This window comes from Pseudomonas sp. GW823-FHT02C05, assembly GCF_058797595.1.
On record NZ_JBXAJU010000007.1, the window covers coordinates 1 to 219630 of the forward strand.

Here is a 219630-nt window from a genome sequence, read left to right on the forward strand (position 1 = left end):
CGGGAATAGCTCAGTTGGTAGAGCACGACCTTGCCAAGGTCGGGGTCGCGAGTTCGAGTCTCGTTTCCCGCTCCAAATTCACAAGAACGCCGCTCATTGAGCGGCGTTTTTGTTTGCCTGCGATTCAACACTGCAGCCAGTGCCCAGAAAAAAGGCCCGCCAGTACACCTGCGCGGGCCTTTGTCGTTTGCCTTGCCTACAGCGACAGCAGCAACCGCCCGGCGAACAGCAGCAGGATCAGCCCCATGCAGCGCTCGAACCAGTGCCCCAGGCGCATGAACAGCAAGCGCACCCGAGAGCTGGAGAAGAACAGCGCGACGATCACGAACCACAGCGCATTCACCAGGCACATCCAGGCGCCATATAGTGCCTGGATGCTCAGTGGAGTGGTGGCGCTGACCAGGGTGGTGAAGATCGCCAGGAAAAACAGGGTCGCCTTGGGGTTGGTGGCATTGGTCAGAAACCCCGTGGTAAAGGCTCGCAGCAAGGTCTGTTGGGGCTCATCGGTGGGCGCCTCGCCGGGAAGGCTGGTCTTGGCCTTGCTGCGCAGCAGGCTGATGCCCAAGTACAGAATGTAGGCGCCGCCCAGCAGCTTGGCCGCGCTCAGCAACCAGGGCGTAGCGTGCATCAGGGCGCCCACCCCCAGCAGGGTGTAGAGCACGTGCACCGAGATGCCGGCGCCGATGCCCAGGGCGGTACAGACCCCGGTCATGCGGCCAAAGCGCACGCTCTGGCGGATGGTCACGGCAAAATCCGGCCCGGGAGCGACCACCGCGAGAAAGTGAACCAGGGCCAGGGCGAGGAACTCGCCAAGATAGTTGGAGAGCATGCGGACTCCGCAAAGCAGGATGATTGAGTGGCAGGCCGGTTTCAGTCGAGGCTGTAGCTGACCGAAAGGGTGCCTTTCTTGAGTGAGACCGCGGTGATGAGCACCGCGCCCAGCTGCTGCAGGTGGCTGACGTGGGTGCCGCCGCAACCATAGGCCGGCAGTTGGCCAAAGCTGATCTGGCGCGAACCGTCCGCCATTGTGCTATGCCGTTCCAGGTCGGCCTCTATCCACTGCGCAATCGCGTCCTGCACGCTGGCGCCGTCGATCTCCCGGGGCTGCTCTGCCGGTTTGAACGACACCCGGCCTTCACCTGGCCAGTGATGGGCCTTGATCGGTATCCAGCCCTGGCTTTGCACGAAGTGGCCGATCAGGTGCCCGGCGGAGTGCATGCGGCTGTTGAACAGGCGCGCGGCCTCATCGACCCGGGCCTCGAAAATGCCCGGCTCCAGCGGCTGGTCCAGGTAATGCACGATCTGCTCGCCTTCCTGGGCCACCCGCAGAACGGCGGCCTGGCCGATCCAGCCGGTATCGCTGGGCTGGCCGCCACCCTGGGGGTGGAAGGGCGTGGCGTTGAGGGTGATCGCGAATTGCTGTTCGTGGGGGATGCAGCTCAGGACCTCGACGGAGGTCAGTAACTGGTCATTGTCGTAATACAGGCGCCGCGTCATTTCTCTAACCCTGGAATTCAGTGTTTTTTTATTATGCGGCCTGGGCAATTGCGTGATAATCCGTTCGAAACTCAATGGACTATTGCGTCATGAGCATAAATCTACCCCTGCCTTTGCTGGCAGAAATGGCCATTTTCGTCAGGGTCGTGGAGACCGGCAGCTTCTCCGAGGCGGCACGCCAGCTGGGCTCCTCGCCTTCGGCGGTCAGCCGCAGCATCTCGCGCCTGGAAAAGGCCCTGGCCACCCGGTTGTTGCAGCGCACCACACGCAAGTTGCGCTTGAGCGACGGTGGCGAAGAGGTGTTCAAGCGTTGCAGTGAAATGGTCAGTGCGGCCCGTTCGGTGATGGAGGTCAGCGGCCAGTTCACCCACGAAGCCGAAGGCGTGGTGCGGGTCAGCGTGCCCAAGGCGGTGGGGCGTTTCGTGGTGCACCCGCACATGCCGGAGTTTCTGCGGCGCTATCCCCAGGTCGATGTGGAACTGCTGCATGAGGACCGCGATGTCGACCTGATTGACGACAACGTCGACCTGGCGATCCGCATCACCGACCGCCCGCCGCCCGGGTTGATCGGCCGCCAGCTGTTGCGCATCGATCACCTGCTCTGTGCCACCCCGCAGTACCTGGCCGAGCACGGTACGCCGGCCCATCCCCAGGACCTGCGCCAGCACAGTTGCATCTACCTGGGCGAGACCCCCAGCGATGCGCGCTGGAAATTCACCCAGGGCAGCAAGGCGGTCACGGTGGGGGTGCGCGGGCGCTATGCGGCCAACCACACCGGGGTGCGCCTGGATGCGGTGCTGCAACACCTGGGGATCGGCAGCCTGCCGTACTTCACCGCGCGCCATGCCCTGGAGCAGGGGCTGATCGTCCAGGTGCTGCCGGAGTGGACCTTCCTGGCCTCCTACCACGGCGGTGCCTGGCTGCTGCATTCACCGACCCGTTACCTGCCGCCCAAGTTGCGGGTTTTCATCGACTACCTGGTGGAGTGCCTGGCCAAGGAGCCGACCCTCAACCGCCCGGGCAAAGCGGAACGCCCGCTGTAGGAGCTGGCTTGCCAGAGAACTCTCTGACAAGCCGGCGCTAAAAGGCGCCCATGAAAAAGGCCCGCCGGGCGAACCGTGCGGGCCTTGGTTGCGCCGGGCGCAGTGATCAGTGCTTGCTGTCCTGGGCAGAAAGCGCCAGCAGCTGCTTTTCCTGGTTCCAGTCGAAGGGCTCGTCGTTCTGCTCGGCTTCGAAACGGCGCTCTTCCAGGGCCTGGTACAGGTCGATTTCTTCATCGGGCATGTAGTGCAGGCAGTCACCGGCGAAGAACCACAGCAGGTCACGAGGCACCAGGTGGGCGATCTGCGGGTAGCGCTGCATGATCTGGCACAGCAGGTCCTGGCCCAGGTACTGGCTTTCGATCGGGTCGATCGGCAGCGAGGCGCGCAGTTCGTCGAAGCGCTCCAGGAACAGCGCGTGGCTTTCCTCGGGCACCTGTTCGGCTTCACCTACGGCGACCAGGATGCTGCGCAGGTGGTCCAGCAGGACGAGATGATCGGCGACGATGTTGGACATGACAGGGTCCTCAAGAGCAAAACGGGCGCGGGAGTATATAGCTCCCGCGCCCGGTTTCATAATCGACCTGCCCCGAAGGCGGCCGTCTAGCGGGTCTTGCCTTCGCTTAGGGTCAGCTCCTCCTTAGCAAAATCATCCACATCGATGACCTTGCGCCGCGCCGCCTCGGCCTCGTGCAGGCTCTGGGCCTCGGCGGCCTGCAGCACGCCGGCTTCCAGCGCCGCGTCGATGGCCGATTCGCCGGCAGCCGGTTTGACCTGGCCGCTTTTCAGCGCTTCGTGGAGCTTCTTGTGCAACGGGTGCACGGCGCTCAGCAGGTTGCTGGCATGTTGCAGGGCGCCCACCGGGTCGTCCTTGGATTGCGGGCGGTAGCAGCCGGCAAGCACCGCTTCCAGGGCCGGATCGCCCTGGGCTCGACCGATGATCGCCGCCACTTCGGCATCCAGCTGGTCCGATGGCCCGGTATGGCGACGGCCGAAGGGGAACACCAGCACCCGCAGCACGCAACCGAACACCCGGTTGGGGAAGTTGCTGAGCAACTCGTCCAGGGCCCGTTCGGAATGCCCGAGGCTCTCTTCCATGGCCCAGGCCAGCAGGGGGCGCAGGTATTCCGGGGAGTCCAGGTCGTGGTAGCGCTTGAGCGCTGCCGACGCCAGGTACAGGTGGCTGAGCACATCCCCCAGGCGGGCGGAAAGGCGTTCGCGGCGTTTGAGTTCGCCCCCCAGCAGCATCATCGAGAAGTCCGCCAGCAGGGCGAAGGCCGCGGCCTGGCGGTTCAGGGCACGGAAGTAGCCCTGGCTGACCTTGTCTCCCGGAACGTGTTCGAAGTGGCCCAGGCCGAGGTTCAGCACCAGGGTGCTGGCGGCGTTGCTCACGGCGAAACCTATGTGCTTGAGCAGCAGGGCGTCGAACTCCTGCAGCGCCTGGTCGTGGTCTTCGCGACCGGCCAGGGCCATTTCCTTGAGCACGAATGGATGGCAGCGGATTGCCCCCTGGCCGAAGATCATCAGGTTGCGCGAAAGGATGTTGGCGCCTTCCACGGTGATGAAGATCGGCGCTCCTTGCCAGCTGCGGCCCAGGTAGTTGTTGGGGCCCATGATGATGCCCTTGCCGCCGTGCACGTCCATGGCGTGGCTGATGCACTCGCGGCCGCGCTCGGTGAGGTGGTACTTGAGGATCGCCGACAGCACCGAGGGTTTTTCCCCCAGGTCCACGGCGTTGGCAGTGAGCATGCGTGCACTGTCCATCAGCCAGGCATTGCCGCCGAGGCGGGCCAGAGCCTCCTGGATGCCCTCGAAGGCGGCGAGGGGCACGTTGAACTGCTCCCGCACCTGGGCGTACTGGCCGGTCACCAGGCTGGTGAATTTGGCGGCGCCGGTGCCCACCGCGGGCAGGGAGATCGAACGGCCCACGGACAGGCAATTCATCAGCATCATCCAGCCCTTGCCGAGCATTTCCTGGCCGCCGATGAGGAAGTCCAGGGGAATGAACACGTCCTTGCCGGAGTTCGGGCCGTTCATGAAGGCCGCGCCCAGGGGCAGGTGGCGGCGGCCGATATCCACCCCGGGGGTGTCGGTGGGGATCAGTGCCAGGCTGATGCCCAGGTCTTCCTGGTCGCCCAGCAGGTGGTCCGGGTCATGGGCCTTGAAGGCCAGGCCGAGCAGGGTGGCCACCGGGCCCAGGGTGATGTAGCGCTTTTCCCAGTTCAGGCGCAGGCCCAGGGTTTCTTCACCCTGCCATTGGCCTTTGCAGATGATCCCGGTGTCGGGCATGGCCCCTGCATCGGAGCCGGCCAGGGGGCCGGTGAGGGCGAAGCAGGGAATGTCGTCGCCCCGGGCCAGCCGCGGCAGGTAGTGATTGCGCTGTTCGTCGGTGCCGTAGTGCAGCAGCAGTTCGGCCGGGCCCAGGGAGTTGGGCACCATCACGGTGGAGGCCAGGTCGCCGCTGCGGGTGGCCAGCTTCATGGCCACCTGGGAGTGGGCGTAGGCCGAGAAGCCCTTGCCGCCGAACTCCTTGGGAATGATCAGGGCAAAGAAACCGTGCTCCTTGATGTGGGCCCAGGCTTCGGCCGGCAGGTCCATGTGCTGGCCGATCTGCCAGTCGCTGACCATGGCGCACAGCTCCTCGGTCGGGCCGTCGATGAACGCCTGCTCTTCTTCGGTCAACTGGGCCTTGGGGTAGGCCAGCAAGGTATTCCAGTCGGGGCGGCCACTGAACAGCTCGCCGTCCCACCAGACGGTGCCGGCATCGATGGCATCGCGCTCGGTCTGGGACATCGGCGGCAGAACCTTCTGGAACCAGCTGAACAGCGGCGCACTGAAATACTTGCGCCGCAGATCGGGCAGCAGCAGAGGGGCGGCGACCGCTGCCAGCAGCACCCAGAAAATCAGCAGCAGCCAGCCGGGGGCACGGCTAAAGGCGCCCATGGCCAAGAGGTAGATGGCGACCACGCCGAGGGCGGGCAGGGGGGCGGTACGGCGATGGGCCAGGTAGGCCACTGCGAGCACCAGAACCAGTATCCACAACAACAGCATATTCAATCCTCCGTGAAACCAGGGGTGAAATCACCCTCAGAGCGTAGTCGGCCTTCGACAGCGCGGGTGAGCAGGGCAGTGCGGGTGCAATGCAAGTCTGTATCTTGCGGGCCAGGCCCGGTTGATCGTGGGGGCCATGATCTTTGGCCGATACGTCGTTATCACTGGGGCGAACGCCTCGATAGACTCAGGCTTCCTCTCGGAGGTCATGCCCATGCACGAGTACCTGCGTCCCAGCCGCTTCATCGATAGTGACCACCCGGCGGTGGTGGAGTTCGCCGAAACTCATCGCGGTGCCAGCCGCGATCCCCGACAGCAGGCCGTCAGCCTCTATTACGCGGTGCGCGAGGCCGTACGCTACAACTTCTACAGTTTCAGCCGTGATCCCCAGACCTTGCGCGGCAGCCATGCCCTGGCCACCGGCGAGAGCTATTGCGTGCCCAAGGCCACCTTGCTCGCCGGTTGTGCCCGGCATTGCGGGATACCGGCGCGCATCGGCCTGGCCGATGTGCGCAATCACCTGTCCACACCCAGGCTGCTGGAGCTGCTGCGCAGCGATGTGTTCGCCATGCACGGCTACACCGAGTTCTATCTGCAGGGTCGTTGGGTCAAGGCCACGCCGGCGTTCAACCGGCAATTGTGTGAAATGTTCGATGTGGCGCCGCTGGATTTCGACGGCCTGGAGGACAGCGTTTTCCAGCCTTTCAATCGCCAGGGCGAACAGTCGATGGAGTACCTGGTGGACCACGGGCAGTTTGCCGACGTGCCGCAGGAGCTGTTTTTCGGCCACCTGGAAAAATGCTACCCGCACCTGTTCGACGCGCAGCAGCCGCAAGTGCTGGCAGACCTGCGCGGCGATTTGAGTCGCGGCTGATCAGGCGTAGACTGCCCCGGCATTCATTACTGAGGGATGGTCATGCTGAAGATCTGGGGTCGCAAGAACTCGTCGAATGTCAGGAAGGCACTCTGGTGCGCGCAGGAACTGGGGCTCGCCTATGAGTCCCTGGACGCCGGCGGCGCCTTTGGGGTGGTGGACACCCCGGCGTACCGGGCGCTGAACCCCAATGGCCGGATTCCACTGATTGAAGACGGCGACTTCGTGCTCTGGGAGTCCAATACCATCGTGCGCTACCTGGCTGCGCGCTACGCCGCCGATAGCCACTGGTACCCGGCCGACGTGCAACTGCGGGCCAGCGCCGAGAAGTGGATGGACTGGACCACCTCGACCTTCGCTGAACCCTTCCGGCATCTGTTCTGGGGGGTGTTGCGCACCCCGGCCGAGCAGCAGGACTGGGCGCAGATCAACGCCGCCAAGGCCACGTGTGCCGAGCTGCTGGCGCGGGTCGATCAGGCCCTGGGCGAGCAGCCTTACCTGTCCGGGCAGGAGATCGGCGTGGGCGACATTCCCCTCGGCAGTTTCATCTACGCTTGGTTCGAGATGCCCATCGAGCGTCCTTCCATGCCCCATCTGCAAGCCTGGTATGAGCGCTTGAAACAGCGCCCGGCCTATCGCCAGGCCGTGATGACCGCGTTGACTTAATACCCACTATCGATACGGGTGACTGTACTTGCACGACGCAGGCACGCAACATGGCGGGCGTCCGGCGTCGTAGCAATCGGCTCGGGCCGCCCTTACTTATAAAATTCCCCCTTCTTGGTGCATGAATCCGATATGAGTTCCGCTCTGTCCATCCGGCAGCTAACCAAAACCTACGGCAACGGTTTCCAGGCCCTGAGTGGTATCGATCTGGATGTCGCCGAAGGTGACTTTTTCGCCCTGCTCGGTCCTAACGGGGCCGGCAAATCCACCACCATCGGCATTCTCTCGACCCTGGTGAACAAGACCAGCGGTACGGTGAGCGTCTTCGGCCACGACCTGGATCGTGAGCCGGCGGCGCTCAAGCGTTGCATCGGCGTGGTGCCGCAGGAATTCAACTTCAACCAGTTCGAGAAAACCTTCGACATCGTCGTGACCCAGGCCGGCTACTACGGCATTCCGGCGAAGATCGCCAAGCAGCGCGCCGAGCAGTACCTGACCCAGCTCGGCCTGTGGGACAAGCGCGATGTGCCTTCGCGTTCCCTGTCCGGTGGCATGAAGCGGCGCCTGATGATCGCCCGCGCGCTGGTGCATGAACCGCGCCTGTTGATCCTTGACGAACCTACCGCCGGGGTCGATATCGAGCTGCGCCGTTCCATGTGGAGCTTTCTTACCGAGCTCAACCAGAAAGGCATCACCATCATCCTCACCACCCACTACCTGGAAGAGGCTGAGCAGCTGTGCCGCAACATCGGCATCATCGACCACGGCACCATCGTCGAGAACACCAGCATGCGCCAGTTGCTCAGCCAACTGCATGTGGAGACTTTCCTCCTCGACCTGAAGAACGACCTGAGCGTGGCGCCGCAACTGGCCGGCTATCCGACCCGGCTGGTGGACAGCCATACCCTGGAGGTCCAGGTGGACAAGGCCGTGGGCATCACCGCGCTGTTCGGCCAACTGGCCCTGCAGAACATCGAGGTGCTGAGCCTGCGTAACAAAACCAACCGTCTTGAGGAGTTGTTCGTGTCCCTGGTGGAGAAGAATCTGTCGAAGGTGGCGGTATGAGTTCGGAGTTCAAACCCAACCTGGTGGCGCTCAACACCATTGTCTATCGCGAAGTCCGGCGCTTCACCCGGATCTGGCCGCAGACCCTGCTGCCCCCGGCCATCACCATGGTCCTGTACTTCGTCATCTTCGGTAACCTGATCGGCCGGCAGATCGGCGACATGGGTGGTTTCACCTACATGGAGTACATCGTCCCGGGGCTGATCATGATGTCGGTGATCACCAACTCCTACGGCAACGTGGTATCGAGCTTCTTCGGCAGCAAGTTCCAGCGCTCCATCGAGGAGTTGATGGTCTCGCCGTTGTCGCCCCATACCATTCTCATCGGCTACACCTTGGGCGGGGTGCTGCGGGGGCTGATGGTGGGTGTCATCGTGACGCTGCTGTCGCTGTTCTTCACCACGCTGCAGGTGCACCACCTGGGCATCACAGTGCTGGTGGTAGTGCTGACCGCGACCATCTTCTCGCTGCTGGGCTTCATCAACGCAGTCTTTGCACGCAACTTCGACGATATCTCGATCATCCCGACCTTCGTGCTGACGCCCCTGACCTACCTGGGCGGGGTGTTCTACTCGATCAACCTGCTGCCGCCGTTCTGGCAGACGGTGTCCCTGGCCAACCCGGTGCTGCACATGGTCAACGCCTTCCGTTTCGGCATCCTCGGGGTGTCGGACATCAAGATCAGCATCGCCATTACCTTCATGCTGGTGGCCACCCTGGTGCTGTATATCGGTTGCGCACGGCTGCTCGTGAGCGGGCGCGGCATGCGTCAGTAAATGCCTTTAGTGCGTCATGCAAACGGCCTCCCTCGGGAGGCCGTTTTCGTTGGTCACTGCCGTTGCTGCTTGCGCCTGGACCATTGGCGCGCGACCCACCAGCGCCAATAGAGCATGGTCAGGCAATAGGCAGTGGCCCCCAGCACCAGCCCGGCCACCACCGAGCCGAGGAGGAAGGGTTGCCACAGGGTTGCCAGCTGGCTGCTGATCCACTCCCAGGTCAGCTCGTCGGGCAGGGTGCGCGGCGGCACGTTCATCAGCCAGGCCCCCAGTTGGTAGGTGCAGAAGAACACCGGCGGCATGGTGATGGGGTTGGTCAACCAGACCAGGCTGACACTGATGGGCATATTGCCGCGCAGCCAGATGGCCAGTACCGCAGCCAGCAACATCTGCATCGGAATGGGAATAAAGGCGGCGAACAGGCCCACGGCCATGGCCCGGGCCACCGAGTGTCGATTGAGGTGCCAGAGGTTGGCGTCATGCAGCAGGGTGCCGAGAAAGCGTAAGGACTTGTGTTCCCGGATGCTGGTCGGATCTGGCATGTAACGTTTGAATAAGCGCCGGGGCATAAGGCTTCTCGGTCGGGTCAGGCGACGATTATGACCGGATTCTAGTCGGCGAAAATTCAGACATTGTGACAAATGATAAAGCCGTGCTGCCCATCCTCGACTAAGCCAAGAGTATGAACTCCCAAGGAGGGGCGGGCGGATGCGTAGCGCAATGCTGGCGCTGGCTGCAGGGCTGCTGGCGCTGGGTTTCATGCCGGCCTTGCCCCCAGGCTGGCTGCTGCTGTGTATGGCGATACTGGCCTTGATGCTGTTGCCGTTTCGTACACATCCGGTGGCATTTTTCCTGTTCGGTTTCACCTGGGCCTGTGTCTCCGCGCAGTCGGCCCTGGATGATCGCCTGGCGCCGCGCCTGGAGGCACAGACCCGCTGGCTGGAGGGGCGGGTGAGCGGCCTGCCGGAGCAGGCGGGCGGCGTGGTGCGTTTCGAGCTGGAAGATGCCCAGGCCCGCCGTGAGCGGCTGCCCCGGCGCATGCGGCTGGCCTGGCGTGAGGGCCCGGCGCTCAAGAGTGGCGAGCGCTGGCGGCTGGCGGTCAAGCTTCGCCAGCCGATGGGTTTGTTGAATCCCCAGGGCTTCGATTACCAGGCCTGGCTGCTGGCGCGCCGTATCGGCGCCACCGGCACGGTCAAGGCCGGGCAGTTGCTGGCACCGGCCCCGCAGGCCTGGCGGCAAGGCTTGCGCCAGCGCTTGCTAGAGGTCGAGGCACAGGGGCGCGGTGCGGGGCTGGCGGCGCTGGTGATGGGCGACGGTTCCGGCCTGACGCGGCAAGACTGGCAGCTGTTGCAGGACACCGGCACCGTCCACCTGATGGTGATTTCCGGGCAGCACATCAGCCTGCTGGCGGGGGTGATCTATTTCGCGGTGGCCGGGCTGGGCCGCCATGGTCTCTGGCCCGAGCGCTTGCCGTGGTTGCCCTGGGCCTGTGCCCTGGCCTGGCTCGGCGCCCTGGGCTACGGCCTGCTGGCGGGGTTCGATGTGCCAGTGCAGCGCGCCTGTGTGATGGTCGCCCTGGTACTGCTCTGGCGCATGCGCTTTCGCCATCTGCGGGCCGGCTGGCCCCTGCTGCTGGCGTTGAATGCGGTGTTGCTGGCCGAGCCGCTGGCCAGCTTGCAGGCGGGGTTCTGGCTGTCCTTTGCCGCAGTGGCAATCCTGATCTTGATCTTTGCCGGGCGCCTGGGGGCGTGGAGCTGGTGGCAGGGCTGGACCCGGGCCCAATGGTTGATCGCCATTGGCCTGCTGCCGCCGTTGCTGGCTCTGGGGCTGCCTATCAGCCTCAGCGGGCCGCTGGCCAATTTGCTGGCGGTGCCCTGGATCAGCTTTCTGGTGTTGCCGCCGGCTTTGCTCGGCAGCCTGCTGCTGCCGGTGCCTTATGTGGGTGAGGGCCTGTTGTGGCTGGCCGGTGGATTGCTGGACGGGTTGTTCCGCTTGCTCGGATTGATTGCCGGTGGGTGGCCGGCCTGGGTGCCGCCGCAGATCCCTCTGTGGCTATGGGGCATGAATGCTCTGGGCTGCCTGTTGCTGCTGTTGCCCAGGGGCGTGCCCATGCGGGTTCTGGGTTGGCCGCTGTTGCTCCTGGCGGTCTGGCCACCCCTGGCGCGCGTGCCCGAAGGCGAGGTGGAGGTCTGGCAGCTGGATGTGGGGCAGGGCCTGTCATTCATCCTGCGTACCCGTGATCACGCCCTGCTGTATGACGCTGGCGCGCGGGTCGCCGAGTTCGACCTGGGAGAGCGAGTGGTAGTGCCGACCCTGCACAGGCTCGGCATCCGGCGGCTGGACCTGATGCTGCTCAGCCATGCCGACAACGACCATGCCGGTGGCGCCCAGGCGGTGCAGCGCGCAATGCCCGTGGGCGAGGTCCGCGGAGGCCAGCCCGAAGCCTTGCCCGCGGGCCTGCAGGCAAGGCCTTGCGACAGTGGGCTGAGCTGGGTGTGGAATGGCGTGCGCTTTCGCCAGTGGCAATGGGCGGCGGCGACCGACGGCAATCAGGCTTCGTGCGTGCTCCAGGTCGAGGCTGCCGGCGAGCGCCTGCTGCTCACCGGGGACATCGACGCCCGTGCCGAACGCGCCTTGCTCGACAGCCCGCTGGCGGTGCGGACCCACTGGCTGCAGGCACCCCATCACGGCAGCCGCACCTCTTCATCCATGGCCTTGCTGCAACGGCTGGCCCCCGACGCGGTGCTGATTTCCCGTGGGCGGGGCAATGCCTTCGGTCACCCCCATCCTCAAGTGCTGGCACGCTATCGGCGCCTGGACATGGCAATTTATGACAGCGCCGAACAGGGTGCCCTGAGGCTGCAACTGGGGGCCTTCGGGGCGGCGCAAGGCCTTCGCGAGCAGCGGCGATTCTGGCGTGAGCCGCCCGCAATGCCTTAAATAACCGTGGGTTATTAAAGCCTTTGAGCATGCGACATCACGGTCTTCGGTGCGTCCGGCCCCTATGTTAGAGTGGCGCACTTTTTCGAGGGGGCTGTCACTGTGTGGGAATTGGTCAAATCCGGCGGCTGGATGATGTTGCCGATCATTCTGAGTTCCATTGCTGCCGTGGGCATCATTGCCGAGCGTCTGTGGACCCTGCGGGCCAGCCGTGTCACCCCGCCCCACCTGCTGGGGCAGGTCTGGCGCTGGATCAAGGACAAGCAGCTGAACAAGGAAAAGCTCAAGGAACTGCGCGCCGATTCGCCCCTGGGCGAGATTCTGGCGGCGGGCCTGGCCAACTCCAAGCATGGCCGCGAGATCATGAAGGAATGCATCGAAGAGGCTGCCGCCCGGGTCATCCATGAGCTGGAACGCTACCTCAACGCCCTCGGCACCATTGCCGCCATGGCACCGCTGCTGGGCCTGCTGGGCACCGTGCTGGGCATGATCGACATCTTCAGTTCGTTCATGGGCTCGGGCATGACCACCAACGCGCACATCCTCGCAGGCGGTATTTCCAAAGCCCTGATCACCACCGCCGCCGGCCTGATGGTGGGCATTCCCTCGGTGTTCTTCCACCGCTTCCTGCAACGCCGGGTCGATGAACTGGTGGTGGGCATGGAGCAGGAGGCGATCAAGCTGGTGGAAGTGATCCAGGGCGACCGCGATGTCGATCTGGCCGAGGGCAAAGCGTGAAATTCCGTCGCAAGCCCCGGGAAACCGTGGACATCAACCTGGCGTCGTTGATCGACGTGGTGTTCATCCTGCTGCTGTTCTTTGTTGTCACCACCACCTTCACCCGGGAAACCGAGCTGCGGGTCGACCTGCCGGAAGCGGTCAGCGGCTCGCCGGCCGAAGACCAGCAGGTCAAGCAACTGGATATCGCCATCAGCGCCGACGGCGTGTTTTCGGTGAACAACCAGGTCCTGCCCAAAAATGACCTGGAGACCTTGATCGAGGCCCTGCAGAAGGAGTCGGCGGGCGACACCAACCTGCCGCTGTCCATCAGCGCCGACGGCAAGACCCAGCATCAAGCGGTGATCACTGCCATGGATGCAGCCGGCAAGCTCGGTTTCAGCCACCTGCGCATGACCACCGTCGAGGCGGACCCGGCACCCTGATGGCACTTTCCGATCGCCTGCTCAATGCCTGGTACAACGGCCACCCCGCGCTGAAACTGCTGCGCCCCCTGGAATGTCTGTATCGCCGAGTGGTGACGGGCAAGCGCCAGCGCTTTCTTGCCGGTGAGGGGGCGATCTATCAACCACCAGTGCCGCTGATCGTGGTGGGCAACATCACCGTCGGCGGCACCGGCAAGACGCCGTTGATCCTGTGGCTGGTGGAGCACTGCCAGCGCCTCGGGTTGCGGGTCGGGGTGGTCAGCCGCGGCTACGGGGCCAAGCCGGCGCAACTGCCCTGGCGCGTCAGCGCCGAAGATTGCGCCGCGGTGGCCGGTGATGAGCCGCTGCTGATCGTCCAGCGCTGCGGCGTGCCGCTGATGATCGATCCGGATCGCGGCCGCGCGGTACAGGCCCTGCTGGCCGCCGAGCCGCTGGACCTGATCCTGTCCGACGACGGCCTGCAGCACTACCGCCTGGCCCGTGACCTGGAGCTGGTACTGATCGATGCCGCCCGCGGCCTGGGCAACCGCCGCTGCCTGCCTGCCGGGCCGCTGCGCGAGCCGGCGGAGCGTTTGCAGAGCGTCGACGCGGTGCTCTACAACGGCGCAGTTGATGACCGTGACGACGGGTTCGCCTTTCATCTCAAGCCCTCGGTGCTGGTCAACCTGCGCAGTGGCGAGCGCCGTGCGCTGGAGCATTTCGCCCCCGGCCAGGCGCTGCATGCGGTGGCGGGTATCGGCAATCCCCAGCGTTTCTTCAACACCCTTGAAACGCTACACTGGCGGCCTGTTCCCCATGCATTTGCCGATCACGCTCAATACAGTGCGCAGGCCTTGACCTTCACCCCGTCATTGCCGCTGGTCATGACCGAGAAAGATGCGGTCAAGTGCCGGGCTTTCGCGGCAGACGACTGGTGGTACCTGGCGGTCGATGCCCAGCCTTCGCCGGCCTTCGTCGCCTGGTTCGACACCCAGTTGATGCGCCTGCTGCCTGATCGTCTGCTGCCTTAATTCGCTTTTATCCAGGGAATCCTCATGGACACCAAACTGCTCGACATCCTCGCCTGCCCGATCTGCAAAGGCCCCCTCAAACTCAGCGCCGACAAGACCGAGCTGATCAGCAAGGGCGCGGGCCTTGCCTATCCGATTCGCGATGGCATCCCGGTGATGCTGGAAAGCGAAGCGCGCACCCTGACCACCGAAGAGCGCCTGGACAAATGAGCAGCGCCTTCACCGTTGTCATCCCGGCGCGCTACGCCTCCACTCGCCTGCCAGGCAAGCCGCTGCAACTGATCGCCGGCAAGCCGATGATCCAGTGGGTCTGGGAACAGGCGCGCAAGAGCAGCGCCGAGCGGGTCGTGGTGGCCACCGATGATCAGCGCATCGTCGAGGCCTGCCAGGGCTTTGGCGCCGAGGCGCTGCTGACCCGGGAAGATCACAACTCCGGCACCGACCGGCTGGCGGAAGTCGCCGCCCAGCTGGGTCTGGCCGCGGATGCGATCGTGGTCAACGTACAAGGCGACGAGCCGTTGATCCCGCCGTCGGTGATCGATCAGGTAGCGGCCAACCTGGCAGCCCACACCGAAGCGCGCATGGCCACCCTGGCCGAGCCGATCGAGGACGTGCAGACCCTGTTCAACCCCAATGTGGTCAAGGTGGTCAGCGACCTCAACGGCCTGGCCCTGACCTTCAGTCGCGCCACCTTGCCCTGGGCTCGGGATGCCTTTGCCCAGAGTCGTGAGCAACTGCCCGAAGGCGTGCCTTATCGCCGTCACATCGGCATCTATGCCTACCGCGCCGGCTTTCTTCACGACTTCGTCAGTTGGGGCCCGTGCTGGCTGGAAAACACCGAATCCCTGGAGCAACTGCGTGCCCTGTGGCATGGCGTGCGGATCCACGTGGCCGACGCCCTGGAAGCACCGCCTACCGGCGTCGATACCGCCGAAGACCTTGAGCGCGTTCGGCGCCTGCTGGAGGCCTGATGCGGGTTCTGTTCGTCTGCCTGGGCAATATCTGCCGCTCGCCCACCGCCGAAGGCGTGCTGCGCCGCAAGTTGCACGAGGCCGGCCTGGGTGACCAGGTGCAGGTCGCCTCTGCGGGCACCAGCGACTGGCACATCGGCAAGGCCCCGGACAAGCGCAGCCAGCAGGCTGCCTTGCGGCGCGGCTACGACCTGTCGGCGCAACGGGCGCAGCAGGTCGGCAGCGCCGATTTCGCTGCCTATGACCTGATCTTCGCCATGGACCAGAGCAACCTGCGCAACCTCAAGGCCCTGCAACCGGCCCGGGGCAAGGCCGAGCTGGACCTGTTCCTGCGTCGCTACGAGGCGGCGCTGGATGAAGTGCCGGATCCGTACTACGACGGCGAGCAGGGTTTCGAGCAGGTGCTGGACCTGATCGAGGATGCCTGCGACCGGCTAGTGGTCGAATTGAAGGGGCGGCTATGACCCTGGACATTCAGGCCGATGTGTCCCTCAAGCCGTTCAACAGCTTCGGGGTCGAGGTCAAGGCGAAGTGGTTTGCCCAGGCCCACAGCGACGACGAGGTACGCGAGGCCCTGGCCTATTGCGCTACCCACCAGTTGCCGCTGCTGGTGATCGGCGGCGGCAGCAACCTGCTGCTGACGGCGGATATCCAGGCCCTGGTGCTGCGCATGGCCACTCGTGGCATTCGCCTGCTCAGCGATGACGGGCAGCGGGTGGTGGTCGAGGCCGAGGCCGGGGAAACCTGGCATCCCTTTGTCCAGTGGACCCTGGAGCAGGGCCTGTCCGGGCTGGAGAACCTGAGCCTGATTCCCGGCACCGTCGGCGCCGCACCGATGCAGAACATCGGCGCCTATGGGGTGGAGATCAAGGACGTGTTCGCCGGCCTGACCGCCCTCGATCGGCAGACCGGCGAGCTGCGGGAATTCGACCTGGCGCAGTGTCAGTTCGCGTACCGCGACAGCCTGTTCAAGCATCAGGCCGGTCGCTGGTTGATCCTGCGGGTGCGCTTTGCCCTGAACCGTGTCGATCACCTGCACCTGGAATACGGTCCGGTGCGCCAGCGCCTGAGCGAGCAGGGCATCGAACAGCCGACGGCCAGCGATGTCAGCCGGGCGATCTGCAGCATCCGCAGCGAGAAGCTCCCGGACCCTGCCGTGCTGGGTAATGCCGGCAGCTTCTTCAAGAACCCGGTGGTGCCGGCGGCACTGGCGGCGCAGATCAAGCAGTCGCATCCGGGGCTGGTGGGTTACCCCCAGGCCGATGGGCAGGTGAAGCTGGCGGCCGGTTGGCTGATCGAACAGGCGGGCTGGAAGGGCTTTCGCGAGGCGGATGCCGGGGTCCATCGCTTGCAATCGCTGGTGCTGGTCAACTATGGCGGCGCCAGCGGCCTGCAGTTGCTGGAACTGGCGCGGCGGATCCAGCGCGATATCGCCGAGCGTTTCAGTGTCGAGCTGGAGATGGAGCCCAACCTCTATTAACGAGAGCCGGCTTGCGGTGGATAGCAAAAAGCCTTGCCTGGCTGACGTTCGGGCAAGGCTTTTTTGTTAATTGCGGCTTAACTTAGCAGGCTAAGAATCAGCTTTCTGCTGTTCCCAAAGGCCCGGTGAAGCCTGTCTTCACAAGAGAGCCCGATTAGCCTGAGCCGATCTGCGTGCACCGCAGCCGCGGTACTGCACGGCGGATGACTCGACCCCATCACTCAGAAAATGCGGGCGTGCCCATGATTACCCTGAAGCTCAACGGTCAAGATCATCAACTGGACGTCACCGAGGACATGCCGCTGCTGTGGGCTATCCGCGACGTGGCGGGCTACAACGGCACCAAGTTCGGCTGCGGCATGGGCCTGTGCGGCGCCTGTACGATTCATATCGACGGCGACCCGGCGCGCAGTTGCATCACGCCGATAGGCTCGGTGCAGGGCAAGAACGTCAGCACCATCGACAACCTGCATACCGACCCGGTAGGGCAGGTGGTGCAGCAGGCCTGGCTGGATACGGCGGTGGCCCAGTGCGGTTACTGCCAGGGCGGGCAGATCATGTCGGCCACTGCCTTGCTCAAGGTTCACCCCAACCCCAGCGACGAGCAGATCGAAGAGGCGATGCTCGGCAATATCTGCCGCTGCGGTACTTACAACCGGATCAAGACCGCGATCCGCCAGGCTTCCAGCCATCTGCAGGAGGCCAAGGCATGAACCGCCTACCGCAGGATTTTGCCCTGAGCAACCTCAGCCGCCGGGGCTTTCTCAAAGGTGTGGGGGCCACTGGAGCCCTGGTGCTGGCTGCGAGCTGGGGCTGGCAGGAGGCCTTTGCCGAGGACAAGAAATTCGGTGCCGACGGCATGCCCCACGGCTGGGTCGATGACCCCAAGGTCTACGTGAGCATTGCCAGCGACGGCAGCGTCACGGTGATCTGCAATCGCTCGGAGATGGGCCAGGGCGTGCGCACCAGCCTGAGCATGGTGGTGGCCGATGAACTGGACGCCGACTGGGCGCAGGTCAAGGTTCGCCAGGCACCGGGTGACGAGGTGCGTTTCGGCAACCAGGACACCGACGGCTCGCGCAGCATGCGTCATTGGTACGAGCCCATGCGCCGCTGTGGCGCGGCTGCGCGGACCATGCTGGAACAGGCCGCCGCTGCGCAGTGGCAGGTGCCATTGGCGCAGTGTCGGGCGCAGTTGCACAAGGTGGTTCACCAGCCCACCGGGCGTGAGCTGGGCTATGGCGCCCTGGCCGCTGCGGCAGGCGCCCTGGCGGTGCCTGCCCGGGATAGCCTGCGCCTGAAGCAGCCCGGGGAGTTCCGCTACATCGGCAAGGAGGCCACCCGGGCCATTGATGGCCAGGACATCGTCAACGGCCGTGCGGTGTACGGCGCCGATGTGCATTTCGACGGCATGCTGTTCGCGGCGGTGGCGCGGCCCCGGGTGTATGGCGGCAAGGTCAAGTCGGTGGATGACAGCGCAGCCTTGAAGGTACCGGGGGTGATCAAGGTCATGCCCATCGACAGCCGCCCCTTGCCTTCGGAGTTCCAGCCCCTGGGCGGCGTGGCTGTGGTGGCGAGCAACACCTGGGCGGCGATCAAGGGCCGCGATGCCTTGAGGATCGAGTGGGAGGATGGCGCCAACGCTGGCTACGACTCCATCCAATACCGCAAGCAACTGGAGGCGGCGGCGCGGCAACCGGGCAAGGTGGTGCGCAGTACCGGCAACCTGGATGAGGCCCTGAAGGGCGCCGAGAGCAGCCTGGAGGCCAGCTATTACCTGCCGCACCTGGCCCAGGCGCCGATGGAGCCGATGGTGGCCGTGGCGCGATTCCAGGACGGTCGCTGCGAGGCGTGGGCACCGAGCCAGGCGCCACAGGTGACCCGCGAGCGAATCGCCGAACGCCTGGGGATCGGCTTCGAGCAGGTCACGGTGAACGTCACGCTGCTGGGCGGCGGCTTCGGGCGCAAGTCCAAGCCCGACTTCATCCTGGAGGCTGCGATCCTGGCCAAGGCCTTTCCCGGCAAGGCGGTGCGGGTGCAGTGGACCCGCGAGGACGATATCCACAACTCCTACTTCCATACCGTGTCGGCGGAATACCTCAAGGCCGGGCTGAACAAGGACGGCCTGCCGGCGGCCTGGCTGCACCGCACCGTGGCGCCGAGCATCACCGCGCTGTTCGCCCCGGGGATGAATCACGAAGGCGCCTTCGAGCTGGGCATGGGCTTTACCAACATGGCCTACGCGATTCCCAACGTGCGCCTGGAAAACCCCGAGGCCGCGGCCCATACCCGGGTCGGCTGGTACCGTTCGGTGTCGAACATTCCCCATGGCTTCGCGATCCAGAGTTTTGTCGACGAACTGGCCCACAAGGCCGGCCAGGATCCGCTGCAGTACCAGCTCAAGCTGCTGGGGCCGGATCGTCAGATCGACCCCCGAACCCTGAGCGAGGAGTGGAACTACGGCGAATCCCCCGAGCGCTACCCCATTGATACCGGGCGCCTGCGCACGGTGCTGGAAACCGCGGCCAAGGCGGCCGGCTGGGGGCGCTCGCTGCCCAAGGGACGCGGTCTGGGGCTGGCCGTGCACTACAGCTTCGTGACCTATGTGGCGGCGGTGATCGAGGTGGAAGTGAAGGACGATGGCACGCTGATCGTGCATCAGGCCGATATCGCCGTGGATTGCGGCCCGCAGATCAACCCCGAGCGTATCCGCTCGCAATTCGAAGGGGCCTGCGTCATGGGCCTGGGCAATGCGGTGCTGGGGGAGATCAGCTTCAAGGAGGGCAAGGTCCAGCAGGACAATTTCCATATGTACGAAGTGGCGCGCATGTCCCTGGCGCCGAAACAGGTGCAGGTGCACCTGGTGACGCCGCCGGGGGACGTGCCCCTGGGCGGGGTGGGAGAGCCCGGTGTGCCGCCGATTGCGCCGGCCCTGTGCAACGCGATCTTCGCCGCCACCGGCAAGCGCATACGCAACCTGCCGGTGCGCTACCAGTTGCAGGGCTGGCAGCAGGCGAGCGCCTGATGGACAGCGTCGACCTGAATGTCCTGCGCAGTGTCCTGGAATGGCGGCGCGCCGGGCGCGGCGTGCTGCTGTACAGCGTGGTGCAGACCTGGGGCAGCGCGCCGCGGCCACCCGGCGCCATGCTGGCCCTGCGCGACGACGGGGTGGTGATCGGCTCGGTGTCCGGAGGCTGTATCGAGGATGACCTGATCAGCCGCCAGGGCGATGGGCGCCTGTCTCGCCACGGGCCGCCGGTGCAACTGGTGACCTACGGCGTGACCCTGGAGGAAGCGGCGCGATTCGGCCTGCCCTGTGGCGGCACCTTGCGCCTCACCGAAGAGCGGGTTGGCGACCCGGCCTGGGTCGCCGAATTGCTCCAGCGCTGCGAAGCCCACCAGATCGTGGCCCGGGAGCTGAACCTGGGCACCGGCCAGGTGCTGCTCAAAGCTGCGAACCGTGGCGATGAATTGGCGTTTGACGGGGTCACCCTGCGGGCGATCTACGGACCACGCTGGCGCTTGCTGCTGATCGGCGCCGGGCAGTTATCGCGCTATGTGGCGCAGATGGCCCGCTTGCTGGATTTCGAGGTGCTGATCTGCGATCCGCGCCAGGAGTTCGTGCATGGCTGGGAGGGGCAGGATGGACGTTTTGTCGCCGGGATGCCCGACGATGCGGTGCTGAGCATCGAGCCCGACGAGCGCACGGCGGTGGTGGCCCTGACCCATGATCCGCGCCTGGATGACATGGCGCTGCTGACGGCGCTCGACTCCCGGGCATTTTACGTCGGCGCCCTGGGTTCCCGGGCCAACAGCCAGAAGCGCCGGGACAATCTGGCGCTGCTGGGTCTTTCGGCGCAGGCCATCGAGCGCTTGCACGGGCCGGTCGGATTGCCCATCGGCAGCCATACGCCGGCGGAGATTGCCTTGTCGTTGCTGGCCGAAATCGTCGCGCTGAAAAATGGTGTCGAACCGCTGCAGAAGAAGCTGCCAGTGCGAGTGGCGGAGATGGTGAGGTGAGCCGCAGGCCTTGCGCAATCATCCTGGCGGCGGGGCAGGGCAGGCGTTTTCGCCAGGTGGCCGGGGCCGGGCAGGACAAGCTGCTGGCGCCCTGCCGCGGGCGTGACGGGGTGCAGCGGCCGGTGCTGGAGCAGGTACTGGTGAGCCTGCCGGTGGACGTTGCCCGGCGAGTGCTGGTGACCACGGCGGATCGACCCCAGGTGGTGGATCTGGCGCGTGCCTACGGTTGTCAGGTACTGGTGCTGGAGTCCGTGGGCATGGGGCACAGCCTGGCCGCGGCGGTGGCTGCCTGCGCCGATGCCCATGGCTGGATGGTCTGGCTGGGGGACATGCCCTTTATCCTGCCCGCCACCGCCAGTCGGGTGATGGAGGCAATGACCGAGGAGGGCATCAGCGTGCCGCGGCTGGGGGATGAGTTGGGTCATCCGGTGGGCTTTGGCCGGTCTTATGGCGCAGCGTTGCAGGGCCTGTCTGGTGATCGGGGAGCCCGGCCGCTGTTCGCTTCGGGGCGGGTGGTGGAAGTTCCGGTGACGGATCCGGGGGTGACCTGGGATGTGGACGTTCCGCAGGCGTTGCTGTTTCCGGATTGTCAGGTGCTCCAGGTATAAAAAAGCCCCGCCCGGTTACCCGGGCGGGGCTTTTTCATGGGCTGCTGGAATCAGACGAGAGGTTTAGGCTCGTGCTGTTCTTCCTCGGCATGCACAGCGTGCTCGACAGCGCGCGGTGCTTGCTCGGCCACAGGGGCCGATTCTTCCACTGCAGGTTCGGCCACTGGCGCCGGTGCAGTCTCTTCGGCTGGCGCAGGGGCGGCCTCGACCACCTCCGGCGCTTCTACCGGAGCCGGCTCGGCGGTCACCACGGCTTCAGCCGGAGCAGCGGCAGCCAGCTCGGCTTCCTTCTGCAGGCGCTCGGCTTCACGCTTGCGGCGACGCACTTCGCGTGGGTCGTTCGGTGCACGGCCATTGCTGGTCAGGGTGCTGACCGGCGCGGCTTCAGCTTCGACAGCGGGTGCAGGCTCTTCGGCCACCACTGGTGCTGCAACCGGAGCCGGCTCTTCAACCTGGGCAGGCTGCTGGGCCGCTACAGGCTCTTCAACCACCAATGCTGGCTCGGCAACCGGGGCTGGCGCAGGGGCTTCCTGAACCGGCTCGATGGCCTTTTCTTCAACCACTGGCGCCTGGGCTACAGGTTCTGCTGCCGGTTGTTCGGCAACCACAGGCTGGGCTTCGACGACCACGGCCGGTTCGGCAGCCACTTCAACCTGAGCCTGCTCTTCAGCCACTGGAGCCACTTCCACTGCAGGAACCACTGGGGCTTCTACCGGTGTGGTGGCTTCAACCACTGGGGCTTCCGGAGCCTTGTCTTCTACAGCGGCAGTCGCACGTTCGGCTTGCTGGTGAGCTTCGGCTTCAGCATTGGCGCTGATGGCGGTGCTGGCAACCGCGGCAGTTACCGCAAGGCCGGCAGCCAGATCGGCGCTGCTTGGCTCTTCGGCGTTTTCTTCCGAGCCTTCGATCACATTGCCGTTGGCATCACGTTGGCGCTCGCGACGGTTGCTGCGACGACGCTGGCCGCGGGAGCGACGACGTGGACGTTCGCCTTCTGCGTTGTCCTGGCCGTCTTCCTGCAGTTGCTCTTCGTTCGGCAGCGCTTCTTCTTCGCTGGCGGCAGCGGCTTGAGCCTGTTCGGCACGTGGTTGGCGCTCTTCACGTGGCGCACGTGGCTGGCGCTCTTCGCGAGGCTGGCGCGCCGGACGTTCTTCGGCAACAACGGCGGCGGTAGCAGCGGCTGCAGCTGGAGCGGCGTCCAGAGGCTCGCGCAGTTCACGCACACGTTCTTCACGCTCGCCACGTGGCTTGCGCTCTTCACGCGGGGCGCGTGGCTGGCGTTCTTCGCGCGGTGCACGGGGTGCGCGTTCTTCGCGGGCTACCGCTTGAACTTCTTCACGGGCTTCGCGAACTTCGCGTGGCTGACGCTCTTCCCGTGGTGCGCGTTCTTCACGCGGGGCACGTTCTTCGCGCGGCTTGCGCTCTTCATCGCGGCGACCGTTACGGTTGCGGCTCTGCTGGCGGCCATTGCGACGCTGTTCTTCGTTGCTGCGAGCAGGGCGCTCGGTCACTGGCTTCTCGACCACGACCGGTGCGGCTGGCTCTTCCTTGGTAGCGAACAGGCTGACCAGGGACTTCACCAGGCCTTTGAACAGGCTTGGTTCGGCCACTGGAGCCGGTGCAGCTACAGGGGCAGCGACGACTTCGGTCGGAACCGGAGCGTTGGCGCGGGCCGGGGCAGTCTTCACTGCCGCTTCCTGGCGAACCAGGGTGCGGGTGGCGGCGGTTGGCTGGACTTCTTCGGCTTCGGCGGCGGCCGCTGCGATTTCGTAGCTGGACTGGTTGGTGTTGGCTTCCGGGCTGTCATCACGCAGGCGCTGAACTTCGAAGTGTGGCGTTTCGAGGTGATCGTTCGGCAGGATGACGATGCGGGCGCGGGTGCGCAGTTCGATCTTGGTGATCGAGTTGCGTTTTTCGTTGAGCAGGAAAGCGGCGACCGGAATCGGCACTTGGGCGCGCACTTCGGCGGTGCGGTCTTTCAGGGCTTCTTCTTCGATCAGGCGCAGGATCGCCAGGGACAGCGACTCGACATCACGGATGATGCCGGTGCCGTTGCAGCGCGGGCAGACGATGCCGCTGCTTTCGCCCAGGGATGGACGCAGGCGCTGACGGGACATTTCCAGCAGGCCGAAGCGCGAGATGCGGCCGATCTGCACGCGAGCGCGGTCGGCTTCCAGGCATTCGCGGACTTTTTCTTCCACGGCACGCTGGTTCTTGGCCGGGGTCATGTCGATGAAGTCGATGACGATCAGGCCGCCGATGTCACGCAGGCGCAGTTGGCGAGCGATTTCTTCCGCTGCTTCCAGGTTGGTCTGCAGGGCGGTTTCTTCGATGTCGCTGCCTTTGGTGGCGCGGGCCGAGTTGATGTCGATGGACACCAGGGCTTCGGTCGGATCGATGACGATGGAGCCGCCGGAAGGCAGTTCGACCACGCGCTGGAAAGCGGTCTCGATCTGGCTTTCGATCTGGAAACGATTGAACAGCGGCACGCTGTCTTCGTACAGCTTGATCTTGCTGGCGTACTGCGGCATCACCTGGCGGATGAAGGTCAGGGCTTCGTCCTGGGCTTCAACGCTGTCGATCAGCACTTCGCCGATGTCCTGGCGCAGGTAGTCGCGGATCGCGCGGATGATCACGTTGCTTTCCTGGTAGATCAGGAATGGCGCGGAACGATCCAGGGACGCTTCCTTGATGGCGGTCCAGAGTTGCAGCAGGTAGTCGAGGTCCCACTGCATCTCTTCGCTGCTGCGGCCCAGGCCGGCAGTGCGCACGATCAGGCCCATGTCGGCTGGTGCCACCAGGCCGTTCAGCGCTTCACGCAGTTCGTTGCGCTCTTCGCCTTCGATGCGGCGGGAGATACCGCCGGCACGCGGGTTGTTCGGCATCAGTACCAGGTAACGACCGGCGAGGCTGATGAAGGTGGTCAGGGCGGCGCCCTTGTTGCCACGCTCTTCTTTCTCGACCTGGACGATGACTTCCTGGCCTTCGCTCAGGACGTCCTTGATGTTGACGCGGCCTTCGGGGGCTTTCTTGAAGTATTCGCGGGAGATTTCTTTGAGGGGCAGGAAGCCGTGGCGCTCAGAGCCGAAATCGACAAAGGCAGCCTCGAGGCTTGGTTCGATGCGAGTGATGCGGCCTTTATAGATGTTGGCCTTTTTCTGCTCGCGGGCTCCGGACTCGATGTCCAGGTCGTAGAGGCGCTGGCCGTCTACCAGAGCAACACGCAACTCTTCGGGTTGAGTTGCGTTAATCAGCATTCTTTTCATGTAGTACCGTCGGTTTCCGGGCTGCCGGAAACGGCGTTCGGCACACACGACTTCTCACGGTCGGTGTCAGGTGCGTCAGGAGTGGTTGACCACTCGAGTGTCTAGCGAGGTTCGTCCGGGTAACTAAGAACGAAGTCGCGACTTACGCGTCCTGCTTGCTGTGGTGACTAAGGCACCGCTTAAGCAAAAGTCTGTCAGGAGGAGGAATCAACCGGCGACTGTGGACGAGATGAAGCGTCTTGATAAAGCCTAATGCTACACAGTCCGACGGTTGTGCATCTCCACCCTACACGTATCCCTGATAATTCGGGTGCTGCCGCGCGCAGAATCCGCAGCGGGTTGGCATTTACCGTGAACTCCGAAAGGGGAGGTCACGCATCATGGCTAAAGGCGTTGTTTCCGCAACTTTCGCTCGGGATCGTTTGTCGCTGACTGCACTTTGTGAACTGGCCGTTAATCGCTGCGTAAAAGGCGAGTAGTCACTCTGCTTTCTACGGGTTTCAGGCCTCATGTCACCTGCGCTTGTTACAACGCCGAACTCTTCCGTTAGATAGTGAAAACTGCGTAGGACGGCCTTGCGTCCTTATGAATTGCGTTGGTCAGGGCCGGCTGTTTGCCGCTGTTCCTCTGCCCAGCCGCTTTTGGCGGCGTTCGCGACTATAGCAGCAATCATTAAGTGCTTCAAATCCATAAAAAATTGTTATCATTCGCGCCATGACGACTACTGCCCCCTCGACTCCAGGCGTTCAATTGCTTGAGGTCTCGCCGGAATATGCCGGCCAACGTATTGATAACTTCCTTCTCGCCCGGCTCAAAGGCGTGCCCAAGACCTTGATTTACCGCATTTTGCGTAAAGGCGAAGTGCGAGTGAACAAGGGGCGGATCAAGCCCGAGTACAAGCTGCAAGCGGGTGATGTGGTGCGCGTGCCTCCCGTGCGTGTGCCCGAGCGCGATGAGCCGGTGCCGTTGGCTCAAGGGCTGCTGCAGCGCCTGGAAGCCTCGATCGTCTTCGAAGACAAGGCCCTGATTGTGATCAACAAGCCTGCCGGGATTGCCGTGCATGGCGGCAGCGGCTTGAATTTCGGGGTGATCGAAGCCTTTCGTCAGTTGCGCCCGGACGCCAAGGAGCTGGAGTTGGTGCATCGCCTCGATCGGGACACCTCCGGCCTGCTGATGATCGCGAAAAAACGCAGCATGCTGCGTCATCTGCATGCCGCGCTGCGGGGCGATGGCGTGGACAAGCGCTACATGGCGCTGGTCCGTGGCCATTGGGCCACGGCGGTGAAGCAGGTGCGTGCGCCGCTGCTCAAGAGCAACCTGCGCTCCGGCGAGCGCATGGTGGAGGTCAACGAAGAGGGCAAGGAGGCCTTGACCGTGTTCAAGGTGCTGCGCCGCTTCGGTGATTTCGCCACCATGGTCGAGGCCAAGCCGGTGACCGGGCGTACTCACCAGATTCGTGTGCACACCCTGCATGCCGGGCACTGCATTGCCGGTGACAGCAAGTACGGCGATGACGATTTCACTCGCGAGATCCGTGAGCTGGGCGGCAAGCGCCTGTTTCTCCATGCCTATATGTTGACGGTGCCGCTGCCCGATGGCGGCGAGCTGAAATTGCAGGCCCCGGTGGATGAGATGTGGGCCAAGACCGTGGAGCGCCTGAGTGCACCCTGATTACAAACTGCTGATCTTCGACTGGGACGGCACTCTGGCCGATTCCATTGGTCGGATTGTCGAGTCGATGCATGCATCTGCTGATCGTTCCGGCTTTCCTCGCCGCGATGACTACGCCGTCAAGGGCATTATCGGTCTGGGATTGCCAGAGGCGATTCGCACACTGTATCCGGAAATAGATGAGGGGCAGTTGGTAGCCTTTCGTCAGCATTATGCGGATCACTACATTGCTCTCGAGGCCGAGCCTTCGCCTCTGTTTGCTGGTGTGGTGCAGTCTCTCGACGCCTTTCGGGATGAGGGATATCAGCTGGCTGTCGCCACCGGCAAGGCCCGGCGAGGGCTGGATCGAGTGTTGAGGGCCCATGGTTGGGAAGGGTATTTCGATATCACCCGGGCGGCCGACGAAACTGCCAGCAAGCCTCATCCGTTGATGCTGGAGGAAATCCTTGCTCATTGCGGGGTTGGGCCGCGGCAGGCTTTGATGGTTGGCGATTCGTCCTTTGATCTGTTGATGGCGCGCAATGCCGGAATGGATTCGGTGGCCGTGAGCTACGGTGCTCAGTCCATCGAGGCCTTGCAGGCATTCGAGCCGCGCTTGTCCATCGACCGTTTTCCTCAATTGCACGCCTGGCTGAGCCAGGGTGCCGATTAAGTTTTTGCTGGGGTAGCAGGCATGACCGACGAATGGAAGGCGCCGAGCAAGGCGGGCGCTGAAGGTGGTGATGATAAAAGCTGGAAACTGCTGGAGAAGACGCTGTTGGCCGGCGTCCAGGAACAGCGTCGCTCGCGGCGCTGGGGCATTTTCTTCAAGCTGTTGACCTTTGTTTACCTGTTCGCGGCGCTGGCGTTGTTCACGCCGCTGATGACCATGGAAAAGAATGCCACTCGTGGCGGTAGCTACACCGCGGTGATCGATGTCACGGGGGTGATTGCCGACAAGGAATCGGCCAGTGCTGACAATATTGTCGGCAGCCTGCGTACTGCGTTCGATGATCCCAAGGTCAAGGGCATTGTGCTGCGTATCAACAGCCCTGGCGGCAGCCCGGTGCAGTCCGGCTACGTCTATGACGAGATCCGTCGTCTGCGGGCTTTGCACAAGGACACCAAGGTCTACGCGGTGATCTCGGATCTCGGGGCGTCGGGTGCTTACTACATCGCCAGCGCTGCTGACGAGATCTATGCCGACAAGGCGAGCCTGGTGGGTTCCATTGGTGTGACGGCGGCCGGCTACGGCTTTGTCGGCACCATGGAGAAGCTGGGGGTTGAGCGTCGCACCTATACCTCGGGCGAGCACAAGTCGTTCCTGGATCCGTTCCAGCCGCAAAAGCCTGAAGAGACCCAGTTCTGGCAGGGCGTGCTGGACACCACTCATCGCCAGTTCATTGCCAGCGTCAAGCAGGGCCGTGGCGATCGCCTGAAGGACAAGGAGCATCCGGAGCTGTTCTCCGGCCTGGTGTGGTCGGGCGAGCAGGCGCTGCAATTGGGGTTGATCGATGGCCTGGGCAATACCAGTTCGGTGGCGCGGGATGTGATTGGCGAGAAAGAGGTGGTGGACTTTACCGTCCAGGAATCGCCATTTGATCGCTTCTCGAAGAAGCTCGGTGCCAGCGTGGCAGAGCAGATCGCCATGTGGATGGGCTTTCAGGGCCCAACCTTGCGCTGATCGGGTGTTGCTCAATAAAAAGCCGGCTTGAGTGCCGGCTTTTTTATGGCGGCTCAGGGTGTCTCTACGCCCTCGGCCAGCAGCATGTCCACGAGGCGGATCAGTGGCAGGCCTATAAGGCTGGTGGCGTCGCTGCCGGCGGTGCTCTGGAACAGGCTGACCCCCAGGCCTTCGGCCTTGAAGCTGCCGGCGCAATCATAGGGCTGTTCGGCGTGCAGGTAGCGTTCGATGCGGGTGCTGTCCAGGGTGCGCATGTTGACCGTGAACGGGACGCAGTCGACCTGGCAGTGGCCGGTCTGGCTGTTGAGCAGGGCCAGGCCGGTGAGGAAGGTCACACTGGCGCCGCTGGCGTCCAGCAGTTGCTGGCGGGCTTTTTCGAAGGTATGGGGTTTGCCGATGATGCGCTCGCCGAGCACCGCGACCTGGTCGGAACCGATGATCAGGTGTGCTGGATGGCTGCTTGCCAGGGCGCGGGCCTTTTCCTCGGCCAGGCGTTTCACCAGGGCCGTGGCAGACTCTCCGGGACGATGGCTTTCGTCGATGTCAGGAGAGCTGCAGGTGAAGGGCAGGCGCAGGCGGGACAGCAATTCCCGGCGGTAGGCCGAGCTTGAGGCAAGTAATAAAGGCAGCATGTGCGTCTCCTGAGGCAGGCCGGGAATTCTAGCGAGGCTTGCAAGTGACGGACAGGGCTGAATTTCCTTTGACATGGCCTGGGGCATCCCTATAATGCTGCGCCTATGTTGAATGACCCGATTCCACCTCACGTTGACCCGCGCAAATTGGCTGACCGTGGCACCACCCTTCAAGGTGAGCTGCTGCTGGCCGATTTGGAGAGACTCTGCGACCCGCTTTCCGACAATGTCGGTACGGTGCAGGCTAAATTCGTTTTCGAGCGTGACGAGCGTAAAGCTGTAGTTATCCACAGCTCCATCGACGTCGAAGTCAAAATGGTTTGCCAGCGTTGTCTTGAGCTGGTCACCCTGCCGATCCACAGTGAGTGCAGTTACGCTGTGGTGAAGGAGGGTGCGAATACCCAGTCGTTGCCGAAAGGTTATGACGTGCTGGAACTGGGCGAAGATCCTTTGGATCTGCAGGCGTTGGTCGAGGAAGAGCTTTTGCTTGCCTTGCCAATCGTGCCTGCTCATCATCCGGAAGAATGCCAGCAGCCGGCGGGGCTCGATGAGCCCGAACCGAGCGAGGACGAGGTAACGCGGTCCAACCCGTTCAGTGTATTGGCGCAGTTAAAGCGTGACCCAAACGTTTAGGAGTTAATCAATTATGGCTGTTCAGCAGAACAAAAAATCCCGCTCTGCCCGTGACATGCGTCGTTCCCACGATGCTCTCGAGGCTAGCACCCTGTCCGTAGAAAAGACCACCGGTGAAGTTCACCTGCGTCACCACGTATCGCCAGAAGGCGTATACCGTGGTCGTAAAGTGATCGACAAGGGCGCTGACGAGTAATCCTTGTCCGCTCAAGTCATCGCGATTGACGCAATGGGCGGGGACTTCGGTCCCCGCAGCATTGTTCAGGCGAGTATTGCTTGTCTGTCTGCTACCCCCTCGCTGCACCTGACCCTGGTTGGTCAACCCTCCCTTCTTGAAGAACTGATTTCCGGTCAAGCGGCTGTGGATCGCGCGCGCCTGACGATTACCCCTGCAAGCGAGGTGATCACCATGGACGAAAAGCCTTCCCAGGCCCTGCGAGGCAAGCCGGACTCTTCGATGCGGGTGGCCCTTGAGCTGTTGCGCGATGAGAAGGTCCAGGCCTGCGTCAGTGCCGGTAATACCGGTGCGCTGATGGCGCTGTCGCGTTATGTGCTGAAAACCCTGCCCGGAATCGATCGGCCGGCGATGGTGGCTGCCATCCCGACTCAGCGTGGCTATTGCCAATTGCTGGATCTGGGAGCCAACGTCGATTGCAGTGCCGAGCACCTGTTGCAGTTCGCCATCATGGGCTCGGTTGCGGCGGAAACCCTGGGCATCGTGCGGCCGCGGGTGGCCTTGCTGAATATCGGCACCGAGGACATCAAGGGCAACCAGCAGGTCAAGCTGGCGGCGAGCTTGCTGCAGCAGGCCCGTGGCCTCAACTACATCGGTTTCGTCGAGGGCGATGGGTTGTATCGGGGCGAGGCGGACGTGGTGGTGTGCGACGGTTTTGTCGGCAACATCCTGCTCAAGTCCAGCGAGGGGCTGGCGACCATGATCGCCGCGCGTATAGAAGCCTTGTTCAGGCAGAATCTGCTGTCCCGGGCTGTTGGGGCGCTGGCCTTGCCGCTGATGCGCAGGTTGCAGGCGGATTTGGCGCCAGCGCGGCACAACGGTGCGAGTTTCCTCGGCTTGCAGGGGATCGTGGTGAAAAGCCATGGTTCTGCAGGCGTTCAAGGTTTCCAGAGTGCCATTCAGCGGGCGTTGATCGAGATCCAGGAAGACCTGCCGCGCCGCTTGCATGGGCGTCTTGAAGACTTGTTGCTTTAGGCGTTTTCCCTGTGGAGTGCTTAAATGTGACCGCTCAGTTCAATTGGCCATCCAACTGTCAGTTTCTTGCGTCCACCACGGTGTGACGTCAATTCTCCGACGACAAGATCATTAGGGGCTTGTTACATGTCTGCATCCCTCGCATTCGTCTTTCCAGGACAGGGCTCGCAGTCCCTCGGCATGTTGGCCGAGCTGGGCGCGCAGTACCCACTGATCCTCGATACGTTCAAAGAAGCCTCCGATGCTCTGGGCTACGACCTCTGGGCTCTGACCCAGGAAGGTCCTGCAGAGCTGCTCAATCAAACCGACAAGACCCAGCCGGCCATCCTCACCGCGTCCATCGCCCTGTGGCGTTTATGGCTGGCCGAAGGTGGCGCGCGCCCGGCTTTCGTCGCCGGTCACAGCCTGGGTGAATACAGTGCCCTGGTCGCCGCTGGCAGCCTGACCCTGGGTGAAGCGGCCAAGCTGGTCGAGCGTCGTGGCCAGTTGATGCAGGAAGCCGTGCCGGCAGGGCAGGGCGGCATGGCTGCAATTCTCGGCCTGGAAGATGCCGATGTGGTCGCCGCCTGTGCTGAAGCCGCGCAGGGCGAGGTGGTCAGCGCCGTGAACTACAACTCCCCTGGCCAGGTGGTGATCGCCGGGGCCAAGGCGGCTGTGGATCGCGCCATCGAGGGCTGCAAGGCGCGGGGCGCCAAGCGCGCCATGCCGCTGCCGGTCAGCGTGCCTTCCCACTGTGAGCTGATGCGCCCGGCCGCCGAGCGCTTTGCCGAGTCGATCGCTGCGATCAACTGGCAGGCACCGCAGATTCCATTGGTACAGAACGTCAGTGCCGCTGTGGCCGCCGACCTGGACACCCTCAAGCGCGACCTGCTGGAGCAGTTGTACAAGCCGGTGCGTTGGGTCGAGTCGGTCCAGACTCTGGCAGCCAATGGCGCCACCGAGCTGGTCGAGTGCGGCCCGGGCAAGGTCCTGGCCGGCCTCAACAAGCGCTGCGCCGAAGGCGTGTCGACCTCTAACCTGAACACCCCAGATGCTTTCGCTGCCGCCCGTGCAGCGTTGGCCTGAACTAGGAGAAGCTTGCATGAGTCTGCAAGGTAAAGTTGCACTGGTGACCGGCGCCAGCCGTGGTATCGGCCAGGCCATCGCGCTTGAGCTGGGGCGTATGGGCGCCACCGTGGTGGGTACCGCCACGTCCGCTTCGGGTGCCGAGCGCATTGCTGCCACCCTCAAGGAAAATGGCATCCAGGGCACCGGCCTTGAGCTGAACGTTACCAGTGACGAGTCCGTGGCTGCAGTCCTGGCCAGCATCACCGAGCAGTTCGGTGCGCCGGCGATCCTGGTGAACAACGCCGGCATCACTCGCGACAACCTGATGATGCGCATGAAAGATGACGAATGGTACGACGTGGTCGATACCAACCTGAACAGCCTGTATCGCCTGTCCAAGGGCGTTCTGCGTGGCATGACCAAGGCTCGTTGGGGTCGAATTATCAGTATTGGCTCGGTTGTGGGTGCCATGGGCAACGCAGGCCAAGTAAACTACGCGGCCGCCAAGGCTGGTCTCGAAGGTTTCAGCCGTGCCCTGGCCCGTGAAGTGGGTTCGCGGTCGATCACGGTGAACTCGGTTGCTCCAGGTTTTATCGACACCGATATGACCCGCGAACTGCCGGAAGCGCAGCGTGAAGCACTGCTGACGCAAATTCCGCTGGGTCGTCTGGGCCAGGCTCAAGAGATCGCGCAAGTGGTCGCTTTTCTGGCATCCGACGGTGCGGCATACGTTACTGGGGCTACAATCCCGGTCAACGGCGGGATGTATATGTGAGTCAAATGTGACGGATTGCTTCAAAAAAATGTCATACGAGCTGTCTAAAATCCGTTATAAAGCTGCAATCAATTTATAGGCAGATGGCCAAAGGGTTTGAGGGACAAAGCTTTCAGTTGAAAAGCTGAAAAGCCTTTCTATACACTTACCCACTGGCCAGCTGCCTGAATTTGTCCATTAGGAGTGAAAACAAGGTATGAGCACCATCGAAGAGCGCGTCAAGAAAATCGTTGCTGAGCAACTGGGCGTTAAAGAAGAAGAAGTTGTTAACACCGCTTCCTTCGTTGAAGACCTGGGTGCCGACTCCCTTGACACCGTTGAGCTGGTGATGGCTCTGGAAGAGGAATTCGAGACCGAAATCCCTGACGAAGAAGCTGAAAAGATCACTACCGTTCAAGCAGCTATCGACTACGTTACCAGCCACCAGGCTTAATCGTTTGTAGTCGTCTTTTGCTGTCATGGAAAAACCGCACTGCCGTTACGGCGTGCGGTTTTTTCTTTAGGCCTGATACAAAGTGTCGTCATTAGAAAAAGGAGAGTGCTGTGTCGCGTAGACGCGTCGTAGTCACCGGTATGGGTATGTTGTCGCCACTGGGTACGGATGTGCCAAGCAGCTGGCAGGGCATTCTGGCTGGCCAAAGTGGCATCGGTCTGATCGAACACACCGACCTTTCTGCCTATTCCACCCGTTTTGGCGGCTCGGTAAAGGGCTTCAATGTCGAGGAATACCTGTCGGTCAAAGAGGCCCGCAAACTCGACCTGTTCATTCAATACGGCCTGGCAGCCGGTTTCCAGGCGGTACGCAACGCCGGTCTGGAAGTCACCGATGCCAACCGTGAACGCATCGGCGTGGCCATGGGCTCGGGTATTGGCGGTTTGACCAATATCGAGGAAACCAGCCGCATCCTGCACGATTCCGGCCCACGACGGATTTCTCCGTTCTTCGTGCCTGGCTCGATCATCAACATGATTTCCGGTTTCCTGTCCATCCACTTGGGTGCCCAGGGGCCGAACTACGCCATTTCCACTGCGTGCACCACCGGTACCCACTGCATCGGCATGGCTGCGCGCAACATCGCCTACGGCGAAGCCGACGTGATGATCGCCGGCGGTGCTGAAATGGCTGCCTGTGGCCTGGGCATGGGCGGCTTCGGCGCGTCCCGTGCACTGTCGACCCGCAACGACGAGCCGACCCGCGCCAGCCGTCCCTGGGACAAGGGGCGTGATGGCTTCGTCCTGTCCGACGGCGCCGGCGCCCTGGTTCTGGAAGAGCTGGAGCACGCCAAGGCTCGTGGGGCCACCATCTATGCGGAGCTGATCGGCTTCGGCATGAGCGGTGACGCCTATCACATGACGTCGCCTCCCGCCGATGGTGCCGGTGCTGCGCGCTGCATCGCCAATGCCCTGCGCGACGCCAAGCTCAACGTGGACCAGGTGCAGTACATCAACGCCCATGGCACTTCGACCCCGGCCGGCGACCTGGCCGAGGCCGAAGCGATCAAGAGCGTGTTCGGCGATCACGCCTACAAGCTGGCGGTCAGTTCCACCAAGTCCATGACGGGTCACCTGCTGGGTGCCGCGGGGGCGATCGAGGCGATCTTCAGTGTGCTGGCAATCAACAGTCAGGCCGCGCCGCCCACCATCAACCTGGATGAGCCGGATGAAGGCTGTGACCTCGATTTCGTGCCGCACACCGCGCGCAGCATGGACATCGACGTAGTGCTGTCCAACTCCTTCGGTTTTGGTGGCACCAACGGCTCCCTGGTGTTCCGCCGGTTCTCCGAGTGATGCACAGCTGGGTCGACGGTCAGCCGGCTGACGCACTGTCGCTCAAGGACCGCGGCCTGGCTTACGGTGATGGTCTGTTCGAGACCATTGCCGTCAAATCCGGGCGCCCGCAGCTGCTGGAGCGGCATCTGCAGCGTCTGGCCGAAGGATGTCGGCGCCTGGCGCTGACGGCGGATCAAGCCCTGATCCGCAGTGAGCTGCAGGCCTATGCGGCGGCTTTGGGGGAGGGTGTGCTCAAGCTGATCCTGACCCGGGGCGACAGCCAGCGCGGCTATGCCGCCGATCCTGCAACCGCTGCACGGCGGATTCTCCAGGGCTCCGCATTGCCGGTGTATCCCCTGGCCCATGCCGAGCAAGGCATTCGTCTGTTTCCCTGTACCACGCGCCTGGCCGAGCAGCCGCTGCTGGCCGGCCTCAAGCACCTCAATCGTCTGGAGCAGGTTCTGGCTCGTGCCGAGTGGCGTGATGCCGAGCATGCCGAAGGCTTGATGCGAGATACCTCTGGGCGAGTTATCGAAGGCGTGTTCAGCAACCTGTTCCTGGTCAGCCAGGGGCGGCTGCTGACGGCTGACCTGAGTCGCTGCGGCGTGGCCGGGGTGATGCGCGCTGAAATATTGTTTCAGGCCGAGTCATTGGGCATCCCCGCGCAAGTCGGGGATATCAGTCTCGATCAACTGCAACAGGCTGATGAAGTCTTTGTCTGCAACAGTGTCTATGGCGTCTGGCCAGTGCTTGGCTGTGCCGGGATGAGCTGGTCGGCGGGTGCGCTCACCCGTAAACTGCAGGGCATTACCCGCGCACTACTGGATGCTTGATTCGTGAGACGTAAATTACTGCTCCTGCTGGAAACCGGACTGGTCCTGGCAGGACTGCTGTTGGGTGCGAGTGCCTGGAAACTGTACTCGGCCCTGGAACAACCGCTTAACCTGAGCCAGGAACAGTTGCTCGATGTTCCCGCCGGCTCGACGCCCACCGGCACCTTCAATCGTTTGCAAGCCGAGGGTGTGCTCGATGATGCCTTCTGGCTGCGCCTGTACTGGCGCTTCAATATGGCGGGCCAGCCTCTGCACAGCGGCGAGTACCGCATGACCCCAGGCATGACCGCCGAAGGCCTGATCGGCCTCTGGCAGCGCGGTGAGGTGGTGCAGTACAGCCTGACCCTGGTGGAAGGTTGGAATTTCCGCCAGGTACGCAGCGCCCTGGCCAAGAGCGAAAAATTGCAGCAGACCCTGACGGGGCTCAGCGACAGCCAGGTGATGGAAAAGCTCGGGCATCCCGGGGTTTTCCCTGAAGGGCGTTTCTTCCCTGACACCTATCGTTTCGTTCGGGGCATGACCGACGCCGAGCTCCTGGAAAAAGCCTACGACCGCCTGGACGATGTGCTGGCCAAGGAGTGGAGCAAGCGTGCCGACGATGCGCCTTACAGCGATCCTTATCAGGCGCTGATCATGGCCTCGCTGGTGGAGAAGGAAACCGGCGTACCCCAGGAGCGTGGGCAGATCGCAGGCGTGTTCGTGCGTCGCATGCAGATTGGCATGCTGCTGCAGACCGATCCTACGGTGATCTACGGCCTCGGTGAGCGTTACTCCGGCAAGTTGACCCGGGCTCATCTCAAGGAAGCCACGCCCTATAACACCTACGTGATTGCCGGCCTGCCGCCGACGCCGATCGCCATGGTCGGACGCGAGGCGATCCACGCCGCCCTCAACCCGGTGCCCGGCAAGAGCCTGTATTTTGTCGCGCGGGGCGACGGCAGCCATGTGTTCTCCGATGACCTGGATGCCCACAACAGCGCGGTGCGCGAGTTTCAGCTCAAGCGTCGCGCCGACTACCGTTCCAGCCCGGCCCCAGCCGCCACGCCAGCGGTTCCCGAAGCGGCAGGTCCGGTGCCGGAGACGCCTGCAACCCCTGGCCCGGAGACGGCTCCGGCAAGCGCCCCGCAAGCTGCGCCCGAGCCGCCTGCGACTCCGGCTCCTGCCGAGCCTGTGCCCGAGCCCGCGGCGAAAAGCCCGCAATGACATTGATTAAGGACTGCCCGTGACTGGCTTGTTTATTACCCTGGAAGGCCCGGAAGGCGCGGGCAAAAGCACCAATCGCGAGTACCTCGCCGAGCGCCTGCGCGCTGCGGGGATCGAGGTGCTGTTGACCCGTGAACCCGGTGGCACGCCGCTGGCCGAGCGGATTCGCGATGTGCTGCTGACCCCGGTGGAAGAGGTCATGAATGCCGATACCGAGCTGTTGCTGGTGTTCGCCGCGCGTGCCCAGCACCTGGCAACGGTGATTCGCCCGGCCCTGGAGCGCGGTGCGGTGGTGCTGTGCGACCGTTTCACCGACTCCACCTACGCCTACCAGGGCGCGGGCCGCGGCCTGAGCCTTGCGCGCATTGCTGCGCTGGAGGATTTCGTCCAGGGCGAGTTGCGCCCCGACCTGACCCTGGTCTTCGACCTGCCGGTGGATGTCGGCCTGGCGCGAGCCAGTGCCCGTGGCCGGCTGGATCGCTTCGAGCAGGAAGGCCAGGCCTTCTTCCAGAAGGTTCGCGAAGCCTTCCTGGCCCGCGCCGCAGCGGCGCCGCAGCGTTATGTGCTGGTGGATGCGGCGCAGCCCCTGGCCCAGGTCCAGCAGTCCCTGGACAGCTTGTTGCCGCAGTTGCTGGAGCGCGCCCGTGGCTGAAGTCTTCCCCTGGCAGGACAGCCTCTGGCAGCAATTGGCGGGGCGTACCCAGCATGCCCATGCCTACCTGTTGCATGGCCCGGCGGGTATCGGCAAGCGGGCCCTGGCCGAGCGGCTGATGGCGCGCTTGCTGTGCCAGCGTCCGGAAGGCCTGGACGCCTGTGGCCAATGCAAGTCCTGCCTGTTGCTGCTGGCCGGCAGCCACCCGGACAACTACGTGCTGGAGCCGGAGGAAGCGGACAAGGCGATCAAGGTAGACCAGGTCCGCGAACTGGTGAGCTTCGTGGTCCAGACCGCCCAGTTGGGGGGGCGCAAGGTGGTGCTGATCGAGCCGGTGGAGTCGATGAATATCAACGCCGCCAACGCCCTGCTCAAGAGTCTCGAAGAGCCTTCCGGCAACACTGTGCTGTTGCTGGTAAGCCACCAGCCCAGCCGGTTGTTGCCCACGATCAAGAGCCGTTGCGTGCAGCAGGCCTGCCCGCTGCCCAGCGAGGCCATGAGCCTTGAGTGGCTGGCCCAGGCCCTGCCAGATTGCTCCGAGGAGGAGCGGGTGGAGCTCTTGACCCTGGCTGCCGGTTCGCCGCTGGCAGCGGTCAGCCTGCAGGCCCAGGGTGTTCGCGAGCAGCGGGCGCAAGTGGTGGAAGGGGTGAAGAAGCTGCTGAAACAGCAGCAGTCGCCCACGCAACTGGCCGAATCCTGGAGTGCCATTCCCTTGTTGCTGCTGTTCGACTGGTTCTGCGACTGGTCGAACCTGGTCCTGCGCTATCAACTGACCCAGGATGAGCAGGGACTGGGCCTGCAAGACATGCGCAAGGTGCTGCAATACCTGGCGCAGAAGTCCGCCCAGGCCAAGGTGCTGAACATCCAGGACTGGATCCTCGCCCAGCGCCAGAAGGTCCTGAGCAAGGCCAACCTCAACCGCGTGCTGTTGCTGGAAGCCTTGCTGGTGCAGTGGGCGGCCCTGCCTACCCAGAATTGACCCGCAGCGCCTAGACTCAGCGTTGTTTCCGCCCGGGCGCCACAACCCGGGCCTTTCATTGATCGGATGTAGTTGTAGCCTCCTATGCTCGTAGATTCCCATTGCCACCTTGACCGCCTCGATCTCGCCGCTCATGACGGCTCCCTGGATGCCGCGCTGGCTGCTGCCCGCCAGCGGGGGGTAGGGCACTTCCTGTGCATCGGTGTCAGCGCCGACAACGCGGCGGACGTCAAGGCCCTGGCCGATCGTTATGACGATGTCGACTGCTCGGTGGGCGTGCATCCGCTGGATGTGCAGCCCGGCGCAGCGCCGGCCCTGGACTGGCTGCTGGATGAACTGAATCACCCCCGGGTAGTGGCCATTGGCGAGACTGGCCTGGACTATCACTACGAGCCGGAAGCCGCCGAGCTGCAGCAGGAATCTTTCCGCCTGCATCTGCAGGCCGCCCAGCAGACCGGCAAACCGGTGGTGGTGCACACCCGCGGCGCCCGCGCCGACACCCTGGCACTGCTGCGCGAGGCGGCATTGCCCAATGCCGGTGTGCTGCATTGCTTCACCGAAGACTGGGAAATGGCCAAGGCGGCCCTGGACCTGGGTTTCTATATTTCCCTCTCGGGGATTGTCACCTTCCGCAATGCCGATGCCCTGCGGGACGTGGCCCGACAGGTGCCGGCCGACCGCCTGCTGGTGGAGACCGATTCGCCTTACCTGGCGCCGATCCCCTATCGTGGCAAGCCCAACCTGCCGCAGTACGTGCGCGAGGTGGCGGAGTTCCTGGCGATGCTGCGGGGCGAAAGCTATGAAGCCTTTGCCCAGCAGACCACGGCCAACTTCAAGCGCCTGTTCCCCTTGGCGCGGGTCAAGGGCTGAGCCTGGGTCGCACGGTGCACTGGCGCTGAATGGCGGGCAAAAAAAACCCGGGTTCTGGGGGGTGAATCCGGGTTAAGACCATTAGGAGTAAAACTAAGGCACGCGGTCCTTCGGTACCTTGATCGGCGTTTCACTTGGGGGAGATGTCCCGCCGACAGTTGAAGTATTGATCACTATTGCATTCAGTCCAGTTGCCCCTGCTCGTTTTTTAAACAAATTTGGAATACGAGCGCTTCGCTTGAGTTCTCATTTGGGTTGCCTGTATCGCAGTTTTCGACGCGATCGCTGAATATCACCTGATTTTTAGCTGATAAGACTAAAAATAGCCGCATTTTCCTGAAAGTTGCCTACATAATCTGTTGCAATTTGCTGTACCTGCCCGGCTGGCAGTTATCAACGCCATCGATACTTTCGGATTATTCTTCCGCTCTTATAGGGCTTCTCTGATGCTGTGGGACGGCAGTTGCATTGGCCCCCCGCTGAGCGACGAATTAGCCGGGCAATGATGGAATTGCGACTTATCGAGGTCTTTGCGTCGCACGCAGGGCGTGGGGCAATCCAGGGTACTGGTTGCAGGAAAAACCAGACTTCGCGGTCTGATCCGGAGCTTGGCGGCTGTGGAAGTTTGCTATTTGAACCCTGGCCCGGCCCCGTATTCACGGGATTTCCCTGGCTTTCTGCGCCTGTCTGGAAGGTTCTGACGGGGCAGCTTTTGCGCCAGAAACACCAGCAACGATGGATGATCCGTGCATTTTGGCGCAAGTTAGGCATAATACGCGGCTTCGATTTTGACCCCGAACAGACCTTTTCTTATGCAGAAAGAACCTCGTAAGGTCCGTGAGTTTCGTCGCCGCGAGCAAGAAATTCTCGATACCGCGCTCAAGCTGTTCCTCGAACAAGGTGAAGACAGTGTCACCGTCGAGATGATTGCGGATGCCGTGGGTATCGGCAAAGGGACCATCTATAAGCATTTCAAGTCCAAGGCGGAGATCTACCTGCGCCTGATGCTCGACTACGAGCGCGACCTGAACGAGCTGCTGCACTCGGCCGACGTCGACAAGGACAAGGAAGCCCTGTCCCGGGCCTACTTCGAATTCCGCATGCGTGACCCGCAGCGCTATCGGTTGTTCGACCGTCTGGAAGAGAAGGTGGTCAAGGGCAACCAGGTGCCGGAGATGGTCGAGGAACTGCACAAGATCCGTGCGTCCAACTTCGAGCGCCTGACTCTGCTGATCAAGGGTCGCATCAGTGAAGGCAAGCTTGAAGACGTGCCGCCGTACTTCCACTACTGTGCCTCGTGGGCGCTGGTGCATGGTGCGGTTGCGCTGTACCACTCGCCGTTCTGGAGCAATGTGCTGGAAGATCAGGAAGGCTTCTTCCAGTTCCTGATGGACATCGGTGTGCGCATGGGCAACAAGCGCAAGCGCGACCCCGACACCTCGAACAGCTAAGGCATTCAGCCGCTGTATTGCGCCATCGACAAACTGTATGGCGCAGTGTCCGAGGAATATACTCAGGCATGGGACTTGCCAAAACCTGATTTTTGGGTCAGGTTTTGCCCGGTTCTCCCTTCCTACGCCGGAGTCATCCATGATCGTTGATCGTCAAGGCAGGCGCTTTCGCAACTTGCGGATCAGTCTGACGTCTGCCTGCAACTACGCCTGTACCTACTGCGTGCCCAACGGCAAGCGGCTGGTGGCTGCCCAGGACGAGTTGTCGGCCGAGGCAATGGCTCGCGGCGTGGCGTACCTGATGGAAGCGGCGGGCATCGAGCGCTTGCGCATCACCGGTGGCGAACCCCTGGTCAGTCCCAAGCTGGAAGCCTTCATGGGCGCGGTGGGGCGCATGGGGCTGGACGACATCAGCCTGACCACCAATGGCCAATTGCTTGCGCGCAAGCTGCCGTTGCTGGTGGAGGCCGGTATCCGCCGGATCAACGTTTCCCTCGATACCCTGGATGCGACGGCCTTTCGCAGCATTGCCCGTGGCGGCGACTTGGCCACGGTGCTCGATGGCATGCAGCAAGCCCGCAGTGCCGGTTTGAAGATCAAGGTCAACATGGTGCCGTTGCGCGGGCAGAACCTGGATCAGGTGATGCCGTTGCTGGATTACTGCCTGGAACGGGGTTACGAGCTGCGTTTCATCGAGCTGATGCGCATGGGCCACCTGGCCAAGGATGGCAACGCTTTCCTGCAGCAGTTTGTCAGCCTGCAACAGTTACTGGACCTGATCGGCCAGCGCTACGAATACCTTCAGGCCGATGCGCCGGTGGATGCTACCGCGGTGCGCTACGCCATTCCCGGGCACGGTCATTTCGGCGTGATCGCCAACGAAAGCGTGCCGTTCTGCCGCACCTGCTCGCGTTTGCGGCTGTCCTCCACGGGCTGGCTGCACGGCTGCCTTTCTTCGAGCAATCGTCACTATGTCGGCGACCTGCTGGACAAGCCGCGCCATCAGGCTCTGCCGGCCTTGCAGCGGCTGCTGGTCAAGGCCTTGGGGGACAAGCAGGAGCTGGCCTTTTCCGGTGGAGCCACGGTGATGAAGATCATTGGCGGCTGAGGTGCTTTGCCGACGAATTCCCTTCCTTGGCGGAGCTGGCGCGGAAGCTGCATCCCGTGGCCATTCGCCGGTTTTCCGTCACCGGATTTTGGAGGGTAGGATGCGTAGCCTGGTTTTGCTGCTGGCCTTTTTGGCACTCGGCGGCTGCATGAATGTCAGTGATATGGGCGAAGGGGTGCGCTATCACCTGAGTGATGCGGGGGTGCTCGATCACAGTGATACACGCCGCACCAGCTCGTTCCGCATTCAGCCGGATTCGTTCATTTTCATTGCCCAGGGGCATTTCGTACCGCCGGGTGGCGCTTATCCGCGGCCCAACGTGGTAGCCGAGGAAGCCTTCAACGGCTTTGTCGAGTATTTCCCCATGGTGCGTCGGGCCAAGGCGCCCGAGGGCCTGAATGAAGCCATGGCCGAAGCCCGGGAAGCGGGGGCGCACTATCTGCTCTACGCCCGTTTCGCCAAGGCCGATGACCGTATCGGTAACTCTGACGAGTGGCTGGATCAGGAAGCCGTGGACCGCCTGGGGGTGGATACCAGTACCATCCAGATCATGTTGATCGAAACCAGTACCCAGTACCTGATCGATTCCGCGCGGATTCGCAGCCGTGGCGGTTTACTGACGTTCCATGACAACAAGCCACAGGATCTGCTTGGTCCGCCGTTGCAGCAATACGCGCGCGGCCTGCTGGGCCTGAGCGACTGATTGATTGAGGGAGGAGAGCGGTATGAGTGGTCCAGGCAAGGCCAACGACCTGTTGGCGCAGATTCCCAAGGCTGAAAAAGGCTTGCCGCCGGTCCACCTGTGGAACCCCGACTTCTGCGGCGATATCGACATGCGCATCGCCCGCGACGGCACCTGGTATTACCTGGGTACGCCGATCGGCCGCAAACCCATGGTCAAGCTGTTCTCCACCATCATTCGCCGCGATGGCGATGACTATTTCCTCATCACTCCGGTGGAGAAGGTCGGCATCAAGGTCGATGACGCACCCTTCGTCGCCGTGACCCTGGAGGTCGAAGGGCAGGGCGAGGCTCAGGTACTGCGCTTTTCTACCAATGTCGAGGAGCAGGTGGTCGCCAATGACGAGCACCCGCTGCGGGTGGTGATCGACTCCCTGACCCAGGAACCGGCGCCTTACATCCTGGTTCGACACAATCTTGAAGCGCTGATCCATCGCAACGTCTTCTACCAACTGGTGGAGCTGGCGCAGACCCGCCAGATCGACGGCCAGAATTGGCTGGGGGTGTGGAGTTGCGGGGTGTTCTTTCCCATTGGTCTTGAACCCTGACGGGCGTTTCAGACGGCTGTAAGAAGATATTTCTTGCTCTGGCTCGGGCCTTTCATGTATCAAGCCGGACATGATCAAACATGTCCGATTCGATAAGAAAACAAGGGTGGTCGACGAGTTGATCCGGCGTATTGAAAGCGGCCTGTTGGAGGACGGCTTTCAACTGCCGGGCGAGCATCAGTTGGCCGAAGAATTCGGTGTCAGCCGTGGCACCTTGCGCGAGGCCCTGGCCGAGCTCAAGCGGCGCAACTACATCGCCACGCAAAGCGGCGTAGGCTCCATCGTCACCTTCGACGGTGTTGCCCTGGATCAGCATCATGGCTGGGCCCAGGCCCTGGCCGACAGCGGTGCGCTGGTCAACACCGAGGTGCTGCGCCTGGAGGCGATCCAGCGCCCGGACCTCAAGCATCGCCTGGGCACCGACCAGTTCATCGCCCTCGATCGCCGGCGCCGCAGCACCGATGGCCGGGTGCTGTCCCTGGAGCGCTCTCTGATCCCGGCTTCCGGCGAGCTGGAAGGCCTGCCTAGGGTCGGCCTGATCGATGATTCCCTGACCATTACCCTGGCCGCCTACGGCTATATCGGCGAGCGCGGCGATCAGTGGATCGGCGCCGAGCCCTTGAATGCTGAAGATGCCCAATTGCTCGGACGTGCTCCGGGCGAAGTCTTCCTCAAGGCCCTGCGTACCACCTACGACCGCCAGGGGCGCTTTATGGAGCAGGTCGAAAGCCTGCTGGACCCGCAGCATTTTCGCATGCACCTGCAGTTCGGAGAGCCGCGGTGAATGCATTGCAGCGCGCCCTGGGCGCCTTCTACGGGCTGGCCCTGGGCGATGCGCTGGGCATGCCGACCCAATCCTTGAGCCGGGAACAGATCCAGCAGCGCTTCGGCGTCATTCGCACCCTGGAGGACGCCGGCCCGGACCAGCCGATTGCCGCGAACATGCCCCGGGGCTCCATTACCGACGATACCGAGCAGGCGATCCTGGTGGCTCGCCTGTTGGTCCGGGGGCAGGGCCGGATCGCTCCGGCGGCCCTGGCCCAGAGCCTGATCGAGTGGGAGGCGCAGATGCAGGCCAAGGGTTCCCAGGATCTGCTGGGGCCTTCCACCAAACGCGCCATTGAAATGGTCCTCGCCGGGGAGTCCGTTGAAGAGGCGGGCCGCTATGGCACCACCAATGGCGCCGCCATGCGCATCACGCCGGTGGGCATCGCCGCCGATGTGGCTCGGCCCGAGACGTTTCTGCAGGCGGTGGTCGAGGCCTGCCAGGTGACGCACAACACCAGCCTGGGCATTGCCAGCGCGGCGGCGGTGGCGGCGGTGGTGTCCGCCGGAATCAACGGCCAGCCTCTGGCCGAAGCCTTGGCACTTGGTGTGCAGGTCGCCCGGCAGGCCCAGGCCCAGGGGCACTGGGTAGCGGGTGCCACCATCGGTGCTCGCTTGGACTGGACCAGCACCCTGCGTGTCGACGGCGACCGGGAAGGCTTTGCGCGGATGCTCTACGAGCTGATCGGCACCTCGGTGGCTTCCCAGGAATCGGTGGTGGTGAGTTTCGCCCTGGCCCGACAAGTGGCCCTGGGGCAATTGCCGGCCTTCGAGGCACTGTGCATGGCCGCCGGCCTTGGGGGCGACACCGACACTATCGCGGCGATTCTCGGTGCCATGCTCGGCGCTTGCCTGGGGATGGAGATCTGGCCTGGCGAACTGATCGGGCAGGTGCGAAAGGTCAATGAGCTAGACCTGCAGCCTCTGGTGGAACAGCTGCTGGCGCTGCGTTGAGCCGCCTTTAAGGTACAGGCTGCGGTGTGCGGCCATGTTGCCGATCGCTATGGAAAGCTATGACACGGCCAGGAATGCCGGGATGTTCTGTGACTTCCGAAATTGCCCAATACCCCTAACAACGGCAACAGGAGTTTTATCATGAGTTCATCCACGGCCGGATCAGGCGCCGGCCAACTGGAAACCCGCGGTATCGAGCCGGTTCCCGAGGCAGAGTGCGACGGGCACCCGCTGCAGCTGTTCTGGGTCTGGTTCGCGGCCAACATCAGTATTCTCGGCCTGCCCCTGGGGGCGACTCTGGTGGCGTTTCGCGGTTTGTCGATCTGGCAGGTGCTGCTGGTGGCCATCCTGGGGTCGGTGGGGTCGTTCGCCGTGGTCGGCCTGATCTCGGTAGCCGGCCGGCGCGGGCGGGCGCCGAGCCTGACCCTGTCCCGGGCAATCTTCGGGGTGCGGGGCAATATCGGCCCGACCCTGGTGTCGATGCTTTCACGGGTTGGCTGGGAGACGGTCAATACCACCACGGCGGCCTTCGTCCTGCTGTCCCTGAGCTCGATCCTGTTCCAGACCCCGGCCTCGGCCAAGGATGCGCCGCTGCTGACCCTGCTGTTCATCGGCATCTTCGTGCTGATGACCCTGAGCGTCTCCGGCCTGGGCCACGCCACCTTGCTGGTCATCCAGAAGTGGGCCACCTACGGCTTTGGTGCCCTGAACGTGCTGGTGGGCGGTTTCCTCTGCGCCACCATCGACTGGGCGGCGGTCTTCAATGCCGCGCCGGCCCCCATGAGCGCGATGATCATCGGCGTCGGCACCATGGCCGCCGGGACCGGGATTGGCTGGGCCAGTTCCGGGGCCGATATGTCGCGTTATCAGCACCGTTCGGTAACGGCCGGGCGCCTGGTGGCTTCGGCGGCGTTTGGCGCCGGCATTCCGCTGGTGTTGCTGATTACCCTGGGCGGATTGCTGTCGGTGGGCAACGACCACCTGGCCTCGGCAGTGGACCCGATCATCGCGATCCGCGACATGCTGCCGACCTGGATGGCGGTGCCCTACCTGGTCGCGGCCTTTGGCGGCCTGCTGCTGTCCAACAACCTCTCTGTGTATTCCGCCGGCCTCACCGCGCTGACCCTGGGCCTCAAGGTCAAGCGGGTCTATGCGGTGCTGGTGGATATCGTGGCGATCTTCCTCGGCTCGATCTATTTCATGCTGATTGCCGACAGCTTCTATGGCCCTTTCATCAGCTTCATCTCCCTGCTGGCGGTGCCGATCACCGCCTGGGTGGGGATCTTCGTGGTGGACCTGATCCATCGTCATCACTACAGCGCCGATGATCTGCTCAACGTCGGCCCGAGCAGCGCCTACTGGTACCGGGGCGGCATCGAATGGCGAGCCTTTGGCGCCTGGGTGCTGGCGATTGTGCTGGGCTTCGGTTTCACCACCATCGGCACCACTGCCGAAGACGTCTGGTTCACCGGGCCCCTGGCCGATTCCTGGCTGGGGCATAACGGCCTGGGCTGGATCGTCACCTTCCTGGTGGCCGGCGGCGGTTACGCTCTACTGGGCGGTGCCCGGGACCGGCGCGCGGCCTTTGTCGAGAACGCCAATGCCTAGGTTGCTGCACACCGGCCAGGTGATAGTCGACCTGGTGATGGCGGTAGAGCGCCTGCCGGCCTCCGGAGGCGATGTGCTCGCGCAATCCGCGGGCTTCGAGGCCGGTGGCGGCTTCAACGTGATGGCCGCCGCGGCGCGCAACGGGTTGCCGGTGGTCTACCTCGGGCGCCACGGGCAGGGGCGCTTTGGCGACCTGGCGCGGGCGGCGATGCAGGGCGAAGGCATACAGATGAGCCTGGAGCCCGGCAGGGGGGCTGATACCGGTCTGTGCGTGGCCCTCACCGAAGCCTCTGCTGAACGCACCTTCATTTCCCATATCGGCGCCGAGGGCGAATTGTCGGCCGAGGATCTGGCCCGGGTCCGGGTGGAGGCGGGGGATTACCTCTATGTCAGCGGCTACAGCCTGTTGCAGGAGTGCAAGGCACGGGCCCTGCTGGACTGGTTGCTGGCGCTGCCTCGTTCGATCCCATTGATGTTCGACCCGGGGCCGTTGGCCGGTTCGGTAGATTCACCCTTGATGGCGGCGCTGTTGCCACGGATCGACATCTGGAGCAGCAACCGCGCCGAGGCATTGCAATTGACCGGTACTTCGCAGATTGCCCAGGCGCTGGCGCAGCTCGAAAGCTGGTTGTCACCTGCGGCGTTGCTGGTGCTGCGTGATGGCCCCCGCGGCTGTTGGGTCAGCCGCCAGGGGCAGGCGGTGCAGGTGCCGGGGTTCAAGGTGGAGGCGGTGGACAGCAACGGTGCCGGTGATGCCCACGCCGGGGTCTTGGTCGCCGGGCTCGCAGCGGGCCTTGAGCCGCTGATGGCGGCTCGTCGGGCCAACGCCGCGGCGGCGATTGCCGTCACCCGGCGTGGCCCGGCCACCGCTCCGGGCAGTGCCGAAGTGGATGCCTTGCTGGCGCGCGGCTGAGTCAGCGGCGAGCAACTGGCCGCCGGTCAGCCGGCCTTGCTCAAGGCTTCGATCAGCTCCTGCTTGCGCATGCGCGAGCGTCCCGGAATCTTCTTCGCCCGAGCTTCGCGCATCAGGCTGTCCTTGCTCTGGGTGCCCAGGGACGCCGCGCTGTTGCGGGCATGCCCGTGGCGTGTGGCCACCGCGCGCCGGGCCGACTCGCTGCGGGCCCGGGCTTTGTCTGCGGGGCTTTTGTCCCGACCGGAGCCGCTCGCCCGTTCACCGCCACCGGACTGCTTGTTCACCGTGGCCCAGGCCCGTGCTTCGGCCTGCTCCGGCGAGAGCCCGCGTTCTTCGTAGCTGGCTTCGATGGCCGCGGCCTTGCGGCGCTGGGCCAGGGTGTATTTGGCTTTGCTTCCTCGAGTCATGACATCTCTCCTCAAGGCCCTGGCGCACAGGGCCTGCTGGATTGAACCGGCGGTTACTGGCTGCTGCCTTCCGAACCTGAGCCGCCGGTGGTGGTTTTCGAGCCGGTACCGGTCTTGCCACTGTCGGGTGTGCTGGAGTCCATGGTGCCGACACCGCCCTGGCGGCCGTTGTCGTTGCCCTGAATGCGCGGGTCGGTCCCGGTCGCCGGTGGCAATGAGCCTTCGTCCATGGCCGGTGGGTTGATGTTGATCTTCGGCGTGCCTTGGGTGGCCGGGGATTTCGGGCCTTCAACCGGGTTGCTCGGGCCGGTGGCGCCGGCCAGGGCAGCAGTGGACAGCAGCCCGGCCAGGGCCAGGGCGCAGAGTTGGACCTTGATCATGGTGTCGCCTCCATTCGTTAGAGTCGTTACCTGATATTGGTCCGCTGCCGGGGCCGGTTGGTGCCTGATGATCGACGAACGGTGTTATGCACCGGCTGCCATACGCCAGTGGCCCAGGCGCCGCCAGCCCAGGCGGCCAAGGCTGATCAGCCAGTTCAGCAAGGCCACGCCGAGCACCGTGAACAGCAGCGCCTGGATGCCGGCTTCGACGATGATCCGCCCGGCCAGCCAGGGAAAACCGAAGACCCCGATGAAGTACGACAGGCTGAACAGCAGCAACGCCTGGGAGGTGCAGCCGGCTGGCGCTTCGTTGGCCGCCAGGCCGTTGATCACCGAGTAGGTCAGGCCATAGCCCACCCCCAGGGTCACGGCAGCCAGCAGGTAGCTGGCGCTGCTGTCGACAGCAAATAAAAAGAGCAGGATCGACACCAGCATCAGCCCCGAGAGCAGGCAGGCAGCACGATAGGGATCGCGCTTGACCACGATCCCGGCGATCAGCAGGCGGCTGGCGATGGCGGCGCTCATGAAACCGAGGAAGAACAGCGAGTAGTCGACGCCGCGGGAGGGGCCGTAGCTGGTCTGGAAGCTCGACAGGCCGCCGAATACGCAACCTCCCAGGCCCACCATGAGAATCGGCCAGACGGCGCGGGAGGACAGCACCTGCGCGGTGCCAGCCCAGGTGATGCCAGCCGCCGAGGTGCCCAGGTGGTTGGCCTGCTGGCGCAGCCGGCCGTCCAGCCGCCAGAAGATCAGCACACCCAGCAGGCTGGCGCCGGCGGCGATCAGAAAGGCGCTGGTCAGTGGGTAGCCCAGGGCACTGGCCAGGCGCCCCAGCAAGGGGCCGGAGCCGATGCCGGTCATCATGCTGCCCGACAGCAATGCGAAGTAGCGGGCCCGTTGCGCGGGCTCCACCAGCATCGCCACGATGATCGGCCCCAGGGTATAGAACACCCCCCAGCCCAGGCCCAGGGTCAGGCCGAAGAACAGCAGGCCGGGGCCGACCCCCGGGGTCAGGGCAAAGCCCAGGCTGGCCACCGCCAGTAGGCAGCCGAACACTGCCACCGAGCGCGCGGCGCCGAGGCGGTCCGAGAGGTGCCCGGAGCCGATCACCGCAACAAAGGTGCTGAGCATGGCTGTGGAAATCACCGTGCCGGCATCGTGTTCATTGCCGCCACGGCTGCCGATCAGCAGCGACAGGAGAAAGGTCGAGCCGTAGGACAGCGACAGCAGGTAGCTGCCCAGGCAGAACAGGCCGAATAACGGGGCCGAGACCCGGGACTGCTGCGGGGTGCACGCCGACATGAAAGTGCCTCTTTATGCTTGAAGTCATGTCGGGCTTTCTAACATGGCGCCTCCTGGTGTTTGTTGTGTTCCTGCAGGCCTCAGGGTTAGTCGGCAGCGGAGTAAGTGCCGTGCGCAAGGAGCTGGGCCGGGGGGCTTGGCATAAATGGTCGTGCATGTATTTCTGCTGCCGTTCTAATATGGCCGCCTGATTCCAACAAGAGAGCCGTCGATGACCGTAGAAATCCGTCCTGCACTGCCCAGCGATGCCCCGCAGATTCTTGCGTTCATCACCGAACTTGCCGATTACGAGCGGGCCCGCCATGAAGTGATCGCCAGCGTCGCCGATATCGAACGCAGCCTGTTCAGCGAGGGGGCCACGGCCCATGGCCTGATCTGCCTGCGCGAAGGCGTGCCGATCGGCTTTGCGGTGTTCTTCTTCAGTTATTCCACTTGGCTGGGCAGCAACTGCCTGTACCTGGAGGACCTTTACATCACTCCGGAACAACGGGGCGGCGGGGCGGGCAAGCAACTGCTGCGGCATCTGGCGCAGATCGCCTGTGACAATGATTGCGGGCGCTTCGAATGGAGCGTGCTGGAGTGGAACGAGCCGGCGATCCAGTTCTACAAGTCCCTGGGCGCCCAGCCTCAGGAGGAATGGGTCAAGTACCGCATGGATGGCGAAGTGCTGCGCGCCTTTGCTCGCGGCTGACGCCAGCTTGCTCGTGGAGGAGCCGGCGTGCCGGCGAAGGCGCACGCCATCGGCGCCCCCGGCGACAAGCCATGCTTTGACGGTGTCGAGAATCAGCCTTTCAAGGTCGCCATGTCGATCACGAAGCGGTACTTCACATCACCCTTGATCATGCGCTCGTAGGCTTGATTGATCTGGCGGATGTCGAGCATTTCGATATCGCAGGTGATGCCGTGCTCGGCGCAGAAGTCCAGGACTTCCTGGGTCTCGGCAATGCCGCCGATCAGCGAACCGGCCAGCACCCGGCGGCTCATCACCAGCTTGCCGGCGTGCAGCGCCGGGTCCACCGGTTCGATCAGGCCCACCAGGATATGCACGCCATCGAAGCGCAGGGTGTCGAGGTAGGGGTTGAGGTCGTGGGGCACCGGGATGGTGTCCAGGAGAAAGTCGAAGTGCCCGGCCACCGACTGCATCTGCGCCGCGTCGGTGGATACGATCACATGGTCGGCACCCTGGCGGCGGGCTTCTTCGGCCTTGCTCGCGGAGCGGGTGAACAGGGTCACTTCGGCGCCCAGGGCCTTGGCGAACTTGATGCCCATGTGGCCCAGGCCGCCCATGCCGAGAATCCCCACCTTGTCACCGGGCTTGACCCCGTAATGCTTGAGTGGCGAGTAGGTGGTGATGCCGGCGCAGAGGATTGGCGCGGCGCTGGCCAAGTCGAGTTTCTCCGGAATGCGCACCACAAAGTGCTCGCTGACCACGATGCTGTCGGAGTAGCCGCCCATGGTGTTGCTGCCATCGACCCGGTCCGGGGTGGCGTAGGTCATGGTCGGGCCTTGCAGGCAGTATTGCTCCAGGTCGGCGGCGCAGGCCTCGCAGTGGCGGCAGGAATCCACCATGCAACCGACGCCCACCAGGTCGCCGACCTTGTGCTTGCTGACGTTGGCGCCGACGGCTGTGACCTTGCCGACGATCTCGTGGCCCGGCATCAGCGGGTATACGGCGATGCCCCATTCGTTGCGGGCCTGGTGGATATCGGAGTGGCAGACGCCGCAGTAGAGGATCTCGATGGCGACGTCGTCCGCACGCGGACTGCGGCGCTGGAAGCTCATGGGGGCGAGGGGAGTGGTGGCCGATTGGGCGGCATAACCGATGGCGGTGTACATGGTGGACCTCGCAAAAGCATTGACGATTGAGGCGTGGCATTCTCGGCGTCGGGCCCTGGGCCAACCATGGCGATTCCTCGGCATGTCATGCCTATTCCTCCGGCATTGGCGGTTTTCACGCGGCATTGGCGTACAGACCTGCGATGATGTTTTCGTCCCTTTTTCCGTGAAGTTTTCCCCATGCTGCTGACCCGCCATCTGGACGCCAACGCCACCCTGGTCTCGCTGATCCAGCCCCTTGCCAGCCGTGACGGTTTTGTTGCCACCGCCTTGCCCGGGGTCCAGGTGCTGCGGGCCAGTTGCGACGTGGCGCGGGGCCCGCAGATCTATGAGCCGAGCCTGATGATCATTGCCCAGGGCAGCAAGCTGGCCTACCTGGGCACGCGAACCCTGGAATACGGTGCCGGGCATTACCTGATCCAGGCCCTGTCGGTGCCCTTCGAGTGCGAAACCTTCGCCTTGCCCGATGCGCCGCTGCTGGGGGTTTCCATCGCCATCGACCGGGCGGTATTGAGCGAGCTGGTGCTGGCCATGGGCGTCACCGAAGGCCGGGCGGCTTCGGCGCAGACCCTGGAGTCGATGACCTCGGCTGTGCTCGACGACGCCATGCGTGGTTGCGTGGAACGCCTGTTGCGCTGCCTGCACGATCCTCTGGAGTGCAAGGTCATGGGCCCTTCACGGGTGCGTGAGTTGCTCTTTGCCGCTTTGCGCGGGCCCCAGGCCGATGCGCTGCGGGCGCTGGTGGAGCAGCAGGGGCAGTTCGCCCGGGTTGCGGCTTCGCTCAATCACCTGCACGAGCACTACACCGAGCCGTTGAACGTCGAGACCCTGGCCCGCTGCGCCAACATGAGCACCTCGACCTTCCACGAGCATTTCAAGCGCAGCACCCTGCTGTCGCCGGTGCAGTACCTCAAGCGCCTGCGCCTGCTCAAGGCCCAGCAGTTGCTGCTGGGAGAGGGGCTGGGCGTGGCCCAGGTGGCGCATCGTGTGGGCTACCAGAGCACTTCGCAGTTCAGCCGCGAGTACAAGCGCTACTTCGAACGCAACCCGGGCGAAGAACGCGCCGCCTGAAAACACCGCGCCCTTGGGCCGGAGCAAGGCTTGGGCGGCTCTTCGCCGGCAAGCCGGCTCCTACAGGTGGCGGTGTCGCTGAATCCCGGGCATGAAAAAGGCCCCCATAAAGGGGGCCTTCTTTTATCGCACCGGCTTACATGTTCGGGTAAGTCGGGCCGCCGGCGCCTTCCGGAGTGACCCAGGTAATGTTCTGGGCCGGGTCCTTGATGTCGCAAGTCTTGCAGTGCACGCAGTTCTGCGCGTTGATCTGGAAGCGCTTCTCGCCATCTTCCTGGGTGATCACCTCATACACGCCGGCCGGGCAGTAACGCTGGGCAGGTTCGTCGTACAGCGGCAGGTTGCGGCTCAGCGGGATGCTCGGGTCGGTCAGCTTCAGGTGGCAAGGCTGTTCTTCTTCATGGTTGGTGCCGGAGATAAACACCGAGCTCAACTTGTCGAAGCTGAGTTTGCCGTCGGGTTTCGGATAGTCGATCTTCACGCAGTCCTTGGCCAGCTTCAGGCAGGCGTAGTCCGGCTTGGTGTCGTGCAGGGTGAACGGCAGTTTGCCGCCGAAGATATTCTGGTCCATCCAGTTGAAGCCCGCGCCGATGATCGGGCCGAACTTGTGCATGGCCGGGCCGAAGTTGCGGCTGGCGAACAGCTCTTCATACAGCCAGCTGGCCTTGAACGAATCGACGTAGCTCTTGAGTTCGTCGGCGCCTTCGGAGCCGGCGAACAGCGAGTCGGCTACCGCATCGGCGGCCAGCATGCCGGACTTCATGGCGGTGTGGCTGCCCTTGATCTTGGCGAAGTTCAGGGTGCCAAGGTCGCAGCCGATCAGCGCGCCACCCTTGAACACCATCTTCGGCAGCGAGTTCAGGCCGCCCTTGCAGATGGCGCGGGCGCCGTAGCTGACGCGCTTGCCGCCTTCCAGGTACTGCTTGAGCACCGGGTGATGCTTGAGGCGCTGGAACTCGTCGAACGGCGACAGGTAAGTGTTGGCGTAGGACAGGTCGACGATCAGGCCCACTACTACCTGGTTGTTTTCCAGGTGATAGAGGAAGGAGCCGCCAGTGTTCTCGTTGCTCATGATGTCCAGCGGCCAGCCGGCGGTGTGCACCACCAGGCCAGGCTGGTGCTTGGCCGGGTCGATTTCCCAGATTTCCTTGAGGCCGATGCCGTAGTGCTGGGCGTCGGCGTCGCTGTCCAGGTTGAACTGCTTGATCAGTTGCTTGCCGATATGGCCACGGCAGCCTTCGGCGAACAGGGTGTATTTGCCGCGCAGTTCCATGCCGGGGGTGTACATGCCCTCTTTCGGCTGGCCTTCACGGTCGACACCCATGTCGCCGGTAAGAATCCCGCGGACTACGCCGTTTTCGTCGATCAGGGCTTCCTGGGCGGCAAAGCCCGGGTAGATTTCCACGCCCAGGTTCTCGGCCTGCTGGGCCAGCCAGCGGCACAGATTGCCCAGGGAAATGATGTAGTTGCCTTCGTTGTGCATGGTCTTGGGCACAAAGAAGTCTGGAACCTTGGTGGAGGTTTCGCCGCTGCGCAGGACATAGATGTCGTCGCGGGTGACCGGGGTGTTGAGCGGGGCGCCCAGTTCCTTCCAGTCCGGGAACAATTCATTCAGGGCCCGTGGTTCGAACACGGCACCGGAAAGGATGTGAGCACCGACTTCGGAGCCTTTTTCAACCACGCAGACGCTGATTTCCTTCCCGGCTTCAGCGGCCTTCTGCTTAAGGCGGCAAGCGGCGGACAAGCCTGCGGGGCCGGCACCGACGATGACCACGTCGAATTCCATGTATTCGCGTTCCACTAGGCTATCTCCTACTCAAGGCTCAACGGTTTTTTCTAATTGGAGGTTTGGCGTTGCATCCCCCGTTTTCTCCCATCGCGCATGGGGGGAGAAGGGGAGGACAGCCGACCTTTCTCTCTGGGCGGCGCATTATATCTACACCACTCTCAGCGTCCAATACAAACGTTTGTTTGAATTTGCCGCAGCCCAGATAAATCAAAGAAGCGCGGCTTATAAACGGCTATTTTGCCGTATTGACCGGAAAAGGCGTTCCGGTCAAGATACGGTCGGTTTTGCGCTCGCCGTAGGCTGACTGTTGGTTTCAAGAGCACCTCTAAAGACAGGGCAAAGGCAGTAAAGGTGACGCGCGCGCAGCTTGAAAGTGCGCAGTCTACACGCCGCGATAATGAATGACTCGTCGGTCACCACTGACGAACGGTCATCACCCCGTGAGCAAGGTCAACCTTTTTGTGCGCCAGCGTTTTTGGAGGTGCCCTTGTGCCGATGAGCATCAACCGCCAGGTTCTCGCCTAGGCGACTTTCTTTTCACCGGAGAGTAACGAGGAATCCATGAAGGTTCTTGTAGCTGTCAAACGAGTGGTCGACTATAACGTCAAGGTTCGCGTCAAAGCGGACAACTCCGGCGTCGACCTCGCCAACGTCAAGATGTCGATGAACCCTTTCTGCGAAATCGCAGTGGAAGAAGCCGTACGCCTGAAAGAGAAAGGTGTAGCGACTGAAATCGTCGTCGTCTCCATCGGTCCTGCTACTGCTCAAGAGCAACTGCGTACCGCCCTGGCACTGGGTGCCGATCGCGCGATCCTCGTCGAGTCCGCTGAAGAGTTGAACTCCCTGGCCGTGGCCAAGCTGCTCAAGGCCGTGGTCGACAAGGAACAGCCACAGCTGGTGATCCTCGGCAAACAGGCCATCGATAGCGACAATAACCAGACCGGCCAGATGCTGGCAGCCCTGAGCGGCTACGCTCAAGGCACCTTCGCCTCCAAGGTCGAAGTGTCCGGCGACAAGGTCAACGTCACCCGTGAAATTGACGGCGGCCTGCAGACCGTTGCGCTGAACCTGCCAGCCATCGTTACCACCGACCTGCGTTTGAACGAGCCGCGCTACGCGTCTCTGCCAAACATCATGAAAGCCAAGAAGAAGCCGCTTGAAACGCTGACTCCTGATGCTTTGGGCGTTTCCACCGCCTCCACCAACAAGACCCTGAAAGTCGAAGCGCCGGCTGCACGCAGCGCGGGCATCAAGGTCAAGTCGGTGGCTGAACTGGTCGAGAAACTGAAAAACGAAGCGAAGGTAATCTGATCATGACTATCTTGGTAATCGCCGAACACGATAACAAGGCGCTGGCTCCGGCCACCCTGAACACCGTTGCCGCCGCCGCCAAAATCGGTGGTGACGTGCATGTACTGGTAGCCGGCCAGGGCGTTGGCGCCGTGGCTGAAGCCGCGGCCAAGATCGCTGGCGTGGCCAAAGTGCTGGTGGCCGACAACGCCGCCTACGCTCACCAACTGCCGGAAAACGTTGCGCCGCTGGTGGCCGAACTGGGCGCTGGCTACAGCCACATCCTGGCTGCCGCTACTTCCAACGGCAAAAACATCCTGCCGCGGGTTGCCGCTCAGCTGGACGTTGACCAGATCTCCGAAATCATCTCGGTAGAAAGCGCTGATACCTTCAAGCGTCCGATCTATGCCGGTAACGCCATCGCTACCGTGCAGTCCTCGGCTGCCGTAAAAGTCATCACCGTACGTGCCACCGGTTTCGACGCCGTTGCCGCTGAAGGTGGTTCGGCTGCAGTCGAAACCGTGGGCGCCGCTCACGATGCCGGCAAGTCGAGCTTCGTTGGCGAAGAGCTGGCCAAGTCCGATCGCCCTGAACTGACCGCAGCCAAGATCGTCGTTTCCGGCGGCCGCGGCATGCAGAACGGCGACAACTTCAAGCACCTGTATGCCCTGGCCGACAAGCTGGGCGCTGCTGTCGGCGCGTCCCGCGCTGCGGTGGACGCAGGTTTTGTGCCCAACGACATGCAGGTCGGCCAGACCGGCAAGATCGTTGCGCCACAGCTGTACATCGCCGTCGGTATCTCCGGCGCGATCCAGCACCTGGCGGGCATGAAGGACTCCAAAGTGATCGTCGCGATCAACAAGGACGAGGAAGCGCCAATCTTCCAGGTAGCCGACTACGGCCTGGTAGCGGACTTGTTCGAAGCCGTACCTGAGTTGGAGAAGCTGGTCTAATCCGGCGTCTTCACTTATAAAGAGCCCGGCCTTTTGGCCGGGTTTTTTTATGTGTGTTTTTTGCCGGGGGAGGGTTTCGCCATGGATCTGCGCCGCATGAGTGGCTGGCCAGTGCTGTTGGGCCTGACGTTGTTGCCATCGTTGTCGATGGCGGCGGGCAAGTGCGAGCGTCTGGTGGTCACTGGCAGTCCCGATGCACCGCCTTACCTGTGGCGTGACCCTCAGGACCCCAAGCACCTGATGGGTGCCAGCGCCGACCTGCTGCAGCAGGTGGCCGGGGAGCTGGGGCTGAAGGTCGAGGTGCTGTATGCCGGCAAGCGCTCCGAGGCGCTGGACGAGGTACGCACCGGGCGCATGGACCTGCTCGCCGATGCACCGCTGACCTTCAATGAGCTGGAATCGCTGGACTACATCCACCCGGCGCTGGTGCAGAACGACTATCTGGTCTGGACCCGCAAGGATTCGACCCTCAGCTACACCCAGCCGGGAGACCTGGCAGGCCATCCCGGCGCCGTGTCGGAAAAGGCCCGGCTGACTCAGCCCTTTGTCGCCATGGCCAAGGAGCATCTGCAACTCAAGCGCCTGCCGAATCTGACCCAGGTCTTCCAGACGTTGCTCCTGGGGGAGGTGGACTATGTGCTGGCGCCTCGCTACGCAGGCATGGCCATGGCCCAGACCCTGGGCATGACGGCGGATCTGGCGGCGTTTCCCCAGCCCATCGACAAACCGGGGCTGTTCCTTGCGCTGTCCCATAACTCCGCCTGCAATGACCCATGGTTGCGCGGACAGTTGGCCAAAAAGATGACAGAATTGCCCGCGTCCGGTCTGACGGAGACCTTGCTGCAGCGCAATCTGGAGCGCTGGAAGGCCCAGTTGCAGCAACCCGTCAGCAGCCCAAAACAGTAGGAATCTTGTGTGACTATTCGACCTCTTTTCGCCGCCATGGCTGTTCTCGCCCTGGCGGGTTGTGCAACCGATCCGGCGCCCATCGAGCAGATGCGCCTCACCGCGCAGACGCTGGAGCAGGCCAAGGCCGTGGGGGCTTCTGCCGAGGACATGCCCGAGTTGAAACTGGCCGAAGACAAGTTCTCCCGGGCGCAGGGCAACATGCAGGATGAGTCCTACAAGAAAGCGCGGATGCGCGCCGAACAGGCCGAACTGGATGCGCGCCTGGCCGAAGCCAAGGTCCTGACCCGCAAGAGCCAGGAACAGGTGAATGCACTCAATATCCGCATCACTCGCCTGCGCAAGCAACTGGGAGATGCCCAATGAATCTGTCTACCCGGATCATCGGCAGTGCAGTGCTCCTGGCATGCGCCGGACTCTATGGCTGCGCTGGCCAGCACAGCGAAGAAGCCCTGCAGCAGGCCAGTAACGACTTCCAGAAGGTCAAGGAAGACTCCAACGTGCTGCGTATCGCGCCCAAGGACGTGATCCGTGCCGGGGAGTCCCTGGCACGTGCCGATCGCCTCTCCACCTATTGGGGCAGCGGTGGCGATGTGGAGCATTACGCCTACCTGAGTCGGCGCTACAGCGAAATCGCCCGTGAGCATACCGAACAGGCACTCAATAACGAGCGTGCGGCCAAGCTCGAGCTGGAGCGCCAGCGCCTGCAACTGGCCCTGCGCGAAGCCAAGTTGCTCAGCGTGCAGCAGCAGGGCAAATGGCTGGAAGAACAGATCATCAGCCTGGCCACCACCCAGACCGATCGCGGTCTGGTGATGACTCTGGGGGATGTGCTGTTCGATACCGGCGAAGCGGAACTGAAGAACTCGGCGAACCGCACCGTGCTCAAGGTGGTGCAGTTCCTCCAGTTGAACCCCAAGCGCGTGGTGCGCATCGAGGGTTACACCGACAACACCGGCGAGCGCCAGAGCAATCTGCAGCTGTCCAAGGACCGCGCCCAAGCCGTGGCGGATGTGCTGGTGGACCTGGGTATCGATGAAAAACGCATCCAGGTCGAAGGCTATGGCGACGACTATCCGGTGGAGGCCAATGCTTCCGAGCGGGGAAGGGCGCAGAACCGTCGGGTGGAGATCGTGTTCTCCGACGAAAAAGGCCAGTTGGGCGCTTCTCGCTGAAGCTGCGCCAGTGCCACGGAAAAACCCGACGCCTTGCTCGCGTCGGGTTTTTTTATGCCTGCCAAGAGGTTCACAAAAACCCTACAGTTATGCTTTTCACTGCCCCGTGTCCTCGACTATTGTAGAAACTGTCCCAGTACACTTCTAAACTGTGCCGGTATTGTTTCACACAAGAATAAAACGCCGTGAAATCGAGTGCTGCGCCATGACCAATCTCTTGCTCTATCAACGTATCGCTCAGCAACTGGCTGAGGATATTCGCCGTGGTGTCTACCAGCCGGGGGAGCGCGTACCGTCGGTACGCAAGATGAGCTCGCAGCTCAATGTCAGCCACGCCACGGTACTCCAGGCCTACGCCAACCTCGAAGACCAGGGGCTGATTCGCGCGCGCCCGCAGTCGGGCTACTACGTGCACCAGACGCCGGCGCTGACCGCGCCCACGCCGGATATCGCCCGGGTCGAGCGCCCAGGGCTGGTGACCCGCAGCAGCATCATTCAGCAGGTGCTGGTGGAGTCCCGTCGCGAAGGTGTGTTTCCGTTGGGGGCCGCAGTGCCCAGCGTTGACTATCTGCCAGTACGGGCGCTGCACCAGCAGTTGGCCAAGGTCACCCGGTTTCACAGCCCCCGGGCATTCAGTTACATGTTCAGCCCGGGCTTCGAGCCACTGCGGCGTCAGGTGGCCATTCGCATGCGCGATGCCGGGGTGGTGGTCGACCCGTCGGAAGTGGTGATCACCCACGGCTGCGTCGATGCCCTGCAGATGTCATTGCGGGTACTGACCCGGCCCGGGGACCTGATTGCTGCGGAGTCGCCGACCTACTACGGCCTGCTGCAACTGGCGGACTTGCTGGGGCTCAAGGTCATCGAGATTCCCAGTGATCCGTCCACCGGCATGAGCCTGGAAGCCCTGCAACTGGCGGCCAACCAATGGTCGATCAAGGCCCTGGTGCTGACCACACGCCTGAGCAATCCCCTGGGCGGCACCATGCCCGAGGAGCGGCAGAAGCAGTTGCTGCGCCTGGCATCGGATTTCGATATCCAGGTGGTCGAGGACGATATCTATGGCGAGTTGATGTTCGAGGTGGGGCGTACCAAGGCCCTCAAGGCCTATGACCGCCTGGATCGGGTGATCTACTGTTCGAGCTTCTCCAAGACCTTGTCTCCCGGCGTGCGCATCGGCTGGATGATTGCCGGCAAGTACCAGCAGGAGATCCAGCGCCTGCAGACCTTCAGCACCCATTCTGCGTGCAGCGTCACCCAGATGGGGGTTGCGGCCTACCTGGAAAACGGCGGTTATGACCGGCATTTACGGTACATCCGCCAGGAATACCGGAAGAATCTCAGCGCCTTTCAGCTGGCGGTGCAGCAGTACTTCCCTGAGGGCACGCAGATCACCCGGCCCAACGGGGGCTTCATTCTCTGGGTCAGCCTGCCGGGGCGGGTCAACACCCAGGAGCTTCATGTGCGAGCCTTGCAGCAGGGCATCAGCATCGCCCCGGGGCTGATCTTCAGCAACACCGAGCAGTTCAACCACTGTGTGCGGCTCAACTGCGGTACGCCCTGGAATCGCGAGGCCGAGCGGGCCCTGATGACTTTGGGAATGCTTGCCAGCCAGTTGTGCCAGGAGGCGGCGGGCGGATTTTAATCAGTGTGGCCCTGTGCTTGTCATGGGGCCTGCAACAAGCGAGCATAGAGGACCTTTTGTCGATCTACCTGTCTTTCATGAAAGCCTTTCTACCTGCCCTCTGGTTAAGTGTCTGTCTGTTGGGAACCGCCTTCGTGGCTCCTGTCCAGGCGGCTTCCTCCCAGGACAAGCCGGCTGCGGGGGCGGCCCACGCCACTAAGGCGGCCCCTGCCAAGAAGGCTCCGGCCAGCAAGGCCAAGCCTTCGGCCAGTGCCAGCAAGAGCAAGTCCGCGGCCAAGAAGGCGCCCGCCAAGCCCAAGTCCAAATGGGCCTATCAGGACATCAAGAAGCCGTTGCCCAGCGCCAAGGTGGACTTGAGCCTGCCGCCGGAAATGGTCAAGCACCTGCAGCCGGTGGGCAGTGTGCCGCTACCCAAGCGCGAGCCGCTGCTGCCTCAGATGTTTGGCGAGAAGCCCAAGGAAAGCAGCCCGTTCCAGCTCAACGGCCGCTTGCTCAGCAATGAAATGCAATTGCAGCTGCGCAACGAGGAACGTCGGGATATCGAAGGCGCGGCCCTGGATTTCGAGTTCAAGCAGTAAATTCTTCATCCTCTTCTGTGACGGGTTGGCTCGACACTTTGTCGGAGACTGATCAGTCACGCACGGTTGTGCGTCAAATCCGTTCTTTGAGTAATTTTAAACGGCTGTTTTAGCGGTTACTCTTGGCGGGCGTCATTCAACACTCTGCTTGTCGCAAGGAGCTTTTCCTCATGAACTGCCGTGAAGGTTGTGGCGCCTGCTGCATCGCCCCTTCCATCAGCACCCCGATTCCCGGAATGCCCCAGGGCAAGCCGGCGGGAGAACGTTGCCTGCATCTTTCTGTCGAACACCTGTGCGGGCTGTTCGGCCTGCCGGAGCGGCCGGCGGTGTGTGGGGCGTTCCTGGCGGATCCCGAGGTGTGTGGCGAAAGCCGCGAAGAAGCCATCCGCCTGATTGGCTGGTGGGAACAAGTGACCGCGGCATAGAGTGTTCTCAATGAACGGAACTTCAACAATAAGGAATAAGACAATGGGTTCGCTGCAACGAATGGCTGTGCTCTGTGGTTTAACCGTGCTCTTGTCGGCAACGGCCCACGCCGAAGACTGGCAAACCGCCAAGGATGAAGACGGCATCAAGGTCTCCTTGAGTGAAGTGGCCGGCTCCAAATACAAGGCCTACCGTGGTGTGACCACCATGAAGACCTCCATCGCCAAGCTCCGCGCGCTTCAGGAAGACGTGGCGGGCGCCTGCTCCTGGATCCATGAGTGCAAGACCCAGAAACTGCTCAAGCACGAGGGCGATCAAAGCTGGACCTACACCCAGTTCAACACCCCGTGGCCAGTCACTGCCCGTGATTCGGTATTGCACATCACTACCAGCGAAGCGGCCGACGGCAGCCTGACCCGCAAACTGGAGGGCGTGCCCACCTACATCCCTGAAGAGAAAGGCTTCGTGCGGGTGGCCCAGGTCGAGGGCTACTGGAAGTTCGTACCCAAAGGCGCCGACCAGGTGGAAGTGACCTACCAGGTGCACACCGAGCCGGGTGGCAGCGTGCCGTCCTGGCTGGCCAACAAGTTCGTGGTGGATGCGCCGTTCAACACCCTGAAGGCACTCAAGGCTCGCGCCGAAAAGCCTTGATCGGCTGAGTTTTGCCAGCATTACCAGGGCCGCCTTCGGGCGGCCTTGTCATTGATGTGTTCCGGCAGCGCGGTGGAACGATTGCCCGTTGCTCAGGGTCGAGATGTTGTCAGCCCACTCATGGGGCTATCGAGGAGGCACTGATGCAAAAGTGGCAAGTCACTTTCGTTGACGATCATGGTGTCCAGTCCGTCGAGCATTTCGACTGCGACCAGCAACCGACGATGGAGCGCGCCGCACAACTGGTGCGGGCCAAGTTGTTGCCAGTGAGTGCCGAACTGGACCTGAACGATCTGGACGGGCGCACCGAGGACCCCACCCTCAAGAGCCTGAAAGAGCAGAACAGCATTCAGATTCTCAGTATCACGCCGATCTAGATAGGGTAGAGCGCGCTTCGCAGCAATTTCTGGCGACGTCCAGAGCAAGGCGCTAATCTGCAAGCGAGATCAGCGAATTCTTCGCTAGGCTCTGATCTTGTCAGCTCCATGCTTGTTTCCTGACGACCCGCCCCGGGTCGTGATGCCGGTCCCTTTGGCCGGTGGTTCGGGAAACACGGAAAGTCTATCCATCGGTTTGAGGAGGACGTTTCATGAGCACAGCCGTTCAAGAAGACATCAGCAGCAGTGTGCTGCGCCGCATGAAAGAAGGCGGTTTCGACTTTTCACGATTCCATCCCATCGAGTTCTACGCCATTTTTCCGGATGAGGAGCGGGCACGCAGGGCGGCAGGACATTTTCGCGGTGAATCCTTGAATGCCCAGGTCAGCGTGCGTGACGACGGCGCCTGGTACCTGGAACTGAGCAAGGTGATGTACGCCACCTATGGCGGCATCGGGGATTTTGAACAGGACTTCGAGGCGGTGGTCGAGCCCCTGGGCGGCATCATTGAGGGCTGGGGAGTGAAACAGGAGATCCGTGGACGGCTGGTATAGCCTGCGCTAGATATACCGAGACAGGCAATTGGCTGGCCCCTGGGCCGGCCAATTGTGTTTTCGGGGCCCGCACAAGGTAAAAAAAGCCACCCGAGAGGGTGGCTAAAAGGGAAGACCGGTCAGGAGAGGGAACCGGTCGGGAGAGCCCGGACCCGGTTGTCATCGGCGTCATCAAGGTTGCAGCAGCGACTTCATCAGGCTTGGCGAAGTGTTTGCTCGATGGACGCGATTATCCCCAGTGGCCAGCGGGCAGTGAAATCAACTCTGACTATGCTGGTGATAGCCAAGACCGGTGCCAGCCATGGCCGGGGCAGGGCGGTCCGCATGCATCGGTAATGCGGGCATCGGCCTTGGGCTGCAACGGACTGATTTTGGGGCGCTTGTGCCGAAGGCACAGGGCTGGCGAAGCCCGGGTGTGCAGGTGACAGGGAGTACGGCATGAACCACAGCGCTGTTGATGAAATGCATGGGGCCGACGGCCAGGTTCGCGAGCATTACCGCGAGTTCGCCCGCTGGCTGGCCAATACCCCCGACGAACTCCTGGCCCGCCGCCGTCGCGAGGCCGACCTGCTGTTCCACCGTGCCGGCATCACCTTCACCCTGTACGGCGATGAGCAGGGCACCGAGCGGCTGATTCCCTTCGACACCATTCCCCGCATCATCCCGGCCCGGGAATGGCGGATCATCGAACAAGGGTGCATCCAGCGGGTACGGGCGCTGAACCTGTTTCTGGCCGATCTCTACCACCAGCAACGAATCATCCGCGCCGGGATCATTCCCGCCGAGCAGGTCCTGGCCAATCAGCAGTACCAGCTGGCCATGCAGGGCCTGGACCTGCACGGTGATGTCTATGCCCATGTCTGCGGAGTTGATCTGGTACGCGACGGCGACGGCCGCTACTGCGTGCTCGAGGACAACCTGCGCACCCCCAGCGGCGTCAGCTACATGCTCGAAGACCGCAAGATGATGATGCGCCTGTTTCCCGAGCTGTTCGCCGCCCAGCGCATCGCCCCCATCGACCATTACCCGAACCTGTTGCTCGATACCCTGAAAAGCTCCAGCCCCCTGGACAATCCGATGGTGGTGGTACTGACCCCGGGGCGCTTCAACAGCGCATTTTTCGAGCATGCGTTCCTGGCGCGGGAGATGGGAGTGGAGCTGGTGGAAGGTGCCGACCTGTTCGTGCGTGACGACCGGGTGTTCATGCGCACCACCGCCGGCCCGCAGGCGGTGGATGTGATCTACCGTCGCCTCGACGATGCCTTCCTCGACCCCCTGGCGTTCAACCCCGATTCCCTGCTCGGCGTGCCCGGCCTGTTGGCAGCCTACCGCTCGGGCACTGTGGTACTGGCCAACGCCATCGGCACCGGGGTGGCCGATGACAAGTCGGTGTACCCCTATGTCACCGAGATGATCCGCTTCTACCTGGACGAAGAGCCGATTCTGCAGAACGTGCCGACCTGGCAGTGCCGCCGTCCCGCCGAGCTGTCCCATGTGCTGGCCAACCTGGCGCAACTGGTGGTTAAGGAAACCCAGGGTTCCGGCGGCTACGGCATGCTGGTGGGGCCGGCGGCCACGGCGGCGCAGATCGAGGAGTTCCGCGTACGGATCAAGGCCCGGCCCGAGGCGTACATCGCCCAACCGACCCTGGCGCTGTCCACCTGCCCGACCTTTGTCGAAAGCGGCATCGCCCCGCGGCATATCGATCTGCGGCCCTTTGTCCTTTCTGGTGGTGAAACCCGTGTGGTGCCCGGTGGTCTTACCCGTGTGGCCCTGTGTGAAGGTTCGTTGGTGGTGAATTCCTCACAGGGCGGCGGGACCAAGGACACTTGGGTGGTCGAGGATTAAGGAAGCCTGCCATGTTGAGTCGAACCGCGTCGGACCTGTACTGGATGTCACGCTACCTGGAGCGCGCGGAAAACCTGGCGCGGATGCTCGATGTCAGCTATTCCCTGTCGCTGATGCCCCAGGACGGGCGCGGCGATGGCCTGCACGAGCTGGCCATGCCACTGCTGATCACCGGCACCCTGGAGGATTACCACGCCCGCCACCAGGCCTTGCACGCCGAGCAGCTATTGCAGTTCTTCGCCCTGGACCCGGCCAACCCCGCCAGTATCTACAGTTGCCTGGGATCGGCCCGGGCCTGCGCCCATGCCGTGCGCGGGCGGATCACCGCCGACATGTGGGAAAACGTCAATGCCACCTGGCTGGACATCCACCAGATCGCCAGCCAGGGCCTCAGTGCCTATGGCATGAACCGCTTCTGCGAATGGATCAAGGAGCGCTCCCATCTGTTTCGTGGCGCTTCCTACGGCACCATCATGCGCAACGACGCCTTTCGCTTTATCCGCCTGGGAACCTTCATCGAGCGCGCCGACAACACCCTGCGCCTGCTGGACGCACGCTACGAGATGGCCGGCGACCAGGCCGATGCGGTGTGCGACGGCACCGCCCATGCCTATTACCAGTGGAGTGCGTTGCTGCGGGCCTTGTCTTCCTTCGAGGCCTACACCGAGGTCTATCGCGAGGCACCCGGTGCCCGGCATGTAGCCGAGCTGCTGTTGTTGCGCGCCGACGTGTCGCGCTCGCTGCGGGCCTGTACCGAGGAGATCGACCAGATCCTCGCCAGCCTGCCCGGCGACAACGGGCGCCCGGCCCAGCGTCTGGCGGCGCAGATGGATGCACGCCTGCGCTACATCGGTATCGATCAGATTCTCGACGAAGGCCTGCACGCCTGGCTGACCGACTTCATCCCCCTGGTGCGCCAGTTGGGCAACGCGATTCACCGCTCTTATCTGGAGGCGGCATGAGACTGTCCGTGAGCCATGAAACCGCCTATCGCTACGCCGATCCGGTAGGCGCCAGCATCCAGTACCTGCGCCTGACACCCCACGACAGCGAGCGCCAGCAAGTGCTCTGCTGGCAGCTGGATCTGCCACGACCGGTGCGTGCGCAGCGGGACCCCTTCGGCAACATCCTGCACGTACTGACCCTGGACGAGCCCCACGAAGCAGTGATCATCGGCGCCCGTGGCCAAGTGGATATCGATGAGCTGCGCGAGGCCGAGCATGAATGCCAGTCGCCCTTGCCGTTCCTGCGTTTCACCAGCCTGACCGAGGCGGATGCTCAACTGCGCGAGTTCGCCGGCCGGCAATGCGCAAGGCGGCGTGATCGCACAGGGTTGATCGACCTGATGCATGGGCTGCACCAGCTCATGGCCTACACGCCTGGGGCAACGGACGTGGCCACCAGCGCGGCGCAGGCTTTCGCCGGGCGCGCGGGGGTCTGCCAGGACCACACCCACGCTTTCCTTGCCTGTGCCCGTAGCCTGGGCGTTCCGGCACGTTTTGTTTCCGGTTATCTGTACCGCGAGGACAGCGGGCAATTACTTGGCCACGCCTGGGCCGAAGCCTGGCTGGAAGGCGCCTGGTACAGCTTCGATGTGACCCACCAACTGGCGCGGCCCGAGCGCCACCTCAAGCTGGCGGTGGGCCTGGACTACCTGGATGCCTGCCCGGTACGCGGCTTGCGCCGGGGCGCCGCCGGTGAGCAGATGCACGCCAGGGTGCTCCAGCAGTAACACGCGTTTTCGCTAGGAGCCGGCTTGCCGGCGAAGGCGCCAGAGGTGGCAAAGGCGATGTCGCAAGGCTCAGGGAACCTGCTTGCGCCCCGCCATGTGCCTGAGATACCCCAGCAGCAGGTCCAGCTCCTGATCCGGCAGGACGTTGTTGTTGAACCCGGGCATCTTCGCCTGGGGCCAGCGCCTCATGCTTTGCGGATCGCGGATATAGCGCTTGAGGAAATCGCCGCTGAAATACTCGGTAGGGCTGTAGGGGATATTCAGGTCCGGACCGAACTGTGAATCGCCGGCACCGTTGAGCCGGTGGCAGGCCAGGCAGTTTTTCTGGAACAGGGCCAAGCCCTGGTTGATTGGATCAGTGGCCGCCAACTGCGGATCCGGAAGCAGGGCCGGGAAGCGCTGCGCCACTGGCTCCAGGCGCTGGATGCGCGCCACCTGGAACGGCCATTGCTCCGGGCTGATATGCCCGGCGGCAGGATTGGTCCACACCAGATAGAAAGGCCCGGCGCTGGGTTTGTCGGCAGCCAGCGCAGGCCATGGCCGGCTCGGGTCCTCCACGGCCAGCCAGGCCTGGGCGCCCTGGCGTTCAAGCAGCGGCGCGGCGCTGAGCTCCGCGGCAAAGCCGTCCAGGGCCACGGCTTGAAGATGGTCTTCGGCCTTCAGGCCCTTGAGCAGGGTCGCCATGGGCACGGCGCGGTACTGCATGTCGCGCTTGTAGGACACATCGTCCTTGATGGTAATGGTCTGGGCCTGGGGGTGCCTTAGCAGTTCTTCGGTCTGCCAGGTGTGGCTGGCGGAGCCCAGTTCGATCAGCAGTTGCGCGGCGTGCAGCGGGCTGCTCAGCAGCAGGGCAGCGCCAAGGAGGAATACTTTCAATTGATGGCCGTCGGGTCGTCGTCAGTGGGTTCGTCGCCGGGAAGCACGTCGTCTGGTCGCGACACATGGTCGAACAGGGCGTCCCGGAGCTCTTCGTAGTTGCCGCCGTTCACGATACCGAAATAGCCGTGCTTGACCAGCGTGTCTTCGGCTTCAAGGGCGTGCTGGTTGGTGTCGCTGTAGATCACCACGGTGGCGTTGGGGTCCAGCACTACTTTGCGCAACTGGTAGGCCAGGCCCTCGGCGCTGATGCCGGTGCCGTCCTCCAGTTCGAGATTGACCTGCAGCGAGTTGTGCACATTGCCGGCGGCAAAGTCGCTCTCGTTGCGCAGATCGAGGATCAACGCCCCATCATTGATTTCGTCCACCGCGCGGTTGACGTCGATGATTCCGGCGTGAGCGTGAAAGGCGCTCAGGAGTGTGGCGAGTGCAATCCAATGGCGCATGAGTCTTCCCCTTGGTGTTCCTCAGGAAGACTGGCACACAAGTCCGTGCCCCGGTAGGAACCGGGGACAATTTTCCGTCTCGTTGATCGAGCAGCCACAGATCAGCCGATCACTTTGGTGAGATTCGGCAAGATCAACAGCAGTGTGGTTGCGAAAAGAATGAGCCCCGCCTGACGTACTTTCGAATGCTTGAACATGGCTGAATGCCTTTTGTTGTTATTCCTGAGCGTCAATGCATGCCGGTGGGTGAACTCCATTACGAGTCACTATGAACCGGCTATGTGTCCTTTTTCTTACTTGCCCCAGTGCAGAATCCGTCTGGAACTTCCTACAGTTTCTACCTTAGGGGCCTTGAATCCTCTGGCTTAGATCCAATTCGTATGAATTTATATTTCTGATTTATTAAAAGGCTATATATCGGCCCGGGCGTGCCTTGGCCGCCCTCTGGCTAGACAGCTCGCGACCCTTCATCGGCAGAGCCCTTAGCTGCCTACCGTTCGTCTGAGCGTCGGCGTCAAGGCGGCTGAGCGCATCGGTCATTGAATCCGACGCTGCCGCGCCTAAGGTGGGAGCTCGACATTTTCCCCTGCACAGCGGTTCGAGGACGTCATGACCCAAGCTTTGATATTCGATGCGTTACGCACGCCCCGCGGCAAAGGCAAGGCCGATGGCGCCCTGCACAGCGTGAAACCGGTGAACCTGACCGCGGGGCTGTTGCGGGCCCTGCAGCAGCGCTGCGAGCTGGACACCAGCCAGGTGGACGACGTGGTCCTGGGCTGTGTGACGCCGATCGGTGATCAGGGCGCCGATATCGCCAAGACCTCGGTCCAGGCTGCGGATTGGGATGTCAGCGTGGCCGGGGTGCAGATCAATCGCTTCTGCGCTTCCGGGTTGGAGGCAGTCAACCTGGGGGCGATGAAGGTGCGTTCCGGGTTCGAGGAACTGGTGGTGGTTGGCGGCGTCGAGTCCATGTCGCGGGTGCCCATGGGCAGCGACGGCGGGGCCTGGGTGCTGGACCCGGAGACCAACCTGCACAGCCATTTCACCCCCCAGGGGATTGGCGCCGACCTGATCGCGACCCTGGAAGGCTTCTCCCGGGAGGACGTCGACCGCTTTGCCCTGCACTCCCAGCAGAAGGCCGCCCGCGCCCGGGCTGGCGGGGCCTTTGCCAAATCCCTGGTGCCGGTGCAGGACCAGAACGGCATCGTGCTGCTGGACCATGACGAGTTCATTCGCGCCGATTCGACCCTGGAGGGCCTGGGCAAGCTCAAGCCGAGTTTCGAGATGATGGGGCAGATGGGCTTCGATGCCACGGCGCTACGGGTCTACAGCCATGTGGAGCGGATCGACCATGTGCACACCCCCGGCAACAGCTCGGGCATCGTCGACGGCGCGGCGCTGATGCTGATCGGCTCCGAAGCCAAGGGCCGCGAGCTGGGGCTCAAGCCCCGGGCGCGGATCGTGGCCACGGCGGTCACCAGCACCGACCCCACCATCATGCTCACCGGCCCGGCGCCGGCCACCCGCAAGGCCCTGGCCAAGGCCGGGCTGCGGGTCGAGGACATCGACCTGTTCGAAGTCAATGAGGCCTTCGCCTCGGTGGTGCTCAAGTTCATCAAGGACATGGCCATCGACCCGGCCAAGGTCAATGTCAACGGCGGCTCCATCGCCATGGGCCACCCGCTGGGGGCCACCGGCTGCGCGATCCTCGGCACCTTGCTCGATGAGCTGGAAACCCGGCGCCAGCGCTATGGCCTGGCGACCCTCTGTGTCGGCGGCGGCATGGGTATCGCCACCATCATCGAACGCCTCTGAGCCCCGACTTCAAGGAATCCCTTTCATGACCGATGCCATCCGTTACGAAAAAGGCCAGGACCAGATCGTCGTCCTGACCATCGATATGCCGGGCCAGAGCGCCAACACCATGAATGCCCTGTACCGCGACGCCATGGCCGGTGCCGTGGCGCGCTTGCAGGCCGAACGGGAATCGATTGCCGGGGTGATCATCACCTCGGCGAAAAAGACCTTCTTCGCCGGCGGTGACCTCAATGAGCTGATCAAGGTCGGCAGGCCCGAGGCCAAGGCTTTCTACGACATGGTGCTGGCCCTCAAGGGCCAGCTGCGAGCCCTGGAAACCCTGGGCAAGCCGGTGGTCGCTGCAATCAATGGCGCGGCCCTGGGCGGCGGCTGGGAAATCTGCCTGGCCTGCCATCATCGCGTTGCCCTGGACGATAAATCGGTACAGGTCGGCCTGCCGGAAGTCACCCTGGGCCTGTTGCCCGGCGGCGGCGGGGTGGTGCGCATGGTGCGCATGCTGGGCCTGGAAAAGGCTCTGCCCTATCTGCTGGAAGGCAAGAAAGTGCGCCCGCAGCTGGCGTTGCAAGCAGGCCTGATCGATGCCCTGGCGACGGACCGCGACGACCTGCTGGCCAAGGCTCGGGCCTGGATCCTCGCCAACCCGGGCGCGCAGCAGGCCTGGGATGTGCGCGGCTACCAGATCCCTGGTGGCACGCCGTCGAACCCGAAGGTTGCGCAGATGCTGGCCATCGCCCCATCGATTCTGCGGACCAAGACCCAGGGTTGCTTCCCCGCGCCGGAAAAGATCCTCTGCGCTGCGGTCGAAGGCGCCCAGGTGGATTTCGACACCGCGCAACTGATCGAGACCCGTTACTTCACCGAACTGACCACAGGCCAGGTGGCGAAGAACATGATCGGCACCTTCTGGTTCCAGCTCAACCAGATCAATGCCGGCAGCTCACGGCCACAGGGCGTGCCGCCGCAGGTCACGAAAAAACTCGGGGTGCTTGGCGCCGGCATGATGGGCGCGGGCATTGCCTATGTCAGTGCGGTGGCGGGTATCGAGGTGGTGCTCAAGGACATCAGCCCCGAGGCGGCCGAGAAGGGCAAGGCCCACTCGGCGGCGCTGCTGGAGAAAAAGGTGGCTCGCGGGCAGTTGAGCTGCGAGCAGCGGGACGCCACCCTGGCGCGGATCCGCACCACCGCCGAGGATGCCGACCTGGCCGGTTGCGACCTGATCATCGAGGCGGTGTTCGAGGATCGCGAGCTCAAGGCCAAGGTCTCCCGGGCTGCGCAGCAGGTGGTCGGCGGTGACGCGGTGATCGCCTCCAACACTTCGACCCTGCCCATCACTGGCCTGGCTACGGCAGTGCCGAACCCGGACAAGTTCATTGGCCTGCATTTCTTCAGCCCGGTGGAAAAAATGCCCCTGGTGGAAATCATCAAGGGGGCGAAAACCAGCGATGAAACCCTGGCCCGCGGCTTCGACTTTGTCTTGCAGATCAAGAAGACCCCGATCGTGGTCAATGACAGCCGCGGCTTCTTCACCTCCCGGGTGTTCGGCACTTTCACCAACGAAGGTATCGCCATGCTCGGCGAGGGCATCGCGGCGCCGATGATCGAGACCGAAGCGCGCAAGGCCGGGATGCCGGTGGGGCCGCTGGCAATTTCCGACGAGGTTTCCCTGAGCCTGATGAGCCATATCCGCCAGCAGACCGCCAAGGACCTGCAGGCCGAGGGCAAGCCGGCCATCGAACATCCGGCATTTGCCGTGATCGACCTGCTGCTCAACGAATACAAGCGCCCGGGCAAGGCGGCCGGTGGCGGTTTCTACGATTATCCGGCCGGTGCCCAGAAGCATTTGTGGCCGCAGTTGCGCACGCGCTTCTACAAGGCCGACGGGCAGATCTCGCCCCAGGATGTGCGGGATCGCCTGCTGTTCGTCCAGGCCATCGAGACCGTGCGTTGTGTGGAGGAGGGAGTGTTGCACTCCACGGCGGACGCCAACATCGGCTCGATCTTCGGCATCGGCTTTGCCGCCTGGAGCGGGGGCGCCCTGCAGTTCATCAATCAGTACGGGGTGCAGGATTTCGTCGCCCGTGCGCAGTACCTGGCCGAGCAATATGGCGAGCGTTTCCGGCCGCCGACGCTGCTTCTGGAAAAGGCTCGCCTGGGCCAGTTGTTCTGACACCGACAGGCGCTCAATGAGCTGATCCGGGGCTTGCCTTGCCGTGGTATTTCAAGGCAGGCTCTGGGCTGTTCATTATTGCCATCGCCTTGTCAGGAATTTTTTATGTCGCTACGCATCTGCATTCTTGAAACCGATATCCTGCGTCCCGAACTGGTCGATCAATATCAGGGTTACGGGCAGATGTTCCAGCGCCTGTTTTCCCAGCAGCCCATCGCTGCCCAATTCAGCGTCTACAACGTGGTCCAGGGGGAGTACCCCAGCGATGACCTGGAATTCGACGCCTATCTGGTGACAGGCAGCAAGGCCGATTCGTTCGGCACCGATCCCTGGATCCAGACCCTCAAGACCTACCTGCTGGGGCGCTACGAGCGTGGCGACAAGCTGTTGGGCATCTGCTTCGGCCATCAGTTGCTGGCATTGCTGCTGGGGGGCAAGAGCGAGCGCGCGAGCCAGGGCTGGGGTGTCGGTACCCACAGCTACAAGCTGGCGGCCAAGGCGCCGTGGATGAGCCCGGTGGTGGAGGAGCTGACGCTACTGATCAGCCATCAGGACCAGGTTACCGCCTTGCCGGAGAACGCCACGGTGATCGCCTCCAGCGATTTCTGCCCGTTCGCGGCCTACCATATCAATGATCAGGTGCTGTGCTTCCAGGGCCACCCCGAGTTCATCCACGACTATTCCCGCGCCTTGCTGGACCTGCGCCAGGAGTTTCTCGGCGAGCAGATCTACCAGAAGGGCGTGGCCAGCCTTGAGCACGACCATCACGGCACCACTGTGGCGGAGTGGATGATGCGTTTCGTCGCTCACAAGCCCGAGGCTGCCTGAACCCGGCCATGGCCCTGCCGCAAGGCGCAGGGCCGTCGCTCCTTCAGAGCCAGCCGGAACGCTTGAAGCTGGCCCAGAGGCCGACACAACCCACGCTGATAAAACCCAGGACGCCAAAGTAGCCGTAGTGCCAACTCAGCTCCGGCATGTTCTGGAAGTTCATCCCGTAGATCCCCGCCACCGCCGTCGGAAACGCCAGGATCGCGGCCCAGGCGGCGAACTTGCGTTGCACGATGCTTTGCCGTGAAGCCTCCAGCAGTACGCCGATCTCGATGGTCTGGCTGGCGATATCGCGCAGGGTCGAGAGGTCTTCCATCTGCCGGGTGACGTGAATCTGCACATCCCGGAAGTACGGCCGCATGTTCTTGTCGATAAAGGGAAAGCTGAGCTTCTGCAGTTCTTCGCTGATCTCCACCATGGGCGCTACATGCCGGCGCAGGCGCAGCACGTCGCGGCGCAGGCCGTGCAGGTGCTGGATGTCCCGTTCGTTCAGCGAGTCGCAGAGGACGTTGCGCTCCAGCTCGTCGATTTCCGCATGGATGGCTTCGCTGACCGGCTGGTAGTTCTCGGTAACGAAGTCCAGCAGGGCATAGAGCACGAAGTCTTCACCGTGCTCCAGCAGCAGCGGGCGCGCCTCGCAGCGCTGGCGCACGTAGCCATAGGAGGCCGAGTGGCCGTTGCGCGCGGTGATGATGTAGCCGTTGCCGGCAAAGATGTGGGTTTCGATGAACTCCAGCTTGCCCTGATCGCGCACCGGCGAATAGGTGACGATGAACAGCGCATCGCCGAAGGTTTCCAGCTTCGGCCGGCTGTGCTTTTCCAGGGCATCCTCGATGGCCAGTTCATGCAGGTTGAACTGGCGCTGCAGGTTGGCCAGCTCGTGGGCGTTGGGTTCCTCCAGGCCGATCCAGACGAAGTGGCCGGGCTTGGCGGCCCAGGCGGCCCCTTCGTCGAGGCTGATATCCGTGACTTTCTTTCCGCCGCTGTAGACGGCGGCAGCAACAACTCTACCCATGGTTCCGGTTCACTTCTTCTTATCAAGGGGGCGGTGACAGATCAGGTGCAGCTTAGCCTGCAATGCTCCATCAGAGTCACTGGCCGCGAGGGAGTTCGCGGACAAATAAAAGCCCGCGCAAGGCGGGCTTTTTGTGGCGCCGGGGTCAGGCGGCCTGCAGCTGGCGGTCCATGCTGGCGATGCATTCGCGCATCTGTTCGCGGCACTGGGCGATCAGCAGGGGCATGTCGTCCAGGGTCAGCCCGGCCGTGGGGATGGCGGGCAGCGAGCGGATCAGGATTTTGCCGCTGTTCCAGCGATCCAGGCGCATGTGCTTGATGTAGCTGCTGACGCACACCGGGACTATGGGCACGCCTGCGGCGATGGCCATCTGGAATGCACCTTTCTTGAAGGGCAGCAGCTCTTCCCCGAGGTTGCGGGTGCCTTCCGGGAAGACCCAGATCGAGGTGTCCTTGTGCTGCAAGGTGTGGGTGGTGGTGAGCATCGAGCGCCGGGCCTTGTGCGGGTTGCCACGGTCGATCAGCACGTTGCCTGCCAGCCAGAACAGCTGGCCGAACAGCGGCACCCATTTCAGGCTCTTCTTGCCGATGCACACGGTCCTTCGCGGCACCACGTTGCCGAATACGAACAGGTCGTAGTTGGACTGGTGGTTGGCGATGATCACGCAGCCCTGGGGTTTGTCCATCAGCGGGCCGACCTCGGCCTTGACCCGCAAGCGCAGGATGCACATCGCCGGCCAGGCGTAGAGACGGGCGCACAGTCGGCTGTTGTCCGGGTTGAATGGGCGGCACAGGCCGAGCAGCAGGCCCAGGCTGCCTGCCAGGATAAAGTGCAAGCCCATCAACGACATACGAAGCAGATACAGCATCTAAACGGCCCACCCGGGGACAAAAGGTGGCGCAGTGTACGGATGTGCACTGTTTTCGGCAATTGCCGTTCTCAGCCGGGAGATGGGCGATGTTTAAGTACATGTTTCCAGCAATGGCTGGCGATGGTGATCTAGAGCGGTCGTGGCTTGTTGGCAAGGCATGCAGTAAAAAGCCCGGCGCGAAGGCCGGGCTGGTTCAGGTAGCAAATCCGCGGGTTTCAGCCCAGGTGCTCCTGGTCGTGGATGATCGCGTTGTCCAGGGCATCCAGCAGTGCCTTGCGCACCTTCAGCTTGGTGTTCTTGTGCGCCACCATGTTGATCTTCTTCAACTGGCGTGCAGCGGCCAGGGCGGCGCCTTGCAGTTCATCGGGCGCTACCACCTTGTCGAGAAAGCCGGCATCTACCGCGCTTTGCGGGTCGAACATCTCGCCATTGATTACCGAGCGATGCAAAGCCGAGCGACGCAGGCGGTCACGGGCCAGCTCGATACCCGCGTGGTGCATGGTCATGCCGATCTGCACTTCATTGAGGCCGATGCTGAAGGGGCCTTCGACACCGATGCGATAGTCCGCCGACAGCAGCAGGAACGCGCCCTTGGCCACCGCGTGCCCCGGGCAAGCGACGATCACCGGGTAGGGGTGGGAAAGCAGGCGGCGGGCCAGGGTCGAACCCAGGGTTACCAGAGCCACGGCCTCCTTGGGGCCGGCTGTCATGACCTTGAGGTCGTAGCCGCCAGAGAGAATCCCCGGCTGGCCGGTGATGATCACCACCGCGCGATCGGCGGTAGCCTGATCCAGCGCCGCATTAAAGGCGGCAATCACGTCCGGGGAGATGGCATTGACCTTGCCATTGCTCAAGGTCAGGGTCGCGATACCGTCTTCGAGATGGTAGGAAATCAACTCACTCATGACGCAATTCCTTGTATTGAAGTGCTGCAGAAGTTACCCACCACGGTAGCTGCGGTAAAGCGCCATGACTGACTGGTGAGTCAGCCCCGAGGTCGCCAAGGGCCCTGCATCACACAGCGGGTAACGCATGGTTTCTTCTATAGGGTTGTGGGCAAGGCTGAAGAATGGCCGGTTTGCCTTATTGCATGGGGGGCTGCATTGCCCTTGGCCGGGGATCGAGCTTAAGCGCATGAAAATTCTGAAAAAAAAGTTTGCCATCTGAAAAGCGATCGACTACATTAGCGCGCCTCGACAGACTGAATCGGTTTGAAGAGATACGGTGAAGTGTCCGAGTGGCTTAAGGAGCACGCCTGGAAAGTGTGTATACAGGAAACTGTATCGAGAGTTCGAATCTCTCCTTCACCGCCACATTTGAAACGACTAAACCCCTGAAAACGTTAAAGTTTTCAGGGGTTTTGTGTTTTCAGGGGCGCGAAAAAGCCCCATATGGGAACATCCATGGGAACCCTTGAGAGTTCTGTTCAAGCGTCCTATTACCGTTTTTCTCTCTCTGCACTGCAGGAACGGGGTGGCCCAGGCCTACGACTCTTACGGAGGGCTTGGAAAACGGTAGGCTCAACTATTCGTGGTGCTGAAATGCTATTACTCTGCTCCGTTTGACCGGTGATCAATTTGGTCCATCTACATGCGAGGGAGCGATGACAGTATCCAATTTAGAAAAGTACCGGAAAGATCTGAAGGCGTTGCTTGAAGAGGGCAGGGTAGTTCTTCAAGCGCTTCGCCGTGACGCGGAGGGTAAGGAGGAATGGCGAGCCCGTTTGGAAGCGGCGGGATGGGGCGAGGAAAAAATTGATATTTACGAAAGTAATCTCAAACCCTTTCGGGTTTGCTACCACCACTGGTATTCCGAAGCTCTGGCCGTTGTAAAGCAATTACTTCCCGACAGGTATGCGGACTTCGTAAAATTCTATGAACGACCAAAAACGCGAAAGTCGTTTGATGTCGAGACTTATCGAATCGAGGACGCATGCCAATCCCTTTCGTTGACTCGGTATGGCGGCGATGTGGTCGTTGCTATGCCTGCCGCTATTCCATTACTACAGCAGCAGATTGCTATCCTTGAGTCCATAGAAAAACGTTTCGAAAGTTCGCTCTTTGATATCAAGCAACTGGTACAAGCTGATCTTTTTGACTCTGAACTCGACGTTGCCAGGGAGCTACTAAAAAACAAATTTTCTCGTGCTGCGGGGGCTGTCGCCGGAGTCGTACTGGAAGGCCATCTGAAGCAAGTATGTGATAACCACAACCTGCCCAAGAAGTCTGGCACTATCGCAGTGCTAAATGATGCGCTAAAAGCAGCTGGTGTCATTGAGTTGTCGCAGTCTAGGCATATTCAATTTTTGGGCGATATTCGTAACAAATGTGGTCATAAAAATCCGACTGATCCAACTGTTGATGAGGTAGGTGAACTCATCACTGGGGTCGATAAGGTTATAAAAACTATTTTCTGAACCACTTGTGGGGGCCAGTACGGCCCCTATGAGAATTTGCCTAGAATTTCAGGGCCAGTTGAAGCATTCCGATAACGTCTGGTCCATCTTCATTAATCCACATCCCGTAATGCTGTCGGATCATGTTCGCGCTGGTGTGGCCCATCTGCTCCGCGATCCAGTCGACCGAAGCCACGCCGGTGGTCAGCAATTGGCTGGCATAGGTGTGCCGGCATTGGCCAGGTCCGCGATAGCGGACGCCGGCCGCTTTCAAGTGCGCTTTGAAGAACCTGTCCCTCACGACAAAGTCGCTGACGTGCGGCAAGCCGCTCTTGGTGTTCAGGAATACGAAGTGCAGCTTGTGCTTGCGGACTGTCTTGTTGTCCCGCTCCACAACATCGATGGTGTCTACAGTCTTGAGCTGGTTGATGGCGTCAAGCTTGCGCAGGGCGTCCCACGCGGGTTCCAGCAAGCGCACCTTGCGCGTCGAGCGCCGGGTTTTCGTCACGCGGTAGGCTCCGCGTACTTTTGACCGGCGGAAAGTCACTGTCCCCTGTTTCAGATCGACGTCCTCCCAGGCCAGCGCGATGGTCTCTGACACGCGTGGGCCTGCCCAAATCATGAATTGCACCATCAGCAGCTCCTGAGTGCGGTTGGTGGGTGTCTCCAGGATCTGCTTGATTTCCGCCCTGGTGAACGGGTCGGGCGCTTCTGGATCGGGAAGGCGCACGAATAGCCCCTCTGTGGGGTCATGCGCGACTTTCTTCCGGGTGCGGTAGAGCCGGAATACCTGGCGCACGTTGCTGATGATGTCGCGAATGGTCTTGTTCTTCAGTCGCTTCGATAGTGGTCCTTGAATCCACTCTTGCAGGTCCAGGTGGTCAATCTGGTCGATCTGAATATCCCCCCAACGCGGGCGGACATGGACCTCTGCCTTGTTCTTGTACCCACGGAAAGAGGTCGCGGCCACGCTGTTGCTCTTGATGGTCAGCCACAGGTCCAGGTAATGCCCGAAGCTGTTTTCGGCCAGTTTGGTCGACTCTGGAAAATGCCGTCGGTAATCGAAGGTGCCAGCTTGTATCTCGTACTCGATTACCGTAACCAGGCGCTTTGCGTGCTCTCGGTTGGCCGGTGTGTTGCCGCCGGGTATCAGCTCCCGGCACAGCTCGCCATTGAAACGAAAATAGACCCGTACTGAGTTGCCACGGGCCTCTACGCCATCTGCCATATGCGTCCCCACGCGATGTATTGAAAGATCCAGCATGCTGAAAGAAAAAAGGCCCGTTGCCGGGCCTTTGTGTTCAGGGTTTAGTGTTGCCGATCACTGTTGGCGAAGTAACCAGAACAGGCCGGCACTTTTTCTAGGTGCGGGAGCAACCCCGGAATGAGCTTCCTCGGCCCGTCGTCGTGCATTGAGGATCTGACGTGCTTTGCTGCACTTCTGGTGGTTGCCGTGGGCGCGGGATTTTCCGCACTGGTCGCAGATGCCGGTCAGGTCTAAGTTCCAAGGGAAGGATTTGTTGTTGCTCATGGAGTCCCCCATCACATCCGAAACGATTGATGGTTCAGTTGCGGTTGTAACTGCTGGGCAGCATCGATGTCGCCGGCTGGCTGGATATCGCAAACGAAATAGAGTCTTTTGCGGTTCCTATCGGTGAGGTCCGCCGTGAGTTGTCGGGCGGTGGTACTGCACTGCTGGTAGGAGTCAGGCCCAATCCAGCGTTGAACTGGGATCACCTGACAATCCGTGCGGGCGGCACTGGTGCACAGGTACAGCAACAGGAAGACGTTCATTGGGCCTCCTGCTGGGCAACGCTCAGCGCGATCGCTACGGGCTGCACCCAGACGGGCATGTTGCCGACTACGGGCCTGACTTGGTTGAAACCCTTGGTGCCGCCGCCAAGGCCGCAGCAGAAGTGAAAGTGCTTGAAGATGCGATTAAGCATGCTGCACCTCCTTCAACTCGACGCTGTAGAAGTTGATGGACGCAACTTCTGCCGCTACGCAGCGGATGCCACACCAGCCAAAAGGACTGTCGTCGGTGCCGCCCCAGCCATCTGCCTCATGAACATCAGCCGACCAGATCAGGCCAGGATGCGGGTCACCATCTGGGGACTTGTAGTCAGCGCTGAAGTCGGTTCCACCTTCTTGGCTCATGTCGCTGATGATCCAACTGCCGAAAAGGCGCACGGCTGCGCGGACTGGGTTCCCGTCTTCGGATTCGACGTAACCCCCTGAACAGCTCCAGAAGTTGCAGAGCTCGGTAGCCCGCTCAGGTGTCAGCTTATTGAGGTCAACTTCGAGCAGGACGTTGTTGCCCCCGAACGTTTCCTCCACACGGTAAAGCGCTGTGTTGCTGGTTTGGGGCACGGTGGCCGCAGGTTGGATGGTTTGCATGGTGCTTCTCCTTTGGGGCGATGGGGAGTTGCAGCTCCCCGTTGAACGCCCGTTTTCAAGTTCAGCGCGCGAAGCGCCGAGGCTTGTTCTGCTTGGCTGCGGCCTGTTCGGCCATGAATGCTGCCCACTCCGCTGTTTTGCGCTTTTGGCGGGCCTTGCTGCAGCGTTGGTGAGTGCGGGTGGATCTGGCTTTGCCGCAGATGTCACAGCGGCTCGGCAGGTCCAGGCGATGGCTTGCCATCGCCGGGCGGGAGCGTTCGGCCATGTTCAGCGCTCTCCGCACAACATGCGGGTGAGCGCGTTCGGTTGACCGTCTGGTGTCAGCTTGTCGAGCGGGTGGGTAATGCGACGGCCGTTGGCTGCGCGCAAGGTCGCGACGTTGCCGTTGATCTCGACGATAACGCCTTTGCGCGCGCTGAAACGGTAGCTGCGACCGCCGCCGCTGATGGCGACGTAGCTGACCTTGTCGCCGACAGCGAGTGGGGTTGTGGTAGCCTCTGCGGTGCCGCCTTGGGGTTGATTCACTTGCATGGTGCTTCTCCTTTGGGGTGGTCGGTGTCGAGGGATTGCAGTCCCTCGGCACCACTCTTTCGGAACAATTCAGCCGGCGATGCGAACCAGGAAAATTTCCAGGTCCTTCAATTCATCGTTCTCGTCGTGAGCTGTCTGCCACTTCAATACTTCGTCGATTTGCTGGCGGGTGCAGTCATCCACGAGCAATGTGCGTTCTCCGCGCTCAATCCTTACTTCCATGATCGAAAGCAGGCCCTCTTGGGCGTATGCATCCGCGTGTATGATGCTGGTGGGCTTTCCTTGCGCGTTTCGCTGCTCCTCGATCTGCCTTAGTTGGCGGGTCTTTCCCGTTTCCCTGGCGCCTTTGATGACCTTGATATGCATGGTGCTTCTCCTCTGGGGTTGCCCAGGCGTTGCAGCACCTGGGCGGTTGGGTTAGTAGCGGACGATGGCCAGCAGTACGTCCGGTGCGAGGTTGCCCAGGACAATCAGGACTGCCAGCGTCGCGGCGCTGCAGGTCAACGTGATCGCGTTGTCACTCAAGGTCGGTTCGTTTTCGTTTTGCATGGTGCTTCTCCTTTGGGGTGCCGAAGCGTTGCAGCGCTTCGGTGGTGGGGTTCAGGGCTGGAATACCCAGCAGCGAATGGTTTTCGGTTTGTCGAACGCGTCCAGCAACCGGGCTGAGTTGACGCCCTTGTTCGACTCCAGAAACTTGGGTGACTTGCTCGTCTTCAGCAGGCGCTTCAGATCGCTGAGCGCAGGCACTTGCTGGCGTTTGTTGGCAGCCATCTCGACGAATTCATTGAGGTTCACGGCGATTAACCCGTCCTTGCGCGCATGGTTGAGCGCGCCTTTCTCATCCATGCCGTTGAGGAAGTCGTACAGGTCCCAGAATTCGCGCACAGTCGGGTGATCGGCGTTGATGGCCTGCTGGCGCTCCAGGGCCATGCGGTTGACCTCGGCGTGTGTTAGGGCCTTCCGGTGTTCGCCGAGGGGCACCACGTCTGCCAAGGCATCCACCAGGCTGCGCAGTTGGGCATGGTTCTTGGCGATACGAACGGTACGGACGCCGGGCTGGGCCAGTAGCTCCTGCTCGTAGCCGGAGGTGTTTTCCTCCATCAGGCGCATCGTGTTGGCTTCGCGTTGCAGTGCCTTGACCAGGAAGCCGCTGATGTTTTCCATCGGCATGCGTTCCAGTTGCTCGGCGAACTGCTTGGTTTCCGGGGTGTGGTGCTCCCGGGTCAGGTGGACGTGGCACAGCCGCTGCAGGATCGGCTCCGAGGCATTCACCGGGTTGTTCTGAGCGATCAGCAGGGCGGCGCGGAAGGGCGGTTCGTGGGTGTCGTTGCCGTTGTTCTTGACGCCGGTAGAGCGAACGCTGCGGCCGTTGTAGGCGGTTTTCAGTTCGTCCCAGTCGAAGTGCTTCACCGGCTGGCCTTCCTTTTGCTCACGCTCCGACTCAATCAGCACTACCGGCAGGTTGCTGACCTGCGAGAAGTTGCGCGCGCGGCTGGCGGCAGTCGCTTTGGATGGGTCGAAACCTTCGTAGTCGGTACGGCCGACCAGTTTCCACAACAGCTCCACAAGGGTGGTTTTACCCGAACCGGCTTCCCCTACCAGCTCCAGGAACATCAGTGATTTATGGATCTGGCGGATCTGCTCGGCGTGCAAGGCACCCAGCCACCAGGCCAGCACTACCAGACCCTGCACGCCAAAGCAGCGCCAGTAGATATCGAACCAGCCTTCGTTGTAGGTGTTGAGGTCGGTATTGATGTGCAGCACCGGCGACTGGCTCTGCGACTTGATGCTCAGTTTTCCAAGGTCGAAAAAGTCTTCCTTGTTGCGCATCTGGATTTTCCCGCCGAAGAAGGCGAGGTCGTTGAAAACGTAGGCTCCGTGCTCGCGGCTGTAGCCGATCCATTCGATGGTGTTCACGGTTTTCAGGCAATCGAGCTGGGGCGCGAGAATCCGTTTCAGCTGTTGGGCGCTGCCCTCGAACATTGCACCGTTGGAGACGTTGAGCAGGCGATTGGCGAACTCAGGCGCCGAGGTGAGCTGCTTGGCCGTGAAGGTGCTTTTGATGACGGCCCCTTGCGGGCGCTCTATGCGGAAGTAGTACCAGGCCTCATCGGTCAGGTCGTTGCGCATGTAGTACAGCGCTTGGAAGTTGCAGTTGGCGATGCTGGTCACTGAGCCTGACTGGCGCAGGGCCTTGTAGCGGCGCTGTTCATCACTGAGCAACTGGTCTTCATGACGCTCTGAGCTCTCTAGGTCGTTCATGGCGCGGTCGTAGCGCTCAAGGTCCAGCCGAAACCAATACAGGCGCTTGCGGAACGAAAAGTGGAATTCCTTACGCTCGTCACGCAGGTAGATCAGAAAGCCCTTTTCTTCAGCTGAATCGGCAAGCAGCAGGTCGCCCTGGTGACGGGCCTCTTCCAGGTCTTGCTGGATGCGTTCGGCTCGTTCGTCCTCACCCTCGATAGATTTCCAGCGTAGGTGCAGGTCGTTCCAATCGACTTTTTTGCCATTGGGCTGGGGGATAACTGCTGCCTTGCAGGTGAAGCCCAGGTCGCGCGCATCCTTAGCCCAGCGGCGCATATTGGCCTTGGCGACTGGCTCGTTATCGAGCGCCCACACCAGGCGTGGCAGGGGTTTGTCAGCGTCGCGGCGCAGTTTGACCAATGCCTTGAGGGAATCGATAGGGCAGGGGGCGCTGGACATCATGGACACGGCCGAGACGTCGTTGTGTCCTAGGGCAATGGCGTCAAAGATCCCTTCGTTGACCCAGAGCTCGTCGACTTCCAGCAGATCCAGGCTTGGTGGGCACCACCAGACGCCTTTGTAACCTGGCTGGCCCTCGCCGGTGGGGCGGAAGCGCGCCTTCATCTTGCCGAATCGCTCGGGCCGATCGATCAGGCGCTCCCAGTAGCCGCCTTTTTCCAGGGGAAAACGCACCGTGGCACTGCCGATGTTGAGGCGACTGTCCCAGTAGTGTTCCTGGGTGAACCAACCGGCGATCAGCTCAAACTTAAAGCCCCGCGCAAACTCAAGATAGGCGCGCGCCGTGGCGAGCGGGTTGTCTGGCGTCGACGGAGCGGTCTTGCTCCAGTCGTTGAACAGATCGTCGTAGATGTCCTTTACGTGGACGCGGTGGTCGCACTTTTCTGGTCGTCCGCAAATCAACGTCCAGGGCGAGTCGTAGAAGGTGTACAGGGTCTTCTGGCCGCAACTTGGCGCAGGGCAAACACCCTTGCGCATGTAGTTGGTGCCGGGCATGTGTTTGAGCTGGTAATCCCGCTCAATGCGTTGGATGACTTCGGCTCGCAGCCTATGTTCCATTTCCATCGTGGCTTACTTCGCTTCGTCGAGACTATGTTTCAGGGCGCCAATCAGGCGTTTTTGCGCAGCCATGACCGGAAAGGCCACGAGCAGCGAACCGTGCCGGAGGCCTTCGGGGATCATGCGAAAGCGGTCGTCATACCAGTGCTCGTTGAACTGGGCGCTGTAGTCAGCCCGGAGTGCTTGAAGCAGGGCTTCGGCCTGTTCGCGGGGCAGTTTTGCGGTGATGGCGATGTCGATTTCCATGGTCCACCTCAGATTTCGGGCAAAGCTCACCCAAACCCACGGGAAACGGGGCAGGGCGGGGTGTTTTAAAAGGGTGTTATCGAGGGTGTGGCTTGAGAGCAGAGTCGCGCTGGGTGAGCAGAGTCTGTGGCAGAAGCCTTGCCGGGACTGGGTAGCGCAGATCGGCCCGGGTATCGATCAGATGCACGACCTTGCAACCAGGACTGGAGCCCCAATCGATACCAATCCATTTGCGCTGCTTGATCACCTGAAGCTCGGTCCAGGCGTTATGCACCAGCTGTTCAGCCATGAATACCGGCACTTCCAGGGCGGTCGTCAGGTGTCTGACACAGTTGTCGTAGAGCATGTCGGAATCCACCAGATACTGAGCTTCATGCCGTTGCAGATAGGCAAATGCAGCCCGTTGCATGCTGCTGCGGTAGTCATGGGGCAGGTGTTCGTGATTCATGGCGCACACTCCATTTCCATTTGGTCGAGCAGATCGGGTTGATCGTTGGCGGTCTTCATTGCCGCGCGGCGTAGGGCGATGTCGGCGATGGGAAGGCGCACGGATGGGTTAGCCATGCCGCTGGGGCTCATCTCGTGGGTCATCTCGAATTCAGCGCGTACTGACCAGCCACAAGCCTCGTTGGTGCACTGCAGGTAGGCCACCCGCAGGAAAATGTGGGTGCCCTCGCTGGTACGAATGCGCATGCGGCTGAGGCAGTGGGGGCAGACCAGTTTGTAGGTGCTCAATGCTGGCGCTCCTTGCTGTGCAGTAGGATCGTGGCCAGCACCTCGGAATGTCGTGCCGACATGTAGCGGTGATGTGCGGCGAGGATGGCCTCGGCTTCTCCAGGCTCTATAACGCCGTCGTTCAGGGCCTTGGCGATGATCTGGTCGACGTAACCTCGTTTGGCTGCAGCATTCACTGAGCGGCTGTAGAGATCGACGTTGTCCAGGGTTTCGGGTTTGGCCAGGGGCACAAACATTCCACCGTAGAGGCTGGCGATGTACTCGGGTAAATGAGTAGTGCGGGAGTCCTGTTCCAGCAGGTGGATCTGTTCATCGCTGAGCGGTCGGCTGCCGGCGTTCTCGTAAATGTGGTTGTCGAATTTCTTAAGTTCGTAGCCGAGACGTGCGGCTGCACACTCACGACCACCTGGGTAATCGCAGATCACCGCGCTCATCACCTGCCGTTTAGTTACTAGAACCGGGCGTTTCATCTTCTGGTTTTCTCCCTGAGCCAACGGGCCTAGTTTGTGACGACGCCGTCTTTGATTCCGAGTAGTACCGCGGCGCGGTGAGACTCTCCGCGCAGGCATTTCTTCTGTCCGTTCAACACGGCATACACCGTGGATGGGGTGAGGTTGTGCTGATCGGCCCAGTCCTTGGCTGACAGACCTTGATGCGCGAGCCTCTCGCGGGCTTCCTTGCACGCTTGCTCCGTGGGGTATCCGTTCGGCATAGTCTCGTTTCGTGTGATTTCGTGTGATGACAGGCGGAGTATTTCCCATGATTGTGGGAATGTCAATTCGCAGTGGAGACATTTGTGGGAATTGGTGATCGCCTAAAAGAAGAGCGCGAGCGGCTGGGCTTCAACCAGACCGAATTCGCGGCAAAGGCTGGTGCCTCGAAAAACAGCCAGTACAACTATGAGAAGGGCGACCGTAGCCCGGATGCCTGTTACCTGGCAGCAGTGGCTGATCAGGGTGTAGATGTGCTGTACGTCGTGACTGGCCAGCGCGTCTCTATGGACGAAAGTTCGCTATCGCAAGATGACTTGGAAATCGTGCAGCACATACGGTCGTTGGGTGACGAGGACAAAGGCGCCGTAATGCGCCTACTTAGGGCTTTCACTGATAAAAAATAGGGAGTAAGGCTGTGTCAAAACGGATTTGTGTATCGGTGCTGGTTTCTACACTGCTTGCTCTAGGGGGCTGTGGTGCCGAAGAAAAAAGTCAGAAGATTTCAAGCGAGGAGTACGGTGATGCTTGGCCGTTCACCGTAGATAGTGTTGATCTTCTGTGCGACGGCCCATCACCGAAAGCCTTGGCAAGAGCATCTAATGGAACGGTTTACGCGCTGAGTGGCAGCGCCCGCAGTCAGGCGAAAGAGCGTGGTTGGGCGGATGGCCAAGAGATCACCAAACCCAACCCGACGATGCCATCCATCAAGATGGACTACAGCGATATCGTTCAACGTGCGCAAGCCCTCTGCACTGGCGCATAACCTCGCAAAGAAAGCCCCTTTCGTAGGCTGGTTACACACCGAAACATGCTGAAAATCGCTCATTCCCCGGGTGCTTTGTTTGGCACCGATTTAGGTGTCGGGTACCCGAACGTGTGAAATGGAGTGATGCATGTTGGTGAAAAATGAGCTGCGAAGCGATCTGCCTCAGCCGATTGAGTTGGCTGGACTGAATGAGCGTGAGCGGATGGTCTTGCAGCTGTTCAGACTGCTTGATGAGGTGGCTCAAGAAGACATTATTCGTTTTCTGAATGTCCTTTTGGGTAACAAGTAAAAAAATACGCTGAGGCGGTGCTTATTACTTCTAGGACAAGTGCCGTCGTTAAATGGAGAGAGTAATGTCGATGAAGCAAATTGTTTGTGCGGCTCTTGTCTGTTTTGGTGTTTTCATGCAAGTACAGGCTCAGCCGGATGTGAAACCGAGAATTTACGATTCTTATGAGTTTCAAGGTCTAGTTTTGCCCGGTACAGCATTGGATGCAAAAAAAACCGGCTTCAAAAATTGTGAATTCTCAGTTTATGCAGGATACATATGTAAGCGTGAGACTCCTGGCGAGATCTACGGAGTTAGGCTGAAGAGCGCGGAAGTCAAACTGAATGATGAGGCAAATTTTTCGGGTGAAAGTACCACCACTGATAAAAGTAAGTTGAGTGGTGTACCAATAGAAAAACTTTCATATGGTTCTATATCTTTAAAGTTTGATAGTAAAGAGGAAAAGGCTTTTCAAGAAAAGTTAAAGCTAGATGGTTGGGTGGAGCTGTCTCGTCGGTACTATACTTACTATAAGCGCGGGGTTAATGTGGAGATCGTTATAACTCGCTGGGAAGCAACTTTGCACCCTGTTACGACAAAAGAAGTTAATGAGATTCTAGATCGGTTGGAAAAAGAAGATCAGGAGCGTGCCAAAAAAGATGATGCGGTGAAGAAAGCACAGGATTTTATGAAGTCATAGCACCTGTGGTGTGAGTTTCCGATCTGCACAACAGCGAAAGGCTTTGGATAAAACCGTCGCCTATACCCATCGAAGAGCCCGGCTTTGCGCCGGGTCCTTTGTTTAAGCAGGAGGGGCTATGCTGTTTCCGCCTGCATCTTCTTCCATTCCCGATCGACAGCCCGCTTCGCTGTCGTCTTGCTCGCATACAACCATCTCAGTCGCCGCGGTTTGCTCTGATCTCCGGCCGTGATGGTCTTCTCTTTACCGGTCTTCTTGTCACGGTAGTAGGCGATGATCCCTGTGTAATCCCCTTTGTTCTCTTCTGCCAACCCTTCGACGGTGTCCTCGGGCAACTTGCTTTCCAGCTCCAGGCTGACGGTGTAGCCGCTGTCGGCGCTGAGGCTGTGCTGTACGTTGCCGCCGTACCAGATAATCGCGTCGATCTCGGGCTTCACGCCTTCCAGGGTATAGGTCAGTTCGGGGATCAGATCCGGCCGGCCCACGGCCAGGGTGTAGCTCAGGGTGGCGCTGCCACGCTGCAGGCGGTTGAATTCGGCCCGGGCGGCTCGCAGTGCTGACTGGCGGTCGCTGAAGGTGTGACGCAGGTCCTTGAGGTTGTCGCCGCCGCCGGCGATGGCCTCTTGTTTCTTGGCACTGTTCACGTCGTAGAAATAGGCGCGCACGCCGTCGTAGCTGTCGCGGTCGGCCTGGAGATAGCGGTGCTGGTCACCGTCGGCACGGGTGAGGGTGATGTGCGGGAGCTCCATGCCGCTGGCGGTCTTGCCGCCACCGGCCGGAATGCACAGCAGGCAGCCAGCCTTGACGGTGACCACGGCGTCGAACTCTTCACCGACTCGGCTGATCAGGTTGGCGTCTGATTCGTTGGCCTGGTCCAGCTGCAGGATGGGCAGGCCGTCCAGGGCGCCGGCAATGGTGGCGGTCAAACCGTTACCTATGGCGATATCGCCCAGGACATCGCCGAGGGTGGTGTTGCTCCAGCTCCGCTCGCGTTTGGTTTTGAGCCCTTTGCGTAGATCGGCCGAGCGCGCCCGGATGCTGAGCACATCCGGAGCTCCGCTGTGCTCGGTCTCGTCGACAGTGTAGGTACCTTTGTCCACCAGGCCGGTGTCACTCCAGCCCAGCCAGAGCCTGACCACGGCACCCTTCGGCGGAATGGCCAGCAGCCCGTCATGATCGCTCAGGGTGATGCTGAGTTGATCGGCTTCAATGCCGCGATTGTCGGTCAGTTGCAGGCTCATCAGGCGGGGGCTGATGAGCTGGGCTATATCGTTGCCGTCTACGGTGATGCGGAAGGCCGGGACAGCGTAGGCGGCGTCGCGGCGGTACTGGTTGGCAGCGTCTTCGATAAAGCCCGTAACACGGGCGAGGGCGGCATCAATCACAGCAGCATCCTCAAGATACTTATGCCAGTGCTGCCGGCGGCGCCGATCAGGTCTATCCGGTCGTCATCGATGCGCTTGAGGTTGAGGGTGAACTCCAGGCGCCGCGGTGTGCCGTCACGGAAAAACACCGTCTTGGTCTCGCTCAGGCTCTCGATCACCCATAAACCGTAGATCCGGCCGCTGCCTTCGACCATGGGCCAGGCCTTGCCGGTATTCGCCATCAGCCGCAGGGTGTCGAGGCTCAGCACAGATCCGGCCAACTCGGGCAGGATGACGCCCGGCAAGGTGATCGAGTCGTCGCCTCGGCCCACAAACTGCCTGGCGGGAGCGGCGCCGATGCGGGTATTGCTGACGTGCCGCCACTCGGTCTGTCGTTGCAGCTCCTGGTAGGCGGCTGTGGAAAGGCTGAAGACGAACATGCCCAAGGCCATCATCATTGCGATTTACTCCAGGTCGGACAGTTGGCTGCGCTTGCGGGCGCCTTTTTCGCTTTCAATGCGCGCAAGTTCTGCCCGCACGGCGCGGCCGATTGCCAAGGCATCCATGCCTGGCGTGGGGTGGATGTTGATTTCGTAGTTGTCGTGGCTGTCGTAGGTGGCCGCAGGTGCTGGGCTGATGGGTGCCCGGGTATCGACCGAGAGGCCGGGCATGGCAGCAATGCCCAGCCCCATGCTGCCCGCTGTGGTGAGCTGTTGGCCGAGGTTGTTCACCGCGTTCAGTGGGCCTTTCTGGCCGGCCTGTAGTCCTTGGGTCAGTCCTTCCATGGTGAAGCCGCCGAGCTCGGCAAACACCCGCGATGGACTGTGGATGTCGAGCTTTTCCTTGAACCAACCAATGGTTGAATCGCCGATTGCGCTGATGGTCTCCTTCACCTTGCCCATGCCGGCGAGAAGGCCATTCACCAGGCCATTGACGATCATGTTGCCGAACTCGGTGAACTTGGTCGGGAGATCGAGGCCCAGGTAGTTCAGCACCTCGGCGAATGCCCGATAGATGATCCCGATGGGGCTGAAGTTGGCCAGGACGGTCAAGATGCCGCCAATGCCACCGTCGAACCCGGCTTTGATCTCGTTCCAGAGGCTGATGACATAGGCCTTCACCGCGTCCCAGTTCTTGTAGATCAGGTAGGCGGCACCGGCGAGGACTGCCACGACGGCAGCGATTGCCAGTACCACCGGGTTGGCCGCGAGCCCCCACATAGCGATGCTGACCGTGCGCAGAGCCGCGATCAGCGGGCCGCCCAGGGCCATGGCCAGCACGCGGATACCCTGGCCAATCAAGCCGAGGGCGCCGCTGCCCTTGATGCCGAACAAGGTCAGGGCGTAGCGCACCATCGCGAAGGGGCCAATCATGCTTGCCAAGCCGATGCTGAGGCCGCCCATGATGGTCATCAGTAAGGCGATGCCGGCGACGGTCTTGGCGATCTGGCGGGTCAACTCGGGGTTGGCCTTCACCCAGGCGCCCACACGGTTTGCCACTTCTCCCAGCGACTGGATGAGCTCCTTCAGCTCTGGGGCCATCACGTTGCCGACGTCGGCCATGGCGTTGGTCCAGCTGCCCTCGGCGGCTTCCAGAACGTTCGCCAGCGTCGACAGCTGCACGTTCACCCGGGTCCGCAGGTCGGCCTGGGTCTGCATCTTGCCCTCGACTTCGCGATAGCCGGCAATGCCCTTGGCCATCATGGTGTTGAGGGTGGTCAGGGTCTCGCTGTCGTCGCCGAACATGCTTTTGATCAGGTCGAGACGAACCTCGGTGTTCAGGCCCTTGAGCTTCTCCAGCTGGGCGTACATCTTCTCGATGCCGCCGAACTCGCCTTTGCCGTCTGTGAAGTCGAGCTTCAGCGAGATCCCGCGTTCGGCCTTCAGGTTATCCAGTGACTTCTGGATTTTTGCGTTGGCCATCGCGCCCTGGAAAATCTTCCGGTAGGCGTTACCCGCCGCGCCGCCTTCCATACCGGCCTGATCCATCATCACAAGCAAGGGAGTGAGAACCTTGCTCGCTTCCAGGCCCTGTTTCTTGATGATGTCCATCACCGGGGAGATCTTGCTGAAGCCCTGCAGCATGTTGCCGCTGTCGACGCCCAGGTAGTAGGTGCGCTGAATCGTGTCCATCAGCGCCATCATGTCGCCTTCGGTAGTCCGGGTGGCGTCCTGCATTTTTGCCGCGAACTCAGCGGCGGTGGTCACCGGCATCTGCAACTGAACGCCCAGGTACGCGGCGGCCTCGCCTGTACCGCCGAGGATGTTGGTCGCCGTGAGCCCCTGGCGCCGGAGCATTGTCATCATTTCCTGGAAGTCGGCAGTAGTGCCGGGCAGGCGGTCACCGAGCTGCGTGGCCAGGGTCGTCATTTTTTCGAACTCGACAGCAATTGAGCCGTCCGGCGCCATCATCGACACCTTCAGCTGGGTTGCGGCGTTCTCTGCTGGGGCAAAGGCATCTACTGCCGCCTTCAGTGGCCTGCTCAGGGCGTAGCCGGCGCCAAGCCCCGCGGCACCGCTTGCAGCCATGCCCCCGGATACGCTTTGAGCCTTCTCGTAACTCCTTTTCGCGTTGGCGAGCTGTCGTTGCTGCCCAGCCAGACGCCTGAGCTTGGCTTCCTGCTGCCCTATGGTCTGGTTGGTCTGGGTGATTTTGCTGCGTAGGTCACGCTCGGCCTGCCCGAGGTTGCGGGTGCTGATGCCGGCGTCGTAGAGCTTCGTGCGCAAGCCCTGAAGCTGCTCGCCCTGTTGCTGGTGCTGTTGCTTGAGCTGCTGCGCCTCTCGGATCGCTGAGCGCATGTCCCGGGTCATGGCTTTGGTTGGCGCACCGGTGGCAGCGAACTGCTGGCTGAGCGCTCGCACGCGATCACGGGCGGCGCCGAGAGCCTGCTCGGTCTGCTCGGCAGCGGCGCGCTGGGTGCGCCAGGCGCTGATGTCTTTCTGCTGCGCGTTGAGCTGCTTGAGGTTGTCCCGGGCATCCTTCAATGCCCGGGCAGCGCCGATGCTGCTCTTGTTGATCGACTTCAGGGGGCCGGTAGCCCTGTCGATGGCGTTCAGTAGCACCTGAAGTTTGAGGTCATTCGCCATCGGTGGAGCTCCGCACCCTGGCGCGCTCGCGCCAGTCCATCAGTTCCTGCAGGCCCAACTGGTCCATGTCAGCCGGCGCCCAGTGAAAAACTATGGCCAGATCGGCCATGGCGTCCTCTACGCAACGAGGGATACTTCCGTCTTCACCGACTTCTGCAACAAAAAACCGGAGATCTTGCTACCGCAGGCCAGCAGGTCGGCAGGGTCCATGGCCGCGGCCTCCGGGGCGGTGATGCCTGGGCTGCTGATACGAGGCAGGATCTTGATCAGGGTGGCAACGTCCATGTTCAGCAGTTCGACCAGGTGCACGCCGCGCAACTCGCCAGCTTGGGGTTTGCGCAGGGTGATCTTGTCGATGGTGGTCTTGCCCCGGGTGATCGGGGTGTCGAGGACCACGGTGTTGTCTTCGACTTCGGCAGGGGCTTGGGTGTTGTCGTCGGTGTTCATTGAGTGCTCCAGGTTGCAGTGCTATCCGCTCTCGGGCTGAGAGCGGCAGGGGATCAGATGCCGATGGCGTTGCGCTGTTTCTCCAGCATGTCGACGCCGTTGACCTTCTCGATGAAGTTGAGCAGGTCGATTTCGATGATGTCTTCGTTGTCCACGGTCAGCTTGTAGTAGCTGCAGGTGGTGGTGATGCTGTGCTCGGTGTCTTCGCCGGGGGAGGCGTCGCCCATCTCGATGGTTTCGTGCCGGCCACGTACCACCACCTCGACGGTGCTGACGTCGCCGGTGTCGTCCTGCTGAAAGGCACCGGAGAAGCGCAGCATGATCCCGGAGGCATTCACCGAGCCGAACTGGCGCAGGGCGATCAGGTCCAGGCCGCCGGTCTTCCATTCGAACTGGATGCCGTCATCGGAGAAGCCCAGGTCTGCCTTGACCGAGCCGTTCATGCCACCCCCCCGGTAGGACTCCATCTTGCGGCCGAGGGGCGGCAGGGTGACCGACTTGACCACGCCCAGGTAGCTGTTGCCGTCGTTGAACAGGTTGAGGTTTTTCAGTTTGCGAGGCATGGCCATGGCGGTGTTCTCCGGTGTCCTGGCACGGGGTGACTCCCTTCGCGAGGGAGCCCCTGGTTAGCTGTTGATCTTGCTGGCGAAGTCCATCAGGTAGCGGTCGGTGATCCGCTGCCGCAGGGTGAGGTCTTCCAGCGGTGGAACCGGCGTGTAGTCGTAGTCGATGAACAACTTGCCGGCCTTGAGGGTGTCCTTGTCGTTGGCGTCTTCCTGGTACCAGCAGTTGCCACCGATCAGGTACCCGGCCGAGATCAATTCGCGGAACTTTGCGTTGATGCCGTTGATGATGTCTTTCACCAGGGACGGGGTCATGGGCTTGTCCACGGCCCACATGTGCGCCTCGGCCATGGTGTCGGCGAGGATCTGCGCTGTACGGGTGTAGTTCTCGAAGGCGAACAGCGGATCGTCGCTGCAAGTCCGGCTGCCCCAGAAGCGAAAGCCCCCCTCGTTGATCAGAGTGGTCACCTCGTTGGAGTTGAGGTAGTTGGCGTCGGTGGCCGGGTTCTGCAGGTCCCAGAACACGTCGGCGCTGATGCCGGTGACGCCGTTGACCGCGACGTTGGACAGGGTCTTGTGCCAGCCGACCTCCTGGTCGATCTTCGCCCGCAGGCCCAGGGCACAGGCTACTGCAGATGCTTTGGTTGTCGCGTTGGCGGTGGTGTCCCAATGTTCGAAGTCCGGCCAGATCACCATGACTTCGCGGGCGCCGAAGTTCTCGCGGTAAGCGACGGCCTCTTCCTTGGTCTTGCTGTCCCGTGCACTGACGTAGCAGAAGGCCCGCAACTGCTGGCCGATCGAGACAAGTGCCGTCGCCACCGGCAGGCTGTCGAGGCCTGGCACACCGAGAATGCGCGGCACCATGCCGACGCGGGCCTTAGCCGCAAGTAGGGCTTTCATGCCTGTGTATTTGCCGTCGGCGGTGGTGGTGCCGATCAGTGCGCTGGTGGTCGCGGCTTCGGTTTCGCCTTCCTTGACCCGCACCACGATCACGTAGGGCTTGGTCTGGTCGGCAATGGCCTGCAGGCTGGCGCCCAGGGTGCCCTTGGTGCCGGCTTTGCCGACCGCGGTCTGAACATTGGTCAGCAGGACCGGGGTATCGAGCGGGAATGCCAGCGGATCAGCGTCGTCGGCAGTGCAGACCAGGCCGATAACAGCGGTGGGGATGGTGCGAATAGGGCGGGTGCCGTCGTTGAGTTCGAGGACCCGCACGCCGTGAAGATAATCGGCCATGGGTTTTGCCTGCGCAGTGAATGGGGTGACAGTGCACAGGCTGCCGCGCGCGCGTCGGATCGGCGAGCGCGGCGGGTTGTAGGGGAGGGGGATACAGGCAGAAGGTGCGGAGCCGGACTACTCGATTTGCTCTGCAATCCACTCGGGGGCAGCGGGGCGACGCTGGATAGCGGGAAAGTCCAGCGACTGCGGCCAGTCGCGCAGAGCCTGCATGTAAACCAGCAGTTCCTTGAATTGGCCGGCGGTAAGTGTGGTCGGCGCTTCTATCTCAAGCTGATCACGGTGACGCTCACGCAGCCAGAGCACAGAGGTTAACTCGACATCACGCCAGTTGCGCTCCTCGGTTGCTGGGTCGAGCAGAGGCGCGCTTGCACTGGCAATGTACGATCGAACCGCTTCGTCGGACATTGGCAGCAGATAGCTGGCGATGAAGTGCTCCGGGGCATCATCATCGTATGCATGCACCTCGCCCGTTTGCGGGTTGTTGAAATATCTCATGTACGAAGCTCCACCCAGGTCAAGTTAACAGGACTGCCATACGTGACTTTGTAAGTCGATCCCGCTGGCACGATGAAAGCCGCGTGATAGGCAGATACAGTCAAGTTCACACCATCGACTAAGACATAGACGCCGCCAGTTGTGAACGACACTTGCACGAAGATCGGGCGCCCTGTTGTGTTCGTGTAGACCGTGCCAGAGACTCGGGACGCTGTGACGTTCTGCCACGCCTGACCGTCGCCAAGGCCTCGGGGGCGTTCTTCCAAGGCCGTAGCCCGAGCCGAGAAGCCGACGACTTGCGCCGCCAACGCGGCTATATCAATCGTCCCTTGGTTAATCGGTGCATTCCACGCTTTGATGCACCACATGACTGCCAGGTTATGCGGTCGGGTTTCGTTTGACGTGCGGGCAACTCGGCTTGCATCGAAAGTCAACGAACTCACTTGTTTATCTGCAGCAGGACCATCACCAATCGAATTGCTGGTGCGCTCAGTCAATGCAAATGCACCGAACGCCGTTACCCCTTCACCAAGAAACTGATAAGCCGATGAAGGGGAAGCGTTCAACCACGCAACGATATTTTGAATGGTGTCGTGTTGCGTAGTGCCGCAGCCCCGGCCTGGGTCCATGCCTCGCCCATGGTCCCAGCCGCGCAGGAATTCACCCCGGGAATCGGGTAACCGGAAGTTTCCGGCGCCCTCGTCGCCCTGGTTGAATGTAGTCCCGAGGTAGGCCGCGAGGTCGGGGAAGGTCGCAATGCTCTGCACGCTGCCATCGATCTCAAGGAACCCCGGCGGCACGCTCGACTTGGGAAATGCCACTATCGAACCGACAGGAAGTGAGGAGGCCTGAGCCACCAGCGCCTCAATCTCAGGTTTGGTGTAGGTATCGGTAATGCCATGCCCGGCCAGGGTGGTCGGGTTGGTCCCGGCAATCACCCGGCCGTATTTATCCACGGTGACCTTGGTGTAGGTCCCAGTATTTACGCCTGTGCGGCCGGCCAACATCTCAAAGGCCAGGTCCGTGGTCCCGAGCACAATCGGCCCATCGGTTACCAGCTGCCAAACGCTATCGCCATTGGCTGTGCCTTTCTCGACATGAACAAACAGCCCTGGGGTAACTTCAAGGCTGGTATCGGCGTCCTGAGTTCGCGACCAGGCGCCGGCAGCCGCAACGTACAGACCGTTATCTTTGGCCTGGGTCTGGTTCTTGACCAAGACACGATTGCCGGCGGCCAGGGCCACCGAGTCAATCGTCTGCAGGCCGCTGAGGGTGATGGCTCCAGAGGTTGCCACCAGCACCGAATGCTTGAAGTCCTGCTTGTTCAGCTCTTCCAGAATGCGCTGATCGACGTAGGAGCGCGTAGCCAGGACCACGCTCGGGTCGATCTTTAACTGAATGTTGGTCGTGCTATTGGTGATGATGTGCATCCGCACGACCTGATTCCGCCCGGAGCCCTGGGCGAGGAGCGGCTTATAGCTGGGGGCCACGTTGGCGACCGCACAAAACACGCCGTCCTTATCCTCGATCGCCAACTCCCGAATCCACCAGCCGCCGACTTCCGGCGGCAACACGAGCTCGGCGATCAGGATGTTGTCATCCGTCGGCGAGACATACAGCGCATTGAGCGGCGCGCGGTAAACCTGGCGGATCAGTTGCGTTTGCCCGGGGCTTGGCACCGGGTCGGTGTCATTGGCGTCACCGATGAGCATGTAGCTGGGCTCCCACGGGATGCCCAGGGCGTCGCAGTTGGTTTTTTTTGCGGCGCCGAGGCTGGTGAGCATGCCGCCGAAAATGGAGTTCTGATTAACCATGGGGGTACACGTCCAGTTCGTCGAGGGTGTATTCGCTGACGCCGCTATAGCCCTGGATCACGACGTCCAGGTCCGGGTTGGTCCAGGGGTAGGCGTCGATCTCGTCACCGTCGAAAACGGTGACGCCGGTGTAGGCGTTCAGGCGGGTTTCAAGGGTGATATCGAGGCCGATCAGGTGGCGGGTGAGGGGCTTGGCATCGTCGATCAGCCAGGTCAGCTCCTGGTACATCTCCTCGGTGATGCCGGTATCGAGCACGCCGACCTTAAGCGCAAAGGTCGCCCTCGGCCCGTTGGGCACCTTCTGCCACCACTCGACGACCTCGATCAGATAGCCCAGCGGCTCCACTACCCGGCGCAGGGCACCGATGGTGCCCTTGCGTGAGTGGATGTAGTACGCCGCACGGATCGCGGCCCGCTTGGCTGCCTCCGTCCATTGGCTGGACCAGCGATCGACCGAGAAAGCCCAGGCCAGGTACGGCAGCAGGTGAGCCGGGCACAGATCCGGGTTGTATAGCTGGCGCAGTGGAATCGGTACGCGCTGGATTTGGGCCAGAGCCTGGGCGGCCTGACGTTCCAGCGGCGTGGAATTGCGCGGCAGTAGGGGCTGGTCGGTCATCACTCACCCCCCGTCGCCAGGGTGATGGCGGTACAGAATGGCGCCTGATAGGGCGTTGCAACAATATCCGCAAAGTCCTGCAGCACGACTTTGCGCACGCCTTCAACATGCAGCCGGGCATGCACCACCGATTCGGACACTTCCAGGCCCAGCCGCCGGCGCTGGTGCACAAATGCCCGCAGGCTGGCCTGGGCGGCGGCGAGGGCCAGCTCGTTTTCGGGCCCATTGCTCAGCATGTAGAGCGTGGCCTTGACCTGGTAATTGATGATCTCGGCGCTCTGGACGGTGAGCCGGTCGGCGACGGGCCGGCGGTCGTCGTCGCTGAGGTAGGTCTTGACCGCCGCGAGTAGGGCAGGCGAGGCCGTACCGTCGCCGAGCAGGGATTGCACAGTGATCACCGCCTCGGCCGGCGCGGGGCTTTCTGCCGTGGCGTCGGCAACCTGGCCATCAGCGGAGCGCGCGTGAAAGATGTAGCTGTTGCGCGGCCCCGCGGTGCTCAGACCTTCCCAGGCCATCTGGGCACGCTCGCGGAGGCTGTCGTCGTTCTCCATGATGCGGGCAATCGGTGGCACGGCCGCGGGGTTGGCTTCCTGCACTACCAGGCGGGCGACGTTGTAATTTGCCGCGAGGTTGTCCAGGTCGGAGTTCTTGGCCAGGGCCAGCATGTTGGCGACAGAGGCCTCATTGACCCGCTGGCGCCAGATGGTTTCCCGGTAGGCGTTCTCCTGCAGCAGCTTGGTCAGTGGCTCAGATTCCAGCGCCAGTCGGGCGGCAATTTCGGCTTGCTCCTCCACGGGCCAGAGGCTGATGGCGTAGGCCTTGCGCTCGGCGAGGATCTGCTCGTAGTCGATCTGCTCGACGATCTGCGGCGCCGGCAACTGGCCCAGGTCGATGGCGACAAAGGTGCTCATACGCTGGCCCCCAGTTGCAGCGGAACGCTCAGGCTCAACGGCTCGTTGGTATCAACTCGGCTGCATTCAATGTCCATCACCGACTGGCCCTGGAGCGTCGCGCCAACGAATTGCACACGGCTCAGGGTTATCCGTGGTTCCCAGCGCATCAGAGCCATCACGGTGGCCGCGTAAGCGCGCAGGCGGGTTGCATCGTTGAATGGGTGGTCAACCAGCTCGGCCAGGACGCTACCGTATTCACGGCGCATCACCCGGGTACCGAGGCGCGTGGTCAGGATATCGGTACAGGACTGGACGATATGTTTTTCGGTGCTGAGCTCGGCGCCAGTTTCTCTGTTCATTCCGGAACTCCCGTCTTGGCTCCACCAGGCAGCACGCCCCCATGCAGGTGCTTGACCAGGCTGATACCAGCCGCGATGACGTCATCTGAAACGGTGACTTTGCCGGTGACGGTTTGGTTGCCGGTCTGGGTGTAGTCGCCCTGGTGGGTGATTGGGCCGACGATGGTGATGCCGCCGTCGCTGACCAGGTTGGTGGTACCGCCAGGGGCCAGGGTGGCGTTCAGGTGATGGGCGACGCTGTCGTACTCGATCACCGTGCCGTCGCTGTAGGTGCGGCGATGCAGGCCGGCGCGGTCACCGTTGGCCGGGGCGCTGTCGCTGAACAGGCCGGTCAAGGCCACACCGTTGCCGAGCTGGCCCGAGGGGCTGATCAGCAGGACCTGCTCGCCAGCGGTGGGCGGGTCCCATTCCTTGTCGGATCCGGCGCGCAGGGCCAACCATGGCAGCCAGGTGGTAGTCAGTTCACCGGTTTTCACACGCACGCGCGGGGGCGTCATCTGGACTTGGGCGACAACGCCGAAGCGGATGAGGTTTTCAATCAGGCGGGCGAGGGTGGCTAGATCGTTCATGGCGCCGATGGTGGCGCCGCGCGCGTGCGGGTGCAGCTTTGTAGTGTTGTAGATCTCCGCTTTACAAGCGGATGTGGTTTTTATGGAGTTGTCGCAGAGTTTTCTGCACCATGTGCTTGTTTAAGTGATGAAAAATAGTGTGGAGTCAGGACATGGAAATAAATTTGGTTCTATTAGCCCCGTACGTCTCCATTGCGCGGGATTTGGTCGTAACTATCGCGGCGGTTATTACTGCACTCATCGCTATTTACGGTTTGAGGGTGTGGAAACGAGATTTAGTTGGGAAAGAATCTTATGAGGCTGCGAAGGCTCTTGTGTATCAAAGCCATGTAGCGGCAAGAGAAAGTTACAGAGTACGGCTCCCCATCAGAGAGTCTGAGCGAGTAGTGTTTACAAAGGAGCAGTCTGAAAATATGACTGAAGGTGAAAGATGGCGTATTTCTGAGGCTACGGCATTCCGGAATAGATTGAAAGTGTATGACGAGAACTGCGCAGGGTATTTTGAAGCCTTACTGCGCTTTCGAGTGATAGCAGGTAGCAAGGTTTTCCGTGCGTTCTCACCCTTTCAGAAGGCACTCGACAGGCCAGTGTATGACATAAATTTGTACCTCGGCCTACTAGATGATTTTTCTGTGTCGCTTACTGTTGATTCTGATGATGTAGTACTGCTGCGTGGATATGTTCAGACTATCGATAACAATTCAACTGACCGGTTGTTATCTGTGGGTGATGCTAGGGAGCAGGGAGAGTTGTTTCTTTTGCCATATTTGCATAGGAAATCCATATTTAACTAGTCAAGTGAGCTAGCAGGTGGTCGCGAATTAGATCTATCTCTTCACTAGTAAAGCCTAATACTTCCCGCTGTTCATACTTCACCTCTGGTGCCCCACGCTCGGCCCGATCCTTCAGCCCGTATTGATGCACACGCGCAATACGGGCCACTCGCCCAGTAAACCCAACGCTGATTGCATTACCATCCCCCTGAACCTTCAAGAAGCTCGCAGTGCGCAGTTTCTTGAACATCTGTACCTGGCGCTTGATGCGTCCCTGTTTGCCCCGCAGGTTCCGCTGTTTGCGCGGTGCGTACTTGCTCCCGTCCGGGTTGCGCTGGGCAATGATCCGCTGTTGCTGGCTGCGGCGCAGAGCCTGGCCGATGCTTCGGGCGAGCTGATTGCGTGCGGCGGGCTGCAACTGCCCCAGCAGGCCCGCGGCCCAGTCCTCCAGTGCTTCAAGATCAGCCATTGGGCACTATCCATTCCGGGCCGCTCTCGGGCCATGTGGGGTTGCGCTGTGGTTCACCCGGGTGGCTGATAGTGGTGTTACCTGCATCATCGGAACGAACGACCACGCGCTCAGTGAGGGGAAGTGTCAGGCTCATGTCCACCTTGCTCTTGTCGATGAGGTCGGCCTCGAACTTGATGCCGTCGGCGGACTTGTCGAGGTTCTCCAGCAGTTCGGACTGGTTCACGCGGAGCCACTCCAGCAGCGGCAGCATGACGCTGTCCGGATGGCCGGCGAAGTCGGTCAGGATTACCTGCAGGTCGTAGTTGTACTCGAACGAAAGGCTGCTGGCAGCGGTGCAGCGGACCTTGCCGTTGTCGATGAAGATCAGCAGCCGGTCTGGGCTGTGGCGCAGTTCCTGGATCTGGTCCAGCAGGTAGGCCCGCAGGCTGTCGGGTTTGTTCATGGTTTGGCCTGCTGGTAGCGATAGATCATATCGACCTGGCCCGCGCATTCGGCCCAGGCGGCCTCGCTACTGTCCTGGTCGGTGATCAGGTCGCCGTTACTGCTTGGGCTGGTCGCCGGCAGGCTGCAGGGCACCACGGCCGGACAGCCACTGACGATAAGCGTCGGCGCCGGTGAGGGCGGGGCGCTCGCGCAGCCGGCGAGCAACATCAGGCAAGGGCTGGTCAGCCCAAGCGCGCAGATCAGCGTTTTCACGTTTCAGCCCCTCGATTGTGAGTTGTCGTTTGGCGAGCCCCTGGCGTAGTAGATCCTGTTCCGTGCGCAGACGGGCCTGGGCCTCGCGCTCGGCGGAAAGCGCAGCCTCCAGGGCGTTGGCTTTGCCCTCGCTGCGTCCGGCCGCGGCCAGCGCGTCCTGGGTGTTTTTCTCTGCCAGTGCTCGGTTCTTGTCGGCGACCTCAATGCGTTGTTGCTGGCCCCAGAGCAGCAGCCCCAACACGCCGAACAGTGCCAGGCCCAGCAGGATCTGGCGGATGGTGCTCATTTGAGGAACTCCCCCAGGATCAACTGGCGGTACTGCTCATCGGTGTAGACCGCGCGGGCCTCCTCGTAGTAGGCCTCATCGATTACCCCCGGTGTCAGAAGATGGCGTTGATAGCTGCCGCCGTTGAGCTCGATCAGTTGCAACAACAGATCCGTTTCCGGGGTATCGATCCTCAGGTCACGGACTCGGCTCGCCGTCGTTGCGTAGTACCCGCCGTTACGGACCTTGGCCGACTTGAGCCAGTCGAACTCGTCGTAGATCCAGATAGCTTGTTCCAGGTCGAGGTCATCAGGATGGGCCTGATGGTCCGAAAGTACGACGACCCCTGGCAGGCGCCCGAGTAAATCCTCTGCTTGCTGGGTGACGAAAATCACCGTCTCCCCCTGGGCGGTGAGGTCGTTTGCGATTTTCACCAGGCGGGTGGTCTTTCCTGTCTGGCGACCGGAGATTTCGAGGTAGGCGATCTTGCCGGTCATGCCCGGTACCAGCCCAGTTTGTTCATGGCGCCGACGTCCAGGTGTTCGAGCGGGCCACGAATCACAATCGCCCGGCAGCCTGGATCGACAAATTGCAGCGCCTCGGCCAGCAGCTCCATGTCGTCTGCCTTGGTGTTTTCCGGTACGACCAGGACATCACCGTCTTCAACCTTCAGCTTGTGCACCGCTTCGAGATCGATCATGCCGGTACCTCCTGACCGCAGTTGCAATCGCTGTGCCGCTCATAGGCGCGCTGGAGCTTGGTGTCGTACAGGTTGCGTTGGTAGTTCGGCCCGTTGTACTGCCTGGCGAAGTCGGCCCACTTGCGGGCCTTCAGCGCCTTGTGGAGGGCCGGATCGGTCTCGATGAAGCGGACGAAGGCGTCGAACTGGCGGGACTCGCTCGCGCTCATGGCCGTCACGAAGTCCTGCACGCTGCCATAGCCCAGGCGTTTCCAGTGAAAGCCCATGATCTGGAAGGCGCCCCAAGAAGCGGATTCGAGGGCCGCGGTGTCATCGATGAGGCGGGCCGTGGCCAGGCGTTGATGCTCAGCAGGGCCGCCGGCATAGCCTCCGGGGTTCGGGTTGATGATGGCCGGGTACTGCGCCGCAAGCTCGTCGGCGTGGCGCTTGAGTTCTGCCGGGTCGTCGCCTGGGTGGCGTGGCGTCTTCAATTGGCGGTACATAATGTGCCGCTCGAACAGGATCGCCGGCTTGCCGTTGGCGAAGAAGCCCTTGCCGTTCGATTCGACCTCATTGACCGCGTAGACACTGGCGAGGGGCAGATCCAGGCGCTGGGCGGCGCTGACCAGGTCGGCGTTCTTCAGCAGCAGAGCGCAATCGCCACCGGCCAGGCTGGTTTGGGTTTTCTCGCCGGCGATACCGTCCACCACCAGGCCGGCCTTGAGCTGGTAGGCGCGCACGGCCTTTTCGGTAGCGTCGCCGTAGTCGCCGTCCACCACCAGGATGGCCCCGTGGCTGTTGAGGTTCTTCTGCAGGATTCGAACCGCCTGCGAGCGATCGCCGTGCCGGAGTGTGTTCATAGTTGCTCTACCTTGCGGTTGAAAAACTTGCGGGCCGCGGCACGGGTGCCCTCGACGCCGAGCAGGCCGATCACGCCGCCGAAAAACGGGGCGGTTGATGCCGGGATGCCGAGCAACGCCAGACCATGGCTACCGGCCAGAGCCAGGGCTCCGCAGAGCGGCGCCTCGATCAGCATGCGGCGCCAGGTACCACCGCCGTACATGATCCGTAGAGCGGCGATGATCAGCGCCAGGATGCCGGAGTAAATGGTTGGCCAGTTCTGTTCGAGCCAGGCGGCGAGCCAGGCCCAGGTGTCGGGACGGTCAGGCATTCGCTTCATTCCAGGGTCCAGGGTGGTAGGTCTCAAGGAGGCGGCTCAAGTGGATCAGTCCCATAGGTTCACCATCTGCCGTTGCGGGGCTGTGGTCTGGGCTTCGGGCATTTGAACGGCGAGGCCTTGCGGCAGGGTGGGGCCGTGATCAGCCAGCCCGGGGTTGGCCTCAAGCACCGCCTCGGTGACGCCGGCTGTGCGGCCGTAGTGGCGCCAGCAGAGGGCGTCGACGGTGTCGTTTTGCAGGGCGCGAAGGGTGACGGCCATCAGATCAGCTCCACGGTGGTGCGCTTGGTTCTCAGGAAGTCGCGGATGGCCCAGCGTTGGTCTCGGTGGTAGTCGTCGATGTTCGGGGCCAGTTCTTCGGCCTTGCGGTTGCCGGTGTTGGTGCTGTCATAGGAGCGGTAGCGCTCACACACCTCAGCGCCAACTCCGGCCTCGATCGCTCGGCGGTACAGGTGGACCTGGGCGGATTCATCCTTGACCAGGGAGCTGGGGACGTCTTTCAGTTCGGCATAGCCTGCAGCTTGCTGGGCTATGCGCCAGTCATCGAGTTCCCGGTTGACGCTGATCGCGGCGTTGATCACCGCTGTTTCCAAACGAGCCGGCGTGACGCTGCTGTCGATGCGCAAGGTGGCGCGCAGCTGGTCCAGATCGATCGAGGGCCAGAATGGGTCGGTGTTGATGTGGCCGCTTGGCGTGGTGCCGCCGGCTACGAATCCGCTCATGGTGCTGCGCTCAATAAGTCGCCGGTGGTCGGGGCTTCACGTTCAGGCGGAGCGGTCTGGCCGATCCGCCCCGAGCCGGCGGGGTGCGTGGGGACGCTCGGTTAACTGCGCGCCCTTAAGGGGCGGGCGCAGTGTGTTTCTTGAGGAGGCGCTCGACGCGCTCCAGATCCTTTTTGCCGCCGCAGTTGCTGTGCAGCTCGATGGCGCGGGCCAGGTGTGTCTTGGCCTGCTCCAGGGGCTGCAGGGCAGTGTCTGCGGGGGCGTCATCAGCGACCTGAGCAGAAAGCGCCTTGCCGATGGCCAGGTGCAGCTTGGCCCGGGCCTGGTCCGGCATGTCTTCCTTGGTGGTGATCTGCTCGGTGCGCAGCAGCAATTCCAGATCAAAGCTGCCGCCGGCTTTCTGGGCCTTCAACGCGGCCTCGGCGATCTCTTCGGCGACGATGGTGCCGGTGGTGCGCTCGAAGCGATCAGGCATCAGCAGCTGGTGCTCGATCACGTAGGCGGCGATGTCCAGAGCACCCTTGAAGTCGCCGGCGTCCATTCGCCAGACCATCAGGGTGGTCAGCACCTGGTCTTGGGCTCCTTTGCCCTCGGCGAGCATGCCTTCGACGTAGGGCTCGTACTCCGGCAGCAATTGTCGCTTGAGCTCTGCCTTGCCCTCGGTGGACTGCACCTGTTTCAGCCGCAGGTAGTCCTGTTGGAGCTTGGCGAGGTGCAGCTCGTAGATGGTGGCGCCTTCCATGGTCAGGGCTGGCCCGGCGACAGCAGCCGCTGCAACGGCTGCTGTTACGCGCTGGAAGTGACGGCGGCAGGGGTTGGTCATGATCGCCGGCCTCAGCTTAGGGTGATGTTTTCGGCCATGGCAGCGCAGCCCAGGTCTTCGATCACGTAGCTTTCATTGACCGATTCGAAGTTTTCGATGCGGTCGCGTTTGGCGTTGTCGACGACGGTGCGGCGGCGGGTGCCTTCCTGCCAGTACAGCGACAGGTTGTCGAGGCGGGTCACCAACAGGCCGTTGGCCGGGAAGTGCGGCACCCGAACGGCTGGCAGGTTGCCAATGCGCTTTTGGCTGGTGACGATGTCGGCCGCGAGCATCTCGGTCGGCGCCTGGGTTTTGTTGATGATCGGGAAGTACTTGTCGGCCAGTAGCTGGCGACCGCAGACCACCACCAGTTCGGTGTCTTCCTGGTACCAGGGCTCAATGAACTCGTTGACCATGCTGACGACCAGGGCGTCGATGTTTTCGAAATCCTTGCCCGCGCCGATCTGGATCTTGCCGCTGCCGTCGACCACTTCGTGCAACACGCGAGCAGCGTTTTCCAGGCGCATTTTCTGCAGCCAGCCAATGTTCACGTCCTGCAACAGCGGGTTCGTGGATGGGTTGGAGGTCGCGGCGCGGCTGGTGCCGTTCCAGCCGATCATGATCCGGTTGAGGGCCTGGGCCTTGATGATGGCGTCACGAATGCGCGCCTGAAAGTCCTTGAACTTGGCCCACTGGTCGAGCTTCTGGTAGCGAATCCCGGTGTCAAAGTTGGTCTGGGTGCAGGTGTACCCGCGGTTGTCCAGGCCGCTCGGGTCGCGGGGCTCACGGTCCTTGACGGTGGTGTCGGTGGTGCTGGCAATGGTGCCGTCGATGCCGATGCCGATCTTCTCGCCCGACTGTTCGGAGACGCCGTAAACGTTGATGGCACCGAGGAACGCGCTGGACTCCTGAATGCGGGTTTCCAGGGTCTGGGCAACGCTGGGGGCGGCCGTGAATTTGGTGGTGACGTCGCTCACGCCGTGCAGCTGCGCGAGTTGTTGCAGGTAGGCGTTGTACAGGACGCGGGTATCGTTACGCATGGTGTTCTCCGATGTTCCTTGGCTTGGTGTTGTCCGTGTTGGGATCAGCAGTCAGTGACGAGAGCCCCGTCACCACCCGTAGCCGCGGGGCGAGCGGTGAACTGCGGTTGCTGGCTGGTACCGGCCGGCGTCTTTTCGAGTTTTTCCACCAGTGCCGAAAAGTCGGCAGCCAGTTTCTCGTGCTTGGCCAGCAGGCTTTCGCGGGCGGCCTTTTCGGCGGCGAAGGCCTGGCCCTGGCCGGCGACGTGCTCAGCCATGGCCTCGACGGCCTCGCCGAGCTCGGTGAATAGAGCGGCGTCCTTGCCTTCCTTGTCCTTGCTCTTACCGAGCAGGTCGAGCACGCGGCTGAACAGGCCAGCGACCTTGCCGCTTTCGTCCTCGACTTCCTCGAATTCAAGGGCCACCTCGATGGCCTCGGAAAACAGGTTGCTAGCGTCGCGCTTGCGGGCTGCCAGCGGGTTTTTGTCCGGGTTCTGGGCGCTGAACGTGAGCATTTCGGTACCCAGGCTGGCCGGGGTATCGGTCACCGCGATGCCGTCCAGGTAGGCGCGGCCGGTGTCGGCGAACTTCGGGCGGATCTCGATGCTGGTGTAGAGCTTCTGCCGGGCCTTGTTCATGTTCACCAGGTCGGCAGTGGGTTCGATCTGGGCGAACAGGGCGAGCTTCTTGGCGCCGGCAATCTCGACCTCTTCGGTCTTCAACGCGACCACGTCGCCGTAGGCGCGGAACGGGCTGTCCGGCAGCAGGCTACGCATGTGCTCGATCCAGACCCGGGCGCCGTAGGTGTTCAGGCTGTAGGTCTCGGCAGCGTCGACCAGCCATTGCCGTTCGATCTGGCGGCCATCGGTGGTGGCGCCTTCAACGGCGACGCGGAAGAACTTGGAACGGTGTTTCTTGGCTGGGTTGTCGGTTTTGCCGGCCATGCGTGAATCCTCAGTGCGGTGGCTGTGTGCCTTGGCGATGAGGGCATGTTGTTGAGCGCGGGCGAGACGGGCAACGAGGCGCTGTTGTAGATCCGCGGCGTACAAGGGGCGGCGCGGGAAGTGTTCGCGCGCGGGCGGCAGCATCTGCGCCATGAATGCCATCGTCGATTTGCCCACCGATCACCGTCGCCACGCCAAACACCTGTATTGGCAGGGCTATCGCGTGTGCGAGATCGCTGAACTGATCGGGGAGAAGGAAAAGACCCTGCACAGCTGGAAGGCCCGGGACGAATGGGACCGGGCAACGCCGCTGGAGCGCATCGAAGCGGCCACCGAAGCGCGCCTGGTGCAACTGATCCTCAAAGACCCCAAGTCAGGGGCGGACTACAAGGAAATCGACCTGCTGCACCGCCAGCTGGAGCGCCAGGCGCGCATCCGGCGTTTCACGGAAGGCGGTACTGAAACCGAGCTGAACCCGAACCTGGCCAAGCGAAACGAAGGGCCGAAGAAGGCGCCCAAGCGCAACGAGTTCGATGAAGAACACATCGAAAAGCTGACCGAGGCGTTCATTGATGGCTGCTTCGGCTATCAGCTGGACTGGTACAAGGCGGGCAACCAGCGTACCCGCGCCATCCTCAAGTCCCGGCAGATCGGCGCGACGTTCTACTTCGCCCGGGAGGCGCTGATCGATGCGTTGACTACCGGGCGCAATCAGATCTTCCTGTCGGCCTCGAAGAATCAGGCGCACATCTTTAAGGCTTACATCCAGGCCTTCGCCCGGGAGACGGTCGGTATCGAGCTGACCGGTGATCCGATCATCCTGAGCAACGGCGCCGAGCTGCACTTCCTGGGGACCAACGCCCGGACCGCCCAGGGCTATCACGGCAACTTCTACTTCGACGAATTCTTCTGGACCTTCAAGTTCAAGGAACTCAACAAGGTCGCCAGCGGCATGGCGATGCAGAAGCAGTACCGCCGGACCTACTTCTCGACGCCGTCGAGCATGGCGCACGAGGCCTACACCTTCTGGACTGGGGAGCGCTTCAACAAGGGCAAGCCGGCGGCGCAGCGGATTAAGCTCGACGTGTCCCACAACGCCCTGCAGCAGGGGCGGCTCTGCGAGGACCGGATCTGGCGCCAGATCGTCACCATCCTGGACGCGGAAGGGCGGGGCTGTGATCTGTTCGATCTGGACGAGCTGCGGCTTGAGTACGACGCCGAGGCCTTCCAGAACCTGCTGATGTGCCAGTTCATCGACGACGGTGCGAGCATCTTTCCTCTGGCGATGTTGCAGCCCTGCATGGTGGACAGTTGGGACCTCTGGGCAGAGGACTACAAACCCTTCGCCGCCCGGCCGTTCGGCGATCGCCAGGTCTGGGTGGGCTATGACCCGGCGGAAAACGGCGATAGCGCGGGCATGGTGGTGATCGCGCCCCCCATGGTGCCCGGCGGCAAGTTCCGAATTCTGGAGCGGCACCAGTTCCGGGGCATGGACTTCGCGGCCCAGGCCGAGGCCATCCGCCAGGTCACCCAGCGCTACTGGGTGACCTACATCGGGATCGACATCACCGGCATGGGCTCAGGCGTGGCGCAGCTGGTGAAGTCGTTCTTCCCGAATATCACCACCTTCAGCTACTCGCCCGAAGTCAAAACCCGCCTGGTGCTGAAGGCCTACGACGTGATCAAGAACGGCCGGCTGGAGTTCGATGCCGGCTGGACGGATATGGCCCAGTCGCTGATGGCCATTCGAAAGACCGTCACCGCCTCCGGGCGCCAGTTCACCTACACGGCCGGTCGCACCGACGAAACCGGCCATGCCGACTTGGCGTGGGCGACCTTCCACGCCCTGCACAACGAACCCCTCGAAGGGCAGACCACGGCGAACACCGGATTTATGGAGTCCTACTGATGAGCAGACGTAACCGCGGAAAACAGCTGGCAACTGCTAATGCCCCGAAAGAAGGGGAGCTGCTGCAAGCCGAGGCCGGCCCGGTGGAGGCCTTCACCTTTGGGGACCCGACGCCGGTGCTGGATGGCCGCGAGATCCTCGACTACCTGCAGTGCTGGCTTAACGGCCGCTGGTACGAAACACCGATGTCCATGGATGGCCTGGCAAAGACCACCCGGGCCAGCGTGTACCTGCAGTCTGGGCTGAACTTCAAGCGGAACATGCTGGCCCGCACCTTCATCCCCCACAAGCTGCTCAGCCGTCAGGCCTTCGAGCAGTTCGCCCTGGACTGGCTCTGGTGCGGTAACTGCTACCTGGAGAAGCGCAACAACATGCTGCGCAACACCCTGGGCCTGGTCCCGCCGCTGGCCAAGTACATGCGCCGCGGCGCCGATCTGGTGACCTACTACCAGGTGCGAGGCTGGAAGGACGAGCACGAATTCGCCCCGGGCTCCATCTGCCACCTGCGGGAGGCCGATATCAACCAGGAGATCTACGGGTTACCGGAATGGCTGGCGGCGCTGCAAAGCGCATTGCTGAACGAGAGTGCCACCCTGTTTCGCCGCAAGTACTACAACAACGGCAGTCACGCTGGCTTCATCCTCTACATGACCGATGCTGCGCAGAAGGAAGAGGACATCGATTCGCTGCGTACCGCGCTGAAGAACTCGAAGGGCCCTGGCAACTTCCGCAACCTGTTTGTTTACGCGCCCGCCGGGAAGAAAGATGGCATCCAGCTGATCCCAGTCAGCGAGGTCGCGGCCAAGGACGAATTCAGCTCAATCAAGAACATCAGCCGCGACGACTTGCTCGCGGCTTTGCGCATCCCCCCACAGTTGATGGGCATCGTGCCGCAGAACGCGGGTGGGTTCGGATCGTTGCGGGAGGCTGCTCAGGTCTGGACGGAGAACGAGCTTGAGCCGCTGCAGGCGCGGTTGGCACAGGTCAATGAGTGGCTTGGTGAGGAGGTCATCCGGTTCAAGATTGCCGAGTCAGTTATTTGAAGGAACTGAACTATAGATATTGATAAGTAAGCGGCTAGGGTCGATGACCCCGGCCGACTACAGTAAAACGCGTTCACGCAAACTGGCTGTTACTCAAACTCATCTATAGCATCTAGCAGTTTAGGGATGTCTGTATAAGGGTTTAAATGATGAGGCTTATTTCTCCCCGGCGCTGCTGAAGCTAGTGTGTCTCTGTTAATCGCAGCAGCTCTGGTTCGAGCTGCTGCAATGTCCTTAGCTATGTGTGAGTACAGCGCCTTGCTAGATTTTTCATAATTATTCCCGGTTCGTTCTGATGTTTTTCTTTGAAGTTGACTATTTTGCAGTAGATCATCGAAGCAGGAGTAAGGCTGCGCATTGGGTAAAAAATGCATCAAGATCCATTGTTCAAAGCATACATTTGAAAGTGCAATGTTAACGTCGTTGTCTTTGGCTTTTTTGTAGGCCTTATCGTGCATTGAGTCTGAGTATTTGTTGGTTGACTCTCTATCATATACCACCCAGAAAACATCACCTGTGGGGGTTGACCGACTACGTTTATGTTGAACCGCTACCTCTACAAGCTGTATAGGGGTGTTTTTCTTAGTCGGCTCTACAATAATAACGCTGCGCAGAGCATGATTTTTCAAACTGTTAATGTAGGCGTTGATGTAGTTTGGTTCTGTTTTCTCACCCTCGCAGTATATATGCATTTTGTTAGGGATTTTTCGAACAGTCGCCTTCCGTGGCTTAGGCATCTAACTCTCCCGCCTGGATGAACTCCTTCTCCTCATCATTATCTTCATCAGAGAAATATGTCTCATTAAGACTCTCAATCGACAGGAGTTTTGCTATTTCACTATAACTAATTAAAGGAAGCGCGCCAAATCGGCCGTCGTCATACCAGTGGCTATAAGGGGTGCTGGACTTGACAGCTGACTTATCAAATTCGTCTAAGGAATAAAGGGTTGAAGCTCCATTTTTCTTTTCAGTAAACCACACCTGATCTCTACGCATTAGCTGAGGTGACATTAAGTTGATGTTGTGGGTGCTAAAAATCAGTTGCGCGTTACTGTGGTTAACTTCTGGATCATTGAATAGCTTAATTATCAATTCGGCGATGTGAGGGTGTAAGCTGTTATCAAGTTCGTCCATGATTAGAACGGAGCCAGCGGCAAAAGACATACATAAAATCGGAAGAAAGTTAAATAGCTTTTGTGTGCCGTCAGATTCGTTGTTTAGTGTGAATTTGACACTTTCGCCATCCTCTGATTTGCGAGTAAATATGAAGTCATACTTGTTTCTATCTTCTAATTCCTTTCGTACGCTATCGGGTAGCTCCGAAGAAAATACGGCAAATAAATCATCAAGCTTTTTTTCTTTTCTGGTTACTTCTAGAATTCCGGTGTCTACGTGTGAAAGGAACTTTGCTACATGGTTAAGTATAGGTGTGGTGTCGTAAAAAAATGATGCGTCTAATGGGTTCTTTAGCCCCGAGCGAAATATTCTGCGGAAGTAGTTGTATACAGATTTAATGATTTCCGAGGCAGCAGCATTGTTGCCTGCTTTAGCCAGGTATGAATTATTTCTGAAGAAGGGGATGCGTTTAATACCGCCTTTATAATGGCTCCCAAAGCTGATTGTTTCCCAGGTATCACCCTCAATCCTGCGGAAAATATTAGCTCGTTGGCGTGATGGGAAATAATCTAGGCTTTCAGAAATTATCTCTTTGCGATCATAGGTGACGCAATAGATATAACGTAAGTCGTCGTCGTTCAAAAATTCAACTTCAAGAGATATAGGCTGCTTGAGCGTCTCCTTAGAAAGGCGATAAGGCTCATAGCAGGGAATACTTTCTCCGTCCTTTAAATCACCCGAATCATCGGCGAGCCACTGAAGGGCGCGGAACGCAAGCAGTAGATTTGATTTTCCTGAAGCGTTCGCACCATATATTCCAGCGGTTTTGAGAATGTTGACCTTACTGTTGTCCGTCGTAGCGATGCTCCCAAGGAGGTGCGACTTCGGGCTCTCGACATTCATGCTGAAAATTTGCTCATCCCTGAAGGACCGGAAATTTTTTACGGTCAGGTCAATGATCACAATAAACTCTCTTCTAATCTTGAGTGCTTTTTCGGTGGTTTTCCTCCGAATCGGCTTGAGTAAGTGATTAGATACTCTGCCATAGAAAAATCAAGTGCTATCAGCTTTGGCGGTAAAATTTTTTACGTCGGAGGGCGTTCAGATGTGGCGCGCGCCGTCGTCCCCCCACCTCGCCTGCGGGCTAAATGGGTCTCTTTTTCTGCGCCCCTGCAGATCATTCTCGACGGTCCCGGCCGGGCGTCTTCTGGGCTTTTCTGGGGGCTGAAAAGCCTGCGGAACCCTGCACCGAGGCCGAATTTATGAGGAGGCTTAGAGGCTTCCAGATTGTTGGGGGCAGGGGGGATGTCTGAGAAAGAGTAATTTCAGTAACCAGGGACTGGTTCTGCTCTGGAGGCCCCATAAATCAAGGCCTCAGAGATTACAAAGACGAGTAACACAGGAGTAATGTGAAGAGTAATTAATTATTAAGCTATTGAAATATAAGGATTTTTATAAAGACAAATATCACCTTGTAAATAGGTAATCTGATTACTCTTAGGTTACTTAAAAATTACCTTTTGATACTCGACAAGAAGCCTTGTAAATCAATGGCTTGCGTGGATTTTTCGGTCAGGATTACTGATGTTACTCTTTTTTTGATACCCCCCTACACCTTGGATTTCAGCCCCTTATGCGTGTGACGCGCGCACGTACTGAGCTGTACGTTGAGGGCCATGGGAATGGCGTGGGAACGTTTTCTCGCTGCTGGCACCGCTGGAGCCCTTGTAAACCGGGGCGCTGCCTGGGCGATCGAGGGTGCGGGCACTTTCGAATCTCTCCTTCACCGCCACATTCTGAAAACGCAAACCCCTGATTTTCCTAGAGAAAGTCGGGGGTTTGTGGTTTTTGGCGTCTGAAAAATGCCCCCATGGGACCAACATGGGACTGAGGGGGCGTTTAGGGCGCTTCATTTTCACGCCTGTTTTTAAGCAGGGTTGTCGTGTTATTGACCTTGTAGTCTGGAGGACTACCCCTAAATGTGTCGCTACAGGTTATGTTCGGGCATGATAGTGCCGCACGCAGTGCTTCTTCATGTTTTTAGCGCGGGACCTGCTGGTAGAGATCAACGCTTGGGTAGTGAGAAAACCCCTGTTGTTAGGACTATCGGAGTTCGACACCGTACGTGCTGGTCTGTGTAATGTTCCATTTGCGTATGGCTGGAGATGTGGGTGCTAGACTTTGCCCCTGCTGCTGTGCCTACAAGATTTAGTGAGCTTTGAAGGGACTATAAATTAACTGGAGGTAGGTATGGCTTCACCACAGCAAGAATTGATTGTCAGGGGGGAACAAGTAGAGCGTATTTATATAAGTTATGTTGATAGAAAGTATATTGTAAATAGACGCTATCAGCGGAAACTTATTTGGACTATTGAAGAAAAGCAAAATTTTATTGATTCTATAATCAACGGATTTCCTGTACCTATTATCTTGCTCGCGGATCCAAAAGACAATCCAGCAGGTCATCTAGAAATTATTGATGGCATGCAGCGAATGGATGCAATTACGTCATTTATTAGCAATGACTTCGCAGTTGATGGTGCTTATTTTGATCTGAATACATTCGCTACAACAAAAGATATGCTGGATCGGAATATTTTAGTGCAGCGTACACCATTGATGTCACGCGAAAAATGTCTTTCAATAGCTGCTTATCCAGTTCCGCTTTCAATTTATGAGTTTGCTGATGGTGAGTCAGTTGATGAGGTTTTTAGGCGGATTAACTCTGGTGGTCGTCAACTGTCTCGGCAAGAGTTAAGGGTCGCAGGTGCTACAAATGCTTTTGCTGATTGTGTGCGCGTAGTATCTTCAAGAATTCGCGGTGATACTTCTAATGGTGTTTCACTGTTTTTGAATGAAATGAAAAAAATTAGCATTACCAATAGGGATCTTTCTTACGGGATTAATGCAGATGGCGTGTTTTGGGTTTATCACGGAATCTTAACTAAAGATCAGCTTCGGCAGAGTCGGGATGAAGAGCTGGTTGCGGATGTAATAGCCTATATGGTATCCGATGGGCCAGTAGCTTCTAGGACAGAGTTGTTCGACGATTACTACGGCGCCAGAGTACCCCTTGAGGGTGGTAGTCTTGAGCGATTCCGATCGATGGACCAGGCTATTCGGCGTCGAAACCCTGATTTGGTAGATCTTGATTATCAGCGTACTCATGATGCTCTTGTTTTAATTTTGGCTCAGGCTGGAAGTTCTTTTTATCAGCTCTTGTTCCCTGGCACCGGTGTTGGCAATCCTATTCCTCGATATTTTCAAGCCGTGTTCTTGGCTATGCACGACTTGATCGTCAGAAGGGGCATGGTTGTAGCTGACAGGGCAGGTGTTATTACTGCTCTGACAAACAAGGGTAAAAATATCGTAATTCAAGAAGGCGGCAGATGGGGGGCCGAAAATAGAGCGGCAGCCGTAAATACAGTTGTTGGGATTATTCAACAGTACTTTGAAGAGGATTCAAATCCAGATCCTGCGAAGGTTCATTGGGTTACTAAGCTGCAAAATTTGCTTACTAATTCTAAGACGGAACAGGCTGCATTTGATTTTAAGCAAGGTTTTTTAGAGCTTTCCGACAATCCCACATTTGATGAGGGGGCGTTCGAAAAAATACTGGAAACCTGCGCCGCGATTTCGAATATCCAGAAAGGGCATAAGGGGTATGTGATTGTGGGCGTTGCTGATAATGCTTCGACCGCATTGCGTGTGAATAAAGTCTTTGGTGTTGATCCGCTCTTGTTTGGAGAGTTTCATGTGACGGGTGTCGAGCATGAGGCTAAATTTCTGGGGAAAAGTTTAGATCAATTATTTCAGTTCATAACAGATCGAATTAGTCGTTCTGAACTTTCTGATCCGTTGAAAGCATATGTTGGCACACACATGAAGTGTGTAAGCTATTATGATAAAACAGTTTTTGTCCTAGAGGTGGAGGGGCAGCAACAGCCGTCACTCTACAAAAAGAAATACTTTTCGAGATTGGGCGCGCAATGCGTTGAGTTGGGGCCAGAAGATTTTCCCGCCTTGTTCTCAAGGTTCAGGTGATTGTCAGAGTCTTCAGCAGTGCGCCCTTTTATTAGGGCGCACTTTAGGACGGGTATTTTCCTCGCGCAGCGATTCAGGCGTTGGGCTTTGCCAGATTAGAATATGGAAAGTGCGCTCCTAATTACAGTAATTGTATTTGAGTGCTGTTGCAGCAGTTGCTAAATCTTCAATGCTAACTGCAGCATCCCGACTACATCTGGCCCGTCTTCATTGATCCACGTTCCATAGTGCTGGCGGATCATGTTCCCGTTGGTATGCCCCATCTGCTCGGCTATCCAGTCGATCGAGGCCACACCGGTTGTCAGCAACTGACTGGCGTAGGTGTGCCGGCACTGGCCGGGGCCGCGATAGCGAACCCCGGCCGCTAGCAAATGTGCCTTGAAGAACCTGTCTCGCACCACAAAGTCATTGACGTGGGGCAGACCGCTTTTGGTGTTCAGGAATACAAAGTGCAGTTTGTGTTTCCTGACCGTCTTGTTGTCCCGTTCAACCACTTCGACTGTTTCCGCCTTCTTCTTTCTGTTGAGTGCATCGATCTTGCGCAGTGCATCCCATGCGGGTGCGAGCAGGCGCACCTTGCGTGTCGATCGGCGGGTTTTCGTCACTCGGTAGGCCCCGCGGACCTTGGACCTGCGGAAGGTCACGGTGCCTTGCTCCAGGTCGACATCCTCCCAGGCCAGGGCGATGGTTTCGGATACTCGGGGGCCGGCCCAAATCATGAACTGAACCATCAGCAGCTCTTGCGTGCGGCTGGTCGGGGTTTCGAGGATCTGTCGGATCTCCGCCCTTGTGAATGGGTCGGGTGCCTCGGGATCCGGCAAGCGGACCATCAGGCCCTCGGTAGGGTCGTGCGCAACTTTCATCCTGGTGCGGTACAGCCTGAACACCTGTCGCACGTTGCTGATGATGTCGCGGATGGTCTTATTCTTGAGTGTCTTCGACAGGGTGCCCTGGATCCACTCCTGCAGGTCCAGGTGATCAATCGCGTTGATCTGCACTTTCCCCCAGCGTGGCCGTACGTGAACCTCCGCCTTGTTTGCGTAGCCTCGATAGCTCGATGCTGCCACGCTGTTGGCTTTGATCTTCAACCATAGATCCAGGTAATGGCCGAAAGTGTTTTCGACCAGCTTGGACGAATTGGGGAAGTGTCTTGCGTAATCAAAGGTGCCGGTCTGGATCTCGTATTCGATGATGTCGATCAGGCGCTTTGCCTGGGCAATGGTTTCTGGTTTGTTGCCTCCTGGGATTGATTCCCTGCACTTTTCCCCGTTGTACTGAAAATAGATTCTCACGGAATTTCCGCGAGCTTCGACCCCGCTCATGTAAACCCCTAACGCTGTACTGGTGTATCGACAGTCTGATGATCGAAAACAAAAAGGCCCGTTTCCGGGCCAAGTATCTAAGTGCGCATCTTCTGGTGGACGCGGCCTATGGCTTGGGCTTGTGTTGGCGTAGATGGGCATTCAGCAACTGGCGTCGCCGACTGCATTTTTTATGATTGCCATGGGCGCGCCAGTTGCCGCACTGGTCGCAAACGCTGGTGTAGTCAATGTTCCAGGGAAAGCGCCGTGCGGGAGTTGTAGCGGTGTTGTTAGGCATGGCCTGACTTGCCCCCATCGGTGGGTTGAGCGAGCAGTTGGGCGACTAAAGCAGCGTCTGCGTCGCTCAGTTCTCCCAAGGTGCTGGCCATCTGGCTCAGGCTTTCGAGCCGGGTCCGTGACTCAGGGGTTTTAAGCACCTGGTAGCCAATGACCGCCGCGCCGATGATCGCGGTGGCCACTAGGCGCCGTGCCGGTATGGTAGCCTTCGTGCCGCTGCTGCTTAGGTTCTGTGCTTGCATGGTATTGCCCTCGGTGGTGGTTAGGTGTCGAGGAGCTGCAACTCCTCGGCACTGTTTCTTACAAGGTCAGTCCTTACGGGCCAGGTGGATCACCAGGCCTGCATAGTTCGGCTCATGTTCGACACATGATTGCCATTCCAAAACTCTCAAGATCTGCTGCCTACTGCAGTCGTCCACCAGGATTTCGCGCTGGCCAGCTGCTGCCCGGACTTCCAGAATCTCCAGCAAACCATCCTCTCCATAGGCGCCGGCCTGGATGATGGGAGCGCTTTCGCCGGTGAAGTCCAGGCGGTCCTGCACTGACTGCAGCTTGCTTGTTTTGCCGTCGCCGGCATTGCCCATAAACACTTGGATTTGCATCGGTCTTGCTCTCCTTTACGCCTTGAATGTCCAGCACTTCACTGTGGTCGGCCGGGGTATGGAACAGGGGTTGCGGGTGTTGAATGCGGCGCGCACGGCGCTGTGCACGGCTTTGTTGCTATCCAGGAACTTGCGGGAGCGGGACTCTTTGAGTAGATCGCGCAAGGTGGCCACGTCGGCCAGCTTCTGTTTGTGCTCGGCGGCGCGCTCACAGAATTCATTGAGGTTGATAGCGATCACGGCGGGATCGCTGCTGTGGTCCACCACCGGGTCTTCGCTCAAGGATTCGAGGTAGTCGTAGACTTCCCAAAACTCGGCCACGGCCGCATGGTCGGAACTGATCGAAGCCTGGCGCTCGATGGCCATCCGCACGATCTGGCGTTGTGTGGCGGCGACCTGGTGTTCACTCAATTTCAGGACCAGGCGAAGCCCGTCCAGCAGAGAAAGCAGTTGAGCGTGGTTTTTGCTGATCCGCTCTACGCGGATATACCCGCGCAAGTCGTAGCCGCAGCCGTCGCAGTTGCCTTGATCGCTGACGTAGGCCGTACCGCATGCGAAGCAGTGAGTGTGTAAACGGCGTAGCTTGGCTTCGTGTTCGGGCATGCGCTGGGCGAACAGTTCAAGGACCGCGGATTCTTTCCCCACAGCTCGCAGCAAAAAGTGGCTGAGGGTTTCACCGTTCAGTGCGTTGAGTTGGTCCGCTGCAGCGCGGCTTTCTGGTGTCACCGTTGGGCGTACAAAGTGCAGTTTTACGATGCGCGTCATGATCGCTTCGTGGGCAACCACGGCAGCGTTTTGGCTGATAGCAATGGTTCCCCGGAATGGGGGCTCGTACGTTTCGTTGCCGGCTGTCTTGACGCCTTTTGTGACCAGAGTGCCGCCACCGTAGAAGTCTTTCAGCTCGTCCCATTCGAAAGTCTTTGCGTGTGCTCGATCATCGCTGTGGCGATCGGCTTCCAGGAACACGACCGGCATGCCGGAAACCTGGCCCATCAAACGAGAGCGCCCGGCCTTGGTGGATTTCATAGGGTCGAATCCTTCATACCCTTCGCGGCCGAGTAGCTTCCAGAGCAGGTTCAGCAGCGTGGTTTTGCCGGCACCGGCTTCACCTGTGGCTTCCAGGAAGGGGAAGGACTGATAGCGAGCGCGGATCTGCTCGCAGAACAGCGAACCGAAGAAGAACACCAGGGCTACGAAGCCCTGTGCGCCGAAGCAAGTCCACAGCAGCGGCACCCATTTTTCGTCAAAGCCTTTTGCGTCGCGCTGCAGCTTGATAGGCACGCCTTTCTGCAGAGTCTTGAGGCGCAGCTTGCCGAACTCGAAATAGTCCTCGCTGTTGACCTTGTAGGTGATGCCGTCCTTGATTGCGATATCGCCGTAGACGTAGCAGGCGTACTCCTTGCTGTAGCCCACGTAGTCGATCGTGGAGACGGTTTTGATACCGAACAGCTGATCCTTCATGAGCTTGTCCAACTGCTGGCCGCTGCCGGTGAACATTGCACCTGCAGCCATGCCAAGCAGCCGCTTTTTGAACTCGCTCGCGGCCGACAGCTGGCCACTGGTGAAGGTGTTCTTCACGCTTTCAGAGTCGTGGGGGAAGTCCACGCGCAGGTAATACCAGGACTCGTCCGTGACTTCGTTGCGTTGGAAATACAAGGCCTGGGGATAGCAGTTGGCAATCTCTACGACACTGCCGGATTGCTGCAGGGCCTTCTCGCGCTGTTGCGCCTGGTTCAGCAGTTGATCGTCATGGTTTTCGCTGTCCTCGATGTCGGACATCTCCCGGTTGAACTTCTCCATGTCCAACTTGAACCAGTACAGGCGGTTGCCGAAGCCGAGGTGAAATTCCCCGCGCTTGTTCCAGTCGTACATGAGCAATGCCTTTTCCGCAGCGCTTTCGGCCAGCAGCAGGGCGCCTTGATGGCGGGCTTGCTTGAGGTCAGCTGCGATCTGGTCTGCACGTTTGCTTTCGTCCTGGATGAAGTTCCAGCGCTGATGAAGATCGTTCCAGTCTGTCTTGCGGCCATCGCGTTGAAGGATCTGCGCTGACTCGCAGAGGAAGCCCAGGGCTCTGGCTTCGCGTACCCAGCGCCTGGTGTATGCGTTCGCGCTGGGTTCGTTATCAAGTGCCCACACCAGCTTGGGCAACTTTCCGCCCTCGCGGATCTTGATCAATGTCTTAAGCGAGTCACCGGGGAAGGCGTTGGACGACATGGCTGATACGGCTGCGATGTCGTTGTGCACCAGGGCGATGGCGTCGAATATCCCCTCAACGATCCAGATCTCCTTGACCTCAAGAAGGTCTACACAGGGCGGGCACCACCAGACGCCGCGATAGCTGTCCTTGGATTTGAAGCGGGCCTTCATCTTGCCGAAGCGGTGTGGCTGATCGATCAGGCGTTCCCACCATCCGCCTTTTTCCAGGGCAAAGCGCACCGTTGCGCTGCCGGCGTTGTGTTCGGGGGAGTAGAAACTCTCCTGCGTGAACCAACCCTGGATTAGCTCAAACCGAAAGCCTCGGGCGAACTCCAGGTAAGCCCGCGCCGTGGCGTTGGGGTGCTGATCCGTGGCAGGCGCACGCTTGCTCCAGTCTTCAAACAGATCGTCGTATAGCTCTTTGACGTGCAGGGTATGGCCGCACTTTTCAGGTCGACCACAGATCACCATCCACGGCGTATCAAACCTGGAATACAGCTCCTTCTTTTTGCACTTGGGGCAGGTGCCGCCGCGCATGTAGTCGGTGCCCGGGCGGTGCTTGAGTCCGAAGTCGGACTGAAGGCGTTGCAGCACTTCGTGGCGAAGATCTTCTTTCATGGGTTACTTCACTGCTTTGAGGCTGTGGGACAGGGCTGCCATAAGGCGTTTTTGCGCAGCCATTACCGGGACGTGGGCGAGAATTGCGCCGTGGCGCAGACCGTCCGCAACAAAGCGGAACTGGTCGGCATACCAGTGTTCGTTGAGGCTCAAGCGATACTGTTCACGTAGGTTGGCCAGCAACGCTTCGGCCTCTGCCGGTGGCAGTTGAGTGGTGACAATTACGGTGTTTGTCATCGTTAAACCTCGATTTTGGGCGCAGCTCACCCAAACCCACGGCACGTGGGGTGTGTGACTGATTGAGTTGGGTGTTACGAGTTGGCTAAGCGAAAACGCCCGATGTCCGGCGCGTTGATGATTCGCTCGTAGATGAGGCTGACAGGCACAGCCCATTGGGTACCGGTGACCGGGTCAATGATCACGGTGTGGGTCGAGGTGCTGCTCTGGATGTTCAGACGTTGCCGATCGCGGATTGTGAGCATGGCGCTGTTGGCCAGGTGGACGATTTTTTCAGCGATCTGCGTCAGTACATCGTAATCCGCAACCAGGTGTTGCACGGCCCGGTTGAACAGCTGCTGATCATCGTTCAGGTGCTCGGCCTGGTGCCGTTCAAGGAACGAAAGGGCGGCACTCTGCAGAGTGTCCTGGTATTCCTTTTCTGCAGGCAGGGCAGTCATTTGGCGTTCTCCGATTTTGCTCGATAGAGATCGATAGCGGCGTAGACCTCGGCGGTGCGTGCGGCCATGTGCAGGGTGTGGGCGTTGAGGATTAAGTCTGCCTCGTCCTCTGTGATCGAGCCGTCTTCCAGTGCCTGGGCAAGGATCTGGTCAACGGTCCCGCGCTTGGCTGAGGTCTGTACGGAGCGGGTATACATCTCGACGTTGTCCAGTTGGTCCGGCTCGGCCATGGGGACGAACATGCCGCCGTACATCTTGGCCACGTAGTTGGGGAAGTGCTGGGTGCCTGTTTTCAGTTCCAACTGGTGGATCTGTACATCGCTCAGGGGCCGGCAGTTGTTGTTCTCGTAGGCGTGGTTGTCGAATTTTTTCAGCGACAGACCGATCTGTGCGGCGGCGCATTCGCGACCACCTGGATAACTGCAGATGATCGCGCTGACGACTTCGCGACGTGTTGTTAGAACCGGGCATTTCATCTTCTGCTGTTCCCTCAGAGTGCTGACCATTACTGTGAAATCACGCCGTCTTTGATACCGAGCAGCACTGCGGCGCGGTGTGCCTCCCCCCTGCGACCTTTTCGACGACCGTTGAGAAGGTCACTGACCAAATTTTTGTTCAAGCTATGAATCCGACTGAATTCCGCAATACTCATCCCTTTCCGATCAAGCGCTGCGCGGGCTTGCTCCGGCGTAACTGGCGCGGGCATAGTGTTTGTTCCTGTTTGGTTGTGTTCTTCTGTGGTGATTCTTGGTCAAATATTTATTCACGTCAATGCTTGGTGATCAAAAAAATGCTAATCGCTGACGGAGTGGGCAGTAGGCTCAGGGAAGAGCGCGAGCGATTAGGTCTTTCACAATCGGACTTTGGCGCCCTAGTCGGGGTCAGCCGCGGTACGCAAAAAAACTACGAGGTGGGGACTGCTGTAGGTGCAATGGACCTTAAGTACGTCACCGCGTTGGAAACAGCAGGCGTCGATGCGACTTACGTACTGACCGGATCGAGATCGTTAGGAGCAGGCCTGAGTGGGATAGAGTCCCAAATCGTCGATCAGTACCGCCGTATCCCAGACGAGGATCAGCGGGCGCTTCGCCGTTTCCTGAAAGCCATGTTTGATGATGTTGACCAATAGGCCTTCCTCCCTTTGCTGTCTTCTCATGTAAAGCGTTTGTCTCGCCCCGATAACGCCAACTCCGCATTGCATATCAAGGAGTTAGCGCATGTTGGATTTGGCAGTAGCTGAGCAGGAGCGTCATGACCAGGTCGATTCCTCGTGGTTATGTCTGAGTGAGAATGAGCGTCGGTTGATTCGGCGCATTCGTCAGATGACGGACCGCGATCGCTACCTGGTACGACGGCTGATTGAACAGTTGGCCAAGCACCCGGACGACTCAGGTTCCTGAGTTCGTGAATAAGCCGCCGTGCTGAGGCCGGCGGTACTTTTCAAGCTACGGCTTGGCCCTTCATCATTTCGAATAGCGCCTTTTGTTGGTCTGCCGGCAGGCTTTTGAATCGGTCTAGTAGCAGCGTGTCTAGGTGCTGCGCAGAAGGCCGAAGTGTGTGTGAAAACGCCAGCGTCGATACCCAGGTATGACCGCACTTTGCGTCCAGACATTGGCAGTACAGCTTCACGTAAGTCCGGGTTACCTCTTCCCGTGAGCTGATGCGCCCCTTGTGGCCGCAAGTCGTGCAATAAATCCGCATTAGTCCCTCCCCAGGGTATTTGCATGGCAGCATTATGGCGTCGATTTTCCAGGCAATCACTGCAAATAGCCTGTTATTCGGTGGTGGTTCCTGTTCCTTTCGGGTCGTTCCAGTTAATTCTTCTGTCCTCCCGCAGGTGCTCATTTACCTGGTCAAATAACTGGCAGATCGGTCTGATCTCGTTGCTGGTGTACACCCTGTCGATCTTCTCGATATCCCCAAAACCTGCGCTGTTCTCCGGAATGATCCCCGCCAGTGCCGGGTTCATCCGCCAGGCGGCAATGATGTCGTTCCTGGTGATGTTCTTGACCTTCTCCAGCTCGTCCTTGGCCTGGAAGTCCCCCACGGGGATGATCTGAATTGCGTTCTCCTTGCCGTTGGGGATGTTCACGAACATCGAGCGGAAGTTGCCCACGCCCTTACTCGCGCTGATCTGGGCGCGCAGCTCGTCCTCGTCTTCCTCGGTCAGGTCCGGGTCGTTGGTGTAGAAGATGTACCCGGCGTGGGCGCCGTTGCTGTAGTAGCGCCGGCGGAACAGGGTCGCGGCCTCGTTGAGCAGCAGCGCCTGCAGGCCGCCCAGGTAGTCCGGAATGCCGTAAATGGTCTGTTCCACGTCGTAGTCCATGACGTGCTCGATCTCGTCCTGGTCGAAGTCCATGAACTTGCTGTCGGGCAGCAGCATCCGGTAACCACCGTCGACCTTTACTCGCATGTTGATCGCCGGCAGGTGCTGCAGCTCCAGGACCTGGCCGAAGGCGTTTGTGTTGCGGTAGAGGAAAGCCTCGCCAAACACCATGTAGTCCAGGCCCGCACAGCCCATTGTTCGGGCGCTGCAGCCAGCCGAGGGCAGGAACTCACGCAACAGCAGATTGCGCTTGAACTTCGGGATGGCGCCGTGGTGCGCGTTGGCTCGCAGCAGCTTGGCCAGGCCGGTGCGCGACACCGGCGGCTTGTAGATCTCGCCGTCGTCGCTGGGAAACACCCCCACGTATTCGCCGATGTTGCCCGACAGCACTTGTTCGGGCTCCCCGAACGTGAAGGTTCGCATGGGCTGCTGTTTTCGCTGGGCTACCTGGTGCTTGTTGCGTCTGGCCATGGCTGCTGTGATCACTCGTGAGGTAGCGGCTACGGCGCCGCTTGTTGGTGTTTAGAGGTTCGTTGTGCAGCGCGTGCATGACCGCCCAAGCAATATCGGCGTGCCCGGTGGCGTCGGTGCGGGATGCGCTGTAGGTCACCTGGCCGCTGCCGGTGGTGCCTCGCTTGATCGTGAGGAAGGCCTGGGCGATATCGGTCCAGCCCGCGTCCCATTCGATACGGCTGCCTTGGATCGTGTCCTGGGCCTTGAGTACCAGGAGGTTTTTCGTCTCCAGGCTGTAGTGGATCGAGGTCGCCCGGGGATAGAAGTCGCGCACCAGGTCGAACACGCCGTAGCCAATGCCCGTGGTGTCGATACCAATGTGCTGCACGTTGAAGCGTTCGGTGAGCTTCTTGACCTGGTCGGCCTGGTACTTGAAGGACTGGCCCCGCCAGCTGTGCTTCTCCAAGATCCGGAACTTGGCCCCGGCTTCCAGCGGTGGCGCAATGACCACGCATGTGGCGTCGTCGCGGGTGCGGCTTGGGTCGTAGCCGATCCAGACCGGGCTGTTGCCGTAGGGGCGGTCTGCCTCGTGGTCGTAGTCGTCCCACAGCGTCAGGTCGGAATAGCAGCGTTCCAGGTCTTTGAGGGCGAACGCGCTCTGCGTGCTGTCGATGAACTTGCAGTAGAACAACTGCTGGAACTTGTCTTCGTCGTACTCCAGCTGCAACTGCTCGATGTCGAACAGATCGCAGCCGCCGGCGATCGCATCGTCCAAGGTGATGGTCTTGCGCCACTGGCCATCCGGACAAAGGGCGCCCTGCGTGTAAGCCGATTCGCTGGGCCAGACGCCGCCGGCTTTCTTGCCGCGCTTGCTGTTGCGGAATTCTTCACCGGACCAGAACGGGTAGGCCTGGTGCGAAACCGCGCTGGGCGTCGAGAAATAGGTTTTCCGCCACTTCTTGTGGGTGCCCATGGCGCTGGCCACGGTGCTGAGCTTGTCGAAGTCACGGATCCAGAAATATTCATCGACGTAGACATGCCCGTGGTAGCCCTGGGCGGTGCTGCTGTTGGTGCTGAGAAAGCGCAGCTCCGCGCCATTGCTGAGCACAATGGGGTTGCCGGTCAACTCGATGCCAAACCATTGCTGGGCAAATTGGATGATGTAGCTGCGGAAGATCTCCGACTGCGATCGGCTGGCCGACAGGAACACTTGGTTGTCGCCGCTTAACACGGCGTCCATGAAGGCCTCGCCGGCGAAGTAGTAGGTCAGGCCTATCTGGCGACTTTTCAGGATGTTCCGGACTCGCCGCGTCAGTGGGTTTTGCTTGGCTTCGAACAGCTCCTGCTGATAGCGGTACATCTTGGAGATGAACTTATCCAGGAAGTCCACTTCAGTGAGGCCGCTGACGTCGTTTTTGGCCTTTTTCTCTCGCTTCTTGCCGCCGCCATCCCCACGGCCCGAACGCTCGCCCTGTGAGCGTTGACGGGGTTCCTGGTGCTCGCTTTGGCCAGCGGTTGGTGTCGGTTTCGCAGCTTGTTTCAAAAGACGTTCGCGGATGGTGGTCAACCGGTCCAGCTCGTTGAGTTCGTCTTTTGTGAGGCTGCTGGTTTTGTCCAGGAGGAGGGTGATTCGCCGGCCGACAGCGGTCAGCGGTTCTTCATCCGACAGCATGTCTTCCCATCCGCCCTGGCGTATCCAGTAGTAGACGATCCGGATGTTGGGCAGGTTGAGTTGCGCCTGAATTTCCTTTGCTTTGCAGCGGCGGAGGAACAGGCGTTTGGCGGCTTCTTTAACTTCGGTCGAGTAGTACATGGGGCCGCAGTCTATGCGGCGAAAACGCGACAAACGCGGGGTTAATTTCCGCGATCCACCTATAACGTGGGTCTAGGAATAACGCGGAATTGAATCGTTTGTTGAGGCTCTTTCGGCTGCCTATCGTGGCGGCAATTCAACCGATTGAGCGCAGTTAACGCCCATGCCCCGTTCCCTTGTTTCGTTCTGGAAACGTGTTGCCACCAGCGGCCCCACCTGTGATGGCCGCGAGATCCTGCCCCAGGACCTGCGCGACATTGCTGAGACGTACAAGCCGTCGACCTACACCGCCGTGATCTGGTGCGACCACGAACGCTGGACCGGTTCCCACGGCACCGTCTACGCCGTACGCCTGGTTGAGGAGGGCGAAGACCTGGAGCCTGGGCAAATTGCTCTGGAGGCCCAGCTCAAGCCCAACGATCGACTGCTGTATCTGAACGATCAGGGCCAGAAGCTGTTCACCAGCATCGAGATCACCCCGAACTTCGCCCAAACCGGCAAAGCCTATCTGACCGGCCTGGCCGTAACGGATGAGCCGGCGAGTCTGGGCACTCAAGAACTCTATTTTTCCAGGCGCACCAGCAAGGCCGCGTTCTTTGCGGCGTCGCAAGAGCTTGGCCCGTTCAGCAATGAGCCCAAGGGCGAGCTGGGCAAGCTGATAGGCCTGCTTACCGGCCTGTTCAAGCGCTTTGGTGCCGACGACACCCCCGCCGAAACCACCCCAACCCCAACCGAGAGCAAACCCCCAATGGATGAAGCTACCGCAACGGCTTTGAAAGCCCTGCTGGAACAGCTGCTGGTTGTCGCCGCCGGCATTCAGGCCGTGATTGAACCGGCTGCAGAAGATGCACCGGAGCCGGACCAGGAGCCGATCGACGATGTGAGCGCGGCAGTCGATCAGATCATCTCCACCGCCGAAGAAGAACGTGAATTCCGTCGCAAAGGCGGCTCCAACCAGAAAGTGCTGGCCGCACTCAGCAGCCTGCAGAAGCAGTTCACCGCACTGCAGAACACCGCCAACGGTCGCCAGTTGCCGCGCAATGCCGGCCCGGTAGCCACTGGCAAGAAGAAGGTGCTCTGACATGGCCCAGTCTCTGAGCGCCTACGGCGCCAAGATGTATGCCGAGCTGCAACTGGCGATCGCTGAAACCTACGGCGTTGCGCTGCCCAGCAAGCAATTCAGCGTGGAACCGTCGATCGCTCAAGAGCTGAACGACGCCATCACCGCGAAAGCGGACTTCCTTGAGCGGATCAACGTCGTCCCGGTGACCGAGATCAAGGGCGAAAAGGTCTTCATCGGTACTAACGGCCCGGTTACTGGCCGTACCAACACCAAGACCACCGATCGCGAGGCAAAGGACGCTTCCGGTCTGGACAACAACCTGTACGAACTGCATGACACCCAGTCCGATGTGGGGATGCCGTACGCGAAGATCGACTCCTGGGCCAAGTTCCCGGACTTCCACCAGAAGTATTCGGCAGCCGTACAGAAACAGATCGCCCTGGACCGGATCATGGTCGGTTTCCACGGCACGCACGCGGCCGTCCAGACCTCTATCGATAAGTACCCAATGCTCCAGGACGTGAACAAGGGCTGGCTGCAGCAGGCACGCGAGCAGATCCCGGCTCAGGTACTCCAGGAGGGCGCCAAGGGTTCTGGAAAAGTCACGCTCGGCGCCGGTGGCGACTACGTCAACCTCGATGCCCTGGTGCACGACACCAAGCAGATGGTGGATGAACGTCTGCGCGACGGCGGCGACCTGGTCGCAATCATCGGCACCGACCTGTTGGCCGCTGACAAAGCGAAGCTTTACGCCAAACAGGGCGACGTGCCGACTGAGAAAGAACGCATTGAAGATGCCCAGGTGATCGCTACCTATGGCGGCTTGCCTTCTTTCAGTGTGCCTTTCTTCCCGGTGAACGCGGTCCTGGTCACCAGCTTCGACAACCTGTCGATCTACTACCAGGACTCCAGCTGGCGCAAGCAGACCGTGGACAACCCGAAGCGCTCCCGCGTTGAGGACTACAACAGCCGTAACGAAGGTTACGTGATCGAGCAGCTGGAGAAGTTCGCGCTGACCGAGAACGTGGAGCTGTTGAAGTGAGCCTGGCCCTGGCGCACAAGCGCCGCACTCTGGCCCTGGGAGACGCCGCAGTAGCGGCTGCCGTAACTGCGCCGGCGGCGTATTCCCACGCGGAAGCGCTGAGCAGCCCAGCGAACGCCCGCAAGCACCTGGCGCTGATGGAAGCAGCCCTGGACCAGGACCTGGAGCGCCTGAGCGCGATTCAGGGCCTGGCCACCCGCCAGGATCTCAAGCGCCGCGAGCTGCTGCCCAAGTATCAGGAGTACGTCCAGCGCTACATCGAGTCCGGCCAGGTCTTTGCCAACCGCGTGCTGGTCCAGGTGATCGTCTGGCTGTTCGATACCGCCCAGTTCGAGGACGGCCTGGAGCTGGCAGATATCGCGATCGCCCAGGGCCAGCAGATGCCCGAGCGCTTCAAGCGCCGGGACATCCAGACCTTTGTCGCGGACGCGGTCTGTGAATGGGCCTATGACGAGTACAAGGCCAACCGCAGCCCTGAGCCTTATCTGTCCGACCTGCTGCCCCGCGTGGATGGCGAATGGCAGCTGACGGAGCAGATCCCGGCCAAGTTCCACAAGTTGATCGGCATCCGCGCCCAGGAGGCCAAGGAGTGGGCCACCGCGCTGCAGCACCTGGAGCGAGCCCAGCAGCTGTATTCCAAGGTCGGTGTGGACACCCGGATCGAGAACTGCCGCAAGGCCCTGCGCAAGCAAGAGGCCGCCACCGGCGCCCAGTAACCAACGACTACCCCCCCAGCGGGAACCCGTGAGACGAGTCAGCCATTTATGGCCCGCCCCGTTGAAACGGTGTTTCCCGCCCTATTTGAGCGGCCAGCAATGAGCTTTTCCGGGAAACCCACCACCTTTGTGGATCTGACGATCGAGAACGACGGCTTCTGGCCGGACCTCTCGCTGTCCGAGTTCCAGAAGGAACAGCGCCTGCCGGCGGAGTACCTGGTGGAACTGCTGACCGACACCCTGACCATGGCCATGGTCGAGGTCAATGCTGACCTGGCCAAGTGCAAGGCCCGCTGGCAAGCCGTCGGCATCAACAACCTGGAAGCTGCGGACCCTCTGCTGCTACCTGAGCGGGCCTTCAAGGCCAAGCTCTACAAGCGCGCCGTGTACAACCGCGCCAAGGCCCAGGCACTGCCCCAGTTCGCCACGGTGACCCGCCGCGAAAGCGCCGAGAACACCGGCAAGGAAGCCCCGGAGCGGGCGGAAACCTTCCTCGCTTTCAGCCAGCAGGCCGTGCGCGCCCTGCAGGGCCGTGGTCGCATCACGGCGGCCTTGCTATGAACAAGCTGCGCGCCTTAACCACATTCCTGATCGATCGCCAGCTTGTGGCGCCGGAGCAGGTCGATAGCTTCGCCGAGCAGGTGAACCTGGATCTGTTCTGGAAGAACGGCGCCAAGGGGCTGCACATGGGTGACATGCGCTATCGCGCTGTCCTGGTGCTGGATCGGTTCGCCGAAAACCCGGCGCTGCTGATGGCCCTGGTAGGCAGTTGGCTGGAAACCCACGACCCAGACCGCGACGACCTACCGGCGCCGGCGTTCGTGATCGAGCAACTGGACAGCGACCTGGCCGACGTCGAGCTGACCCTGGAGTTCATCGAGCCCCAGCACTTGGCCGAAGACCCCAACGGCTCTATCGACGCCTTCGGCAAGAAGTGGGGCCTGGTGGACTTTGAGCTGTGGACTGCAGAACAGGGCGAGGTCCGCAGCCGTGGCGCGTAGCACCTTTGAGCTGGACGCCCGGGGTTACCTGGGCGTGCGCGAGCAACTGGCCTTGCTGAGTCTGCCGCCGCAGCTGCGCCGGCGGCTGCTGAACAACGTCTCCAAGCGCGTGCGGACCATGTCCCGTAAGCGCATCCGCGAACAGCAGAACCTGGACGGCTCCCCGTTTGCCCCTCGGCGCAACCCCGAGAAGGGCAAAAAGAAGATGGAGGCCGGCCTGGGCAAGCTGCTGCAGGTGACCCGGGTCAACCCGGATGAAGCCCGCTTGGGCTGGCGCAACGGGCTCACCAGTTGGGTGGCCGCCCAGCAGCACAACGGCGCATCGGAACGCCGTACCGCCGCGCAGATGCGCCGGTGGAACAAAGTCCCGGAAGGCCTGGCCGCGACCGACAAGCAGGCCAAGCGCCTGCGCCGGTTGGGCTTCAAGGTTCGTCAGGCGGGCAAAAAGGGCCTGTCCCGGCCATCCGTGGTGTGGATCCAGCAACACGTTGGGTACGCCCAGGCGGGCCTGCTGATCCGCATTCTTTCCGACGAAAAGGCCGAGAGCACAGGCGCGCAGAGCTGGGAGATCACCCTGCCCAAGCGCCAGTTCCTGGGCGTCAGCAGCGACCGGGACACCAGCCTGCTGGTGAACCAGGTGCTGCAACAAATCCTCAATTCTCCCCGCTAACGAGGCACAGCATGGCACTCGGCAAAGTCAGCGTTCATAACCTCAACCTCGGCCAGGGTGCCGTGACCGAGATCGAGCGCTATTTCCTGATCATTGGCCCCGGCGCTAAAAACGTCGGCCAATTGATCCCTTTAAACACCGATAGCGACCTGGACGCGCAGCTGGGCATTCCCCCCAACGATCTGAAAACCCAGATCAGCGCCGCACGCCAGAACGGCGGCGACCGCTGGGCCTGCGTGGCTGCGCCGATCGCTGCAGACGGCGACTGGACCGCTGCCCTGGAAAAGGCCCAGCAGCAAGGCTTCTCTGTCGAATGCGTGGTGATCACCAAGCCTGTGGCCACCGCCGCCGATCTGTCGGCCATGCATGACGCGGCCGAAGCGATCGCCAACACCTACGGGCGCCGGTTGTTCGTGATGGCTGCTGCAGTCGGCCCCACCGTCCAGCAGACCTGGAACGACTACCTGGGCGAGCGCAAGGCGCTGACCAAGGACTTACTGGCCCCGCGTGTCCTGATCGTTCCGCAGTTGCATGGCAATGACCTGGGCGTGCTGGCCGGCCGCCTGGCCAACTCGGCGGTGAGCATCGCCGACAGCCCCATGCGTGTGGCCACCGGTGCCCTGATGGGCCTGGGCGAGACTCCCCAGGACAAAGAGGGCGTTCCGCTGCCGAGCGCCATCCTGGCCGAGCTGGACAAGGCCCGTTACTCGGTGCCGCAGACCTACCCGGACTACCCGGGCGTGTACTGGGGCGACGGCAACATGCTTGACGCACCGGCGAGCGACTACCAGGTGATCGAGTACCTGCGCCTGGCCGACAAAGCCGCCCGCCAGGTCCGGCCGCTGCTGATTCGCCGGGTCGCCGATCGGCGCCTGAACAACTCGCCGGCGAGCATGGCCGCCGCTGTCAGCGCCTTCATGAAGCCCCTGCGCGCCATGGCCAAGTCCACCACATTTGCCGGCCAGGTGTTCCCCGGTGAGATCGAATCGCCCAAGGACGGCGACGTGGTTCTGGTCTGGAAAAGCAAAACCGCCGTGGAGCTGTTCCTGAAAATCAAGCCCCTCAACTGCCCGAAAGACCTCACGGCGAACATCGCCCTGGATCTTTCCAACGACGACCAGGAGTAACCCCCCATGTCCCGCATTGGCGGCAAAAACTTCGACATTGCCCTGGGGGATCTCCAGGCGCACGTCGAGAGCTGCACCCTGGATATCACCGACAACACCGCCGTGGCGCAGTCCCGAGGCGTGCCTGATGGCCACGTCGATGGCGATGTGGCGGCCAGCGGTGAATTCGAGTTCGACAGCAATAACTTCAACCTGCTGATCGAGGCCGCACGCACCGCCGGCAGCTTTCGCCAGCTGGAGCCCTTCGACGTGGTGTTTTTCGCCCAGGCGGGTCAGGAAGAACTGCGCATCGAGGCCTTCGGCTGCAAGTTGAAGGTGTCCAGCTTGCTCAGTGTTGACCCCAAAGGCGGCGAGAAGACCAGGCACAAGGTGCCGTTCGACGTCACCAGTCCGGACTTTATCCGCGTCAACGGCGTGCCGTACCTGGCGGCTGCTGAGATCGAGGGCCTGCGCTGATGGTCTGCCTGTTCGACCGCGCCCAGCGACTGGAAGCGCGCCAGCGGAAACAGGCAATCGCCGCCCAGCTCGCCAACGCGCTGCCGACCGGGCCAAGCCGCACCCACTGTCAGGACTGCGACGACCCCATTCCGGAGGACCGTCGAGCCCTGGGCGGCAGGACCCGCTGCACCCCCTGCCAATCCACCTTTGAGCGAGGACAACGCCGATGACCACCAACCGCTGGCCGAACTTCTCGGCCAAGGAGCTGCGCTGCAAGTGCGGCAAGTGCAACAGCGACGGCAGCGAGATGCAGCCCGAGTTCATGGACCGCCTGCAGCAGCTGCGCGACCAGTACGCCAAGCCCATGGCCCTGAGCAGCGGCTACCGCTGCCGCCGGCACCCCGAAGAAGCCAGGAAGGCCGAGCCGGGCGAACACAACATGGGGCTGGCCGTCGATGTCGCCGTGCGCGGCCCTGACGCGCTGAAGCTGCTGCAGCTCGCCCTGGGCCTGGGCTTTACCCGCATCGGCGTGAGCCAGAAGGGCAACAGCCGTTTCTTGCACCTGGGCCTGGCTCCGATCGGCGGACGCCTCCCGAGCCCTGCACTGTGGAGTTACTGACATGAACCGCCTGCTGATTTGTGCCGCTTTCGGCGCCGTTGTCCTGGTCGGGTGTGCGCTGAGCGATTCCCACGCCGTGGTTGCGCGTAGCGCTTCCACCCTGGTGGCCACCTACTGCAAAGCGCCGATGCCGGCCCGGGTGCTGCTGCGCGAGCAGATCGCCCAGGACACCGCGCCGAACCGGGTCCGTGTGGAGTGTGCCGCCGATGCCCTTTGAAAGTGACCTGGAGCTGCGACACCGCCCAGGGCACACGCGCTGGGAGGTGATCCGGGTGCTGCAGTACCGTACCAAGGACGGCCGCTTGATCACTGTCCCGGTGGGCTACCTGTCGGACCTGGCCAGCGTGCCGCACCTGGCCCGTCGCATCGTGGACCCGCAGACGCCGGCGGCGCGCCGGCCGTCAGTGGTGCATGACCGGATCTACACCCACGAAACCCACCGATTCACCAAGGCCGAGGCCGACCGGATCTTCTACGACGCACTGCGTGAAGAAGGCATGAACACCGCCTTGGCCTGGCTGATGTACCAGGCCGTCCGGATCGGCGGCCGTGGCACCTGGAGCGCCTGACATGGAAATGCTGGAGAGACTGATGGCCTTGCTGCCTGAACTGCTGTTGACCGCCGTGATCGGCTTCCAGGCCTTCCTGTTTCGCCAGGTCAGCGAGTCCCGACGCGAGCACCTGGAGCTGCGCGTGGAGATCGCAAAGAACTACCCGCAACACAACGACATCGAGCGCGCCATGGACAAGCTGGAAAGCAGCCTGCGCGCCCAACTGGACACCCACTTTTCAACCCTGAGCCAAAGGATACGCAACCCATGAGCATCAACAGCCGCGAGATCACCCTGGAACTGGGCGACAAGGAATTCAGCTTCGCCCTGTCGCCCCAGGACGTGACCAAGTACTTCAACGCCATGACCGCGACCAACAAGGTGGCGCCGTCGTTCAACCTGCTGAGCACCACCGTCAAGCAGGAGCAGCGGGCCGAGCTGCGCGAGCTGCTGGCCAATCCGGTGATGACCATGCAGATCGCCGGCGCGCTCCTGGGGGAATACGCCCCGGACGTTGAAATCATCGTAAAAAAGCCCTCGACCACGCCGACCGCCTGACCGAGGACGGCCTGGGCCAGCTGATGGCCCTCACCAACCGCTGGCTGCCTGGCGCTGAACCCTCGATCGAGAACATGGGGACGGCGCAGTGGCTTGAGAACGAGCACTGGAGACGCATGGAGATAGCCGTGGCCAACGGCATTGCCCATGCGTTGAACGGATAACTGAGCATGGCTGACCGCAGCGCCCGCCTGGACTTCATCCTGGCCCTGACCGACAAGGTCACCGCACCTTTGGGCAAGGTGAAAATGGGCTTTTCGGACCTTGCCGAGCAAAGCGAAAAGAACATAAAAACCATGGGCCTGGGGTTGGCCGGCATGACCGGCGCCTTCGTCGGTATCAATCAGTCGCTGCAGCCCGCCCTGGAGATGAACCGCGCCCTGGGCGAAGTGCGTTCCCTGGGCGTGGCCGAAGACGCACTGACCGCGCTCAATCAAAAGTCGCTGGAGTTCTCGGTGGCCTACGGCGAGAACGCCCGGGACTTCGTGGCCTCGGCGTACAGCATCGAGGGCGCCATTAAGGGCCTGACGGGCAGCCAACTGGCGACCTTCACCAACACCAGCAACCTGCTGGCCAAGGCCACCAAGTCGGACGCCGAAACCTTGGGCGCCTATGTGGGCACCATGTACAACCTGTTCAAGGGCCAGGCCGACGCCATGGGCAAAGCGGAATGGGTCGAGAAGCTGGGCGGCCAGACCGCACTGGCGGTGCAGCTGTTCCGCACCGACGGCGCCCAGCTCAAGGACGCCTTCAAGGAGGTGGGAGCGATCGCCACCGCCGGCGGTGTGGACATTGCCGAGCAGTTCGCGGTGATCGGTTCGCTGAGCAGCACCATGGAAGGCGGCGACGCCGGCGGCCGGTACAAGGCGTTTTTCGAGAACATCGGCGCCGCCTCGGACAAGCTCGGGATCAAGTTCACCGACCAGCAAGGCCGGGTTCTGCCCATTCTGCAGATAATGGAGAAGCTGCAGGGCAAGCTGGGCGATTTAACCAGTGCCTCGGCCGGCACCAAGCTATTGGACGCCTTCGGTGGCGAGGGCGCCCAGGTGATTGGCGCACTGGCGAAAGATACAGACCGGCTGCGCCAGGGCCTGGACAAGCTGGGCAAAGTCCGCGGGCTTGAGGATGCCGAGAAGATGGCCCAGGCCATGGTCGATCCCTGGCAGCAGTTCGCGGCCGCTGTCGAGGCGTTGCGGATTGCTTTCGGGCAAGCGTTGATCCCGATCCTGACCCCGCTTATGGCCAAGCTGTCCGGGATCGCCAGCACGCTGACCCGCTGGACTCAACTGTTTCCGAACATCACCCGAGTGGTGGGCATTGCCACCCTCGGGGTGCTGGCCATCATCGCCGCCATGTCGCTGCTGACGTTTGTAGTCGGGGCGTCCCGCATGGCCTGGATGGCCATCATTACCGTCTGGAAAGTGGTTCAACTGCTGAACCTGCGCACCATTGCCGGGTTCCTCCTGCAGGCGGCGGTGATCGCTACCTATGTGGCGGGCCTGACGGTGCTTTACACCACCATGGGCATCATCCGTGTGGCCATGATGCTGTGGCAGGGCGTGATCTGGCTGGTCAACGTGGCGTTGACCGCAAACCCGATTGGCGTAGTGGTGATGGGCATTGCCGCCCTGGTCGCGATCGTGATCGCCGCCGTCTACTACTGGGACGAATGGACCGGCGCCCTGATGAACACCGAGGCCTTCAAGTGGGTACTGGAGAAGCTGCAGGCGCTGTCGGCCTGGTTCGACTCCATGGGCGGCTGGTCCGGTATGGCCAAGGGCGCCTGGGACGCGATCGTGGGCGTGTTCTACAAGGCTATCAACAGCTTGATCGAGATGATCAACAAGATCCCCGGCGTGAACATCGAGGCCCGCCTGGGCGACATGCCGACGATCCCCGGCGCCGAGCAGGCGACCAACGCCGCAGACGTCGCCAGCGCCGCGCAGAAGGCCCAACAGACCATCAGCGCGGCCATTCCCTCAATTGCTCCCACGCGGCCTAACGCGGTGCCGCCTGGCGGCCTGCTGACCAGCATTCAGAACACCAGCAACCAGAACAAAGGAACCCATGTGGAGAACGTGACCATCCACACCAGCAAGGCCATGAGCCCGTTGGAGATGGAAAACATGATGAACATGGCGGTGGGCGGATGAGCGAATACATAGACCTTTTGATCGAGGACAACGACCTGGTGCTGGACCCGTCCCGCCAGCCGCTGCTGATCGCCGACCGGGCCAGCATCGCCCAGGACATTGCTCACATGATCCGCGACAGCGGCCTGCTGGTGACCCTTGTCGCCGAGCGCGACCGCCTGAAACAACGCGACTGCATCCAGCAACTGGAGCTGCTGGTGGAGGCCGACGAACGCCTGGTGCCCGGTACGGCGCAGATCACCCAACTGCAGCCAGGCCAGTACCTGGTCACGGCTAAAACCCTGAAATTCGGTGACGTAGAGGTGACCCTGTGAGCGACGTGGATTTCAAGCAGGCGCTGAGTGATGCCGGCATTCCGACCACCGAGGCCGGCCTGCGCCAGGCCTGGGAGAAGGAAGTGGCCGCCCAGGGCGCAAAACTGAGCAATACCGGCGCTTACTCGCCGTTCTGGCGCGTGGTTACTGCCCTGGTGACAAAGCCGGTGCTGTGGCTGCTGGACTTCGTCGTCCAGTCGGTCCTGCCGAACTTCTTTGTAAAGACCGCCGGCGGCAAGTGGCTGGATATGCTGGCCTGGGCCGTGAACGTCGAGCGCAAAGGAGCCACCAGGGCCAAGGGCAAGATCCTGTTCACCCGGGCCAATACCGCCGGCACCCTGGAGTTGCCGGTGGGTGTCCTGGTGCAGTCGGCACCGATCAATGGCCACGTCTACCAGCTGCGCACCACCGAGGCCGTGGCCTTCGCCGATGGCCAGCTGCAGCTGAGCGTGCCGATCGAGGCGGACGCCACCGGCAGCGGCTACAACCTGGCGCCGGGTTACTACGCCATCCTGCCGGAACCCATTGCCGGCATCGTCCAGGTGATCAACACCGAGAGTTGGCTGGAATCACCAGGTGCAGATCCAGAGCCCGACGATCAACTGCGTCTGCGGGTGCGTAACCAGTTCTCGGCGGTCAACCAGTGGCACACCGACGCGGTCTATCGAGCCATGATCTCGACCTTTCCAGGTGTGCGGCCGGACGGTGTCTATTTCGAGCATGGCGCCCCGCGTGGACCGGGTAGCGCCAATGCCTACGTGCTGTTTGAAGCTGGCGTGCCGGCGGCCTCGTACCTGGACCAGATCAACGCCCATATCCGCGACCAGGGAAACCATGGCCACGGTGACGACCTGGTGGCGATGGCCATGCCTGAAACTGAAGTCAGCTTCACGCTGATGGTCGTGGCCAGGGCCAACACCAGCGCCGAACGCATCGAGGAACTGCAGAAAGAGATCGATCTGTTCGTGCGTGCGGCCTTCCGTGAAAGCACGTCCCGCGACTACAAACCGACCCTGACTTATCCACAGTCGCGGTTCAGTTTCAGCCGGCTGACTGAGGAACTGCACCACCAGTTCCTAGACGTCGAGTCGTTTCGGTTCTCGGCCCGGGTGGACCTAATCAGCGGTCTGAACATCCCCCGGATCAGAAGCCTGCAGGTGTCGGTGACATGATCAAGATCAAGCTGCCTTTCTGGCTCGCCGGCACCGAGCTTTCCAAGCTGATGGCCGCTGCCCAGCGCTGGTGGGAAACCGCCAGCGGCTGGCTGATGTGGCCATATGACCAGCTTGACCCCGACACCTGCCACCTGCGGATCCTGGAGCTGTGGGCATGGCAGCGCGACGTGACGCGGTTTGTCGGTGAACCCGAGAGCCTGTTCCGGCTCCGGGTGAAATACGCCTTCATCAACGCGGTGGACGCCGGCAGCACAGCCGGCATGAAACGCATCCTGCAGCGCCTCGGGGTTGGCTATATCGAGATCGAGGAACGCCAACCTGGGCGCGATTGGGATGTGGTCCTGCTGCGGCTTTCCGACTCCCAACTGTCGCTCAATGCGGATCTGCTGCGCGTCCTGGTGCAGCAGTACGGTCGGACCTGCCGGCGCTATGACTTCGAAAGTGTGACGCCGGTGACCCTGCATGTCGCCGTGCTTGATTTCAACGACGACCAGCAAACGCTGGTTGCCACTCTGTAGGAGAACCCCATGGGGGCTACCATTACCCTGGCGGGCGAAAACCTGATTGCGCAGAAGCAAGGCGCCCAGAAAGTCCTCACCGCCGCTCGTTTCATCTTGGCCAACGTGCCCGGCCTCGATCCTGAAAAGCCGGTTGATCGTGGCGCCGGCAAACCGCCGGTGGCGCAGATCGTTGGCACCTTCGACGTGACCCAGGCCGGCTATGTGAACCCTAACCAGGTCGTCTACAGCGTGATGCTGGGCAGCGATATCGGGGACTTCGACTGGAACTGGATTGGCCTGGAAACCGTCGAGAATGTGTTGCTGGCGGTGGCCTATGTGCCAATGCAGCAGAAGCGCCGAAACCAGCTGCCTCAGCAGGTCGGCAACAACGTCACCCGCAACTTCCTGCTGGTATTCGACGGGGCCAAGGCCCTGACCGGCGTCACCGTGGACGCCAGCACCTGGCAACATGATTTCACCGTTCGGCTCGCCGGCATCGATGAGCGCCAGCGCCTGGCAAACAGGGAGATGTTCGGCCGGGCCTGTTACTTCGGGCCTTCCCTGAGCCTAAAGCGTGTGGGCAACGTTTTCAGGCTGGCACCCGGCACCGCTTACGTTGAGGGCATTCGGGTTGTGCAGCCTACGGCGATCGACTTCCCCGTGTCGGCTGAGCCCACGACCTTCTGGCTGGATGTATCGCTGCAGCGTCACATGAGTAACGTGATCGCCAGTTGGCAGTTCGTTACCAATTCGGACAAAGCGGATTACGTCGATGAGGCCGGCGTGCTTCATTTCCGCGTAATGCTGGCTAACTGGCTTGATAACACGCTGTTGGATACCCGCTCTGCGGAGCCAATCGACGGGCCACTGGTGGAGCACTTCGCCGCCCGCGCAGGTGATTACGCGAAGTTGCGTGCCCGGGCCACAACCAAGGAAGACGTGAAACTGGGCAACCTGCCCAACGCCAAAAGTGACGATCCCGGCACCAACAGCAGCGAGATCCTGGCCACCACCAAATGTGTCAACAACGTCAAGACTGAGGTGATGGCGCCCCTGGTTGGCCAGGTCAGCGTATTTGCCCGGGAGACGGCCCCGGCCGGGTGGCTTAAAGCCAACGGCGCGCCGGTGTCCCGTGTGACCTATGCCGCGCTGTTTGCGGCAATTGGCACCCGTTTTGGCGCCGGCAACGGGGTTGACACATTCAACATCCCGGACCTGCGCGGCGAGTTTATCCGGGGTTGGGACGATGGGCGCGGCCTGGACCCCGGCCGGGAGCTGGGAGGGGTTCAAGGCGGCCAGAACGCGCTCCACACCCACACCGCGAGAACTGACCTTGCCGGCGACCACACTCACGGCGCAAGCAGCGACTGGGCGGGCGAACACACCCACACCTTCACAAAGTCCGCGGGCTCGAACAACAGCCCCGGCGGCTACGTGACCACCGCCAACGGCGGCGGCTCGCTCCACACCACCAACCCCGCCGGCGGGCACTCACACGCAATAACCATTCAAGGCGCACCCGCGCACAGCCACGCGGTGACCGTGGACGCATCCGGCGGCAACGAAAGCCGGCCGCGCAACGTCGCGTTGCTCGCCTGTATCAAATACTGAGGGTGATCATGAGCAAGACCGTTTATCAAACCGATCAGTACGGGATCTATACCGGGTCGATCACAGCAGACGAATCCCCCCTGGAGCCAGGCGTCTGGCTTATTCCTGGTGGCTGCGTCGAGGTTCCGCCACCCGCACCAGGTGAACACCAGGTGCCCCACTGGAATGGCAAACGCTGGCAGCTGGTGCGGTCCTTCCAGGGGCTGACGGCTTACAACACGGCTACCGGCGAACCGCTACAGATCCACCAGGTGGGCGAGCTGCCGCCTGGTTACACACTGAGCGTTCCAGGGCCTGGCCAGGTCTGGCGCAATGGCGATTGGGTGGACGACACTCCGGCCTTGCTCAAGCGCCGGCACGCCGAACGCACCCTGCAGGTGAACGCTGCGTGCGAAGCCGCGATCACCGGGGGCTTCTGGTCCAGTGCCTTGGGTGCCCCTCACCAGTACAGCAGCCAGCAGGATGACCAACTGAACCTGACCGGCGTCATTCTCGCCGGCCTCGACACGCTCTATGCCTGCCGCGACCAGGCCGGCGCCAAGGAGTTTCGGGCGCACACCGCCGCGCAGATCCGCAAAGTGGGTGACGACTTCACCGTGTTCAAGCTGCAGCCACTGCAGCGCGCCAACGCGCTCAAGCAGCGGCTCGACCAGGCCCTGGCCAGCGGTGATCTGGTCGCGCTTGAGGCAGTGACCTGGGAGAGCGCAGAGCCATGACCTGGGCACCGGTGACCATGCGCTGGCCAGAGCAGGCCACCCGCTGGATGGGTGATCTGTCAGAGGCCAAGGCACTGGCCGGAGGGGAGCTGGCCAGCACGGCCGAACGCCTGGCGGGCCTGGATGGCATGACCAGCACCAACCCCGGGCCGGTCGGTGCTGCAGCTGAACAGGCGATCGCCGCCGGCAGAGCTGCCCTGACCAGCCAGATGGGCCAGGCGCCGGCCTGCCTGGCCGTGACGCCGTTTCAAAGCGGCGTGGGCACTGGGCGGGGGAATCAACTCTATCTGTCGGCCCCCAACCTGCTGCAGCAGCTGGCCCTCAAGCTGGGCGACAGTGCCGACAGCGGTCTGCCGATCGGCCAGCACTACGCGCTGTCGGTGATGTTCCTCGGCACCCGTTACGAGCAGTTGGCCAAGACCCTGGCGCGATTCAATGCGCTGCTGCCGATTCCCGACCTGGTGCGCGCAGAACGCCGCGCCGATCACCTGGCCAAGCTGGAAACGGAAAAGTGGGTGATGCCCACGGCCGGCACCCTGCCGCGCTGGGCGCATGTGCCCCTGGAACGCTGCACCCTGATCAAGGCGGCCAAGCAATCCATGGCGGGCCAGATCGCCGTCCTGGAAGGCTACGCGGCTGACAGCTCGCCCATGGGCGACTTGGCGGCCCTGGCCCAGCGCAAGGCCGCCCAGCAGAAAGGCCGCGATCAGCAGTTGGACGACCTGAAAGCCTTGCTGGCCGGTGACAATGCCGACCACAGCATGCGCGCCCGGTTGCTTGGTCCTGGTGGCCCGGGCGACCTGCGGCGGGCCTTGCTGGAAGGCGAGGCACCGGGGCATGAGTGGGTGCTATGTGCCGGGGTGCTGCTGGTGGGCTCGCTGGAGGGCCTGAGCTTCGTTCGTGAACTGGTGGGCCTATGACACTGTTACTCGACGGCCAGCAGGTGCTGGGCAAACGTATGAAGGTCACAGCCAACCTGCGGATCGAAAGCGACGATCTGTCAGGGCAGACCAGTAACACCGATACCGCCCACAAGGGCTTCAAGCCCAAGACGTTGACGGTTTCCCTGATGATCCCCTACGTCAACCAGGGCCAGTTGCGCGACCTGATGCGCCTGGCCGAGGCCACCGCCGGCGGCGGGCGGCTCAAGCTGTACCGGATCGTCAACGACACGGCCGCCGCCTTCGGCATCCGCGAGGTGCAGTTCTCCGAAGGCGTGAGCGCCCGCGAGGATGATTCGCTGGCCGCCTGGCTGGTGCAGTTCACACTGTCCGAAAAGCTGTCGAATCCGGAGAAAGTCGAGAAGCGCCGCGCCGGCAATGGCGTCAGCGTGCAATCGGCGCCCGGGCAAGGCGTGGGAGGCGAAGGCGGCGGCGAGGCTGGCCAGGAGCTGACCGGCTTTGAGTCCGTCCTGAAAAGGGTGGACGACTACCTGGGGGGCAAGTCGTGAAACTGCACAAGGTGCTGACGATCGGCGGAAAGCCTTACGACCTGGTCAAAGACGAAGTCCGGCTGGATGCCAAGAGCCCGGGCCGCGCCACCTTCACCGTCCAGGCCGGGGCGCCGGTCAAAGGCCTGGTGACGTTTGATATCGGTTACAACGAGCGCACGCTGCAGCGTCACTTCATCGGCTACGTGGAGCGATCGACCGCGGTCAACGGTCTGCAGCAGATCCTGGTCTGCCGCGAACTGGCGGCGATCATGGCCAACCCACTGCCGCTGAACCTGCGCCACGTCGATCTGCAGGGCGTCCTGGCGGCGATCAGCAGCAAGACCGGGCTGCGCTTCCGGGTACCGGAAAAGCCCTATGCCCAGACCAAGGCCCCGTTCTTCTACAGCCTGGCCAGCGGATACCTGGCTATGGACAGCCTGGCCCAAGTGTTCAGCATCCCCGACTTTATCTGGCAGCAGCAGGGCGACGGCGAGGTGTTCGTGGGCAGTTGGGCGGATAGCTTCTTCGGCACTCGCGCACCGCTGCAGCTGCCCGTCGAGCTGTTCGACGGCTACCAGGGCAATCAGAGCGCCATGATCGCGGTTCTTCCAGGACTGCGCCCGGGCGCGACCTTCAACCAGGGCGAGCGGGTCACCAGCGTGACGCTCACCGGCAATCAGATGGCCATCAAATGGAAGACGCAATCCGCCGCAGCGTAGAGCGGCAATTCCCAGAACTCACCGGTGGCTATCACCTGCCACGCTTCGGCCGTGTGGTCGCGGTGCCGGATGCGCCGGCGACGCCCGGGCTGTGCGACGACTTCCGGCCGCGCTATGGCGTGGACGTCCAGGTACTGCTGCCCGACGGCGAACCCGATCCGGATCTGCCGATCCTGGCCGGCCTGCCGCTGCCGGCGCCCATGGGCGGCCAAGAGGCCGGCATGTTCGGTTTCCCCGAGGAAAACACCACGGTGGTGGTGTGCTTCGCCTACGGACTGCCGCACAAGCCGTTTATCCAGCAGATCCTGCCGCACGGCCTGAGCCTGCCACGGGTGCCGAAAGGTGATCAGGTATGGCAGCACAGCGAGGCCTGCCAGCAGCGGGTCGATGCCGACGGCAACTGGCTGCGCCTGACCGATGGAAAGATCCAGGACAAGGCGATCGAGCGTGAAGTGGAAGCCCTGGACAACGCCGAGCGCTTCCAGAATCACACCAGGACGGTGGACGACCATTCGACCGAGTCAGTAGGAGGGGTCAAGAAGATAGAGGCCATGGGCGCGCTCAAGCTGCTTTCCGGTGGGTCTGCCAGCCTCGCCGCCGTGGATGACCTGCACCAGGCCACCGGCCGCGACTTGAACCTGGTGGTGGGGCAGAAGCTCAACGCCATGGTGGGTGGCGACCTGCAGGAGCAGATCCAGGGGCTGCGCAAGAGCGTGAGCGGAATCAGTCAGCGCCTGCAGGCGCCCAAGACCTGGCTCGGGTCGGAGTCGGTCAACGTGCTGCAGGTGCTGTGCGACCTGCTGGACCTGGTGCAGGAAATGAACGTGCAATTGGCCGAGCACGTTCATGGACCAACTCCACCTCCAAGTAACGCTGCGGCGTTTGGAGGTGCAGCCCTGGCTGCGCAGGGCCTGTCCGAGAAAACTAAGAATGCGACACTTTCCTAAGAGCTGCGCTTCTTCAATAGATCCAAATAAAAATTGATGTCTTTTCCTGTTGGTATAAGGCCACGTTCAAGACCATGCTTGCTGATTCCGAACTGGGATGCACCTGCTAGATCTTCGGTAGTTTTGAGTTTTTGAATGTCTTTTTTCAGCTGTCTAATAATTTTTTGAGACTGTTCGTCCTTTGTTTCGAGACTTTCGAGACGTGCGAGTGTGGCATCCACGCTCCTGGTCGCATCTTCGAGCTCCGCAGCGACACGCTGATGATCTTCAATGAGATTAAATTTTTCTTCTTCTGCTTTTTTCAAAAGATGATTTAAATCTTTTGCGAAGAGTCCCATTTCGTCTGCACTACCTGCAAGGCCGGAGAATAGCCTCAAGAATACTGCGATCTGGGCATTGTCTGAGAAATCTGGATATCGTACGGTATGATCAACCTCGCTCCATCCTTCCTGAAAGATTGTTCGAACTTGTAGCTCCGCATAAAAAGTGAGTTTGGCTGGTTGAATTTTGACTATGTAATGTATCGAGCGATAACCGCCGTCATGATTTTTTTTGATAGCCCCACGAGCTGATATCAGGTCGTGCGGTTCCTCTCCCACGCGAACGTAGGCAATTACATCTTCTGCCAACTCCCAGTAATCACGGATGTGCTCATCTATCGACGCGCACTCATCCTTGAACAGGTGGAGTGCGCGTACGCCGATCAAATCGGTTGCCACTTTAAGATAGTTATCTGAGTTTACGGTTTTCCATTTTTCTTGCGGTTTTTCCTCTAGGTTTTTACGGATTATCTTTTTGATCAGGTGATTAGGATCTTTTACACGCCAGCGAACGGAGTGGACCTTGTCGAATGTCTGAATTGTAGACGCAATCATCTTTGCTGCGGAGTTTAGATGTGACTGAATTGTCCCGTAGTGCTCATATATTGCTACAAGATTTTCGAATGTGCAGCCCGATCTATTAAACTCGTCTTCAGTGACATTTGCAGCAGTGAGAAAATCTTCCCGATCCATTCGGCTCTCCCTAATAAATGGCTTTTTGTAGATTAAAAGTCCGACTCGTTTCTAACCGCGATTATGTCCTTGATGGTGGGGGTATATTCCCTCATGAAATCAAGAGCATCATGAAATGTTGGCATGACGTACTCTTCAATGTGCCCGCCTAGTGATACCAAAGCGATTCCAGTGAAGTCCTTTGGCTCGTCATCTTTTTGTTTGTTAAAGGTGTAGAGTTCAATAGATGCCTCATCAGTTCCTATGTTGAACGCCCTAGTGTAGCCTTCCGCCAAGAACGCCGCGCCAATGTCATCTGTCCCGTGTTTGTCGCAGTATTCGTTGACGATGCTTCTGTCTGCATATTGAGTTGCATTACGCTGGGAGTAAATATTGATCATTACAGTGCTTCCATTTTGAATTGCGCGCAGATTAATTGCTTGCCTTTAATCGCGCTGTTCGATTGTTTATAGGTGTGAGCCGGTGTTAGGTTAGTCGAAGATCTCATAAGTCCACAGCGCGTCGTCGCACTCTTCCTTGTAGCGGACGATCTTGTCCCGCATATCGGGCTTCATCTTAGAGCCAAGTCGGAAGCTTGTGTAATGGGATGCAGGTCGTGCTTAACGGGTTTCTTCCCTCCAGAGTAGGTCCGAATTTTTTGACAATTTTTGTTCTCTGACTGTTCCAGTCAGGCCCCATGTTAAGCACGATCGGTTTCATCGCCACGTAAGGCTCATTGTTCTGGTCGAACGAGACAGCTGTGTCATCGTAAAATAGTACCGGCATCAACTGATGGTGCATGTCAAATCCTTGTGCTTGTAGCCAAAGCGTTGGGGAAACTACAACGATTGCGTTCAGTTGTTTCGAAAATCGAAACAACCTGTTTTCCTTCATTTACTCGAAGACCTTGCTCCAGCAGTATTCAGTACGCCGCGCAGACTCTCAGTCCTTAGTCCAGCCGAGCCGCCATCATCTGCGGCGTCATCGTGTTGTAGCGTTGTACCTCATCTAGCAGGATTACCACCAGTCGCATCGAATCGTACATTTACTTCAGCTTGTACAACTGTCATCGATTAAGGCCTAGGTCGCTCCTATTGGGTACCGCCTTGAGCTTCCAGTGTGCCCACGGTTGCCATTCGGCTTTGACTTTGGACGGAGTGAGGGCGGTCATGGTGTAACTTCTTGTAGAGCTGCCACGAACGTCGCCAACCGAATGGTGGCAGCTGCGCGCAGGTTGGTGAACCGGCTACAGCTGCAGTGTTTGGAAGGGGCGTTGTTACGTCTTGTAGATCGTGTCGCCAATCCCGGTCGTTGAAATTGGCAGCGACAGTTAGAGGTTAGGCCCATTGAATCCAATGGCTAATAAAAATACCAGTGGCAAAAAAAACGGTGGAGAAAATCACTTATCCCCCTCCCGCCGACGGGCTCTGCATTCCTTTTTTGTGCAATGCCAGGTGGTAGTGCAAACCATGCCTCCGCCCAGGCCCGCTGCGGGGTCTGTCGGGTGTTTGGTGATTGCACGGTGTGCAAGGCTTTGTGAAGAAGTGCAGCGGCCTTGGGCGGTGGTATGCGGCTCTGGCGAATTGGGCGGGGAGGGGAGACGCCCGGTTTACAAGGTCGGCAGTTGCGAAAAGCTGCGAAAGGTTGGGTTTTCGTTTTTGGTTTCGTTCGCGCCAGATGCGCATGAGCCACCGGCCAGCTTGTTATCAAAACAGCTGTGAGGCCCAGCCGGCGGGGCTATCTGATGTTCTGCGGCATTGCACAGCATCTCCATGAGCGTGCTGCTTTTCAGGGCTGATATAGACGACGTGAAAAAGTACCTGGACTGATGATTCAGGAGCGTTTTTCAGATGAGGGCTGGGAAAAAGGTAATTTTGGTAATCGATGGGTCAAAACGGGCTGGAGCCCTTATAAAACGTGGCTTTCAGACATTACCTTGGAGGGTAATTTTAGGTAATAAGAAAGGTAATATTCTGTTCAAGCCCTTATTTTGCTGGGGTTTTGGGCTGTTAGGTATTACTCGGACTGAAGGTAATTTTCTAACCTTTTACTTACCTTTTTATTACCTATTGAAAGGTCATCCAAGTGCCTGATTTCATTTGGGTTTCTCTGGTTTCTGGCGCCGCATTACCAAAATTACCTTTTTCCCAGGGCTCAACATAAATCGGGGCAGATGGCATTTTTGGCCTCTCGCAGCATCCTGGCTTACAAACCCATGGGACTGCCATGGGACTGGCGAGCCTCGATTTTTACGAAAGCAATCGGTCTGCAGCCCTTGTATTTCGGGTACTTGCATAATGGAAGTGACTTTGCGGGTAGTTTCGAATCTCTCCTTCACCGCCACATTCTACAAACACAAACCCCTGACTTTCCTAAAGAAAGTCGGGGGTTTGTGGTTTTTGGCGTCTGAAAAATGGCCCGATGGAGCGGGTAGGGGAAGTTGTGTTGGGTTGACCCCGGGGCAGCCTGTAGCAGGCTCTGGTGCGCGCTCATTCGGCAAGCCACGCACCAGCTACGCCTGAAGAGTTACCACTGGCCGCTTATGAGGCAGCCGACGATTTCCCAACCGCTGTATTCCCACCAGGAATATCGGCTATCGGAGCAGCTTCTGGCCAGGCTGGCCATCTGGATTTCGCCCGCTGCTTTTTGGGTTCCGAAAGGGGTGTCAGTAGAAGCTGTCACCTGATTGACGGTCTGCGGAGCCTTGATCGGGGTTGGATGTACGGAAGCGTTCGCGACAGTTGCGGTGAAAGCGATCGTCGCGGATACGGCCAGAGCAGTTATGGACTTTTTCATGTTCGAATCCTTTCAGTCATCTGACAAGCGGCTTATACCTGAGCCTGACCTGCCTTTATCAATAGCCTGAACAGATCGGGCGCGCGCATGGTGTGACGCCAGGAAAGCCTAGCACCGCGTTATTTCCCGCACAGTCGCTCAACGGCACTATTGACAAAGATATAAAAAACTGGGTTTTTCAGATGGTGGCGGCAGATGAAGTAATGAAGAGCTTGAGCACATGCTTCCGGGCTGGTCTTTAAAGCTTTAATGCCAGCTGTAGTAACCCGACGACAACCGGCCCATTTTCAGCCTTTACGTGCGTTCGGGAGGTGGAGCGATCCATCGTCGCCTATGGCGTGCAGCCACTCGTCGGCGCCTGTCTGTTTTGAACGGCGGGTCGGCAAATGACTGTCTAGTCTGAACTGCCGTGACGAGCAGTATTTTCCAGGCAATCAGGAGCTTGCCGGTACTGGTCGGTTGTTGGAGGGAGCTGGGTATGAGGAGTCTTGCTTATATTGAAGACAACGGGGATGAGTTCCCAATCAACAACTTGGTGCGTTGCGGTCAGGCTGCATTCGAAGCAGAGGTTGAATCTTCTGGCACAGTTGTCAGCAAGAGAAAGGCGGCGGTGCCTGTAGCCAGCAACAAGATGTTTTTCCCCAGGGCGTTGCCGAAGAGAAGGTAACGCAGGGTGCAGACAGCCCCGCTTTATGCGGGGCTTTTTATTGCCTGGAGGTTTTTCAGGGGAAAGGTTGGCGAGGACCCATTGTTCGCTAGGGAGCTTTTTGGGCTATTTATTAAGATGTTTTCTGTGTGTTTCGGAATTTTCTTATCTCAATTTGTTATAAGTAACGATATGTTCCTTATCCCGACTCAAACGGGGCTGCGCATCCAGCGATGATGCTTTTTATATGTAGCGTGATAAGGAAATAAACGTGAAAGCCATTTTCAAACTCCTCGCACTGTCCACTCTTGTTGCCACCGCTGCAGGTTGCACCAGCTACAACACCAGCCAGCCATCTTCGCCAATCGACAGTCAGGTCAAGGCTGACCTGAAGGCGGATGTAGTAGTGGGCGAAGCGATTTCCGGTCAGTCGTCGGTCAACATCCTGTTTGGTTTCCTGAAGTTCGGTGGCGATAGCCAGTTTGCCGACGGTGTGGCTTACGGTGGTGACGGCAGTGGTGCACTGGGCGGCCTGGGCTTTGATCCGGTTAGTGCGGTCAAGTCCGCCGCGGCTTTCAAGGCAGTCAAATCTTCGGGCGCTGACCTGATCGTTGCTCCGCGTTATGAAGTGAGTGAAGAAAACTACTTTGTCTTCAAGAAAGTCTCGGTCACGGTCAAAGGCAATAAAGGCAGCATCCGCAGCATTCGTTGAGTGCAACTGCGTTCGAGCCTCTGTGGCGGAGATCGGGGCGTTGCACTGGTAACGTTCCAAGGCGTTGCCTGCCAGCGGCCCGGTCTGAACATTTTCGGTAAGGTGAGCTGAAGATGCCTCGGGATAGGTGAAGCTCAAGGTCTGTTGGTGTTGCTCCCACTGACAGGCTCTTTTCACATAATCTTCACATCTGCCTGAGTAGGCTCGAACCATCCGTTAAAAGCAGCATCCCTAGCCCGTTCCCCAGCGGGCTTTTTTTTGCGCGGGCATAAAACTCTTTTAAAATCAGCTGTCCAAGGCACCTGGGAGCAACCCGGGTGCGGCCGCGATAGCTCGAATTGGCCAGCGTGGCACTGGGCTTTCTTGTCAGTCCGACAGTCTTTCTTTGAGGTTCAAGTCATGCGTTTAACTCTACCTGCCCTGGTTGTGGGACTTCTGCTGGCTCAAGGCGCTATGGCCGGCGATGGCACTGCGGCCATTGGTGGCGGGCTTGGCGGCGCGTTGGGCAATGTGGTCGGGCAGAAGCTCGGTGGCAGTACCGGTGCGGCAATCGGCGCGGGTGTCGCCGGTGCGGCAGGCAGTGCGGCCGGGGCGCGCAAAGGCAGCCGGGCCAAGGCGGCCATCGGTGGTGGCCTGGGTTCGGCCGGTGGCTCGCTGATCGGCAATCGCCTGGGCGGTAGCACCGGCTCGACCGTCGGTGCCGGTATCGGCGGCGCGGCCGGTGGCGCCCTGGGTAGCAGCATGGGTCACAAGAAGCGTCACTGATTCTGCCTTGCCTGAAGAAAACCCGGCCCTGCGCCGGGTTTTTTGTGTGGCTTGCCCCAGGCTTCGCCATACTCAAGGCTCTGAGTCCCGATGTTCAAGGAGACGATCATGCCCCGCGAGACGCCAGGCCAGGCACAGCCCGCTTCCGACGAGCCGGAGGTGATCAACGACCCCGGGAATGAAGCCCCCGGTTCATTGCAGGACGATGCACGCGTACCTCTGCAAGAGGCGCCGGAAGGCGACAAGAGCCCGCCTGGTGCAGCCGACTAAGGTCCGCAGCAACCGCCGTCCAGCCCCCTCGGTTGCTCCCGACCCAAGCCCGCCGCTATGCTGCTGAATCCTTTAATTGATGAATTGCCAAGAAGAACTGGCCGTACCTGAGCCGCTCCCTGGAATGTACTTTTGCTAACGGATCAGATGCGATGAATGCACAGTTGAATGATTTGGGGCCGGTCAAGGCCGTCATTTTCGACATGGACGGCTTGCTCCTGGACACCGAGGGCATCTACACCGAGATCACCCAGTTGATCGCCGAGCGTTATGGCCGCACCTACGATTGGACCATCAAGCAGAACATCATCGGCCGGGGGGCCGGCGACCTGGCGCGCTATGTGGTCCAGGCCCTGGACCTGCCCATCAGCGCCGAAGAGTTCCTGGTGATGCGCGAACCGTTGATGCGTGAGCGCTTTCCCCGCGCCCAGGCCATGCCCGGGGCCCAAGAGCTGGTGCGGCACTTGAAGGAGCACCGGATCCCCATTGCCGTGGGCACCAGTTCGTCGCAGATGTCGTTCGGCGAGAAAACCACCCGCCATGGCGACTGGTTCGCGCTGTTCGACACCATCGTCACCGCCGACGATCCGGAAGTGACGGCGGCCAAGCCGGCGCCGGATATCTTCCTCACGGCTGCCCTTCGCCTGGGGGTGGCCCCGGCCGAGTGTCTGGTGTTCGAGGATTCGCCGTTTGGCGTGACCGCGGCCAGGGCCGCTGGCATGAGCGTGATCGCAGTGCCCGATCCGGCCATGGCCGATAGCAAGTTTGCCCATGCCCACGGGATCATCCGTTCCCTCAAAGGCTTTCAGCCGGCTGCCTGCGGCTTGCCCCACCTGCACTGGGACTGATGGCTGAGCGGTAGCAAACCGCTGTTTTAAAGGCACTGAAAAACGGGCCGCCGGTCACCGGCGGCCCGTTTTTTTGTGGGGTATCAGGCGCCGAAGCCACCGTCGATGGTCAGGCTGGCGCCGGTGATATAGCCCGCTTCGGCGCTGGCCAGGTAGGCGACGAAACCGGCGACTTCTTCGGCATGGCCATAGCGACGGATAGCCATCAGGTCCATCAGGCTCGCGGCGAAGTCACTGTCCGCCGGGTTCATGTCGGTGTCCACCGGGCCGGGCTGGACGTTGTTGATGGTGATGCCCCGCGGGCCAAGGTCCCGGGCCAGGCCCTTGGTCAGGCCCACCAGTGCGGCCTTGCTCATGGCGTAGGGGCCGCCACCGGCGAATGGCATGCGGTCGGCGTTGGTGCTGCCGATGTTGATGATGCGGCCACCTTCGCCCATGTGTCGTGCGGCTTCCTGGGTGGCGATGAATACGCTGCGCACGTTGATGGCCAGGGTCCGGTCGAAGTCCTCCAGCTTGAACTCGTCCAATGGCGCAATGGCCAGCACCCCGGCGTTGTTGACCAGGATATCGAGTCGGCCAAAGGCCTTGACGCTGTCGTTCACTGCGCGGCGGATGGCCTCGGCGTCGGCGCTGTCGGCGTGGATCGCCAGGGCCTTGCCACCCTTGGCGATGATGCTGTCCTGCAGGGCCTGGGCCTTGCTCGCCGAACTGACGTAGGTAAAGGCGACGCTGGCGCCTTCTGCCGCCAAGCGCTCGACAATGGCTGCGCCAATGCCACGGGAACCGCCTTGGATCAAGGCTACTTTGCCGCTGAGGTCAAATGTGCTCATGTGCTTCTCCAGAGATTCAAGGCCGGGTGCCTTGTGCTTGGAGCGAGTATCGGCCGCGGATTAGCCTCTGTGTAGCCGGTAATTTCTATACTCTGTGTAAACCAGAAGTTTAGAGTGGCCTCTATGGAAGCCTTTAGCAGTATCGAATGTTTTGTCCGCAGCGCTGAAGTCGGCAGCTTTGCCGAGGCGGCGCGGCGGCTCGGCCTGACCCCGGCGGCGGTGGGCAAGAGCGTGGCCAAGCTGGAAACCCGGGTTGGTGTGCGCCTGTTCCAGCGCAGCACCCGACGCCTGACCCTGACCGAGGCCGGCCGCCTGTTTCTCGCGGAAGTCGCCGACAGCCTGCAGACCATCCAGAACGCGGTCAGCACCCTGGCCGATGCCCAGGGGCGCCCGGCGGGGACGCTCAAGGTCAGCATGGGCACGGTGTTCGGCGGGCTGTACATAGTGCCGATGCTCGGCGCCTTTTTGCGCCGCTACCCGGATATTCATCCCGACTGGCATTTCGACAACCGCCAGGTGGACCTGATCGGCCAAGGTTTTGATGCGGCCATTGGCGGCGGTTTCGAATTGCCCCAGGGAGTGGTCGCCCGGCGGCTGTCGCCGGCTCACCGGGTGCTGGTGGCAAGCGCCGATTACCTGCGGGGGCGGGCACCGATCAACGGGCCCGAAGACCTGCGGCATTGCCGGGGGATTCTTATCCGCTCCCCCCAGACCGGGCGCATCCGCACCTGGCAGATGACCGGTCGGGGAGGGCTGATGTGCCCGCTGGAGCTCAAGGCCAGCATGACCATGAGCGATTCCGAGGCCGCCTGCATCGCCGCGGCCCAAGGGCTGGGCTTGGCCTTGGTGAGCATGCCGTTTGCCGTCAATTACCTGCGTTCCGGGGCCTTGCAGCGGGTGTTGCCGGACTGGTACGTGGACGATGGCTTTACCTCGATCTACTACGCCGAGCACAAGATGCTCCCGGGCAAGACGCGGGCCTTCGTCGACTTCGTCATTGAGCAGTTCGCCGAGCAAGGCCTGGCTCAGGCCTTCAGCGCCTTGTAGGAGCCGGCCTGGCGACGACTCTATGTACCGCCGGCCTCAGCGCCCCGCCCGCAAGGGCCAGCCCAGCACTCGCTTGGGCCGGGGCGTGGCATAGGTGCGTACCTTGGATGTGGATAGCCCCAGACGCACCAGGGACTCGGCAATGGTCACTGCTGCCGTTACTCCGTCCACCACCGGCACCCCGGTGCGCAAGCGAATCTGTTCATCCAGGCCGGCCATGCCCCCGCAGCCCAGGCAGATGACTTCGGCCTTGTCCTCGGTCACCGCCCGTTCGGCCTGGCGCACGATGGCTTCCACGGCGCGCAGCGGGTCTTCCTCCAGCTCCAGTACCGCCAGGCCGCTGGCCCGCACCGAGGCGCAGCGGTCATAAAGGCCGGAGAGCTTGAGCCGGTCTTCGATCAGCGGCACGGTGCGGTCCAGGGTGGTGACCACCGAGTAGGCGTGGCCAAGGAACATGGCAGTGCTGGCGGCGGCGTCGGTGATGTCCACCACTGGCACGTTCAGCAGTTCCTGCAAGCCTTCGCGGCCGTGCTCGCCGTAGCCGGCCTGGATCACCGCGTCATAGGGCTGGTCGTAGGCCAGCACCCGGTCCATTACGGCGATGGCCGCCAGGTAGCTTTCGAAGTTGCCTTCCACCGATTCGGCGCCGAAGTAGGGAGTCAGGCCGATGATCTCGGTGTCCGGCGCTGCCACGCTTTGTGCCTGGTGGGCGATGGCCTGGGTGATGGAGTCGGTGGTGTTGACGTTGACCACGAGAATTCGCATGAGGGTTCCTTGCAGGTTGGGCAGTTCAGGCCCGGCGCGCCGGGCCGGGCAGGTTCAATGGCTGACGTTGTCCACGGCGATGCTTTCGCCACTGACGTCCGCGTAGCCGGGCTGGCGCTTGGCGATGATCAGGTAGAGCATCCCGGCGATGCCGGCGCCGATCAGCCAGGAGAATGGCGAGACGCTGGCAAAACCCGGCACCAGGGCCAGCACGATGGCGATCAGCGCCGCGGGAATAAAGGCCGCCACTGCTCGCAGGTTGACCCCGCGGCTGTAGAAATAGGCGCCTTGCGGGTCTTCGCTATAGAGCTGCGGCACGTTGACCTGGGCTTTGCGCAGGATCCAGTAGTCCACCATGATCACCCCGTACAGCGGGCCGAGCAGGGCGCCCAGGCCGGAGAGGAAATACACGATCACCAGCGGGCTGTTGTACAGGTTCCACGGCAGGATCAGCACCGCCAGCGCCGCGCTGATCAGCCCGGCGCGGCGGAAGGTCAGGTACTTGGGCGCCAGGTTGCTGAGGACGAAGGCCGGGGCGACGAAGTTGGCCATGATGTTCACCGCCGCGGTCACGATCAGAAAGGCCAGGCAGCCCAGGACCAGGAACAGTGTGTTGGGGATCGAGGCGATGATCTCCGTGGGGCTTTCGATGACCCGGCCATTGATCTGGAACTGCGCGCCGCACAGCAGCACGGTGATGGTGGCGAACACCAGGATGTTCACCGGCAGGCCCCAGAAGTTGCCGACCTTGATGGTCTTGCGGCACGGCGAGGAGCGGGCAAAGTCGCAGAAGTTGAGGATCAGGGTGCCGTAGATTGCCAGCCACAGGGCGCCGCCGGCGAAGATCTGCCGCCACATTTCGCTGCCGGTCAGAGGTTCGCGGATCGACCAGGCGATCTGCCCGTCGGCCTGGGTGTACATCCAGGCGGCCAGGCAGGCCACGGTCAGCAGGATGATCGGCCCGGCGAAGGCTTCGTAGCGCCGGATCATTTCCATGCCATAGGCGAGGATCGCCAGTTGCACCAGCCAGATCACCAGGAAGCAGGCCCAGCCCAGGGTCGAGAGGCCGAGGATCGAGTTGTGGTCGTAATCGGCGAAGCCCGGATGGATGGCCGTGAGCAGCACGCGAAACACCACCGAGGCCAGGTAGGTCTGGATGCCGAACCAGGCGATGGCGATCACTGCCCGGATGAGTGCCGGAATCTGCGCGCCATGGATGCCGAAGCTGATGCGGCTGATCACCGGGAACGGCACCCCGGTCTTCTGCCCCATGTAGCCGGACAGGTTCATGAAGAAATACACCAGCGCCGCGCCTATCCCCAGGGACAGCAGGATCTGCCAGCCGCCCAGGCCCAGGGCGTAGAGGCCGATGGCGAAGGAGTAGTTGGCGATGTTGTGCACATCGTTAGTCCACAAGGCGAAGATGCTGTAGCCACCCCAGCGCCGACCTTCGACCTTGGTCGGTGCCAGGTCGCGGTTGTGCAGGCGTGGGCTGAGCGCGATGGGGGCCGCATCAGCGACCGGTTGTTGGACGTTGTGCGAATGCAGCGAGGAGGGCAGATCCAGTGCGATGTTGTTGGAAGGGCTGGTACGCATTCCGGCATGCTCCTGACTCCGGCCCTGGATGACTGTGCTTGAGCGAGGGGGCTCGACAATCTTCGTCACAGGGGAGGAATCACTGGGTTCGGGGCATCTGCAGCTTGAGTCGTGGGTCAGGCGTGCGGACGGTTAGTGTATGTATGTTTTGGTTTTTTTGTATACAAAACATAAATCCACTAAAGCCACTTCTGTGCCAATTTCACGACTATGAAATTGGCTGCTGATTTCGTTTTGTTATGGGTTATTCCTAACCTTCTGAAAAGACGAGATTAAAAATTGACCGTTTGAACAGGTATTTATTTTTCGCCAGGCACGGCTTGGCGCCCAATGGATATCGGCGCAGGAAAGGCTTGTAACCTTTTGGGGCGGGGAATCTTTGAAGTGCACACAAAAATGGCACCGACGGTGACATTCTTGTGTACAGGTTTTGCTGCGGGTTGGCTTTCAGTGCGGGCGTCCTTCAGGCGCGCCCGCAGGGAAGGGGGTCAGGCTTTGCTGATGATGTTGCCGGCGTGCAAGCCGCATTCTTTCTGGGTGGCTTCCTCCCACCACCAGCGGCCTTCGCGCTCGTGCTGGTTGGGCAGTACCGGGCGGGTGCAGGGCTCGCAGCCGATGCTGATGAAGCCGCGTTCATGCAGGCTGTTGTAGGGCAGTTCGAGCATGCGGATGTAACCCCAGATCTCCTCGCTGCTCATTTGTGCCAGTGGGTTGAACTTGTACAGGGTGCGCTCCGGCGTGGAGAAGGCTGTGTCGACTTCCAGCACCGCCACCTGGCTGCGGGTACCCGGGCTCTGATCACGGCGCTGGCCGGTGGCCCAAGCGCTGACGGTGGACAGCTTGCGCCGCAGCGGTTCGATCTTGCGGATACCGCAGCACTCGCCATGGCCGTCCTTATAGAAGCTGAACAGGCCCTTTTCCTTGACGAAGGGTTCGAGCTTGCTGTGGTCCGGCGAGATCAGCTCGATCTGGATCTTGTAGTGTTCACGCACCTGATCGATGAAACGGTAGGTTTCCGGGTGCAGGCGGCCGGTATCCAGGCTGAACACCTTGACGTTCTTGTTCAGCTTCCAGGCCATGTCCACCAGCACCACGTCCTCGGCGCCGCTGAAGGAAATCCACAGGTCATCGCCGAACTGGGCAAAGGCCAGTTTGAGAATGTCCTGGGCAGACTTGTTGGCATAGGTCGCAGCGAGTTCAGCGACGTCGAACGATGGGGTCATCAGGGCGGTTTCCTACAGGTCGGTGGCGCTGTGCGCTCTATAGGGGGGCGATCTTAACAAAATCCACACCGCCCTGGCGCGCTCCTCTGCGTTGCGCCTGTGCAGGCGAATCGCTAGAGTTCGGCAGTCCTTTTGCTCGCTCAATTTAAATAATCAGAACCAATGGGAGTGTCTTGTGGAAATTGCCTGTCTCGATCTGGAAGGTGTACTGGTCCCGGAAATCTGGATCGCCTTTGCCGAAAAAACCGGGATTGAATCCCTCAAGGCAACCACCCGGGATATTCCCGACTACGACGTGCTAATGAAACAGCGCCTGCGGATTCTCGACGAACACGGCCTGAAGCTTTCGGATATCCAGGAAGTGATCGCCACCCTCAAGCCACTGGACGGCGCGGTGGAATTCGTCAACTGGCTGCGCGAGCGCTTCCAGGTGGTGATCCTTTCCGACACCTTCTATGAATTTTCCCAGCCCCTGATGCGCCAGCTGGGCTTTCCGACCCTGCTTTGCCACCGCCTGATCACCGATGACGGCGGCCGGGTGACCGGCTATCAGTTGCGCCAGAAAGACCCCAAGCGCCAGTCGGTGCTGGCCTTCAAGAGCCTGTACTACCGGGTGATTGCGGCGGGGGATTCCTACAACGACACGACGATGCTCGGTGAGGCGGATGCCGGCATCCTGTTCCACGCCCCGGACAACGTGATCCGCGAGTTCCCGCAGTTCCCGGCGGTGCACAGCTTTGCCGAGCTGAAGCAGGAGTTCATCAAGGCTTCCAATCGTCCCCTGAGCCTGTAAACCGGTTCGCCGGCGAAGAGACCCTTGGATTTTTCACAAATCCTGCCGACGCCTTCGCTGGCAAGCCAGCTCCTACGGGTGGGAGAACGACGCGCTCTTGTAGGAGCCGGCTTGCCGGCGAAGGGGCCCCTGGATTTTGCGCAAATCCTGCCGACGCCTTCGCTGGCAAGCCAGCTCCTACGGGTGGGAGAACGACGCACGCTTGTAGGAGCCGGCTTGCCGGCGAAGAGGCCCTAAAGCCCCTGCAGCGTTTCCAACAACACCCGCACCTTGGTGATGGATTCCTGGTATTCCTCCTGCCAGTCGGAATCCGCGACTATTCCGCCGCCGCCCCAGCAACAGATCTGCCCATCCTTGGCCAGTAGGCTGCGGATGGCGATCGAACTGTCCATTTCTCCGCGCACGTCCAGGTACAGCAGCGAACCGCAGTACAGCGCACGCCGCGTGGGTTCCAGCTCATCGATGATCTGCATCGAGCGGATCTTCGGTGCTCCGGTGATCGAGCCACCGGGAAAGCTGCCGGCGATCAGGTCCAGGGCGTCCTTGCCGTCCGCCAGCTCGCCAGTGACGCTGCTCACCAGGTGGTGCACGTTGGGGTAGCTTTCCAGGCTGAACAGCTCCGGTACCCGTACCGAGCCTATGCGGCAGGTGCGCCCCAGGTCGTTGCGCAGCAGGTCGACGATCATCAGGTTTTCCGCCCGGTCCTTGGGGCTGGCCAGCAGCTCGGCGGCATTGGCCGCGTCTTGCGCCGCATCCCGGCCGCGGGGGCGGGTGCCTTTGATCGGGCGGGTTTCCACCCGGCCCTGGCTGACGTGGACGAAGCGCTCCGGCGACAGGCTCAGCACCGCACCGCCTTCCGGCAGCCGCTGGAAACCCGAGAAGGGGGTCGGGCAGGCGGCGCGCAGGGCGCAATAGGCCGCCCAGGGATCACCCTGGTACTGGCCGCGAAAGCGCTGGGCGAAGTTCACCTGATAGCAGTCGCCGGCCTGGATGTAGTGCTGGATGCGCTGGAACGCCTGGCGGTAGTCCTCGGCGCTCAGATCAGCCAGCATGGCGCCGGTCAGCTTGAATGCCGGCTGCGACGCGGGCAGAGGCTGGCTGAACAGTTGAATCAGGCGCTGGCGCTCGGTGTCATCCAGGCTGGGGTGGAACACCAGCTGGCTGGTGCCTGCCTGGTGGTCGTTGATCAGCGCCCAGGCATACAGGCCAAAGCGTGCGTCGGGCAGTTGCAGGTCATCCCGGGCCTGGCTTGGCAGGCGCTCCAGATGGCGGCCGAAGTCATAGCTGAGGTAGCCGATCAGGCCGCCGGCGAAGGGCAGTTCATAAGGCGCGGGCAGTTGCGCCGGGCCCAGTTGCCCCAGGTTGTCCCGCAGGCGCTGGAGAAAGCCCCTGCCGCTTTCTGCGGCGGCCACGGTCAACTGCGCCAGGGGCCAGGCGCTGAGCAGGTCATAGCGCCCGCGCTCGGCGCTGGGCCGGCCGCTGTCCAGCAGCACGGCGCCGGGGGCGTGCTCGATTGCCGCGAAATACTCGGCGGGGTTGGTGCGGTAGGGGAGCGGGTGTACGGAACAGGTCAACATGCGGGGCAAATCAGCCATCGGAGCGCGGTTGGCGATTGTATGCCTCTGCAGGAGTTGCTCCTAGAGGGGATGTCGGTGTTTGCCCGGTTCGTGGCGTATTCACCGACCTGTAGCTGCTGCCGCAGGCTGCGAAAAGGTCCGCAGGACCTTCCGTTCGCACCCTGCGGCAGGCGCTATCAGCCTTCCACGGCAGGGATATGGCCAAACAGTTCCTGGGCGAAGCGTACCCGCTCCTCGACGCTTTCCTCGATGCCCTGGGCCTTGAGCTCCTCAAGGTGGGCTTCGATGGCGTGGGTGCGCTGGGTCAGGCCGCAGTCGTTGGCGATCTGGATGTTCAGCCCTGGCCGCGCGTTGAGTTCGAGAATCAGCGGGCCCTTGTCCTGGTCCAGCACCATGTCCACGCCGATGTAGCCCAGGCCGCAGAGTTCGTAGCAGCCGGCCGCCAGCTTCATGAAGCCGTCCCAGTAGGGCAGTTGCACGCCGTCCACCGCGTTGGTGGTGTCCGGGTGCTTGGTGATGATGTTGTTCAGCCAGGTACCGCGCAGGGTCAGGCCGGTGGCCAGGTCGACCCCGACGCCGATGGCACCCTGGTGCAGGTTGGCCTTGCCCCCGGACTGGCGGGTCGGCAAACGCAGCATGGCCATCACCGGGTAGCCCATGAGCACGATGATGCGGATGTCCGGCACGCCTTCGTAGCTGATGCTCTTGAAGATCTGGTCCGGGGTCACCCGGTATTCGATCAGCGCCCGGTCGCGGTGGCCGCCCAGGGAATACAGGCCGGTGAGGATGCTGGAAATATGGTGCTCGATTTCCTCGTGGCTGATGATCTTGCCCGACACCGTGCGATAACGGCCCTCGAAGCGGTCGGCGATCACAATGATGCCGTCGCCGCCGGCGCCTTGCGCCGGCTTGATCACGAAGTCGTTGCGTTCACCGATGATCGCGTCGAGCTTGTCGATTTCCTTCTCGGTGGAGATCACCCCGTACAGTTCCGGCACATGGATACCGGCCTTGATCGCCCGTTCCTTGGTGATGATCTTGTCATCGACGATGGGGTACAGGCTGCGCTTGTTGTACTTGAGCACGTAGTCGGCATTACGCCGGTTGATACCCATGATTCCCCGCGCTTCGAGGGCTTTCCAGGTCTTCCACAGGCCGAACATCAGGAGTCGGCCTTGACGAAGGCTTTGAAACGCACCAGCTCCGTCAGGCGGTAGCCGCGGTAGCGACCCATCGCCAGCATGAAGCCCACCAGGATCAGCAGCATCGCCGGGAAGGTAAAGACGAAGTAGGTGAGTTCCGGCACGCTCATGATCAGGTGCGCCAGGGAGGCGGCGAACAGGGTGCCGATGGCGACTTTCATCGCATGGCCGCCGCCGCGCTCTTCCCAGGTGATGGACAGGCGTTCGATGGTCATGGTCAGGATCACCATCGGGAACAGCGCCACCGACAGGCCGCGTTCCAGGCCCAGCTTGTGGCTGAACAGGCTGATGGCGGCGATCAGCACCACGACGAAGGTCAGTACCACCGAGAGTCGCGGCAGCATCTGCAACTTCAAGTGTTCGAGGTAGGAGCGCAAGGACAGCCCGAGCGCGGTGATCACCGTGAACAGCACGATGCCAAAGCCCAACTGGGTCTCGCGGAAGGCCAGGGCGATCAGCACCGGGGTGAAGGTGCCGAGGGTCTGCAGGCCGATCAGGTTGCGCAGCACCAGGATCACCAGCACGCCGATGGGGATCATCACCATGATCATGAAGGTCTGCTGGGTCTGCAGCGGCAGGCCGTACAGCGAGTATTCGAGGAAGTTGGCGTCGGTGTTCTCGTCGGTCAGCTTGGCCAGGCGAATGGCGTTCATTTCGCTGTTGTTGAGGCTGAAGGTGACGTTGGCTTTCTTGCCGCCATCGACGGTGATCAGGTTGTCGTCGCCGGTCCACCACAGCAGGCGGTCGCTGGGCATGCCCTGCTCACCGGTTTCCGGGTTGAAGTACAGCCAGTCGGTGCCGTTGAAGCTGCGCAGCCAGAGCTCCGGGGTCTGCGGCTGGTCGGCCACCAGGCGGATGGTGTGGACCTTTTCCACCGGCACGTGGGCGATGGACAGCAGCAGCTCGACAATCTTCGCCTTGTTGGTGCTGGACGGATCGCCGGCCAGCAGCAGCTTGGCGTTGTCGTCATTGGCGTTGTTGACCCGCTTGATGGCTTCGCTGATGAATGTCTCGACGTCCGCCGAATGCTGGCGGATCGGCGCCAGCAGGGCGTCGGCGGCGATCTTTTCCGGGCCTTCCACGGCCATGCTGTCACGGAAGGTCGGGCCCTTGACCTTGGCTTTCTCGGCGCTGTAGCGCTTGGTCAGCACCAGGCGGTAGTACAGGGTCTGGTTGCCCTTGGCCCGGCGCGCCGACCAGGTGACCTTGCGGTTGCCGTCGACGCGGTTCACCGCCACCCCGTAGTTGTTGGAAATGAAGCTCTCGTTGAGGCTCACGTAATCGCGGCTCAGGGGCGGCACGAACATCTGGATCTTGATCGGGTCCTTGCCGTTGGCGACGAACTCGACCTTGGCATCGATGTTCCACAGATCGTCGGTAGCGTCTTCGGTCACCGGAATGCCGAGCACGAAGATCTGATAGGCCGTGATCGAAATGCCCAGCACCACCAGGATGGCGATCAGGACTTTCAGATGAAGGGTAAGAGAGCGCATTGGAATTACTCTGCGGTATGAGCGTCGGTGGCGCAGGCGGGTTTGCCAGCAGCGTATTTAAGACTGGGGTCGACCAGCGCATCGAAGCGTTTCAGGGCTTCGGAGCCGATCAGGAGCGGGTATTGGAATGCGCTGCGGTCGGTCAAGTTCACTTCGATACTGCGCAAGGCGCTGCCCATGCAGACATCCAGGGCGATGACCGGCCGTGCGGTGTAGTTCTTGTCCTCATCGGGGTCGTAGTCGCCGGCACGGCGCTTGATCTTGCTGACCCGGGCCAGAGGCCGTTCGATGGGATGGGAATGGGCGGCGTCGATCGCCAGGTAGAAACGCACCCAGGACTCGCCATTGCGCTTGAAGCGCTTGATGTCGCGGGCACTCAGGGAAGCGGTCTTGGCCCCGGTGTCGAGCTTGGCCGCGACCTCCAGGTCGATGCCGGACAGCCGAGCGTATTCATTCAAGCCGTAGACAGTCTTGCCGGCGGCGGCGCTGATGCCGGGCAGGGCAAGCAGGCAGAGCAGTAGGGGAAGGGCCTTGAGTCTCATAGATCCTGATGGGCATGGGTTCTTCAGTTCAAGGCGACCGGCATTGCTGCGCAAGCTCCCTCGTATGCGTGCCATAAAAAGATGACAGGCCAATGCGGGCGGCATTCTAGCATGCTGGTTTTATGGCGCCAGCGCCGGGGGCGGGCCTTTTGTCTTGCCCTGGCGCTTAGGGTTATTAGACGATTGTCGACAATCTCTATTTTTCCTTTGACTGTTTTCGGTGTATTGGCTAATTTTTGCCTCATTGATTTTAAAGGTGTCGACAATATGCTGGATCAACTCGAACACCCGATGCAGGCACAGGACGATTCTGAAACCCTGTCCGAAAACGTCTTCCGGCGGATCCAGGCGGCCATCGTCAAGGGCGAGATCGCCCCAGGCAGCAAGATCTCCGAGCCTGAACTGGCGCGCACCTACGGCATCAGTCGCGGCCCGCTGCGCGAGGCCATCCACCGCCTGGAAGGTCAGCGCCTGCTGGTGCGGGTGCCCCATGTCGGCGCCCGGGTGGTGTCCCTGAGCCATGCCGAGCTGATCGAACTCTACGAAATCCGTGAGTCCCTGGAAGGCATGGCCTGTCGCTTGGCGGCCGAGCGCATGACCACCGAGGAAATCGACGAACTGCGCCGGGTGCTCGATACCCACGAACGCGATGCGGCGTTCCAGGCCGGCGTCGGCTACTACCAGCAGGAAGGGGACTTCGACTTCCACTACCGGATCATCCAGGGCGCCGGCAACCGCACCCTCACGCAGATGCTCTGCGGCGAGCTGTATCAATTGGTGCGCATGTACCGCATCCAGTTTTCCGCGACCCCCAATCGCCCGCACCAGGCCTTTGCCGAACACCACCGGATTCTCGATGCCATTGCCGATCGCGACGGCGAACTGGCCGAGTTGTTGATGCGCCGCCACATCGGCGCCTCGAAACGCAATATCGCGCGTCACTACCAGGACAGCGCCCATCAGACAGCCACTCCACGAGGTGAGTCATGAGTTCCAATAAGAGCACTCCAGGCCAGCGTTTCCGCGATGCGGTCGCCAGCGAACAGCCGTTGCAAGTGGTCGGCGCGATCAACGCCAACCATGCCCTGCTGGCCAAGCGCGCCGGTTTCAAGGCCATCTACCTGTCGGGCGGCGGGGTCGCTGCCGGCTCCCTCGGCGTGCCTGACCTGGGCATTACCGGTCTGGACGACGTCCTCACTGATGTGCGTCGTATCACCGACGTCTGCGACCTGCCGCTGCTGGTGGACGTGGACACCGGTTTCGGTTCGTCGGCCTTCAACGTGGCGCGCACCGTCAAGTCGATGATCAAGTTCGGCGCCGCGGCGATCCATATCGAAGACCAGGTCGGCGCCAAGCGCTGCGGTCACCGCCCTAACAAGGAGATCGTTTCCCAGCAGGAAATGGTCGACCGCATCAAGGCCGCGGTGGATGCCCGTACCGATGACAGCTTCGTGATCATGGCGCGCACCGACGCCCTGGCGGTGGAAGGCCTGGAGTCGGCCCTGGAACGCGCCGCGGCGTGCATCGAGGCCGGCGCCGACATGGTGTTCCCGGAAGCCATCACCGAGCTCGAGATGTACAAGATCTTCGCCGATCGGGTGAAAGCCCCGATCCTGGCCAACATCACCGAATTCGGCGCCACACCGCTGTACACCACCGAACAGTTGAAATCCGTGGATGTTTCCCTGGTGCTGTACCCGCTGTCGGCGTTCCGTGCCATGAACAAGGCCGCAGAAAACGTCTACACCGCGATCCGTCGCGACGGTACCCAGCAAAATGTGATCGACACCATGCAGACCCGCATGGAACTGTACGAGCGCATCGATTACCACAGCTTCGAGCAGAAGCTCGATGCGCTGTTCGCGCAGAAGAAAGGCTGAATCAATCCCTGTGGGAACGAGCTAGCTCGCGATGGCCGTCAGTGATAACGCGCAGCCCCTGATTCGCTGGGGCGCGCGGGCCCGGATCGCGAGCAAGCTCGCTCCTGCACCGTCGGGGGAGCCCCGACCCGTGAAGTTGCCAAGTCCCTAACAAATTCAAGATTGGAGAGAGCAATGGCCGAAGCAAAAGTATTGAGTGGTGCAGGTCTGCGCGGCCAGGTGGCCGGGCAAACCGCGCTGTCCACCGTGGGCCAGGCCGGTGCCGGGTTGACCTACCGCGGCTATGACGTGCGCGAACTGGCGGCCGATGCGCAGTTCGAGGAAGTCGCCTACCTGTTGCTGTACGGCGACCTGCCGACCCAGGAACAACTGGCCGCCTACAGCGCCAAGCTGAGCAAGCTGCGCGACCTGCCACAGGCGCTGAAGGAAGTGCTGGAGCGCATACCGGCCCAGGCCCATCCGATGGATGTGATGCGTACCGGTTGCTCGTTCCTGGGCAATATCGAGCCGGAGAAGGATTTCTCCCAGCAGCACGACGTCACCGACCGCCTGCTGGCGGCCTTCCCGGCGATCATGTGCTACTGGTACCGCTTCAGCCACGAAGGCGTGCGTATCAATTGCGTCAGCGACGAGCAGACCATCGGTGGCCACTTCCTGCACCTGCTGCATGGCAAGAAGCCCAGTGACTTGCACGTCAAGGTGATGAACGTCTCGCTGATCCTCTATGCCGAGCACGAATTCAATGCCTCCACCTTCACCGCCCGGGTCTGTGCCTCGACCCTGTCGGACCTCTATTCCTGCGTCACCGCGGCCATCGGTTCGCTGCGCGGCCCGCTGCACGGCGGCGCCAACGAAGCGGCGATGGAGCTGATCGAGCGCTTCCAGAGCCCCGAGGAGGCGACTGCCGAGTTGCTGCGGATGCTCGAGCGCAAGGACAAGATCATGGGCTTTGGCCATGCGATCTACAAAGACAGCGACCCGCGCAACGAGGTGATCAAGGGCTGGTCGCAGAAGCTGGCTGACGAAGTCGGTGACAAGGTGCTGTTCCCGGTGTCCGAAGCCATCGACAAGACCATGTGGGAGCAGAAAAAACTCTTCCCCAATGCCGATTTCTACCACGCCTCGGCGTACCACTTCATGGGCATCCCGACCAAGCTGTTCACACCGATCTTCGTCTGCTCGCGCCTGACCGGCTGGGCCGCCCACGTGTTCGAGCAGCGTGCCAACAACCGCATCATTCGTCCAAGCGCCGAGTACATCGGCGTTGAACAGCGCAAGTTCGTGCCAATCGAGCGCCGCTGACCGGGAGGGCGCCGGTACTGTTGATTGAATGCACCGCAGCACCTGCAGGAGCGAGCTTGCTCGCGATAGCGATGGACCAGCCGACAGCGATGTCGGACCTGATTCAGTCATCGCGAGCAAGCTCGTTCCTGCAAGGGATAGATGCCCATTCAACCCAGTGCCAGGCGCTCCCTTTGAAACTACCGTGACCGAGCCCTGACCATGAACAGTGAATTTCGCAAGACGCTGCCCGGCAGCCAACTGGACTATTTCGACGCCCGGGCGGCGGTCGATGCGCTTAAGCCAGGCGCCTACGACAGCCTGCCCTACACCTCCCGCGTACTGGCGGAAAACCTGGTGCGCCGTTGTGATCCGGCAACCCTCAACGCTTCCCTCGGCCAACTGATCGAACGCCGCGACGACCTGGACTTCCCCTGGTTCCCGGCCCGCGTGGTGTGCCACGACATTCTTGGCCAGACCGCACTGGTGGACCTGGCCGGCCTGCGCGACGCCATCGCCGACCAGGGCGGTGACCCGGCGCTGGTCAACCCGGTGGTGCCGACCCAGTTGATCGTCGACCACTCCCTGGCGGTGGAGTGCGGCGGTTTCGACCCGGACGCCTTCGACAAGAACCGCGCCATTGAAGACCGGCGCAACGAAGACCGGTTCCACTTCATCAACTGGACCAAGAAGGCCTTCAAGAACGTCGATGTGATCCCGCCCGGCAACGGCATCATGCACCAGATCAACCTGGAGAAAATGTCCCCGGTGATCCAGGTGCTCGACGGTGTGGCCTTTCCTGATACCTGCGTCGGCACCGACAGCCACACCCCCCACGTGGATGCGCTGGGGGTGATCGCCATCGGCGTGGGCGGCCTGGAAGCCGAGAGTGTCATGCTCGGCCGCGCCTCGTGGATGCGCCTGCCGGACATCATCGGCGTCGAGCTCACCGGCAAGCTGCAGCCGGGCATCACCGCCACCGACATGGTGCTGGCGCTGACCGAGTTCCTGCGCAAGCAGAAAGTGGTGGGGGCCTGGCTGGAATTCTTTGGCGAAGGTGCCGCGGCGCTGACCCTGGGCGACCGCGCCACCATCTCCAACATGGCCCCGGAATACGGCGCCACGGCGGCGATGTTCTACATCGACCAGCAGACCATCGACTACCTCAAGCTCACCGGCCGTGAAGACGAGCAGGTGCGTTTGGTCGAAAGCTACGCCAGGCACACCGGCCTTTGGGCCGACAGCCTGAAGAGCGCACGCTACGAGCGCGGCCTGCAGTTCGACCTGTCGTCGGTGGTACGCAACATGGCCGGGCCGAGCAACCCGCACGCCCGGGTCGCCACCAGCGACCTGGCGGCCAAGGGCATCGCCGGGCAGTGGTCCGAAACCCCGGGGCAGATGCCGGACGGCGCGGTGATCATCGCCGCCATCACCAGTTGCACCAACACCAGCAACCCGCGCAACGTGATCGCCGCCGGCCTGCTGGCGCGCAACGCCAACAAGCTGGGGCTGACCCGCAAGCCATGGGTCAAGTCGTCCCTGGCCCCGGGTTCGAAAACCGTGGCCATGTACCTGGAAGAGGCCGGCCTGGGCCATGAGCTGGAGCAACTGGGCTTTGGCGTGGTGGCTTTTGCCTGCACCACCTGCAACGGCATGTCCGGCGCCCTGGACCCGGTGATCCAGAAGGAAATCATCGACCGCGACCTGTACGCCACCGCCGTGCTCTCGGGCAACCGCAACTTCGATGGGCGCATCCACCCTTACGCCAAGCAGGCGTTCCTGGCTTCGCCGCCGCTGGTGGTGGCCTACGCCATTGCCGGCACCATCCGTTTCGATATCGAAAAGGACGTGCTGGGCCTGGACGCCAACGGCCGGGAAATCCGCCTCAAGGACATCTGGCCGAGCGATGAAGAGATCGATGCGGTGGTCAAGGCGGCGGTCAAGCCGGAGCAGTTCCGCAAGGTCTACATCCCGATGTTCGCCATCCACGAAGACACCGGCCCGAAAGTCGAGCCGCTGTATGAGTGGCGCCCGCAGAGCACCTATATCCGCCGTCCGCCGTACTGGGAAGGGGCCCTGGCCGGTGAGCGCAGCCTGACCGGGATGCGCCCGCTGGCGGTGTTGCCGGACAACATCACCACCGACCACCTGTCGCCGTCCAACGCCATCATGGCGGGTAGCGCGGCCGGCGAGTACCTGGCGAAAATGGGCCTGCCGGAAGAGGACTTCAACTCCTACGCGACCCACCGTGGCGACCACTTGACCGCTCAGCGCGCGACCTTCGCCAACCCGAAACTGTTCAACGAAATGGTCCAGGAAAACGGCAAGGTCAAGCAGGGTTCCCTGGCGCGGATCGAGCCGGAAGGCAAAGTGACGCGGATGTGGGAAGCCATCGAAACCTACATGCAGCGCAAGCAGCCGCTGATCATCGTTGCCGGTGCCGACTACGGCCAGGGCTCGTCCCGCGACTGGGCAGCCAAGGGCGTGCGCCTGGCGGGGGTGGAAGCCATCGTCGCCGAAGGCTTCGAGCGCATCCACCGTACCAACCTGGTGGGCATGGGCGTGCTGCCGCTGGAGTTCCTCGCGGGCACCGACCGCAAGACCCTGGGTATCGACGGCACTGAAACCTACGACGTGATCGGCGCGCGCACGCCTCGGGCGCAACTGACCCTGGTGATCAACCGCAAGAACGGCGAGCGGCTCGAGGTGCCGGTGACCTGCCGCCTTGACACCGCCGAAGAGGTATCGATCTACGAGGCGGGCGGTGTGCTGCAACGCTTCGCCCAGGACTTCCTGGAATCGGCAGTAGCCAGCTAAGCAACGTACCGGGGGCGGGCCGCAAGGCGCCGCCCCCGGTCATTATCGGGACCTGAAATTCATGGCATTCGTAGCGCAGATCAAGATTCCCGCCACCTACATGCGTGGCGGCACCAGCAAGGGCGTGTTCTTCAACCTGCAGGACCTGCCCGAGGCGGCCCAACTGCCGGGCGCAGCCCGTGATGCCCTGCTGTTGCGGGTGATCGGCAGCCCCGATCCCTATGACAAGCAGATCGACGGCATGGGCGGCGCCACGTCCAGCACCAGCAAGACGGTGATCCTGTCCAGGAGCATCAAGGCCGACCACGACGTCGACTACCTGTTCGGCCAGGTGGCCATCGACAAGGCCTTTGTCGACTGGAGCGGCAACTGCGGCAACCTCTCGGCGGCAGTGGGCTCCTTCGCCATCAGCAGCGGCCTGGTGGACCCGGCGCGCATTCCGCAGAACGGCGTGGCGGTGGTGCGCATCTGGCAGGCCAATATCGGCAAGAGCATCATCGCCCACGTGCCGATCACCAACGGTGAGGTCCAGGAAACCGGCGACTTCGAGCTGGACGGGGTGACTTTCCCGGCGGCCGAAGTGCAGCTGGAGTTCCTTGACCCTGCAGCCGAGGAAGAGGGTGCGGGCGGTTCGATGTTCCCCACCGGCAACCTGGTGGACGACCTGGAAGTGCCCGGTGTCGGCACCTTCAAGGCGACCCTGATCAATGCCGGGATTCCGACGATCTTCGTCAACGCGGCAGACATCGGCTATCGCGGTACCGAGCTGCAGGGCGATATCAATGGCGACCCCAAGGCCCTGGCGATGTTCGAGACCATCCGCGCCCATGGCGCCCTGCGCATGGGCCTGATCAAACACCTGGATGAAGCCGCCCAGCGCCAGCACACGCCGAAAGTGGCCTTTGTCGCCGCGCCTGCGGACTACCAGGCCTCCAGCGGCAAGGCGATCAAGGCCGGGGACGTCGACCTGCTGGTGCGGGCCATGTCCATGGGCAAGCTGCACCACGCGATGATGGGCACCGCGGCGGTGGCCATAGGTACCGCCGCGGCGATTCCCGGGACCCTGGTCAACCTGGCGGCCGGTGGTGGCGCGCGCAGCGCGGTACGTTTCGGTCATCCCTCGGGCACCTTGCGCGTCGGCGCCGAAGCCACCCGGAGCGGCGGTGACTGGACAGTGGTCAAGGCCATCATGAGCCGCAGCGCGCGGGTGCTGATGGAAGGCTGGGTGCGAGTGCCCGGCGACAGTTTCTAGGAAGAGAAGCGCTTGCTGTGGAGGGGCTTGCTGTCCAGCGGGAGCAAGCTCCCTCGCCACAGCCGCTGGTTGTGATTGAATCGCTGAGCAGGCGCAGACCTGCGATGCCGTTATTGACCTGAACCTGTCACTGAGGAATCGACACCACCTACCATCCTGTACTGGAGTGAAGCGCTCATGAGCAGCAACGTTGACCTGAACAACCGTCCCGATTACGACCAGGTCCTGCAGGACATTGCCGATTACGTCCTGGATTATTCCATCGACTCCCGAGAAGCCCTCGATACCGCACGCAATTGCCTCATGGACACCCTGGGCTGCGGCCTGCTGGCCCTGCGTTTTCCCGAATGCACCAAGCACCTGGGGCCGATCGTCGAAGGCACCGTGGTGCCTTTCGGTGCCCGGGTGCCCGGTACCAGCTATCGCCTCGACCCGGTGAAGGCGGCCTGGGACATCGGCTGCATCGTGCGCTGGCTGGACTACAACGACACCTGGCTCGCGGCCGAATGGGGCCACCCCTCGGACAACCTCGGGGGAATTCTGGCGGTGGCCGATCACCTGTCACAAAAGCGCGTGGCCAATGGCGAAGCACCGCTGACCATGAATGATGTGCTCAAGGCCATGATCATGGCCCATGAGATTCAAGGCGTGATTGCCCTGGAAAACTCCTTCAACCGTGTCGGCCTCGATCATGTGCTGCTGGTGAAAGTGGCTTCCACCGCGGTGTGCGCCAAGCTGATGGGGGCCAATCGCGAGCAGTTGCTGGCGGCACTGTCCCAGGCCTTTGTCGATGGCCAGGCGCTGCGCACCTATCGCCATGCACCCAATGCCGGTTCGCGCAAATCCTGGGCGGCGGGGGATGCCTCCAGCCGTGGAGTGCGCCTGGCGGATATCGCCCTGCGTGGCGAGATGGGCATTCCCGGCGTCCTGACGGCGCCGCAGTGGGGCTTCTATGACGTGCTGTTCAGCCATACCAACAAGGACCTGGCGCTCAAACCCGAGGGCCAGCGGCAGTTCAGCCTGACGCAGAAATACGCCAGCTACGTGATGGAAAACGTGCTGTTCAAGATCAGTTTCCCGGCAGAATTCCATGCGCAAACGGCCTGCGAAGCGGCGGTGACCTTGCATCCTCTGGTGCGCAACCGCCTGCACGAAATCGACCGCATCGTCATCACCACCCATGAGTCGGCGATCCGCATCATTTCCAAGGTCGGGCCGCTGGCCAATGCCGCCGACCGCGACCACTGCCTGCAATACATGACCGCCGTGCCCCTGGCCTTCGGCACTCTGGTGGCCGAGCATTACGAGGACGATTTCCATGCCGCGCACCCGATCATCGATCAGTTGCGCGAGAAGATGCACATCGTCGAAGAGCCTCGCTACACCCGTGAATACCTGGAGGCCGACAAGCGTTCCATTGCCAATGCGATCCAGGTGTTCTTCAAGGACGGCTCCAGCACCGAGCAGGTCGCGGTGGAATACCCCATTGGCCACCGGCGCCGCCGCGCCGAAGGCATCCCGCTGCTGGAAGACAAGTTCAAGGCCAACCTGGCCACCCGTTTCACGGCCCAGCGTTCGACGCAGATTTTCCAGCTGTGCAAGGATCAGGCGCGGCTTGAGGCGACGCCGGTGCACCGGTTCGTCGACCTGCTGGTGATCTGAAACCCACCCTTGTAGGGGCGAGCTTGCTCGCGATGAACGTCAATGATGACGCGGGCTCGCTGGGCGGACGCGGTGTCCTTGAAGCTTCGCGAGCAAGCTCGCTCCTACAGAGTCTCTTTAGCGTCGGGCGGGCTTTCTGGACAGCCATTTGTCCAGGGGCAGCTTGGTGATGGCGAAACCGCCGAGCAAGGTCGAGGAATACAGCAGCAGGTCCCGGGACAGGCTCTGGCCTTCGTACCAGGCGCCGATGATCACCGCGAACACCGGAAAAATGATGAACACGAAGGACAGGATCACCGGATTCAGTCGTTTCAGCAGGAAAAAATAGACAATGAACCCACCCACCGAAGCCGCCAGCCCCAGATACAGCAGGGCGCCCCAGGAACGCGGGCTGATGGCGGAAAAGTCCGGGTGCTCGATCCCCAACCCCGCCAGGCACAGCAGTAGACCGGCGATGCCGATCGGCAAGGTGTTGTAGGTGATGACGCTGATGGCGCTGCCGTGTTTCTTGGTGACCACGTAACACAGTGCATGCAGCAGCGCCGCGCCGAGAATTGCCAGTACTCCCGAGAGTTCATTGTGGTCGCTGAGCAGGCCCTGGCCGCGAATGATCTGGAACAGGCTGGCAAAGCCGATGGCGATGCCTAGCAGTTGCGCCAGGTGAATCTTCTCCCGCAGCAGCAGGGCGGAAAAAATCAGGATGAACACCGGCATGCAACTGAACAGCAGCGCGGTCAGGCCGGAGGAAACGTGTACCTCGCCGTAGTTGAGCAGGGTGTAGGGCAGGCTGAAGTAGCACAGGGTGACGAATACCAGGAAGCCCCGGCTGTCCTTGGGAAACATCAGCGGCTCGCGGCGCAGCCAGGCAAAACAGGCGAACAGCGGAAAGGCAATCAGAAAGCGCAGGCCGGCGGCGGTCAGTGGCGGCACGCTTTGCACCGCAATCTTGATGCCCAGCCAGGTGGTGCCCCAACTCAGGCAGACAATCAGGAACAGGGTGCAGGTTACCAGGGTGGCAAGCCAGGGGCGGGGCAGGGCCCGGGTGTCGGATATGACGGTGCTGGTATTCACGCTGGCATTCCTTTCGTGATGAGCAATTGACCTCTATATTGGGCGAGTCATTTGCGGTAATTGAGCCCTTGAGCAACGCTATTGGTGAAAATGATGGCTGTCAAAGTAAGTATTGACACAGTGTCAATGATGCGTTCCGCATTGCAGGAAGGGGTGGGCGCCAAGTACAAGCGACTGGCCGAGACCCTGGAAAAGGCCATTGCCGACGGTACGCTGGCCCCCGGTAGCAAGCTGCCGCCCCATCGCCTGCTGGCGGACAAGCTGGGCGTGACCATTGGCACCATCAGCCGCGCGTACGCCGAGCTGGAACGCCTGGGACAGGTGGTGGCACGGGTCGGCGATGGTACTTATGTGCGCCAGGACGGTTTGCAGCGCCAGCGCGACAGCGGCTTTCGCAACGTCGCCGAGGAGCCTGAGGCGCTGTTCGACATGAGCCGCAACACCCATATTCCCGGCCAGGAAAACCATTTCATCGCTCAGGGCTTGCGGGCATTGGCAGAAGATCCTTTGGGGCTGCAGCAAATCGCCCGTTACAGCGCCGAGGCCGGTCTGGCGCGGTATCGCGCCGCGGGTGCGCGCTGGCTGACCCAGGATGGCCTGCAGGCGGATCCCGAGCAGGTGATTTGCGTCAACGGCGCCCAGCACGGCTTGCATGTCGCCTTGCTGGCACTGCTCAAGCCCGGCGATACCCTGGCCACTGAACACCTGACCTATCCGGGCCTGATCAGCACGGCGCGAATGTTGGGCATCAAGCTCCTGGGGTTGCCTATGGACGCACAGGGGCTGTTGCCGGAGGCCCTGGACGAAGCGTGCCGGCAGCACCGCATTTCAGCGCTGTATTGCACCCCGACCCTGCAAAACCCCACGGCTGCGGTGCAGTCCGCTGCGCGGCGCGAGGCCGTGGCGGAGCTCTGTCGCCGGCATAACCTGTTGATTCTGGAGGATGAAACCCACGCCGTGCTGATGGAGCGGCGCCCGGCGCCCCTGGCCCATTTCGCAGCGGAGCGCACGGTGCTGATCAGCAGCCTGAGCAAGGCCGTGGCGTCAGGGCTGCGGGTCGGTTTCCTGCATGCACCGTCGCCCCTGGTGGGGCGTTTGGCCGCAGCGGTACGCGCCACCTGCTGGATGGCCACGCCTTTGCCGCTGGAGCTGGTAGCGGGCTGGATCGACACGGGAGTTGCCGAGCGCCTGCGTCAGCAGCAGATGGCCGAAATCGCCCGGCGCAAGGAGCTGGTCACGGAGGTGTTGCAGGGGCTGGAGTGGCGCAGTCCGGAGGGTTGCCCGCATTTCTGGATCAGGGTTCCGGAGCCGTGGCGTGCCTCTGAAATCGAGGCGGATCTCAAGCATCAGGGATACCTGGTGGCCACTGCCGAAGCCTTTGCCGTGGGCCAGGCGGCGGTGCCGCAATTCGTCCGGGCCAGTGTCTGCAATACCTCCGCGGATGATCGTCGGCTGCAGGACGGCTTTGCCGCGTTGGCCGCGGCCTTGAAGCAGGAGAGCGGGCTGTCCCGCTGGTAGGGCGGCAGGCGAGGGGCAGTGCGGGCCTCGCCGTCGGTCGCGCAGAGGTTACTTGAAGCGCCGTTCCACGCCTTTTTCCACGAGGATCTTGGCCGAGATCTCTTCCACCGAGAAATGGGTGGAATTGATGTGGGGGATGTTTTCGCGGCGGAACAGGTTTTCCACTTCGCGCACTTCGAATTCGCACTGGGCGTAGCTGGAATAGCGGCTGTTGGGCTTGCGCTCGTTGCGGATCGCGGTGAGGCGGTCGGGGTCGATGGTCAGGCCGAACAGCTTGTGCTTGTGGGCGCGCAGGGCATTGGGCAGCTGCAGGCGCTCCATGTCTTCCTCGGTCAGCGGGTAGTTGGCCGCGCGGATGCCGAATTGCATGGCCATGTACAGGCAGGTCGGGGTCTTGCCGCAACGCGATACGCCCACCAGGATCAGGTCGGCCTTGTCGTAGTAGTGGGTGCGGGCGCCGTCGTCGTTGTCCAGGGCGAAGTTCACCGCCTCGATCCGCTCCATGTAGTTGGAGTTGTGGCCAATGGAATGGGATTTGCCGACGGAGTAGGAGGAATGTTCGCTCAGCTCCTGTTCCAGGGGCGCGAGGAAGGTCGAGAAGATGTCGATCATGAAACCATTGGAGGTCGCGAGGATCTCACGAATGTCCTGATTGACGATGGTGTCGAAGATAATCGGGCGATGGCCGTCTTTTTCGGCGGCTATATTGATTTGTTGTACCATGGCCCGCGCTTTTTCCATGCTGTCGATATACGGCCGCGTGAATTTGCTGAAGGTAACGTTTTCGAACTGCGCCAACAGGCTCTGGCCGAGGGTTTCCGCTGTGATGCCGGTACCGTCGGAGATAAAGAAAGCAGATCGTTTCATTTGCGGCTTGGGCCTTAAGCTAGTGACGATTCTTGGATATGATAGGCGCGATTTGTCGGCCGGGAATGGCCCGCATTCTCACTTATTTTCCAGGTCCAGGCCATATAGCGGGCAAACGCTCCCTGGAGCAGCCGGCTTCTGAGCTTTTCCAACACAGTTAGTGGAGAGATCACCTTGGTAGAGTACGTAGTTTCCCTCGATAAGCTCGGCAAACACGATGTTGAGCATGTGGGGGGCAAGAACGCATCCCTGGGCGAGATGATCAGCAACCTCGCAGGTGCGGGCGTATCGGTCCCTGGTGGCTTCGCCACGACAGCTCAGGCTTATCGTGATTTTCTTGAGTTGAGTGGTCTGAACGACCAGATCCATGCAGCGCTCGATGCGCTGGATGTCGATGACGTCAACGCCCTGGCCAAGACCGGCGCGCAGATCCGTCAGTGGATCATGGAGGCCGAGTTCCCCGAGCGCCTCAACACCGAGATCCGTACCGCCTTCGCCGCACTGTCGGCGGGCAATCCCGACATCGCCGTGGCCGTGCGTTCCTCGGCCACCGCCGAAGACTTGCCGGACGCCTCCTTTGCCGGCCAGCAGGAAACCTTCCTCAATATCCGTGGCGTGGACAATGTGATTCGCGCTGCCAAGGAAGTGTTCGCCTCGCTCTTCAACGACCGCGCCATTTCCTACCGCGTGCACCAGGGGTTCGACCACAAGCTGGTGGCCCTGTCTGCCGGTGTGCAGCGCATGGTGCGTTCGGAAACCGGCACCGCCGGCGTGATGTTCACCCTCGACACCGAATCGGGCTTCCGTGACGTGGTATTCATCACCGGCGCCTATGGCCTGGGTGAAACCGTGGTCCAGGGCGCGGTAAACCCGGACGAATTCTACGTCCACAAGAACACCCTTGAAGCCGGTCGTCCGGCCATCCTGCGCCGCAACCTGGGCAGCAAGGCGATCAAGATGATCTACGGCGACGAAGCCAAGGCTGGTCGCTCGGTGAAAACCGTGGACGTGGACGCCGCCGATCGCGCGCGTTTCTGCCTGACCGATGCTGAAGTCAGCGAGCTGGCCAAGCAGGCGATGATCATCGAGAAGCACTATCAGTGCCCGATGGACATCGAATGGGCCAAGGACGGCGACGACGGCAAGCTGTACATCGTCCAGGCCCGTCCGGAAACCGTGAAGAGCCGTACCCAGGCCAATGTCATGGAGCGCTACCTGCTCAAGGAAACCGGCACCGTGCTGGTGGAAGGCCGTGCCATCGGCCAGCGCATTGGCGCCGGCAAGGTGCGGATCATCAAGGACGTGTCCGAGATGGACAAGGTCCAGGCCGGCGACGTGCTGGTCTCCGACATGACCGACCCGGACTGGGAGCCGGTGATGAAGCGCGCCAGCGCCATCGTCACCAACCGCGGCGGCCGGACCTGCCACGCAGCAATCATCGCTCGCGAGCTGGGCATTCCGGCAGTAGTGGGTTGCGGCAACGCCACCGAGCTGCTGAAAGATGGCCAGGGCGTGACCGTTTCCTGCGCTGAAGGCGACACCGGTTTCATCTTCGAAGGCGAACTGGGCTTCGACATCAAGCAGAACTCGGTGGATGCCATGCCGGAGCTGCCGTTCAAGATCATGATGAACGTCGGCAACCCGGACCGTGCCTTCGACTTCGCCCAGCTGCCGAACGCCGGCGTGGGCCTGGCCCGCCTGGAGTTCATCATCAACCGCATGATCGGCGTGCACCCCAAGGCACTGCTGAACTACGCCGGGCTGCCACAAGAGATCAAGGACAGCGTCGACAAGCGTATTGCCGGCTACCACGATCCTGTGGACTTCTACGTCGACAAGCTGGTTGAAGGCATCAGCACCCTGGCTGCGGCGTTCACACCGAAGAAGGTCATCGTGCGTCTGTCGGACTTCAAGTCCAACGAATACGCCAACCTGATCGGTGGCAAGCTCTACGAGCCGGAAGAAGAGAACCCGATGCTGGGCTTCCGCGGTGCTTCGCGTTACATCAGCGAATCCTTCCGTGACTGCTTCGAGCTCGAATGCCGCGCCCTGAAGCGCGTGCGCAACGAGATGGGCCTGACCAACGTCGAAATCATGGTGCCGTTCGTGCGCACCCTGGGCGAGGCCAGCCAAGTAGTTGATCTGCTGGCTGAAAACGGCCTCAAGCGCGGCGAGAACGGCCTGCGCGTGATCATGATGTGCGAACTGCCGTCCAACGCCATTCTGGCTGACGAGTTCCTCGAGTACTTCGATGGTTTCTCCATCGGCTCCAACGACCTGACCCAACTGACCCTGGGCCTGGACCGTGACTCGGGGATCATCGCCCACCTGTTCGACGAGCGTAATCCTGCGGTCAAGAAGCTGCTGGCCAATGCCATTGCCGCCTGCAACAAGGCTGGCAAGTACATCGGCATCTGCGGCCAGGGGCCTTCGGACCACCCGGACCTGGCCAAGTGGTTGATGGAGCAGGGCATTGAAAGCGTTTCGCTGAACCCGGACTCGGTACTGGAAACCTGGTTCTTCCTGGCTGAAGGTCAAGGCGCGGCGTAATCGGTGAGTGCAGAGCCGGTCGGTCGCAAGGCTGGCTGGCTCTTGAAGATTCAAGCAGGGCGTGCTTCTTCTGGATGCCGCCCTTTTTTGTGCAAGAAGAATATGCAAAGCAGCAGCAACCTATTTCCGGTCGCCTTGATCAGTGCCGAGCGTCGAGGCGACCTCAGCGAAGATGTCTATCGCTTGAAGCCCGGCAACAGTCCCGACCCTTCCGTGGAGTTGGCCGTTACCCGCCTGGGGCTGGCCGATGAGCCTGAAGCCCGGGGAATCCCCGTGGTCCTGCTGCATGGCAGCTTTTCCAATCGACGTTTCTGGTATTCGCCCAAGGGCATCGGGCTGGGGGCCTATCTGGCCCGCGCGGGATTCGATGTGTGGATTCCTGAAATGCGCGGTCACGGTTTGTCGCGCCGCAATGCCGACTACCGCAAGAACCGTGTCGCCGACTACGCTCGGTACGATTTGCCGGCAATTGCCGCCTTCGTCCGTGAGCAAAGTGTGCAGGTTCCCCATTGGATCGGTCATTCCCTGGGCGGCACTACCCTGGCGGCGGCGTTGGGCGGGCAATACCTGGGTGATGCGGGCGTGGCTTCGGCGGCGTTTTTCGGTACCCAGATCAGCCGTACCTACTGGCCCTTGAAGATCCCGATGGTGGAGTGGGGTGGGCGCCTGGTGATCAAGCGCTTTGCTCAGTTGTCCGGCTCGCGGCTCAAGCGCGGCCCCGAGGACGAGCCCATCGGGCTGGCTCTGGAGAGCATGCGCTGGCATGGATTGTTTGGTCGTTTCGGCGATGCCGACAAGGATTGGTGGGCGGGCCTGGCGCAGGTTACGGTGCCGGCACTGGCAGTCAGTGCCGCAGGGGATCATCAGGATCCGACCTGGGCCTGTCGCAAGTTGTTCGAGCAGTTGGGCAGCGAGCAGAAACAATTTGTCTGCCTGGGACGCGAGCAGGGATTCAGCGGTAATTTCGGTCACGTCGAGATGCTGGTGAGCAAACCGGCGCAGACTGAGGTCTGGCCGCTGGTCGCGTGCTGGCTCAAGGATCAGCAGGCTCCATTGCTGGTTTCTGTTGCCGAACCCGTGGCTGCGGTTTGAGGCGAAGGCTCTGACAAGGGCATTTCGCTCGATAGCGCTTGCGGCTAAGATATGACGCATTGCGCTGTTCTGGTCACATTCAGTTATTGAGTCGGCTTTCCGTTCCGCTGGCCTGGCTGCGAAAATACGGGGCAGGCGGGTTCGCTCATCAGGCCTTGCAGGTTAAACATCTGCGGTCTGGGCGCGTATCTATATAAGGCAGCACCGACACCTTCGATCGTGTTCTTTCTGTTACAGGAGTTTCTCGATGAACCATTACCTCACTCCCGACCTGTGCGACGCCTACCCGGACCTGGTGCAGGTGGTAGAGCCGATGTTCAGCAATTTCGGTGGTCGCGATTCCTTTGGCGGTGAAATCGTCACCATCAAGTGCTTCGAGGACAACTCGCTGGTCAAGGAACAAGTGGAACTCAAGGGGCAGGGCAAGGTGTTGGTGGTGGATGGTGGCGGCTCGCTGCGCCGCGCCCTGCTGGGCGACATGCTGGCCGAGAAAGCCGCAAAAAACGGTTGGGAAGGATTGGTGATCTACGGTTGCATCCGTGATGTGGATGTCATCGCCCAGACCGATCTTGGCGTCCAGGCCTTGGCCAGCCACCCGATGAAGACTGACAAGCGCGGCATCGGCGACCTCAATGTGGCGGTGACCTTTGCCGGTGTGACTTTTCGTCCTGGCGAGTATGTCTACGCCGACAACAATGGCGTGATCGTTTCGCCAAGCCCGCTGAAAATGCCTGAATAAACAATCGACCTGACAAGGGATGCGGATGTTCGAGGAAGAAAACGCGCAATGGGGGCTGGTACATGCCCTGGTACTGGATGGTGAAGGCGGTGCGCGTTCGATTGCCCGGACTGAGCTCGACGACCTGCAACTGCAGGCACATGAAAGCCTGTGGCTGCATTGGGATCGCAGTCATCCGCAGACCCAGACCTGGTTGCGTCGCTCCAGCGGCCTGAGCGAGTTCAGCTGTGACCTGCTGCTGGAGGAAAACACCCGCCCACGCCTGCTGGCGCTCCCGGACTCGGAGTTGCTGCTGTTTCTGCGGGGTATCAACCTGAACCCGGGGGCCGAGCCGGAAGACATGGTCTCGGTGCGGATCTTTGCCTCTGCCCAGCGGGTGATTTCCTTGCGCCTGCGTCAGTTGCGCGCCACCGATGAGTTGCTGGTGCAGCTTGCCGAGGGCCGAGGGCCGAAGACGTCTGCCGAACTCCTCCTTTATATGGCCGAGTACCTGACCCACAAGGTGCAGAATCTGGTCAGCGACCTCTCGGAAGTGGTCGATGGCGAGGAAGAAAAACTGGATGCCGACGAACGGTATACCCCCGAGCACGGCAGCATTTTGCAGATCCGTCGGCGGGCTGCCGGGCTCAAGCGCTTCCTGGCTCCGCAGCGGGATATCTTCGCCCAGTTGAGCCGGATAAAACTGCCCTGGTTCGCCGTGGACGATGGTGATTACTGGAACGAGCTGCACAACAGTCTGACCCGTTACCTGGAAGAGCTGGAATTGACCCGAGAGCGCGTGGGGCTTGTGCTGGAGGCCGAAGACCGGCGTTTGAGCGTGCGCATGAATCGCACCATGTACCGCTTCGGGATCATTACCGGGATCTTCCTGCCGATGAGTTTTCTCACCGGCCTTTTGGGGATCAACGTTGGCGGCATTCCGTTCTCGGCCAGCCCTTATGGTTTCATCATCGCCTGCCTTTTATTGTTGGCGGTGGCCGTGGGGCAATGGTGGTTGTTTCGTCGTTTGCGCTGGGTGTGATGATGCTTCATGTGACCCGAATAAATCTGATCGCGTCTTTTTCAGACATCACCAGAGGTGCGTATGCACGATCCGTTTGAACAGTCTTTGCGTGACATGCTCAAAGCCTCGCCATCGAGCCGCGATGACGATGCCTGCCTGGGCCGCGTACTGAAAACCGCCAACCGTCAGGTGGGGGCGGGGGATCTGTTCAGCCTTCTGGGCCGCTGGCTGCCGGCGCTGATGATCGCCTTGAATAACGGATCGGCTCATATTGCGCCGGTTTCTCGTCGTAAATCTTCTGCTCGCACTGCTGATAAGGCTGATTGAATATGGAACTGGATCTCTGGACGCAGAGCCTCGTCACGGCGATGACCGCCTTGTGGACCAAGGTGGCGAACTTCATTCCGAACCTGTTCGGCGCGTTGGTGGTGCTGTTGCTGGGCTTCGTGGTAGCCAAGCTGCTCGATACCCTGCTTTCTAAGTTGCTGGCCAAGCTGGGCCTGGATCGCCTCATGGGCGGCACCGGCCTGACCAAGTTGCTGTCTCGTGCGGGTTTGCAGGTACCCATCTCGACCCTGATCGGCAAGATCGTCTATTGGTTCGTTTTGCTGATTTTTCTGGTTTCTGCTGCTGAATCCCTTGGCCTTGAGCGAGTTTCGGCTACGCTCGATATGCTTGCGCTGTATTTACCGAAGGTTTTCGGTGCTGCGCTGGTGCTGCTGGTGGGGGTTTTGCTGGCGCAACTGGCCAATGGCCTGGTGCGCGGCGCCGCAGAAGGCGTAGGCCTGGATTACGCCAGCGGCCTGGGGCGAATTGCTCAGGGGCTGGTGATCATCATCAGTATTTCCGTGGCGATCAGTCAGTTGGAGGTCAAAACCGACCTGCTCAACCATGTGATCGTCATTGTATTGATTACCGTTGGTCTGGCTGTTGCACTGGCCATGGGGTTGGGAAGCCGGGAAATTGCCGGGCAGATTCTTGCGGGAATCTATGTGCGTGAGTTGTATCAGGTTGGGCAACAAGTACGCGTTGGTGAGGTCGAAGGCCAGATCGAAGAGATTGGCACGGTTAAAACTACATTGCTGACCGATGAGGGTGAGCTAGTCTCTCTCTCCAATCGGATCCTGCTGGAGCAGCATGTAAGTAGCCGCTAACCCGGCAAACCCTGCTAATGTATGCCGCCGCAAAATGCCCGTCATCGGGCTGCGGCGGACATTGACCTGACTGTCGGCACGACTCGTTTTGAATAAAACCCAATCGCTATCCACGCGCTATGACCCCCGTGAGCTCTCTGATGAGGAGTTGGTTGCGCGCTCACATACGGAGCTGTTTCACGTAACACGCGCCTATGAAGAGTTGATGCGGCGCTATCAGAGGACCCTATTTAATGTTTGTGCACGTTATCTGGGGAACGATCGGGATGCGGATGATGTCTGTCAGGAAGTGATGTTGAAGGTGCTGTATGGCCTTAAGAACTTTGAGGGTAAATCGAAGTTCAAGACATGGCTATATAGCATCACGTACAACGAGTGCATCACGCAGTATCGCAAGGAGCGGCGCAAGCGTCGGTTGATGGACGCTTTAAGTCTTGACCCCCTCGAGGAGGCGTCTGAAGAGAAGGCGCCGAAACCTGAGGAAAAGGGTGGACTTGATCGCTGGTTGGTGCATGTGAATCCGATTGATCGGGAAATTCTGGTGCTACGATTTGTCGCAGAGCTGGAGTTTCAAGAGATCGCGGACATCATGCATATGGGGTTGAGTGCTACAAAGATGCGTTACAAACGTGCTCTTGATAAATTGCGTGAGAAATTTGCAGGTATTGCTGAAACTTAGTTCGGCGCAAATATCTCTTACGTCTAGGTGAGTTCTGATAGACTTACCGCCGAGTTGTCCCCCGGTATGTGGGACTGCTTTACAATCACCAGATGGGGATTTAACGGATGAAACTGAAAAACACCTTGGGCATTGCCATTGGTTCTATTGTTGCCGTGACTTCGTTCGGCGTTCTGGCGCAAGGCCAAGGCGCGGTCGAGGGTGAACTGTTTTACAAAAAACAGTACAACGACAGCGTTAAGCACGTTGAAGACGGCTTCAACCCAGGCGCATCGATCGGCTACTTCCTGACCGACGATCTGTCGTTGAACGCCACTTACGACAAGACCAACCACACCCGTTCCAACGACGGTACTGGTAACCAGAAAATCAAAGGCGACAACTTCGGCCTGAACGCTCAGTACCACTTTGGTACCGTGGGTGACGCTCTGCGTCCATACGTTTCCGGCGGTGTTGCTCACAAGAGCATGACCAACGTTGAGGCCGACGGCCACAGCGGTCGCGATCAGTCGACTTTCCTGACTGCAGGCGCTGGTGTTAAGTGGTACATCACCGACAACCTGTTCGCCCGTGCTGGCGTTGAAGCTGACTACAAGCTGGACAACGGCAAGTGGGACTACGCTCCTACCATCGGCCTGGGTGTGAACTTCGGTGGCAGCGGCGGCAAAGTCGCTCCAGCTCCAGTAGCACCAGCTCCAGCTCCAGAGCCAGCTCCAGAAGCTCCAGTTGCTGAAGTGGTTCGTGTTGAGCTGGACGTGAAGTTCGACTTCGACAAGTCGGTCGTCAAGCCTAACAGCTACGCTGACATCAAGAACCTCGCTGACTTCATGAAGCAGTACCCACAGACCACCACCGTTGTTGAAGGTCACACTGACTCCGTCGGTCCTGACGCTTACAACCAGAAGCTGTCTGAGCGTCGTGCAAACGCCGTTAAACAAGTTCTGGTTAACCAGTACGGCGTTGGCGCTAACCGCGTTCAATCCGTTGGTTACGGTGAGTCCCGCCCAGTTGCCGACAACGCAACTGAAGCTGGTCGCGCAGTTAACCGTCGCGTAGAAGCCTCGGTAGAAGCTCAAGCTAAGTAATTAGCCTTGTAGCTTGGAAAAACCCGGCCTAGGCCGGGTTTTTCTTTGCCTGCGATTTGCCTTCCTGGCGCGAGAGTCAGGCCAGTTGCACCTGGGTTTCAGAGGTAGGGGCCGTGACCGACGCGGTTGCCGCGACTGCCCCGATAACCAGGATTGCCGGGCTCTTGAGGGCGAAAACCTGGGCGTCGCGTTCCATGTTCGCCAGTACGCTGCGGCATTCGCGCTGCTGCGGCAGCGAGGCGTTTTCAATCATCGCCACCGGCGTATCCGCCGCCAGTGCACCACCGAGCAACTGCTCGGCAATCTCCGCCAGCTTCGCCACCCCCATGTAGATCACCAGGGTCGTTCCGTTGTGTGCCAGCGCTTGCCAGTTCAGTTGGCTGTCGTCCTGCGTATGAGCAGTTACCAGAGTCACGCCTCGAGCAACGCCGCGTAGGGTCAGGGGAATATCACAGCGTGTGGCACCTGCCAGGCCGGCGGTTATGCCGTTTACCAGCTCCACTTCGATGCCCCGTGCCTTGAGCCACTGCGCCTCCTCGCCGCCACGCCCGAAAATGCACGGGTCGCCGCCTTTGAGGCGCACTACGCAGCGGCCCTGTCGGGCGTAGCGCAGCATCAAGCGGTAGATAAAGGCTTGGGGCGTCGAGCGACAACCGCCGCGCTTGCCCACCGGAATCACACGCGCCCCGGGGCAATGCTCCAGCACGGCAGGGTTCACCAGGTCATCGATCAGCACCACATTGGCCTCACCGAGGGCGCGTACGGCCTTGAGGGTCAGCAACTCCGGGTCTCCGGGGCCAGCGCCTACCAACCAGACTTTTGCATTCATAGGGGTTTCCTCACTCCAGGGCGACGACAGGTTGCACGCAAGCCGCGAGCAGGCGCTTGATCTCCGGCACGCAGGAGCCACATTGGCTGCCGCAACCCAGTTGCTGTTTCAGTTGTTCCATATCCAGGCCTTGCGCGATTCCGGCGCAGACCGCGCTGTGGCTGACGTTCCTGCAATTGCACAAGATGCGCTCCTGTTGTCCTCCCAGGCCGCTGGCGTCTGGCGGTGCACTCATCGGCGCCAGCAGCCAGCGCCTTAGTTGTTCATCGGCGCGGCCTTGCTGCCACAGCTCGTGCAGCCAATGCTGTGCCAGGGTTTCCCCGGACAAGCGGATGGCGATAATTCGCCCCTGTTCGATCCGCACTCGCTTGCCGATGGCCCGGCGCAGGTCGTCGTAGGCCAGTACCGGGCCTGTGTCGAGCTGCAATTGCCGGTCGATGGCCTGAAGCAGTGCCGCTTGTGGTGCTTGCGCATGGGCGGCGCGAATCACCAGTGCCGGGCGCTCGCGACCGGTCAGGCTGAGGCTGACATAGGCCAGAGCCTGGCAAAGAGGGCGTAGGGCCCGGAAATGCGCCTGCACATCACCTTCAATCAGCACGAATAGTTGCCAAGGCAGTTGCACCGGTTCCAGGCGCACGCCGCTGTGCTTGAGTTCCGGCTGTTTGGACAAGGGGTCGAAGGCGGGCTGGGTGACGGCATTGACCCCGCCCTTGAGGAAGCGATCGCCGAAGTGCATGGGCAGGAAGGCTTGCCCGGGGCGCACGCTGTCATCGCCGGTCACTGCCACGATTACGCTGCCGCGCCGGCTCTTCAGGTTCACCAGTTCTCCATCTCGCAGGCGTTGGCGCCGCAGTTCGTCCGGATGCAGGCTCAGCAAGGCTTCGCTGACATGGCCGAATAACTGCGCCGCAGTGCCCGTACGGCTCATGCCGTGCCATTGGTCGCGCAGGCGGCCAGTGATCAGGGTCAGGGGGAAGCGTGCGTCCCGCTGCTCCTTGGCTGCTACATAAGGGTCGCTGACAAAACGCGCACGGCCATTGGCGGTGGGAAAGATCCCGTGTACATACAGGCGCTCAGTACCCTGGGTCGCGCCTTCAGGGAAGGGCCATTGTTGTGGGCCGAGGCGGTCGAGCAACTCGTGGCTGAGGCCGCTCAGATCCAGGTCGCGGCCGCGGGTCAGGCCCTTGTATTCATCGAACACCCGGGCGGCGCTATCGAAGGCAAACAGGCTCGGCAGGTCGGGGCGCAGGAATCGCTCCAGGCGTTGAGCAAAATCCACGGTGATCGCCCAATCCGCTCGGGCCTCGCCGGGAGCGGCAACGGCCTGGCGGACATGGGAAACCCGGCGCTCGGAGTTGGTCACCGAGCCTTGTTTTTCGCCCCAACTGGCGGCTGGCAGCAACAGGTCGGCGAATGCCGCGGTTTCGGTGTTGGCAAAGGCTTCCTGCAGAACCACGAAAGGGCAGTTCAGCAGCGCCTCGTGCACTCGGTTCTGGTCCGGCAGGGATTGCGCCGGGTTGGTGCAGGCGATCCACAAGGCCTTGATGCGGCCGCTGCGCATCTGTTCAAACAGCTCCATTGCGCTCAAGCCAGGGCTGGCGGGCAGTTGCTCCACGCCCCAGTAGGCGGCGACTTCGGCGCGGTGTTCCGGGTCGGCAGCCTCGCGGTGTCCAGGCAGCAGGTTGCTCAAGCTGCCGGTTTCGCGCCCACCCATGGCATTGGGCTGACCGGTGAGCGAGAAGGGGCCTGCACCGGGGCGGCCGATTTGCCCGGTAGCCAGGTGCAGGTTGATCAATGCACTGTTTTTCGCGCTGCCGGCGCTGGACTGGTTCAGGCCCATGCACCACAGGGACAGAAAACTTGGCGCATTGCCCACCCACTGGGCGCATTCCTGCAATTGCTCGAGGCTGATGCCGCACAGCTGGGCCACCATCGGCGGGGTGTAGTCGCGGACCAGCGCCTTAAGCTGCACCAGGCCCTCGGTGTGTTGCTGGATGAAATCCCGGTCGATCCAGTCCTCCCACAGCAGCAGGTGAAGGATGCCGTGAAATAAAGCGACATCTGTGCCGGGCAAGATCGCCAGGTGCAGGTCAGCCAGGTCGCAAGTGTCGGTACGACGCGGGTCGATCACTATGACTTTCATCTGTGGGCGTTGGCTTTTGGCCTGTTCCAGGCGACGAAACAACACCGGATGGGCGTAGGCCATGTTGCTACCGACGATCATCACGCAGTCGCTTTGCTCCAGATCCTCATAGCTGCACGGCGGCGCGTCGGCCCCCAGGCTGCGCTTGTAGCCCACCACCGCCGAAGACATGCACAGCCGGGAATTGCTGTCGATGTTGTTGGTGCCCACCAGGGCCCGGGCCAGTTTGTTGAAGGCGTAGTAGTCCTCGGTCAGCAGTTGCCCGGAAATATAGAACGCCACGCTGTCCGGGCCGTGCTCGGCGATGGCCTGGGCGAACACCCCGGCGGCATGTTCCAGGGCGCTGTCCCAGTCGCAGCGGTTGCGGGCCAGGGCCTTGCCCAGGCGCAGTTCCGGGTACAGCGCGCGGGCCGCGTGGTCGCCGGTCAGGTGCAGGCTGGCGCCCTTGCTGCACAGTTTGCCGAAGTTGGCCGGGTGCGTCGGGTCGCCACTGACCCCGAGAATATGCCGGCCGTCATGCTCGATCAGTACCCCGCAGCCGACCCCGCAGTAGCAGCAGGTCGAGGCCGTGTTCTGGCGCTCCATTACCCGGCATCCTGCAGGGCCAGCAGCACCCGGCCGCTTTCCACTCGGGCCAGATGCTGGTGGGCGCAGCCTTGGTCTGGGGCCTGGGCCTGGCCGGACTCCAGATCGATCTGCCAGTTGTGCAGCGGGCAGGCTACCCGTTTGCCGTAGATCAGCCCCTGGGATAGCGGCCCGCCCTTGTGCGGGCAGCGATCGTCGAGAGCGAAGACTTGATCATCGCTGGTACGAAAAATTGCGATATCGCCCTTGGGGCCCTTGATGATGCGCGAGCCCAGGGTATTGATCTCTTCCAGGGCGCAGATATCCAGCCAGTTCATGCCGGCACCTCCAGTTGTTTTACGGGGATCGACTCGAACTCTTTTTTCAACTGCGGCTCGGCCAGGCGCTGTTGCCATGGGTCCTGCTCGAAGGACAGGGAAAACTGCAGGCGCTCGTTCAACGCCTTGCGCCGCTGCGGGTCTTCCAGCACGGCCTTTTTCACGTGTTCCATGCCGACCCGTTGCAGGTAGTGCACGGTGCGTTCGAGGTAGAAGGCTTCTTCGCGGTACAGCTGGAGGAAGGCGCCGTTGTATTCGCGCACTTCTTCGGCGGTCTTGAGCTTGACGAAAAACTCCGCCACCTCGGTCTTGATCCCGCCGTTGCCGCCGATGTACATCTCCCAGCCCGAATCGACGCCGATGATGCCCACGTCCTTGATCCCGGCTTCCGAGCAGTTGCGCGGGCAACCGGAGACCGCCAGCTTGACCTTGTGCGGCGACCACATGTTGAACAGGTCGTGTTCCAGCTCGATTCCCAGCTGGGTGGAGTTCTGCGTGCCGAAGCGGCAGAACTCGCTGCCGACGCAGGTCTTCACGGTGCGGATGGATTTGCCGTAGGCGTGGCCGGACGGCATGTCCAGGTCTTTCCAGACTCCGGGCAAGTCTTCCTTGCGGATGCCCAGCAGGTCGATGCGCTGGCCGCCGGTGACCTTGACCATGGGCACCTGGTACTTGTCGGCGACATCGGCGATGCGTCGCAGCTCGGACGGATTGGTCACGCCGCCCCACATCCGCGGCACCACCGAGTAGGTCCCGTCTTTCTGGATGTTGGCGTGGGCCCGTTCGTTGATCAGCCGCGATTGCGGATCGTCCCGGGCTTCCCCCGGCCAGGTGGAGATCAGGTAGTAGTTCAGCGCCGGACGGCAAGTGGCACAGCCGTTAGGGGTGCGCCAGTTGAGGTAGCTCATGGTGCCGGCGATGGTCAGCAGGTGCTGGTCGCGGATCGTCTGGCGGATCTGCCCGTGGTTCAGGTCGCTGCAGGCGCAGATGGCTTTTTCGCTTTTCGGCTTGACGTCCGCCGCGCCGCCCACGGTATTGATCAGGATCTGTTCCACCAGCCCGGCACAGGAGCCGCAGGAGCTGGCGGCCTTGGTTTGCTTCTTGACCTCGTCGACGCTGAACAGCCCCTGTTCCTGAATGGCCTTGACGATGGTGCCCTTGCACACCCCATTGCAGCCACAGACCTCGGCAGTGTCGGCCATGCTCATGGCCTTGTCCTGGCCCTGATGGCCGACGTCGCCCAGCGCGTTCTCACCGAACATCAGGTGGTCGCGGATCTCGCCGATGGCCTGCTGCTCGCGGATCTGCCGGAAGTACCAGCCGCCATCCGCGGTGTCGCCATACAGGCAGGCGCCGACCAGCACGTCGTCCTTGATCACCAGCTTCTTGTAGACCCCGCCAATGGGGTCGGCGAGGGTGATGGTTTCGGTACCGTCGCCACCCATGAAATCCCCGGCGGAAAACAGATCAATGCCAGTGACCTTCAACTTGGTGGACGTCACCGAGCCCTGGTAGCGGGCGAAGCCCAGTTGGGCCAGGTGGTTGGCGCAGACCTTGGCCTGTTCGAACAACGGCGCCACCAGGCCGTAGGCGATACCGCGGTGGCTGGCGCACTCGCCGATGGCGTAGATGCGCGGGTCAAAGGTCTGCAGGGTGTCGTTGACCAGTATCCCGCGGTTGCAGGGCAGGCCGGCCCGTTCCGCCAGCTCGGTGTTGGGGCGGATGCCGGCGGCCATCACCACCAGATCGGCGGGGATGATCTCGCCATTCTTGAACTGCACCGACCCGACCCGACCATTGCCGGCGTCGATCAGGGCCTGGGTCTGTTCGCACAGGCGGAACTTCAGGCCGCGGCTTTCCAGGGCGTTTTGCAACAACTGGCCGCTGGTCTGGTCCAGTTGTCGCTCCAGCAGCCATTCGCCGATATGCACCACGGTCACATCCATGCCGCGCAGCTTGAGGCCGTTGGCGGCCTCCAGCCCCAGCAGGCCGCCGCCGATCACCACCGCATGCGTGTGAGTCTTGGCCGTGTCGATCATCGCCTGGGTGTCGGCAATGTCGCGATAGCCGATCACCCCCTGCAGGTCCTTGCCGGGAATCGGCAGGATAAAGGGCGTGGAGCCGGTGGCGATCAGCAGACGGTCATACTCGGCTTCGCTGCCGTCCTCGGCGATCACCCGGCGCCTGATCCGGTCGATCTCTACCACCTTGCGGTTGAGCAGCAGCTTGATGTGGTGGTCCAGGTACCAGTCCAGGTCGTTGAGGACGATGTCCTCGAACGTCTGTTCTCCGGCCAGCACCGGCGACAGCAGGATGCGGTTGTAGTTGGTGTGGGGTTCGGCGCCGAAGACCGTGATGTCGTACAGCTCATCGCTCAGCTTGAGCAGTTCTTCCAGGGTGCGGACCCCGGCCATGCCGTTGCCGATCATCACCAGTTTGAGTCTTTTCATGGGCTTCTCCGGAGCTCAGGCAGGGTCAGTGACGCCTGGCTCGACAAAATGCGCGCAAACAAAAAAGGCGTCCCGTCAGTGGCCTGACGAGGACGCCTTTGTCCAATCCCGTTCTCTCGGGAAGCCTGCCTTCGTCGTTGAAGGCCGGGCTTTATGTCTGTTGCCTGACGCAATGCAGCGCCTGTGCCAAGTGGCCGAGGTGCTGGTTTTATTGAGCTTTGATGAAGGTTCTATGCGTGCTGATCTCGGCTGTTGCACTGAATTGAGACGCTATGCCCTGTTTCGGTTCTTTGTGGCAGATCGGGTCGCGTTTGGATCAACGGCTCCTAGGGACGCAGGATCCTGAGGTTTGTCGGGAGTTTGAGGGGCAAGGCCACCCACCCGATGGCCTCAGTGATGCAGCAGTGACAGCAACAAGATCAGGTTGAGCAGCAAGGCGAGCAGGGCGATGCCGCGCCAGACTTTCAGCGGTTCGCGTTCCAGTAATGGCCGCGATCTGGTGCTCAAGCTGCGGCGTTCGCCCTGTTCCAGCGCCAGTAGCCATTCTTCGGCAGTTTCGTAGCGCTGTGCCGGATCGGCATTCACTCCGCGCTCCAGGCTTTGTGCCAACCATTCCGGCAGGTCCGGGCGGTAGCGGCCGGGGTTCGTCGCTGCGCCGAAACGCGGGCGCTGGAAGGCTTCGATCTCGCCGTGGGGGTAGTGCCCGGTCAGCAGGTAGTACAGGCTGACGCCTACCGCATAGAGGTCCTGTTGCGGGCCGGGAGGTTCACCGTCGAAGGCTTCCGGGGCGATAAAGCTCGGGGTGCCGGGTAGCAGGTGTGCCGGGTCCGCCGAGAGGCCGGGGCAGTACGCCAGGCCGAAATCCAGTACCCGCAGTTCGCCATCGTCCCCCAGCAGCAGGTTGTCCGGTTTGATATCCCGGTGCAGGATCTGCCGCCGGTGCAGCAGACTGATTGCGCGTAGCAGATGCTCGGCCAGGGGCTGCCACTGGGCCAGGGGCAAGGGGCCGTTCTGGCGAAGCAGTTGTGCCAGGGTACGGCCCGGGTATTCGCGCATCAGGTAGTACAGGTGCTGGCGTGAAGTTGCGCTGTGTACCTGGGGAAAGTGACGCCCGGCAACGCGGCGCAGCAGCCATTCTTCGCATAGCAGTCCCTGGCAGGCCGTCAGGTCGTTGTGCAGGGCCGGGGGTAAGGTCTTCAGCAGCCAGGTTTGTTGCTGTTCGTCGTGTACCCGATACAGCAAGGCCTGCTGGCTGTGGCTGAGCAATGCCTCGACTTGCCAGCCCTCGAAGCGCTGGCCGGGTTTCAGCGGCGGCGGCAGGGGCCATTGCTGCAGCTGCAGCAGGGCGTCACCGAGGCTGCTTTCGCCGAGCTCATCGACTCGCACCAGCAGCGCGCTGGCGTTGTCCTGGCTGCCGGCCAGGTGGGCGGCGCGGACCAGGGTCTGTACAGCGCTGTCCGGGTCCGTCTGGTCACGCAGAATGGCAGCGATGGCGCTGTCGCCCAGGGTGGCCCAGACTCCATCGCTGAGCATCAGGAAGCTTTCGCCCTGGCGCAGTTCGCCGTCGAGGAAGTCCAGCACCAGATGTTGGTCCAGGCCCATGGCACGCTTGAGCACATGCTGCATGCCCGGTTGCTCCCAGACGTGGTCCTGGCTGATGCGTTGCAACTGCTGCCGGTGCCAGCGGTAGACCCGGCAGTCGCCGACATGGGCCAGGGTGAAGCGCCGGCCCCGCAACACCAAAGCGCTGAGGGTGGTGAGCAGTGGCTGGCCGCCGCCGTTGGCCTGGAGCCAACGATTCTGGGCGACCAGCAGGCGTTCCAGGGCTTGGGCCACAGCCCAGGTTTGCGGGGTGGCGTAGTAGTCCAGGGCCAGGGCCTGCACGCTTGAACGGGCGGCGAGGCCGCCGTCGGTGCACTGGCTCACACCGTCGGCGATGGCGAACAGCAGGCCTTTGCTTGCGGCCAGGTCCGGCGCCGGGGTGACCCGGCGCAGGGCGTCCTGATTTTCCGCCCGCGGTCCGGTGGCGCTGGCCTCGGCGTGGCTCAATTGCAGGCCCATGACGCCCTCAGACCCGCGCCGCAGTCACGGCGGCGGAGCCCCAGGTGGTTCTCCAGCGGCGCTTGACCCCGTGCAGGCCGAACCAGGCCAGGACCCCGAGACTGGCGAACAGCCACAGCGCCAGTTGATAGCTGCCGGTGCTCTGCTTGATCGCACCCATGCCCGCCGCCAGGGCAAAACCGCCGATGCCGCCGGCCATGCCGATCAGCCCGGTCATGACCCCTATTTCCCGGCGAAAGCGCTGCGGCACCAGTTGGAATACCGCGCCATTGCCTGCGCCGAGACCGAGCATGGTGCAGACGAACAGCACCAGCGCTGCATAGGAACTGGGCAGGTTGAAGCCCACGGCGGTGATGCACACCACCGCCACGCTATACATGCCGAGCAAGGTGCGAATACCGCCGAAACGGTCGGCCAGGGCGCCGCCCAGAGGGCGCATCAGGCTGCCGCCGAAGACGCAGGCGGCGGTGTAGTAGCCAGCGGTGACGGGGCTCAGGCCGTACTGGTCATTGAAGTAACCGGGCAGGGCGCTGGCCAGGCCGATGAAACCGCCGAAGGTCACGCTGTAGAAGAACATGAACCACCAGCTGTCACGATCACCCAGGGCCTTGAAGTAGTCGGCCATGGACTTGGCCTGGGGCCGTTGGGGGACGTTCTTGGCGAGCCAGGCGAACAGCGCCAGGGTCACCAGCAGGGGAATCAGGGCGAGGCCGAACACATTGCTCCAGCCATAGGCCGCTGCCAGTACCGGTGCCAGCAGGGCGGCGAACACCGTGCCGGAGTTGCCGGCACCGGCGATGCCCATGGCCTTGCCCTGGTGCTGCGGCGGGTACCACTGCGAGGCCAGGGGCAGGGCCACGGCGAAGGAAGCCCCGGCCATGCCGAGGCATACCCCCAGCAGCAGCGCTTGCTCATAGCTGTGGATGCCCAGCTTCCAGGCCATGAACAGCGCGCCGATGACGATCACCTGGCCGATCAGGCCGGCGGTCTTGGGCGACAGGCGATCGGCCAGCAGGCCCATGATGAAGCGCAGCACTGCGCCGGCGAGAATCGGCGTGGCCACCATCAGCCCGCGTTGCTGGGTGCTCAGGTGCAGGTCGGCGGCGATCTGCACCGCCAGGGGGCCCAGCAGGTACCAGACCATGAAGCTCAGGTCGAAATACAGAAAGGCCGCGAACAGGGTCGGGGTGTGGCCGGATTTCCAGAAGCTTGAATTCATCGCGCACCTCAGCTGATAAGAGTCGTTGGAGTCGTCATGAGCTTGCAGGTGGAGCGCCGCCACGGCCGCGCCACCGACCCCGGTCAGTGGGGCCAAAACGAAAAAACGTCGGCACCCGGCTCGTTGAGGGCGAGCAGGGCGCGCGACGTCTTTGTCGTAGGTGGGGCAACCGCCGTTGGTTACCGGTGTGGATCTGATAGCAAGAGCCGCGCCAACCTGCGGCCAATGCTGGCTCCCATGGGCAGGTTCGCTGTAGGAGCTGGCTTGCCAGCGAAGGCACCCTCAAGACTGGCACAAGGTTCAGAGGCCTATTCGCCGGCAAGCCGGCTCCTACGGGGCGCAGGTCAGCCCAGCAGTTCCTGCATGGCGATGATCTGTTCCGCGACCTGGATCAGCTTCTGCTGTTTGCTCATGGCCTGGCGACGCATCAGGGTGTAGGCCTGTTCTTCGTCGCAGTCCTTCATCTTCATCAACAGGCCCTTGGCCAGTTCGATGCGCTTGCGCTCGGCCAGTTGCTGGTCCCGGGCCTGGAGTTGCGCGCGCAGGGCCTGGTCGCTTTCAAAGCGCGCCATGGCCACGTCGAGGATAGGCTGCAGGCGCTGGACCTGGATGCCCTCGACGATGTAGGCGCTGACCCCGGACTTGATCGCCTGGCGCATTACCCCCGGATCGTGTTCATCGGTGAACATCACGATGGGCCGGGGTTGATCGCGGCTGACCAGCACCACTTGCTCCATGACATCGCGGCTGGGTGACTCGGTATCGATCAGGATCACGTCCGGACGCACCGTTTCGACGCGGCCCGGCAGGTCGATGGTCAGGCCGGATTCGTCAATCACCTCGAAACCGGCTTCGCTGAGGGCGGCCTTGAGCCTTCCGACTTTTTTCGCGGTGTCGTTGATCAGCAGGATACGCAGCATGTTCGCGGGCTCCGATCAGCGGTGGGCAACAAGGGGAGGGGTGCCGTTCATCGCATGCAGGCGGAAGCTGCGGGCATAGGCGGCAGGCTCAGAGCCGTCCCACACCTTGCCATCGATCAACTGGCTGCTGCGCATGTTCTGGCCCCAGGCGGCGATGCCTAGCGCGGTGGCGGCTTCGCGGTACAGCTCCAGCTGCTGCACGTGGCGAGCGACGCCCAGGTAATCCGGGTCTTCCCGCAGCAGGCCCCAGCGCCGGAACTGGGTCATGAACCACATGCCGTCGGACAGGTAGGGCAGGTTGACGGCGCCATGATGGTGAAAACGCAGGGCGTGGGGGTCCTGCCAGCGATTGCCCAGGCCGTCGGCGTAATCCCCCAGTAGCCGCGGCTCGATGCAGTCCAGCGGTGCATTCAGGTAATCGGCAGCGCTCAGCAACTGGGCGGTGCTGCGGCGGTTTTCCGGGCTTTGCTCGATAAAGCGGCTGGCTTCGAGAATCGCCATCACCAGGACCCGGGCGGTGTTCGGGTATTGCTCGACGAAGGCGCGGGTGCAGCCGAGGACTTTTTCCGGGTGATCCGGCCAGATCGCCTGGCTGGTGGCCAGGGTGAAGCCCTGATCCTGCTGCACTGCACTGGCGCTCCAGGGTTCGCCGACGCAGAACCCGTCGATGCGCCCGGCCTGCAGATGAGCCACCATCTGCGGTGGCGGCACCACTACGCTGTCGACATCCTGCAGCGGGTGGATACCCTGGCTGGCCAGCCAGTAGTACAGCCACATGGCGTGGGTACCGGTGGGGAAGGTCTGGGCGAAGGTCAGTCGTGCCCGGCTTTGGTGCACATGGCGGTCCAATGTCTCAGGGCTGGTCACCTTGAGGTTCTGCAGCTCCCGGGACAGGTTGATGCTCTGGCCATTCTGGTTCAGGCCCATGAGCACTGCCATGTCGCAGGGGGTGGTGCCGCCGATACCCAGGTGTACCGCGTAGATTAGACCGTACAGGCTGTGGGCGGCGTCCAGTTCGCCGCTCACCAGCTTGTCCCGCAGCCCGGCCCAGGAGCTCTGGCGCTTTAGGTTCAGAGTCAGTCCGTAGGGCTGGGCAAAGCCCTGGGTGGCGGCGACCACCACTGAGGCGCAATCGGTCAGGGCCATGAAGCCCAGGTCGATGGCGGACTTTTCCGGGGTATCGCTGCCGTTGACCCAGGCCAGCGGGGTGTTGGGGAGATCGGTCATGACGTGGCACCTTGCATAAAAAAGCGTCGTACCCGCCGACCGGGTGAGGCCGGGGCGGGTGACGACGCCATTGTCCTGGGACCTCAGCCGCCCTTGGCCGAGGTCTGCATGCACATGAGGGTGCAAGGCATATGCCAGCCCGGCGGGGATTTCACTTCGCGCCTCGCCTGCAAGCCCCGGGGCCGGCTATAATCGGCGCCCTATTTCGCCGCCAACCGAGTTCATCCCGCCCATGTATACCCTGGCCCGCCAGCTGTTGTTCAAACTCTCCCCGGAAACCTCCCACGATCTGTCCCTGGACCTGATCGGCGCGGGCGGGCGTTTGGGCCTTAACGGGCTGCTGTGCAAGGCCCCGGCGCAGATGCCGGTCAAGGTCATGGGCCTGGAGTTTGCGAACCCGGTAGGGCTGGCTGCGGGCCTGGACAAGAACGGCGCAGCCATCGACGGCTTCGCCCAATTGGGGTTTGGTTTTGTCGAGATCGGCACCGTCACCCCACGCCCGCAACCGGGCAACCCCAAGCCGCGGATCTTCCGCCTGCCCCAGGCCGAGGCCATCATCAACCGCATGGGCTTCAACAACCTCGGGGTCGACAACCTGCTGGCACGGGTCGCGGCCTCGCAATACAAAGGCGTGCTGGGGATCAATATCGGCAAGAACTTCGACACCCCGGTGGAGAGGGCGGTGGATGATTACCTGATCTGCCTGGACAAGGTCTATGCCCATGCCAGCTATGTCACGGTCAACGTCAGCTCGCCCAATACCCCGGGCCTGCGCAGCCTGCAATTTGGCGAGTCGCTCAAGCAACTGCTGGCGGCCTTGAGCCAGCGCCAACAGGAACTGACTGCGATCCACGGCAAGCGTGTACCGCTGGCCATCAAGATCGCTCCGGACATGAGCGACGAGGAAACCGTGGAAGTGGCCCGCGCCCTGCTTGAAACCGGCATGGACGCAGTGATCGCCACCAACACCACTTTGAGCCGTGAAGGTGTCGAAGGCCTGGAGCACGGCGCCGAGGCCGGCGGCCTGTCCGGCGCACCGGTACGGGAAAAGAGCACCCACACGGTCAAGGTACTGGCTGCTGAACTGGCCGGCCGTTTGCCGATCATCGCCGTGGGCGGCATCACCGAAGGCAAGCACGCGGCTGAGAAGATCGCTGCGGGCGCCAGCCTGGTGCAGCTGTATTCGGGGTTCATCTACAAGGGGCCGGCGCTGATTCGCGAGTCGGTGGATGCCATCGCGGCCATGGGCTGAGAGGGAAGGACAGCACGCGGGCATAAAAAAGGGCTCCTCGAAGGAGCCCCTGGGCCGAAGCCCGCCGCCCGGATGGGGCGTGCGTGGTTAAGTCGTCATCTATTCAAGTTTTAGGTGTCGGAATGTGCCCTGATCAGCCGACAGCGCGAAGTTCGTTGAGTCTGTGAATGCCCGCAGTGCCTGTCATACCGTCCCAGTTGTCGCCGCGTCCTTCTCGCCAGCCGTTAATCCAGGCTTGGCGTACCGACGGTAGAGTAAATGGGCAAAGCTCACGGGACTTGCCATTAACGCCATACTGATATCCGCGTAAAAACGCTTTTTCCAACGGATCACGCTTTAGTCTTCTCATAGGGTGTTTCCCTCACTTGTTGACTGTTTTATGTCCCGTCGACCTTCGTTGAGGTCGGGCAGATTGCTTCTGCCGTTGGTGCTCGCTGCCGGCGTCGCGAGCCTTGATGTTGACGCCGTTGCGGCGCCAACCTGTGTTGAGTTCTAACCAATAGGTCACAGCAAGTGAATGATCGTTTTGTCATAAGGACGTAACGATAATGCTGTCCAGGCCATAAGCCTGGGACGGTTTTGTAGCGTGCCTGTCACGCAAAGCCCCCTGTGATCAGCCTCTCACTAGATGATGAGGTTAATGCTTTAGTGAGAATGTCGAACGGTTGCACTCAACTACTATTCGACGAAGGGTCGACTTATGTCATTTTGTTGCCCTGACTTTTTATCTGTCCCGGCCTCTAAGCTCTTTTGCCCTGCAAGAAAGCCAGCCTGCCGGGGTGGGACGGCGCAGTTTCGCGCCACACGAGCGCTCTTGAAGAAAAGCGCTTGATTGAAAACCGAACGGGCGATGCGTTGCCCGTTCACTTATTGCTAAAGGCCCTGGTATTCCCATGTCGGATCGTTACGAAATCTTCCTCACCTGTCCCAAAGGCCTTGAAGGCCTGCTGATCGAGGAAGCCGTCGGGCTTGGCCTTGAGCAAGCGCGTGAGCACACTTCTGCCGTGCGCGGCTTGGCCGACATGGAGACAGCCTATCGCCTGTGCTTATGGTCGCGCCTGGCCAACCGGGTGCTGCTGGTGCTCAAGCGCTTCTCGATGAAGGACGCCGAGGATCTCTACCACGGCGTGCTGGATGTCGACTGGCAGGACCACATGCTGGCCGACGGCACCCTGGCCGTGGAGTTCAGCGGCCATGGCTCGGGCATCGACAACACCCACTTCGGCGCCCTGAAGGTCAAGGACGCCATTGTCGACAAGCTGCGCACTCCGACCGGCGAGCGCCCTTCGGTGGACAAGCTCAACCCCGACCTGCGGATCCACCTGCGCCTGGACCGCGGCGAAGCCATCCTCTCCCTGGACCTCTCCGGCCACAGCCTGCACCAGCGCGGCTACCGCCTGCAGCAAGGCGCCGCGCCGCTCAAGGAAAACCTGGCGGCGGCGATCCTGATCCGTTCCGGCTGGCCGCGCATCGCTGCTGAAGGAGGTGCCCTGGCCGACCCGATGTGTGGCGTGGGCACCTTCCTGGTGGAGGCGGCGATGATCGCCGCCGACATCGCCCCCAATCTCAAGCGTGAACAATGGGGCTTCACTGCCTGGCTCGGCCACGTGCCGGCGCTGTGGCGCAAGTTGCACGACGAAGCGCTGGCCCGGGCCCAGGCCGGCCTGGCCAAGCCACCACTGTGGATCCGCGGCTACGAAGCCGACCCGCGTCTGATCCAGCCCGGCCGCAACAACGTAGAGCGCGCCGGCCTGAGCGAGTGGATCAAGATCTACCAGGGCGAAGTGGGCACCTTCGAGCCGCGCCCGGACCAGAACCAGAAAGGCCTGGTGATCTGCAACCCACCCTACGGCGAGCGCCTGGGTGACGAAGCCAGCCTGCTGTACCTCTACCAGAACCTCGGCGAGCGCCTGCGCCAGGCCTGCCTGAACTGGGAAGCGGCGGTGTTCACCGGCGCTCCGGACCTGGGCAAGCGCATGGGCATCCGCAGCCACAAACAGTACTCGTTCTGGAACGGCGCCTTGCCCTGCAAGCTGCTGCTGATCAAGGTCCTGCCGGATCAGTTCGTCACCGGCGAGCGCCGCACCGCCGAGCAGCGCCAGGTGGAACGCGAGCAGGCCCAGGCCGCCGCGGACGAAGCACCTGTGCGCCAGTACAACAAGAATGGCAACCCGATCAAGCCGGCCCCGGCTCCTGCTCCCGTGGTTGAGCAGGCGCGCCTGAGCGAGGGCGGGCAGATGTTCGCCAACCGCCTGCAAAAGAACCTCAAGCAACTGGGCAAGTGGGCCAAGCGCGAGGGCATCGAGTGCTACCGTGTCTACGATGCCGACATGCCGGAATACTCCCTGGCCATCGACCTCTACCAGGATTGGGTGCACGTGCAGGAGTACGCGGCGCCCAAATCGGTGGACCCGGAAAAGGCCCAGGCACGTCTGTTCGATGCCCTGGCGGCGATTCCCCAGGCGTTGAATGTCGACAAGAGCCGGGTGGTGATCAAGCGTCGCGAGCGCCAGAGCGGCACCAAGCAGTACGAGCGCCAGAGTGCCCAGGGCCAGTTCACCGAAGTTCGTGAAGGCGGGATCAAGCTGCTGGTGAACCTTACCGACTACCTGGATACCGGGCTGTTTCTCGATCACCGGCCGATGCGCATGCGTATTCAGCAAGAGGCGGCGGGCAAGCGTTTCCTCAACCTGTTCTGCTACACCGCCACCGCCAGTGTGCACGCGGCCAAAGGCGGCGCGCGCAGCACCACCAGCGTCGACCTGTCGAAAACCTATCTGGACTGGGCACGCCGCAATTTCTCGCTCAACGGTTTCTCCGACAAGAACCGCCTGGAGCAGGGCGATGTGATGGCCTGGCTGGACAGCTGCCGTGACGAGTTCGACTTGATCTTCATCGACCCGCCGACCTTCTCCAACTCCAAACGCATGGAAGGGGTGTTCGACGTGCAGCGTGACCAGGTGCAGTTGCTGGACCTGGCCATGGCGCGCCTGGCGCCGGGGGGCGTGTTGTATTTCTCCAACAACTTCCGCAAGTTCCAGCTGGATGAAAACCTCGCCGCGCGCTACCAGATCGAGGAGATCACGGCGAAAACCATCGACCCGGATTTCGCCCGCAACGGCAAAATCCACCGTGCCTGGAAAGTCACCGCGCGCTGATGGCCGGATATGTCCCCGAGGCCTGTTTTTTCAGGTTTCGGGGGCTGTTTAGCGCTGGTCAAATTAGTGGCTAATAGCTATAACTCACACTTGGTCCGGATGATGCCCAAACTCGCTGGCGTGATGAGTTCTACTTATGCCTCTGCATGTTGTACGCCCGAAAATCCTGGGTTTCATAAGTGAAGAGGTATCTGCCTGGCTGGTGGCGGTGCTGGTCCTGGTTGCGGGCGGCATCCTCACCGGGCTCTTGGCCTGGTCCACCTACAGCCTGAACAAGCAGCAGGTGCGCCAGCGCTTCCAGTTGCTGGCCGGCGAACGCTACAGCCGCATCGAAGAACGCTTTCAAGACCAGGAGCAACGCCTGGACGGCTTGCGGCGCTTCTTTGTCAATTCCGACCTGGTGACCCGCCAGGATTTCGATGGCTACGCCAAACCCTTGTTGCGCCGCACCCAGGCCTATGCCTGGGCGCCTCTGGTGAGCCGCGCCCAGCGCCCGGGGTTCGAGCAGTCGATTCGCGATCAGGGGCTGCCGGGGTTTTCCATTTTGCAGTTGAATGCCACGGGTCAGATGGAGCCGGCCGGCGAGCACGATGACTACGCGCCGGTGCTGTACAGCCAGACCCAGAGCCCCCTGGGGTCGCCCCTGGGTTACGACCTCCTGGCTCAACCCCTGCGCCGAGCCACCCTGGAACGTGCTCGGGAACTCAATGGCCTGGCGGTCTCTCCGCCTTTGCAACTGGTGGCCGTGGACCAGGCCTATGCGCGAGGGGTGCTGCTGGCGGCGCCGGTCAGGCGCGCGCAGGATGCTTCCGGCCCCCAGGACCGGCCCTACGGCTATGTTCTGGCGATCATCAGCCTGCGGCAACTGGTGGCGGACGGCCTGCCGGTTCCTGCCAGCGATAACCTGTCGGTGCGGATTCTCGACCTGTCCACCGAGGGCCAGCACGAGGTGCTCTACGAGTCGAACAACCCGCCCATCAGCAGCAGCCTGACCGCCAGCCGCCTGCTGCGCCTGGCGGACCGGGACTATCAAGTGGACATACGCCCCAGCGCGGCCTTCCTGCACGCCAACCATTCAGCCCTGGGTAGCCTGGTGATCCTTGGCGGCATGCTCAGCCTGCTGCTCAGCGCCTTGCTCTACGTCCTGGTCAGCCAGCGTCAGCGGGCTCTGGCCCTGGTGGAGCAGCGCACCGAGGAGCTGCGTAGCAGCGAGCAGGCGTTGCGCGGCACCCACAGCCAGTTGCGCTGCGTGCTCAATGCCGCCACTCAGGTAGCGATCATTGCCACCGACCTGCGCGGAGTGATCAGCACTTTCAATGCCGGGGCCGAGCAGATGCTCGGCTACAGCAGCAGTGAGGCGGTGGGGCACCTGACCCTGGAAAGCCTACACCTGCCCGAAGAGTTGGAAAGCTGGGCCCAGAGCCTCACCCAGCGTTACGGCAAAGCCATCCCGGTGTCCCAGGCGATGTTGGTGGAAGAGGGCATGGCCGGCGGGCATGAGGCCCGGGAATGGACCCTGGTACGGCGTGACGGCAGCCATCTGCAAGTCAACATGCTGGCCACCCCGGTGCTCGACGACCAGGGGTTGTGGATCGGCCATCTGGCCATCTGCATCGATATCACCGAACGCAAGCGCGTGCATGAAGCCCTGGCCGCCCGTGACCGCTTGCTGCAGCGGCTCAGCGCCCACGTTCCCGGCGGGATCTATCAGTTCAAGCTGGACGCCGACGGACATACCAGTTTTCCCTATGCCAGCGATGGCCTGCGCGAGATCTACGAGATCGAGCCGCAACTGCTGCAGCAGGATGCCGAGGCGGCATTCGAGCGCATCCATCCTGAGGATGTGGAGCGGGTGCGTGAGTCGATCCGGGTTTCGGCGCAGCAGCTCAGTCCCTGGCGCGAGGAGTACCGGGTCTGCCTGCCGCAGCGGGGGGTGCGCTGGATGCGCGGCGCAGCGAGCCCGGAAAGCCTGCGGGGCGGCGGTGTGCTCTGGCACGGCTATATATCGGATATCTCCGATCTCAAGCGGGTCGAGGAGGAACTGCGGGCATTGTCGGTCACCGACTCCCTGACCGGTATCCACAACCGGCGCTATTTCCAGGAGCGGCTACAGGCCGAGATGCACCGCCTGGAGCGAGGTGGTGGCGTCATGGCGGTGATCATGCTGGACATCGACCATTTCAAGCGGATCAACGATCAGTACGGTCACGGTGTGGGGGATCAGGTGCTGCGCGGGTTGTGCGAGCGCATCGGCCGGCGCCTGCGGCGCATCGACGTCTTCTGCCGTCTGGGGGGAGAGGAGTTCATGGTCCTGTGCCCGGACACCAGCGGCCAGCAAGCGCTGATTCTGGCGCAGGAGCTGTGGCACGGTGTGCGCAGTTCGCCGATCGGGCCGGTAGAGAGTGTCACCGCCAGTTTCGGTATCGCCAGTTGGCGTGCGGGGGAGGGTGCAGATGAGCTGCTGCTGCGGGCCGACTCTGCGGTCTATGCCGCCAAGCAGGCGGGGCGGGACCGGGTCCTGATGGAACAGCCGTGAACACTGGCGGCGCGCAAGGCTTGCCGCCGCCAGCGTCGCCGCTTACAGCACCGAAGCGCTGGTCGCCAGTTTCGGCTGGCGGTACAGGTCCAGCAGGACCTGGTCGAGTACCGAAGAGGCGCCAAATGGCCGTGGGTCGTTGAGGATTGCCACCACCGCCCAGGTATTGCCGTTGTCGTCGCGGCTGTAGCCGGCGATGGCGCGTACGGTGTTCAGGGTGCCGGTCTTGATGTGCGCCTCACCGGACATGGCGGTGCGCTTGAGGCGCTTGCGCATGGTGCCATCCATGCCGGCGATCGGCATCGAGCTGATGAACTCGGCGGCGTAGGGGCTCTTCCACGCCGCTTGCAGCAGGCCGGCCATTTCCCGGGCACTGACCCGCTCGGCACGCGACAGGCCGGAACCGTTCTCCATCACCAGGTGCGGCGAGGTGATGCCTTTCTTCGCCAGCCATTGGCGCACCACACGCTGGGCTGCCTTGGCGTCGTCGCCATCGGCTTCGTTGCGGTACTTGGCCCCCAGGCTCAGGAACAACTGCTGGGCCATGGTGTTGTTACTGTATTTGTTGATGTCGCGGATGATTTCCGCGAGGTCCGGAGAGAAGGCGCGGGCCAGGACCTTGGCATCCTTGGGTACCACGGCCAGGCGATCCTGGCCCTGGATGCTGCCGCCCAGCTCGCTCCAGATCGCCCGCACCGCGCCGGCGGTGTAGGTGGCGTGGTCCAGCAGCGACAGGTAAGTCTGGGAACTGCAACCATCACCCAACTGCCCGCCGACGGTCACGATCACGCTGCCATCGGCCTGGGTGACGGGGTTGTAGCGCACGTCTCCGGTGCACTGCTTGGTGTTGACCGCCTTGACCTGGTTGTCGATGCGGATCTTGGCGATCGGCGGCTCCACCGAAACCAGGACCCGTCCTGAGTCATTGCGGGCAACGAAGCGCAGGGCCTTGAGGTTGACCATCAGGGCGTCCGGCTTGACCAGGAACGGCTTGTTCTCGTCGTTGCCATCGTCATTGAATTCCGGCAGTTGCGGCTGCACGAAGAAGTTGCGGTCCAGCACCAGATCGCCAGTGACTTGCTGTACGCCATTGGCCCGCAGGTCACGCATCAGCAGCCAGAGCTTCTCCATGTTCAGCTTGGGGTCGCCGCCGCCCTTGAGGTACAGGTTGCCATTGAGGATGCCGCCGCTGAGGGTGCCGTCGGTGTAGAACTCGGTTTTCCACTGGTGGGTCGGGCCGAGCATTTCCAGGGCTGCGTAGGTGGTCACCAGTTTCATGGTGGAGGCCGGGTTCACCGATACGTCGGCATTGAAGATGGTCGGGGTGCCGGGGCCGTTCAGGGGAATCATCACCAGGGACAGGGCGTTATCCGGAAGTTTGCTGGCTTTGAGGGCTTGCTGGACCTTGGGGGTCAGGGTGGTGTTGACCGGAGCCGCGGAAACGGGAAAGGCCAGGGGGAGAAAAACACTGGCCAGCAACAGAGGACGCAACGATTTGATCATATGAAATGGAACCCTGCAGTCGAGGGGAAAAAAGGCGAGGGCATGCAGATAAAATCCCTCAGTGGTCATGAAAGTGTCGGCATTATGCCCCAAGGTATAGCGGCTTGTGCCGTGCCACGGGCCGCTGGGGCGGTATTTTTTTTACCAATGGCAGGGTCGCATCCTCATAGAGTCAGGCAATCGCCGGCCTAAACTGGTAAAGTGCCGCCCGTTATTACTTATGAGGATTGTTCCATGGCCACTAACCGTTCCCGCCGTCTGCGCAAAAAACTCTGCGTAGATGAATTTCAGGAGCTGGGTTTTGAGCTGAACCTGGATTTCAAAGAAGGTCTGGCTGACGAAGCTATCGACGCTTTCCTCGACGCATTCCTCAAAGAAGCGATGGAAGCCAACGGCCTGGGCTATGTAGGCGGCGACGACTTCGGTCTGGTTTGCCTGAGCAAGCGCGGTTCCGTCAGCGAAGAGCAACGTGCCACCGTTGAAGCCTGGCTCAAGGCGCGCACCGAGCTGACCACCGTTGAAGTCAGCCCGCTGCTGGACGTGTGGTACCCGGACAACGCGATCAACCCAGTCGCGTGATGTCATGCATGAGCGACCCGTCCGGGTCGCTCATGCGTTGTTGCCCGAGGGCAACCTGTCGATTTTCCCCTTTGTATCCTTGCCTCTGCCACGGGCCAGTCCCGGGCGTTGTCGTGGGCGCCGTTCGCCGGCAAGCCGGCGCGTGAGCGAGCGCCGGTCGGTGTAGAAGCCGGCTTGCCAGCGAAGCCCTTCAGGCGCTGCGCCAGTTCAGGATCATCAGGGTCACCACCCCGGCAACAATTCCCCAGAACGCCGAGCCGATGGAGAACAGCGTCAGCCCCGACGCCGTGACCATGAAGGTGATCAGCGCCGCTTCCCGTTCCTTCACTTCGCTCATGGCGATGCTCAGACCGTTGATGATCGAACCGAACAGCGCCAGGGCCGCGATGGACAGCACCAGCTCCTTGGGCAGGGCGGCGAACAGCGCCGCCAGGGTGGCGCCGAAGACCCCGGCGATGCCGTAGAAAATCCCGCACCACACCGCCGCGGTGTAGCGCTTGCTGTGATCCTCATGGGCATGGGGGCCGGTGCAGATGGCGGCACTGATGGCCGCCAGGTTGATGCCATGGGAGCCGAAGGGCGCCAGCAGCAGCGAGGCCAGCCCGGTGGCGGTGATCAGCGGCGAAGCCGGGACGTTGTAGCCGTCGGCCCGCAGCACGGCGATCCCCGGCATGTTCTGCGAGGTCATGGCCACCACGAACAGCGGAATGCCGATGCTGATGGTGGCGGCCAGGGAGAAGTGCGGCGTGGTCCATACCGGGGTCGCCACTTCCAGGTGAAAGCCGCTGAAGTCCAGCAGGCCCATGGCCCCGGACAAGGCCGTACCGATCAGCAGCGCAGCCAGTACCGCATAGCGCGGCGACAGGCGCTTGACCACCAGGTAGGTGAGGAACATGCCCAGCACCAGGCCGGTGCGGTGCTGGGCGGCGACGAAGATTTCACTGCCGATCTTGAACAGAATCCCCGCCAGCAGGGCCGCCGCCAGGGACGCCGGGATCTTTTTCATCAGCCGCTCGAAGCTGCCTGTCAGGCCGCACAGGGTCACCAGCACGGCGCAGGTGATATAGGCGCCGATGGCTTCGCCGTAGGTCACTCCGGACAGGCTGGTGATCAGCAGAGCGGCGCCGGGGGTCGACCAGGCGATGGTGATGGGGGTGCGATAGCGCAGGGAGAGGCCGATGCTGCACACCGCCATGCCGATGGAAATGGCCCAGATCCACGAGGAAATCTGACCGCTGGTCAGCCCGGCGGCCTGCCCGGCCTGGAACATCAGCACCAGGGAACTGGTGTAGCCGGTCATCATGGCGATGAAGCCGGCCACTATGGCAGACGGCGAAGTGTCGGCCAGAGGGCGTAGCTGCGCGGGAGTGGCATCGGACATTACTGCTGTTCCTTGTTCTTGAAAGACGCAAAAAACCACATCCGGCGCGCATTGATCGAGGCGGGCTCGAGCAATGGGCCAGTAATGGGGTTCAAGGTCCAAGCCTAAACTTAAAAGTAACTTTGCATTGCAATACAGCCGTGACTACAAATAGCCGTACAGTCGTTGAACAAGTCGCGGGCCCGACAACACTTTTTGCTAGTGATGGCCATGGGTTGTGTACAATGTGCCCCTGTTTTAACGCGATACTTGCCAGCGACCCACCGTGGCGTATTAAAGTCACGCTGAAATCGCCGCAGTCCTCCCGACCCGAGTGCCCATGAACGAACAGTTGCAACCTCTCAAGAAACAACCGCGAGCAGGCAAAGCCGGTCGCAGCGGAACCCAGGACGATATTGTCTACGCGCACATCTTTGAGGCCATCCTCGAGCAGCGCCTGGCGCCGGGCACCAAATTGAGCGAAGAGGCGCTGGGGGAGATTTTCGGAGTCAGTCGGACCATCATCCGTCGCGCGCTGTCGCGCCTGGCCCATGAAGGCGTGGTCCTGCTGCGGCCCAACCGTGGCGCGGTCGTCGCCAGCCCGAGCGTCGAGGAAGCCCGCCAGGTATTTCTCGCCCGGCGCCTGGTGGAGCGGGCCATTACCGAACTGGCCGTGCAGCATGCCACTGCCGAGCAGTTGCTGGAGTTGCGGCAGATGGTCAACGAGGAACGCGACAGCTTTTCCCGCGGCGATCGTGGTGCCGGTATCCGCCTTTCCGGGGAGTTTCACCTGAAGCTGGCGGAAGCGGCGAAGAATGCCCCGCTGATCAGCTTCCAGCGCAGCCTGGTGTCCCAGACCTCGCTGATCATTGCCCAGTACGAAAGCGGTAACCGTTCGCACTGCTCCTACGATGAGCACACCCAACTGATCGATGCCATCGAAGCCCGGGACGGCGAGCTGGCGGTGAACCTGATGATGCACCACATGGACCACATCGACAGCAAGCTCAACCTCGACGAGGAAAGTGCCTCGGACGACCTGCATGCGGTGTTCTCGCACTTGCTGCAGACCAAGAAACCGGGGCGGCCAAGCGCCAAGCTCTAAGCTGCAAGCCTTGCGTTTCAAGCAATCCCTCGCTTCGTGTGCTGCACGGAGCGAGGGATTCTTGTTTCTGCGGCCCCTTGCCGGGCCTTGGCTTGGGCATTTTGTTGCGGTTTTTGTTTCAGATTGTATACAGTGCCTGCTTCGAGGCGCATGGCCCGGCAGCAGTCGGCCAAGGCTCGCCTCTCGCCCTGCGAAAGGAGCCCGCGGCATGAGCGGCAGAACGCTACGTATTCATTCCTCCGCGATCCACTATTTCGACATGGTCCGGCGCTGCCGCTCGATCCGCGAGGCTGCCCGGCGCTTGAATGTCGCGTCCTCGGCAGTGAACCGGCAGATTCTCAAGATCGAGGACGAGATCGGCGCGCCGCTGTTCGAGCGCTTGCCCGGCGGCCTGCGCCTGACCATGGCCGGGGAGATTCTCAGCCGTCACGCCAACTTGGTGTTGCAGGACCTGGAGCGGGTGCGCCTGGAGTTCGACGCCTTGCGCGGCCTGAAAAGCGGCCACGTCGAGATCGCCACCGCCGAAGGTGCCACGGTGGATCTGCTGCCCTCGGTGCTCAAGCGCATGCGTGATCACTACCCGCAAGTGACCATCGGTGTGACCGTGCAGGGTTCGCAATCCATTCCCCAGGCCCTGATCAACAGCCGCGCCGACCTGGGCCTGGCCTTTGCTGTGCCACGGGCCGCGGAAATCCGCCAGTTGAGTGTCGGGCATTTCCGCCTCGGGGCGCTGGTCGGCCCGGACCACCCGCTGGCCGAGCGCGGCAGCGTCAATTTCGCCACCTGTGCCGAGCACGGACTGATCCTGGCCAAGAGCGAGCTGTCGATCCATCACCTGCTGGCGCCGCTGCACAAGCGTCTGGGCCTGCTGGACAAACCGCCGCTGCAGAGCAACTCCATGGAGCTGGCGCGGCAGATGGCCCGGCACAACATGGGGGTGGCGTTCCAGACCCGGGTCGGGGTCGAGGTGGATCTGCAAAAGGGTGAGCTTTTGCATATTCCCCTGAGCGACCAGGGCGGCATCTACAGCGACCTGGGGCTCTACGCCCGCAGCGGGCGCGACCTGCCCAGCGCGGTGGAGGCGCTGGCGCATTTGCTCAGTGAGGAGATCGCTCTTCGCGAACGGGCCGAGCGCGCCTTCGGCCAGCCGGTGCTCTGAGTCCGGCCTCCTGGGCCTGTGTTGCCATTTCGGCAGCGCCCTGGTCGATATTCTGTGCTTTGGGCGCTGTAGCGCTTGTGTCGATACTGCGTGCGGTCGGCAGCCAGCGAAGCTGCCTAAAGCCACACCGCCACAGGACATAATAAAAATGAAAAAGGCACTACAAGGCGCAACCCTGCTGATGAGCATGATCGGAGCAGGGGAAGCGGCCGCCCTCGAGTGGATGAACAACAGCGTCGGCTTTCGATACGGCAAGGAGTTCACCAACCCGAACAACCCGCACTACATCAGCAAGCGCATCTACAGCTTCACCCACGCCAGCGGTTACCAGTACGGCAGCAACTACCTGCACCTGGATGTGCTGCTCTCCGACAACGACGACCCGCGCAAGGGCACCAACAAGGGCAGCAGCGAGGTCTACGGGGTCTATCGCCACCAGCTCTATTCCTCCCGGGTATTGGATACGCCGCTGGGCACCGGCCTGATCAAGGACTACGCGCTGACCATGGGTTTTGACGCCAGCCGCAACAACAACCTGGGGTCGGCGAAAAAGCGTGCCCTGGTCTTCGGCCCGACCCTGAAGTTCAACACCGTCGGGGTGCTGGACCTGAGCCTGCTGTACTACAAGGAAAACAACCATTCCGGGATCCCCGGGGCAAAGGACCCGGATCACACCTTCGACGACACCTACCTGCTCAACCTGGCCTGGATGCGACCTTTCGAAGTCGGCACCCACGCTGCCAAGTTCCAGGGTTTCGTCAACTACACCGGGGAGAAGGGCCACGACTACAACTACCGCGACACTGCCCCCGAAACCCTGATGCGTACCTCGTTGATGGTGGCAGTGCTGCCGGGCAAGAACGTCAAGCCCAACCTGTATCTGGGTGTCGGCTACGAGTACTGGCACAACAAGTTCGGGGTGGACGGCGGCCGTGGCAGCCGCACCTCGACACCGACCCTGAACATGGAAGTGACCTTCTAGGCTCGCCCGCAGTCCGGGCCTGGATGCAGGCAAAAAAATCCCCCGTACGCGTCTGGCGAACGGGGGATTTTCATTTTCCGGGGTTAGCGCTGGTGGACCTGCTGGCCGGCGGCAAAGGTCTGCAGCACGGTGCGATCGTCGCCCAGGGTCATCAGCACGAACAGGGTTTCGGCAATGCTGTTGGCTTGCTTGAGGCGGTAGCTGAGCAGCGGAGTGGCGTGGTAGTCGAGGACCAGGAAGTCGGCGTCGGTGCCCGGATGCAGGGTGCCGATCTTGTCTTCCAGGCGCAGGGCCCGGGCGCCGCCGAGGGTGGCCAGATACAGCGACTTGAACGGGCTCAGGCGCGCGCTTTGCAGTTGCATGACCTTGTAGGCCTCGTTGAGGGTCTGCAGCAGCGAGAAGCTGGTGCCGCCACCGACGTCGGTGCCCAGGCCGACATTGAGCTTGTGCTTTTCCGCCATCGGCAGGTTGAACAGGCCGCTGCCGAGGAAGAAGTTCGAGGTGGGGCAGAAGGCCACGGCCGAACCGGTTTCAGCCAGGCGTGCGCATTCGTCGTCGCACAGGTGCACGCCGTGGGCGAACACCGAACGCTCGCCGAGCAATTGGTAGTGGTCGTACACGTCCAGGTAACCCTTGCGCTCCGGGAACAGCTCCTTGACCCATTGGATTTCCTGCAGGTTCTCACTGATGTGGGTCTGCATGTAGAGGTCGGGGTATTCGGTCAGCAACTGGCCGGCCAGGGTCAGTTGCTCCGGGGTGCTGGTGGGGGCGAAGCGCGGGGTGACTGCGTAGTGCAGGCGGCCCTTGCCGTGCCAGCGCTCGATCAGCGCCTTGCTTTCCTGGTAGCCGGATTCGGCGGTGTCGGTCAGGTAGTCCGGGGCGTTGCGGTCCATCATCACCTTGCCGGCGATCATCCGCAGGTCGAGCTTCTCGGCGGCGGCGAAGAAGGCATTGACCGACTGCGGATGCACGCTGCCGAACACCAGGGCGGTGGTGGTGCCGTTGCGCAGCAGTTCCTTGATGAAGATGTCCGCCACTTCATTGGCGTGATCCGGGTCGGCGAACTGGCTTTCGCAGGGGAAGGTGTAGGTGTTGAGCCAGTCCAGCAACTGCTCGCCATAGGCGCCCACCATGCCGGTCTGCGGCAGGTGGATATGGGTGTCGATGAAGCCCGGTGTGATCAGGGCATCGGGATAGTGCTCGACCTGCACCCCGGCGGGCAGACCGGGCAGCAGTTCGCTGGCGTGGCCGAGGGCACTGATCCGGCCGTTTTCTACTACCAGCAGGCCGTCTTCGAAGTACTCATAGGAGGCTTCGATGCCGACTTCGGCCGGGTCGGCGATGCTGTGCAGGATGGCGGCACGGTAGGCTTTGCGAGTCAAAGGCATGGGGGATTCTCAGTGTGTGGCGTGTCAGTTTGCAGCCTGGCTGCGGCGTGATACCGGCAGCAGTTTGGCAATGGGTTCGGCACTGGCGCTGGGCTGGCCGAAATGGGCGTTATAGGTGGCGATGATCTCGCCGGCAATGGAGATGGCGATTTCCACAGGCAACTTGCCTTTGACTTCGCCGAGCCCCATCGGGCAGCGCATGCGCTGCAAGGTTTCGGCGTCGAAACCGCGGTCACGCAGGCGGTGTTCGAACTTGACCCGTTTGGTCTTCGAGCCGATCAGGCCGAAATAGGTGAAATCGTTGCGCTTGAGCAGGGCCGCGGTCAACTCCAGGTCCAGCTGGTGATTATGGGTCATGACGATGCAATAGCTGCCGGCGGGCAGGTTGTCGATTTCGTCCACCGGTTCTTCGCTGACGATCTTGCGTACTCCAGGGGGGATCTGCTCGGGAAACTCCTGCTCCCGGGAATCGATCCAGCGTACCCGGCAGGGCAGGCTGGCAAGCAGTGGCACCAGCGCGCGGCCGACATGCCCGGCACCGAACACGGCGATCTGCGCCTGCACCTGGCCCATGGGTTCGAACAGCAGCACCGTGGCACCGCCGCAGCACTGACCGAGGCTGGCGCCGAGGCTGAAGCGCTGCAGATGGGTCGCCTGCTTGCCGGCAGCGAGCATGTCCCGGGCGATCTGCATGGCCTTGTATTCCAGGTGCCCGCCGCCAATGGTGTCGAAGGCCTGGGTGGCGCTGACCACCATTTTCGAGCCGGCATTGCGCGGCGTCGAGCCGAGCTCCTCGATGATGGTCACCAGCACGCAAGGTTCACCCTGGGTCTGCAGGTCGGCGAGGGCGCTGATCCAGTTGTACATGTTCACCTCGACATCTTGGTTGTCTGTGTGGGCCTCTTCCTCGGCAAGCCGGCTCCTGCAGGAGCCGGCTTGCCGACGCGGGCCGTTACAGCGGCGCCAGCTCGGCTTGCGGGTCCGCGGCCCTGGTCACCTGCAAGCGACGCATCTGCTCGCAGCCCCACAACACTCGCTCCGGTGTCGCCGGCGCATCGATCTGCGGCTGGTGGCGGTAGTCGCCGAGGCTCGCCACCGCATCCTTGATCGCGCACCAGGCGGCGATACCCAGCATGAACGGCGGTTCGCCCACGGCCTTGGAATGGAACACCGTGTCTTCCGGGTTCTTGCGGTTTTCCACCAGCTTGACTCGCAGGTCCAGGGGCATGTCGGCCACTGCCGGGATCTTGTAGCTGGCCGGGCCGCAGGTCTCAAGCTTGCCCTTGGTGTTCCACACCAGTTCCTCGGTGGTCAGCCAGCCCATGCCCTGGATGTAGCCGCCCTCGACCTGGCCGATGTCGATGGCCGGGTTCAGCGAGGCGCCGACGTCATGCAGGATGTCGGTGCGCAGCATCTTGTACTCGCCGGTCAGGGTGTCGACTATCACCTCGGCGCAGGCCGCGCCGAAGGCGAAGTAGTAGAACGGCCGGCCCCGGGCCTGGGCACGGTCGTAGTAGATTTTCGGGGTCTTGTAGAAGCCGGTGCTGGAGAGCGACACCTGGGCAAAATAGGCCTGCTGGATCAGTTCCTCGAAGGTCAGAATATGCTCGCGGACCCGCACGTGGCCGTTGTGGAACTCCACGTCTTCTTCGCTGACCTGATACTTGCGCGCGGCAAATTCCACCAGGCGGTTCTTGATGGTCTGCGCCGCGTTCTGCGCGGCCTTGCCGTTCAGGTCGGCACCACTGGAAGCGGCGGTGGGCGAGGTATTGGGCACCTTGTCGGTATTGGTGGCGGTGATCTGCACCCGGTCGATGTTCACCTGGAACACCTCGGCCACCACTTGCGCCACCTTGATGTTCAGGCCCTGGCCCATTTCGGTGCCGCCGTGGTTCAGGTGGATGCTGCCGTCGGTGTAGACATGGATCAGCGCGCCGGCCTGGTTGAGGAAGCTGGCGGTGAAGGAAATACCGAATTTCACCGGGGTCAGTGCCAGGCCCTTTTTCAGGATCGGGCTGTTGGCGTTGTACAGGCGGATGGCTTCGCGGCGCTCGGCGTACTGGCTGCTGGCTTCCAGTTCGGCGGTCATTTCCTCGAGCATGTTGTGCTCGACGGTCTGGTAGTAGTGGGTGACGTTGCGCTCGGTCTTGCCGTAGTAGTTGGCCTTGCGTACCGCCAGAGGGTCCAGGTGCAGATGGCGGGCGATGGCGTCCATCACCTCCTCGATGGCGACCATGCCCTGCGGGCCACCGAAGCCGCGATAGGCAGTGTTCGACGCAGTGTTGGTCTTGCAGCGGTGGCCGTTGATGGTGGCATCGCCCAGGTAGTACGAGTTGTCGGAGTGGAACATGGCACGGTCGACGATGGATGCCGAGAGGTCCGGTGAACAGCCGCAGTTGCCCGCCAGTTCCAGCTGGATGCCGTGCAGGCGCCCGCTGCTGTCGAAGCCCACGTCGTATTCGACGTAGAAAGGGTGGCGCTTGCCGGTCATCAGCATGTCTTCGACCCGTGGCAGGCGCATCTTGGTCGGCTGGCCGGTCAGGCGTGCCACCACCGCGCACAGGCAGGCGGGGCTGGCGGCCTGGGTTTCCTTGCCGCCGAAGCCGCCGCCCATGCGCCGCATGTCCACCACTATCTTGTTCATCGAGACGTCCAGCACTTCCGCCACCAGCTTCTGCACTTCGGTGGGGTTCTGGGTCGAGCAGTAGACGATCATGCCGCCGTCTTCGGTGGGCATCACCGAGGAGATCTGGGTTTCCAGGTAGAAGTGTTCCTGGCCGCCGATGTGCAGCGTGCCCTGGATGCGGTGCTCGGCACTGGCCAGGGCGCTGGCCGAGTCGCCGCGCTGGTGGGTGTGGCTGTCCAGCACGAAGTGGCGCTTGCGCAGGGCCTCGACCACGTCGAGCACCGGCTCCAGGTCTTCGTATTCGATGATCGCGGCCATGGCCGCCTTGCGCGCGGTTTCCAGGTCCCTGGCGGCCACCGCCAGCACCGGCTGGCCGACGAACTCCACGGTGTCGATGGCCAGCAGCGGGTCGCCGGGCAGCAGCGGGCCGATATCCTTGAGGCCGGGAATGTCCTCGTGGGTAATGGCGATGCGCACGCCTTCGAAGGCGTAGCAGGGGGCGGTGTCGATGCTGATGACCTTGGCGTGGGCCCGGTCCGACAGTCGCGCGTAGACGTGCAACTGGTTGGGGAATTCCAGGCGGTCGTCGATGTACACCGCTTCGCCGGACACATGTTTGTCGGCGCTGTCGTGCTTGACGCTGCGGCCGACGCCGCTGGTCAGGTCCTGGTGAAACAGGGCCGTGAGTTCGGCCTGGGTCTTCTCGACCTTGTGATGATTAGACATAAGCGGTCACCCGGGTCTCGATGTGCGGTGCATGCAGTTCGATGAAGTATTTGCGCAGCAGGTTCTGCGCGCTCAGCAGGCGGTATTCCTTGCTGGCGCGAAAATCCGAGAGCGGGGTGAAGTCTTCTGCCAGGGCGGCGCAGGCCCGCTCGATGCTCGATTGATTCCAGGGCGCGCCGATCAGTGCGGCTTCGCAGCTCTTGGCGCGCTTGGGGATCGCCGCCATGCCGCCGAAGGCGATGCGCGCATCGCTGACCACGCCGTTGTCGATGCGCAGGTTGAAAGCCGCGCAGACCGCGGAAATGTCGTCGTCCAGGCGCTTGGAGACCTTGTAGGCGCGGAACAGCCGTTCGGCGCTGGCCCGGGGCACGATGATCTTCTCGATGAACTCGCTTTCCTGGCGGGCGGTGACCCGGTAATCGATGAAATAGTCTTCCAGGGCCAGGGTGCGGCGCACTTCGCCCTTGCACAGGACGATCTGCGCGCCCAGGGCAATCAGCAGCGGCGGCGAGTCGCCGATGGGCGAGGCGTTGCCGATGTTGCCGCCCAGGGTGCCCTGGTTGCGGATCTGCAGCGAGGCGAAGCGCTGCAGCAGTTCGCCGAAGTCCGGGTACTCGGCGCGCAGGGCGTCGTAGCAGTCGGTGAGGGCGGTGGCGGCGCCGATTTCCAGGCGATCGTCGAAGTGCTCGATGCGCTTCATCTGGGCAATGTTGCCGACGTAGATCATCACCGGCAGGGTGCGGTGGAACTGGGTCACCTCCAGGGCCAGGTCGGTGCCGCCGGCCAGCAGCCGGGCTTGCGGGTAGGCGTCATAAAGGTCGGCCAGATCAGCCACCGTCAGCGGCACCAGGCAGCGCTTGTCGCCACTGTTGAGCTCACCGGTGTCCTTGGGTGCAATGGCCTTGAGGCGGCTGATGGTCTCGGCCTGGCGCGCATCGAACTGATCGCTCTGCCCACCACAGCAGGCCTGCTCGGCGGCGGCGAGGATCGGCCGGTAGCCAGTGCAGCGGCAGAGGTTGCCGGCCAGGGCTTCATGGGCCTTGTGGGCGTCGGGCTGGCTGCTGTTTTTCTGCAGGGCGAACAGCGACATGACGAAGCCCGGGGTGCAGAAGCCGCACTGCGAGCCGTGGCAGTCGACCATGGCCTGCTGCACGCTGTGCAGTTGCCCCTGGTGCTTGAGGCCTTCGACGCTGATCAGGTGCTTGCCGTGCAGGGAGGAAACGAAGGTCAGGCACGAATTGAGGCTGCGATAGCGAATGCTTTCGCCGCCTTGCGCATCCGTCTGCAACTCGCCCACCACCACGGTGCAGGCGCCGCAGTCGCCGCTGGCGCAGCCTTCCTTGGTGCCGGGCTTGCCCAGGTGCTCGCGCAGATAGTTGAGCACGGTCAGGTTGGGGTCCAGGGCATGCTCGCTACGGAGTTCCTGGTTGAGTAAAAACTGGATCACGGAAGGCCTCGCAGACTCATTATTGTTGTTAACCGACGTCAGCCGAATTTAGTCATGTCTGACTTTTCGGTCAATGATTTTCTGACTTCAAGGTCAGGAAATTTTTGACTCCAACAATTCAAGTATGAACGGCTATGGAAAATTGCTCGGATCACGGTCAATTTGCTTATTTCGTGCCAAATTCCGCCCCTTGGGCACTCCGCGATGAAGTGGCAATTGCGCTACACTGCGCGGCTTGTGCCGATTAAAGATTTTGAAGGAAAACCATGACGTTCAAGGCGCCGGACAGCCTCGCCGAGCAAATTGCTCACCACCTCGCCGAACGTATCATTCGCGGGGATCTCAAGCCTGGGGAGCGCATTCAGGAACAGAAGGTCACCTTGGCCCTCAATGTCAGCCGTGGTTCGGTCCGCGAGGCCTTGCTGATTCTCGAGCGCCGCCATCTGATCGCCATCCTGCCGCGCCGTGGTGCCCATGTGACCGAGCTCACCGAGCACAAGGTCCGCAGCCTGTGCACGCTGATGAGCGAGCTGTACATCCTGCTGGGGAACTCGGTGGCCAGCGGCTGGACACAGCAGAGCGACATGACGCCATTCCTGCAGATCCAGCAGCGCCTGGAGAGTGCCTACGAACGCCAGGACATCCGTGCCTTCGTCGAAGACAGCTTCAGCGTGATGCGCGCGGCCTATCCGTTCGCCAACAACCCCTACCTGCAGGAGACTGTCGAGAACCTGCAGCCGGCCATGAGCCGCGCCTATTACCTGGCGCTGGACCAGCGCAAGGCGTCCATGAGCGAGTACCTGGCGTTGTTCGAGCAATTGCTGGCCGCGGTATTGGCCCGTGACCTGGTGCAGATCCGCCAGGTGCTGACGGCCTACGCCGAGCGCAGCAGCGATCTGGTGGTATCTGCGTTGGCGGATGCGTAAACGTGCGACTCAAGTGCATCAAGCTGGCGGGGTTCAAGTCCTTCGTCGATCCGACCACGGTGAACTTCCCCAGTAACATGGCGGCGGTGGTCGGGCCCAATGGCTGCGGCAAGTCGAACATCATCGACGCCGTGCGCTGGGTCATGGGCGAAAGTTCGGCGAAGAACCTGCGCGGCGAGTCGATGACCGACGTCATCTTCAACGGCTCCACCAGCCGCAAGCCGGTGAGCCAGGCCAGCATCGAACTGGTGTTCGACAACTCCGATGGCACCCTGGTGGGCGAGTACGCCGCCTATGCGGAAATCTCCATTCGCCGCAAGGTGACCCGCGACAGCCAGAACAGTTATTTCCTCAACGGCGCCAAATGTCGCCGTCGGGATATCACCGACATCTTCCTTGGCACCGGCCTGGGGCCACGCAGCTACTCGATCATCGAGCAGGGCATGATCTCCAAGCTGATCGAAGCCAAGCCCGAGGATTTGCGCAACTTCATCGAGGAAGCCGCGGGCATCTCCAAATACAAGGAGCGCCGGCGCGAGACGGAAAACCGCATCCGCCGCACCCACGAGAACCTCGCCCGCCTGACCGACCTGCGCGAAGAGCTGGAGCGTCAGCTCGAACGCTTGCATCGCCAGGCCCAGGCCGCCGAGAAGTATCAGGAGTACAAGGCCGAGGAGCGCCAGCTCAAGGCGCAACTGTCGGCTCTGCGCTGGCAGGCATTGAATGAACAGGTCGGCCAGCGCGAGTCGGTGATCGGTAGCCAGGAAGTCAGCTTCGAGGCCCTGGTGGCCGAGCAGCGCAATGCCGATGCTGCTATCGAACGCTTTCGTGACGGGCACCACGAGCTCTCCGAACGCTTCAATCTGGTGCAGGGGCGCTTCTATTCGGTGGGCGGTGACATCGCCCGGGTCGAGCAGAGCATCCAGCATGGCCAGCAGCGCCTGCGGCAGTTGCAGGACGACCTCAAGGAAGCCGAGCGCGCGCGCCTGGAAACCGAGTCGCACCTGGGGCACGACCGCACCTTGCTGGCGACCCTGGGGGAAGAACTGGCGATGCTCGAGCCCGAGCAGGAAGTCACCGCCGCCGCAGCCGAAGAAGCCGCCGTGACCCTGGAAGAAGCCGAAACCACCATGCACGGCTGGCAGGAGCAGTGGGACGCCTTCAACCTGAGTTCCGCGGAACCGCGGCGCCAGGCGGAAGTGCAGCAGTCACGCATCCAGCAGCTCGAAGGCAGCATGGAGCGGCTGTCCGAGCGCCAGCGGCGCCTGGGCGAGGAGCGCGAGTTGCTTTCGGCCGACCCGGAAGACGCGGCGATCCTCGAACTCAACGAACAACTGGCCGCCAGTGAGGCGACCCTGGAAGACCTGCAAGCCAGCGAGGAGTCCCAGGTCGAGCGTCTGGAACAACTGCGCCAGCAATTGCAGCAGGCAACCCAGGCACAGCAGCAGGCTCAGGGTGAATTGCAGCGCCTCAATGGCCGGCTGGCTTCCCTGGAAGCCTTGCAGCAGGCCGCACTGGACCCCGCCACGGGTACCGCCGAGTGGTTGCGTGAGCAGCAGTTGGCCGAACGCCCGCGCCTGGCCGATGGCATGCATGTGGAAGCGGGCTGGGAGCTGGCGGTGGAAACCGTGCTTGGCGCCGATCTGCAGGCGGTGCTGGTGGACGATTTTACCGGCCTTGACCTCGCGGGTTTCCAGCAAGGCGATCTGCGCCTGCTGAGCCAGCAAGGCGATGCAATGCGCATCCCCGGCAGCCTGCTGGACAAGGTGGAATCCACGGTGGATCTGTCGCCTTGGCTGGGTCAGGTCAAACCGGTGGAAAACCTCGAACAGGCCCTGGCCTTGCGGGGGCAACTGGCTGCCGGACAGAGCCTGATCAGCCGCGATGGCTACTGGGTCGGCCGGCATTTTTTGCGGGTGCGCCGCGCCAGCGAAGCGGAAAGCGGCGTGCTGGCCCGGGGTCAGGAAATCCAGCAATTGACCCAGGAGCGCGATGAGCGCGAAGCCAGTGTCGAGGCCCTGGAAAGCCAGTTGCTCAACCTGCGGGCCCAGCAGCGCCAGCAGGAGAACGGTCGCGAGCATCTGCGCCGTCTGCTGCAGGACGAAGCCCGCCAGCAAGGTGAGCTGAAGGCCAAGCTGTCTGCCGGCAAGGCCAAGGCCGAACAACTGACCTTGCGGCGTACCCGTCTCGATGAAGAGCTGGTGGAGCTTGGCGAACAGCGCGAGCTGGAACACGAACAGATTGGGGAGGCGCGCCTGCAATTGCAGGACGCTCTCGACAGCATGGCCCTGGACACCGAGCAGCGTGAGCTGCTGCTGGCCCAGCGCGACAGCCTGCGCGAGCGTCTTGACCGGGTGCGCCAGGAAGCGCGCCAGCACAAGGATCACGCCCACCAGTTGGCAGTGCGCATGGGCTCGCTCAAGGCCCAGCACGATTCCACCCGGCAGGCTCTGGAGCGTCTGGAGCTGCAATCCGAGCGCCTGACCGAGAAGCGCGAACAACTCAGCCTCAACCTGGAAGAAGGCGAGGCGCCATTGGAAGAGTTGCGCCTGAAGCTCGAAGAGCTGCTGGAAAAGCGCATGACCGTGGATGTGGAGCTCAAGACCGCGCAGATCGCCCTGGAAGATGCCGACCGCGAATTGCGCGATGCCGAGAAGCGCCGCAACCAGGCCGAGCAGCAGTCGCAGTTGATTCGTGGCCAGTTGGAGCAGCAGCGCATGGAATGGCAAGCCCTGACCGTGCGCCGCAAGACCTTGCAGGAGCAACTGCTGGCCGACGGCTACGACCTGGACGGCGTGCTGGCGACCCTGACCGCAGAAGCCAGCGAGCAGGCCGCCGAAGAAGAGCTGGAACGGATTGCCGCACGGATCCAGCGCCTGGGCGCAATCAACCTGGCGGCCATCGACGAGTATCAGCAGCAGTCCGAGCGCAAGCGCTATCTGGATGCCCAGGACGCCGACCTGGTGGAGGCCCTGGAAACCCTGGAGAACGTGATCCGCAAGATCGACAAGGAAACCCGTAATCGATTCAAAGATACCTTTGATCAGATCAACGGCGGTTTGCAGGCACTCTTTCCAAAAGTTTTCGGTGGCGGCAGCGCTTATTTGGAACTGACGGGCGAAGATCTACTCGATACAGGGGTAACGATCATGGCGCGTCCTCCGGGCAAGAAGAACAGCACCATTCATTTGCTCTCCGGTGGCGAAAAGGCATTGACCGCATTGGCCCTGGTATTTGCCATCTTCAAGTTGAACCCGGCGCCGTTCTGCATGCTCGACGAAGTTGACGCACCGCTGGATGACGCTAACGTTGGACGCTACGCGAGATTGGTTAAAGAGATGTCGCAGACCGTGCAGTTCATCTATATCACCCACAACAAGATCGCCATGGAAATGGCTGATCAGTTGATGGGGGTAACGATGCACGAACCCGGTTGTTCGCGCCTGGTAGCCGTGGATGTCGAGGAGGCGATGGCGATGGTGGACTCTTGAGTCCGGGCGACTGAGGCGACTGTAGGGGGCAAGTAGGGGGGATTTTTCCCATTACCCAGCTGGCCAATCGATATATTGGCCCTAGCCGTTGCGACAGACGGTGTAAAGTTGCCTTTGGTCGTGCTAGTTTAATGTCAATTTTTCCTATGCGTGGGCAAAACGCCATTCAGAACATAGAGTTGGCGCCACGTTTTAAAGCGGTTTGCAGATTGTAAACCCCTTATTTTTCAGCATTTTTTATAGAGGCACGGGATTACATGGAAATCGGTCTGCGCGAGTGGCTGATCGTCATCGGCATTATTGTTATCGCCGGTATTCTTTTTGATGGCTGGCGGCGTATGCGCGGCGGCAAGGGGAAGTTGAAGTTCCGTCTTGATCGAAGTCTTTCCAATCTGCCGGACGATGAAGGCAGTGCCGAGCTGCTGGGCCCGCCCCGCGTTCTGGATACCCATAAAGAGCCGCAGCTGGACGAGCATGACCTGCCGTCGGTCAGCATGCCTGCCCGCGAACCGCGGGAAAGCTCTTCGTCCAAGCGCGGCAAGCGCGGTGGCGAGCCGCATCAGGGCGACCTCAACCTGGACCTGGATCTGGACAGTGGCCCGAGCTTCAGCAGCCGCGACGATGATTTCCCGGTTGAGGAAAGCAAGTCCGCGAGCCACAGCGACAAGGACCAGCCGCAAGCCGAAGAAGTGCTGGTGATCAGCGTGATCTGCCGCGACGCTGCCGGCTTCAAGGGGCCGGCCCTGTTGCAGAACATCCTGGAAAGCGGCCTGCGTTTTGGCGAGATGGATATTTTCCACCGCCACGAAAGCATGGCTGGCAACGGCGAGGTGCTGTTCTCCATGGCCAACGCGGTCAAGCCGGGCGTGTTCGACCTGGACGATATCGACCACTTCAGCACCCCGGCTGTCAGCTTCTTCCTCGGCCTGCCGGGCCCGCGTCACCCCAAGCAAGCCTTCGACGTGATGGTGGCGGCGGCGCGCAAGTTGTCTCAGGAGCTCAATGGCGAGCTCAAGGACGATCAACGCAGCGTCCTGACTGCCCAGACCATCGAACACTACCGCCAGCGCATCGTCGAATTCGAACGCCGCGCCCTGACCCAAAAGCGCTAAGCTCCTGAAGCCAGCCCCTCCATGTAGGGGCTGGCTTGTACAGGAACTGGCTTGCCAGCGAAGCCCTTGCCCCAATCTTCAGATCGAGCAGCCTAGGCTGCTCTTTTGCTTTGTGAGAGAACCCCATGACCGCCGCCGAAACCCGCATTCTTGAGCTGCGCGCTGAGCTGGACCAGCACAACTACCGCTACCACGTACTGGATGAACCCAGCATCCCGGATGCGGAATACGACCGGCTGTTCCGTGAGCTCAAGGCCCTGGAAGCCGAGCACCCTGAACTGGTGACCAGCGATTCGCCAACCCAGCGTGTCGGCAGCGCAGCGCTTTCGGCCTTCACCCAGGTGCGTCATGAAATCCCCATGCTCAGCCTCGGCAACGCTTTCGAGGAAGTCGACATGCGCGAGTTCGATCGCCGGGTCAACGAAGGCCTGGACCTGCCGGCCGGTGATCTGTTCGGTGGCGGCGCGGCGGTGGAGTACAGCTGCGAGCCCAAGCTCGATGGCCTGGCAGTCAGCCTGCTGTACCAGGATGGCGTACTGGTACGCGGCGCCACCCGTGGCGATGGCACCACCGGTGAAGACATCAGCGTCAATGTGCGTACCGTGCGCAACATTCCCCTCAAGCTGCAAGGCAGTGGCTGGCCGGCAACCCTGGAAGTGCGCGGTGAAGTGTTCATGTCCAAGGCCGGCTTCGAGCGCCTGAACGCTGCGCAACTGGAAGCGGGCGGCAAGACTTTCGCCAACCCGCGTAACGCAGCGGCGGGCAGCCTGCGCCAGCTGGATTCGAAGATCACCGCCAGTCGGCCCCTGGAGTTCTGCTGCTATGGCCTGGGCCAGGTCAGCGCGGACATCGCCGACACCCACATCGGCAACCTTGAACGGTTGAAGCAGTGGGGCATGCCCATCAGTCGTGAACTGCGGCTGGCCAAGGGCATCGACGAATGCCTGGACTACTACCGCGAGATCGGCGAGCGGCGCAATGCGTTGCCTTATGAGATCGACGGCGTGGTGTTCAAGGTCAACAGCATCGCCTCCCAGCGGGAACTGGGTTTCCGTGCCCGGGAACCGCGCTGGGCCATCGCCCACAAGTTTCCGGCCATGGAAGAGCTCACCGAGTTGCTGGACGTGGAGTTCCAGGTTGGTCGTACCGGCGCCGTGACGCCGGTGGCGCGCTTGCAGCCGGTCAAGGTGGCCGGGGTCACTGTATCCAACGCTACTTTGCACAACATGGATGAAGTGGCGCGCCTCGGCTTGATGATCGGTGACACGGTGATCATCCGCCGTGCCGGCGACGTGATTCCGCAAGTGGTGCAAGTGGTGACCGAGCGTCGTCCGGAGAACGCCCGCCCGGTGCAGATCCCCGAGAGCTGCCCGGTCTGTGGTTCCCACGTAGAGCGCACGCAACTGGTCAAGCGCAGCAAGGGCCGGGAAACCGTCAGCGAAGGTGCGGTGTATCGCTGCGTTGGCCGGCTGGCCTGCGGGGCCCAGCTCAAGCAGGCGATCATCCATTTTGTATCCCGTCGTGCCATGGATATCGAAGGCCTGGGGGACAAGACCATCGAACAGTTGGTGGACGAGAACCTTATTGCCTCGCCGGCTGATCTCTACAGGCTCAAATACGAGCAGATCATCGACCTGGAAGGCTTTGCCGAGGTGTCCAGCAACAAACTGCTCAAGGCCATCGAAGACAGCAAGCGTCCGGCCCTGGCGCGCTTCATCTATGCCCTGGGTATCCCGGATGTCGGCGAGGAAACCGCCAAGGTCCTGGCGCGCTCCCTGGGCAGCCTGGAACGGGTTCAGCAGGCACTGCCGCAAGTGCTGACCTATCTGCCGGATGTCGGTCTGGAAGTGGCTCACGAAATCCACAGCTTCTTTGAGGACAGTCATAACCAGGAAGTCATCGGTTCCCTGCTGGCGGCAGATCAATGCGGCCTGGTGCTGCAGGATCAGGGCGAACTGGGCGCCGAATTCGCCGCCAGCACCACCCTGGGCGGCATGCTCGACAAGCTCAACATCCCTTCAGTAGGCCCGGGCGCCGCGCAGAAACTGGCCGACAAGTTCGGCTCACTGCAAGGCGTGATCGAGGCCGACTGGCTGGATATGCGCCAGGCGCTGCCGGAGAAGCAGGCCAAGGCGGTGCGTGAATTCTTCGACAACCCGGCCAATGCACAACTGGCCCAGGCCATCGAACAGCAGCTGCAGGCCTTTGGCATGCATTGGCAGAGCGAGAAGAAGGTGGTTGCGGGCCTGCCGCTGGCGGGGCAGACCTGGGTGCTTACGGGCTCCCTGGAACTGATGAGCCGCGACGTGGCCAAGGACAAGCTGGAAAGCCTTGGTGCCAAGGTGGCGGGTTCGGTCTCGGCGAAGACTCACTGCGTGGTGGCCGGCCCCGGCGCCGGTTCCAAACTGGCCAAGGCCAACGAACTGGGGCTCAAGGTGCTGGACGAAGAAGCCTTCGTGGCTTTCCTGACCGAGCACGGCGTCCCGACCTGACCTGTAGCCGCTGCCGTGCCTTCGGGTGCGCCTCGTCGCCAGCGGCGCAGTGGTACGAATCTTGGAACCCCACAGGCTTGCCCATGATCTAGTCTTGGCAAGCCCCAGGGAGGATTCGCCATGTACCGCTTTTTCGAGCAGCTCAGTTCCCGGATCGCCGCACCCTTCGTCGGCGACCGTTCACGTAACAGCAAACTCTGGTCCTGCCGCTGCGGGCAATCGCTGTTCTTTCGCAACAGCCAGTGCCTGGCCTGTTCGGCAATGCTTGGCTATGCACCGCACCTGGGTCTGCTGTCTTCCCTGCAGCCCGGGCCGGCGGGCGATACCTGGGTGCTGGATGCCAAGCCCGAAGCCGGCGCCTTCAGGCGTTGCGCCAACCTCGATACCCCGGCAGCCTGCAACTGGCTGCTGCCGGCGCATCTGACCGACAGCCTGTGCGTGGCCTGCAAGCTCAATCGCACCATTCCCGACCTGTCCATAGCCGAGAACCCGGAGCGCTGGCGCAAGGTGGAAATTGCCAAGCGGCGGCTGGTGGCGCAATTGCTTGACCTGGGGCTGCAGGTGATCCCCAAGGGCGAGGATGAGCAGGCCGGGCTGGCCTTCGATTTCATCGGTGTCGATCTGGAGGGCAGGGCGCCGGTTACCGGGCATGCCAACGGCCTCATTACGCTGGATATCAAGGAAGCCGACGACGCCCACCGGGAAAAGATCCGGGCCCAGATGCATGAGCCTTACCGCACCCTGCTCGGGCATTTCCGTCACGAAGTGGGGCATTACTACTGGGACCGGTTGATAGCCAACAGCCCCTGGCTGGAAGCCTTTCGCAGCCTCTTCGGCGATGAACGCTACAGCTACGCGCAAGCTCTGGAGCGGCACTACCAGAAGGGCGCGCCAGCTGGCTGGCAGCAAAGCCATGTCAGCGCCTACGCCACCATGCACCCCTGGGAAGACTGGGCGGAGACCTGGGCTCACTACCTGCACATGGTGGATGCAGTGGACACCGCCTTGGGTTTCGGCATGAGCGCC

At 61.6% G+C, this 219630-nt stretch carries 228 protein-coding genes, 1 tRNA gene and 1 pseudogene (1 of these 230 only partly in view); 129 read left to right on the plus strand and 101 right to left on the minus strand.

Features of this window, described 5'->3' with window-relative positions; translation table 11 throughout:
* Positions 1-196 precede the first annotated feature (196 nt).
* Entirely contained in the window at positions 197-829 is a 633-nt protein-coding gene (locus AC1RGE_RS30005; RefSeq protein ID WP_015634690.1) for a LysE family translocator, read from the minus strand.
* A 41-nt stretch (positions 830-870) separates the two neighbouring features.
* Positions 871-1497, minus strand: coding sequence for an alanyl-tRNA editing protein (locus AC1RGE_RS30010; protein WP_011060090.1), 627 nt, complete (start codon positions 1495-1497; stop codon positions 871-873).
* Between the two features lie 89 nt (positions 1498-1586).
* Between AC1RGE_RS30010 and AC1RGE_RS30015 the strand changes: the two genes are divergently transcribed.
* On the plus strand, positions 1587-2540 hold the full coding sequence (locus tag AC1RGE_RS30015) for a LysR family transcriptional regulator (RefSeq protein WP_011060091.1): 954 nt from the start codon (positions 1587-1589) through the stop codon (positions 2538-2540).
* A gap of 106 nt (positions 2541-2646) precedes the next feature.
* Here AC1RGE_RS30015 and AC1RGE_RS30020 read toward each other — a convergent pair whose 3' ends face one another.
* Positions 2647-3054, minus strand: coding sequence for a PA2817 family protein (locus tag AC1RGE_RS30020; RefSeq protein ID WP_011060092.1), 408 nt, complete (start codon positions 3052-3054; stop codon positions 2647-2649).
* Positions 3055-3140: 86 nt separating this feature from the next.
* Positions 3141-5588 (minus strand): acyl-CoA dehydrogenase, encoded by a 2448-nt coding sequence (locus tag AC1RGE_RS30025; protein ID WP_015634693.1) that lies wholly within the window; start codon positions 5586-5588, stop codon positions 3141-3143.
* 214 nt (positions 5589-5802) lie between these two features.
* Between AC1RGE_RS30025 and AC1RGE_RS30030 the strand changes: the two genes are divergently transcribed.
* The 4 genes from AC1RGE_RS30030 (at position 5803) to AC1RGE_RS30045 (ending at position 8969) form a co-directional block, all read left to right on the plus strand.
* Positions 5803-6462: a transglutaminase-like domain-containing protein gene (locus tag AC1RGE_RS30030; RefSeq protein ID WP_011060094.1), complete on the plus strand. Its 660-nt coding sequence runs from the start codon at positions 5803-5805 to the stop codon at positions 6460-6462.
* A gap of 42 nt (positions 6463-6504) precedes the next feature.
* On the plus strand, positions 6505-7128 hold the full coding sequence (locus AC1RGE_RS30035; protein ID WP_011060095.1) for a glutathione S-transferase family protein: 624 nt from the start codon (positions 6505-6507) through the stop codon (positions 7126-7128).
* 132 nt (positions 7129-7260) lie between these two features.
* A complete protein-coding gene (locus AC1RGE_RS30040; protein WP_011060096.1) occupies positions 7261-8193 on the plus strand; it encodes an ABC transporter ATP-binding protein in 933 nt (310 codons plus the stop codon).
* Positions 8190-8969, plus strand: a complete 780-nt coding sequence (locus AC1RGE_RS30045; protein WP_011060097.1) for an ABC transporter permease — start codon at positions 8190-8192, stop codon at positions 8967-8969. The genes AC1RGE_RS30040 and AC1RGE_RS30045 overlap by 4 nt, the downstream gene beginning before the upstream one ends.
* A gap of 53 nt (positions 8970-9022) precedes the next feature.
* Here AC1RGE_RS30045 and AC1RGE_RS30050 read toward each other — a convergent pair whose 3' ends face one another.
* The gene (locus tag AC1RGE_RS30050; protein WP_015634695.1) at positions 9023-9538 is read right to left on the minus strand and encodes a DUF2062 domain-containing protein; all 516 of its coding nucleotides are present in this window, start codon (positions 9536-9538) and stop codon (positions 9023-9025) included.
* 139 nt (positions 9539-9677) lie between these two features.
* Between AC1RGE_RS30050 and AC1RGE_RS30055 the strand changes: the two genes are divergently transcribed.
* The 12 genes from AC1RGE_RS30055 (at position 9678) to AC1RGE_RS30110 (ending at position 21161) form a co-directional block, all read left to right on the plus strand.
* Entirely contained in the window at positions 9678-11909 is a 2232-nt protein-coding gene (locus AC1RGE_RS30055) for a DNA internalization-related competence protein ComEC/Rec2 (protein ID WP_492585549.1), read from the plus strand.
* Positions 11910-12011: 102 nt separating this feature from the next.
* Positions 12012-12647 (plus strand): MotA/TolQ/ExbB proton channel family protein, encoded by a 636-nt coding sequence (locus AC1RGE_RS30060; RefSeq protein ID WP_011060100.1) that lies wholly within the window; start codon positions 12012-12014, stop codon positions 12645-12647.
* Positions 12644-13072, plus strand: coding sequence for an ExbD/TolR family protein (locus tag AC1RGE_RS30065; protein WP_011060101.1), 429 nt, complete (start codon positions 12644-12646; stop codon positions 13070-13072). The genes AC1RGE_RS30060 and AC1RGE_RS30065 overlap by 4 nt, the downstream gene beginning before the upstream one ends.
* Entirely contained in the window at positions 13072-14082 is a 1011-nt protein-coding gene (gene lpxK / locus AC1RGE_RS30070; RefSeq protein ID WP_011060102.1) for a tetraacyldisaccharide 4'-kinase, read from the plus strand. The genes AC1RGE_RS30065 and lpxK overlap by 1 nt, the downstream gene beginning before the upstream one ends.
* Positions 14083-14106: 24 nt before the next feature.
* Positions 14107-14292 carry a Trm112 family protein gene (locus AC1RGE_RS30075; protein WP_011060103.1) on the plus strand — a complete coding sequence of 62 codons (186 nt, stop codon included), beginning with the start codon at positions 14107-14109 and terminating at the stop codon, positions 14290-14292.
* Entirely contained in the window at positions 14289-15053 is a 765-nt protein-coding gene (gene kdsB / locus AC1RGE_RS30080; protein WP_011060104.1) for a 3-deoxy-manno-octulosonate cytidylyltransferase, read from the plus strand. Before AC1RGE_RS30075 ends, kdsB begins: the two co-directional genes overlap by 4 nt.
* Positions 15053-15517, plus strand: a complete 465-nt coding sequence (locus tag AC1RGE_RS30085) for a low molecular weight protein-tyrosine-phosphatase (RefSeq protein WP_015634698.1) — start codon at positions 15053-15055, stop codon at positions 15515-15517. Before kdsB ends, AC1RGE_RS30085 begins: the two co-directional genes overlap by 1 nt.
* Positions 15514-16533, plus strand: coding sequence for a UDP-N-acetylmuramate dehydrogenase (gene murB, locus AC1RGE_RS30090; RefSeq protein ID WP_011060106.1), 1020 nt, complete (start codon positions 15514-15516; stop codon positions 16531-16533). Before AC1RGE_RS30085 ends, murB begins: the two co-directional genes overlap by 4 nt.
* Before the next feature lie 242 nt (positions 16534-16775).
* The gene (locus AC1RGE_RS30095) at positions 16776-17246 is read left to right on the plus strand and encodes a (2Fe-2S)-binding protein (RefSeq protein WP_011060107.1); all 471 of its coding nucleotides are present in this window, start codon (positions 16776-16778) and stop codon (positions 17244-17246) included.
* Complete coding sequence (locus AC1RGE_RS30100) at positions 17243-19558, plus strand: xanthine dehydrogenase family protein molybdopterin-binding subunit (protein ID WP_011060108.1); 2316 nt, start codon at positions 17243-17245, stop codon at positions 19556-19558. Before AC1RGE_RS30095 ends, AC1RGE_RS30100 begins: the two co-directional genes overlap by 4 nt.
* On the plus strand, positions 19558-20553 hold the full coding sequence (locus tag AC1RGE_RS30105; protein ID WP_011060109.1) for an XdhC family protein: 996 nt from the start codon (positions 19558-19560) through the stop codon (positions 20551-20553). Before AC1RGE_RS30100 ends, AC1RGE_RS30105 begins: the two co-directional genes overlap by 1 nt.
* Positions 20550-21161 carry a nucleotidyltransferase family protein gene (locus AC1RGE_RS30110; RefSeq protein WP_041774113.1) on the plus strand — a complete coding sequence of 204 codons (612 nt, stop codon included), beginning with the start codon at positions 20550-20552 and terminating at the stop codon, positions 21159-21161. Before AC1RGE_RS30105 ends, AC1RGE_RS30110 begins: the two co-directional genes overlap by 4 nt.
* Before the next feature lie 50 nt (positions 21162-21211).
* On the opposite strand, the gene rne is transcribed toward AC1RGE_RS30110, so the two are convergent.
* Positions 21212-24427 (minus strand): ribonuclease E, encoded by a 3216-nt coding sequence (rne, locus tag AC1RGE_RS30115; protein WP_258611594.1) that lies wholly within the window; start codon positions 24425-24427, stop codon positions 21212-21214.
* 714 nt (positions 24428-25141) lie between these two features.
* On the opposite strand from rne, the gene rluC reads away from it, so the two are divergent.
* The 3 genes from rluC to sppA are packed head-to-tail and all read left to right on the plus strand — an operon-like array spanning position 25142 to position 27761.
* On the plus strand, positions 25142-26098 hold the full coding sequence (gene rluC, locus AC1RGE_RS30120) for a 23S rRNA pseudouridine(955/2504/2580) synthase RluC (protein WP_011060111.1): 957 nt from the start codon (positions 25142-25144) through the stop codon (positions 26096-26098).
* Entirely contained in the window at positions 26088-26750 is a 663-nt protein-coding gene (locus AC1RGE_RS30125; protein ID WP_492585551.1) for an HAD-IA family hydrolase, read from the plus strand. The genes rluC and AC1RGE_RS30125 overlap by 11 nt, the downstream gene beginning before the upstream one ends.
* Before the next feature lie 21 nt (positions 26751-26771).
* On the plus strand, positions 26772-27761 hold the full coding sequence (gene sppA, locus AC1RGE_RS30130) for a signal peptide peptidase SppA (RefSeq protein WP_368994754.1): 990 nt from the start codon (positions 26772-26774) through the stop codon (positions 27759-27761).
* Between the two features lie 53 nt (positions 27762-27814).
* Here sppA and AC1RGE_RS30135 read toward each other — a convergent pair whose 3' ends face one another.
* A complete protein-coding gene (locus AC1RGE_RS30135; RefSeq protein ID WP_041116791.1) occupies positions 27815-28393 on the minus strand; it encodes a Maf family protein in 579 nt (192 codons plus the stop codon).
* 105 nt (positions 28394-28498) lie between these two features.
* Between AC1RGE_RS30135 and AC1RGE_RS30140 the strand changes: the two genes are divergently transcribed.
* From AC1RGE_RS30140 to AC1RGE_RS30235, 20 genes are all read left to right on the plus strand, one after another.
* On the plus strand, positions 28499-29026 hold the full coding sequence (locus AC1RGE_RS30140; RefSeq protein WP_011060115.1) for a YceD family protein: 528 nt from the start codon (positions 28499-28501) through the stop codon (positions 29024-29026).
* 13 nt (positions 29027-29039) lie between these two features.
* A complete protein-coding gene (gene rpmF / locus AC1RGE_RS30145) occupies positions 29040-29222 on the plus strand; it encodes a 50S ribosomal protein L32 (protein WP_003179396.1) in 183 nt (60 codons plus the stop codon).
* Positions 29223-29225: 3 nt separating this feature from the next.
* Complete coding sequence (plsX, locus tag AC1RGE_RS30150) at positions 29226-30236, plus strand: phosphate acyltransferase PlsX (protein ID WP_492585553.1); 1011 nt, start codon at positions 29226-29228, stop codon at positions 30234-30236.
* Between the two features lie 126 nt (positions 30237-30362).
* Positions 30363-31301, plus strand: a complete 939-nt coding sequence (gene fabD, locus AC1RGE_RS30155; RefSeq protein ID WP_258611596.1) for an ACP S-malonyltransferase — start codon at positions 30363-30365, stop codon at positions 31299-31301.
* Between the two features lie 16 nt (positions 31302-31317).
* Positions 31318-32058, plus strand: a complete 741-nt coding sequence (gene fabG / locus AC1RGE_RS30160; RefSeq protein ID WP_011060118.1) for a 3-oxoacyl-ACP reductase FabG — start codon at positions 31318-31320, stop codon at positions 32056-32058.
* A 196-nt stretch (positions 32059-32254) separates the two neighbouring features.
* On the plus strand, positions 32255-32491 hold the full coding sequence (gene acpP, locus AC1RGE_RS30165; RefSeq protein ID WP_003175607.1) for an acyl carrier protein: 237 nt from the start codon (positions 32255-32257) through the stop codon (positions 32489-32491).
* 110 nt (positions 32492-32601) lie between these two features.
* On the plus strand, positions 32602-33846 hold the full coding sequence (fabF, locus tag AC1RGE_RS30170; RefSeq protein ID WP_011060119.1) for a beta-ketoacyl-ACP synthase II: 1245 nt from the start codon (positions 32602-32604) through the stop codon (positions 33844-33846).
* Positions 33846-34661 carry an aminodeoxychorismate lyase gene (gene pabC / locus AC1RGE_RS30175; RefSeq protein WP_053149865.1) on the plus strand — a complete coding sequence of 272 codons (816 nt, stop codon included), beginning with the start codon at positions 33846-33848 and terminating at the stop codon, positions 34659-34661. The genes fabF and pabC overlap by 1 nt, the downstream gene beginning before the upstream one ends.
* 3 nt (positions 34662-34664) lie before the next feature.
* The gene (mltG, locus tag AC1RGE_RS30180; protein WP_492585555.1) at positions 34665-35864 is read left to right on the plus strand and encodes an endolytic transglycosylase MltG; all 1200 of its coding nucleotides are present in this window, start codon (positions 34665-34667) and stop codon (positions 35862-35864) included.
* A 19-nt stretch (positions 35865-35883) separates the two neighbouring features.
* Entirely contained in the window at positions 35884-36516 is a 633-nt protein-coding gene (tmk, locus tag AC1RGE_RS30185) for a dTMP kinase (protein ID WP_011060122.1), read from the plus strand.
* Positions 36509-37495, plus strand: coding sequence for a DNA polymerase III subunit delta' (locus AC1RGE_RS30190; protein ID WP_011060123.1), 987 nt, complete (start codon positions 36509-36511; stop codon positions 37493-37495). The genes tmk and AC1RGE_RS30190 overlap by 8 nt, the downstream gene beginning before the upstream one ends.
* Before the next feature lie 84 nt (positions 37496-37579).
* Positions 37580-38365: a TatD family hydrolase gene (locus AC1RGE_RS30195; RefSeq protein ID WP_011060124.1), complete on the plus strand. Its 786-nt coding sequence runs from the start codon at positions 37580-37582 to the stop codon at positions 38363-38365.
* 812 nt (positions 38366-39177) lie between these two features.
* On the plus strand, positions 39178-39816 hold the full coding sequence (locus AC1RGE_RS30200) for a TetR/AcrR family transcriptional regulator (protein ID WP_011060125.1): 639 nt from the start codon (positions 39178-39180) through the stop codon (positions 39814-39816).
* A 139-nt stretch (positions 39817-39955) separates the two neighbouring features.
* Positions 39956-40924, plus strand: coding sequence for a GTP 3',8-cyclase MoaA (locus AC1RGE_RS30205; protein ID WP_194237975.1), 969 nt, complete (start codon positions 39956-39958; stop codon positions 40922-40924).
* Positions 40925-41024: 100 nt separating this feature from the next.
* On the plus strand, positions 41025-41627 hold the full coding sequence (locus tag AC1RGE_RS30210) for a DUF4823 domain-containing protein (protein ID WP_011060127.1): 603 nt from the start codon (positions 41025-41027) through the stop codon (positions 41625-41627).
* A 22-nt stretch (positions 41628-41649) separates the two neighbouring features.
* The gene (locus AC1RGE_RS30215) at positions 41650-42213 is read left to right on the plus strand and encodes a DUF1285 domain-containing protein (RefSeq protein WP_123473759.1); all 564 of its coding nucleotides are present in this window, start codon (positions 41650-41652) and stop codon (positions 42211-42213) included.
* Between the two features lie 70 nt (positions 42214-42283).
* Positions 42284-42997, plus strand: coding sequence for a GntR family transcriptional regulator (locus tag AC1RGE_RS30220; RefSeq protein WP_011060129.1), 714 nt, complete (start codon positions 42284-42286; stop codon positions 42995-42997).
* Positions 42994-43992 carry an ADP-ribosylglycohydrolase family protein gene (locus AC1RGE_RS30225; protein ID WP_492585557.1) on the plus strand — a complete coding sequence of 333 codons (999 nt, stop codon included), beginning with the start codon at positions 42994-42996 and terminating at the stop codon, positions 43990-43992. The genes AC1RGE_RS30220 and AC1RGE_RS30225 overlap by 4 nt, the downstream gene beginning before the upstream one ends.
* Positions 43993-44133: 141 nt before the next feature.
* Positions 44134-45600 (plus strand): purine-cytosine permease family protein, encoded by a 1467-nt coding sequence (locus AC1RGE_RS30230; RefSeq protein WP_019094644.1) that lies wholly within the window; start codon positions 44134-44136, stop codon positions 45598-45600.
* A complete protein-coding gene (locus AC1RGE_RS30235; protein WP_011060132.1) occupies positions 45593-46513 on the plus strand; it encodes a PfkB family carbohydrate kinase in 921 nt (306 codons plus the stop codon). Before AC1RGE_RS30230 ends, AC1RGE_RS30235 begins: the two co-directional genes overlap by 8 nt.
* A gap of 26 nt (positions 46514-46539) precedes the next feature.
* Here the strand turns inward: AC1RGE_RS30235 and AC1RGE_RS30240 are convergent, their stop codons facing one another.
* The 3 genes from AC1RGE_RS30240 to AC1RGE_RS30250 form a co-directional block, all read right to left on the minus strand.
* Positions 46540-46920 carry a Rho termination factor N-terminal domain-containing protein gene (locus AC1RGE_RS30240; protein WP_492585559.1) on the minus strand — a complete coding sequence of 127 codons (381 nt, stop codon included), beginning with the start codon at positions 46918-46920 and terminating at the stop codon, positions 46540-46542.
* Positions 46921-46973: 53 nt separating this feature from the next.
* Positions 46974-47300 carry a hypothetical protein gene (locus AC1RGE_RS30245; protein ID WP_492585561.1) on the minus strand — a complete coding sequence of 109 codons (327 nt, stop codon included), beginning with the start codon at positions 47298-47300 and terminating at the stop codon, positions 46974-46976.
* Between the two features lie 84 nt (positions 47301-47384).
* Positions 47385-48602, minus strand: coding sequence for an MFS transporter (locus AC1RGE_RS30250; protein WP_220223919.1), 1218 nt, complete (start codon positions 48600-48602; stop codon positions 47385-47387).
* 211 nt (positions 48603-48813) lie between these two features.
* Here AC1RGE_RS30250 and AC1RGE_RS30255 point away from each other — a divergent pair, with 211 nt between their 5' ends.
* Positions 48814-49293 carry a GNAT family N-acetyltransferase gene (locus AC1RGE_RS30255; RefSeq protein WP_011060136.1) on the plus strand — a complete coding sequence of 160 codons (480 nt, stop codon included), beginning with the start codon at positions 48814-48816 and terminating at the stop codon, positions 49291-49293.
* 92 nt (positions 49294-49385) lie between these two features.
* On the opposite strand, the gene AC1RGE_RS30260 is transcribed toward AC1RGE_RS30255, so the two are convergent.
* Entirely contained in the window at positions 49386-50438 is a 1053-nt protein-coding gene (locus tag AC1RGE_RS30260; RefSeq protein ID WP_011060137.1) for an NAD(P)-dependent alcohol dehydrogenase, read from the minus strand.
* 180 nt (positions 50439-50618) lie between these two features.
* Between AC1RGE_RS30260 and AC1RGE_RS30265 the strand changes: the two genes are divergently transcribed.
* Positions 50619-51509, plus strand: coding sequence for an AraC family transcriptional regulator (locus AC1RGE_RS30265; RefSeq protein WP_011060138.1), 891 nt, complete (start codon positions 50619-50621; stop codon positions 51507-51509).
* A 136-nt stretch (positions 51510-51645) separates the two neighbouring features.
* On the opposite strand, the gene AC1RGE_RS30270 is transcribed toward AC1RGE_RS30265, so the two are convergent.
* A complete protein-coding gene (locus tag AC1RGE_RS30270) occupies positions 51646-53310 on the minus strand; it encodes an electron transfer flavoprotein-ubiquinone oxidoreductase (protein ID WP_011060139.1) in 1665 nt (554 codons plus the stop codon).
* Between the two features lie 549 nt (positions 53311-53859).
* Here AC1RGE_RS30270 and AC1RGE_RS30275 point away from each other — a divergent pair.
* The 14 genes from AC1RGE_RS30275 to AC1RGE_RS30340 all read left to right on the plus strand — a co-directional run bounded on the left by AC1RGE_RS30275 (position 53860) and on the right by AC1RGE_RS30340 (position 65433).
* Positions 53860-54609: an electron transfer flavoprotein subunit beta/FixA family protein gene (locus tag AC1RGE_RS30275; RefSeq protein WP_015634720.1), complete on the plus strand. Its 750-nt coding sequence runs from the start codon at positions 53860-53862 to the stop codon at positions 54607-54609.
* Between the two features lie 2 nt (positions 54610-54611).
* The gene (locus tag AC1RGE_RS30280; RefSeq protein WP_011060141.1) at positions 54612-55541 is read left to right on the plus strand and encodes an electron transfer flavoprotein subunit alpha/FixB family protein; all 930 of its coding nucleotides are present in this window, start codon (positions 54612-54614) and stop codon (positions 55539-55541) included.
* An 81-nt stretch (positions 55542-55622) separates the two neighbouring features.
* On the plus strand, positions 55623-56447 hold the full coding sequence (locus tag AC1RGE_RS30285; protein WP_053157134.1) for a substrate-binding periplasmic protein: 825 nt from the start codon (positions 55623-55625) through the stop codon (positions 56445-56447).
* A gap of 9 nt (positions 56448-56456) precedes the next feature.
* Entirely contained in the window at positions 56457-56813 is a 357-nt protein-coding gene (locus tag AC1RGE_RS30290; protein WP_492585562.1) for a DUF4398 domain-containing protein, read from the plus strand.
* On the plus strand, positions 56810-57622 hold the full coding sequence (locus AC1RGE_RS30295) for an OmpA family protein (protein WP_011060144.1): 813 nt from the start codon (positions 56810-56812) through the stop codon (positions 57620-57622). Before AC1RGE_RS30290 ends, AC1RGE_RS30295 begins: the two co-directional genes overlap by 4 nt.
* Before the next feature lie 205 nt (positions 57623-57827).
* On the plus strand, positions 57828-59267 hold the full coding sequence (locus AC1RGE_RS30300) for an aminotransferase-like domain-containing protein (RefSeq protein ID WP_011060145.1): 1440 nt from the start codon (positions 57828-57830) through the stop codon (positions 59265-59267).
* A gap of 77 nt (positions 59268-59344) precedes the next feature.
* On the plus strand, positions 59345-59845 hold the full coding sequence (locus AC1RGE_RS30305) for a translation initiation factor 2 (RefSeq protein ID WP_065364693.1): 501 nt from the start codon (positions 59345-59347) through the stop codon (positions 59843-59845).
* 170 nt (positions 59846-60015) lie between these two features.
* Entirely contained in the window at positions 60016-60270 is a 255-nt protein-coding gene (locus AC1RGE_RS30310) for a YkgJ family cysteine cluster protein (RefSeq protein ID WP_011060147.1), read from the plus strand.
* A gap of 43 nt (positions 60271-60313) precedes the next feature.
* A complete protein-coding gene (locus tag AC1RGE_RS30315) occupies positions 60314-60922 on the plus strand; it encodes an START domain-containing protein (RefSeq protein ID WP_011060148.1) in 609 nt (202 codons plus the stop codon).
* A 143-nt stretch (positions 60923-61065) separates the two neighbouring features.
* Positions 61066-61299, plus strand: coding sequence for a hypothetical protein (locus AC1RGE_RS30320; RefSeq protein ID WP_015634724.1), 234 nt, complete (start codon positions 61066-61068; stop codon positions 61297-61299).
* Positions 61300-61511: 212 nt separating this feature from the next.
* Positions 61512-61853: a ribonuclease E inhibitor RraB gene (locus tag AC1RGE_RS30325; protein ID WP_011060150.1), complete on the plus strand. Its 342-nt coding sequence runs from the start codon at positions 61512-61514 to the stop codon at positions 61851-61853.
* 438 nt (positions 61854-62291) lie between these two features.
* Positions 62292-63701 carry a circularly permuted type 2 ATP-grasp protein gene (locus tag AC1RGE_RS30330; RefSeq protein ID WP_492585564.1) on the plus strand — a complete coding sequence of 470 codons (1410 nt, stop codon included), beginning with the start codon at positions 62292-62294 and terminating at the stop codon, positions 63699-63701.
* A gap of 11 nt (positions 63702-63712) precedes the next feature.
* The gene (locus AC1RGE_RS30335) at positions 63713-64663 is read left to right on the plus strand and encodes an alpha-E domain-containing protein (protein ID WP_492585566.1); all 951 of its coding nucleotides are present in this window, start codon (positions 63713-63715) and stop codon (positions 64661-64663) included.
* The gene (locus tag AC1RGE_RS30340) at positions 64660-65433 is read left to right on the plus strand and encodes a transglutaminase family protein (RefSeq protein ID WP_401262194.1); all 774 of its coding nucleotides are present in this window, start codon (positions 64660-64662) and stop codon (positions 65431-65433) included. Before AC1RGE_RS30335 ends, AC1RGE_RS30340 begins: the two co-directional genes overlap by 4 nt.
* 69 nt (positions 65434-65502) lie before the next feature.
* Here the strand turns inward: AC1RGE_RS30340 and AC1RGE_RS30345 are convergent, their stop codons facing one another.
* The 3 genes from AC1RGE_RS30345 to AC1RGE_RS30355 all read right to left on the minus strand — a co-directional run bounded on the left by AC1RGE_RS30345 (position 65503) and on the right by AC1RGE_RS30355 (position 67012).
* Positions 65503-66309, minus strand: a complete 807-nt coding sequence (locus AC1RGE_RS30345) for a c-type cytochrome (RefSeq protein ID WP_401262196.1) — start codon at positions 66307-66309, stop codon at positions 65503-65505.
* Positions 66306-66755: a rhodanese-like domain-containing protein gene (locus AC1RGE_RS30350; RefSeq protein ID WP_011060155.1), complete on the minus strand. Its 450-nt coding sequence runs from the start codon at positions 66753-66755 to the stop codon at positions 66306-66308. The genes AC1RGE_RS30345 and AC1RGE_RS30350 overlap by 4 nt, the downstream gene beginning before the upstream one ends.
* A gap of 101 nt (positions 66756-66856) precedes the next feature.
* Complete coding sequence (locus AC1RGE_RS30355) at positions 66857-67012, minus strand: hypothetical protein (RefSeq protein WP_015634727.1); 156 nt, start codon at positions 67010-67012, stop codon at positions 66857-66859.
* A gap of 352 nt (positions 67013-67364) precedes the next feature.
* Between AC1RGE_RS30355 and AC1RGE_RS30360 the strand changes: the two genes are divergently transcribed.
* The 3 genes from AC1RGE_RS30360 (at position 67365) to AC1RGE_RS30370 (ending at position 71568) form a co-directional block, all read left to right on the plus strand.
* A complete protein-coding gene (locus AC1RGE_RS30360; protein ID WP_492585568.1) occupies positions 67365-68570 on the plus strand; it encodes an acetyl-CoA C-acetyltransferase in 1206 nt (401 codons plus the stop codon).
* 25 nt (positions 68571-68595) lie between these two features.
* Positions 68596-70740, plus strand: coding sequence for a 3-hydroxyacyl-CoA dehydrogenase NAD-binding domain-containing protein (locus tag AC1RGE_RS30365; protein ID WP_492585570.1), 2145 nt, complete (start codon positions 68596-68598; stop codon positions 70738-70740).
* Between the two features lie 105 nt (positions 70741-70845).
* A complete protein-coding gene (locus AC1RGE_RS30370) occupies positions 70846-71568 on the plus strand; it encodes an amidotransferase (protein ID WP_015634730.1) in 723 nt (240 codons plus the stop codon).
* A 43-nt stretch (positions 71569-71611) separates the two neighbouring features.
* Here AC1RGE_RS30370 and AC1RGE_RS30375 read toward each other — a convergent pair whose 3' ends face one another.
* The 3 genes from AC1RGE_RS30375 to AC1RGE_RS30385 form a co-directional block, all read right to left on the minus strand.
* Entirely contained in the window at positions 71612-72583 is a 972-nt protein-coding gene (locus tag AC1RGE_RS30375; protein ID WP_011060159.1) for a magnesium and cobalt transport protein CorA, read from the minus strand.
* 145 nt (positions 72584-72728) lie between these two features.
* Positions 72729-73451, minus strand: coding sequence for a lysophospholipid acyltransferase family protein (locus tag AC1RGE_RS30380; protein WP_011060160.1), 723 nt, complete (start codon positions 73449-73451; stop codon positions 72729-72731).
* A gap of 218 nt (positions 73452-73669) precedes the next feature.
* The gene (locus AC1RGE_RS30385; protein WP_258611603.1) at positions 73670-74359 is read right to left on the minus strand and encodes a crotonase/enoyl-CoA hydratase family protein; all 690 of its coding nucleotides are present in this window, start codon (positions 74357-74359) and stop codon (positions 73670-73672) included.
* 318 nt (positions 74360-74677) lie between these two features.
* Between AC1RGE_RS30385 and AC1RGE_RS30390 the strand changes: the two genes are divergently transcribed.
* Together AC1RGE_RS30390 and AC1RGE_RS30395 are read left to right on the plus strand one after the other, a co-directional pair.
* Positions 74678-74767: transfer RNA gene (locus AC1RGE_RS30390), tRNA-Ser, on the plus strand.
* 290 nt (positions 74768-75057) lie between these two features.
* Positions 75058-75870 (plus strand): hypothetical protein, encoded by an 813-nt coding sequence (locus tag AC1RGE_RS30395; protein ID WP_346624497.1) that lies wholly within the window; start codon positions 75058-75060, stop codon positions 75868-75870.
* A 40-nt stretch (positions 75871-75910) separates the two neighbouring features.
* Here the strand turns inward: AC1RGE_RS30395 and AC1RGE_RS30400 are convergent, their stop codons facing one another.
* The 15 genes from AC1RGE_RS30400 to AC1RGE_RS30470 all read right to left on the minus strand — a co-directional run bounded on the left by AC1RGE_RS30400 (position 75911) and on the right by AC1RGE_RS30470 (position 83791).
* Positions 75911-77077 (minus strand): Arm DNA-binding domain-containing protein, encoded by a 1167-nt coding sequence (locus AC1RGE_RS30400; RefSeq protein ID WP_346624496.1) that lies wholly within the window; start codon positions 77075-77077, stop codon positions 75911-75913.
* A gap of 93 nt (positions 77078-77170) precedes the next feature.
* On the minus strand, positions 77171-77380 hold the full coding sequence (locus AC1RGE_RS30405) for a hypothetical protein (protein WP_183000939.1): 210 nt from the start codon (positions 77378-77380) through the stop codon (positions 77171-77173).
* An 11-nt stretch (positions 77381-77391) separates the two neighbouring features.
* Positions 77392-77643: a hypothetical protein gene (locus AC1RGE_RS30410; RefSeq protein ID WP_346624495.1), complete on the minus strand. Its 252-nt coding sequence runs from the start codon at positions 77641-77643 to the stop codon at positions 77392-77394.
* The gene (locus AC1RGE_RS30415; RefSeq protein WP_492585701.1) at positions 77640-77795 is read right to left on the minus strand and encodes a hypothetical protein; all 156 of its coding nucleotides are present in this window, start codon (positions 77793-77795) and stop codon (positions 77640-77642) included. The genes AC1RGE_RS30410 and AC1RGE_RS30415 overlap by 4 nt, the downstream gene beginning before the upstream one ends.
* Positions 77788-78246 (minus strand): DUF2528 family protein, encoded by a 459-nt coding sequence (locus AC1RGE_RS30420; RefSeq protein WP_346624494.1) that lies wholly within the window; start codon positions 78244-78246, stop codon positions 77788-77790. Before AC1RGE_RS30420 ends, AC1RGE_RS30415 begins: the two co-directional genes overlap by 8 nt.
* 61 nt (positions 78247-78307) lie before the next feature.
* Positions 78308-78511, minus strand: a complete 204-nt coding sequence (locus tag AC1RGE_RS30425) for a hypothetical protein (RefSeq protein WP_346624493.1) — start codon at positions 78509-78511, stop codon at positions 78308-78310.
* 2 nt (positions 78512-78513) lie between these two features.
* Positions 78514-78777 carry a hypothetical protein gene (locus AC1RGE_RS30430; RefSeq protein WP_159897416.1) on the minus strand — a complete coding sequence of 88 codons (264 nt, stop codon included), beginning with the start codon at positions 78775-78777 and terminating at the stop codon, positions 78514-78516.
* Between the two features lie 69 nt (positions 78778-78846).
* Positions 78847-79143: a hypothetical protein gene (locus AC1RGE_RS30435; protein ID WP_346624492.1), complete on the minus strand. Its 297-nt coding sequence runs from the start codon at positions 79141-79143 to the stop codon at positions 78847-78849.
* 51 nt (positions 79144-79194) lie between these two features.
* Positions 79195-79326: a hypothetical protein gene (locus AC1RGE_RS30440; RefSeq protein ID WP_346624491.1), complete on the minus strand. Its 132-nt coding sequence runs from the start codon at positions 79324-79326 to the stop codon at positions 79195-79197.
* Between the two features lie 51 nt (positions 79327-79377).
* Positions 79378-82098: a bifunctional DNA primase/helicase gene (locus AC1RGE_RS30445; RefSeq protein ID WP_492585572.1), complete on the minus strand. Its 2721-nt coding sequence runs from the start codon at positions 82096-82098 to the stop codon at positions 79378-79380.
* Between the two features lie 12 nt (positions 82099-82110).
* Positions 82111-82344 (minus strand): hypothetical protein, encoded by a 234-nt coding sequence (locus tag AC1RGE_RS30450; RefSeq protein WP_053149916.1) that lies wholly within the window; start codon positions 82342-82344, stop codon positions 82111-82113.
* 76 nt (positions 82345-82420) lie between these two features.
* Positions 82421-82792 carry a hypothetical protein gene (locus AC1RGE_RS30455; RefSeq protein ID WP_492585574.1) on the minus strand — a complete coding sequence of 124 codons (372 nt, stop codon included), beginning with the start codon at positions 82790-82792 and terminating at the stop codon, positions 82421-82423.
* Positions 82789-83079 (minus strand): Ogr/Delta-like zinc finger protein, encoded by a 291-nt coding sequence (locus AC1RGE_RS30460; RefSeq protein ID WP_053149922.1) that lies wholly within the window; start codon positions 83077-83079, stop codon positions 82789-82791. Before AC1RGE_RS30460 ends, AC1RGE_RS30455 begins: the two co-directional genes overlap by 4 nt.
* A complete protein-coding gene (locus AC1RGE_RS30465) occupies positions 83076-83549 on the minus strand; it encodes a YmfL family putative regulatory protein (protein ID WP_492585576.1) in 474 nt (157 codons plus the stop codon). The genes AC1RGE_RS30460 and AC1RGE_RS30465 overlap by 4 nt, the downstream gene beginning before the upstream one ends.
* Positions 83550-83578: 29 nt before the next feature.
* Complete coding sequence (locus tag AC1RGE_RS30470; RefSeq protein WP_015634841.1) at positions 83579-83791, minus strand: DNA-binding protein; 213 nt, start codon at positions 83789-83791, stop codon at positions 83579-83581.
* Positions 83792-83875: 84 nt separating this feature from the next.
* Here AC1RGE_RS30470 and AC1RGE_RS30475 point away from each other — a divergent pair, with 84 nt between their 5' ends.
* From AC1RGE_RS30475 to AC1RGE_RS30490, 4 genes are all read left to right on the plus strand, one after another.
* Positions 83876-84196, plus strand: a complete 321-nt coding sequence (locus AC1RGE_RS30475; RefSeq protein WP_492585578.1) for a helix-turn-helix domain-containing protein — start codon at positions 83876-83878, stop codon at positions 84194-84196.
* 11 nt (positions 84197-84207) lie between these two features.
* The gene (locus AC1RGE_RS30480) at positions 84208-84555 is read left to right on the plus strand and encodes a DUF2511 domain-containing protein (RefSeq protein WP_172681983.1); all 348 of its coding nucleotides are present in this window, start codon (positions 84208-84210) and stop codon (positions 84553-84555) included.
* Positions 84556-84685: 130 nt separating this feature from the next.
* Positions 84686-84847: a hypothetical protein gene (locus tag AC1RGE_RS30485; protein WP_015634842.1), complete on the plus strand. Its 162-nt coding sequence runs from the start codon at positions 84686-84688 to the stop codon at positions 84845-84847.
* A gap of 64 nt (positions 84848-84911) precedes the next feature.
* Positions 84912-85526: a hypothetical protein gene (locus AC1RGE_RS30490; protein ID WP_492585580.1), complete on the plus strand. Its 615-nt coding sequence runs from the start codon at positions 84912-84914 to the stop codon at positions 85524-85526.
* A 116-nt stretch (positions 85527-85642) separates the two neighbouring features.
* On the opposite strand, the gene AC1RGE_RS30495 is transcribed toward AC1RGE_RS30490, so the two are convergent.
* From AC1RGE_RS30495 to AC1RGE_RS30555, 13 genes are all read right to left on the minus strand, one after another.
* Complete coding sequence (locus AC1RGE_RS30495) at positions 85643-86911, minus strand: phage late control D family protein (RefSeq protein ID WP_492585582.1); 1269 nt, start codon at positions 86909-86911, stop codon at positions 85643-85645.
* Positions 86908-87348: a phage tail protein gene (locus tag AC1RGE_RS30500; RefSeq protein WP_194237250.1), complete on the minus strand. Its 441-nt coding sequence runs from the start codon at positions 87346-87348 to the stop codon at positions 86908-86910. The genes AC1RGE_RS30495 and AC1RGE_RS30500 overlap by 4 nt, the downstream gene beginning before the upstream one ends.
* Positions 87349-87354: 6 nt before the next feature.
* Complete coding sequence (locus AC1RGE_RS30505; protein WP_492585584.1) at positions 87355-89976, minus strand: phage tail tape measure protein; 2622 nt, start codon at positions 89974-89976, stop codon at positions 87355-87357.
* Positions 89966-90085: a GpE family phage tail protein gene (locus tag AC1RGE_RS30510; protein WP_123726300.1), complete on the minus strand. Its 120-nt coding sequence runs from the start codon at positions 90083-90085 to the stop codon at positions 89966-89968. The genes AC1RGE_RS30505 and AC1RGE_RS30510 overlap by 11 nt, the downstream gene beginning before the upstream one ends.
* 8 nt (positions 90086-90093) lie before the next feature.
* Positions 90094-90423: a phage tail assembly protein gene (locus tag AC1RGE_RS30515; RefSeq protein ID WP_123726299.1), complete on the minus strand. Its 330-nt coding sequence runs from the start codon at positions 90421-90423 to the stop codon at positions 90094-90096.
* Between the two features lie 53 nt (positions 90424-90476).
* Entirely contained in the window at positions 90477-90992 is a 516-nt protein-coding gene (locus AC1RGE_RS30520) for a phage major tail tube protein (protein WP_110596765.1), read from the minus strand.
* Positions 90993-91049: 57 nt separating this feature from the next.
* Complete coding sequence (locus AC1RGE_RS30525) at positions 91050-92219, minus strand: phage tail sheath protein (RefSeq protein ID WP_346624478.1); 1170 nt, start codon at positions 92217-92219, stop codon at positions 91050-91052.
* A gap of 117 nt (positions 92220-92336) precedes the next feature.
* On the minus strand, positions 92337-92717 hold the full coding sequence (locus AC1RGE_RS30530; protein ID WP_346624477.1) for a phage tail assembly chaperone: 381 nt from the start codon (positions 92715-92717) through the stop codon (positions 92337-92339).
* Complete coding sequence (locus AC1RGE_RS30535) at positions 92714-94531, minus strand: phage tail-collar fiber domain-containing protein (protein ID WP_346624476.1); 1818 nt, start codon at positions 94529-94531, stop codon at positions 92714-92716. Before AC1RGE_RS30535 ends, AC1RGE_RS30530 begins: the two co-directional genes overlap by 4 nt.
* The gene (locus AC1RGE_RS30540; protein WP_346624475.1) at positions 94524-95147 is read right to left on the minus strand and encodes a phage tail protein I; all 624 of its coding nucleotides are present in this window, start codon (positions 95145-95147) and stop codon (positions 94524-94526) included. The genes AC1RGE_RS30535 and AC1RGE_RS30540 overlap by 8 nt, the downstream gene beginning before the upstream one ends.
* Positions 95147-96058: a baseplate J/gp47 family protein gene (locus AC1RGE_RS30545; RefSeq protein WP_346624474.1), complete on the minus strand. Its 912-nt coding sequence runs from the start codon at positions 96056-96058 to the stop codon at positions 95147-95149. Before AC1RGE_RS30545 ends, AC1RGE_RS30540 begins: the two co-directional genes overlap by 1 nt.
* Positions 96055-96399 (minus strand): GPW/gp25 family protein, encoded by a 345-nt coding sequence (locus AC1RGE_RS30550; protein ID WP_346624473.1) that lies wholly within the window; start codon positions 96397-96399, stop codon positions 96055-96057. Before AC1RGE_RS30550 ends, AC1RGE_RS30545 begins: the two co-directional genes overlap by 4 nt.
* Positions 96396-96968, minus strand: a complete 573-nt coding sequence (locus AC1RGE_RS30555; RefSeq protein ID WP_346624472.1) for a phage baseplate assembly protein V — start codon at positions 96966-96968, stop codon at positions 96396-96398. The genes AC1RGE_RS30550 and AC1RGE_RS30555 overlap by 4 nt, the downstream gene beginning before the upstream one ends.
* A gap of 152 nt (positions 96969-97120) precedes the next feature.
* Between AC1RGE_RS30555 and AC1RGE_RS30560 the strand changes: the two genes are divergently transcribed.
* Positions 97121-97762, plus strand: coding sequence for a hypothetical protein (locus tag AC1RGE_RS30560; protein ID WP_346624471.1), 642 nt, complete (start codon positions 97121-97123; stop codon positions 97760-97762).
* Here AC1RGE_RS30560 and AC1RGE_RS30565 read toward each other — a convergent pair.
* The 13 genes and pseudogenes from AC1RGE_RS30565 to AC1RGE_RS30625 form a co-directional block, all read right to left on the minus strand.
* Positions 97755-98210 (minus strand): phage virion morphogenesis protein, encoded by a 456-nt coding sequence (locus AC1RGE_RS30565; protein ID WP_346624470.1) that lies wholly within the window; start codon positions 98208-98210, stop codon positions 97755-97757. The genes AC1RGE_RS30560 and AC1RGE_RS30565 overlap by 8 nt on opposite strands.
* Complete coding sequence (locus AC1RGE_RS30570) at positions 98203-98655, minus strand: phage tail protein (protein WP_346624469.1); 453 nt, start codon at positions 98653-98655, stop codon at positions 98203-98205. Before AC1RGE_RS30570 ends, AC1RGE_RS30565 begins: the two co-directional genes overlap by 8 nt.
* Positions 98652-98837, minus strand: a pseudogene (gene lysC, locus AC1RGE_RS30575) (Rz1-like lysis system protein LysC); the annotation flags it as partial. The gene AC1RGE_RS30570 and the pseudogene lysC, both read right to left, overlap by 4 nt.
* Entirely contained in the window at positions 98752-99195 is a 444-nt protein-coding gene (gene lysB / locus AC1RGE_RS30580; protein WP_492585586.1) for an Rz-like lysis system protein LysB, read from the minus strand. The gene lysB and the pseudogene lysC, both read right to left, overlap by 86 nt.
* Positions 99192-99671, minus strand: a complete 480-nt coding sequence (locus AC1RGE_RS30585; protein ID WP_492585588.1) for a hypothetical protein — start codon at positions 99669-99671, stop codon at positions 99192-99194. The genes lysB and AC1RGE_RS30585 overlap by 4 nt, the downstream gene beginning before the upstream one ends.
* The gene (locus tag AC1RGE_RS30590) at positions 99668-99874 is read right to left on the minus strand and encodes a hypothetical protein (RefSeq protein ID WP_492585589.1); all 207 of its coding nucleotides are present in this window, start codon (positions 99872-99874) and stop codon (positions 99668-99670) included. The genes AC1RGE_RS30585 and AC1RGE_RS30590 overlap by 4 nt, the downstream gene beginning before the upstream one ends.
* Positions 99871-100713, minus strand: coding sequence for an N-acetylmuramidase domain-containing protein (locus tag AC1RGE_RS30595; RefSeq protein WP_492585590.1), 843 nt, complete (start codon positions 100711-100713; stop codon positions 99871-99873). Before AC1RGE_RS30595 ends, AC1RGE_RS30590 begins: the two co-directional genes overlap by 4 nt.
* A complete protein-coding gene (locus tag AC1RGE_RS30600) occupies positions 100710-101033 on the minus strand; it encodes a phage holin, lambda family (protein ID WP_492585592.1) in 324 nt (107 codons plus the stop codon). Before AC1RGE_RS30600 ends, AC1RGE_RS30595 begins: the two co-directional genes overlap by 4 nt.
* A 45-nt stretch (positions 101034-101078) precedes the next feature.
* Positions 101079-101291 (minus strand): tail protein X, encoded by a 213-nt coding sequence (locus tag AC1RGE_RS30605; protein WP_015634862.1) that lies wholly within the window; start codon positions 101289-101291, stop codon positions 101079-101081.
* Complete coding sequence (locus tag AC1RGE_RS30610; protein ID WP_492585594.1) at positions 101291-101752, minus strand: head completion/stabilization protein; 462 nt, start codon at positions 101750-101752, stop codon at positions 101291-101293. The genes AC1RGE_RS30605 and AC1RGE_RS30610 overlap by 1 nt, the downstream gene beginning before the upstream one ends.
* 115 nt (positions 101753-101867) lie before the next feature.
* Positions 101868-102575, minus strand: coding sequence for a phage terminase small subunit (locus AC1RGE_RS30615; protein ID WP_053157286.1), 708 nt, complete (start codon positions 102573-102575; stop codon positions 101868-101870).
* A gap of 11 nt (positions 102576-102586) precedes the next feature.
* On the minus strand, positions 102587-103594 hold the full coding sequence (locus tag AC1RGE_RS30620; RefSeq protein ID WP_401260659.1) for a phage major capsid protein, P2 family: 1008 nt from the start codon (positions 103592-103594) through the stop codon (positions 102587-102589).
* A gap of 44 nt (positions 103595-103638) precedes the next feature.
* Positions 103639-104517: a GPO family capsid scaffolding protein gene (locus AC1RGE_RS30625; RefSeq protein WP_492585596.1), complete on the minus strand. Its 879-nt coding sequence runs from the start codon at positions 104515-104517 to the stop codon at positions 103639-103641.
* A gap of 151 nt (positions 104518-104668) precedes the next feature.
* Between AC1RGE_RS30625 and AC1RGE_RS30630 the strand changes: the two genes are divergently transcribed.
* On the plus strand, positions 104669-106426 hold the full coding sequence (locus tag AC1RGE_RS30630; protein ID WP_123430325.1) for a terminase ATPase subunit family protein: 1758 nt from the start codon (positions 104669-104671) through the stop codon (positions 106424-106426).
* Complete coding sequence (locus tag AC1RGE_RS30635) at positions 106426-107469, plus strand: phage portal protein (protein ID WP_492585598.1); 1044 nt, start codon at positions 106426-106428, stop codon at positions 107467-107469. The genes AC1RGE_RS30630 and AC1RGE_RS30635 overlap by 1 nt, the downstream gene beginning before the upstream one ends.
* 89 nt (positions 107470-107558) lie before the next feature.
* On the opposite strand, the gene AC1RGE_RS30640 is transcribed toward AC1RGE_RS30635, so the two are convergent.
* Both AC1RGE_RS30640 and AC1RGE_RS30645 read right to left on the minus strand, forming a co-directional pair.
* Positions 107559-108206 carry an RloB family protein gene (locus AC1RGE_RS30640; RefSeq protein ID WP_492585600.1) on the minus strand — a complete coding sequence of 216 codons (648 nt, stop codon included), beginning with the start codon at positions 108204-108206 and terminating at the stop codon, positions 107559-107561.
* Positions 108199-109548 carry an AAA family ATPase gene (locus AC1RGE_RS30645; RefSeq protein ID WP_492585602.1) on the minus strand — a complete coding sequence of 450 codons (1350 nt, stop codon included), beginning with the start codon at positions 109546-109548 and terminating at the stop codon, positions 108199-108201. The genes AC1RGE_RS30640 and AC1RGE_RS30645 overlap by 8 nt, the downstream gene beginning before the upstream one ends.
* 1287 nt (positions 109549-110835) lie before the next feature.
* Here AC1RGE_RS30645 and AC1RGE_RS30650 point away from each other — a divergent pair.
* Complete coding sequence (locus AC1RGE_RS30650) at positions 110836-112629, plus strand: GmrSD restriction endonuclease domain-containing protein (protein ID WP_492585604.1); 1794 nt, start codon at positions 110836-110838, stop codon at positions 112627-112629.
* Positions 112630-112787: 158 nt separating this feature from the next.
* Here AC1RGE_RS30650 and AC1RGE_RS30655 read toward each other — a convergent pair whose 3' ends face one another.
* The 8 genes from AC1RGE_RS30655 to AC1RGE_RS30690 form a co-directional block, all read right to left on the minus strand.
* Positions 112788-113951, minus strand: coding sequence for an Arm DNA-binding domain-containing protein (locus AC1RGE_RS30655; RefSeq protein WP_492585606.1), 1164 nt, complete (start codon positions 113949-113951; stop codon positions 112788-112790).
* A 269-nt stretch (positions 113952-114220) separates the two neighbouring features.
* A complete protein-coding gene (locus AC1RGE_RS30660; protein WP_492585608.1) occupies positions 114221-114469 on the minus strand; it encodes a hypothetical protein in 249 nt (82 codons plus the stop codon).
* 66 nt (positions 114470-114535) lie between these two features.
* Entirely contained in the window at positions 114536-114829 is a 294-nt protein-coding gene (locus tag AC1RGE_RS30665) for a hypothetical protein (protein ID WP_060842881.1), read from the minus strand.
* 15 nt (positions 114830-114844) lie between these two features.
* The gene (locus tag AC1RGE_RS30670) at positions 114845-117643 is read right to left on the minus strand and encodes a toprim domain-containing protein (RefSeq protein ID WP_492585610.1); all 2799 of its coding nucleotides are present in this window, start codon (positions 117641-117643) and stop codon (positions 114845-114847) included.
* Positions 117644-117646: 3 nt separating this feature from the next.
* On the minus strand, positions 117647-117880 hold the full coding sequence (locus AC1RGE_RS30675) for a hypothetical protein (protein ID WP_060842883.1): 234 nt from the start codon (positions 117878-117880) through the stop codon (positions 117647-117649).
* Positions 117881-117954: 74 nt separating this feature from the next.
* On the minus strand, positions 117955-118320 hold the full coding sequence (locus tag AC1RGE_RS30680) for a hypothetical protein (protein ID WP_267269633.1): 366 nt from the start codon (positions 118318-118320) through the stop codon (positions 117955-117957).
* The gene (locus AC1RGE_RS30685) at positions 118317-118796 is read right to left on the minus strand and encodes a YmfL family putative regulatory protein (RefSeq protein ID WP_323808910.1); all 480 of its coding nucleotides are present in this window, start codon (positions 118794-118796) and stop codon (positions 118317-118319) included. The genes AC1RGE_RS30680 and AC1RGE_RS30685 overlap by 4 nt, the downstream gene beginning before the upstream one ends.
* Before the next feature lie 29 nt (positions 118797-118825).
* The gene (locus AC1RGE_RS30690) at positions 118826-119026 is read right to left on the minus strand and encodes a DNA-binding protein (RefSeq protein WP_060842886.1); all 201 of its coding nucleotides are present in this window, start codon (positions 119024-119026) and stop codon (positions 118826-118828) included.
* A gap of 84 nt (positions 119027-119110) precedes the next feature.
* Between AC1RGE_RS30690 and AC1RGE_RS30695 the strand changes: the two genes are divergently transcribed.
* Both AC1RGE_RS30695 and AC1RGE_RS30700 read left to right on the plus strand, forming a co-directional pair.
* Entirely contained in the window at positions 119111-119449 is a 339-nt protein-coding gene (locus tag AC1RGE_RS30695) for a helix-turn-helix domain-containing protein (RefSeq protein WP_060842887.1), read from the plus strand.
* An 88-nt stretch (positions 119450-119537) separates the two neighbouring features.
* Positions 119538-119720, plus strand: coding sequence for a hypothetical protein (locus AC1RGE_RS30700; protein ID WP_123576736.1), 183 nt, complete (start codon positions 119538-119540; stop codon positions 119718-119720).
* A gap of 40 nt (positions 119721-119760) precedes the next feature.
* On the opposite strand, the gene AC1RGE_RS30705 is transcribed toward AC1RGE_RS30700, so the two are convergent.
* The 3 genes from AC1RGE_RS30705 to AC1RGE_RS30715 all read right to left on the minus strand — a co-directional run bounded on the left by AC1RGE_RS30705 (position 119761) and on the right by AC1RGE_RS30715 (position 122912).
* The gene (locus AC1RGE_RS30705; protein WP_123576820.1) at positions 119761-120021 is read right to left on the minus strand and encodes an ogr/Delta-like zinc finger family protein; all 261 of its coding nucleotides are present in this window, start codon (positions 120019-120021) and stop codon (positions 119761-119763) included.
* A 73-nt stretch (positions 120022-120094) separates the two neighbouring features.
* Positions 120095-120937, minus strand: coding sequence for a phage portal protein (locus tag AC1RGE_RS30710; RefSeq protein ID WP_409283374.1), 843 nt, complete (start codon positions 120935-120937; stop codon positions 120095-120097).
* Positions 120876-122912, minus strand: coding sequence for a terminase large subunit domain-containing protein (locus tag AC1RGE_RS30715; protein ID WP_492585612.1), 2037 nt, complete (start codon positions 122910-122912; stop codon positions 120876-120878). The genes AC1RGE_RS30710 and AC1RGE_RS30715 overlap by 62 nt, the downstream gene beginning before the upstream one ends.
* Positions 122913-123075: 163 nt before the next feature.
* On the opposite strand from AC1RGE_RS30715, the gene AC1RGE_RS30720 reads away from it, so the two are divergent.
* The 25 genes from AC1RGE_RS30720 to AC1RGE_RS30840 all read left to right on the plus strand — a co-directional run bounded on the left by AC1RGE_RS30720 (position 123076) and on the right by AC1RGE_RS30840 (position 140264).
* On the plus strand, positions 123076-123993 hold the full coding sequence (locus AC1RGE_RS30720; protein WP_492585614.1) for a GPO family capsid scaffolding protein: 918 nt from the start codon (positions 123076-123078) through the stop codon (positions 123991-123993).
* A 1-nt stretch (position 123994) separates the two neighbouring features.
* Positions 123995-125017 carry a phage major capsid protein, P2 family gene (locus AC1RGE_RS30725; protein WP_492585616.1) on the plus strand — a complete coding sequence of 341 codons (1023 nt, stop codon included), beginning with the start codon at positions 123995-123997 and terminating at the stop codon, positions 125015-125017.
* Positions 125014-125733, plus strand: coding sequence for a phage terminase small subunit (gene gpM, locus AC1RGE_RS30730; RefSeq protein ID WP_306403985.1), 720 nt, complete (start codon positions 125014-125016; stop codon positions 125731-125733). Before AC1RGE_RS30725 ends, gpM begins: the two co-directional genes overlap by 4 nt.
* A 99-nt stretch (positions 125734-125832) precedes the next feature.
* Entirely contained in the window at positions 125833-126294 is a 462-nt protein-coding gene (locus AC1RGE_RS30735) for a head completion/stabilization protein (RefSeq protein WP_492585618.1), read from the plus strand.
* A complete protein-coding gene (locus AC1RGE_RS30740) occupies positions 126291-126734 on the plus strand; it encodes a phage tail protein (RefSeq protein ID WP_492585620.1) in 444 nt (147 codons plus the stop codon). The genes AC1RGE_RS30735 and AC1RGE_RS30740 overlap by 4 nt, the downstream gene beginning before the upstream one ends.
* The gene (locus AC1RGE_RS30745) at positions 126724-127404 is read left to right on the plus strand and encodes a phage virion morphogenesis family protein (protein WP_492585622.1); all 681 of its coding nucleotides are present in this window, start codon (positions 126724-126726) and stop codon (positions 127402-127404) included. The genes AC1RGE_RS30740 and AC1RGE_RS30745 overlap by 11 nt, the downstream gene beginning before the upstream one ends.
* Before the next feature lie 11 nt (positions 127405-127415).
* Entirely contained in the window at positions 127416-128531 is a 1116-nt protein-coding gene (locus AC1RGE_RS30750) for a DUF2586 domain-containing protein (RefSeq protein ID WP_492585624.1), read from the plus strand.
* Between the two features lie 6 nt (positions 128532-128537).
* Positions 128538-128987 carry a phage protein gene (locus AC1RGE_RS30755; protein ID WP_103741819.1) on the plus strand — a complete coding sequence of 150 codons (450 nt, stop codon included), beginning with the start codon at positions 128538-128540 and terminating at the stop codon, positions 128985-128987.
* Complete coding sequence (locus AC1RGE_RS30760; protein WP_123397618.1) at positions 128987-129199, plus strand: TraR/DksA C4-type zinc finger protein; 213 nt, start codon at positions 128987-128989, stop codon at positions 129197-129199. The genes AC1RGE_RS30755 and AC1RGE_RS30760 overlap by 1 nt, the downstream gene beginning before the upstream one ends.
* On the plus strand, positions 129196-129588 hold the full coding sequence (locus tag AC1RGE_RS30765; RefSeq protein ID WP_123397617.1) for a D-Ala-D-Ala carboxypeptidase family metallohydrolase: 393 nt from the start codon (positions 129196-129198) through the stop codon (positions 129586-129588). The genes AC1RGE_RS30760 and AC1RGE_RS30765 overlap by 4 nt, the downstream gene beginning before the upstream one ends.
* Before the next feature lies 1 nt (position 129589).
* The gene (locus AC1RGE_RS30770) at positions 129590-129805 is read left to right on the plus strand and encodes a hypothetical protein (protein ID WP_060842901.1); all 216 of its coding nucleotides are present in this window, start codon (positions 129590-129592) and stop codon (positions 129803-129805) included.
* A complete protein-coding gene (locus AC1RGE_RS30775) occupies positions 129795-130157 on the plus strand; it encodes a DUF1353 domain-containing protein (RefSeq protein ID WP_123397616.1) in 363 nt (120 codons plus the stop codon). Before AC1RGE_RS30770 ends, AC1RGE_RS30775 begins: the two co-directional genes overlap by 11 nt.
* Positions 130158-130179: 22 nt before the next feature.
* Entirely contained in the window at positions 130180-130410 is a 231-nt protein-coding gene (locus tag AC1RGE_RS30780) for a hypothetical protein (RefSeq protein WP_255313404.1), read from the plus strand.
* A complete protein-coding gene (locus AC1RGE_RS30785) occupies positions 130407-130697 on the plus strand; it encodes a putative phage tail assembly chaperone (RefSeq protein WP_065365551.1) in 291 nt (96 codons plus the stop codon). Before AC1RGE_RS30780 ends, AC1RGE_RS30785 begins: the two co-directional genes overlap by 4 nt.
* A 23-nt stretch (positions 130698-130720) precedes the next feature.
* Positions 130721-130861: a DUF6890 family protein gene (locus AC1RGE_RS30790; protein WP_176707090.1), complete on the plus strand. Its 141-nt coding sequence runs from the start codon at positions 130721-130723 to the stop codon at positions 130859-130861.
* A 6-nt stretch (positions 130862-130867) separates the two neighbouring features.
* Positions 130868-132850 (plus strand): phage tail tape measure protein, encoded by a 1983-nt coding sequence (locus AC1RGE_RS30795; RefSeq protein WP_492585626.1) that lies wholly within the window; start codon positions 130868-130870, stop codon positions 132848-132850.
* Positions 132847-133164 (plus strand): DUF2590 family protein, encoded by a 318-nt coding sequence (locus AC1RGE_RS30800; protein ID WP_123397614.1) that lies wholly within the window; start codon positions 132847-132849, stop codon positions 133162-133164. Before AC1RGE_RS30795 ends, AC1RGE_RS30800 begins: the two co-directional genes overlap by 4 nt.
* On the plus strand, positions 133161-134336 hold the full coding sequence (locus AC1RGE_RS30805) for a baseplate J/gp47 family protein (protein WP_065365554.1): 1176 nt from the start codon (positions 133161-133163) through the stop codon (positions 134334-134336). Before AC1RGE_RS30800 ends, AC1RGE_RS30805 begins: the two co-directional genes overlap by 4 nt.
* Positions 134333-134857, plus strand: a complete 525-nt coding sequence (locus AC1RGE_RS30810) for a phage tail protein (RefSeq protein WP_123397612.1) — start codon at positions 134333-134335, stop codon at positions 134855-134857. The genes AC1RGE_RS30805 and AC1RGE_RS30810 overlap by 4 nt, the downstream gene beginning before the upstream one ends.
* A gap of 9 nt (positions 134858-134866) precedes the next feature.
* Positions 134867-136450 carry a phage tail-collar fiber domain-containing protein gene (locus tag AC1RGE_RS30815; RefSeq protein ID WP_492585628.1) on the plus strand — a complete coding sequence of 528 codons (1584 nt, stop codon included), beginning with the start codon at positions 134867-134869 and terminating at the stop codon, positions 136448-136450.
* An 8-nt stretch (positions 136451-136458) separates the two neighbouring features.
* Positions 136459-137166, plus strand: a complete 708-nt coding sequence (locus AC1RGE_RS30820; protein ID WP_492585630.1) for a DUF4376 domain-containing protein — start codon at positions 136459-136461, stop codon at positions 137164-137166.
* Positions 137163-138086 (plus strand): hypothetical protein, encoded by a 924-nt coding sequence (locus tag AC1RGE_RS30825; RefSeq protein ID WP_492585632.1) that lies wholly within the window; start codon positions 137163-137165, stop codon positions 138084-138086. Before AC1RGE_RS30820 ends, AC1RGE_RS30825 begins: the two co-directional genes overlap by 4 nt.
* A complete protein-coding gene (locus tag AC1RGE_RS30830; RefSeq protein WP_492585634.1) occupies positions 138083-138616 on the plus strand; it encodes a baseplate complex protein in 534 nt (177 codons plus the stop codon). Before AC1RGE_RS30825 ends, AC1RGE_RS30830 begins: the two co-directional genes overlap by 4 nt.
* Positions 138613-139317, plus strand: a complete 705-nt coding sequence (locus AC1RGE_RS30835) for a hypothetical protein (protein WP_492585635.1) — start codon at positions 138613-138615, stop codon at positions 139315-139317. The genes AC1RGE_RS30830 and AC1RGE_RS30835 overlap by 4 nt, the downstream gene beginning before the upstream one ends.
* Complete coding sequence (locus AC1RGE_RS30840) at positions 139290-140264, plus strand: hypothetical protein (RefSeq protein WP_492585637.1); 975 nt, start codon at positions 139290-139292, stop codon at positions 140262-140264. The genes AC1RGE_RS30835 and AC1RGE_RS30840 overlap by 28 nt, the downstream gene beginning before the upstream one ends.
* Here the strand turns inward: AC1RGE_RS30840 and AC1RGE_RS30845 are convergent.
* The 4 genes from AC1RGE_RS30845 to AC1RGE_RS30860 all read right to left on the minus strand — a co-directional run bounded on the left by AC1RGE_RS30845 (position 140261) and on the right by AC1RGE_RS30860 (position 144052).
* Positions 140261-141277 (minus strand): RelA/SpoT domain-containing protein, encoded by a 1017-nt coding sequence (locus tag AC1RGE_RS30845; protein WP_492585638.1) that lies wholly within the window; start codon positions 141275-141277, stop codon positions 140261-140263. The genes AC1RGE_RS30840 and AC1RGE_RS30845 overlap by 4 nt on opposite strands.
* Positions 141278-141309: 32 nt before the next feature.
* The gene (locus AC1RGE_RS30850; protein ID WP_492585639.1) at positions 141310-141657 is read right to left on the minus strand and encodes a hypothetical protein; all 348 of its coding nucleotides are present in this window, start codon (positions 141655-141657) and stop codon (positions 141310-141312) included.
* Positions 141658-141832: 175 nt separating this feature from the next.
* Positions 141833-142150, minus strand: coding sequence for a phage antirepressor N-terminal domain-containing protein (locus AC1RGE_RS30855; RefSeq protein WP_492585640.1), 318 nt, complete (start codon positions 142148-142150; stop codon positions 141833-141835).
* A 1632-nt stretch (positions 142151-143782) separates the two neighbouring features.
* On the minus strand, positions 143783-144052 hold the full coding sequence (locus tag AC1RGE_RS30860; protein WP_019093267.1) for a hypothetical protein: 270 nt from the start codon (positions 144050-144052) through the stop codon (positions 143783-143785).
* Positions 144053-144969: 917 nt separating this feature from the next.
* Between AC1RGE_RS30860 and AC1RGE_RS30865 the strand changes: the two genes are divergently transcribed.
* The 4 genes from AC1RGE_RS30865 to AC1RGE_RS30880 all read left to right on the plus strand — a co-directional run bounded on the left by AC1RGE_RS30865 (position 144970) and on the right by AC1RGE_RS30880 (position 147293).
* Positions 144970-145410 carry a hypothetical protein gene (locus AC1RGE_RS30865; RefSeq protein WP_011060167.1) on the plus strand — a complete coding sequence of 147 codons (441 nt, stop codon included), beginning with the start codon at positions 144970-144972 and terminating at the stop codon, positions 145408-145410.
* Between the two features lie 399 nt (positions 145411-145809).
* Positions 145810-146175, plus strand: coding sequence for a glycine zipper domain-containing protein (locus AC1RGE_RS30870; protein ID WP_015634733.1), 366 nt, complete (start codon positions 145810-145812; stop codon positions 146173-146175).
* Between the two features lie 108 nt (positions 146176-146283).
* On the plus strand, positions 146284-146445 hold the full coding sequence (locus AC1RGE_RS30875) for a hypothetical protein (protein ID WP_492585642.1): 162 nt from the start codon (positions 146284-146286) through the stop codon (positions 146443-146445).
* A 152-nt stretch (positions 146446-146597) separates the two neighbouring features.
* Positions 146598-147293: an HAD-IA family hydrolase gene (locus tag AC1RGE_RS30880; RefSeq protein WP_346624459.1), complete on the plus strand. Its 696-nt coding sequence runs from the start codon at positions 146598-146600 to the stop codon at positions 147291-147293.
* Positions 147294-147376: 83 nt separating this feature from the next.
* Here the strand turns inward: AC1RGE_RS30880 and AC1RGE_RS30885 are convergent, their stop codons facing one another.
* Positions 147377-148123: a 3-oxoacyl-ACP reductase family protein gene (locus tag AC1RGE_RS30885; protein ID WP_019093270.1), complete on the minus strand. Its 747-nt coding sequence runs from the start codon at positions 148121-148123 to the stop codon at positions 147377-147379.
* 123 nt (positions 148124-148246) lie between these two features.
* Here AC1RGE_RS30885 and AC1RGE_RS30890 point away from each other — a divergent pair, with 123 nt between their 5' ends.
* Positions 148247-149170, plus strand: coding sequence for a LysR family transcriptional regulator (locus AC1RGE_RS30890; RefSeq protein ID WP_011060171.1), 924 nt, complete (start codon positions 148247-148249; stop codon positions 149168-149170).
* A 36-nt stretch (positions 149171-149206) separates the two neighbouring features.
* On the opposite strand, the gene AC1RGE_RS30895 is transcribed toward AC1RGE_RS30890, so the two are convergent.
* The 3 genes from AC1RGE_RS30895 to AC1RGE_RS30905 all read right to left on the minus strand — a co-directional run bounded on the left by AC1RGE_RS30895 (position 149207) and on the right by AC1RGE_RS30905 (position 152754).
* Positions 149207-149935 carry an aspartate/glutamate racemase family protein gene (locus AC1RGE_RS30895; RefSeq protein ID WP_492585644.1) on the minus strand — a complete coding sequence of 243 codons (729 nt, stop codon included), beginning with the start codon at positions 149933-149935 and terminating at the stop codon, positions 149207-149209.
* A 54-nt stretch (positions 149936-149989) separates the two neighbouring features.
* On the minus strand, positions 149990-151531 hold the full coding sequence (locus AC1RGE_RS30900) for an NCS1 family nucleobase:cation symporter-1 (protein WP_492585646.1): 1542 nt from the start codon (positions 151529-151531) through the stop codon (positions 149990-149992).
* A gap of 488 nt (positions 151532-152019) precedes the next feature.
* On the minus strand, positions 152020-152754 hold the full coding sequence (locus AC1RGE_RS30905; protein WP_011060174.1) for a phosphoadenylyl-sulfate reductase: 735 nt from the start codon (positions 152752-152754) through the stop codon (positions 152020-152022).
* Positions 152755-152929: 175 nt separating this feature from the next.
* On the opposite strand from AC1RGE_RS30905, the gene thrH reads away from it, so the two are divergent.
* Positions 152930-153547 (plus strand): bifunctional phosphoserine phosphatase/homoserine phosphotransferase ThrH, encoded by a 618-nt coding sequence (gene thrH, locus AC1RGE_RS30910; protein ID WP_011060175.1) that lies wholly within the window; start codon positions 152930-152932, stop codon positions 153545-153547.
* A 233-nt stretch (positions 153548-153780) separates the two neighbouring features.
* On the opposite strand, the gene pabB is transcribed toward thrH, so the two are convergent.
* The 4 genes from pabB to rloA form a co-directional block, all read right to left on the minus strand.
* The gene (pabB, locus tag AC1RGE_RS30915) at positions 153781-155124 is read right to left on the minus strand and encodes an aminodeoxychorismate synthase component I (protein WP_011060176.1); all 1344 of its coding nucleotides are present in this window, start codon (positions 155122-155124) and stop codon (positions 153781-153783) included.
* 176 nt (positions 155125-155300) lie between these two features.
* The gene (locus tag AC1RGE_RS30920) at positions 155301-156287 is read right to left on the minus strand and encodes an alpha-L-glutamate ligase-like protein (protein ID WP_183000794.1); all 987 of its coding nucleotides are present in this window, start codon (positions 156285-156287) and stop codon (positions 155301-155303) included.
* Complete coding sequence (gene rloB, locus AC1RGE_RS30925; protein WP_011060178.1) at positions 156287-157819, minus strand: osmotic stress tolerance membrane protein RloB; 1533 nt, start codon at positions 157817-157819, stop codon at positions 156287-156289. Before rloB ends, AC1RGE_RS30920 begins: the two co-directional genes overlap by 1 nt.
* A 5-nt stretch (positions 157820-157824) precedes the next feature.
* Positions 157825-158361, minus strand: coding sequence for a retropepsin-like aspartic peptidase RloA (gene rloA / locus AC1RGE_RS30930; protein WP_011060179.1), 537 nt, complete (start codon positions 158359-158361; stop codon positions 157825-157827).
* Between the two features lie 267 nt (positions 158362-158628).
* Here rloA and AC1RGE_RS30935 point away from each other — a divergent pair, with 267 nt between their 5' ends.
* The 6 genes from AC1RGE_RS30935 (at position 158629) to prpD (ending at position 167253) form a co-directional block, all read left to right on the plus strand.
* Positions 158629-159351, plus strand: a complete 723-nt coding sequence (locus AC1RGE_RS30935; protein WP_011060180.1) for a GntR family transcriptional regulator — start codon at positions 158629-158631, stop codon at positions 159349-159351.
* Entirely contained in the window at positions 159348-160241 is an 894-nt protein-coding gene (gene prpB, locus AC1RGE_RS30940) for a methylisocitrate lyase (protein WP_011060181.1), read from the plus strand. The genes AC1RGE_RS30935 and prpB overlap by 4 nt, the downstream gene beginning before the upstream one ends.
* A gap of 174 nt (positions 160242-160415) precedes the next feature.
* Complete coding sequence (gene prpC, locus AC1RGE_RS30945) at positions 160416-161543, plus strand: bifunctional 2-methylcitrate synthase/citrate synthase (protein WP_011060182.1); 1128 nt, start codon at positions 160416-160418, stop codon at positions 161541-161543.
* Between the two features lie 201 nt (positions 161544-161744).
* Positions 161745-164339, plus strand: a complete 2595-nt coding sequence (gene acnD, locus AC1RGE_RS30950) for a Fe/S-dependent 2-methylisocitrate dehydratase AcnD (RefSeq protein WP_011060183.1) — start codon at positions 161745-161747, stop codon at positions 164337-164339.
* 61 nt (positions 164340-164400) lie between these two features.
* Positions 164401-165591 carry a 2-methylaconitate cis-trans isomerase PrpF gene (gene prpF, locus AC1RGE_RS30955; RefSeq protein ID WP_015634743.1) on the plus strand — a complete coding sequence of 397 codons (1191 nt, stop codon included), beginning with the start codon at positions 164401-164403 and terminating at the stop codon, positions 165589-165591.
* Between the two features lie 177 nt (positions 165592-165768).
* Positions 165769-167253: a 2-methylcitrate dehydratase gene (prpD, locus tag AC1RGE_RS30960; protein ID WP_011060185.1), complete on the plus strand. Its 1485-nt coding sequence runs from the start codon at positions 165769-165771 to the stop codon at positions 167251-167253.
* Positions 167254-167370: 117 nt separating this feature from the next.
* On the opposite strand, the gene AC1RGE_RS30965 is transcribed toward prpD, so the two are convergent.
* On the minus strand, positions 167371-168324 hold the full coding sequence (locus AC1RGE_RS30965) for a DMT family transporter (RefSeq protein ID WP_492585647.1): 954 nt from the start codon (positions 168322-168324) through the stop codon (positions 167371-167373).
* Between the two features lie 93 nt (positions 168325-168417).
* Between AC1RGE_RS30965 and AC1RGE_RS30970 the strand changes: the two genes are divergently transcribed.
* Complete coding sequence (locus tag AC1RGE_RS30970; protein WP_019093275.1) at positions 168418-169842, plus strand: aminotransferase-like domain-containing protein; 1425 nt, start codon at positions 168418-168420, stop codon at positions 169840-169842.
* Positions 169843-169890: 48 nt separating this feature from the next.
* On the opposite strand, the gene ppsR is transcribed toward AC1RGE_RS30970, so the two are convergent.
* The gene (ppsR, locus tag AC1RGE_RS30975; protein WP_011060188.1) at positions 169891-170709 is read right to left on the minus strand and encodes a posphoenolpyruvate synthetase regulatory kinase/phosphorylase PpsR; all 819 of its coding nucleotides are present in this window, start codon (positions 170707-170709) and stop codon (positions 169891-169893) included.
* Positions 170710-170883: 174 nt separating this feature from the next.
* Between ppsR and ppsA the strand changes: the two genes are divergently transcribed.
* The 8 genes from ppsA (at position 170884) to AC1RGE_RS31015 (ending at position 179011) form a co-directional block, all read left to right on the plus strand.
* Entirely contained in the window at positions 170884-173259 is a 2376-nt protein-coding gene (ppsA, locus tag AC1RGE_RS30980; protein WP_041116859.1) for a phosphoenolpyruvate synthase, read from the plus strand.
* Positions 173260-173361: 102 nt separating this feature from the next.
* Positions 173362-174351 carry an alpha/beta fold hydrolase gene (locus AC1RGE_RS30985; RefSeq protein WP_011060190.1) on the plus strand — a complete coding sequence of 330 codons (990 nt, stop codon included), beginning with the start codon at positions 173362-173364 and terminating at the stop codon, positions 174349-174351.
* 247 nt (positions 174352-174598) lie between these two features.
* A complete protein-coding gene (rraA, locus tag AC1RGE_RS30990) occupies positions 174599-175090 on the plus strand; it encodes a ribonuclease E activity regulator RraA (RefSeq protein ID WP_011060191.1) in 492 nt (163 codons plus the stop codon).
* Between the two features lie 25 nt (positions 175091-175115).
* On the plus strand, positions 175116-176111 hold the full coding sequence (locus AC1RGE_RS30995) for a zinc transporter ZntB (RefSeq protein WP_011060192.1): 996 nt from the start codon (positions 175116-175118) through the stop codon (positions 176109-176111).
* Between the two features lie 63 nt (positions 176112-176174).
* Positions 176175-176420: a hypothetical protein gene (locus tag AC1RGE_RS31000; RefSeq protein WP_011060193.1), complete on the plus strand. Its 246-nt coding sequence runs from the start codon at positions 176175-176177 to the stop codon at positions 176418-176420.
* Between the two features lie 2 nt (positions 176421-176422).
* Positions 176423-177247: a mechanosensitive ion channel family protein gene (locus tag AC1RGE_RS31005; protein WP_008048604.1), complete on the plus strand. Its 825-nt coding sequence runs from the start codon at positions 176423-176425 to the stop codon at positions 177245-177247.
* 88 nt (positions 177248-177335) lie between these two features.
* On the plus strand, positions 177336-177926 hold the full coding sequence (sigX, locus tag AC1RGE_RS31010) for an RNA polymerase sigma factor SigX (RefSeq protein WP_011060195.1): 591 nt from the start codon (positions 177336-177338) through the stop codon (positions 177924-177926).
* A 107-nt stretch (positions 177927-178033) separates the two neighbouring features.
* Positions 178034-179011: an OmpA family protein gene (locus AC1RGE_RS31015; RefSeq protein WP_492585649.1), complete on the plus strand. Its 978-nt coding sequence runs from the start codon at positions 178034-178036 to the stop codon at positions 179009-179011.
* A 76-nt stretch (positions 179012-179087) separates the two neighbouring features.
* Here AC1RGE_RS31015 and cobA read toward each other — a convergent pair whose 3' ends face one another.
* The 8 genes from cobA to AC1RGE_RS31055 form a co-directional block, all read right to left on the minus strand.
* Positions 179088-179840 (minus strand): uroporphyrinogen-III C-methyltransferase, encoded by a 753-nt coding sequence (gene cobA, locus AC1RGE_RS31020; protein ID WP_492585651.1) that lies wholly within the window; start codon positions 179838-179840, stop codon positions 179088-179090.
* 10 nt (positions 179841-179850) lie between these two features.
* Entirely contained in the window at positions 179851-182568 is a 2718-nt protein-coding gene (locus tag AC1RGE_RS31025; RefSeq protein ID WP_492585653.1) for a nitrate reductase, read from the minus strand.
* Entirely contained in the window at positions 182568-182885 is a 318-nt protein-coding gene (gene nirD / locus AC1RGE_RS31030) for a nitrite reductase small subunit NirD (RefSeq protein ID WP_492585654.1), read from the minus strand. The genes AC1RGE_RS31025 and nirD overlap by 1 nt, the downstream gene beginning before the upstream one ends.
* On the minus strand, positions 182882-185335 hold the full coding sequence (gene nirB / locus AC1RGE_RS31035) for a nitrite reductase large subunit NirB (protein ID WP_492585656.1): 2454 nt from the start codon (positions 185333-185335) through the stop codon (positions 182882-182884). The genes nirD and nirB overlap by 4 nt, the downstream gene beginning before the upstream one ends.
* Positions 185336-185725: 390 nt before the next feature.
* Positions 185726-187396, minus strand: coding sequence for a bifunctional protein-serine/threonine kinase/phosphatase (locus tag AC1RGE_RS31040; protein WP_492585658.1), 1671 nt, complete (start codon positions 187394-187396; stop codon positions 185726-185728).
* A gap of 7 nt (positions 187397-187403) precedes the next feature.
* A complete protein-coding gene (locus AC1RGE_RS31045; protein ID WP_492585660.1) occupies positions 187404-188615 on the minus strand; it encodes a nitrate/nitrite transporter in 1212 nt (403 codons plus the stop codon).
* 344 nt (positions 188616-188959) lie between these two features.
* On the minus strand, positions 188960-189535 hold the full coding sequence (locus AC1RGE_RS31050) for an ANTAR domain-containing response regulator (protein WP_015634757.1): 576 nt from the start codon (positions 189533-189535) through the stop codon (positions 188960-188962).
* A gap of 15 nt (positions 189536-189550) precedes the next feature.
* Positions 189551-190762 carry a CmpA/NrtA family ABC transporter substrate-binding protein gene (locus tag AC1RGE_RS31055; RefSeq protein WP_492585662.1) on the minus strand — a complete coding sequence of 404 codons (1212 nt, stop codon included), beginning with the start codon at positions 190760-190762 and terminating at the stop codon, positions 189551-189553.
* A 232-nt stretch (positions 190763-190994) separates the two neighbouring features.
* Between AC1RGE_RS31055 and AC1RGE_RS31060 the strand changes: the two genes are divergently transcribed.
* Positions 190995-192014, plus strand: coding sequence for a quinone-dependent dihydroorotate dehydrogenase (locus AC1RGE_RS31060; protein WP_011060197.1), 1020 nt, complete (start codon positions 190995-190997; stop codon positions 192012-192014).
* 133 nt (positions 192015-192147) lie between these two features.
* Here AC1RGE_RS31060 and rmf read toward each other — a convergent pair whose 3' ends face one another.
* Positions 192148-192363 carry a ribosome modulation factor gene (gene rmf, locus AC1RGE_RS31065; protein ID WP_015634760.1) on the minus strand — a complete coding sequence of 72 codons (216 nt, stop codon included), beginning with the start codon at positions 192361-192363 and terminating at the stop codon, positions 192148-192150.
* A gap of 544 nt (positions 192364-192907) precedes the next feature.
* Here rmf and rlmKL point away from each other — a divergent pair.
* Complete coding sequence (gene rlmKL, locus AC1RGE_RS31070; RefSeq protein WP_492585663.1) at positions 192908-195172, plus strand: bifunctional 23S rRNA (guanine(2069)-N(7))-methyltransferase RlmK/23S rRNA (guanine(2445)-N(2))-methyltransferase RlmL; 2265 nt, start codon at positions 192908-192910, stop codon at positions 195170-195172.
* A gap of 136 nt (positions 195173-195308) precedes the next feature.
* Positions 195309-197708 (plus strand): sensor domain-containing diguanylate cyclase, encoded by a 2400-nt coding sequence (locus tag AC1RGE_RS31075; protein ID WP_015634762.1) that lies wholly within the window; start codon positions 195309-195311, stop codon positions 197706-197708.
* Between the two features lie 42 nt (positions 197709-197750).
* On the opposite strand, the gene dacB is transcribed toward AC1RGE_RS31075, so the two are convergent.
* Positions 197751-199211: a D-alanyl-D-alanine carboxypeptidase/D-alanyl-D-alanine endopeptidase gene (gene dacB, locus AC1RGE_RS31080; RefSeq protein WP_015634763.1), complete on the minus strand. Its 1461-nt coding sequence runs from the start codon at positions 199209-199211 to the stop codon at positions 197751-197753.
* A gap of 234 nt (positions 199212-199445) precedes the next feature.
* Between dacB and AC1RGE_RS31085 the strand changes: the two genes are divergently transcribed.
* Positions 199446-199790, plus strand: a complete 345-nt coding sequence (locus tag AC1RGE_RS31085; protein ID WP_011060201.1) for a YggL family protein — start codon at positions 199446-199448, stop codon at positions 199788-199790.
* Positions 199791-199980: 190 nt separating this feature from the next.
* Here AC1RGE_RS31085 and AC1RGE_RS31090 read toward each other — a convergent pair whose 3' ends face one another.
* Positions 199981-201171, minus strand: coding sequence for a benzoate/H(+) symporter BenE family transporter (locus tag AC1RGE_RS31090; protein ID WP_015634764.1), 1191 nt, complete (start codon positions 201169-201171; stop codon positions 199981-199983).
* Between the two features lie 319 nt (positions 201172-201490).
* On the opposite strand from AC1RGE_RS31090, the gene AC1RGE_RS31095 reads away from it, so the two are divergent.
* From AC1RGE_RS31095 to AC1RGE_RS31105, 3 genes are all read left to right on the plus strand, one after another.
* The gene (locus AC1RGE_RS31095; protein ID WP_011060203.1) at positions 201491-202255 is read left to right on the plus strand and encodes a GntR family transcriptional regulator; all 765 of its coding nucleotides are present in this window, start codon (positions 201491-201493) and stop codon (positions 202253-202255) included.
* Positions 202256-202463: 208 nt separating this feature from the next.
* Complete coding sequence (locus tag AC1RGE_RS31100; RefSeq protein WP_011060204.1) at positions 202464-203414, plus strand: LysR family transcriptional regulator; 951 nt, start codon at positions 202464-202466, stop codon at positions 203412-203414.
* 148 nt (positions 203415-203562) lie between these two features.
* A complete protein-coding gene (locus AC1RGE_RS31105) occupies positions 203563-204396 on the plus strand; it encodes a hypothetical protein (protein ID WP_015634766.1) in 834 nt (277 codons plus the stop codon).
* 83 nt (positions 204397-204479) lie between these two features.
* Here the strand turns inward: AC1RGE_RS31105 and guaD are convergent, their stop codons facing one another.
* The 4 genes from guaD to xdhA form a co-directional block, all read right to left on the minus strand.
* A complete protein-coding gene (guaD, locus tag AC1RGE_RS31110) occupies positions 204480-205784 on the minus strand; it encodes a guanine deaminase (RefSeq protein ID WP_492585665.1) in 1305 nt (434 codons plus the stop codon).
* A 24-nt stretch (positions 205785-205808) separates the two neighbouring features.
* Positions 205809-206651 carry a xanthine dehydrogenase accessory protein XdhC gene (gene xdhC, locus AC1RGE_RS31115; protein ID WP_011060207.1) on the minus strand — a complete coding sequence of 281 codons (843 nt, stop codon included), beginning with the start codon at positions 206649-206651 and terminating at the stop codon, positions 205809-205811.
* Positions 206652-206736: 85 nt separating this feature from the next.
* Positions 206737-209136 (minus strand): xanthine dehydrogenase molybdopterin binding subunit, encoded by a 2400-nt coding sequence (xdhB, locus tag AC1RGE_RS31120; protein WP_053150040.1) that lies wholly within the window; start codon positions 209134-209136, stop codon positions 206737-206739.
* Entirely contained in the window at positions 209129-210583 is a 1455-nt protein-coding gene (gene xdhA, locus AC1RGE_RS31125; RefSeq protein ID WP_019095887.1) for a xanthine dehydrogenase small subunit, read from the minus strand. Before xdhA ends, xdhB begins: the two co-directional genes overlap by 8 nt.
* Before the next feature lie 266 nt (positions 210584-210849).
* On the opposite strand from xdhA, the gene AC1RGE_RS31130 reads away from it, so the two are divergent.
* From AC1RGE_RS31130 to AC1RGE_RS31150, 5 genes are all read left to right on the plus strand, one after another.
* Positions 210850-211509: a GntR family transcriptional regulator gene (locus tag AC1RGE_RS31130; RefSeq protein WP_011060210.1), complete on the plus strand. Its 660-nt coding sequence runs from the start codon at positions 210850-210852 to the stop codon at positions 211507-211509.
* Positions 211510-211511: 2 nt separating this feature from the next.
* Entirely contained in the window at positions 211512-215000 is a 3489-nt protein-coding gene (gene smc, locus AC1RGE_RS31135) for a chromosome segregation protein SMC (protein WP_492585667.1), read from the plus strand.
* Between the two features lie 257 nt (positions 215001-215257).
* Positions 215258-216112 (plus strand): cell division protein ZipA, encoded by an 855-nt coding sequence (zipA, locus tag AC1RGE_RS31140; RefSeq protein ID WP_011060212.1) that lies wholly within the window; start codon positions 215258-215260, stop codon positions 216110-216112.
* Positions 216113-216237: 125 nt separating this feature from the next.
* Positions 216238-218604, plus strand: coding sequence for an NAD-dependent DNA ligase LigA (gene ligA, locus AC1RGE_RS31145; RefSeq protein WP_011060213.1), 2367 nt, complete (start codon positions 216238-216240; stop codon positions 218602-218604).
* A gap of 120 nt (positions 218605-218724) precedes the next feature.
* On the plus strand, positions 218725-219630 hold the 5' portion of the coding sequence (locus AC1RGE_RS31150; protein ID WP_011060214.1) for a zinc-binding metallopeptidase family protein. Its footprint extends 261 nt past the window's final position; 906 of the gene's 1167 nt are visible here — the first part of the coding sequence; the start codon lies at positions 218725-218727; its stop codon lies beyond the right edge, outside the window.

What these genes read in the sequence shown, in the direction of transcription:
- AC1RGE_RS30250 (WP_220223919.1), bottom strand. Translation starts at nt 48,602, where the DNA reads ATGTCGGCGTGCACCCCGCAGCAGTCCCGGGTCTCGGCCCCGTTATTC.
- AC1RGE_RS30410 (WP_346624495.1), bottom strand. Translation starts at nt 77,643, where the DNA reads ATGAACGTCTTCCTGTTGCTGTACCTGTGCACCAGTGCCGCCCGCACG.
- prpD (WP_011060185.1), top strand. Translation starts at nt 165,769, where the DNA reads ATGAGCAGCAACGTTGACCTGAACAACCGTCCCGATTACGACCAGGTC.
- lpxK (WP_011060102.1), top strand. Translation starts at nt 13,072, where the DNA reads ATGGCACTTTCCGATCGCCTGCTCAATGCCTGGTACAACGGCCACCCC.
- AC1RGE_RS30780 (WP_255313404.1), top strand. Translation starts at nt 130,180, where the DNA reads ATGGCCTTGCTGCCTGAACTGCTGTTGACCGCCGTGATCGGCTTCCAG.
- AC1RGE_RS30370 (WP_015634730.1), top strand. Translation starts at nt 70,846, where the DNA reads ATGTCGCTACGCATCTGCATTCTTGAAACCGATATCCTGCGTCCCGAA.
- AC1RGE_RS30905 (WP_011060174.1), bottom strand. Translation starts at nt 152,754, where the DNA reads ATGACCCCATCGTTCGACGTCGCTGAACTCGCTGCGACCTATGCCAAC.
- rluC (WP_011060111.1), top strand. Translation starts at nt 25,142, where the DNA reads ATGACGACTACTGCCCCCTCGACTCCAGGCGTTCAATTGCTTGAGGTC.
- AC1RGE_RS30040 (WP_011060096.1), top strand. Translation starts at nt 7,261, where the DNA reads ATGAGTTCCGCTCTGTCCATCCGGCAGCTAACCAAAACCTACGGCAAC.
- AC1RGE_RS30810 (WP_123397612.1), top strand. Translation starts at nt 134,333, where the DNA reads ATGATCAAGATCAAGCTGCCTTTCTGGCTCGCCGGCACCGAGCTTTCC.
- AC1RGE_RS30430 (WP_159897416.1), bottom strand. Translation starts at nt 78,777, where the DNA reads ATGCAAGTGAATCAACCCCAAGGCGGCACCGCAGAGGCTACCACAACC.
- AC1RGE_RS30245 (WP_492585561.1), bottom strand. Translation starts at nt 47,300, where the DNA reads ATGATCAAGGTCCAACTCTGCGCCCTGGCCCTGGCCGGGCTGCTGTCC.
- AC1RGE_RS30790 (WP_176707090.1), top strand. Translation starts at nt 130,721, where the DNA reads ATGGCCCTCACCAACCGCTGGCTGCCTGGCGCTGAACCCTCGATCGAG.
- AC1RGE_RS30685 (WP_323808910.1), bottom strand. Translation starts at nt 118,796, where the DNA reads ATGAAATGCCCGGTTCTAACAACACGTCGCGAAGTCGTCAGCGCGATC.
- AC1RGE_RS30335 (WP_492585566.1), top strand. Translation starts at nt 63,713, where the DNA reads ATGTTGAGTCGAACCGCGTCGGACCTGTACTGGATGTCACGCTACCTG.
- AC1RGE_RS30215 (WP_123473759.1), top strand. Translation starts at nt 41,650, where the DNA reads ATGAGTGGTCCAGGCAAGGCCAACGACCTGTTGGCGCAGATTCCCAAG.
- AC1RGE_RS30850 (WP_492585639.1), bottom strand. Translation starts at nt 141,657, where the DNA reads ATGATCAATATTTACTCCCAGCGTAATGCAACTCAATATGCAGACAGA.
- AC1RGE_RS30030 (WP_011060094.1), top strand. Translation starts at nt 5,803, where the DNA reads ATGCACGAGTACCTGCGTCCCAGCCGCTTCATCGATAGTGACCACCCG.
- AC1RGE_RS31095 (WP_011060203.1), top strand. Translation starts at nt 201,491, where the DNA reads ATGAACGAACAGTTGCAACCTCTCAAGAAACAACCGCGAGCAGGCAAA.
- cobA (WP_492585651.1), bottom strand. Translation starts at nt 179,840, where the DNA reads ATGAATGCAAAAGTCTGGTTGGTAGGCGCTGGCCCCGGAGACCCGGAG.
- AC1RGE_RS31005 (WP_008048604.1), top strand. Translation starts at nt 176,423, where the DNA reads ATGGAACTGGATCTCTGGACGCAGAGCCTCGTCACGGCGATGACCGCC.
- AC1RGE_RS31060 (WP_011060197.1), top strand. Translation starts at nt 190,995, where the DNA reads ATGTATACCCTGGCCCGCCAGCTGTTGTTCAAACTCTCCCCGGAAACC.
- AC1RGE_RS30655 (WP_492585606.1), bottom strand. Translation starts at nt 113,951, where the DNA reads ATGAGCGGGGTCGAAGCTCGCGGAAATTCCGTGAGAATCTATTTTCAG.
- AC1RGE_RS30415 (WP_492585701.1), bottom strand. Translation starts at nt 77,795, where the DNA reads ATGCTTAATCGCATCTTCAAGCACTTTCACTTCTGCTGCGGCCTTGGC.
- AC1RGE_RS30255 (WP_011060136.1), top strand. Translation starts at nt 48,814, where the DNA reads ATGACCGTAGAAATCCGTCCTGCACTGCCCAGCGATGCCCCGCAGATT.
- AC1RGE_RS30200 (WP_011060125.1), top strand. Translation starts at nt 39,178, where the DNA reads ATGCAGAAAGAACCTCGTAAGGTCCGTGAGTTTCGTCGCCGCGAGCAA.
- acnD (WP_011060183.1), top strand. Translation starts at nt 161,745, where the DNA reads ATGAACAGTGAATTTCGCAAGACGCTGCCCGGCAGCCAACTGGACTAT.
- sppA (WP_368994754.1), top strand. Translation starts at nt 26,772, where the DNA reads ATGACCGACGAATGGAAGGCGCCGAGCAAGGCGGGCGCTGAAGGTGGT.
- AC1RGE_RS30670 (WP_492585610.1), bottom strand. Translation starts at nt 117,643, where the DNA reads ATGAAAGAAGATCTTCGCCACGAAGTGCTGCAACGCCTTCAGTCCGAC.
- AC1RGE_RS31075 (WP_015634762.1), top strand. Translation starts at nt 195,309, where the DNA reads ATGCCTCTGCATGTTGTACGCCCGAAAATCCTGGGTTTCATAAGTGAA.
- AC1RGE_RS30895 (WP_492585644.1), bottom strand. Translation starts at nt 149,935, where the DNA reads ATGCGAATTCTCGTGGTCAACGTCAACACCACCGACTCCATCACCCAG.
- AC1RGE_RS30220 (WP_011060129.1), top strand. Translation starts at nt 42,284, where the DNA reads ATGATCAAACATGTCCGATTCGATAAGAAAACAAGGGTGGTCGACGAG.
- AC1RGE_RS30795 (WP_492585626.1), top strand. Translation starts at nt 130,868, where the DNA reads ATGGCTGACCGCAGCGCCCGCCTGGACTTCATCCTGGCCCTGACCGAC.
- guaD (WP_492585665.1), bottom strand. Translation starts at nt 205,784, where the DNA reads ATGCCTTTGACTCGCAAAGCCTACCGTGCCGCCATCCTGCACAGCATC.
- AC1RGE_RS30275 (WP_015634720.1), top strand. Translation starts at nt 53,860, where the DNA reads ATGAAGGTTCTTGTAGCTGTCAAACGAGTGGTCGACTATAACGTCAAG.
- AC1RGE_RS31000 (WP_011060193.1), top strand. Translation starts at nt 176,175, where the DNA reads ATGCACGATCCGTTTGAACAGTCTTTGCGTGACATGCTCAAAGCCTCG.
- AC1RGE_RS30700 (WP_123576736.1), top strand. Translation starts at nt 119,538, where the DNA reads ATGTTGGATTTGGCAGTAGCTGAGCAGGAGCGTCATGACCAGGTCGAT.
- acpP (WP_003175607.1), top strand. Translation starts at nt 32,255, where the DNA reads ATGAGCACCATCGAAGAGCGCGTCAAGAAAATCGTTGCTGAGCAACTG.
- AC1RGE_RS30300 (WP_011060145.1), top strand. Translation starts at nt 57,828, where the DNA reads ATGACCAATCTCTTGCTCTATCAACGTATCGCTCAGCAACTGGCTGAG.
- AC1RGE_RS30005 (WP_015634690.1), bottom strand. Translation starts at nt 829, where the DNA reads ATGCTCTCCAACTATCTTGGCGAGTTCCTCGCCCTGGCCCTGGTTCAC.
- murB (WP_011060106.1), top strand. Translation starts at nt 15,514, where the DNA reads ATGACCCTGGACATTCAGGCCGATGTGTCCCTCAAGCCGTTCAACAGC.
- ligA (WP_011060213.1), top strand. Translation starts at nt 216,238, where the DNA reads ATGACCGCCGCCGAAACCCGCATTCTTGAGCTGCGCGCTGAGCTGGAC.
- AC1RGE_RS30075 (WP_011060103.1), top strand. Translation starts at nt 14,107, where the DNA reads ATGGACACCAAACTGCTCGACATCCTCGCCTGCCCGATCTGCAAAGGC.
- AC1RGE_RS30765 (WP_123397617.1), top strand. Translation starts at nt 129,196, where the DNA reads ATGACCACCAACCGCTGGCCGAACTTCTCGGCCAAGGAGCTGCGCTGC.
- kdsB (WP_011060104.1), top strand. Translation starts at nt 14,289, where the DNA reads ATGAGCAGCGCCTTCACCGTTGTCATCCCGGCGCGCTACGCCTCCACT.
- AC1RGE_RS30440 (WP_346624491.1), bottom strand. Translation starts at nt 79,326, where the DNA reads ATGCAAAACGAAAACGAACCGACCTTGAGTGACAACGCGATCACGTTG.
- AC1RGE_RS30420 (WP_346624494.1), bottom strand. Translation starts at nt 78,246, where the DNA reads ATGCAAACCATCCAACCTGCGGCCACCGTGCCCCAAACCAGCAACACA.
- AC1RGE_RS30585 (WP_492585588.1), bottom strand. Translation starts at nt 99,671, where the DNA reads ATGACCGGCAAGATCGCCTACCTCGAAATCTCCGGTCGCCAGACAGGA.
- AC1RGE_RS30500 (WP_194237250.1), bottom strand. Translation starts at nt 87,348, where the DNA reads ATGATGATGGCCTTGGGCATGTTCGTCTTCAGCCTTTCCACAGCCGCC.
- AC1RGE_RS31055 (WP_492585662.1), bottom strand. Translation starts at nt 190,762, where the DNA reads ATGACCGATCTCCCCAACACCCCGCTGGCCTGGGTCAACGGCAGCGAT.
- AC1RGE_RS30425 (WP_346624493.1), bottom strand. Translation starts at nt 78,511, where the DNA reads ATGGCCGAACGCTCCCGCCCGGCGATGGCAAGCCATCGCCTGGACCTG.
- AC1RGE_RS30210 (WP_011060127.1), top strand. Translation starts at nt 41,025, where the DNA reads ATGCGTAGCCTGGTTTTGCTGCTGGCCTTTTTGGCACTCGGCGGCTGC.
- AC1RGE_RS30205 (WP_194237975.1), top strand. Translation starts at nt 39,956, where the DNA reads ATGATCGTTGATCGTCAAGGCAGGCGCTTTCGCAACTTGCGGATCAGT.
- AC1RGE_RS30330 (WP_492585564.1), top strand. Translation starts at nt 62,292, where the DNA reads ATGAACCACAGCGCTGTTGATGAAATGCATGGGGCCGACGGCCAGGTT.
- AC1RGE_RS30625 (WP_492585596.1), bottom strand. Translation starts at nt 104,517, where the DNA reads ATGGCCGGCAAAACCGACAACCCAGCCAAGAAACACCGTTCCAAGTTC.
- AC1RGE_RS31045 (WP_492585660.1), bottom strand. Translation starts at nt 188,615, where the DNA reads ATGAATTCAAGCTTCTGGAAATCCGGCCACACCCCGACCCTGTTCGCG.
- AC1RGE_RS30690 (WP_060842886.1), bottom strand. Translation starts at nt 119,026, where the DNA reads ATGCCCGCGCCAGTTACGCCGGAGCAAGCCCGCGCAGCGCTTGATCGG.
- AC1RGE_RS30875 (WP_492585642.1), top strand. Translation starts at nt 146,284, where the DNA reads ATGCCCCGCGAGACGCCAGGCCAGGCACAGCCCGCTTCCGACGAGCCG.
- AC1RGE_RS30935 (WP_011060180.1), top strand. Translation starts at nt 158,629, where the DNA reads ATGCTGGATCAACTCGAACACCCGATGCAGGCACAGGACGATTCTGAA.
- fabD (WP_258611596.1), top strand. Translation starts at nt 30,363, where the DNA reads ATGTCTGCATCCCTCGCATTCGTCTTTCCAGGACAGGGCTCGCAGTCC.
- AC1RGE_RS30195 (WP_011060124.1), top strand. Translation starts at nt 37,580, where the DNA reads ATGCTCGTAGATTCCCATTGCCACCTTGACCGCCTCGATCTCGCCGCT.
- AC1RGE_RS30750 (WP_492585624.1), top strand. Translation starts at nt 127,416, where the DNA reads ATGGCACTCGGCAAAGTCAGCGTTCATAACCTCAACCTCGGCCAGGGT.
- pabC (WP_053149865.1), top strand. Translation starts at nt 33,846, where the DNA reads ATGCACAGCTGGGTCGACGGTCAGCCGGCTGACGCACTGTCGCTCAAG.
- AC1RGE_RS30775 (WP_123397616.1), top strand. Translation starts at nt 129,795, where the DNA reads ATGCCCTTTGAAAGTGACCTGGAGCTGCGACACCGCCCAGGGCACACG.
- AC1RGE_RS30140 (WP_011060115.1), top strand. Translation starts at nt 28,499, where the DNA reads ATGTTGAATGACCCGATTCCACCTCACGTTGACCCGCGCAAATTGGCT.
- AC1RGE_RS30550 (WP_346624473.1), bottom strand. Translation starts at nt 96,399, where the DNA reads ATGAACAGAGAAACTGGCGCCGAGCTCAGCACCGAAAAACATATCGTC.
- AC1RGE_RS30615 (WP_053157286.1), bottom strand. Translation starts at nt 102,575, where the DNA reads ATGACCAACCCCTGCCGCCGTCACTTCCAGCGCGTAACAGCAGCCGTT.
- AC1RGE_RS30995 (WP_011060192.1), top strand. Translation starts at nt 175,116, where the DNA reads ATGTTCGAGGAAGAAAACGCGCAATGGGGGCTGGTACATGCCCTGGTA.
- AC1RGE_RS30395 (WP_346624497.1), top strand. Translation starts at nt 75,058, where the DNA reads ATGACAGTATCCAATTTAGAAAAGTACCGGAAAGATCTGAAGGCGTTG.
- AC1RGE_RS30705 (WP_123576820.1), bottom strand. Translation starts at nt 120,021, where the DNA reads ATGCGGATTTATTGCACGACTTGCGGCCACAAGGGGCGCATCAGCTCA.
- AC1RGE_RS30445 (WP_492585572.1), bottom strand. Translation starts at nt 82,098, where the DNA reads ATGGAACATAGGCTGCGAGCCGAAGTCATCCAACGCATTGAGCGGGAT.
- AC1RGE_RS30490 (WP_492585580.1), top strand. Translation starts at nt 84,912, where the DNA reads ATGTCGATGAAGCAAATTGTTTGTGCGGCTCTTGTCTGTTTTGGTGTT.
- AC1RGE_RS30375 (WP_011060159.1), bottom strand. Translation starts at nt 72,583, where the DNA reads ATGGGTAGAGTTGTTGCTGCCGCCGTCTACAGCGGCGGAAAGAAAGTC.
- zipA (WP_011060212.1), top strand. Translation starts at nt 215,258, where the DNA reads ATGGAAATCGGTCTGCGCGAGTGGCTGATCGTCATCGGCATTATTGTT.
- AC1RGE_RS30725 (WP_492585616.1), top strand. Translation starts at nt 123,995, where the DNA reads ATGGCCCAGTCTCTGAGCGCCTACGGCGCCAAGATGTATGCCGAGCTG.
- AC1RGE_RS30360 (WP_492585568.1), top strand. Translation starts at nt 67,365, where the DNA reads ATGACCCAAGCTTTGATATTCGATGCGTTACGCACGCCCCGCGGCAAA.
- AC1RGE_RS30285 (WP_053157134.1), top strand. Translation starts at nt 55,623, where the DNA reads ATGGATCTGCGCCGCATGAGTGGCTGGCCAGTGCTGTTGGGCCTGACG.
- fabG (WP_011060118.1), top strand. Translation starts at nt 31,318, where the DNA reads ATGAGTCTGCAAGGTAAAGTTGCACTGGTGACCGGCGCCAGCCGTGGT.
- AC1RGE_RS30035 (WP_011060095.1), top strand. Translation starts at nt 6,505, where the DNA reads ATGCTGAAGATCTGGGGTCGCAAGAACTCGTCGAATGTCAGGAAGGCA.
- AC1RGE_RS30660 (WP_492585608.1), bottom strand. Translation starts at nt 114,469, where the DNA reads ATGCAAGCACAGAACCTAAGCAGCAGCGGCACGAAGGCTACCATACCG.
- AC1RGE_RS30970 (WP_019093275.1), top strand. Translation starts at nt 168,418, where the DNA reads ATGGCTGTCAAAGTAAGTATTGACACAGTGTCAATGATGCGTTCCGCA.
- nirD (WP_492585654.1), bottom strand. Translation starts at nt 182,885, where the DNA reads ATGAACTGGCTGGATATCTGCGCCCTGGAAGAGATCAATACCCTGGGC.
- AC1RGE_RS30025 (WP_015634693.1), bottom strand. Translation starts at nt 5,588, where the DNA reads ATGCTGTTGTTGTGGATACTGGTTCTGGTGCTCGCAGTGGCCTACCTG.
- AC1RGE_RS31100 (WP_011060204.1), top strand. Translation starts at nt 202,464, where the DNA reads ATGAGCGGCAGAACGCTACGTATTCATTCCTCCGCGATCCACTATTTC.
- prpF (WP_015634743.1), top strand. Translation starts at nt 164,401, where the DNA reads ATGGCATTCGTAGCGCAGATCAAGATTCCCGCCACCTACATGCGTGGC.
- AC1RGE_RS30590 (WP_492585589.1), bottom strand. Translation starts at nt 99,874, where the DNA reads ATGATCGATCTCGAAGCGGTGCACAAGCTGAAGGTTGAAGACGGTGAT.
- AC1RGE_RS30400 (WP_346624496.1), bottom strand. Translation starts at nt 77,077, where the DNA reads ATGGCAGATGGCGTAGAGGCCCGTGGCAACTCAGTACGGGTCTATTTT.
- AC1RGE_RS30340 (WP_401262194.1), top strand. Translation starts at nt 64,660, where the DNA reads ATGAGACTGTCCGTGAGCCATGAAACCGCCTATCGCTACGCCGATCCG.
- AC1RGE_RS30265 (WP_011060138.1), top strand. Translation starts at nt 50,619, where the DNA reads ATGCTGCTGACCCGCCATCTGGACGCCAACGCCACCCTGGTCTCGCTG.
- AC1RGE_RS30530 (WP_346624477.1), bottom strand. Translation starts at nt 92,717, where the DNA reads ATGAGATATTTCAACAACCCGCAAACGGGCGAGGTGCATGCATACGAT.
- AC1RGE_RS30620 (WP_401260659.1), bottom strand. Translation starts at nt 103,594, where the DNA reads ATGCGTAACGATACCCGCGTCCTGTACAACGCCTACCTGCAACAACTC.
- AC1RGE_RS30600 (WP_492585592.1), bottom strand. Translation starts at nt 101,033, where the DNA reads ATGAAGCGAATGCCTGACCGTCCCGACACCTGGGCCTGGCTCGCCGCC.
- xdhC (WP_011060207.1), bottom strand. Translation starts at nt 206,651, where the DNA reads ATGTACAACTGGATCAGCGCCCTCGCCGACCTGCAGACCCAGGGTGAA.
- AC1RGE_RS30880 (WP_346624459.1), top strand. Translation starts at nt 146,598, where the DNA reads ATGAATGCACAGTTGAATGATTTGGGGCCGGTCAAGGCCGTCATTTTC.
- AC1RGE_RS31050 (WP_015634757.1), bottom strand. Translation starts at nt 189,535, where the DNA reads ATGCTGCGTATCCTGCTGATCAACGACACCGCGAAAAAAGTCGGAAGG.
- lysB (WP_492585586.1), bottom strand. Translation starts at nt 99,195, where the DNA reads ATGAGCACCATCCGCCAGATCCTGCTGGGCCTGGCACTGTTCGGCGTG.
- AC1RGE_RS30985 (WP_011060190.1), top strand. Translation starts at nt 173,362, where the DNA reads ATGCAAAGCAGCAGCAACCTATTTCCGGTCGCCTTGATCAGTGCCGAG.
- AC1RGE_RS30555 (WP_346624472.1), bottom strand. Translation starts at nt 96,968, where the DNA reads ATGAACGATCTAGCCACCCTCGCCCGCCTGATTGAAAACCTCATCCGC.
- AC1RGE_RS30885 (WP_019093270.1), bottom strand. Translation starts at nt 148,123, where the DNA reads ATGAGCACATTTGACCTCAGCGGCAAAGTAGCCTTGATCCAAGGCGGT.
- AC1RGE_RS30755 (WP_103741819.1), top strand. Translation starts at nt 128,538, where the DNA reads ATGTCCCGCATTGGCGGCAAAAACTTCGACATTGCCCTGGGGGATCTC.
- AC1RGE_RS30095 (WP_011060107.1), top strand. Translation starts at nt 16,776, where the DNA reads ATGATTACCCTGAAGCTCAACGGTCAAGATCATCAACTGGACGTCACC.
- AC1RGE_RS30435 (WP_346624492.1), bottom strand. Translation starts at nt 79,143, where the DNA reads ATGCATATCAAGGTCATCAAAGGCGCCAGGGAAACGGGAAAGACCCGC.
- AC1RGE_RS30455 (WP_492585574.1), bottom strand. Translation starts at nt 82,792, where the DNA reads ATGAATCACGAACACCTGCCCCATGACTACCGCAGCAGCATGCAACGG.
- ppsR (WP_011060188.1), bottom strand. Translation starts at nt 170,709, where the DNA reads ATGAAACGATCTGCTTTCTTTATCTCCGACGGTACCGGCATCACAGCG.
- AC1RGE_RS30785 (WP_065365551.1), top strand. Translation starts at nt 130,407, where the DNA reads ATGAGCATCAACAGCCGCGAGATCACCCTGGAACTGGGCGACAAGGAA.
- AC1RGE_RS30230 (WP_019094644.1), top strand. Translation starts at nt 44,134, where the DNA reads ATGAGTTCATCCACGGCCGGATCAGGCGCCGGCCAACTGGAAACCCGC.
- AC1RGE_RS30665 (WP_060842881.1), bottom strand. Translation starts at nt 114,829, where the DNA reads ATGCAAATCCAAGTGTTTATGGGCAATGCCGGCGACGGCAAAACAAGC.
- AC1RGE_RS30605 (WP_015634862.1), bottom strand. Translation starts at nt 101,291, where the DNA reads ATGGCCGTCACCCTTCGCGCCCTGCAAAACGACACCGTCGACGCCCTC.
- AC1RGE_RS30570 (WP_346624469.1), bottom strand. Translation starts at nt 98,655, where the DNA reads ATGAACAAACCCGACAGCCTGCGGGCCTACCTGCTGGACCAGATCCAG.
- rne (WP_258611594.1), bottom strand. Translation starts at nt 24,427, where the DNA reads ATGAAAAGAATGCTGATTAACGCAACTCAACCCGAAGAGTTGCGTGTT.
- AC1RGE_RS30510 (WP_123726300.1), bottom strand. Translation starts at nt 90,085, where the DNA reads ATGGCCGATCTGGCCATAGTTTTTCACTGGGCGCCGGCTGACATGGAC.
- AC1RGE_RS30695 (WP_060842887.1), top strand. Translation starts at nt 119,111, where the DNA reads ATGCTAATCGCTGACGGAGTGGGCAGTAGGCTCAGGGAAGAGCGCGAG.
- AC1RGE_RS30715 (WP_492585612.1), bottom strand. Translation starts at nt 122,912, where the DNA reads ATGTACTACTCGACCGAAGTTAAAGAAGCCGCCAAACGCCTGTTCCTC.
- AC1RGE_RS30650 (WP_492585604.1), top strand. Translation starts at nt 110,836, where the DNA reads ATGGCTTCACCACAGCAAGAATTGATTGTCAGGGGGGAACAAGTAGAG.
- AC1RGE_RS30565 (WP_346624470.1), bottom strand. Translation starts at nt 98,210, where the DNA reads ATGGCTGATCTTGAAGCACTGGAGGACTGGGCCGCGGGCCTGCTGGGG.
- AC1RGE_RS30295 (WP_011060144.1), top strand. Translation starts at nt 56,810, where the DNA reads ATGAATCTGTCTACCCGGATCATCGGCAGTGCAGTGCTCCTGGCATGC.
- rloA (WP_011060179.1), bottom strand. Translation starts at nt 158,361, where the DNA reads ATGAGACTCAAGGCCCTTCCCCTACTGCTCTGCCTGCTTGCCCTGCCC.
- AC1RGE_RS31090 (WP_015634764.1), bottom strand. Translation starts at nt 201,171, where the DNA reads ATGTCCGATGCCACTCCCGCGCAGCTACGCCCTCTGGCCGACACTTCG.
- AC1RGE_RS31105 (WP_015634766.1), top strand. Translation starts at nt 203,563, where the DNA reads ATGAAAAAGGCACTACAAGGCGCAACCCTGCTGATGAGCATGATCGGA.
- AC1RGE_RS30280 (WP_011060141.1), top strand. Translation starts at nt 54,612, where the DNA reads ATGACTATCTTGGTAATCGCCGAACACGATAACAAGGCGCTGGCTCCG.
- AC1RGE_RS30825 (WP_492585632.1), top strand. Translation starts at nt 137,163, where the DNA reads ATGACCTGGGCACCGGTGACCATGCGCTGGCCAGAGCAGGCCACCCGC.
- rloB (WP_011060178.1), bottom strand. Translation starts at nt 157,819, where the DNA reads ATGCGCTCTCTTACCCTTCATCTGAAAGTCCTGATCGCCATCCTGGTG.
- AC1RGE_RS30635 (WP_492585598.1), top strand. Translation starts at nt 106,426, where the DNA reads ATGAGCAGACGTAACCGCGGAAAACAGCTGGCAACTGCTAATGCCCCG.
- AC1RGE_RS30050 (WP_015634695.1), bottom strand. Translation starts at nt 9,538, where the DNA reads ATGCCCCGGCGCTTATTCAAACGTTACATGCCAGATCCGACCAGCATC.
- AC1RGE_RS30045 (WP_011060097.1), top strand. Translation starts at nt 8,190, where the DNA reads ATGAGTTCGGAGTTCAAACCCAACCTGGTGGCGCTCAACACCATTGTC.
- AC1RGE_RS31015 (WP_492585649.1), top strand. Translation starts at nt 178,034, where the DNA reads ATGAAACTGAAAAACACCTTGGGCATTGCCATTGGTTCTATTGTTGCC.
- AC1RGE_RS30640 (WP_492585600.1), bottom strand. Translation starts at nt 108,206, where the DNA reads ATGCCTAAGCCACGGAAGGCGACTGTTCGAAAAATCCCTAACAAAATG.
- AC1RGE_RS30545 (WP_346624474.1), bottom strand. Translation starts at nt 96,058, where the DNA reads ATGAGCACCTTTGTCGCCATCGACCTGGGCCAGTTGCCGGCGCCGCAG.
- AC1RGE_RS30515 (WP_123726299.1), bottom strand. Translation starts at nt 90,423, where the DNA reads ATGAACACCGACGACAACACCCAAGCCCCTGCCGAAGTCGAAGACAAC.
- AC1RGE_RS30540 (WP_346624475.1), bottom strand. Translation starts at nt 95,147, where the DNA reads ATGACCGACCAGCCCCTACTGCCGCGCAATTCCACGCCGCTGGAACGT.
- AC1RGE_RS30840 (WP_492585637.1), top strand. Translation starts at nt 139,290, where the DNA reads ATGGAAGACGCAATCCGCCGCAGCGTAGAGCGGCAATTCCCAGAACTC.
- AC1RGE_RS30380 (WP_011060160.1), bottom strand. Translation starts at nt 73,451, where the DNA reads ATGCTGTATCTGCTTCGTATGTCGTTGATGGGCTTGCACTTTATCCTG.
- AC1RGE_RS31130 (WP_011060210.1), top strand. Translation starts at nt 210,850, where the DNA reads ATGACGTTCAAGGCGCCGGACAGCCTCGCCGAGCAAATTGCTCACCAC.
- AC1RGE_RS30740 (WP_492585620.1), top strand. Translation starts at nt 126,291, where the DNA reads ATGAACAAGCTGCGCGCCTTAACCACATTCCTGATCGATCGCCAGCTT.
- rraA (WP_011060191.1), top strand. Translation starts at nt 174,599, where the DNA reads ATGAACCATTACCTCACTCCCGACCTGTGCGACGCCTACCCGGACCTG.
- AC1RGE_RS31085 (WP_011060201.1), top strand. Translation starts at nt 199,446, where the DNA reads ATGGCCACTAACCGTTCCCGCCGTCTGCGCAAAAAACTCTGCGTAGAT.
- rlmKL (WP_492585663.1), top strand. Translation starts at nt 192,908, where the DNA reads ATGTCGGATCGTTACGAAATCTTCCTCACCTGTCCCAAAGGCCTTGAA.
- AC1RGE_RS30800 (WP_123397614.1), top strand. Translation starts at nt 132,847, where the DNA reads ATGAGCGAATACATAGACCTTTTGATCGAGGACAACGACCTGGTGCTG.
- AC1RGE_RS30260 (WP_011060137.1), bottom strand. Translation starts at nt 50,438, where the DNA reads ATGTACACCGCCATCGGTTATGCCGCCCAATCGGCCACCACTCCCCTC.
- AC1RGE_RS30920 (WP_183000794.1), bottom strand. Translation starts at nt 156,287, where the DNA reads ATGTTCGGCCTGTGGAAGACCTGGAAAGCCCTCGAAGCGCGGGGAATC.
- rpmF (WP_003179396.1), top strand. Translation starts at nt 29,040, where the DNA reads ATGGCTGTTCAGCAGAACAAAAAATCCCGCTCTGCCCGTGACATGCGT.
- AC1RGE_RS30760 (WP_123397618.1), top strand. Translation starts at nt 128,987, where the DNA reads ATGGTCTGCCTGTTCGACCGCGCCCAGCGACTGGAAGCGCGCCAGCGG.
- prpB (WP_011060181.1), top strand. Translation starts at nt 159,348, where the DNA reads ATGAGTTCCAATAAGAGCACTCCAGGCCAGCGTTTCCGCGATGCGGTC.
- AC1RGE_RS30485 (WP_015634842.1), top strand. Translation starts at nt 84,686, where the DNA reads ATGTTGGTGAAAAATGAGCTGCGAAGCGATCTGCCTCAGCCGATTGAG.
- AC1RGE_RS30100 (WP_011060108.1), top strand. Translation starts at nt 17,243, where the DNA reads ATGAACCGCCTACCGCAGGATTTTGCCCTGAGCAACCTCAGCCGCCGG.
- AC1RGE_RS30680 (WP_267269633.1), bottom strand. Translation starts at nt 118,320, where the DNA reads ATGACTGCCCTGCCTGCAGAAAAGGAATACCAGGACACTCTGCAGAGT.
- AC1RGE_RS30240 (WP_492585559.1), bottom strand. Translation starts at nt 46,920, where the DNA reads ATGACTCGAGGAAGCAAAGCCAAATACACCCTGGCCCAGCGCCGCAAG.
- AC1RGE_RS30310 (WP_011060147.1), top strand. Translation starts at nt 60,016, where the DNA reads ATGAACTGCCGTGAAGGTTGTGGCGCCTGCTGCATCGCCCCTTCCATC.
- AC1RGE_RS30735 (WP_492585618.1), top strand. Translation starts at nt 125,833, where the DNA reads ATGAGCTTTTCCGGGAAACCCACCACCTTTGTGGATCTGACGATCGAG.
- AC1RGE_RS30450 (WP_053149916.1), bottom strand. Translation starts at nt 82,344, where the DNA reads ATGGAAATCGACATCGCCATCACCGCAAAACTGCCCCGCGAACAGGCC.
- AC1RGE_RS30465 (WP_492585576.1), bottom strand. Translation starts at nt 83,549, where the DNA reads ATGAAACGCCCGGTTCTAGTAACTAAACGGCAGGTGATGAGCGCGGTG.
- AC1RGE_RS30405 (WP_183000939.1), bottom strand. Translation starts at nt 77,380, where the DNA reads ATGAGCAACAACAAATCCTTCCCTTGGAACTTAGACCTGACCGGCATC.
- AC1RGE_RS30890 (WP_011060171.1), top strand. Translation starts at nt 148,247, where the DNA reads ATGGAAGCCTTTAGCAGTATCGAATGTTTTGTCCGCAGCGCTGAAGTC.
- AC1RGE_RS30860 (WP_019093267.1), bottom strand. Translation starts at nt 144,052, where the DNA reads ATGAAAAAGTCCATAACTGCTCTGGCCGTATCCGCGACGATCGCTTTC.
- xdhB (WP_053150040.1), bottom strand. Translation starts at nt 209,136, where the DNA reads ATGTCTAATCATCACAAGGTCGAGAAGACCCAGGCCGAACTCACGGCC.
- AC1RGE_RS30105 (WP_011060109.1), top strand. Translation starts at nt 19,558, where the DNA reads ATGGACAGCGTCGACCTGAATGTCCTGCGCAGTGTCCTGGAATGGCGG.
- AC1RGE_RS30350 (WP_011060155.1), bottom strand. Translation starts at nt 66,755, where the DNA reads ATGCGCCATTGGATTGCACTCGCCACACTCCTGAGCGCCTTTCACGCT.
- AC1RGE_RS30560 (WP_346624471.1), top strand. Translation starts at nt 97,121, where the DNA reads ATGGAAATAAATTTGGTTCTATTAGCCCCGTACGTCTCCATTGCGCGG.
- AC1RGE_RS30610 (WP_492585594.1), bottom strand. Translation starts at nt 101,752, where the DNA reads ATGAGCGGATTCGTAGCCGGCGGCACCACGCCAAGCGGCCACATCAAC.
- AC1RGE_RS30525 (WP_346624478.1), bottom strand. Translation starts at nt 92,219, where the DNA reads ATGGCCGATTATCTTCACGGCGTGCGGGTCCTCGAACTCAACGACGGC.
- AC1RGE_RS30365 (WP_492585570.1), top strand. Translation starts at nt 68,596, where the DNA reads ATGACCGATGCCATCCGTTACGAAAAAGGCCAGGACCAGATCGTCGTC.
- AC1RGE_RS30385 (WP_258611603.1), bottom strand. Translation starts at nt 74,359, where the DNA reads ATGAGTGAGTTGATTTCCTACCATCTCGAAGACGGTATCGCGACCCTG.
- AC1RGE_RS30815 (WP_492585628.1), top strand. Translation starts at nt 134,867, where the DNA reads ATGGGGGCTACCATTACCCTGGCGGGCGAAAACCTGATTGCGCAGAAG.
- AC1RGE_RS30320 (WP_015634724.1), top strand. Translation starts at nt 61,066, where the DNA reads ATGCAAAAGTGGCAAGTCACTTTCGTTGACGATCATGGTGTCCAGTCC.
- prpC (WP_011060182.1), top strand. Translation starts at nt 160,416, where the DNA reads ATGGCCGAAGCAAAAGTATTGAGTGGTGCAGGTCTGCGCGGCCAGGTG.
- AC1RGE_RS30520 (WP_110596765.1), bottom strand. Translation starts at nt 90,992, where the DNA reads ATGGCCATGCCTCGCAAACTGAAAAACCTCAACCTGTTCAACGACGGC.
- AC1RGE_RS30055 (WP_492585549.1), top strand. Translation starts at nt 9,678, where the DNA reads ATGCGTAGCGCAATGCTGGCGCTGGCTGCAGGGCTGCTGGCGCTGGGT.
- AC1RGE_RS30505 (WP_492585584.1), bottom strand. Translation starts at nt 89,976, where the DNA reads ATGGCGAATGACCTCAAACTTCAGGTGCTACTGAACGCCATCGACAGG.
- AC1RGE_RS30085 (WP_015634698.1), top strand. Translation starts at nt 15,053, where the DNA reads ATGCGGGTTCTGTTCGTCTGCCTGGGCAATATCTGCCGCTCGCCCACC.
- AC1RGE_RS30235 (WP_011060132.1), top strand. Translation starts at nt 45,593, where the DNA reads ATGCCTAGGTTGCTGCACACCGGCCAGGTGATAGTCGACCTGGTGATG.
- AC1RGE_RS30015 (WP_011060091.1), top strand. Translation starts at nt 1,587, where the DNA reads ATGAGCATAAATCTACCCCTGCCTTTGCTGGCAGAAATGGCCATTTTC.
- rmf (WP_015634760.1), bottom strand. Translation starts at nt 192,363, where the DNA reads ATGAGAAGACTAAAGCGTGATCCGTTGGAAAAAGCGTTTTTACGCGGA.
- nirB (WP_492585656.1), bottom strand. Translation starts at nt 185,335, where the DNA reads ATGAAAAGACTCAAACTGGTGATGATCGGCAACGGCATGGCCGGGGTC.
- AC1RGE_RS30870 (WP_015634733.1), top strand. Translation starts at nt 145,810, where the DNA reads ATGCGTTTAACTCTACCTGCCCTGGTTGTGGGACTTCTGCTGGCTCAA.
- AC1RGE_RS30595 (WP_492585590.1), bottom strand. Translation starts at nt 100,713, where the DNA reads ATGAACACACTCCGGCACGGCGATCGCTCGCAGGCGGTTCGAATCCTG.
- AC1RGE_RS30315 (WP_011060148.1), top strand. Translation starts at nt 60,314, where the DNA reads ATGGGTTCGCTGCAACGAATGGCTGTGCTCTGTGGTTTAACCGTGCTC.
- AC1RGE_RS30830 (WP_492585634.1), top strand. Translation starts at nt 138,083, where the DNA reads ATGACACTGTTACTCGACGGCCAGCAGGTGCTGGGCAAACGTATGAAG.
- AC1RGE_RS30010 (WP_011060090.1), bottom strand. Translation starts at nt 1,497, where the DNA reads ATGACGCGGCGCCTGTATTACGACAATGACCAGTTACTGACCTCCGTC.
- AC1RGE_RS30325 (WP_011060150.1), top strand. Translation starts at nt 61,512, where the DNA reads ATGAGCACAGCCGTTCAAGAAGACATCAGCAGCAGTGTGCTGCGCCGC.
- AC1RGE_RS30470 (WP_015634841.1), bottom strand. Translation starts at nt 83,791, where the DNA reads ATGCCGAACGGATACCCCACGGAGCAAGCGTGCAAGGAAGCCCGCGAG.
- AC1RGE_RS30535 (WP_346624476.1), bottom strand. Translation starts at nt 94,531, where the DNA reads ATGGTTAATCAGAACTCCATTTTCGGCGGCATGCTCACCAGCCTCGGC.
- dacB (WP_015634763.1), bottom strand. Translation starts at nt 199,211, where the DNA reads ATGATCAAATCGTTGCGTCCTCTGTTGCTGGCCAGTGTTTTTCTCCCC.
- pabB (WP_011060176.1), bottom strand. Translation starts at nt 155,124, where the DNA reads ATGTTGACCTGTTCCGTACACCCGCTCCCCTACCGCACCAACCCCGCC.
- AC1RGE_RS30720 (WP_492585614.1), top strand. Translation starts at nt 123,076, where the DNA reads ATGCCCCGTTCCCTTGTTTCGTTCTGGAAACGTGTTGCCACCAGCGGC.
- AC1RGE_RS30305 (WP_065364693.1), top strand. Translation starts at nt 59,345, where the DNA reads ATGAAAGCCTTTCTACCTGCCCTCTGGTTAAGTGTCTGTCTGTTGGGA.
- AC1RGE_RS30820 (WP_492585630.1), top strand. Translation starts at nt 136,459, where the DNA reads ATGAGCAAGACCGTTTATCAAACCGATCAGTACGGGATCTATACCGGG.
- AC1RGE_RS30770 (WP_060842901.1), top strand. Translation starts at nt 129,590, where the DNA reads ATGAACCGCCTGCTGATTTGTGCCGCTTTCGGCGCCGTTGTCCTGGTC.
- AC1RGE_RS30845 (WP_492585638.1), bottom strand. Translation starts at nt 141,277, where the DNA reads ATGGATCGGGAAGATTTTCTCACTGCTGCAAATGTCACTGAAGACGAG.
- AC1RGE_RS30355 (WP_015634727.1), bottom strand. Translation starts at nt 67,012, where the DNA reads ATGGAGTTCACCCACCGGCATGCATTGACGCTCAGGAATAACAACAAA.
- AC1RGE_RS30135 (WP_041116791.1), bottom strand. Translation starts at nt 28,393, where the DNA reads ATGCTGCCTTTATTACTTGCCTCAAGCTCGGCCTACCGCCGGGAATTG.
- AC1RGE_RS31025 (WP_492585653.1), bottom strand. Translation starts at nt 182,568, where the DNA reads ATGGAGCGCCAGAACACGGCCTCGACCTGCTGCTACTGCGGGGTCGGC.
- AC1RGE_RS30855 (WP_492585640.1), bottom strand. Translation starts at nt 142,150, where the DNA reads ATGAAGGAAAACAGGTTGTTTCGATTTTCGAAACAACTGAACGCAATC.
- AC1RGE_RS30020 (WP_011060092.1), bottom strand. Translation starts at nt 3,054, where the DNA reads ATGTCCAACATCGTCGCCGATCATCTCGTCCTGCTGGACCACCTGCGC.
- AC1RGE_RS30900 (WP_492585646.1), bottom strand. Translation starts at nt 151,531, where the DNA reads ATGCGTACCAGCCCTTCCAACAACATCGCACTGGATCTGCCCTCCTCG.
- AC1RGE_RS30630 (WP_123430325.1), top strand. Translation starts at nt 104,669, where the DNA reads ATGAATGCCATCGTCGATTTGCCCACCGATCACCGTCGCCACGCCAAA.
- AC1RGE_RS30675 (WP_060842883.1), bottom strand. Translation starts at nt 117,880, where the DNA reads ATGACAAACACCGTAATTGTCACCACTCAACTGCCACCGGCAGAGGCC.
- AC1RGE_RS31040 (WP_492585658.1), bottom strand. Translation starts at nt 187,396, where the DNA reads ATGGGCCTGCAATTGAGCCACGCCGAGGCCAGCGCCACCGGACCGCGG.